The sequence below is a fragment of the Ciceribacter sp. L1K23 genome, from assembly GCF_018122705.1.
Lineage (GTDB): Bacteria > Pseudomonadota > Alphaproteobacteria > Rhizobiales > Rhizobiaceae > Allorhizobium.
Window position 1 is genome coordinate 402,453 of sequence record NZ_JAGRRC010000002.1, and the last position, 230,686, is coordinate 633,138.

A 230,686-nucleotide genomic window follows, 5' to 3' on the forward strand; every position below is an offset into this window, starting at 1 on the left:
GTTGCGTGGAGAGGTTTATTCTTCTCTATGAATGATACGCAGACGGTCACGTTTTGATATGAGAACACCAGGTCGGGTTCGCAGGGATGCGGGTTCGATCGAGTGAGTTCTCGTCGATTCAGAACATAGGACCGAAATCTCTCTCCACGGCATCAACACCTCCCGCCAAAAGGCAAAAAGTGTTACCCATGTCTTCGGTACAAAACGTCACCTATCTCTCAGGTCGGACACCATTTCAGATTAGGTTGGTCGTTGTAACTGTCGCAACCTTAACGCCGTTCATAGCGAAGGCTAGGGGGCGCTTCGTGGTCTGGAGCGCGTTTGGGAGCGGCTCAAGGGCAGAGACAACATTTGGCCTCCAAGGGCAGTGAAAACACCCTATCTTAGTCACTCATCGTCTTGAATTTAATAAGTCGGTTGATGTGATCGACTTTATAAGCGTGGGGTTCGGTCAGAGCCTCTATTAGAAATTTTTCGGTCGTAGGCCCATCGTTGACCTCGACCGACCAAAAGACAGGCTCGAACCATTTCAATTCTTCCCCAGCCTGTTCGGAGCTTGAACGCTCAAGCACTACCTCTTCAGTATTTTTATAAATGTACTCAACGTTGATTTTGTCTTCTGTCACCTTTGTGAACCGTATCTGGATTTCCTCAGATGCGTCATGCAAGGCGGTTTCACCTACTTTGAGTGTCGGTTCAGCGATCTCTTCTTCGATCCCTTCCGTCTGGGCATGGCTCGTAGGAGGAACAATGTCTTCAAAGAGGGTATGAACTTCATCGCGTGTTGCAGTGAACAGCGTTGCTGCGAATGAGAGACATAGTGACGAGTAGCCTTGTTCTATCTCGCTTGGTAAACCTCTTCCCCTCTCGGGATTATCGCCTCCCATACGGTAGAACGACATCGGAAGCGCGTGCACGTGGCTTGAGAAAAGAACATACAGGAAACGAAACATCTCCAGCGCTATTCCCGCCTTTTCTGCCATCTCTTCGAGCGCAAATAGATATGCGCTCTGCCCGTGAAGCAATTTCTTGTGTCGCCTTGAATCCAAGCTTTGAAAATATTCATTTGTTTTTAATCTCTCTCGCAGTTCATCGGCCTGAACCTTAAGTAGGCTGACTTCCTCTGCGTCACCCTTCGCCTCGAACAACCTAATTCTGGAAACACAGTCATGCAGATTTAGTATATTCCACCTACATTGCCATTCAGCCTCCGTGCATTCTTCAGTACATAAATAGTGAAAAGCCACACGCAACTCGATCAAAGTACGAGAAATAACCGCGAGAGACGCGTAGTCCCAGTGCTCGATTCGTTTGTCCGCCCAAGGTGTATGCGGCGCTAAGTTCAGCATGCTGACACCTCGGGTGATCATAGCGGTAAACAAAACGGATGCGTAAAAATGGCGGCCGGTAGGGGACGGAATTCCTTCGTATCTCTTCGCGACCGACATGCTTTCTCGTACCACACTGTCGAGGACGTAAAGGCTTTCCAAATATTTCTCGGACGGCTCTTTTCCCAAATCTCCTTGATCGGTAAGCGTTTCTAAGTCGTAGCTGCCGTTGTTCATTTTCAATCCACCTAGCATTGCTGGACTCGACGATCTTATGACAAAAACGAAAAAATCCTCGGATATTTCAATTGAAAGTTGCTCACTTGATAGACGGGGCGTCGATCACCCGGCCAAGGCGAATCTCGTTGACCTTCCGAACCGTGGCTCTAGGCGGACGTGAATGAGGCAAGATCTTGAACCGGTTGACTTTTACGCCGCGTTTTAATCATCGCGACATTCTTCCCTACTAGCGTGGACGTCGAAACGGCGGCGACCGCTAAGATCATCGGGAAGCCCAGCCAGGAATGCGGGACAAGGAAAGACTGACATGGTCAAGTTCAAGACGTCGTCGGGAACGGTGACCGTCGACAACTGGGGCTACGAACTGCAGGGCTCCAATGGCAACCCGCTGAACGTCGGGCTGCTCGCTTCCGCGACCCATGATCTTCTCGTCATCGACCAGTCGCGCGACGGCACCGATGCCAACCGCTTCAGCGCTGGCGACATTGCCCGCATGAAGGACGGCATGGGCGGGCGCTCGGTCGTCGTGTCCTATGTCTCGATCGGGGAAGCGTCGGAGTTCCGGGATTACTGGCACAAGAACTGGACGACGACCGGCGAAGCGGATGGCAAGCTCACCGCGCGGGCGCCCGACTGGCTGGGCCCGGTCAATCCGGACTGGCCGGAGAGCCGCAAGGTCCGCTACTGGGACAAGGACTGGCAGGACATCATCTTCAACGACAGCAAGACCGGCGAGATCGATGCGATCGTCCGTGCCGGCTTCGACGCCGCCTACCTCGACATCGTCGACGGATACTATTTCTGGGGCGAGGAGATCGCCGACAGACTGAAGGAGACGGGTGACCCCGCCAACGTCAAGCAGGCTGCCCAGCGCATGGTCGACTTCATCGTCGCCCTGACCGACCATGCCCGCGAGACCAATCCGGACTTCTTCGTCATCCCGCAAAACGGCGCCTGGATCCTCAACGACCTCGGCAGCGATACGACGCGCAAGCGCGCCTATCTCGACGCCATCGGCGGCATTGCGGTCGAGGATCTGTATTTTCGTGGCGACGCCGACGAAAACAACCCGCTCGATCCGGACGAGGAGACGATTGCTGTTCTCAAACGCGATTTCCTCGACAAGGGCATCCCGGTTTTCGTCGTCGATTACATTAACGGCGGCTCGCGGCTTGAGAAATTCTACAAGCTGGCGATCGAGGACGGCTTCATCCCCTTTGCCGCGCCGGATCGGGCGCTTGACCAACTGGTCGGGACTTATGACGGCGACCCGGCCTACATCCGTCCGACCTCCGGCGCCAACACCTTGCGGGGCTCCAACTTGGCCGACACCATTGATGGCCTCGGTGGCAATGACCGAATTTCCGGTCGCAATGGTAACGACACTCTCAAGGGAGGGACGGGCAACGACACGCTGTTCGGCGGCGGCGGCGCCGACAAGATCTGGGGCGGCAGTGGCAATGACGTCATTCAGGGCGGACATGGCGCGGATCGGCTCAGCGGCGGCACCGGGCAGGACAGGTTCGTCTTTAAATCAGTGGCCGAAACGACGTTCGCATCAGCCGGCCGCGATACCATTCTCGATTTCAGCCGCGCGCAGCACGACAAAATCGATCTGTCCGCAATCGATGCGAATACGACGAGGGGCGGAAATCAGTCGTTCACGTTCATCGGCAGCCATGGGTTTCACGGCAAAGCGGGTGAACTGCGCTTCCAGAAAATCTCCGGCGACACACACATTCTCGCGGATGTCAACGGCGACGGTCGGGCTGACCTTGCAGTGGTTCTGAAAAACCTGCTGCTTACGCTCTCAAAAACGGACTTTATCCTGTGATGGATCGAAGCCTGCGGACCTGCGCATAAAAGACGGGGCCCCGCCGTGCGGGGCCCCGATCGCTAATCAGGTATACAACTTACATAACGTAGGGCGGGATGCCGTAGTATTGCTCGACGCGACCTTCGCCGGAGCGATACCAACTCTCGTCGTCGGCATCCGCGTAGCGCGGCGCCTTCTCGATTTCTTCCTTGGTCATGTCGATCCGGTAGCCGTCGAGCTCCTCATCATAGTTGAGCTTCGCCCAAGGCAGCGGATAATAATCATCGCCGATGCCGAGAAAGCCGCCGAAGCTCAGAACCGCGAAGGCAACACGGCCGCCGCGCTTTTCCAAAAGTACGCGCTGGATAGAGCCGATCCGGTTGCCATCAATGCCGTATACCGCAGTACCTTCCACCTTGTCGCTGGCGATCAGGGTTGCCGTGTCCTTGGCATAAGGATCCTGGTTCTTGCCGGGTTCATGGTGCAACATCTCTATCTCCTCTTTCCGTGTTGAAGGTGCCGGAAAAACGCGACCTGCCGGGGTTTGTTCCGGTACGGCAGGCGACAGACTGGTGCGGTACGCCCCCATGGCAGCCGATGTGTGAGACATGCCAACGCCAATTGCCCATTCGCTTCCGATCGTCAAACCGATGAAAGAATGAAAAAACTACCAGGCGTTGCAGATCTATCCTCAATACGAAACATTGCAAAAAACTTCATCAATTGCACCTTATCCGGGCAACGATGCCGAAGTTTTTATCAAGCCGCGAGAAAGAACGGTGAGTTCCCGTCCTGTATAAACGCTTTATGACAGACTGATGTCTGTATTTCATGCACATCGCATTATAGATGATCATTTCATTTACAATCTATAAATGTTTCATCCCAATTTTGGTCAGTAAAAATTTCGTTTCAACATTGCTTAAACATAGACTCAAAAATATAAGCTGAGCGTTGATAACCCTCCGCAGTACGCATGGGAAACGCGGCGGGCGATCTTAACGCAACCCAAGGGGGCATTTATGTCTTTGACAGTCACGTTCGGAAACGGCGGTGCATCGACCGTACTCGATCTACAGGACACTGTGGATCAAGCAGCCTATAATCTGCTCAATAGCGACACCACGCAGGAAAAGAACGTCTCCAGTGACGGAGGCCTCCTGACTTCGCAGAGTGTCAGCGTTGCATCCGCCGGCACGTCCGGTTCCGGAGCGGGCGGCACCGTTGAAATCGTCTACGACTCCGGCGCCAACGAATTCAACTTCGACGTGGCAACTGCCTGGAATTCAGTAAAAAACGTGCTCGCGGTGTCGGAAAGCTCGGATAACGTCGTCTTCAAGGATTTCGTCCATGTCGACGTGTATCTCGGCGGCACCGGCAATTCGACCGTCAACGTACTGAACGCCAAGCGTGGCAACATCGAGACCGGCGATGGCAACGACACGGTCAATCTTTCGCTCGTGTCGAATGACAGCGGCTGGGTCAACAAGTTCAACATCAGCACCGGCGCTGGCAATGACACGATTACCCTGCTTCAGGGCAATGCGCTGAGCACCATTGGGGGCGTGGTCGCCGCCGGCGCGGTCAACGGTGGCAACGGCATCGTCGACGGCAGCATGACGACCGTCGTGATCGACGCCGGCCTCGGCAACGACACGATCGATCTGAGTGCGGTTAATCTGAAGTCCTCAGTCGTTACCGGCGGCAAGGGCATCGATACCATGTTTGCAAGCAGCGGCGCCGACACCTTCGTCTTCAAGCTCGGCGACATGGCCAAGTCTTTCGTGACCGATTCCATCACGGGCTTCGATATCGCGGAGGACAAGCTGGATCTTGTCGGGACGATCAGCGACTGGACGGTCACCAACCTCGGGGGCGCCACCCTGCTGACGTACAACGGCAGCATAGCCGCACATGTCGGCGAGAAAATCCTTGTAGATGGTGTCAATCTGACCGGCAGCACCGACTGGTTTATCTGATACGCATCCGATATCGGAACATCTGAAGATCGGAGGGGACGGGAGACCGGCCCCTCTTCTTCTTCGCGAACCCTGAAGCCACGCACCGCCTGGAGCTGCATCACGTTAACCTTAGCAGACCCTCTGGTTAACCAAGTCTCAAAACCTTCCGTTAAAGTTTAAGCAATAAACTTCTCGTTAACGAGAGGTTTTGCGATGCGTAGCGTAATTGTCGTAGCCCTCCTGCTCAGCGTTGCAGGTTGCGCCTCCCCGCCAAAACAGACCCGAAATGCGTGCGCGATCTTCGAGCAGCGTGACGGGCTGTTCAACAACTGGCGGCGAGCGGCTGAAAAGACGGAACGGGAATACGGCGTGCCGGTGCCGATCCTCATGGCGACGATCTATACGGAATCAGGTTTCCGCCACAACGCCAAGCCGCCGCGCAAGAAGCTGCTGGGCTTCATCCCCTGGAAGCGCGCCTCGACCGCCTACGGTTATTCGCAGGCGCTGGATGGGACCTGGGATTCCTATCAGAAGCAGACGGGACGATGGGCCGCGCGGCGGACGAACTTTGCCGATGCGGTGCAGTTCATCGGCTGGTACCATCAGCAAAGCCACATCAAAAACGGCATCGCCTACAACGACCCGTATAATCTTTATCTGGCCTATCATTCGGGACATGTCGGCTATTCACGTGGCGCCTATCGCGGCCGACCCGAAGCCCTAAGAGGCGCAAAGCGCTTCACCGACATCACCTACACCTATGCAAGACAGTTGCGGGACTGTCCGTAACCGCAAGCAAAAGCGCGTGAAAAGGCCACCCGGAGGTGGCCTTTTTTGTTTGTCATCCTTGGTCGTAGGCAGACTGTATCGCAGCGATCCGCCAGTCGGTCCCGTGCCGTCTGACGAAGGTCCAGATTTCCACCGACTCGCCGACATTGTCCGGATCGCCGCTGACAACATGGCCACTGGTACGGTCGACCATATAGTCGATGCTCTCGTATCGCATCGCCACCGTCGCGTACTCAACCGCGCCTTCGGCCCAGGCCTCGGCGATGTCGCCCTGCACGAGGTGGACGTCTCGGACCACATTCTTCAGCCCGCGGGTGGCATTGTCACCCAGTTCCTCCGCGAGATAGGACATGGCTTCCGGAGTCGAGATCCGACGCAGCGCCGCATAGTCTTCAGCGGCATAGGCCGCCTGCATCTGCTTCAGCAGTCCCTCGAACTTGTCCAGATCGGCTTGTCCCACACCGATCTCATCGGCGTTTTCCGGTGCGCGGGGCCGACCGAGCCCGCCACCGAGACGCGGGATCTCGAAGCTGGGTTTGCCTTCACCACCGGCCATCGACGATCGCGCCATGCCAGCGCCCGGACCGGCATAGGCCGGTTGCCGAGTGCCGAACGCGCGCATCGCCCAACGGATAAGGAAGAAGATCAGCAGGCCCTGAAGCAACAGGCCCAGGAAGCCGAAGCCGCCGCCGAAGCCGGTGCCCATCAGCATGCCGAAGAGACCGCCGAGCAGAAGCCCTCCCATCAAGCCGCCTGCCAGACCGCCGAACATACCGCCGGTATTGCGACCGGCCTGGGTTTGGTTCTGAGTTGCCGCCGGGCGCGTGGCCTGGGTCTGCGGCGTCATGCTGCGCTCGATCGGAGCGGCCGTTGTCGGAGCCGTCCGCGTCGTCGGCGGTGCGGAATAGGTACGCGTACCACGGCTACCGAAGCCGCTGAAGCCACCGGCCCGCCGTGCTTCGGCAAAGTCCACAGCCACGAGCATGGTCGCGAATCCGATGGCCATGACCGCAAAGAGTTTTCCGTAGCGTCTCATCGAAAGTCCTGTTCCTCCACTATGACCGCACGTTGCGATAAGCCTCATATGGCGATGGCTCGCGCAGAATTGAAGTGAGAAAACGGGTCACCGGATCACAATCGCGCCATCCGTCACGCGCCAAGCCAGACCTTGATGACCATCGCGACCGCGCCAACCGTCAGGACCCCGGCAAGCCACAGGCCAATGAACCAGGCAATCCGCGTGAGTGTCGAACCAGCCGCCATCAGTGGTAGCCCTCGCCCGGTCTGATCTTGCCGCGAAACACCCAGTAGGCATAAGCGGTGTAACCGAGGATCATGGGTAGCAACACCACGGCCCCGACGAGAAGGAAAGCCAGGCTCTCGGGAGGCGCGGCGGCATCCCAGATCGTCACTGATGTGGGAACGATATAGGGATAAAAGCTGATCCCGATACCCGCATAGCCCAGCACGAAAAGGCCGAGCGAAGCGACGAAGGGTCGTGAATCGTGCCCATCCTTGAGCCCTTTGATGATGAGCCACAGGCTGAAAAGCACAAGCGCGGGAACGACGAAGGAAAAGATGACCGTCGGAAAGCTGAACCAGCGCTCAAGGTAGAGCGGCTTGAGCCAGGGGGTCCAGAGGCTGAAAACACCCATAGCTCCCACTGTTGCGAAGGCCAGCAAACGCGCGTAGCGCCGCGCCGTTCCGGCGAGCTCCCCCTCCGTCTTCATCACCAGCCATGTTGCCCCGAGCAGCCCATAGCCGATCACAAGTGCCACACCCGTGGCAAGGCTGAACGGCGTCAGCCAGTCCCACCAGCCGCCGGCATAGGCTCGGTTTTCGACAGGTATGCCCTGCACCAGAGCGCCAAGCGCCACACCCTGGGCAAACGTTGCAACGATCGATCCGCCGGCGAAGGCCCAGTCCCAGAGAAACTCGGCCCGCCGCGTCCGCCAGCGGTATTCGAAGGCAACACCACGAAAGATAAGGCCGAGCAACATGGCGATCAGGGGCGCGTAGAGGGCCGGCAGGATCGTCGCATAGGCGAGCGGGAAGACGGCCAGCAAGCCGCCGCCGCCGAGCACCAGCCATGTCTCGTTGCCGTCCCATACAGGCGCAACGGAGTTCATCATCTGATCCCGCTCGGGCTTCTCCGGGAACAACGGAAACAGGATACCGACGCCGAGATCGAAGCCGTCGAGAATGACGTAGGCAAGCACCGCGAAGGCGATGAGGCACGCCCAGATAAATGCAAGGTCAATGGCCATGTTTGCCTCCATGCTCGGTCTGCGCGGCGGGCGTCGTGCCGGACGCACGTATCGGACCCAGCCCGAGATCCGGTTCGGGATCGCGCGGCAGGCGGGCCATAAGCCGCAGGATATAGAAAGTGCCCGCGCCGAAGACGAGGAAGTAGACGAGGATAAATGCGACCAGCGAACTGCCGACAGCCTCGGCGGAAATCGGCGACAGCGAATCGGCCGTCAGCAGATGACCGTAGACCGTATACGGCTGGCGACCGACCTCGGTGGTAATCCAGCCGGCGAGCACGGCAATGAAGCCCGCAGGTCCCATTGTCAGAGCAGCACGATGCAGCCAGTCCGATGTCAGCAGCGTCCCGCTGACTCGACACCAGAGGCTCCAGAGGCCAATCCCCAGCATCAGGAAGCCCAAGCCAACCATGATCCGGAACGACCAGAAAACGATCTCCACCGGCGGCTCCAGTTCGTCCGGAATCGTGTCCAGTCCGTCCATCGGGGCATTCAGGTCGTGCTTGAGGATCAGGCTCGAAAGCTTGGGAACCTCGACAGCGTAGTGGACCCGCTTCTCGTCGTGATCCGGAATGCCGAACAGGATCAGCGGCGCGCCCTCGGGATGGCTGTCGAAATGCCCCTCCATCGCCATCACTTTTGCCGGCTGATGCTCCAGCGTGTTGAGACCGTGGAAGTCACCGGCGGCGATCTGGAGTGGCGTAACAATGGCCGCCATCCACATCGCCATGGAAAACATCGTGCCCGCGCGCCGGTGCGCCGTGCCCTTCAGGAGATGATAGGCTCCGACGGCGCCGACGACGAAGGCCGTCGTCAGATAGGCAGCGAGAACCATGTGAACGAGGCGGTAAGGAAAGGACGGAGTGAAGACGACAGCCCACCAGTCCGTCGGCACGAACTGCCCCACATCATTCATCGCAAAGCCGGCCGGTGTTTGCATCCACGAGTTTACCGCCAGGATCCAGGTGGCCGAAATGAGCGTGCCAAGTGCGACCATCGACGTCGCCAGATAGTGCAGCCCCGGCCCTACCCTCTCCCGCCCGAACAGCATGACGCCCAGGAAGCCAGCTTCGAGGAAAAAAGCCGTCAGCACCTCGTAGCCCATCAACGGCCCGATGACCGGCCCGGCCTTATCGGAGAAGACGCTCCAGTTCGTGCCGAACTGGTAGGACATTACGATCCCCGACACGACGCCCATGCCGAACGCCACGGCGAAAATCGTCTTCCAGAAATCGAAGAGTTCCAGGTAGACCCGATCCTTCTTCCACAGCCACAGGCCCTCGAGGACGAAAAGATAGCTGGCAAGACCGATCGAGAACGCCGGAAATATGATGTGGAAGGAAACCGTGAACGCAAACTGGATGCGCGCCAGCAGCTCTACGTCGAAATTCTCGAACATCGTTCGAAGCCCTTTCTTCCTCCCGAGGTGACAAGCATCACCTATAGTGTCTCAGGCCGGAAGCAATGCGACAACCCGCCATGCGTCAGTTCAACGCATATTATTTTCTATATATAAAAGCAGTCCAATCGAGTTATGGCTTTAAACCAAAACGACGCGGGTTGGGTCCCGCGCCGTTCAAAATTTCATGTCTGGCTGTCGATCAATCGACGTTGAAGACCAGCGGCTTGGCCTGCTTGATGGCCGGGTTGGCAGTCAACTGGTCGAGCACGGCCTGATCGACCGGACCGTCGACGTAGAGCAGCGCGATGGCGTCGCCACCTTCCTTGTCACGACCCAGCTGGAAGTTCGCGATATTGACCTTTGCATTGCCGAGCGTGGAGCCCATGAAGCCGATCATGCCGGGGACGTCGGTGTTCGAGATGTAGATCATGTTCGGACCGACATCGGCATCCATGTTGATGCCCTTGATCTGGATGAAGCGCGGCTTGCCGTCGGAGAAGACGGTGCCGGCGACCGAACGGGTCTGCTTCTCCGTGACGACGGTGAGCTTGATGTAACCGTCATAGACGCCGGTCTTGTCGCGCTTCACTTCCGAAACGATGATGCCCTTTTCCTTCACCATGATCGGAGCCGACACCATGTTGACATCGGCGACCAGCGGGCGAATGAGACCGGCGAGCAGTGCCGAGGTCAGCGCCTTGGTATTCATGCCGGCGGTCACGCCGTCATAAAGGATCTCGATTTCCTTGATCGGGTTTTCGGTCATCTGGCCGGCAAACGAGCCCAGCACGTCGGCGAGGCGGATGAACGGCTTCAGGATCGGCGCTTCCTCGGCCGTGATCGAAGGCATGTTGATGGCGTTGGAAACGGCACCCTTGATGAGGTAGTCCGACATCTGCTCGGCGACCTGCAGGGCGACATTCTCCTGGGCTTCCGTGGTCGAGGCGCCAAGATGCGGCGTGCAGACGACGTTCGGCAGGCCGAAGAGCGGGCTTTCCGTCGCGGGCTCGACTTCGAAGACGTCGAAGCCGGCACCGGCGACATGGCCGGACTTTATGGCTTCGGCGAGTGCTGCCTCATCCACGAGACCGCCGCGGGCGCAATTGATGATGCGGACGCCTGGCTTGGTCTTGGCGATGTTTTCCTTGCCGAGAATGCCGCGGGTCTTGTCGGTCATCGGCACATGCAGGGTGATGAAGTCGGCGCGCGGCAGAAGTTCGTCCAGCTCGACCTTCTCAACGCCCATTTCCTGGGCCCGTTCGGCCGAGAGGAAGGGGTCATAGGCGATGACAGACATGCCAAGGCCGATCGCCTTCTTGCAGACGATACCACCGATATTTCCGGCACCGATGACGCCGAGCGTCTTGCCGGTGATTTCGACGCCCATGAACTTCGACTTCTCCCACTTGCCGGCCTGGGTCGAGGCATCGGCCTGCGGCAGCTGGCGGGCAACGGCAAACATCAGGGCAATGGCGTGCTCGGCGGTCGTGATCGAGTTGCCGAAGGGCGTGTTCATCACGATGATACCGCGCTTGGAAGCGGCCGGGATATCGACATTGTCGACGCCGATGCCGGCGCGACCGATAACCTTGAGGTTGGTCGCAGCGGCGATCAGCTTTTCCGTCGCCTTGGTGGCCGAACGGATGGCCAGCCCATCATAATTGCCGATGATCTCGGCGAGCTTTTCCTTGTCCTTGCCGAGCTTCGGCTGGAAATCCACTTCAACACCGCGATCACGGAAAATCTGGACGGCGGTTTCGGACAATTCGTCGGATACGAGAACGCGAGGTGCCATGACGAGGCCTCCTTCAGAGAGTTCGTTTGGATGGAATGATGAGAATTACGGGGCTCCGCCGGTCAGGCGGAGCCGAATTGATCCGGGATCAGGCAGCAGCCTTGGCCAGAGACGCCTTCTGGGTCTCGTAAGCGAAAGACAGCCACGGCATCAGAGCTTCCATATCTGATGTCTCGATCGTGGCACCTGCCCAGATGCGAAGGCCGGCCGGCGCATCACGGTAAGCGCCGATGTCGAAGGCGACACCCTGCTTTTCGAGCATGCTCGCAATGCCCTTGGCGAAAGCGGCCTGGGCATCGGCATCCAGTGCCGTCACCTCAGGGTCAACGATCTTGACGCAGACCGACGTATTCGAACGCGTCGCATCGTCGACAGCCAGATTGGCGATCCAGTCGTTCTTCTCGATGAAGTCGAAGATGACTTTGGCATTGGCGTCGGCACGCGCGATCAAGGCTTCGAGGCCGCCGATCGACTTTGCCCACTTCAAGGCATCGACATAGTCCTCGACGCAGAGCATCGACGGCGTGTTGATTGTCTCGCCGACGAAGATGCCTTCGATCAGCTTGCCACCCGAGGTCATCCGGAAGATCTTCGGCAGCGGCCAGGCCGGCACATAGGTCGTCAGGCGCTCGACGGCACGCGGGGAGAGAATGATCACGCCGTGACCGCCCTCGCCGCCCAGAACCTTCTGCCAGGAGAAGGTGGTGACATCGAGCTTGGAGAAGTCGAGGTCCTGCGCGAAGGCGGCAGACGTGGCGTCGCAGATGGTCAGACCCTTGCGATCGGCCGGAATGAAATCGGCATTCGGAACGCGGACGCCCGAGGTGGTGCCGTTCCAGGTGAAGACGACGTCGCGGTCGAAATCGACCTGCGCCAGGTCCGGAAGAAGGCCGTAGTCGGCATTGAACTTGCGGACATCGGCGAGCTTCAGCTGCTTCACCACATCGGTGACCCAGCCGGCGCCGAAGCTTTCCCAAGAGAGCATATCGACGCCGCGTTCGCCGAGCAGCGACCACATGGCCATTTCGACGGCACCCGTATCCGAGGCCGGAACGATGCCGATGCGATAGTCACCAGGAACTTTCAGAATTTCGCGGGTAAGGTCGATGGCAAGCTTCAGCTTTTCCTTGCCAACCTTGGCGCGGTGCGAACGACCGAGCGGGGCATCAGAAAGCGCATCGAGCGACCAACCGGGGCGCTTCGAGCAAGGGCCAGAAGAAAAGTGAGCATTCGCCGGACGCGCGGCGGGGGCGACGATATCAGCCATATGTATACCCTTCCAGGTAATTAGCCTCTCGTTGGGGAGAGGTGTCCCGCCGTCGTCATTATGCCTGTTGCGCCCCCCGGTCAAGACGCCTTTGTCGCTTGGAGAAAGATTTTTGGCGCTCCGGAACGATGCCTCTAACTTCCAGGCTTCCCGTCCCCGGAACACAGAAAGGCCGCCCCTAAGGACGGCCTTTCTGTGTTCCGGTATGAAAGTTTACTTGTAGACGATCGGCTCCGGCGGCGGATCGTAGGCGATCGGCTGGCTGCAGTCGTCGAAGACATAGCGGGCGCCGGCGCGGACTTCATGCGTGTAGAAGCCCTTGTCATAACCGGGGCCGCCGCTTGCGGCATAGCCGAACATGTCGCCGGCAAGGGTATGGCGGAAGCGGTAGCCGACGTCAGCCTTCCAGTTGCAGGTCACGTTGATGGTCGCGCCAGCCATCAACTGATAGGCGAAGCGCCACTTGCCTGCACCGCCGTGTGAGAACTCGTCATCGCAACCGCCGCCGTCGTCCTGGCAGGCCGTGTTCCGCAGCTTATCCCATTTAACGTAGGAGCCACCGATACCGCCGCCCACGTAAGGGGTGATCATCCCGTAGGTGCCGATATCGACATAGGCGTTTGCCATGAGCGTATAGGCTCGCATCGACGACACATCCGACGAGGTGCAAGGCTCAAGCGGGAAGCCGCAGGAACCGACGGTCGATCCCTTGAAATCGGTCTTGAACATGTGGTCGAAGGTCAGATCGCCGCGCAGGTAGTTATTGACCTGGTAGCCGACACCGACGCCGAGCGTGAAGCTGTTCTTCAGCTTGGCGGTTTCGAAATCCACCATGTTGGAGTTGTCGCCCTGGAAGTATTCGGCGCCGCGCATCTTGTTGATCGCGTAACCTACGTCACCGCGCAGGTACCAGCCTGAGGCTTCCGAAACCTGAACTTCCGGAGCGCTGTAAATCGGCTCGGGCTGGGGCTGGTACACATCTGCAGCATATGCGGCGGTGCTGGCCAGCAATACGGCTGCTGCACCAAGAAGGCTCATCTTCATCGCTCGAACTCCAATATCCACGCTGATCTCCAGCGGCCCAGACGGGCTCCATCCAATGATCTGCGATGGATAATGAAGCGAAAAGGTTAAGGTGCGATTAACTACGAATGTTTACTATAAATTGCACAAAGACGATATGTCCTGTTGCCGGGACCCAGCATCAAATACTTCATGCCGCCGCTCTCATCTCGCCGAGACCCGCGAAGAGCTCCACCGAATGCAGCCGGGCCTCGATATCGTAGATCGGCATGGAGACGATCAACTCGTCCGCGGCTGTTTCCGACAGGAAATCCCGAAGCTGAGCACTTGCGGTCGAAGGCGATCCGACGACGGCGTAGCGCAATGTATGCTCGACGCCCATCCGCTCCATGTCGGACCACATATCATCCATGCTATCGACAGGTTTCGGGAACGGACGGCGGACATTGCGGCGGAGGTTGATGAACTGCTGCTGCGCCGAAGTAAACAGCTTTTGCGCTTCCGCGTCAGTATCGGCCACGGCGCCCATCACGCCGACCATGACATAGGGCGCCTTGAGGTGACTCGAGGGCTGGAACCGTTCGCGATAGATTGCGATGGCTTCGAGAAGCTGATCAGGCGCAAAATGCGACGCGAAGGCGTAGGGAAGTCCGAGAGCGGCGGCGAGATGCGCACTGTAGAGGCTCGATCCCAACAACCAGATGGGCACGTCGCTGCCCGTTCCGGGATAGGCAAGGATCGCTTCGTCTCCGGCGGAAGCCCCCAGCAGGCGCTGCAGCTCCAGGATATCATGAGGAAAGCTTTCCGCCCCGGCCTCGAGGTTCCGCCGGAGCGCACGGGCCGTTCGCATGTCGGTTCCCGGCGCGCGACCGAGGCCGAGGTCGACACGGCCGGGGAAAAGCGCCTCCAGCGTTCCAAACTGCTCCGCAATGACGAGCGGCGAGTGATTGGGAAGCATGACACCGCCAGATCCGATCCGTATTTTCTTCGTCGCAGCACCGACGTGGCCGATCACCACCGCCGTTGCCGCGCTCGCAATGCCGGGCATGCCATGATGCTCCGCCAGCCAAAAACGGTTATATCCAAAACGCTCCGCCTGGATCGCCATCCGCCGGCTGGCGTCCAGAGCGTCGGATACCGTCTCGCCTTCGCAGATAGGGGACAGGTCGAGTATCGAAAATGGGATCATGACGAGTGCCTGCGCTCAGATTGTTCTATCGTACAACATATATGGGAAGCCGGTCGATCGGATGCAAACAGGGACTGCTGTCCCGCATAGATTCAGAATGTTTTTGTTTTGTTCACATTCCGCTGGCAGGGTCCGCCTCCGACAGACTAGGATTGGCGCATGCATCAGACGATTCGCATCATCGGGATAGACCCTGGCCTTCGCAGTTGCGGCTGGGGCGTCATCGAAACGCTCGGCAATTCCCTGCGCTTCGTTGCGTCCGGCACCGTAACCTCTGACGGCGACATGGATCTCGCATCCCGTCTCTGCCAGTTGCATGACGGATTGGCTGACGTGATCCACACCTACAAGCCCGATGAAGCGGCGGTCGAGCAGACTTTTGTCAACAAGGACGCGGTCGCCACCCTGAAGCTCGGACAGGCGCGCGGCATCGCCATGCTGGTCCCTGCCCGCGCCGGTTTGCCCGTCTCGGAATACGCTCCGAACGCGGTAAAGAAGTCGGTTATCGGCGTCGGCCATGGCGAGAAGCAGCAGATCCACATGATGCTGAAAATCCTGATGCCCAAGGCAGAGTTCAAGGGCAATGACGCGGCCGACGCGCTTGCCATCGCCATCTGTCATGCCCACAACCGGGGCGGTGACAGGATGAGGAAGGTCTTGGCCTCGGCCTAGGAGGCTAGCGCAATAAGAAAATACGCGTTTATATCTAACTGTGTAGGTGCCGACGCTGAGGGCATTGAAAGATGTTAGAAAGGTTTGACAATGGCCTAAATCGAGCTGCCGCTCTTATAACCATTGCAGGCTTTCTATTCACGCTTGACATAAATTTCTTTGATAACTTGATTGTCCCGCAGAGACCAGCACTTGGCAGCCCCGGCGCTAAGCTAGTTTGTTTTTTTGTACTTGAGAGCGTGTTCGCTTATTTTTTCGCCAGAATCTCGGTAACGGCAGCATTCGCTTCGATGCGCACCGAGGAGAAAGCAGCCAAGGTCATAGGGGCGTTGATCGCCACATTGATCTCTGCTTGGCAGACAGTAACGCTGCTATTTTGGTTTTTCCCTCCCGAAAGCGGTTCTGAGAAATTTGGCTACTCCATCGTTCCAGTTTTGTTCAACTTCATCGTGATCGCATTCCATGTTGAGGAGCGGAATGATTGTGGTGAATACGAACGGTTGAGCGGAGGCCTCGGGCTAATATTCGCCTATCTCCTTTGCTATGTCTTCCAGGCTGCTGTCTGGTCATAACAGCTTGCGCAAGATCATTTTGTTCTTGACTTGTTCTGCATGTAAGAGTATTTCTTACTTGGAAGGAGTATGTCATGCGCGTCACATCCAAAGGCCAGGTCACCATCCCACGTGATCTTCGCGAGCTGGTTGGCATTGAGCCGAACAGCGAGGTGGTCTTCACCGTGGAGGCCGGCAAACTGACGATAGCGCCCAAGTCCGGCAAGCGCATGGATAGCGACAGAGGGCGACTGGCGGATGTTCTCAAGGCACTCGGCGCGCTGGAAGGCACGGGAGATCAGGCAATCGACGCAGACACACTGATGACCATGACACGGGATCGCTGAGCATGGCGACACTGATCGACACTAACGTCCTTGTCGATATCGCGGTTAGAGATCCCAAATGGCTGGACTGGTCGCGCTCAGCCGTTTCTCGCGCAGCGACAACTGATACATTGATCATCAATCCGGTAATCTATGCCGAGTTCTCGGTCAGGTACGACGACATAGAGGCTGTTGACGAACTTCTTCCACCAAGTGAATTCCGTCGCGAAGGTGTACCGTGGGATGCCGCTTTCGCCGCAGGTGTAGCGTTCCGGCGGTACCGGTTGGCAGGTGGCAGGCGCGACCGTGTATTGCCGGACTTCCTGATTGGCGCCCACGCCGCTATCCGCGGTTATACCATCCTCACCCGCGATCCCAGAGGCTACCGGACCTACTTTCCGATGGTCGATGTCATCTCTCCCGACACCCACCCCTGACGGACAACTCCATGATCGGCAAACTGAAGGGCACCATCGAGGAAATCGGCGACGACTATGTTCTCGTTGACGTGCATGGTGTCTGTTACGAAGCCTTCTGCTCGTCCCGAACTCTCGGAAAACTTGGCTCCCCAGGAGAGGCGGTCGTACTGTTCATCGAGACCTATGTGCGGGAGGACCAGTTGAAGCTGTTCGGCTTCCTCACCGCCCTGGAACGGGAGTGGTTCAACCTGCTGCAGAGCGTGCAAGGCGTCGGCGCCAAGGTCGCGCTTGCGGTCCTGTCCACCCTCACCCCTTCCGAGCTCGCAAATGCGATCGCGCTGCAGGACAAGACGTCCGTCTCCCGTGCCCCTGGGGTCGGCCCGAAGGTCGCGGTACGCATCGTCACCGAACTCAAGAACAAGGCCCCCGCTTTCGCCGGGGAAGCTAGCGCCAATATCGGCTTGAAACAGGAACTTGGCGAAGGCGTCGCCTCCGCCCCGGTCGCCGATGCGGTCTCGGCGCTGACAAATCTCGGCTACTCTCGCGACCAGGCGGCCAATGCGGTTGCGGCGGCCTTGAAGAACGCGGGTGACGGTGCGGACAGTGCGAAACTGATACGGCTGGGTCTGAAGGAATTGGCGCGGTAACACTGACCTTTTCTTTACCCGCGCGGCCAAATCTGTTGAAAGACTGGATCAACGTCGGCAAGTGACGTCTCCGCTGGAATGGACATAATGAGCGACACCAATCCGATCCTCTCGCCGGAAAAGAAGGGCGAAGACCTCGACGCGGCGCTGCGTCCGCAGTCGCTCGACGAATTTACAGGCCAGGCGGAAGCGCGAGCGAACCTCAAGATCTTCATCGAGGCAGCCAAGAACCGCGGCGAGGCACTCGATCACGTGCTGTTCGTTGGCCCGCCGGGGCTCGGCAAGACCACACTTGCCCAGATCATGGCGAAGGAGCTCGGGGTGAATTTCCGCTCGACCTCCGGCCCTGTCATCGCCAAGGCGGGCGACCTTGCCGCCTTGTTGACGAACCTGGAAGAGCGCGATGTTCTGTTCATCGACGAAATCCATCGCCTAAATCCGGCGGTGGAGGAAATCCTGTACCCCGCGATGGAAGACTTTCAGCTCGACCTGATCATCGGCGAAGGCCCTGCCGCCCGCTCGGTAAAGATCGACCTGTCGAAGTTCACCCTCGTTGCCGCCACGACTCGCCTCGGCCTCCTGACAACACCGCTGCGCGATCGTTTCGGCATTCCGGTGCGCCTGAATTTCTATACGGTCGAGGAACTGGAATCGATCGTCCGCCGCGGCGCACGGCTGATGGGCCTGCCGATGACGGACGAAGGATCGCGAGAAATCGCCCGCCGTGCTCGCGGCACCCCCCGCATCGCCGGACGCCTGCTGCGCCGCGTTCGCGACTTCGCCGAGGTCGCCCGGGCAGAAGCGGTGACGCGGGAAATTGCCGACGAGGCGCTGACACGGCTTAACGTCGACAATATGGGCCTTGACCAGCTGGACAACCGCTACCTCTCGATGATCGCGATGAACTTCGGCGGTGGCCCCGTCGGGATCGAGACGATCGCCGCCGGGCTGTCGGAACCGCGAGATGCGATCGAGGACATCATCGAGCCCTACATGATCCAGCAGGGCTTCATCCAGCGCACACCGCGCGGTCGCGTCCTGACCGGAACGGCCTGGAAACACCTCGGCATGCAGCCGCCGAAGGACCTTGAGGCGGCGCAGTTCCGGTTGACGCTCGAGGACGAATGAACCGATGACGAAACGTACCCGGATCAGGATCAAGGAAAAGCAAGATCGCCTTTTCCAGATGCGCATTGCCGGGCTTGCCTTTCGTAACGGCCACGTTCTCGTTCATCGCGCCACGCACGAGACATTCTGGACCTTTCCCGGCGGTAGAGCGGAAATGGGCGAAACGTCACAGGAAACCCTGGTCCGGGAAATGCGAGAGGAACTCGACGTCGAGGCGAAGGTGGGACCTCTTCTGTGGATCGTCGAGAACTTCTTCCACTACGAAGGACGTGACTGGCACGAACTCGGTTTCTACTATCAAATGGATATTCCGGAGAGCTTCCCGTTTCATCGCGACAATATCGTGCATCGCGTCGTCGACGGAAAAAGCGAACTGGAGTTCAAATGGGCGCTGGCAGAGAAAGCAGCGCTGAAAGCACTCGACATCCCGCCCTATTTCATTGCTGACGAAATTGAAGACCTGCCTGGAAGTCCACGCCACATCGTATGGCACGATGGAGACCTCGACGAATGACGGACCCGACACGCGTCTTTCGAAAGCTCGCCTACAACAACCGGCTCGCCAACCTTAGACTGCACAATGCCGTCGGCGACCTTTTTCTAGGGGAATGGGAAGCCAAACGAACGAGCTTCTTCCCGTCGATACGCGCCACGTTGAACCATATTCTGATCGTCGACTGGTTCTATGTCGACGCTTTGGAAGGCGGCACACTGGGACCAAAGGCATGGGAAAATGAAGAACCGTTCCACGAGATCGGTCAACTTAGGGAGGCGCAAAGATTGGTGGACGAGCGGTTGATCGCCTTTTGTGAGGGTCTGACGGACGGCTCGCTCGCAGCACCGGTCGAGGTGCACCGCGGCACACGCATCCAGATTGACCGGTGCGACGACATCCTGAGCCATTTGTTCCAGCACCAGACCCACCATCGCGGACAGGTGCATGCCATGATGGCGGGCACGACGATCAGGCCGCCACAGCTCGACGAATTCATCGTCGGCGACGATGCCGCGGCAAGGGCGGCGGAGATCTTTGACCTCGGTTGGAACGAAGACTGGCTTATGCGCTGACGCGTTTGGACCTTACCCGACCAGGGTCCTGACGGTTTTCTCCAGCAAGGCGCGACCGCCCGGGCGCCAACCCAGGGACCGCAATCTGACCGTTTCCATCTCGGCAACGAGCGAGAGATCCGACGGCGCTGGCAGCGGGTGCGGACAATCGACAACTTGACTGACGACAGACAGGATCTCATGCGTATCGGTAACGATATCGGAGACGTTGAAGCTTTGTCCCGACACCTTTCCGGCATCGCTCTCAAGCATGAGCCGAACGGCAAGTGCAACGTCCTGTCCGTGCACCTCTGAGCCCGCACGCGAGGAGACGGTTTCACCCTCCAGGTAACGATTAATGATCCCGTCCCATTTGTTGGGCCTCATGTGCCCGTAGACCCCCGTGACACGAAGGCTTGTTCCCACGAACCCGGGAGCAGCCAGTTCCGCAAGGGCCCGCTCCGCCGATAGTTTCACCTGACCGTAGAGGCTTGCGGGAGAAAGGCGGACGCTCTCTTCAAGCGGCGATCCGCTGTCGATTCCGTCATACACCGCCCGGCTGGAGAAAAACACGCAACGCCGAACGCCGGCGCGGCGGGCGCCCTCGAACAAACGAACGGAATTCTCGAAGTTACGGCGATGGAAGCCTACCGGGTCGTCGCCCTCGCCGCCACGATACCGTCCGGGAAGATGATCGAAAGCGGCATGCACGACATAATATGCGTGGTCGAATATGTGCGACTGGTCCGCATCGCGGTCGAGATCATACTCGACAAAGCCGACCGGGCGGGAGAAGCATCCTTCCGCCGGAGCGTGTCTACCAGCCACAACGACCTGGTAACCAGCATCGAGAAGCCCTTCCACGACGTAACGGCCAACAAGACCGGTGCCGCCTGTGACGAGGACCTTCATGCGGCCGCGACCCGAGACGGGTTCTCGAGGTTTTCGATATCGGGGATGCCCTCGTTTCGATAGAAAGCCTGCCACAGATCGATGAGCGGCCGCAATCGCTGCGCCTTCGGATGGTCAGCCTCCCAGGGCTTCTCATACTGGTAGTGAAGGATGCAGACGCTTTTCCAGCTCCACAATTCGGGCAGGTTGAACCAGGCGTATTGCAGCATATTCATGGTGACTGGCAGCCCGTGCCAGTCCGGAAAGAATGTCTCGAGGAACGTCTGGTCCGTCCGCCTCCAGAAGGCCTCCGGCTGGTCGAGCATGGCGAGCATGGCGGAAAACGTCGACAGCGACGGACGGGCGACGAAAACTCCTGAGTTCAACCGGTGAAAATCGGAAAGCGATTCATAGACGTTCGGCGCGGCCGAGAATTCGGGATAATCGAAGAGTTTGTCGACGTTCCTGAGAACGATCGCATCGGCATCGATGAACACACAGGTTTCGTAGTCGACAAGCTGCCAGAGCCGCATTTTGCAGAAATTGTCGAGAGGCGAATGAAATGCGGGCTTCCGTCCTTTGGAGAACGGAGCGGCCGCATGAAGGCTGCCGCGTGCATGCCGTTCGTTGAAGCCGTCTGACAGCGGCAGCAGTTCCACTTCCATGAGCCGACAACCCAAGGCGACGAGCGGCGCGAGTGCATCCTCGCGAACGCCCGCGGTATACAACACGACGATGTCGGCCCGGGTATTGGTACGCAACAGGGAATGCACCAGCGCCATTGCGCCCATAACGTAATCGTCGTTTGTCACCAATGTGACGAAGGCCTGCCGCGATCGAGCCGTCGTTGTGACACGCAATCCCGTTAGGCCTTCCGTTCCGAGCATCATGATACGGATTTCAGTTTCTTGCCTTCCGGATCGCGATTGATGGTCCGGGCAATATCCTTCGTCCAGGCTGAAACGCAGGGCACCCGCGATCGATCGACCCGATATGCGAACTTCTTTGCGACATCGACGATCTCGCCTAGCAGTCCATCCTTCAGCGTCGTCGGCTGCAGGCCGAGGCCGAGGAACTTCTCGTTCTTAACGACGAGATCGTTTTCAGCCGCCTCCTTGCGCGGGTTGGGCAACCAGGCAATCTCGGCGCCGGTCAGACCCGAGACCATCTCCGCCAGATCCCGAACCCGATGCGTCTCCGTCATCTGGTTGAATATCTCGACCCGAGACCCTCTCGACGGTGGATTGCGAAGCGCGATTTCGATGCAGCGGACCGAGTCCTGAATGTGGATAAAGGCACGGGTCTGTCCGCCGGTGCCGTGAACGGTGAGCGGATAGCCGATGGCCGCTTGAATGAGGAACCTGTTCAGAACCGTGCCGTAGTCGCCATCATAATCGAAGCGGTTGACCAGTTGCGGATGCAGGCGCGTCTGCTCCGTATGCGTCCCCCACACGATGCCCTGGTGCAGGTCCGTGATACGCAGGCCATCGTTCTTCGCATAAAACTGGAAGAGCAATTGATCGAGGCACTTGGTCATATGGTAGATCGAGCCCGGATTGGCAGGATAGAGAATATCCTGCTTCACGGTCTCGCCGCCCATGGTATCGATCCCGACCGGCAGATAGCCTTCGGGAATGGCCGCACCGACGGTCGAGTAGCCATAGACGCCCATCGTGCCGAGATGCACGAGATGGGCGTCCAGGCCGATGTCGACCATCGCGTTCAGCAGATTGTGCGTCGCGCTGACATTGTTGTTGACCGTATAGTTCTTGTGCCGGTCGCTCTTCATCGAATAGGGCGCCGCACGCTGCTCCGCGAAATGAATGATCGCATCTGGCCGCTCGTCTGCCAGCCATGCCTTGAGGAGTTCATAATCCTTCGCAAGGTCGATCAGATGAAAATGAATGCGCCGACCCGTTTCTGCGTGCCATATACGGGTGCGCTCCTGGATCGAATCCATCGGCGTCAGCGACTGAACGCCGAGTTCGGTGTCGATCCAGCGGCGGGAGAGATTGTCGAGGATATGGACCTCGTGTCCCGCGTTCGACAGGTGCAGCGATGTCGGCCACCCGACGAAACCATCTCCACCCATGACGGCAATTTTCATGTTTCGTCTCCTTTGCGGATCAGGGTCAAATCCTGATAATGCCCATTTGTGACAGAACTACAATCGACGCCGGTGCATGGAGTTCCACCACCGGCAGAGAATTTCCCAGGACAGGTCAACCTTATGTCGGATAATGTTTTTTTGATTTCAGGCGAACTTTCGGCTGACGGGCACAGGCTCGTGCAGCGCGTCTACTATGAAGACACCGATTTTTCCGGCGCCGTCTACCACGCACGCTATCTGCACTTCATGGAAAGGGCCCGCACGGACTATCTCCGGTGTCTGGGTGTGGAGCAATCGAGCCTGTTCGACGAGGAGGAAGAAGGGCTCGCCTTCGTCGTGCACCGGATGGAAATCGACTTTCGCTCCCCCGCCCGAATGGATGACCTTTTGACGATCCGCACGCGCACGGAAAAGGCTGGCGGGGCCAAGATGATTCTCCACCAGTTCATAGAACGTGAGGAAGCCATCCTCGCATCGGCCCGTGTTGTGATTGCCGTTGTCAATCGGGACGGACGCCCGACGAGACTGCCCGACCAATTGGCATCGGCCTTTCTCGGCGGCAAATCGGTCTCCGGATCATAACGAACGCTTAACCATAATATAGTCTTACTCTATTTGCGGGCATTTGTGCGCCGCACGCCTTCCTTTGGCCGAATTTCAGGGCAAAAAGGCGAAGTGGAAGCATAGGCGAAATGGACGTTCAGCGATGGCGCCCAGGATAAAACGACGCAATGCTGTTGATCGCCCGGTCCAGTGCCGGGCGTTTGGATTTCGGGGGCGATGAACCGATGGAACAAGTAGGATTGGCCGCAGCACACACGGACGTGAGCCTCTGGGCTTTGTTCATGCAAGCCGGCTTGATTGTGAAGCTGGTGATGCTCGGCCTGGTCGCCGCCTCGGTGTGGACCTGGGCGATCGTCATCGACAAATATCTGAGCTACGCCCGGGCCCGCCGCCAGTTCGACCAGTTCGAACAGGTGTTCTGGTCCGGTCAGTCGCTCGAAGAACTCTACCGAACGCTCGCCGAGCGTAACAATTCCGGTCTCGCTGCCATGTTCGTCGCCGCCATGCGCGAATGGAAGAAGAGCTTCGAACGCGGAGCGCGCTCGCCGATCGGCCTCCAGATGCGTATCGACCGCGCAATGGACGTGACGCTGGCTCGCGAGAGCGAACTGCTGGAAGGTCGGCTGAGCTCGCTTGCGACGATCGGCTCCGCCGCGCCGTTCATCGGTCTCTTTGGAACGGTCGTCGGCATCATGACCTCGTTCCAGGCCATCGCCGGTTCGAAGTCGACCAACCTCGCGGTTGTTGCTCCCGGTATCGCGGAAGCACTTCTGGCAACCGCGATCGGCCTCGTGGCCGCTATCCCGGCCGTCATTGCCTACAACAAGTTTTCAGGCGAAGCCGGCAAGCTGACCGCGCGCATGGAGGGCTTCGCCGACGAATTCTCCGCAATCCTCTCGCGCCAGATCGACGAGAAGCTGCAGCCACGCCAGGCCGCGCAGTAAGGCACCGGACAAGACTGGAGAACGACCATGGGTATGTCAGCGGGAGCAACGGGCGGGAGCGCTGGTGGCCGACGTGGTCGTGGCCGGCGTGCAAAGCGCGGCCCGGTCAGTGAAATCAACGTCACGCCGCTCGTCGACGTTATGCTCGTGCTGCTGATCATCTTCATGGTGGCCGCACCAATGATGACGGTTGGCGTTCCGATCGATCTGCCGGAGACGCAGGCCCGCGCGATGAACGCTGACACCCAGCCGATCACCATCTCGGTCAATCCGGCGGGCGAAATCTATCTGCAGGAAACGGCAATCGCCATCGATGAGGTAGTCCCCAAGCTCGAGGCGATCGCCACCACCGGCTACAACGAACGCATCTATGTTCGGGGCGACACCACGGCAGCCTACGGAACAGTCATGAAGGTCATGGCGCGAATTTCCGCCGCCGGCTTCAAGAATATCGGCCTCGTAACGCTGCAGGAACCGGAAACCTGATTTCAACGCGATGAAGACAAGCCTCGTCACATCGACCGTTCTACACAGTGTCGTCCTTGCTTGGGCGATGCTCTCGCTCGGCTCCCCAGCCTCCTTCGAGGTGGCCGACGTCGAGGCGTTGCCGGTTGACATCGTACCGATCGAGGAGCTGACGCAAATCCAGCAGGGCGACAAGAAGGCCCCGCTCGCGGAGACGGCAGCCCCGACGCCGACCAAACGGCCGGACAGTGTTCCCGACGCGCAGAACGTGGGCGAAAACAACGTCGATCTAGACGCGGTGCCGACACCGAACGCACGCCCGTCAAACACGGAAGCCGCAGCCGCTCCGGAGAAGGTCGAGAAAGTCCAGCCGACGCAGGACAACGAGACGAACGACATCAAGGATATCATCAAGGAAGAGACTGTCGCCGAACCGGCAAAGCCGGTCGAGGTTGCCAAGGCCGAACCAGTGAAGCCGGAGGTGACGCCGGACCCCGTCCCACAGCCACCCGAAGACGCCGAGCCGGCAGAGGCGCAGCCGGAGGAGGCCGTCCTTCCGGATAACGTCCCCATCCCCGCTGCCCGTCCCAAGCCGCCGGCACCGAAGCCGGCTGAAGCCAAGACGGAAGAGAAAAAACCAGCCGAGTCGCAGACCGCCAAGGACGAAAACAAGAAGAAAGATACCAAGACTCAGGAGACGGCAAAATCGAAGTCGGCGAAGGAGAGCAACTTCAACGCGGACGAGATCGCCGCGCTCCTCAACAAGACCGATCCGACCGCGGGTGGCGCCAAGGCATCGACCCAGACAGCCGCTCTTGGTGGCAAGAAGACGACCAACGGCAGCAAACTCAGCATGAGCGAAATGGACGCACTGCGCGGCCAGATCGCCAGCAACTGGTCGGTCATCCCTGGCCTCGCCGATGCCGCCGATGTTCGCATCCGGGTAAAGTTCCAGCTCAATGAATCCGGGGAACTCGTCGGCGAACCGGAAGTCAGCGCCACGGGCGGTTCCCCCCAGACCCAACAGGTACTGATGAGTGGCGCACGCCGTGCCGTTCTCAGATCGGCCCCCTTCTCCAGTCTTCCCCGCGACAAGTACGACGCCTGGTCCGAAGTCGTGGTCAATTTTGACCCCAGCGACCTGGCCCTCTGAATATGCTGAAAGGCTTGAATATCATGATGAAGTCTACACTCCTGCGACTGCTGGTCGTCGCCGCGGCCCTCGCGGGCGCCTTCGTGCAGCCCGCCAACGCACTGGTTGAGATCAACATCAACAAGGGCAATGTCGAGCCGCTGCCGATCGCGATCACCGACTTCGTGTCCGGCGACGACATCGGCGCGCGCATCACCGCGGTGATCGAGGCCGACCTGAAGCGCTCCGGCCTGTTCGCGCCCATCAACCACACCGCCTTCATCGAGAAGATTTCGAACCCAGACCAGGCTCCGCGACTTGAAGACTGGAAGGTCATCAACGCACAGGCACTGGTCGTCGGGCGCGTCAGCCGCGAGGGTGATGGCCGCCTGCGGGCCGAGTTCCGTCTGTGGGACACCTTTGCCGGCCAGCAGATGACCGGCCAGCAGTTCTTCACCCAGCCGGAGAACTGGCGTCGCGTCGCTCATATCATCGCTGATGCCATCTACGAGCGCATCACCGGAGAAAAGGGGTATTTCGATACCCGCGTCGTGTTTGTCTCCGAAAGCGGCCCAAAGACAGATCGCAAGCGTCAGCTCGCGATCATGGACCAGGACGGCGAAAACATCCGGATGCTGACCGATAGCCGCAGCATCGTCCTGACGCCGCGTTTCTCGCCAAGCCGGCAGGAAATCACCTACATGTCGTTCGAAAACGACCAGCCCCGCGTTTATCTGCTGCAACTGGAGACCGGACAGCGCGAGGTCGTCGGAAACTTCCCCGGCATGACCTTCTCGCCACGCTTTTCGCCCGATGGCCAGCGTGTGATCATGAGCCTCCAGCAGGATGCCAACTCCAACATCTACACGATGGACCTGCGCTCTCGCACGACGACCCGGCTGACCAATACCGCCGCGATCGACACGTCCCCGTCCTATTCACCCGACGGTAACCGCATCGTCTTTGAAAGCGACCGCGGCGGACGCCAGCAGCTCTATGTCATGAATGCCGATGGCTCCGGACAGACGCGCATTTCTTTCGGCGACGGCGCGTACTCCACGCCAGTCTGGTCACCGCGCGGCGATCTGATCGCCTTCACCAAGCAGTCGGGCGGCAAGTTCTCGATCGGCGTGATGAAGCCGGACGGTTCGGGTGAACGCATCCTCACGTCGGGCTTCCATAACGAGGGACCAACCTGGGCGCCGAACGGGCGCGTGCTGATGTTCTTCCGCCAGAACGCAGGCGCCGGCGGTCCGCAGCTCTATTCGATCGATCTGACAGGGTATAACGAACAGCAGATTCCCACCCCGACCTTCGCGTCCGACCCGGCATGGTCACCGCTTCTTGAATAGGGCGTGAAATCGCCTCTTTCTGGCCGCAAAGTGCTGAAAATGGGGAGGTCCGGAGCGGAAGTTTACGTCCTGGTAACCATGTTCCTTCTCCCCAGGTTAACCGAAAGCGGTTACCCTCCGGAAACCCTGTTAGACAAACCTCAGTGAATGCAAGGAGACCGGCGATGAGCCGCATGAACGCCCCGGCCAAGAGCCGAATGCAGCAACTTGCCAGCAACCCCGCGATTGTCGCGCTGGCGCTCACCCTGGCACTGGCCGGCTGCGCCAACAAGAAGAACCTGCCCAACAGCGCCTCCGATCTCGGCCTCGGCGCCGGAGCCGCGACACCGGGCTCGGCCCAGGACTTCACGGTCAATGTCGGCGACCGCATCTTCTTCGATACCGACTCGTCGTCGATCCGTGCTGACGCCCAGCAGACTCTCGATCGTCAGGCTCAATGGCTGATGCGGTATCCCAACTACGCGATCACCGTTGAAGGCCACGCCGACGAACGCGGCACCCGCGAGTACAACCTTGCCCTTGGCGCCCGCCGTGCTGCGGCAACTCGCGACTACCTCGCCTCGCGCGGCGTTCCGGCCCAGCGCATGAAGACGATCTCCTACGGCAAGGAACGTCCGGTCGCCGTCTGCGACGACATCTCCTGCTGGTCGCAGAACCGTCGTGCAGTCACCGTTCTCGGTGGCGCTGGCATGTAAGTTCGGCCGACAGGCTGATAGTTCAAAGGCGGTCCGGAAGGGCCGTCTTTTCCTTTTCTCCACACTTTGGCCGAACTTCGGTTGCTTTTTACCGGCAATTGGAAAAATCTCCTGTGCGCTCTCAAAAGGCGCGTGAATCAAGAGAACAGGACAAAGACATGAATCGACTTGTCATGGCCGCGCTTCTGGCGTCGGCCACTCTGGCAGGACTATCGGGGGCGGCAGGCGCATTTCAGCTGACACCTCCAGCACCCGTTTCGGAAAGCCGCGCGGGCGCGACAGTCGGCAAGGCGCCGGTACAACTCGCTCAGGCAGGCGACGCCGCGACGCGTATCCTGCAGCTTGAGGAGGAAATCCGCTCGCTCAACGGTCGGATCGAGGAAATGAGCTTCCAGTTGCTGCAGATGCAGGAACAGATCCGCAAGTTCCAGGAGGACAACGAATTCCGCTTCCAGGAACTCGAGAAATCTGGCGTCAGAAAGAGCGACGCAGGCCCGTCGACGGCGGGCTCGCAGAGCGATTCCGTCGCACAGATCATCACGACACCGCCGGACACGTCCGGCGGTGACATTGGCCTGGACAGCGTCGGTGACCTCGCCAGCAACCAGGCTTCGGGCGGGCTCGCTGCGCCGGAACAGACGCTTGGTTCCATTGAACTGGATTCGAGCGGCATGCCGGTTGGCGCCACATTCAATGACTCCGCCTCGAATTCATCGGCGCTGCCGGGTGTTGACCTTCCTCCCGCAACTCCAGGCAATGCCGCAGGCGCTACAGCCTCGCCGGACTCCGGCTCCCAGGTTGCGTCGCTCGGAAGCGAAAACGATGTCTATCAGGCCGCCTACGGGCATGTATTATCTGGCGATTATGCTGTCGCCGAAGGCGAATTCCGGGATTTCATTTCCAAATTTCCCAACAGCGCGCGCATCGCGGATGCCAATTTCTGGCTGGGCGAGGCGCTTTACTCGCAGGGCAATTTCAACGAAGCCGCAAAGACCTTCCTGAATGCCCACCAGGCCTACGGAACATCGCCGAAAGCGCCGGAAATGCTGTTGAAGCTTGGCATGTCCATGGCCGCGCTCGATGACAACGCGACGGCCTGCGCTGTGCTCCGCGAGGTCGGCACACGTTACCCCAAGGCGTCCCGCGCGGTGATCAACAAGGTCGCCTCCGAGCAGAAGCGCCTGAGCTGCTGAGTTGCCGGTGTGAGCGCCGTGCCGGCTGCCCTCCCCCCGCGCCAGGCTCTTTCGGATTTCCTGACTGCCCTTCGCAAGCCCCGCCGCCTTCTGGTTGCCATTTCAGGCGGCAGTGATTCCACCGGCCTGCTTTTCCTCCTTCATGACCTTGTCTCCACCGGAGCGTTTCCGGGTATCATGCTCCTCGCCGCCACTGTCGACCATCAGCTTCGTCCTGAAGCCAGGGCGGAAGCAGAATCCGTGGGGCGGTTTTGTGCCGGACTTTCGATCGCCCACCGAATTCTCAGTTGGGACGGCGCCAAGCCTGCCCGGGGCGTGCCCGCCGCCGCCCGCGAAGCCCGGTACCGGCTACTGTCCGAGATGGCAAAGGCGGAAGGCGTCGATGTACTGGTAACTGGCCATACCCTCGACGACCAACGAGAAACGGTGGCCATGCGAAAGGCGCGAAGCGCCCTTCCAGACAGTATCGGCCTTGCCGGCATGTCCGGCATGACCCTCTATGAACGGCATCTGTGGATAGCCCGTCCGCTGCTCGGCTCTCTCCGGTCCGACATCCGCGAGCAACTCCGGCAGGCTGATGTCGGTTGGATCGAGGACCCGAGCAACCAGGATGGTCGCTATGAGCGGGTCCGCGTTCGAAGCAGCCTGATGGCGGCGACAACAGAGGAGGGTGCGGATCGCCTTGATGAACGACGGTCGGAAAGCGCACAGAGTGCGGCGGCCCTGATAAGCGCACATGCAACCGGCCACGCCGGTCCCTCCGTGTTTTTCTCCGCTCGGGCGTTGAGGGAACCTGACGACAGTCTCCGCCGCGCGTTCGGCGGCTTGCTGATGGTTCTGGGCGGGCAGACCTACCCTCCTGCTCGCGAGCGCCTAGACCGCGTGATGGACTTTTTGCGTAGCGGCCGGTCCGGACGCGCGACGATCGGACGCTGCCTTTTGGTCTGGCGCCCCGAAGGTCTCTATATCACGAGGGAAAAGCGCGATATTTTGCCGCTGCTTGTCCCTGCGAGGCAATCGGTGGTGTGGGACGGCCGGTTCATCATTCGGAACAGATCCTCCAAAGATGTGACGGTCACGGCGAACCAGCAAGGCGTGACCGAGCCGGTAGCGTCATCGCTCCCCAAAACGATCATCAAACATATTTCTGGCATTTTACCCGAGATTATCGGCTCGGACGACACGGAAAACGCAAATAAATCCGGAGAACAAGTCAGGGTGGACTGCGAAATCGTGCTTGGGGGCTACGACCGTTTTCTTCCGGATGCTGACCGCCCGCTGGCGGATGCGATTGCTGTCCTTCTCGGGAGGCCACGGTATTTAACGCCGCCCGTTTAGTGGTTATTGACGGAAAAGACACGGAAGCAGCCGCTTTGCCTTGGCAACGACGCGAAGCGATCCTATGTTACTCGATTATCGGGCAGCCCTTGTGAGCTGGCGAACATTCCGGGGAGTTCAATGAACCCAAATTTTCGAAATTTCGCGCTGTGGGCGATCATCGCGCTTCTGCTGATCGCGCTGTTCAGCATGTTCCAGACGTCACCGTCACAGAGCAGTTCGCGCGAAATTCCTTATTCCCAGTTTCTCCGCGAGGTCGATGCGGGTCGCGTCCGTGACGTGACGGTCGTCGGCAACCGGGTCCTCGGCACATATTCCGAGAACGGGACGGCGTTTCAGACCTACTCTCCGGTGATCGACGATAGTCTGCTGACCAAGCTTCAGGACAAGAACGTGATGATCGTCGCACGTCCGGAAACGGACGGGTCATCCGGTTTCTTGAGCTATATCGGCACCCTTCTCCCGATGCTGCTGATCCTCGGTGTCTGGCTCTTCTTCATGCGCCAGATGCAGGGCGGTTCGCGCGGAGCCATGGGCTTCGGCAAATCCAAGGCCAAGCTCCTGACCGAGGCGCATGGCCGCGTGACGTTCGAGGATGTCGCCGGGGTCGACGAGGCCAAGCAGGATCTTGAGGAAATCGTCGAGTTCCTGCGCGACCCGCAGAAGTTTCAGCGTCTGGGTGGTCGTATCCCGCGCGGTGTTCTGCTGGTCGGTCCGCCAGGCACCGGTAAAACCCTTCTTGCCCGCTCCGTCGCGGGTGAAGCAAACGTGCCGTTCTTCACGATCTCGGGTTCGGACTTCGTGGAAATGTTCGTTGGCGTCGGCGCAAGCCGTGTCCGTGACATGTTCGAGCAGGCCAAAAAGAACGCGCCCTGCATCATCTTCATCGACGAAATCGACGCCGTCGGCCGGCATCGTGGCGCCGGTCTCGGTGGCGGTAACGACGAACGCGAACAGACCTTGAACCAGCTCCTCGTCGAGATGGACGGCTTCGAAGCCAACGAAGGTATCATCCTGATCGCCGCGACCAACCGTCCGGACGTACTCGACCCGGCTTTGCTGCGGCCCGGTCGTTTCGACCGCCAGGTGGTCGTGCCGAACCCGGATATCATCGGCCGTGAACGCATTCTGAAGGTGCACGTCCGCAATGTGCCGCTGGCGCCGAATGTCGACCTCAAGGTTCTCGCACGCGGCACACCCGGCTTCTCCGGCGCCGACCTCATGAACCTCGTGAATGAGGCTGCCCTGACAGCTGCACGCCGTAACAAGCGCGTCGTCACCATGCAGGAATTCGAGGACGCCAAGGACAAGATCATGATGGGTGCGGAGCGCCGCAACTCCGCCATGACCGAGGCCGAGAAGAAGCTCACAGCCTATCACGAGGCGGGTCACGCGATCACCGCGTTGAACGTGCCGGTGGCCGATCCGCTACATAAGGCTACGATCATTCCGCGTGGTCGTGCACTCGGCATGGTCATGCAGTTGCCGGAAGGCGACCGCTACTCCATGAGCTACAAGTGGATGATCTCTCGCCTCGTCATCATGATGGGTGGCCGTGTTGCCGAGGAACTGACCTTCGGCAAGGAGAATATCACGTCTGGCGCCTCCTCCGACATTGAGCAGGCGACGAAGCTCGCCCGCGCGATGGTGACGCAGTGGGGCTTCTCCGACATCCTCGGCCAGGTTGCCTATGGCGAGAACCAGCAGGAAGTGTTCCTGGGTCATTCCGTCGCCCAGTCCAAGAACGTGTCGGAATCGACGGCGCAGAAGATCGACAACGAGGTTCGTCGTCTGATCGACGAGGCCTATGCCGAGGCAAAGCGCATTCTCACCGAGAAGCACGACGAGTTCGTCGCTCTCGCCGAAGGCCTGCTGGAATACGAGACGCTTTCGGGCGAAGAGATCAAGGCGCTGCTGCGTGGTGAAAAACCGGCACGCGATCTCGGCGACGACACGCCTCCGACCCGCGGTTCGGCCGTCCCCTCCGCCGGCGCCAAGAAAGATGCGCCGAAGGGTGGCGAACCCGAAGGCGGGATGGAACCACAGCCGCACTGAGGTAAGGTTAACTGAAGATCGAGGCCGTCCGCCGCTACCGGCGGGCGGCCTTTTGTTTTAGTAACGCTATATGAGCGACCTTTGCCGGAATTTACGTGCCGGGCGCGAGGTTTTGTGGCAAGAGCAGGCCTAAGAGGCTCGGGTAAAGGAGCGTTTCCCGGATGGTGAGACGCGGGAGACCTTCCTGACTGCCCGGCCCGAACTATTTGCAGGAGAACTCATGTCGCGTCGTTATTTCGGAACCGACGGTATTCGCGGACAGTCCAACACCTTCCCCATGACCCCTGACATCGCCATGCGGGTCGGCATCGCCGTCGGCACGATCTTCCGGCGGGGCGAACATCGCCACCGCGTGGTGATCGGAAAGGACACGCGCCTCTCCGGTTATATGCTTGAAAATGCCCTGGTCGCCGGATTTACCGCCGCCGGTCTCGACGTGTTCCTGCTCGGCCCAATCCCGACACCAGCCGTCGCCATGCTGACCCGGTCGCTGCGCGCCGATATCGGCGTGATGATCTCCGCCTCTCACAACCCCTTCGCCGACAATGGCATCAAACTGTTCGGCCCTGATGGCTACAAGCTTTCGGATGAAATCGAGGCGCAGATCGAAGACCTGCTCGAAAAGGATCTTTACAAGCAACTCGCTCCGGCGCGCGAAATCGGCCGCGCAAAGCGGGTCGAGGGCGATATCTATCGCTACATCGAATTCGTGAAGCGCACCCTGCCCCGTGACGTGACGCTGCACGGTCTGAGGGTTGCCATCGACTGTGCCAATGGGGCCGCCTATAAGGTCGCACCGCTTGCGCTCTGGGAACTCGGCGCCGAAGTCGTGACGATCGGCAACGAGCCGAACGGCACGAACATCAACCTCGACTGCGGCTCGACCCATCCGTCAGCGCTGCAGAAGAAGGTTCACGAAGTGCGCGCCGACATCGGCATAGCGCTCGATGGCGACGCCGACCGTGTCATCATCGTCGACGAGCACGGCGCCATCGTCGATGGCGACCAGTTGATGGCCGTTATCGCCGAAACCTGGGCGAACGATCAGATGCTGAAGGGCGACGGCATCGTCGCGACGATCATGTCCAATCTCGGTCTTGAACGCTTTCTGACCGGCAAGGGCCTGTCGCTCGCCCGCACCAAGGTGGGCGACCGCTATGTCGTTGAACACATGCGGCAGAACAACTTCAATGTCGGCGGCGAGCAGTCCGGCCACATCGTGCTCTCCGACTTCGGCACGACCGGCGACGGATTGGTCGCCGCGCTGCAGATCCTCGCCTGCGTGAAGCGCACCGGCAGGACAGTGAGCGAGATCTGCCACCGCTTTGATCCGGTGCCGCAATTGTTGCGCAACGTTCGCTATTCCGGCGGCAAGCCGCTCGAAGACAAGAACGTCAAACAGGCGATCGCCGACGCCGAAGACAAGCTTTCGAAATCCGGCCGCCTCGTCATCCGCCCGTCGGGCACCGAACCGCTGATCCGCGTCATGGCGGAAGGCGACGATCGCGGCCTGATCGAGAAGATCGTCAACGACCTCGTCGGCGTCATCGGCAATGTCAGGGGCGAAGCGGCATAAGCTTCGCCGCCCGTAAAGCAAAAGGCCCGACTGGGAGACCAGCCGGGCCTTATTTTTGATTCTTCAAAGCTCAGGCCGAGAGCTTGGCCATCACTTCATCGGAAACCTCGAAGTTCGAGTAGACGGTCTGGACGTCGTCGTCGTCTTCCAGCGTGTCGATGAGCTTCATCAGCGACGTCGCCTTTTCCTCGTCCACCTCGATGGTGTTCTGGGGCTTCCAGATGGCCTTCACGGTCTCGGCCTCGCCGAGGCTTGCTTCCAGGGCTTTCGACACATCGCCGATGTCCTCGAAACCGCAATAGATCGTATGACCGTGCTCGTCGGAAACGACATCCTCGGCACCGGCCTCGATCGCTGCCTCCATCACCTTGTCCGCATCGCCCGCGGAGGCCTTGTAGGTGATCTCACCGACATGATCGAACGAGAAGGATACCGATCCCGTCTCACCCAGTGCGCCACCGGCCTTGGAGAAGATCGAACGGACGGACGATGCCGTGCGGTTGCGGTTGTCCGTCAAAGCCTCGACGATGACAGCAACGCCACCCGGACCGTAACCTTCGTAGCGGATCGCGTCATAGCTTTCGGCATCGGCGCCGGAGGCCTTCTTGATGGCGCGCTCGATATTGTCCTTCGGCATCGACTGCGCCTTGGCGTTCTGTACGGCGAGGCGCAGAGCGGCGTTCATCGCCGGGTCGGGAAGACCGGTCTTTGCCGCAACGGTGATTTCGCGCGCGAGCTTGGAGAACATCTTCGAACGGATACCGTCCTGCTTCCCCTTGCGGTGCATGATGTTTTTGAACTGTGAATGGCCAGCCATGGCACCCCTGATCAGGTCTATTTCGTTGGAATGGCCGCCTTATAAGCGCGATGGCGGCACCGTTCAAGGGGAGCAACTCTCCCATGTCGGCTTGGAACAAGGACGCGGCACACTCGTTCAGGCTCCGAAAGTCACAACGAAGGAGATCGAAAAGTGGCCAGTTTCTCAGAAGCGCGCGAAACCCCCGTCAACCAGCTGTGGGAAGAGATCGACGATATCCATGCGGGCATGCTGGGCCTGCAGGGCGAAGCCATGCATATGCAGCCTATGGCACCCTTCGCCGACCAGAAGACGAACACGATCTGGTTCTTCACGAAGACGGATTCGGAACTGGTGCAGAAACTGCGTCCCGGTTCCCGTGCTCACTTCTGCGTCGTGGGCAAGGACCACGACTACCATGCGTGCCTCGCCGGTTCCCTGGCGGAGCGGAAAGACGCAGCCAAGATCGACGAATACTGGAATTCGATCGTCGAGGCCTGGTACGAAGGCGGCAAATCGGATCCCAAGCTGACGCTTGTCGCCCTTCATCTGGACGACGGTGAAATCTGGGCCTCCACCGGCAACCCGCTGAAGTTCGGCTGGGAAATCGCGAAGGCAAACATGAACGACGAAAAAACGCCTGATGTCGGCGTGCATCGCCACGTCAGCTTCGCCTGAACCACGTGATCAGAAGCCCCTGAGCACCAGGATCAGGGGCTTCTTCGGCAGTGTGCGCATCGAGACCGTTACGCTCTGGTGTTCGGAAAATGACTTGTCAAACCGGTCGTCGAACATGGCCATGAAGCTGTCGACAATGGGTCCGCGGCGGTGCATCGGCAGAACTAGCGCCGAGCGCAACCGACTAATCACCCCGCTCATGCTCTGCGCGCCCATGGTAAGTCCGCCATCCACAGGGACCATCACGACATCAAGCCGCCCGATCTCGGCATAGTGGCTGTCGGTGAGCTCATGATGCAGATGCCCGAGATGGCCGATGCAGAGCCCGGCGATCTCAAAGATGAAGATCGAATTCCCGTTTTCCTCGAACCCGCCGAATCCGCGTATGTCGGTGCTGACATTGCGGATATAGCTTTCTCCGACAACGAGCCTGTGCTCGGCCTTTTGGCCCGGCGTCTCGTGCCAGCCGTGGAGGACGTGTTCGATCGCCGGATCGGGAAACAGCGTATAGTGGCTGCTGTGTGCCTTGTTCATCGTCACCACGTCCGGAAGACGCGCTGTTCTGAGCGAGCCGCTGTAATCCGTCGCGATGGTCACCCCGTCTGGAGCCGTTATCTCGAACGTCGAATGACCGACATACGTAATGACGACCTCGTCCCTCGCCGCAGCCTTCAGCGGGGCGAAGGTGCCATCGACCTGCGGATTATAGGTGGCGTATAGAGCGCTTGGAAGTCGTTCCGCCACCAACTGGCATTGGCTGACCATTCCCCGATCCTGCGCCGCTGTCGGCGAGATTGTCGCCAGAAGCGCCAATGTAGAGATCACCGCGAACCTGAGCTGCATCATGAACTCCCTGTCGGATCGACCGTGGGTGAGCATGATGCAGGCCAGGAGACAGGTAAAGCTGGTCAGGACTTCTCCCGACTCACAATGGCGTTATCAGCGCCAGAACTCCGGCACGGTTTCGGTAAGCCGCGGTCCCAGTCTCAGAGGTGCTATCTTCTCAGCCAGTCCTGTGCGGTCCGATATCTCGACCCCGACCCCGCAGATCGTGGAGGGGCCAGACGCCGCCTCGAAACGGCCCTTCGGCATCTTGGAAATGAACCGGTTGATCGGCTCTTCCTTGTCCATCCCGAGGGACGAGTCGTAGTCTCCGCACATGCCGGCATCAGACATGTAAGCCGTTCCGCCGTTCAGGATCTGATGATCGGCGGTCGGCACATGGGTGTGCGTGCCGACAACGAGGCTTGCCCGTCCGTCCACGAAATGCCCGAAGCACTGCTTCTCGCTGGTCGCCTCGGCATGGAAATCGAAGATCACCGCATCGGCCTGCTCGCCCATCGGGCAGGCAGCCAGGATCGCCTCGGCCGCCTGGAAGGGATCGTCAAGCTCGGGATGCATGAACACGCGCCCCATAATGTTGGAAACGAGCACGCGCGCACCATTGCGCGCGTAGAAAACACCCGAGCCCCTGCCGGGCGTTCCGGCCGGATAATTGGCCGGACGCAGGAACTGGTCATGACGCTCGCAAAAGCTGACCGCCTCCTTCTGGTCCCACACGTGATTGCCCGTCGTGACCACGTCCGCTCCGGCATTGATCGTCTCGAGGTAGATATCCTCTGTGATACCGAAACCGCCTGCGGCGTTCTCCCCGTTCACAACGACAAAGTCGAGCTTCAGGTCGGAGATCAGGCCCGGCAACCTGTCCCACACCGCGGTGCGACCCGTCTTGCCGACCATGTCGCCCAAAAATAGAAGTCTCATGCCGATACCTGCTTTCCAAAGACGCGAAAGCCGCTTTCCGTCAGCAATGCTTCCAGCTCGACATCGTGATCCTCCGCCGGCACTTCCGGCACCTCCTGACAGTCGAAGGCGATGCCAATCAGCCTCGGCTCCTTGCCACTGGCTCGCAGGCGCGCGATCGCGCGGTCATAATATCCGGCGCCGTAACCGATGCGGTGCCCGCGTGCATCGAATGCGGCGAGCGGCACGAGCATGAGGCCCGGATCGACCACGGGAGCCTCAGGACCGGGCCCGCGGGTACCGAAACCCGTGTCGACGAGTTCAGCGCCGGGAAGCAGTTCGCGAAACACGATGGTCTCTCGATCATGGATGATCGGCAACGCCAGTCGAGCGCCACGCTCCCTCAGTTTTGCCAGCAAGGGGCGGATATCAACCTCCGATCGGATCGGAAAGAACCCCGATACGATGGTGCCCGGCAAAACCTCGATAGCAGCAGCCCCGGCATCGGCTATGGCCAGCGACGCTTCTATTCGGCTCTCCACGGACATGGCATCTCGAGACGCAAGCCGTTCGCGGCGCAGGGCCGCCTTTCTGTCTTTGTGCAACATGCCCGTTTCTATGCGCAGACATATGCGAAGCGCAAGCATATCGCACCAGTGCTGCTGTTAATCGCCGTAAACCCCTTTGCTTCCGGCATTCAAAGCGCTTTGGTCGCAAAGCTTATTTAACATTTGCCATTTAATTGTAGGTTTACTTATCAATCGGGGAAACAACCTATGCGCCTTCTCTCACGCTTCGGGCTCGTCGGAACGGTTACCGCCACGACGATCATCATCCTCCTTCTTTCGCTTGCTGCGGTTGCGTTCGCGATATCTCACAGTATTTCCGGACGTATCGCGGAACAGGCGATCGAAGGACAGAACGCAAGTCTCCGCACCGCGGCGACCATTGTCGAGCGTGACCTTCCCGGGGTCCAGGTGACTTGGGGCAAGGACGGCAACGTGGAGAAGATCGTTGCACCGGAAATCCCGGCCACGTTCGAAAGCCACACGATGATCGACACAGTCGGCCGCATGACCGGCCAAACTGCGACGATCTTCGGATGGGATGAAGCAAGCAAGGACTTCTGGCGCCGCACGACCAACATCGTCAAACCGGACGGAAATCGGGCAGTGGGCACTGCTCTCGGCCAGACGGGCGCCGTCTACCCGGTTCTGACCAAGGGCAACACCTATCGCGGCGAGGCGGTCATTCTCGAAGTACCCTACTACACCATATATCAGCCGATCTTCTCGCCTGAGAACAAGGTCATCGGCATCCTCTATGCCGGTGTCCGGGCCGCCGACATCGACAGTATCGCCGAACAGATGGCCTGGACGATCGGCATCACTGCCGTTGTCACGCTGATCGTTGCAGCGATCATCATGGCCTTTGTTGCACGCCGTATCATGGGCCCCATTCCTCAATTGACAGCGGTCGCCAACCGGCTTGCCAAGGGCGACCTGGGGACCGAAGTGCCCAACCAGAGCCTGCGCAATGAGGTCGGCGCTCTGGCCCGCGCGCTCGACGTATTCCGTCAGAACGCGGAGCAGAAGATCGCTCTTGAGCGGCAGGCCGACGAGACCCGCGAACAGAGCGAACAGGAGCGCGGCGCACGCGAGCAGGCAAAGGCCGAGGAAAACGCCCGCATCCAAAAGGCGGTCGATGCCCTGGCCGGCGGCCTGCAACGCCTCAGCGAGGGCGATCTCACCTGTCGAATCGAAACCCCCTTCAGCGATGGCCTTGAGCGGCTGCGTGTCGACTTCAACAACTCGCTCGAAAAGCTGAACTCGACGCTGTCGCAGCTGACGACCGAGACCCACGGCATTCAGGCAAGTGCCGAAGAGATGCGCTCCGCAAGCGGCGACCTGTCGAAGCGCACGGAACAGCAGGCTGCCTCGCTTGAGGAGACCTCGGCCGCGCTCGACGAAATCACGTCGACGGTCAAGAGTTCGTCTGCCCGCGCCGACGAAGCCTCGTCCATGGCACAGGCCGCCCGCAGCAGCACGGAAAGCTCAAGCAAGGTCGTGTCGGACGCCATCGAAGCCATGGGTCGCATCGAAAACGCTTCGTCCGAAATCTCGAAGATCATCAATGTCATCGACGAAATCGCCTTCCAGACCAACCTGCTGGCGCTCAACGCCGGGGTTGAGGCTGCACGTGCAGGTGAAGCTGGCAAGGGCTTCGCGGTCGTCGCCCAGGAAGTGCGCGAACTGGCCCAGCGTTCGGCAAATGCCGCGAAGGACATCAAGGCATTGATTACGAAATCCGGCGAAGAAGTCTCGGGCGGCGTGACGCTTGTTCGCGCCACCGGGGACGCGCTCCATAAGATTTCGGAGCAGGTGGAAAAGATCAACGGTCATATAGCGTCGATCGCAACGGCCGCCCGCGAACAGTCCACCGGCTTGAACGAGATCAATTCCTCCGTCAGCCAGATGGATCAGTTCACCCAGAAGAACGCCGCCATGGTCGAAGAGACCACCGCCGTCACGCATCGATTGGCCGAAAGCGCCACGACACTTGCCGGCCTCGTCGGACAGTTCCGGACGAGTGCCGCGTCGGCTGCCCCGGCAACGCGTCAGATCGCCGTCGCTCGCCCGGAAAGCTCTCCAGCTCCCTCGCCGGCCCGTCGAATGACCGCGGCATTGTCGAAAGCCTTTTCCACAGGCAGCGGGACTGCCGCGGCAAGCAATGCGGACTGGGAAGAATTCTGAGGCGGACTGCCTAACCTAAAACCATGAGGCGGTGGCGAAAGCTGCCGCCTTTTACGTCTTGGCGGTACCGTCTCAGGTCTTGAAAAACGAAGCGCGATCCACGGCAACCGATGGAGATTTACGATCCTGGGTGCCTACAAACGTAGGTGGGCGCCATATGTCCAAGCCCACGGGCCTGGTCAGGGACAGCTCCCTTTGGATCGAGTATGGCCCCAGGGATTGTGGTTCCTGTCGTGAGGCGCAGACCGCGTTACAGATATAGGAGGTAAGCGTGCCGTCCGCCAGTGGCCTCTTCAGCCTTCCTGCCGATTTCGGACATCACTCCCCGGGTGTCGACGCAACGAGATCTGCACGTCCCGTCAGTTTCCGCGTTATTCCGGTTAGTTTTTCCGTGAGTTCGACAACGGACGACAGAAGCAGTTCTTCGCGCTTCTCTGCCCCGGCGAGAACCTCGTCCCGTCCACTGCGCAGCGCCGTCAATTCGCTTTCCAGGGACGCCACCCGCTTGTTCAGTTCGGAGAGTTCGTCCATCACCATGATACCGGCCATGACCGTGAGACGCAGATCGCCTATCTCGCCAAATTGCGTCTTCAAATGACCGACATAGCGGTCGAAGGTGGAGGACAGTGCAATGAGGTGATCCTCCTGCCCTTCCTCACAGGCCATCCTGTAGGCCTTACCGTCTATTGTGACCGTTACCTGCGCCATCATTTTTCCCGTACGGGGTAGAAAATCTGCAACTTACCTGTCCAGGACCGCCCGGATGGTCTCCATCGCCGTCACCAGCCGTCGGGAGACTTCCCGATTGACCTCCTCGAGACGATTGGCGCGAAACTGAGACTCGTCGAGTTCCTGCGCCAACCGCGCACGATCTGCGTGAACGCGTTTAACCTCGCCTTCGACCTCACTGCTTTCGCGCTGAACCTCAAGACGCATGTCGATGGCATTCTCAAGGCCGGCAATCGCCTGCCGCAAGGCGCCAAGAGCCGCCTCTACCTTGCTTTGCGTTGGCATTATGCTGTCCCGGCTTTTCCAAAAAAGGTGACCGAATCGACCCGTCGGGCCTACCTGTTCGATGCGGGACACTAGCCGCGCGGGGGCGGCTGCGTCAATGAAACGGCACGTGTCTCGCCACGCCTTTGCTGTGGAATACGGCGGATCACGACCGGTTAGCGCCTTCTCCGGATGCAGTGCCGCATTGTTGTGCAGCCTCCCGGTTTTTTGCACCGAAGGAAGCACCCTACCTCTGGATTTGTTGACTTGCGCGATCCACCTGCTATGGATCAGCCGCCTTCAAGGGACCGCCCGCGCGGCCCTCCTCCAGACCCCGGAACAAGCGGAACCGCCATGACTTCTCCTGAAAAACACAACCGGATGGCCAATGCGATCCGTTTCCTTGCGATGGATGCAGTTGAAAAGGCCAACTCCGGTCACCCCGGTCTGCCGATGGGCGCCGCCGACATCGCCACTGTTCTTTTCAGCCGATATCTGAAGTTCGATCCGAAGAACCCGCTGTGGCCGGATCGCGACCGTTTCGTGCTGTCCGCCGGTCACGGCTCCATGCTGCTCTATGCGCTCCTCTACCTCACCGGTTATGAGGACATGACGATCGAGGACATCAAGCAGTTCCGGCAGTTGCACTCCAAGACCGCGGGTCACCCCGAATACGGCCACGCCTCCGGAATTGAGACGACCACCGGACCTCTCGGCCAGGGCATCGCGAATGCGGTCGGCATGGCAATCGCCGAGCGCAAGCTCGAGCAGGAATTCGGTTCCGATCTGCAGAACCACTTCACCTATGTGCTGGTCGGCGACGGCTGCCTCATGGAAGGCATCAGCCAGGAAGCCATCGCCATGGCTGGCCATCTGAAGCTCAACAAGCTGATTGTCTTCTGGGACGACAACAATATCACCATCGACGGCGCCGTATCCCTCTCGGACTCGACCGACCAGATCGCGCGTTTCAAGTCCGTCAACTGGAACACGATCAAGGTCGACGGCCATGATCCGGAAGCCATCTCCGCCGCGATCGAGCAGGCACAGAAGTCGGATCGCCCGACCTTCATCGCCTGCAAGACGGTTATCGGCTTCGGCGCACCGAACAAGGCCGGCACGCACAAGGTTCACGGTTCGCCGCTCGGCGCCGAGGAAATTGCCGCTACCCGTAAGGCGCTCAACTGGGAAGCCGAAGCATTCTCTGTGCCCGCTGATGTTCTCGATGCGTGGCGTCTCGCTGGCCTGCGGTCGACCAAGACCCGCAAGGAGTGGGAAGAGCGTCTTGCCGCCGCCGATGCGGAAAAGCGCGCGGAATTCAACCGCCGCTTCGCCGGCGATCTGCCGGGCAACTTCGATGCGACCATCGACGCATTCAAGAAGAAGATTGCCGCGAACAACCCGACCGTGGCGACCCGCAAGGCCTCGGAGGATGCCCTGGAAGTCATCAACGGCCTCCTGCCCGAAACGCTTGGCGGCTCTGCCGACCTGACGCCCTCCAACAACACCAAAACCAGCCAGATGACCTCGATCACGCCGACCGACTTCTCCGGCCGGTACATGCATTACGGCATTCGCGAGCATGCGACGGCCGCGGCCATGAATGGCATCGCGCTGCACGGCGGCCTGATCCCCTACTCGGGGGGCTTCCTGATCTTTTCCGACTACTGCCGCCCGTCCGTGCGCCTCGCCGCGCTCATGGGTATCCGCGTCGTGCACGTCTGGACGCACGACTCGATCGGTGTTGGTGAAGACGGCCCCACCCACCAGCCTGTGGAGCATGTCGCAGCGCTTCGCGCCATCCCGAACCTTCTGCTGTTCCGGCCGGCCGACGAAACCGAGACCGCGGAATGCTGGCAGCTCGCTCTCCATCATAAGAACCGGCCGTCCGGACTGGCGCTTACCCGCCAGAACCTGATGCCGGTCCGCACCGAATACGAAGAAAAGAACCTCAGCGCATATGGCGCCTACGAGCTCATCTCGGCGAGCGATGCCAAGGTGTCGATCTTCGCATCCGGCTCCGAAGTGGAAATCGCCGTGAAGGCGCAGAAGCAGCTTGCCGACAAGGGCATCTCCGCCCGTGTCGTGTCGGTGCCCTGCTTCGAACTCTTCTTCGAACAGTCGGCCGATTACCAGGAAGCCATCATCGGCAAGGCCCCGGTGAAGATCGCCATCGAAGCGGGCATCCGCCAGGGCTGGGACGCGTTTATCGGCTCCGACGGCGATTTCATTGGCATGAATTCGTTCGGGGCCTCGGCACCGGCCAAGGATCTGTACAAATATTTCGGCATCACGGTCGAGGCCGTGGTCGCCGCGGCGGACGCCAAGCTCGGTTGAGGCCAAACGCCGCAAGGGCATTTCGCCCCTGCGACCGATCCATTAACTTGAACCTGTCTTAATAGCGGGAGTGATCGTAATGACTGTAAAAGTTGCCATCAACGGCTTCGGCCGCATCGGCCGCAACGTATTGCGCGCCATCGTCGAGTCTGGCCGCACCGACATCGAGGTCGTGGCCATCAACGATCTCGGCCCGGTCGAGACCAATGCCCATCTGCTCCGCTACGACTCGATCCACGGCAAGTTCCCGGCCGATGTCAAAGTCGATGGCGACACGATTTCCGTCGGCGGTGGCAAGCCGATCAAGGTTACCGCGATCAAGGACCCGGCAACCCTCCCCCACGGCGAACTCGGCGTCGATATCGCCATGGAATGCACCGGCATTTTCACCGCACGCGACAAGGCAGCCGCCCACCTGACGGCTGGTGCAAAGCGCGTGATCGTGTCAGCGCCCGCGGACGGCGCGGATCTGACGGTCGTCTTCGGCGTCAACCACGACAAGCTGACCAAGGACCATCTTGTCATCTCGAATGCGTCCTGCACCACGAACTGCCTGGTTCCGGTGGTCAAGGTTCTTGATGATGCCGTCGGCATCGACCACGGCTTCATGACCACGATCCATTCCTACACCGGTGATCAGCCGACGCTCGACACCATGCACAAGGATCTCTACCGCGCCCGTGCTGCGGCCCTGTCCATGATCCCGACATCGACCGGCGCGGCAAAGGCTGTTGGCCTCGTGCTTCCGCATCTGAAGGGCAAGCTCGACGGCACGTCGATCCGCGTTCCGACGCCGAACGTTTCGGTTGTGGACTTCAAGTTCGTCGCCAAGAAGAACACCACCAAGGAAGAAATCAACGAAGCGATCAAGGCTGCGTCCAACGGCGCCCTGAAGGGCATCCTCGGCTACACCGAGGAGCCGCTCGTCTCGCGCGACTTCAACCACGACAGCCACTCCTCGATCTTCGCGATCGACCAGACCAAGGTTCTGGAAGGCAATTTCGTGCGCATTCTCTCTTGGTACGACAATGAGTGGGGCTTCTCGAACCGCATGGCCGACACGGCCGTAGCTTTCGCAAAGCTCATCTGAACCATCGTTCAGTATTTGTTAGCCATAAGGCGGACCGATCGTCGGTCCGCCTTTTTTAATTGTCTCATTGCCTTGAGAGGATCATCATTCCCATTCAATATTCCTTCACCAAGTGAATGGGAATCAGAAGACAAGGGCCTGCGTTGCTGCGCGAGGCCATTTTCATGTTTCGTAAGGGGGTGACTGGAGTTGGAGACGTTTTATCTCGTCACGCTCGTGTTGACGGCGTTGATCCTGTTTGCGGCGTTCTCCAGCCTGCTTGCCTTCCGCTTCGGCGCCCCCTTGCTTTTGCTCTTTCTCCTCGTCGGGCTGATCGCCGGAGTGGACGGGCTGGGCATAGAATTTTCCAGCTATGAGACAGCCTATGCGATAGGCTCGATCGCACTTGCCATCATCCTTTTCGATTCCGGGTACGGAACCTCGTTGCATTCGTTCAAGATCGCGGCCTTTCCGGCGATCGTCTTGTCAACAGCCGGCGTGTTGCTGACGGCTGGGCTCTTCGGTCTGGTGGCGAGTTGGATCCTGGGGCTCAGCCTGTTGGAGGGCATGCTGCTTGGCTCGATCGTCGCCTCGACGGACGCTGCTGCGGTGTTCTTCCTTTTGCGAATCGGCGGTATCAACATTCGCGACAAGGTGCGTTCGACACTGGAAGTCGAATCCGGAACGAACGATCCGATGGCCATCTTCCTGACGCTGGCTCTGGTCACGCTTGTCTCCCAGAACGGCGGTGAAGAAACAGGATGGGCAGCAGGTCTCGGTCTGCTGCGGATGTTTGTCGAGCAGATGGGCATGGGCCTTTTGTTGGGATTGATCGGTGGATACGTGATCGTCCTCATCCTCCGTCATATCCGGATTGAACGAGGCCTCCTTCCGATCGTCGTGCTGGCCCTGTCGCTGGTGGTCTTTTCCTATACCGGCGCCGTGGGCGGCAGTGGTTTTCTTGCCGTGTATGTCGCGGGCATTTTTGTCGGCAACAAGAAGATCCCGGCCGGACCGGCAATTTCGAGATTCCAGGAGGGGCTGACCTGGCTTGCCCAGATCATCATGTTCCTCGTACTCGGCCTTTTGGCGACACCCTCCGACTTCGTCAACACCCTGGCGCCGGCCGCCATCCTCGCGCTCTTCCTGGTGTTCATCGCGCGACCGATCGCAGTCTGGCTCAGCCTGCTTCCCTTCGACTTTACCCAACGCGAGACCGGCTTTATCGCCTGGGTCGGCCTGCGCGGAGCGGTGTCCATTCTGCTTGCCATCCTGCCGGTGCTGGGTGGTATCGAGAACGGAGCGATCTACTTCAACACCACGTTCATCGTCGTCATGCTGTCTCTCGCGATGCAGGGCTGGACCATCAAGCCCATGGCGAGAGCGCTCGGCCTCATCGTCCCGCCACGCCTCGGCGCGATCGAAAAGTACGAACTCGACCTGCCCGGCGCGGCCAATCACGAACTCGTCTCGTATCGCGTCGTTGCCGGAAGCCCGATCATCAGCGGCGAACGCATCCCGCGCTGGGCTATGCCTTCACTGGTCATCCGCGACGGCAAGTCGATGCGCTACCAGTATGCCGGACGGCTTCGCGAGAACGATCAGGTCTACCTCTTCATCGCGCCGGGCTATTCGCGGCTGCTCGACCGCCTCTTCGCGGAAAAGGCCAAGCTGGACGAGGACGATACCGAATTCTTCGGGACTTTCACGATCTCACCGTCCCGACCGGCCGAGGAGCTCGACCTTGCCTATGGCCCCGGCCTCATCAGCGAAGCGGACAAGGCCAAGACCATCGGCGAGCTGATCGAGGCACGTATCGGCAGTCATCCGGAATACGGGGATCGGGTCCGCGTCAGCAACGTTATTCTGATCGTCCGCGGTACTGACGACAATGGCCGCATATCCTCTGTCGGCATTTCACTGGAAGCTGTCGTTCCCGCCACCACGCTACCAATCTTCCTCAATATGCGGGAGACCGCCCATACGGTCCGTGACGCACTGCGACGTTATCGCGCTCGCAAAAGAAGCCTGTCCGAGAAGGAAAACAGGATGTGATCTGTTTGATCTGTCATTGAGCCGGAGTAAGGTCTGCGCCATCACCCTTTCAAATCACAACGACGGATAACGACATGCCGGCTTTCAAGACTTTGGACGATCTCACCGACATAAAGGGCAAGCGCGTACTGGTGCGCGTCGACCTCAACGTGCCGATGGCGGACGGCAAGGTCAGCGACTCGACCCGCATCGAACGTGTGGCGCCAACGATCCAGGAACTGTCTCGCAAGGGTGCCAAGGTCATCCTTCTCGCCCATTTTGGCCGCCCGAAGGGTGAGCCCGTGGCTGATATGTCGCTGAAGCCGATCGCCGCCGCGGTGGAGGAAATCCTCGATCAGAGCGTCGAATTCGCCGGCGACTGCATCGGCCCGGAAGCCTCAAAAGCGATCGATGCGATGAACAATGGCGACATCCTGCTGCTGGAGAATACGCGGTTCCATAAAGGCGAGGAAAAGAACACACCTGAGTTCACTGCAGAGCTCGCAAAGAACGGCGACATTTTCGTCAACGACGCGTTTTCGGCCGCACATCGCGCGCACGCGTCCACCGAAGGCCTCGCCCATCACATGCCCGCCTATGCCGGACGCACGATGCAGGCGGAGCTGGAGGCCCTGGAAAAGGGCTTGGGCAAGCCGACCCGCCCCGTGGTGGCAATTGTCGGCGGCGCGAAGGTCTCCACCAAGATCGACCTGCTGCAGAACCTCGTAAAGAAGGTTGACGCCCTGGTGATCGGTGGCGGCATGGCCAACACCTTCCTTGCGGCACAGGGCGTGAACGTTGGCAAATCCCTTTGCGAACATGATCTGGCCGAAACCGCAAAACAGATCATGATCGAGGCTGCGACCGCGGGCTGCGCCATTGTTCTGCCCGTCGACGGCGTAGTTGCCCGCGAGTTCAAGGCGGGTGCCGCCAACGAGGTTGTTGATATCAACGCCATTCCGTCCGACGCAATGGTGCTCGACGTAGGACCGAAGTCGATCGAAAAGGTCAACGAGTGGATTGGCCGCGCTTCAACCCTCGTCTGGAACGGCCCGATGGGAGCATTCGAGATAATGCCGTTCGATGCCGCGACGGTCGCAGCGGCAAAGTACGCGGCGGAAAGAACCCGTGCGGGCAAACTGGTTTCCGTCGCCGGCGGCGGCGACACGGTCTCCGCTCTCAACCATGCCGGTGTCGCCGATGACTTCACTTATGTGTCGACAGCCGGCGGGGCCTTCCTGGAGTGGATGGAAGGCAAGGAACTGCCGGGTGTTTCGGTTCTGTCCACAGCAGGCTGAGCGCTGTCGCCGTCGTCGGATGCGCGGATTGACGCCGCGCATCCCTGTTAACTTACCTGTTTAAAATAGTTCAACATTTTAAACGATTGAAATGATTTCAATCGTTTCAATAACTTACCGGCATATTCCCCCTCCAAAAAACTTCTGGTATCGGCCACTGGGTCACTAGGTCTGCAAGTCGTTTTGAGCGCCCGGCGCGCTATTTTTTTGGGATAGGAGTGAAGCATGGTGGACGCGAAGATGTTGAACAAAATCGGCTCGGCGCCCGGTTTCATTGCGGCGCTCGATCAGAGCGGTGGTTCAACACCCAAGGCGTTGCTGCTCTACGGCATTGCGGAGGCAGACTACAACGGCGACGAAGAAATGTTCCGCCTGATGCATGCCATGCGCGTCCGGATCATGAAGGCTCCGGCCTTTTCCGGAGACAAGGTTATCGGCGCCATCTTGTTCGAGCGCACCATGGACGGCGATGTCGATGGACAGGCAGTTCCGTCCTACCTGTGGGAAAAGCGCGGTGTCGTGCCGTTCCTGAAGGTCGACAAGGGCCTGCTGGACGAGGACAACGGCGTTCAACTGATGAAGCCGATGCCGGACCTCGATCCTCTCCTCATCCGGGGGCGCGACAAGAGCATCTTCGGCACCAAGATGCGCTCCGTTATTGCTCACGCCGACAAGACCGGCATTGCCGCGGTCGTCAAGCAACAGTTCGAGGTGGCGCGCCAGATCATCGGCCAGGGTTTGGTCCCGATCGTCGAACCCGAGGTCTCCATCAAGAGCCCGACGAAAGAAGCAGCTGAAGCCATTCTTCGAGACGAGATTGCGGCCCAACTGGACAAGCTGCCGGCCGGCGAACAGGTCATGCTCAAGCTGACGATCCCGACGGTCGACGGTTTCTATGAGCCCTTGGGCGCCCATAAATCCGTGATCCGGGTCGTCGCGTTGTCCGGCGGCTACAGCCGCGCGGACGCCTGCGAAAAATTGCGGAAAAACCACGGCATGATCGCAAGCTTCTCGCGCGCGCTGACGGAGAACCTGCGCGTGCAAATGAGCGATGCGGAATTCGACGCAAGTCTCGCCGAAACGATCGATGAAATCTACGCAGCGAGCGTGAAGAAGGCCTGACGCCGCTGCATCTGGCGCGTTTCTCTCACGATGATTATTGTCACCGAGACACAAAAGCCCGGTTTCGACCGGGCTTTTCCGTTATAGCCTCGTCATCGCAACACGGAGGCGAGTAATGCCGGAACGCCATTTCCAGACGGTCGACGTTTTCACCACGAAACGGTTTTCCGGAAATCCGCTGGCCGTCATACTCGATGCGGCAGGCTTGTCCGACAGCGATATGCAAAAGATCGCCGCCGAGTTCGGCTATTCGGAAACGACGTTCGTCCTTCCGCCTGAAGATGCGGCCAACACCGCGGCGGTACGCATCTTTACGCCAGTCACCGAGGTTCCCTTTGCCGGGCATCCGAACGTCGGAACCGCCTTCGTCATTGGCAATCTCGGTTCCCTCTTCGGGCGCACTGTCGGTGATGTCCTGAGGTTCGAGGAGAAGGCCGGCCTCGTGGAGGTAAAGCTGATGCGAGACGGTGCCCGAGTCACGGGAGCGTCGATCCGTGCGCCCGGACCGCTCACGACAGGGTCTTTGATCGAAGTCGGAAGGCTCGCCCAATGCATCCGCTTGGCCAGCGACGAGGTAGCAATCTCGGCACATGAACCGGTCTTTGTGTCGGTCGGCCTCAAGTTCATCGTTGTTGAACTGAAAGACCTGGAGGCTCTCGGCCGCGCCGCGGTCGACATATCCTCACTCGCCGCACTTCGGGAGACCTTCTCCCACGAAGATTGCGATTGTGCTTTGTTTCTCTACGTTCGCTGCGGCGACGGGCACGTGCGGGCGCGTATGTTCGCACCGTTCGACAATGTCGCGGAAGATCCCGCGACGGGAAGCGCCTCGGCAGCCCTTGGCGCTTTCCTCGCCTTCCTGGACGGCTTTACCGGTTCCCGACGTCTCTTCGTCGAGCAGGGCATAGAGATGGGTCGCCCGAGCCGCATCACCGTCGACGTGACGAGCGATCAAGGTGTGCTGCAGTCCGTGTCCGTGAGCGGTGACTGCGTCGAGGTTACGCGGGGAAGCCTCGTTTCGGACTAGCTCAAGGTCTGATCAGCAACGTCACAGACCAGATGACGAAGGCGATGATCGCAATCTTCCAGAAGTCGCGGCGACGCCGGAGACCCGGCAGGCCGAGGGGCTTGATGATCTGCACGACCATGGCGAGGATCAGCAGAAGGCCGATTATCTTGGTCATGCATTCTCCGGTGCGTATCTGCCCCGGTCAAAAGCGAGACATCTTTTTGCCCGACAAGGGATTCGGCAATTCGTTAGCGGTTTGGCTCGTATAGTGCAACCGGACGGCCGGCTGCGACGTTGCTGCACCGCACCCTTTCTACAGTATGTTAGCCGGGAAACTTGCCGATATCATGAGACGAAATCTTATACCTGTCCTCGCCCTTCTGCTGGGTACGCTCTTCCTCTTCCTCGGAAACGGTCTTCACGGCCTTCTTTTGCCGGTCCGCGGATCGGCGGAGGGCTACTCCAACGAAATCCTCGGCCTGCTCGGCACGTCGTGGGCGACAGGCTTCGTCCTCGGCTGCTTCTACGCTCCGAAACTGGTGATGCGGATAGGACATGTTCGTGCCTTTTCCGGGTTCATATCCATCATCGCCATCATTGCCTTGATCACCGGGATGGTCGTGGATGAATATGCATGGGTTGCACTTCGCGCCCTCACCGGCTTCTGCACGGCCGGAACCTCGATGATCATCGAAAGCTGGTTGAACGAACGCGCAACCAACGAGAGCCGCGGCGCGATCTTCTCCTTCTACATCTCGATCACGCTCATCGGTGTTGTGGGGGGGCAGATGCTGGTCGGCCTCGGCGATCCGGCCACGACCATCCTCTTTATGGCTTGCGGCATCTTCTATTGCCTGGCCATGCTTCCGACGACGTTTTCCACGGCTGCCTCGCCGCAACCACTGAAATCCGTCAGCCTCGATCTCAAGAGCCTTTATCGCAACTCGCCGGTTTCGTTTGTCGGCATCCTGCTGATCGGCATCGCCAATGGCGCCTACGGAACTCTCGGGGCGGTGTTCGGCTCGAGAGCAGGACTTTCGCCGACGATGATTGCGGCAATGCTGTCAATCACCATCTTCGCTGGGGCAATTGCCCAGTTTCCTGCCGGCAAGGCCTCCGACATGACTGACCGGCGTTATGTGCTTGCCGCGCTCTCCGCAGTAGCCGCCATCGCTGCGGTCCTGCTTGTCCTGATACAGCCGCAGGACGCTGTCATTATGATCATCCTCGTCGCCATCTATGGCGCAGCTGCCAATGCGCTTTATCCAATTGCTGTGGCCCATGCAAACGACTTCGCCTCGTCGGAAAATTTCGTCAAGGTGTCGGGCGGGCTGTTGCTGCTCTTCGGCATCGGCACGATTATCGGCCCCACGCTGGGTGGTCCGGTGATGACCCAGTTCGGCCCATATACCCTCTTTGCCGTGACCGCGATCGCGCATATCGCGCTGGCCACCTATGCTATATTCCGCAGCAGGCTGCGCGCCGCCATTCCCATCGACAGCCGCGAGACATTCTCCTCGGCGCCGATGGCAACGCACCCAATGAGTACGCCTGAAAGCCTCGCACTTGATCCTCGTGCACAGCCTCTTGGGGAGCAAAGCGAATCACCGGATGAGGAGTTGAGCCATGATCGCCGATGACGACAGGCCCGCACGCAAAACGACACATGAGATAGGATGTGACCTCTCCCTGCTGGCTGCGGACGAATTGCGGTCGCGCATTGCACTGCTCAAAGCCGAAATCGAACGGCTGGAAGCGGAATGCATACGCAAGCAGGCCGGACGGCTGGCGGCGGAGAATTTGTTCAAGACCTGAGATTGTCGCGAAACAATACTTGGTAAAACTGGAAACCCGCTCGAAGAATCGCATTTTTCGCTTCTCGTTAACGCCCAATTAACTATTTCGGGAGATGATGTGAGCGTCCAGAGCTTCTGGATTCAGGCAGTTTCACCGACTGGCGAATAGGTCTGATTTTTCTCCCTGTTTTACCTTGAGAGCCGCTTTTGCGGCTCTTTTTTTGTCGCCTTAATCCTTCCACGAAATTGTGGGAATTAACCCTTCTTTAATAAACGACTTGCGCGTTTCAGGTATTGGTACCATCTTGTCAGCCATGAGATGGACGGTGCTACGAGGGCACCTCAGCCTGAACAAGTGATGCGTTAAACAGGGAAGACATCGATGAGCGATCAGGGCTTGAACACGATCAGCTTCGCCGGCCGCGCCGCGGCATCGGCGCCGTTCAAGGCGATCTATGCCGAGGGGATGGGCCTGGTGGAGGAGACCGCCGCCTATCTGGACGGTCCTGGCCGCTCTGCCGCCAAGGTACTGCCGCGTATGGCATCTGTACTTTACGCCGCCGAATCCATGCGCCTCACCACCCGACTGATGCAGATGGCATCCTGGCTTCTTTTGCAGCGCGCCGTGAACAACGGCGAGATGAGCCGCGATCAGGTTCTGTCGGAAAAGAGCAAGGTCCGCCTCGACGGCTTCAACGTCGATCGCAGCGCTCCGGGCTGGAACGACCTTCCCGAAGCCTTCCGTGACCTCGTTGAGCGTTCGCTTCGCCTGCAGAACCGGATTTCCCTTCTCGACCGCGAGATCTACCGGCCGTCCGACGCTTCCGTTGTTCCGGACAATGAGAACAGCGTACAGGCCCAGCTTGATCTTCTGCGCACGGCTTTCAACGCAGGCTGATCCGCACCCGTGAAATAGAAGCCCGGCCTGCTCCACGCAGGTCGGGCTTTTTTTGCGCCTCATCGGAAGATTGCGTTTTAGCAATTTACAACGTGTGATTATATGGCAAACTCCTCCTCTGCGAGGGAGGGAGCCATGGCCAAGTTCATTCTGTCCATCGATGGCGGCGGCATTAGGGGTACGATCCCTGCGGTTATCCTCACTGTTCTCGAGAAAAAGCTGTGGAAGCGCAGCAAGAAGCTGCCGCTACACCGTTATTTTCACATGATCGCCGGAACCTCGACGGGCGCGATCATCGCAGCAGGACTGACATGTCCGAAACCCGGACAACCATCCGAACCCGCTGCAGACGCCACCACTTTGCTAGACCTCTACAAGAGCAAGGGCGCGAAAATCTTCGACATCGGCCTCTTTCGAAAGATTGCTAATTTCGGTGGTCTTTTCGAGGAGCGCTACGATGCCGGCGCTCTTGAGAAGATATTGACGGAGATGCTCGGCAAGAAGACGGAAATCAAGGATGCCCTGACCAAGGTGCTCATCACCGGTTACGACATTCACGCACGCCGTGCCGTTTTCATGACCAATGCTGATCGCGATCACGAACGGTTTTACTTCTGGCAGGCCGTCCGCGGGTCGTCAGCCGCTCCCACCTATTTCGAGCCGGCGCTGGTGGAGGATCTCGCCAGGGTCAAGCACGGCGAAATTCCGGCGCTGCCGCTGATCGATGGTGGAGTCTTTGCCAACGATCCTGCAATGGCGGCCTATGTCGAGGGCTGCAAGCTGGGATGGCGCGACGACGGCGAGAAAATCGTCATCCTCTCGCTTGGCACCGGTTCGGCCAATCGCAAGATCCCCTACCAGCAGGCGAAAAGCTGGGGCGCTGGCGGATGGATCAACCCCGCCAATGATACACCGCTTATCTCCGTGCTCATGCAAGGCCAGTCCAGCACCGCCTCCTACCAGCTGAACAAATTGCTCAACGTCGAACCACCGTCCTTTGCGGACGGAGCAACGGTCGTGACGACGGACAATCGCGAGAAGCTGGACTACTTCAGGCTCGACGCGCCACTGGTCGGCGTCAACGACGCGCTAGACGACGCCACACCGAAGAACATCTCCGACCTTGAGCGCTTCGGCCTGACGCTGGCGCAGAAACACGATCTGGCGCTGGAAGAAATCGCCGACAGGCTCGAGGCTCTGTAAGCGCATTTCCCATAACGCAAAAACCCGGCTCAAGAGCCGGGTTTCAATATGCGCCAAGGTCAAACGGCTTAGAGGCCGAGGCCGCCGAAACGCTTGTTGAACTTCGAAACGCGGCCGCCGCGGTCCAGCAGCTGCTGGTTGCCGCCGGTCCAGGCCGGATGCGACTTGGGGTCGATTTCAAGGTTCATGACAGCGCCTTCCGAACCCCACGTGGAGTAGGTTTCGTATTCGGTGCCATCGGTCATGACCACCTTGATCTTGTGATAGTCGGGATGGATATCAGCCTTCATAGCGCTCTTCCTGATGTGCCGGAGGGTCCAATTGCCGCAATTGCGTCAGGGAACCGTATTCAATAAATGAAGCCGTAGTCCGATCAGGCTACGGCTTCCCAATTCGATGCGGTGCCTATACATGAAGGGCGCAACGATAACAAGAGCCAAGGCGAGAGTTTGGCGCCTGAGGGCAGGAGACGGCATGACGGACAAGACAGGAAGCAATGGGGCGGCGAAAACACGGCAGTTCGCGAGGCCGCTCGCGCAGCTGGCACCTTATCTTCTCCGGTACCGCGGCATGGTCGCCGCCGCGCTTTTCTTCCTCGCTCTTGCTGCCGCGACGACGCTCGCGCTCCCGCTTGCCGTCAGGAGGATGATCGATCACGGTTTCAATGACGCCGATCGTGGTTTCATCAACGATTACTTCGGCATGCTGATCGTCATCGCGGTCGTTCTCGCGCTGGCGAGTTCCCTTCGCTATTACTACGTCATCAATATCGGCGAGCGGATCGTATCCGATCTTCGTCGTGAAGTTTTCGCCCAGGTGACGCGACTGTCTCCTGCCTTCTTCGACGTAAACCAGTCCGGCGAGATCGTTTCGCGGCTCACCGCGGATACTGCCCAGATAAAATCCGCTTTCGGCGCGACCGCGTCCCAGGCTCTGCGCAATGCCATTCTCTGTCTCGGCGCGATCGGCATGATGATCTACACGAGCCCCGGTTTGTCGATTCTCGTGATCGCCGCGATCCCGATCATTGTCTTTCCGCTGGTCGCGTTCGGCCGCTCGGTCCGGAAACGGTCGCGGTTCGCGCAAGACACGCTCGCCGACGCGTCTGCCTTCGCAAGCGAAACGATCGGCGCAACCCGAACGGTCCAGTCCTACAATGGCGAAGCCGCCGCTGCCGCGCGCTTCGGCGACGCCGTCGAGCGCGCTTATCATGCCGCCCGCGGAGCAACGAAGGCTCGCGCGGTGCTGACCGGCGTTGCCATCATGCTTGTCTTCGGCAGCGTCGTCGCGGTCCTTTGGGTGGGCGCCCAGAGCGTCCTCAACGGCACCATGAGCGCGGGCACTCTTGGCCAGTTCCTCCTTTATTCGGTCATTGCGGCAGGCGCGCTGGGTTCGCTCTCGGAAGTGTGGGGCGAACTGTCCCAGGCGGGCGGAGCCGCGGAACGTCTTATCGAACTCCTGCGAGAAGTGCCGGCCATTCGCTCGCCGGAGGCGCCGACGGCGCTGCCCGAGCCACCTCAGGGGCGGATCGACCTGCACGATGTCCACTTTGCCTATCCGTCGAACCCAACGCGCTCGTCCCTAAAGGGCTTGAGCTTTAGCGTCAGCCCGGGAGAGACGGTCGCCATTGTCGGCCCTTCCGGTGCCGGCAAGAGCACCGTCTTTTCCTTGCTGCTGCGTTACTACGACCCTGTCAGCGGAACGATCAACCTTGATGGCACCGACATCCGCACCGTCGACCTGCAGGCACTCCGCAGCCGCATCGCGATCGTACCCCAGGATGTGACGATCTTCGCCGCATCGCTGCACGACAACATCGCCTTCGGCAAACCCGGAGCCACTCGCGAGGAGGTGCGGGCCGCAGCGGCTGCGGCGCAGGCCGCCGAGTTCATCGAGCGCCTTGACGACGGTTACGACACCAAGGCCGGGGAGCGCGGCATCACGCTTTCAGGCGGCCAGCGCCAGCGCATCGCCATTGCCAGGGCTATTCTTAAGGATGCGCCGGTTCTTCTTCTCGACGAAGCCACCTCGGCGCTCGACGCAGAAAGCGAGACGTTGGTTCAGAAGGCTCTAGACGGCCTGATGCGGAACCGCACGACGATCGTCATCGCCCACCGTCTGGCAACCGTACTGAAAGCGGATCGCATCCTGGTCGTCGACGACGGCCGGATCGTCGAACAGGGAACGCACCAGTCCCTGATTCAGCATGGCGGCCTCTACGCCAAGCTCGCGCGATTGCAGTTCGAAAATGGTGCGCAGCATTTCTCAGTCGCCGCGAAGTAACCAAGACCAAGCTCAGGAGCCAACCGCGCGTCCCGCGATGCGGCCCGAGAACAGGCATCCGCCGAGGAATGTGCCCTCAAGCGCGTTGTAGCCGTGCATGCCCCCGCCACCGAAACCAGCCGCCTCTCCAGCGGCATAGAGCCCTGGCAGCGGCTCACCGCGCCAGTCGAGCACGCGGCCTGATAGATCGGTGTGAATGCCGCCTAGCGTCTTGCGGGTCAGGATATGCAGCCGCACCCCGATCAGCGGGCCCATCGCGGGATCCAGCAGGCGATGCGGCTTTACGGTACGCATCAGCCGGTCGCCGAGATAGTTCCTCGCTCCCCGGATCGCCGTCATCTGGACATCCTTGCCAAACTTGTTCTCCGCGTCCCGGTCTCGGGCCTCGATCTGCTCGCGCAGGTGATGGATACCGAGCCGGCCCTCACCGCTGATCTCGTTCATCGCGACAACGAGGTCCTCGAGCGTGTCACGGACAGCGAAATCCTCACCCTTGTCCATGAAGGCCTGCACGGGCCCTGGCGGTTCCTTGCTAAGGCGCTTCAGCAGCAATCGGATGTTCTTATCGGTGAGGTCAGGATTCTGTTCAGAGCCTGAAAGAGCGAATTCACGTTTGATGATTGCCTTGTTGAGAATGAACCAGCTGTAATCATGGCCTGTCGCCCGGATGGCCTTCAACGTTGCCATGGTGTCGAAGCCCGGCATGGCCGGAGGTGCCAGCCGGTTTCCATCGGCGTCGCACCAGAAGGACGAAGGACCGGGCAATATACGAATCCCGTGCTGCGGCCAGATCGGGTCCCAGTTCTTGACACCCTCCGTGTAATGCCACATCCGGTCGCCGTTGATGACATCGCCACCTGCGGAACGCGTAATCTCCAGCATTCTTCCGTCGACATGCTGCGGAACGCCGCTGACCATTGTACGAGGTGGCGGACCCAGCCGCTCAACCGGCCAGCTTCGTCGGACGAGATCGTGATTGCCGCCGATACCGCCGGACGCGACCACCACGGCGCCCGCCTCGACTTCGAACTCTTGCTCAACCTCCCGGTTGGTCGCGGCACCGCGAACCGCTGCATCCGGCTTAAGCACGGCGCCTCGCGCACCGGTAACGACGCCATTGGTGACAGTCAGACTATCGACCCGATGCCGAAAGAGGAAAGAAAGCCGCCCCTCCTCAGCCATCGCCCGCGCTTTTCGGACAAAAGGTTCGAGCACACCTGGCCCCGTGCCCCAGGTAATGTGGAAGCGCGGAACCGAGTTACCGTGACCGTTGGCGAGCGAACCGCCGCGCTCGGCCCAGCCGACGACGGGAAACCAGCGCATTCCGAGGTCATGCAGCCAGCGCCGCTTCTCGCCGGCTGCGAATTCCAGATAGGCATCCGCCCACAGTCTTGGCCAGTAATCCTCGGCCCGATCGAACGCAGCCGAGCCAAGCCAATCCTGGCGCGCCAGGGCCTGGCTGTCGCGAATCCCCAACCGCCGCTGTTCCGGGCTGTCGATGAAGAAAAGCCCGCCCAGCGACCAGAAAGCCTGGCCGCCAAGATTCTGTTCGCCTTCCTGGTCGAGAACGCAGACCTTGAGACCGCGTTCGGCTGCTTCGGTCGCGGCAACGAGACCCGCGAGACCGCCACCGATCACCGCCACATCGAACTGACTTGCCGGCATAGGCGCGTCCTCCTCCACAGCCCATGGCTATTCTTACGAATACGTAAGAGTAACCACAAGCCCGGGAGCATGCCGATCAACCGTTATCGTTCGGTCAGCTTGAGCTCGATCCGTCGGTTCTGGTCGCGGGCCTCGGGTGTATCGCCCTCGGCAAGCGGCTGGAACTCGCCGAACCCTGCGGCGACGAGCCGATCGGCGGGTACGCCCTGGGAGACGAGAAACTTCACGACGGAAATCGCGCGGGCCGCCGATAGCTGCCAGTTATCGGCAAAACGCCCGGTACCGGATAGGGGCACATTGTCTGTATGACCATCGACACGCAGCACCCAGTTGATTTCAGCCGGTATTTCCTTGGCGAGATCGAGAAGAGCGCCGGCAAGTTTCGTCATCTCCGCCTGCCCGGCCGGATTGAGCGTATCGCCGCCGGACGGAAACAGCACCTCTGACTGGAAGACGAAGCGGTCACCGACGATACGGATGTTCTCGCGATCGGAGAGGATTTCCCGAAGCCGCCCGAAGAAATCGGAACGATAGCGATTGAGCTCCTGCACGCGCTGGGCAAGTGCCACATTCAACCGGCGCCCGAGGTCCGATATCTTCGCCTGGGAGGCGGCATCCTTGGCTTCAGATGCCTGCAAAGCGGATTCGACGGCGGCGATCTGCGCCCTCAAGGCGGCGATCTGCTGGTTTAGGAGTTCGATCTGGTTGAGCGCCCGCGCGCTCACCTGGCGTTCCTCGTCGAGCTGATCAGTGAGGGCGCCGACCTGCGCATTGGCCGCGTCTGCGGCACCCGCGCCGCTGGAGAGAAGTTCCTGAAGCCGCGAACGCTCACCCTCCGACGCCGCGAGAGAGGATTGCAGGGCGGCCAGCGAATCCTCGAGATCCTGCTTGTTACCCTTTTCCAAAGCCAGAAGCTCGGTGAGCTCGGCGATCTGATTGTTCAGCCGGTTGAGCACCTCGTCCTTGCCGGTGATTTCGCGGCTGAGAATGAACTGCGCCACCACGAAGACGGTGAGCAGGAACATGATCGCCAGCAGCAGGGTGGACAGCGCGTCGACAAAACCCGGCCAGTAGTCGACACCCCTGTCGCGACGCCGATTGCGAGCAAGAGCCATGACTACTTGTCCTCGCTGATCTTTTCACCCAGCTTGTCATTCAGCCGGTCGAGCGTCTTTCGCATCGCGCGGGTGTCTTCCTGCTGCGCCTCGATCCAGTCGCGCAGCATCTGCTGCTCGTTACGCATGTTCTTGACAAGGCCCTGGATGCCTTCGGCCAGGTTGGCGATGGCAGCCACCGACCGCTCCGACCCACCGCCCTCGCCCATCTTCGCCAGCTGCTGGACGAGCTTCTGCATCTCTGCATTGTCGCCGCCAACCTCAGAACCGACATCCGTGACGGAGGAAAGCCAGTTTTCCAGCTCGGTGTAGAAGCGGTTCTGAGCTCGCCCCGCCTGCAGATCGAGGAAGCCGAGGATCAGAGATCCGGAGAGACCCAGCAACGAGGACGAGAATGCGGTCCCCATGCCGCTCAACGGCGCCGTCAATCCGCTTTTCAACGATTGCAGGATATCCGCGCCATCTCCTGATGCGGGATCGAGCGACTGGATCACCGAGCTGATCGAGCCGATGGTGCCCAGCAGACCCCAGAAGGTGCCGAGAAGGCCCAGAAAGACCAGAAGGCCGATAAGGTAGCGTGAAATATCACGCGACTCATCAAGCCTGGTAGCGATCGAGTCGAGGATCGAGCGCAGCGCTGTTGTCGAAATCGCGACCGTGCCACGATTGCCGATCAGCGCCCGCATGGGTGCCAACAGCCGGGGCTCGCGTCCAACCTTTTCGGCACTGCCGGCCGCGCGAAACGAGTTGAACCAGCGAACCTCGGGTCTCAGCGCCAGCACGTGATTGAAAACCAGAACGATGCCGACCGCGAGAACGCCAAGAATCAGGCCATTCAGACCGGGATTGGTAACAAAGGCGGCGTGCGCCTGCCGGTAGAGGATTGCCGTTATGAAGCCGACGATGATCAGGAAAATCACCATCGTGGAGAAGAACGGCATGGGACTGGACAGCTTGGTGCCGTATCCTTCGCCTTGGACCTCCGAGCCCTCAAGGTCCGCCAGCTTCACTTTCGCCATGATCTATTCAGCCTCCTGGAATCTCGCCGCGGAGGCTAGTTTAAAATTGAGACGAATTGAAGGGGTCTGGCGGAAAGGTTTCCTACCGTTCCGGTTGTCAGGGCATCGGCCTGCTGATGACGTCGAGGAGCGACTTGCGGATATATTCGTTGCCGGCGACCACAGTCCCGGTCGTGAACATGTCGTTGCCGCCGCTCATGTCGCTGACGAACCCGCCGGCTTCGCGGATCAGCAGCAGACCTGCCGCGATATCCCAGGGCGATAGCCCCGTTTCCCAGAAACCGTCCAGACGACCCGCCGCCACATAAGCAAGATCGAGCGCTGCCGCGCCCATACGGCGCACGCCGGCGACCTCACCCATCACGTGACGCAGTTCGATCAGAAACTTTCCATGCTGGCCTCGACCGAGATGCGGAACACCGCAACCGATCACGCAATCCGAAAGCACCTTTCTTGCACCCACGCGGATACGACGATCGTTGACGAAGGCACCACCCCCCTTTTCGGCGGTGTAGAGTTCATCCGTTGCCGGGTTGAAGACAACCCCGGCAACAAGCTCGCCATTGCGCTCCAGCGCGATGGACACGGCGAACTGCGGAATGCCGTGGAGGAAGTTGGTCGTCCCGTCCAGCGGGTCGACGATCCAGCGATGCGCACCGTCGGTGCCCTTGATCTCTTCGCTCTCTTCGCCAAGGAAGCCATAGGTCGGTCGCGCCTTCAGAAGCTCTTCCTTGACGATCTTCTCGGCCTTGAAGTCGGCCTGCGAGACGAAATCACCCGGACCCTTGACGGAAACCTGGAGGTTCTGCACCTCGCCGAAATCACGCGCCAGCGACTTGCCGGCCTTGAAGGCGGCCTGAACCATGACATTGAGAAGTGCTGAACGGGCCATCGGACCATTTCCCCTGGTATGCTGCGAATGAAGGCGGCGGACGCGAACCGTGGCGAAAGCGCTGATCGCAAAAGCGTCGGGCCGGTTCAAGACCACAAAAACCGCCGAAGTTCAAGGGGGACGCATGAGAGGAGCCTATCACCCCGCCTGCAGCAAGCCCGTGACAGGAAGTGCGACCAGCGCGGCAACCCCGGAAAGGACGGTCGCCAGCCATAGATGCATGGCGAAGGACCGCTCGCCCGACACGGTTCCATAAACGGCCTTCGCCACCATGTTCGCGACGATTGCTGCCGCCAGGCCTGTTGTCGCGGCTTTGACGGTTAAAACCGGCAACATCCCGGCGATCGTGACGGTAGCGGCATCGACGTCCGCCAGTCCGGAAAACAAGGAGGCTATCACAAGCCCTTCGTCACCGAAGAACTGCGCTGCCGCCCGGGCGGCGAAAGCGACAAGGACAAGGAGGAGCGCCATCTTCAGCACAGCCCACAATTCGAATGGATTGGCCGGCGGCTGCGTTTCGCTGTCCGCTTTGGTTCGCCGAGCGAGAACGAGGCTGTAGACCCCCATGACGGCGGCCGCGAGAATGATGGACGGCAAGAGTGGCGCTGCGAGAGGTGCAGCAAGCGTGGCGACCAACAACCCGGTCCGCGCGAGCGAGACGGCACCGGCACTGATCGCGCCGGCGGCCAACGCTTGGCTTGTTGACGGATTCTCGGCAGAGCGCCGGGCAAAGGAGATCGTCGTACCGGTGGAAGATGCCAGCCCGCCTATTGCACCTGCCACCACACCACCGACGGATGGACCCAGCAGTCGGATCGCCACATAGCCGACAAAGGAAATCGACGCGAGCAGGATCGCGAGCACGAGGATTGATCGGGGCGATACCCCGCCAAAGGGACCGATTGTCTGATCGGGAACCACCGGCAGGAGCACGAACGTCATGGCGAGCAGGATGATGGCGGAGCGAAGTTCCGCCCACTGCAGGCGGCGGATAGCGGCATGAAGGAAATCACGGGCGGCAAGAATGGCGACGAGCGCAACCCCGCCAGCAGAGGCGAGCACCAGATCCCCCAGAACCGAAAGGGCTCCCAGTCCGAAGGTCAGCATGGCGGCAATGACCGAAGTGACGCTGAAACTCTGTTCGGCGATTGCCTCCCTGATGGAAAACACCACCATCACAATTGAAAGCGAAAGAAGGAAGACGCCGACTGTGATCCCCGGCAGGCCGCCGGTTTTTTGCAAGGCATGTTCGAGCAAGCCTGCGACACCACCGAGCATCCCGAACATCGTGAAGGTACGGATGCCGGCCGTGCGAGCACCTTCGCGCTCTTCCCGCTCGCGCCAGTGACGCTCCACGCCGACGGCCGCGCCGATGGCGATTGCCAGCCCCAGTCGCTCAAAAAGTTCAAGATTGTCCATGTCGACCCCGAGAGCCGCGGCGATCCTGCTAGTCGGCTGGCTGCCGCTACCTTACCCGAAACCGATTCGCGGCGTCGATGGCCTTCTTCTGCTGCTCTTCCGTAAGGCCGAGATAGAAGTCCTCCAGCCCCGCATCCGTCAACCCGGCGCGACGCGAAAGCACGTACCACTTGGCCGCCTCCACCGGATCGGGACGTGTGCCGAGTGCATTGATATAAAGATGCGACAGCCGGTTCTGCGCGACGACATTGCCGCGCCGCGCCGCACGGCTGAGCCAATGGAAGCCCTGGTCGTAGTCTCGCTCGCCTGCAATGCCGTTGACATACCAGATGCCGATGTCGAGTTCCGCCGTGTCGAAACCGGCCTTGGCCGCGCGGAGCATGTAGTCCCGTGCCTTCACCCGCTTGTCGTCGCTGACGCCCGGAAGCGTGTTGTAAAGCTGCGCGACGGCATATTGGGCATCGGCAACGCCCTGGTCGGCGGACTTTTCATAGTAAGGCAGGGCGAGTTGCAGGCCCTTGCGTCCGGGATTGTCACTGACAAGCGTCTGCGCCCAGTTGAACTGCGCGGACGCGTTGCCGGCATCAGCCGCCTTGCGCATGAAATCGTCGGCCTTTGCCTTGTCACGCTCGACGTGACGCCCCTCCATCAGGAGCAGGGCATATTGGAACATGGCATTTGGATCACCGCCGGCGGCGGCCTGGCCGTACCAGAAGGCGGCGGCCTTCGGATCCCGCTTCACGCCAAGACCCCTTGTGGTCATTTCGGCAATGAGGGTCTGTGCGGTCGGGTCGCCCAGTTGCGCTCGCGGCAAGGCCTTGTCCAGCGCGGTGAGATAAAGTCCCCGCTGGAAGGCACCATATGCCTCATCGAGCGGGCCGTCATAAGGCTTCTCAGGCGGCGGCTCTGGCAAGGGGGCGCCCATGCGCTGGTAAAGGGACAAACCTTGTATCTGTGTATCGGAGGCTTCCCCGGAAGGTTCAGCGGCTCCCGGACGTTCCGTCCGGTCAAGTGTCGTCGCGTCGTCCTCAAGCGGCCGGTTGACGGCATCGCCGCCGCCCTCCTGCGCGAGCGCCGCCGTTGCAAGGCTGATCAGCGATGCAAAGAGTGCCGAAGTGAGGTGTGCCCGAAACGCCATGCGCCGTTTCAACCGTCAAACCGTGGCGCTTTTTCGTCAAGCAGGGCGTTCACACGAGAGATGATCGTGGACGCCTGGGCGGGATCGGCGAAGACCGCCTTGCCCAGCGCCACGAACTCCGCACCGGTCTCCGCGACAGCGAGCGCCGACTCGGGATCCGTGCCGCCCATGACCATGCAGGGGATTTCGACCATCGACGCCCACCACTCCGCCAATGCCAGATTCTTGGAATGCGGCTCCGGCTTGATATCGCCGTCGAGCTTGCCGAAGAAGATGTAGTCGGGCTGCAATTCCCCGATTTCCAGGGCCGCGTGCCGTTCCTTGGCGGTGCCACCGCCAACGATCATCTTCGGCGTGTGCTTCTCGATCGCCTCAGCCAGTGCCTCCTGGTTTCCCTCGATATGAAGCCCGTCAGCCCTCGCCCGTCCCGCGACCCGACTGTCATTGACGATCAACGCAGCAGCTCCGGCATCCTGGATGACCGGCACCAGCTTCTCCGCATGCTCCTGAAAGACACGATCGTCGAGGTCGTACTTGGGTACGATCACCGATGCGACATCGCCGCCCTTGAGGGCATCGCCAAGCACTCGCGCACGCTCCACGGCATCGGCCATGTCAGGCAGCACGAGTACCAGACGGCATCGATTGTCAGCTGTGGTCATGTGTTCATTCCTTTCGGCGGCCCCCGTGCTTCATACCGTGGGGCTCGCATCCCTGTTGGAAATTCGATAGACCGGTGCGGTCAAAGGATCAACAGAAACCCATGCTGCCATCATTCGAGTTTTTTCTGGTCGCCATTCCGGCCGTCGCCGTCGTGGGGCTTTCCAAAGGCGGTCTGGGTGGCGCCTTCGCTCTCGTTGGCGTCCCGCTGATGGCACTCGCTGTGCCGCCGATGCAGGCAGCAGCAATTTTCCTGCCGATTCTCCTGGTCATGGATGCCGTCGCACTCTGGGCATGGCGGCAGTACAACGATCGCCGCACCCTTTTTATCCTGTTGCCGGGAGCAATTCTCGGAATCGGATTGGGCTGGGCTACATCAAGCTACGTGTCCGCCAATGCCATGAGGCTTGTCCTCGGCCTCATCACGGTGGCGTTCGTCCTACGTTTCGTTGCCGAGACCTATGTCAGGCACCGGGGCAATGAAATTGCCGCCCGCTCTCACAACAGTGTCCTCGCCACCTTCTGGGGGACAGTGTGCGGTTATTCGAGTTTCGTCGCCCACGCCGGAGGACCGCCGTTTCAGATCTACGTCCTGCCGCTGAAGCTCGACCCACGCAGCTACACCGGCGCCAGCGTGCGCTTTTTCGCGCTGGTAAACCTGATCAAGGTCATCCCCTATTTCGCCCTTGGCGAACTGGACACGGAAAATCTGACCCTGTCCTTCTTCCTCCTGCCCGTCGCGCTTGTCTCGACCTTGGCCGGCGCGCAATTGGTAAAGATGATGAAGCCGGCGATTTTCTACCCGTTCATGTACGGAATGGCGCTTATCGCCGGCCTGAAACTGCTTTGGGACGGGATCGGTCTTTAGTCGATTGCAGGTTGCTGCAACGCACAACCCGCTTGCCGGTCACCAAAGTTTCGCTTAGGCTTTTCCACATGAGCAATCCCGATGTCTTCGCAGCCATTGCCGACCCGAATCGCCGGCACATCCTGGAAGAACTTCGGCGCGCGCCCAAAACCGTCAACGACCTGGCAAAGGGCCTCCCCATCAGCCGCCCGGCTGTGTCGCAACACCTGAAGGCGCTGCTCGATTGCGGTCTTGTCACGGTCATATCGGAGGGGACACGGCGGATCTACTCCGTCAACAACCGGGGCTTCGACGGCATGAACCTATGGCTGGACCAATTCTGGTCCTGAAAAAACAAAGCCCCGCGAACCGCAATGGTCCCCGGGGCACGGTACTGACAATGTCGGAACGATGATCAGTGGCGGGTCGATGCCCTCAGACGTTCCATCTCATCCTTGATACGCAGCTTGTTACGCTTGATTTCGGCGATTTGCTGGTCGTCGATGGAGGGCGAAGCGAGCGCCGTGTTCAGCTTTTCCTCCAGAGCACCATGCTTCTTGGCGAGCGATTCAAGATGAGCCTGTATGGTCATTTGTCACGTCCTTCCTTGTCGCCTACCTCCCGCCATCAACCGCGGGAGTTTCAGGCTTTGCGAAAGTAATGTGACACGAACAATGTGTTTTGTCGAAGGCCAAAATGCACCTTATGAACGGCATTTTCCGGAATACGGATAACTTCCCGTTACCGCTAATTGGTGATAGGAGCTTGCGCGAATCTTCGGCACGCCGGAAAACAGCGTGACATGCTCGAATGGGGACAAAACCATGCCCGACCAGGAACAGGCGGATATCAGGCTCGCTCTCGCAAGGCTGCGCCAGGAGCACGAGGATTACGATGCCGCGATCAATGCCATGATCCAGGTCGGCTGCGAAGCGCTGAGAATCCAGCGCATGAAGAAGAAGAAACTCGGCATCAAGGACAAGATGAGCAAGCTCGAAGATCAGATCATCCCCGACATCATCGCCTGAGGAAAGGGCAGCAACGATGAGCGAAGAGCGTCCGCCCGTTGCCATCATCATGGGCAGCCAGTCTGACTGGGAAACGATGAAGAATGCCGCCGACACGCTGGAGGCGCTCGACATCAGCTACGAGGCCCGGATCGTCTCTGCCCATCGGACACCCGACCGGATGTACGCCTTCGCCAAGGAGGCCCGCGAAGAGGGTTTCAAGGTGATCATCGCCGGCGCCGGTGGCGCAGCCCATCTGCCGGGGATGGTTGCATCCCTCTGCCCCCTCCCCGTCTTTGGCGTTCCCGTCCAGTCGAAGACCATGTCCGGAATGGATAGCCTCTATTCCATCGTCCAGATGCCGGCCGGTATCCCGGTCGGAACGCTGGCGATCGGGCGCGCCGGCGCGGTCAATGCGGCGCTGCTGGCAGCACGGGTTCTCGCCATTACCGACCTCGATCTCGCTGAACGGCTGGACGACTGGATTGACCGGCAAAGTTCGGCCGTCGCCGAATATCCGGTGGACGAGGCACCATGACGCAGACCACGATTGGCATCATCGGCGGCGGCCAGCTCGGGCGAATGCTCGCTATGGCAGCGGCCCGTCTCAATTTTCGGACAATGATCCTTGAGCCGCAGGCAGACTGCCCAGCCGCTCAGGTTGCGAACCGCCAGATCGTCGCAAGCTATACCGATCCCTCGGCGCTCGCCGAACTGGCGCGGTCCTGCGACATTATTACCTACGAATTCGAGAACGTTCCGGTCGAAGCCGCACATAAGCTTGCCGAGGAGCGCCCGGTGTTTCCTCCTGCAAAAGCGCTTGAGGTCGCCCAGGATCGCCTGACTGAGAAGCAGTTCCTGAACGGCGTCGGCATTCCGACGGCCGATTTCAGGGCCGTCGACAACCAGGACGGACTCGTTGCTGCTCTCGCGGATTTTGGCGGCCAAGGCGTGCTCAAGACACGCCGCATGGGATACGATGGCAAGGGTCAGAAGGTTTTTCGTGCCGGCGACGCAGCGGATGGAGCTTTCGCGGAATTGGGTGGCGTTCCGCTTATTCTTGAGAGCTTTGTGCCCTTCGAGCGCGAAGTCTCGGTTATCGCCGCGCGTGGAACGGACGGATCGATAGTCTGTTTCGACGTGGCCGAAAACGTCCACCGCAACGGCATACTCCATACATCGACCGTGCCGGCAAGGATCACCCCCACTACGGAACAAGCGGCCCGTGCCGCCGCCGATAAACTTCTTTCTGGGCTGGGTTATGTGGGTGTCATTGGCATCGAGTTTTTCGTCCTGCCGGACGGCAGCCTGATCGCGAACGAGATTGCGCCACGCGTCCACAATTCCGGTCACTGGACGGAAGCGGCCTGTGTCGTATCTCAGTTCGAACAACACATTCGCGCTGTGGCGGGCCTTCCTCTCGGAGCGACCGAGCGACATTCCGACTGCGTCATGACAAACCTGATCGGCAACGATATCGCCGACGTTCCCGCATGGCTCTCCCGGACGAACACGCTGGTGCACCTTTACGGCAAGACCGAAGCGCGTCCCGGCCGCAAGATGGGCCATGTCACCGAGCTGAAATGACGGGATTTTCTGCCGAATGCGGCTGAAAAGTCGCCCCGGCGGTTGACATTCGGGCTTTGCTCGGAGTATTTGCCACCAACCCAAGAAGAGCGCGCCCCGCGGCGCGCTTTTGAATGTTTAAGACTCTCGGCGAATCGCAGGTTCGTCGGCAACCCTCGCGGATCGGTAAAATGAAGATCAAGAATTCGCTGAAAGCACTGAAGGCCCGTCATCGCGACAACCGTCTGGTCCGCCGCAAGGGTCGCATCTACATCATCAACAAGCAGAACCCGCGCTTCAAGGCCCGCCAGGGCTGAGGTCGACGACGTACGGACATCCGCGACGTCTGTTGATAGCGAAGTTTTGAATTTGAAACACGGCGCAGGCGAACTATCATAGTTCGCATGCGCTTTTTTCGTTTGCCGATTCTTCTGCTGGGACTGATTCCTGCCATGCCGGCGACGGCGCAGGACGAGGAGGCGGCATCCGCCTCGCCACCGGCGGTCATGTCCGACGAGATGACGACCGCGGATAGCGTGGAGCGTCTTCTGGTCGACCTAAAGCGGCAGCGAAACCCCGACAGCGCCCAAAGCATCGCCGCGCGACTGTCCACGCTCTGGAGCCGTTCGGACAGCGCCACGGTCAATCTGCTGATGCAGTGGGCGGATGACGCCATCAAGAAGGAAAAGAACGCCGCGGCGCTCGACTTCCTTGATCAGGCCATCACCCTGAAGCCCGACTTCGTCGGCGCCTGGAACAAACGCGCTACGCTGCATTTTTCGATGGGCGCGTTCAGCAAGTCCATGTCCGACATCAATCACGTTCTGACCCTGGAACCGCGTCACTTCGGAGCGCTGGCCGGAATGGGCGCTATCCTTGCCGAATCGGGTCGCGAGGAAATGGCCTTGCGCGCTTGGGAGCGCTACCTCGAAATCTACCCGTCGGACCGGCAGGCGCAGGAAGCCGTAACGAACCTTTCGGAAAAGCTTGCTGGAAACCGCATCTGACCTATCTTCACGGCGGTATCCTTTCGCCGTCAGGTGCCGCACATCGTGTCATTCTCTTCATTGTCCATTATAACCGGTGCCGTTCTCGCAATGGCTCTCGCCCTGTCGTCCGGCATTGCCGCCTGGCGCGCCAAGGAGCTGGAGCGGCGTTGGCCGAATATCGGAACTCGAATCGATATCGGCGACATGCATATGAACGTGCTTCACCTGCAGGCGGGACCATCACCCGACCTACCGCCAATCGTGTTCATCCACGGCGCCAGCGGCAACCTTCGTGATCAGGCCTATGCCTTCCGTTCCGCGCTGGAAGGCCGCGCCGAACTGCTGTTCATCGATCGTCCGGGCCACGGCTATTCCGACTGGGGTGGAGCCGAAAACGCACGTCCGGATGGCCAGGCCCACGCGCTAGCACGCACGATGGATAAGCTGGGTATCAAGCGGGCGATCATCGTCGGCCATTCGTTCGGCGGCGCGATCGCGGCAAGCTTCGCGGTGCTGCATCCTGACAAGACGGCCGGTCTGCTTTTTCTGTCGCCGGCCACCCATCCTTGGCCCGGCGGCGTGGACTGGTACTATGACCTCGCATCAACACCTGTTGTGGGTCCGTTGTTTTCGTATGCCATAGCGCTTCACGCCGGTATGGCGCGACTGGACACGGCCACCGTTAACGTCTTTGCTCCGAACCCAAGACCGGATCGTTACATCGAGGAAACAGGCGCGGCTTTGGTTCTGCGCCCCGACGTGTTCCGCTGGAACGCAATCGACGTTTCAAGCCTGCATGACTATGTCGAGAAATTTGCTCCACGTTATCGGGAGATTGAAGCACCGACCGTCATCATCACCGGAGACAGCGACGATATCGTCCTTGAAGAAATCCATTCGCGCGGCCTGGAACGCGATATCGCTGGTTCGGAACTGCTGTGGATCAAGGGACTGGGCCACAAACCGGACTACGTCGTCACCGATGTTGCTATCGCCGCGCTGGAAAAGATCGCTGGTCGTGAGCGCGATTTGCCCCGGTTGGCTCTGGAGGCGGAAGCCAGGATAGCGGCGACGCGGAATAGCAAAAGGGCGCCGGACTGAGACCCGACGCCCTTTTCTCAAAACATCCGCACACGCCTCAGACGCCACTCAGCCCATCCGTGCCGATATAGGCAATTCTCAGCATATTGGTGGCTCCAGGGGTTCCCAGCGGCACCCCGGCCGATATGATGATGCGATCGCCCGGCTTCCCAAAGCCTTCCTGAGCGACGATCCGGCAGGCGCGGTTCACCATGTCGTCGAGATCGGTCGGCTCGTCCGAGACGACGCAATGCAGACCCCAGACCACCGACAGGCGGCGGGCCGTCTGAATGATGGGCGACAGCGCGATGATCGGAACTTCCGGGCGCTCGCGCGAGGCGCGAAGACCGGTATTGCCCGATGCTGTGTAACAGACGATCGCCTGCAGCTTCAGCGTCTCGGCGATCTGACGGGCGGCAAGCGAGATGGCATCGGCACCCGTCGCTTCGGGCTGGGCACGCTGGGCATAGATGATGCCCGGATAGTGCGGCTCGCGTTCGACCGTCGACGCAATCGACGCCATCGTCGCTACCGCCTCGACCGGATACTGGCCCGAGGCGGATTCGGCCGACAGCATGATCGCATCGGCACCTTCAAAGACGGCGGTCGCGACGTCGGAGACTTCCGCACGCGTCGGAACGGGGGCCGTGATCATCGATTCGAGCATCTGGGTCGCAACGACCACCGGCTTGCCTTCGCGGCGGCATGCGCGGATCAACTGCTTCTGGAGACCGGGAACCCGCTCGAGCGGCATTTCGACGCCGAGATCGCCGCGTGCGACCATCAGAGCGTCGGAGAGGGCAATGATTTCGTCGATACGGTCAATGGCCTGGGGTTTTTCGATCTTCGACATCAGACCGACGCGGCCCTTGGCGATCTTGCGAACCTCGGCAAGGTCCTCCGGGCGCTGGATGAAGGAGAGCGCCACCCAGTCGATATCGTTGGTCGCCAATACCGCATCAAGGTCCGTACGGTCCTTGTCGGTCAGCACACCGGTGGCCAGTATTGTATCAGGCAGGCTGACGCCCTTGCGATCGGAAATCTTGGTGCCTGACACAACGGTGCAGACGATGCTCTTTCCATCGGCCTTTTCTGCCTTCAGGTGCAGCTTGCCGTCGTCAATCAGGAGCCTGTCGCCGGCGTTCACAGCCTCAAGGATTTCCGGATGTGGCAGGAACACGCGCTTGTTGTCGCCCGGTTCGTCCTTGTTATCGAGCGTGAAGGTTTGGCCGGGAACGAGTTCCACGCTGCCGTCCTTGAATTTTCCCACGCGCAGCTTCGGTCCCTGAAGGTCGGCAAGGATGCCGATCGGTCGTCCGCATTGCGCCTCGACCGAGCGAATTCTCTGGACGAGCGTGCGCATGAGGTCATGGCTGGCATGGCTCATGTTGATGCGGAACAGGTCCGCGCCGGCCTCGTGCAACTTGCGGATCATCTCCTCCTCGGAGGAGGCCGGACCCAAAGTCGCCAGTATCTTTACCTTGCGATTACGCTTCATCAGTTTTGACTTTCCTGCGTGCCGGGAGTGTCGGAGAGTTGGACCATCCAGCTGCCTTGGCGGCCGGTGTCATACTCCTTGAATCCCATCTGCTGATACCCGCGCGCGAAGCAGTCCTCGACCCCGGTGATCTTGAACTCGTTCTCCGCCACGCACATGTTGATGTCACCGGCCCAACGCCCGCCGCGAGCGGCGTCTTCGGCGTAGAGGTAGTAGTAACGCGACTGCAATTCGCCCTCGATGAGCGTCGCGCACGTCGCGGCCGGCACCTGCCACCAGCCTTCGGTGATCCAGCCTTCCGCCGCTCGGTAGCCGATCGCGACGCCGACCAGATTTTGCGTTCCGTTGCAAACGCGGAACTCGGCACGAGCCGCACCGGCAAACAAAACGGCGAGGAAGCAGGAGGCGCAAAAGAATACGATTCGGTTCATTCGTCCGGACCAGCGAGGCAAGGGGAAGGTATGTCGGTTCAGCACGGTTTCCGAAGAACTCCACGGTTTGTCGACACCAACCTTCTTGCGATGGTGGGGTTGGAAAGTCAACGTAACACTAATCGATTAAATTTCCGTTCGGGGCGATCGCTACGCATAATGCCACAAGACCGGCAAGCGGCAAAGCTTGTGCTCTTCCACGTCACGTGCGACTACTCCCCATCCCGTTCATCTTTCCGAGATCATGACTGATTTTGCGCCTTTTGACATCCTAGAGGGACGATATGACAGCGGATTGGTTCTGCTGGCAGATCATGCCCGAAACACCCTGCCACCTGAGTACGGATCGCTCGGATTACCCGAAAGCGCCTTTTCAAGGCACATCGCCTTCGACATAGGCGTGGAAAAGCTCACTAGGACTCTTGCCGCACGATTGAACGTGCCCGCGGTGTTCGGATGCTTCTCGCGACTGTTGATCGACCCGAACCGCGGGGAGGACGATCCCACTCTCATCATGAAGATCTCCGACGGGGCGGTCATCCCCGGCAATCACCCAATCACTTCGGATGAGTGGAACCACCGGATCGCCACATACCATCGGCCCTATCACACCGCCGTCGACCAGACGATACGACAGGTCGAGGATGCGACCGGGCGAGCGCCGCTGGTGCTGTCGATCCATTCCTTTACACCGGCATGGAAAGGCGTACCCCGCCCGTGGCATGCGGCCGTTCTCTGGGATACGGATCATCGCGCCGTTGCTCCCCTTCTCACTGCACTCAGGCAACCCGGCGATATCATCGTCGGCGACAACGAACCGTATGACGGCGCGCTGAAGGGCGACACGATGTATCATCATTGCATGCGGCGCGGTATTCCACATGCTCTTCTGGAGGTCCGACAGGACCTGATTGGCGACGATGAGGGTGTAGCGGCCTGGGCGAACAGGCTGGCTCCGATCTTCTCCGGACTCAATGCTGACCCGACCTTGCACGACTACAAGATACATCCGTCTCGGACGGGTCCTTACAGCGATTGACAGGGAGGCCGACATGGCGGAGATCACCCCGCAGCAGCAGACCGAATTTGAAGCCGCGGCATTTCGCAGGCTCATCCGGCACATGCGTGACCGCAATGATGTCCAGAACATCGACCTGATGAATCTTGCCGGCTTCTGCCGCAACTGTCTCTCAAACTGGTATCTCGACGCAGCCAAGGCGGCGGGCGTGGAGATGACGAAGGACGAGTCGCGAGAGCATGTCTACGGCATGCCTTATGAAGAGTGGAAGCGCCTCAATCAGCCCGACGCCACCGACGCGCAGAAAGCTGCCTTTGAAATCAACAGGCCGCGCGAAGAATAGCCATCATTCTTCGCTTTTCCCTTGACGCGGAACCTGCTTCGCGGCAGGTCACGCCGACGAAATTTTTGCCTACATACAGGAGATACCGATGTCTGATGCCCACGGCGTCGCCCGCGACCAACTCCGCGCCTTTGTCGAGCGCATTGAACGCCTGGAAGAAGAAAAGAAGACGATCGCCGACGACATCAAGGACGTCTACGGTGAAGCCAAGGCTATGGGCTTCGATACCAAGATCCTGAAGAAGGTCATCGCACTCCGCAAGAAGGACGAGCAGGAACGCATGGAAGAGGATCTGATCCTCGACACCTACCTGCACGCCCTCGGCATGATCGAAAATCCGCCCGAAGCGGAATGACGCGTTCGGCTATAGCGACGTGAAAAAAGCCCCTCGCGGGGCTTTTTTTGTGGCTTATCATCTGGCGATTGGGCCGTTTCACTGCGTTGCCGGAGCGACGATACCGAAGCGTGCCGGATCCACCACGACATTGCTGCTCTTGAAGCCAACGGAGTAAACCTCGCTCGGCTGGGTCGTCAGGGTTCGGCTCACCACCCGCGGCGCCTTCGTGGCCTTCGATGCCTCGAAGCGGTCGCTGTTGAGCGCCCAGCTCGCGATCATATCCTTCGTGAGCTTCGTGCCGCCCTGCATGGCGATCCTCGCCGTCTGCGCTTCAGCTTCGGTCGGCCGGCCACCCTTGGTCGGAAGTCCCGCTGCGAGGCTCGGGTCGACAGGTTTGGGAGCGTCGAACACGTCTCCGAAATCCACATCGTCCGCCTTCGGCTGCAGCGACGCGACGCGAATATATTGCGGGCCGGTTTCATTGCCTGTCATCGCCGCCTCAGCCTCGGCATAGGCAGGGACCGGTACTGTCATGGGCGCTATCGGTGCCGGCTCAGCGGCGGCCGTCTGCTGGATCGTATTGGCCTGTTCGATCGCGGCAGCCGCTTCAGGCGAGAGGATCGCCTGCTCGACTTCATCGACGTCCGCCTCGCCCATGCCATCAGCTGACGCCAGAAGCGCCTCGGCAATAGCCGGCCGTCCGAGTGGTACCGGCACGGCAGCCATTTCCGGCGACATGGCCTCGATTGCGTCTGGAGACACCGAGGCCGTCATCACGCCAGCTTCCGCCTGTCCCGGCAGATTGCGCGCGCCGAGAAGCGTCGGCACCGGAATCTTGTAGCTTTGCAGGTCGGCGAAATTCTCTTCGTTTGCAGGCGTTTCCGCCGTCACCTGTGTCAACGCGTCCTGGGCCGGGCTGCGGTTTGGCGAATAAAGCGCTGTTGCAAGGCTGCCATCCTGCGCGGCGACCGAAGGACGCGACAGCGGGACAGGCGCATTCAAGGACGCAATCGCCACCTCAGGCTGCGGTGCAGCCTCCACCACCGGCTGCTGCGGCGGTGGTTCGGGCGCGGGTGCGGCGGCGACAAGCGTCGGACGTTCCGCAGGGACCGAGATGTCCTCCTCTTCGTCCTCGTCTCCGCCACCAAACAGGATCGCAAACAGGTTCTTGCGCTTCTTGGGCGATTCGTCCGCATCGGCGATGAGGATCTGCTGCTTCGAACTCAGCCGCTTCTTGTACTCCGCAAGAGCCTGCTGATATCCCGGCAACGGCTTTCCGTCGGCCGGGATGTGTACGGTTTTTCCGTCCGGGAAAAGCCGCGCCAGATCCTGACGGGACATGCGGGGCCAGGCACGAACCCCGGCGACGTCCATATGCACGAACGGAGAACCGGACTTCGGATAATAACCGACCCCGCCGGCCTGCAGCTTGATCCCGATCTCACGCAGTGTCTTCAGCGGCACGCCAGGGATATAGAAATCCATGGCGGTGCCCTTCATGTGCTGGCTTTCCTTTGCGACACCCTTGGAGCGCGATCGCAGCATGGCGTTGGTCGCGGGAGAACGATATCCGGAGACGACGGTAATGTAGCCTTTGGCACCGGCGCGGCGATAAACTTCCCACACGAGATCGAAAAGCCGCGGATCCATCTTGGTCGGCTCGTTACGACGCCAGTCGCGAACAAGGTAGCTGAGCTGACGCAGTCCCTTGGCATCGTACTTGCCGTTTCTTTTGAAAACGACCTCGGCCTTTTCGCCGGTATGAACGAAGTGGATTTTCAGGGAACGCGTTTCCGCCGCCGCACTTCCGGCGGAAGCGCCAAATATCAGCAGGCAGCTCAACACCATCAAAAAGGCGGACAAAATGACCTTGGCGGCAGCCGGCCTACGTGCAGCCCATCGGTTGCGCCCAACCACACAAAGAGGCGCATTTATCGCTGGCCGTTTCAGCAAATCGATCCCCGTACTCAAGATGACGTCCCACGCCACCCCAATCTAATGCCAAATGCGGTAACACCATGGCAAATCCGCCACAGTCGCACAACTGTCTTTCTGTTGGTGAATGAAACACTAACAGATCATTTATGTCGTGCTACCAGAAGAACTTTGCGCGAGGGTTAACACTGCCGCATTGATCGATATCATTCAGGCGGCATGTTTTTGGGGATCGTCGGGATCGATTCCGTAATCCTTGAGCTTCCGATACAGCGTCGAGCGGCCGATTCCAAGTTTGCGGGCCACCTGACTCATCTGGCCGCGATAGTATTTCAAGGCAAAGCGGATGAGCTCTTCCTCGATATCCGCCAGCTTCCTCACATTCCCGCTGTTATCGGTACTGACGATGACGTTTTCCGAAAGCACCGACGGATTGGACGCCGCGGCGGTCAGTCGTGCTGTATCGTGATCGGACAGCCGACCGACGAGCCCGCTGCTCGGCGAAGGTTCGGCCGGGCGTTCGGCTCGCTCGGACCGGCCGAGCGCATCGCTCGGCACTTCGGCGGCGATCTGGGGAAAGTCCGTTTCCGTCAGCTCCGGCCCGCTGGCGAGGATCACGGCGCGATAGAGGGCGTTTTCAAACTGCCGGACATTGCCCGGCCAGTCATACGCGGTGAGTAGCGCAAGGGCTCCGGGTGACATGCCGAGCGGACGCACCAGCCGCTGTTCGCCGGAGAAGCGTTCGACGAAGGCCCGTGCGAGAAACGGAATGTCCTCCCGTCGGCGGCGCAAGGCCGGAATTGTGATGGGATAGACGTTGAGGCGATAGTAGAGATCTTCGCGGAAACGGCCGGCCTTGACCTCTTCGATGAGGTCTTTTCGCGTCGACGAAATGAGCCGGACATCGATTTTCCGCTGACGCCGACCATTCTGGCGATCGATCTCGCCGTTATGCACGAGTCGCAACAGACGCGATTGCACTGCGAGCGGCAGCGCGCTGATTTCGTCGAGAAACACGGTTCCCCCGTCCGCAGCGACGAATTTGCCCGCGCTTTCGGGATCATCCGTATCATCGGCACCGAAGAGCACGGCCTCGATGGCCTCGGGCGCGACAGCGCTGCAACTGACGGATACGAACGGTCTCCCGCTCCGGTCGGAGGAAAAGTGGATGGCACGCGCAACGAGTTCCTTTCCAACGCCGCTCTCGCCCTCCAGGATGACCGGAATGACTGTACCGACGGCGCGGCGTGCAAGCTCCACGACCCTTGCCATGGCACCACTCGACGAAACGATATCGGAGAAGCTCACATGGCCGGAGCGCGACCGTCGCGACACCCTGGCTCCGGCATCCCGGCCGTTGAACATCAGGGCCCCTTCGACAGCGCCCACGATCCGCTCGGGACTGACAGGCTCGACAATGAAATCGAATGCGCCTGACCGCATGGCCTCCACGGCGCGTTCAACGTCGCCCTGCCCCGTCTTCACGATCACGGGCGCATCGACAGCCATCTGGTTCATCGCTGCAAGAAAGCTTCGATAGTCGAGACCGTCAAGCGACAGGTCCAGCAACACGGACTTGATGGCATCTGCGCGGGTTCGAAGCATTTCGAGCGCAACTGGCACCCGATCGGCGCACAGCGCGACATGACCTTTTGATTCGATGGCGGTTTTGATCTGACGACGCTGGGCCGGATCGTCGTTCACGACGAGAATGTGCGCGGTCACCGGTAACTCCCGAATTTCACTCTGAGCACCAGCCGTGTCATTCGGCTGTTCCGCGACCCTGCCATCGAGGTTTGAACAAGGGGTTTTAAGAAACGCTCGGATTTTAACCAATCGGCAAGAATGGCACATTGCGACGCAGCAAGCTTGTCGGCGGTCGCCCGGTTCACTACTTTGCTGCCAACATGGAAAAGCAGGAAGGGTACTCTGGATGCGTTCGATCTCGTGGCTCGATCACCCGTTGAAAGCGCCGGCGTCACAAGCGGCAAAGACGGATGCCGCACTGGGCGACCTTCCTGTCTGGAAACTGGAAGACCTTTACCCATCGCCGACATCGGACGCCTTCGTCGCCGATTTGAAGAAGGCGGAAAAGCTATGTCTGGAATTCGAAGAAAGGTGGAAGGGCAAACTCGGCGATGCCGCCAAAACACAGGGCGAGCCCGGCGTGGGGGCGGCACTGAGGGAGCTCGACGCGCTGGACGATCTTCTTGGCAAGATCGGCTCCTATGCCGGGCTGACCTACTACTCGGACATGACGGATGCCGCCAACGGCAAGTTCTTCGGCGACGTCCAGGCAAAACTGACCGACATGTCCGCCCATTTGCTGTTTTTCTCGCTCGAGCTGAACCGCCTGGACGACGCGGTTGTCGATGCGGCCATGGAGCGCGACTCGCTCGCGGCCCATTATCGTCCCTGGATCATCGACCTGCGCAAGGACAAGCCGCACCAGTTGGAAGACCGGATCGAGCAGCTCTTCCTTGAAAAATCGATGACGGGCGCGGCCGCGTTCAACCGCCTCTTCGACGAAACGCTGGCGAGCCTGCGGTTTACCGTGGACGGCGAGGAACTGGCACTCGAGGCGACCCTTAACCTCCTGCAGGAAGCTGATCCGGAAATGCGGCGCAAGGGTGCCGCCGCACTCTCGGAAGTCTTTGCGAAAAATCTCAGGGTCTTCACCCTGGTCACCAACACGCTCGCCAAGGACAAGGAAATCTCGGACCGCTGGCGCGGTTTTGGCGACATCGCCGACAGCCGGCATTTGGCGAACCGCGTCGAGCGGGACGTCGTGGATGCTCTGGCGGCAGCCGTCAAGGACGCCTACCCGCGCCTGTCGCATCGCTACTACGCGATGAAGGCGAAATGGCTTGGCGTCGAGCAACTCAACTACTGGGACCGCAACGCACCGCTTCCCGAAGCCGCGGACCGGATTATCCCCTGGAGCGAGGCGCGCGAGACCGTGCTGTCGGCCTACGGCGGATTTGCCCCCGAAATGGCTGCGATCGCGGGACGCTTCTTCGACGAAAAATGGATTGATGCCCCTGCCCGTCCTGGAAAGGCGCCGGGCGCCTTCGCACATCCGACGGTGCCGTCCGCACATCCCTACGTGCTGGTCAATTACCTCGGCAAGCCGCGCGACGTCATGACGCTCGCCCATGAACTCGGTCACGGCGTTCATCAGGTGCTGGCCGGTGGACAAGGTGCCCTGATGTGCCAGACGCCCCTAACGCTCGCCGAGACGGCGTCCGTGTTCGGTGAGATGCTCACCTTCCGCGCATTGCTGGACAAGGCTTCGGACACGCGCGAGCGCAAGGCCATGCTGGCCCAGAAGGTAGAGGATATGATCAACACGGTCGTGCGTCAGATCGCCTTCTACCAGTTCGAGCGCAAGGTCCATACCGCCCGCAAGGACGGGGAACTGACGGCCGAACAGATCGGCGAACTCTGGCTTTCGGTTCAGGCAGAAAGCCTTGGGCCTGCGATCAAGATCTCGGATGGATACGAAACGTGGTGGACCTACATTCCCCACTTCATCCACTCTCCCTTCTATGTCTATGCCTACGCCTTCGGAGACTGCCTGGTGAACTCCCTCTATGCGGTTTACCAAAAAGCCGAGACGGGCTTCCAGGAGAAGTATTTCGAGCTGTTGAAGGCCGGCGGCACCAAGCACCATTCCGAACTGCTGGCGCCTTTCGGCCTCGATGCCACCGATCCCTCCTTCTGGGCGAAGGGCCTGTCGATGATCGAAGGGCTGATCGACGAGCTGGAGGCATTGGACAAGGCCTGACACACACGCGTCGTTTCTCGGCGAACGGAAAACGCTACACCTGTGTAACGAATGATTATCGAACGGCCGCGACCTCGCGGCCGTTGTTGATTGCAGACGGCCAATGACCCGAGAACCACCCTACATACTGTTCAGGAACGATCCCGAGAACCAGTCCCTGCTGTTCTCGGAGCCCTCCGAAATTGTCGTAGCAAGGACCGTTGAGGAGGTTCGTCCCGCCCTGCAACGGCTTGAGGAGATGCGCAAAGAGGGCCACTGGCTCGCCGGTTATGCATCCTATGAGGCGGGCTTCGCTTTCGAGCCGAAGCTCGCACCACTGGCACCGTCGGGACGCGAGACTCCTCTCCTTCTGTTCGGCGTCTTCTCAGCGCCGGATACCGTCACCGTCATGCCGACGCAGACGGGACGCAACGCGCCCGCGATCAGCGAGCCGGTCGCTAAATGGTCGCAGGACGATTACCGCACACGCTTTGACCGGCTGCATCGCCACATCAGGGAGGGAGACTGCTACCAGGCAAATCTCACCATGCCCGTCGAGGTTCGCTGGGAGGGCACCCCGGCCGATGTCTTCTGGTCGCTGATCGAGCGCCAGCCTGTGCGATACGGCACGCTCGTCGAGATGGGCGGCCCGGCCATCGTCTCCCGTTCGCCGGAACTCTTTTTCAAGGTAGACGGAAATCGATGGATCGAGACCCACCCGATGAAGGGAACCGCCCCGCGCGGAGCGTCGCCCGCTGACGACGCAGCCATTATCGCTGCGATGAAGGCGGACGAGAAATCGCAGGCCGAAAACAGGATGATCGTCGACCTGCTCCGTAACGATATCTCGCGCATCAGCGAGGTCGGGACGCTGGAGGTGCCGAAACTCTTCGACGTCGAGACCTATCCGACGGTGCACCAGATGGTCAGTCACGTGCGGGCCAGGCTGCTGCCGGAAGCGGGCCTTCGGGAGATATTCGAGGCCCTTTTCCCATGCGGCTCGATCACCGGCGCGCCAAAGTTGAGCGCCATGACGATCCTTCACGCTCTGGAGACCGGCCCCCGGGACATCTACTGCGGCGCGATCGGCTATTGCGACCCGGCGGGGCCGATGCGTTTTTCGGTGGCCATACGAACTCTCGCACTTTTCAAAGACGGCCGCGCGGTCTTCAATGTCGGCGGCGGCATCGTCTTCGATTCGAAAGCGGAGGCCGAATACGAGGAATGCCTTCTGAAGGCGCGATTCGCGGTAGGGGACCAATGGATTTCTCGCTGATCGAAACCATGCGATGGGAGCCGGGGACGGGCTTCATGCGACTGGATCAGCACCTTCGCCGCCTGTCCCGCTCGGCGGATGCACTCGGTTTCCGGCAGCCACAGGACGTGGAGGGAAAACTCAAGGAAAAGGCGACGGGCGAAAAACCCCTTCGTGTCCGTCTCGTCTCCAGCTTCCGCGGCAAGGTGGAAGTCACCTGCACGGCGTTCGAACCCCAGCCGGAAGAAACGGTCTGGCGTGTCCGCATCGCGAAGACGCGGCTGAACTCCGAGGACTCCCTGTTCCGCCACAAAACATCCCGTCGCGAACCCTATGAGGCGGCACGCGCCGAGTTTTCGACCGAGGAGGCCGACGAGGTGCTGATGCTCAATGAGCGCGGTGAAGTCTGCGAAGGCACGATCACCAATGTCTTCGTGGAAGGTTTCGACGGCGTCCTTCTCACGCCCCCGCTCGCGAGCGGCCTCTTGCCGGGCGTGCTCAGGGCCGACCTGATCCGCGAGCGCAAGGCGAAGAGCGAGACTTTGAAGCCAGCCGACCTCATCGGACGCCCCTTGTTCGTCGGCAACTCCCTGCGCGGCCTGATCCGCGCCGAACTGATCGAGGAAAATGCCTGATGTTCATCCTGTCGCTGACCTATGTGAAGCCGATCGAGACCGCCGATGCCGTCATGGCGCCGCATATGGACTGGGTGAAACGCGGTTACGACCTCGGCATGTTCCTGGCGTCGGGCCGCAAAGTGCCGAGGACCGGCGGCGTGATCCTCGCGAAGGGCGACCGGGCAGCGATCGAAGCCGTGGTCGCCAGCGATCCCTTCGTCGAACACGGTATCGCGGAATACACAATCACCGAAATCGCGCTGACGACAGTGGTCGAGGGGCTTGAAATGCTGAATGACTGACGGAAGAGTGTCGGCACCACAATCGGCGCACCGGAAACCGCATGTCCGCCTACACCCCCTATGACGGTTCGTCCAAGCCCTTCTCCATCGGCTTATCTCCGCTCAATCCCGATCGCTGGATCGAACCGGACGACGATCTGGCGCGCTATCTGGGCGAGAAACAACGCCTTGCCGATGAGCGGTACGACGACATCTTTCGTGCGGCCGGGGAAAGCATCGACTCGCAACAGGAATGCCTCGATCTCCTCTTGGGCCACCTGCTGCAAAAACACTCCGGTCTCTATTCGCGATCGGGCGGCCGTCTCTCGGTGGCCGGACACGTCGTCGATATAGAGGATCAGGCAAGACCACCGCTGTTTCGCGCTGGATCGCTCATTCAGGACGATCTCGTCATCCTTCGCCGCAAGCCGGACGGTTGGACCATCGTGGCCGCTCACCTCGCCTTCCCCTCGTCGTGGTCGCTGGCGGAAAAATTCATGCAGCCGATGGACAAAGTGCACGCCCACGTCCCCGGCTTTCAGGCCGGGACGCGCAATGCCACGATCGTCAACCGCGTTTTCGACAATCTCCAGCCGGACCTGCCTGCGAAGCGTTTCAACTGGTCGATCAACTGGCGTTATGCGCTCTATCACCCGGTCAGTGTTCGACCCGCCGCCGATCCGGCGGCCACGGGTATCGACGTCTCCGGCGCCTTCGTGCGGGTCGAACGACAGACTCTCCGCAGACTGCCGGCGACCGGCGATATCGTCTTCACGATCCGCATCTACCTCGACCCGGTAAAGGCCTTCGCGACATCCGAGAACGGCCAGGCGCTCGCAAATGCGCTTGCCGATCAGCTCGAAGGGTTGACCGCCGAACAGGTCGCTTACAAGGGGCTGGCGGAGCGCCGGGCCGATCTTGTGACGGCGTTGAGGTCGTTTTCGAGCTAAAAAGCATCAACCGGTTGCCACCATAAAATGCTGCTCTCTTTATTATGTCAGAAAACTGTGATTAGAGCCGAGCCGGAAGGTCGATCCGCATCGGCCGAAAAGGGGCAATGTTTGGCGCCGAACGCTACCGCGGCATCTCCAAGGAGACTGAAATGAGCACTAGCTACCCGGTTTATGGCGAGATCACCGGCCCGATCGTGATGATCGGCTTCGGTTCGATCGGCCGCGGCACCCTTCCCCTGATCGAGCGCCACTTCAAGTTCGACAAGAGCCGCATGGTCGTCATCGACCCGCGCAACGACGAGGCCGAGCTGCTGGCCAAGCACGGCATCAAGCACATCCAGGCGCATGTCACCAAGGACAACTACAAGAAACTCCTGAAACCGCTGCTGACGGAAGGCGAAGGCCAGGGCTTCTGCGTCAACCTCTCTGTCGACACCGGATCGCTCGATCTGATGAAGCTGTGCCGCAAGCTCGACGTGCTCTACATCGACACCGTTGTCGAGCCCTGGCTCGGCTTCTACTTCGACAAGAACATGAAGAACTCTGAGCGCACCAACTACGCGCTCCGCGAAACAGTGCGCCAGGAAAAGGCGAAGAACCCCGGCGGCACCACCGCGGTCTCCACCTGCGGCGCCAATCCGGGCATGGTGTCGTGGTTCGTCAAGCAGGGCCTCGTCAATCTCGCCAACGAGATCGGCATCAAGTTCGAAGAGCCTGACCAGAACGATCGCGAAGGCTGGGCCAAGCTGATGAAGAAGGTCGGCGTCAAGGGCGTGCACATCGCCGAGCGCGACACCCAGCGCACCAAGAACCCGAAGCCGCTCAACGTCTTCTGGAACACCTGGTCGGTCGAAGGCTTCATTTCGGAAGGCCTGCAGCCGGCCGAACTCGGCTGGGGCACGCACGAAAACTGGATGCCGAAGAACGCCAAGAAGCACAAGAAGGGCTGCAAGGCCGCAATCTATCTGGAGCAGCCGGGCGCCAACACCCGCGTCCGCACCTGGTGCCCGACGCCGGGTCCGCAATACGGCTTCCTCGTCACCCACAACGAGTCGATCTCGATCGCGGACTACTTCACCGTCGAGAAGGATGGCGAAGTCGTCTATCGCCCGACCTGCCACTACGCCTATCATCCGGCCAATGACGCTGTTCTCTCCTTGCACGAAATGTTCGGCAACGGCGGCAACCAGCAGCCTGTTCTCCACGTCCTGAACGAGGACGAACTGGTCGACGGCATCGACGAACTCGGCGTCCTGCTCTACGGCCACGACAAGAACGCCTACTGGTACGGCTCGCGTCTGTCGCTCGAGGAAACCCGCCGCATTGCCCCCTACCAGAACGCGACGGGCCTGCAGGTAACCTCCGCCGTTCTCGCCGGTATGGTCTGGGCATTGGAAAATCCGAAGGCCGGCATCGTCGAAGCCGACGAGATGGACTACAAGCGCTGCCTCGAAGTGCAGTCGCCCTATCTCGGTCCGGTGGAAGGCCACTACACCGACTGGACCCCGCTCGACGGCCGCCCGGGCCTCTTCCCGGAGGACCTGGACGAGAAGGATCCCTGGCAGTTCCGGAACATCCTCGTCCGCTGAGTCGCAACAATCAACGATGGCCCGCGGCTTGGCGGGCCATCGACACGCCGCGGCGTGCCCGTAGCCGACAATCGACCGGCTAACGTGGGATAACTCGTTTTACTGCGGGCTCGCGCCTTGCTTTCACCACCTCTTCACGCCATGTTTCAGGCACTACCGCGCGGCGGAGCCGCGACAGCTCGTGCTGGAGGCCAATTCGATGAATAAAAAGACTGCTCTTGCTGCCTGTGCCGTTGCGCTCGTTTTGGCCGGTTGCACCTCGTCAGGTCCGCGCCGCCCTCTTCCGCCAATCCAGCAGACGCCGACTGTCGATGGCGCCTGGGTGGATCCGAACGGTATCGTCTCCAGCTTCCAGGGCGGCCAGTTCTCCACTCGCACGACGGATACCAATCAGCTTCTCGCATCCGGAACCTATGTCTCGCTGTCCGACAAGCTGGTCGAGATCAACATGACTTCTCTGGTGAGAAACACTCAGTCGAAGGTCAACTGCGCGCTGGTCACGCCAAACCAGCTGAACTGCACCTCCGACAGCGGCGCGCAATTCTCGTTGGCGCGTCAAATCTGAGTGAGAACAAAAAAGGGCGCCCGTGAGGCGCCCTTCTCGTATCAGGCACAAGTACAGCCGGTCAGAACTCGCTCCATTCCTCTGTCTTAAGCGCGAGATTTCCAGAGCTTGCTGGACGGCTCACGCCCCTTGCGGGCGCCGGACGAGCAGACGCGGTTGACTGACGCGCCGATACGGAGGGCGCAGCGGCTCCCAATCCATCCACCTTGAACTTGGAAACCAGCATTCCGAGACGGCCCGCTTCCTGTGCCAGTGAAGCAGCAGCTGCGGTCGATTGCTCGACCATGGCGGCGTTCTGCTGTGTGGTCTGGTCCATCTGGTTGACGGCAACATTCACCTCAGACAATCCGACAGACTGTTCACGCGACGACGTTGCGATCGACTCCATGAAGCTGTTGATCTTTGTAATGTAGTCGCCGATCGTCTTCAGAGCTTCGCCAGTGTCCCTGACCAGTTTTACCCCACTGTCGACATCGGCATTGGAGTTCTGGATCAGCGCCTTGATCTCCTTTGCAGCCTGAGCGGACCGCTGGGCCAGTTCGCGAACTTCCTGAGCGACGACAGCGAACCCCTTTCCGGCCTCGCCGGCGCGGGCTGCCTCGACACCGGCGTTGAGAGCCAGGAGGTTCGTCTGGAAGGCGATCTCATCGATCACACCAATGATATTGGAAATCTGCTGCGAGCTTTCCTCAATCTTTCGCATGGCCTGCTCGGCGGACGAGACAACCTCGACCGACTGATCGGCACTGCGTGTCGCAGCCTGTGCGACTCCGCGCGCTTCCTCTGTGATCTTGCTGGAATTGGTAACGTTGGTCGTGATTTCATCGACCGCGGCCGCCGTTTCCTCCAGCGATGCAGCCTGCTGTTCGGTACGACGCGACAGGTCGGAAGCTCCTTCCGAGATTTCGCGTGTCCCGCTGTCCATGTTGTGCACGGCCGACATAACGGCACCCATGATCTCGCTCAGTCGGCTGACGGTGGTGTTGAAGTCAGTACGCAGTGATTCGTATTCGCTGGCAAAGTTGGTTTGAATGGTACAGGTCAGGTCGCCATCCGCGAGACGCTTGAGGTTTTCACCAAGGGTCGTCGTCGCGAAACGCAGGTTTTGAGCTTCCCGGGCAGCGCGCTCTTCCTCGGCGGCCCGCGCCTTCTCGGACTGCGAGCGGTTTGCATTGGCCTCATCTTCGAGCCGCTTGGTGGTAAGTGCATTCTGGCGGAACACCTCGATGGCACCAGCCATGTCGCCAACCTCGTCCTTGCGACCGGCATAGGGGATTTCCGACTGGGTATCGCCGCCGGCGAGACGACCCATGGACTCGGTGATCGCGCGGATCGGTCGAATAAGGGACTGGTTGAGCAAGACGAGCGATATACACGTAATCGCCAGCATCGCGACAAGGCCAATGATGATCGTCAAGCGTGTCAGATCAGCGGCATCGCTCGCCATTTTGTCACGGACCGAAAGCAGACCGGCTTCCTCGGCGCTGATTTCACCCGCGAGCTTGCGAATCGCATCCATATACGTCTTGCCCGCACCGCTGATCTCCATCGCGCGGGCCTGTTCTACGGTCGCCGGGTCTTCCATCAGACGCAGTTCTTCGTTCCTGATATCCTGTTCCCATTTTGCGACGAGCGCCCCAAGATCGGCAAAGCGCTTCTGCTGTACGGCATTGTCGGAGGTCAGGGCGCGGCCCTCATCGAACGCCTTTTTGAACTGTTGCTCGCCGGAAGTAACCGGCTCGAGGAAGCCCTTGTCTCCCGCCAGGAGATAGCCGCGAACCCCGGTTTCCTGATTGACCATTCCCATGATCATCGATTCGACGGTCGCAAGCACCTTGTGGGTGTGATCGGTCCAGAAGGCAGCATCTCTCTGCGTGCCGGACGATATCAGGCTCGTGACGTTTACGACGATGCTGACGACGATAATGACGAGAAACGCTGACATCAGCTTGGTCAGTGTTTTCATATTGGCAATGACTGTCACGGTTGCTCTCCGGCAATTCAGGTTTTGCGTCTTCGGCAAGACCGCTGATCTTGCGGTCTCGCAGATGCGAAGCTCTGTTCACGGGACGTCATGTCTTTGGCCGCAACATCGCCATTCGGCATGGGCGGATTACAGATTCGCTTGGTCCAAGATTTAGCCATCGGAACTTAAGCATTTGCTAACGAATATCTTGTCTCGCGTGCTCCACTTCACAAATCGTCGTTGCGCTACGAGGTGCTTTGGGATCGCACCCGCAATATTCTCTTGCAGTTGCTCCAAGCGGATGGAAACATGTCGCTGATCAGGATGCTGCAGCCGCGTTCAGACAGCTGTTATCCGCCATCCAGCAAAGGAGACAAAGTGATGTTGAAGACCCTCAGATTTGGCCTGCTCAGCGCCTCTGTGCTTGCCCTTTCGGCCGGCGCCGCGCTTGCCGATTTCGAGCTCAATATCCTCCACATCAATGATTTCCATTCGCGCATCGAGGCGATCAACAAGTACGATTCGACCTGCTCCGAAGAGGAAGCCGGCCAGAACGAGTGCTTCGGCGGGATCGCCCGGATGAAGACGGCTATCGAGGCGCGCCGCGGCGAACTCTCGGGCAAGAACGTGCTGACGCTCGACGCCGGCGACCAGTTCCAGGGGTCCCTGTTCTACACCACCTACAAGAGCGGCCCGATTGCCGAGTTCATGAACGGCATCGGCTTCGATGCAATGGCGATCGGCAATCACGAGTTCGACGACGGTCCCGAGGAGCTCGCGAAGTTCATCGCGGCACTTCAATTCCCGATGATATCAGGCAACACGCTGGCTGGCCTCAACACGCCGATCGCCGACAAGTTCAAGCCCTATATCATCAAGGAATTCGGCCCCGAGAAGGTTGCGGTAGTCTCGGTACTGGCAACAGACACCGACGAAACCTCGTCTCCCGGCGACGACGTGCTCTTCGCCGACGAAATCAGCTATCTGAAGGATGCCGTGAAGGAGATCGAGCAGCAGGGCGTCGACAAGATCGTGCTGCTTTCGCATGTCGGCTATCCGCGCGACAAAGAGATTGCCGCGGCGGTAGAAGGTATCGACGTGATTGTCGGCGGCCACAGCCATACGCTTTTGTCGAACACCGACGAGAAGGCTGCCGGGCCCTACCCCACTATGGTAAAGAACCCGGCTGGCAAGAACGTGCCGATCGTCACCTCCTATGCCTATTCGAAATATCTCGGCGACCTGACGGTGGTTTTCGATGACGACGGAAACGTGAAGACCGCGACCGGAGAGCCGAAACTACTCGATGCCTCGGTGGCTCCGGATGAGGCCTTTGCCGCGAAGGTCGCCGAACTCGGCGGGCCGATCGAGGATTTGAAGAAGAAGGAAATCGGCGAGACCGCGGACGTGATCGACGGCTCGCGCGACGTCTGCCGTGCGGCCGAGTGCACGATGGGCAATCTCGTTGCCGACGCCATGGTTGATCGCGTCAAGGATCAGGGCGTCACGATTGCCATCCAGAATGGCGGCGGCCTGCGCGCTTCGATCGATGCTGGCACGGTGACAATGGGCGAGGTTCTGACCGTCCTGCCGTTCCAGAACACGCTCGCGACCTTCCAGCTCAAGGGCTCGGACGTCGTCGCGGCGCTGGAAAACGGCCTGAGCCAGATCGAGGAGGGCGCCGGCCGCTTCCCGCAGGTCTCCGGTCTCAAATACACATTCGACAAGTCGAAGCCGGCCGGCAGCCGCGTCGTCTCAGTCGAGGTCAAGGACGGTGATGGATTCGTCGCCATCGACCCCGACAAGGTCTACGGTGTCGCGACCAACAACTACATGCGCGGCGGCGGCGACGGCTACAAGGTCTTCGCCACCGGAGGCACCAATGCCTATGACTTCGGCCCAGGCCTCGAAATCGTTGTTGCCGACTACATCGCTGCCAACTCTCCCTACAAGCCGTACACCGACGGCCGCGTAAGCGAGGTGGCCTCATCAGCGCCTGACGAAGCCGCTGCGCCTGCGGCAGCCACCGAGACCGCAGACACAGCCGCGACAGCGACCCAGCCGCAAACCCACACCGTGGTAAGGGGCGACAACCTCTGGAACATCGCCAGGGACGTCTACGGCGATGGCATGATGTGGTCGAAGATTTCCGAGGCGAACGCGCTACGGAACCCCGACGTCCTCAGCATTGGCAAGGAACTTTCGCTTCCCGCGAAATAAGACCGTTTGCCGCACGTGCAAATCCGGCTCGGGCTTTCCCGGGCCGGATTTTGCGTTACATAGAGTGATCTCTTTTCGACGTGTGGGCGTAACGGAACGACCGCCCCCAACCCATTTTTTGGAAATCACATATGTCACCAGACAGATCCCACCTGCCCGCCGACCATCCTCCCGTACGCTTCGGCAAGGTCGGCGTGCTGCTCGTCAACCTCGGCACCCCGGACGGAACCGACTACCGCTCGATGCGGCGCTATCTGGAAGAGTTCCTGACCGACCGTCGTGTGATCGAGTGGTCGCCGCTCTACTGGTATCCGATCCTCTACGGCATCGTACTGAACAAGCGACCTCAGAAGGTCGGCAAAGCCTACGAGGAAATCTGGAACAAGGAGCTCGACGAAAGCTACCTGCGGACCTACACCCGCAACCAGGCAGAGAAGATGGCGGCCTCCTTCACCGATCTGCCCAATGTGAGGGTGGATTGGGCGATGCGGTATGGTCAGCCGTCGATCCGCTCGAAGATGGACGAGTTGCAGAAGGACGGGTGCGAGAAAATCCTCGTCTTCCCCCTCTACCCTCATTATGCCGCCGCGACGACGGCCACTGTCAACGACGAGGCGTTCAAGGCCCTCCTCAAGATGCGCTGGCAGCCGGCACTACGCACCGTTCCGCAATACAGCGACGATCCCGTCTACATCGAGGCGCTGGCGAATTCGATCCGCAATCATCTCGCCACTCTCGACTGGGAGCCGGAACTGGTTCTGACCTCCTATCATGGCATCCCGAAATCCTATTTCATGAAGGGCGATCCCTATCACTGCCAGTGCTACAAGACGACGCGGCTTCTTCGCGACGCGCTGGGATGGGAGAAGGACCGTTTGATGGTGACCTTCCAGTCCCGCTTCGGTCCCGAGGAATGGCTTCAGCCCTATACGGACAAGACCGTCGAAAAGCTCGCCCAGGAAGGCGTCAAACGGATTGCCATCATCAATCCAGGCTTCGTATCCGACTGCCTTGAGACGCTGGAGGAAATCGCGGGCGAAGCCGGTGAGGACTTCCTGCATAACGGTGGCGAGAAGTTCACGCATATTCCCTGCCTCAACGATAGCGATGAGGGGATGCGGGTGCTGGAACACGTGGTTCGACGGGAACTGCAGGGCTGGGTTTAATACACGCTTGCCAGCTGGGAACGTGATCACCACATCCGTGACATCCGATGGGGAAAGCTAAGGGGCAGAGGGAGAGACATCCGATGGATATTGCAGGCTTCGACATCGTCGTGATCGGCCTCGTGCTGCTCGTGATCCTGGTCCTGTTCGCCGGGATCAAAACCGTCCCGCAGGGCTACCGCTACACTGTGGAACGCTTCGGCCGCTACACGCGAACGCTCGAGCCGGGCCTCAACCTCATCGTACCCTTCATCGAACGCATCGGCTCCAAGCTCAACGTGATGGAGCAGGTACTGGACGTACCGACGCAGGAGGTCATTACGAAGGACAATGCCAGCGTCTCGGCTGACGCCGTTGCCTTCTATCAAATCCTGAATGCCGCCCAGGCCGCCTATCAGGTCGCCAATCTGGAAAATGCCATCCTCAACCTGACGATGACCAATATTCGCTCGGTGATGGGGTCCATGGATCTCGACGAACTTTTGTCAAACCGCGAAGCGATAAACGACCGGCTTCTTCGTGTCGTTGATGAGGCTGTCGGTCCATGGGGCATCAAGGTGACCCGCGTCGAGATCAAGGACATCCAGCCACCGAAGGACCTCGTCGACGCCATGGCGCGACAGATGAAGGCCGAGCGAGAAAAGCGGGCCCAGGTCCTGGAGGCGGAAGGCTTCCGCAACGCGCAGATCCTCAGGGCCGAGGGTGCCAAGCAGTCCGCTATCCTCGAAGCCGAGGGCCAGCGCGAGGCTGCCTATCGTGAAGCCGAAGCCCGGGAGCGTTTGGCGGAGGCGGAAGCCAAAGCCACACGGTACGTCTCCGAAGCGATCGCCGCCGGAGACGTCAACGCCATCAATTATTTCGTGGCACAGAAATACACCGAGGCGCTGGCGCAAATCGGTACGGCCAACAATGCCAAGATTGTATTGATGCCGATGGAAGCGTCCAGCCTCATTGGCTCGCTGGGCGGGATCGGCGCAATTGCACGCGAGGTGTTCGGGAAGGACGACAGCCGAAATCCTCCCCCGAGAACGAACGTGGCAGGCACAACGCGAACCACACCACCGGTCAATCCCTTCGCTCCCAAAGAGGAGGGCTGAGCCATGCTCGACCGCCTGATTGGCGAGCTGGGGCCATGGAGCTGGTGGATTCTGGCGTTGATACTCTTGGGCGCTGAGCTCGCTCTTCCAGGCGTATTTCTCGTCTGGATCGGGATCGCAGCGTTGTTGACCGGCATACTCTCGCTCATCCTCTGGGAGTCCGCAGGCTGGGTCTGGCAACTGCAATTGGTGGTCTTCGCGCTGCTGGCGTTAACGGCAGCGCTCGTCGGGCGTCGTTACTTCTCCCGAAACGAGCAGGCTTCGGACGAACCCTTGCTGAACCAGCGCACGGCAAGTCTGGTCGGACGCACCGCTACCCTGCACGAACCCATCACAGACGGTCGAGGACGGGTCCGGCTTGACGACACCTATTGGTCGGTCATGGGACCCGACATGCCGGCCGGGTCACGCGTCAGGATCATCGAAAGTCGCGGACGCGAATTGCGGGTCGAGCGACAGCCGGATTAGGCGACGCCGATCCGCAAAAGATCGTGGAAGTGGACGATACCGGCAGGTACGCGATTCTCATCCACGACAAAGAGCGCGGAAATGTTGTGCTGGTTTAGAAGCGCCATGGCGCTCGTTGCCAGCGTATCCGGCTTTACCGTCTTGGGAGCCGCAATCATGAACTGCTCGACGCTCATGTCGGCAAGATTGCGTGACAGCCCTCGCGCGATATCGCCATCGGTGACGATGCCGCACAGCCTGCCTTCCTCATCGACGACGCCGACGCAGCCGAAGCGCTTTTGGGCCAGCATCATGATCGCCTCGGGCAAAAGGGTGCCGGTGGGAACCAGCGGCACGGCGTCCCCGGTGTGCATCAGATCGCCCACATGCGCGAGCATCGCACCCAGCTTGCCACCCGGATGGAATGTGCGGAAATCGAGCGCCGTAAAGCCACGAGCTTCGAGCAAAGCCACCGCGAGCGCGTCACCCATAGCCAGTTGAAGCATCGTCGAGGTGGTCGGAGCAAGCCCGTGCGGACAAGCCTCCTGCTCCTTCGGAAGTGTCAGAACGATATCCGCCTCACGCCCGAGTGTCGACGTCTCACCCGAGGTCATAGCGATCAAGGGGATCGAGAACCGCCGAGAGAACGAGATGATGCCGTGCAGTTCTGCACTTTCACCACTCCAGGACATCGCAAGGATGACGTCATCCCGCGCGATCATTCCAAGATCGCCGTGATTTGCTTCGGCCGGATGAACGAAGAAAGCCGGCGTTCCGGTTGAAGCGAACGTCGCAGCGATCTTGGCACCGATATGCCCGCTTTTGCCAACCCCGGTCACGATCACACGACCGGAAATACTGCCGATTATCTTCACCGCGTTGCAGAAAGCGCTCGTCAGCGGTCCTGCAAGAGCCGCCTCGAGGGCGCCAAGCCCCGCACGCTCGGTTGATATTGTTCTCAGCGCGGATTCAACCGCGCTCGTTTCAACAAGTTGTACAGCTCTCTTGATCATGCGGCTTCCATAACTCGTTTGCGGAACCTTGTCCACGCACCCCCGACCTTTGTACAACGTAAGATGTCAGGGCGCATCCTTCGCGCGATCACAAACGGCAGCAGCCGGCAACCAAACGTTAACCACGAGGCTTTACGTTTGGGTAAGCAATTTCGACTTTCGCAGAGCAAGCTGATTATGATGCCGTGTGTCCGCAGTGGATGGGTCACTCCCCGGTTACGCCCGCGGCATAACGCCGTGGCCGCCACACTCATCGCATCCAGCGTGTTTATCGGCGAGGCCGCGGCCCAGGAGACCTCCGTCTGGCCGCAAGTTCCAGAACAAGGCACAACGGCACCCGTCGACCCCTATGGCGCACCGCCTTCGGACGCCACCACATCGGCCATGCCGACGGCGGCGATACCCTCCGACACCGACCTTCGCCTGGACGAGACCCAGGTCGATGGCCGCGAAAACCTGCCGCAAGCGCCCGTTGACCGGGAAGGCAGCGCGCGCAACGCAGCTACGGATTCAAGCGGCGTGCGGCTCGGCACAATGATCTTGCGGCCGTCGCTAACGCAAAGTCTTCGTCACGAGACCATCAAGTCGGGCAACAAATCGGAGTCAACGCTCTATTCGGACACCCAGCTCAAAGGCACGCTGACATCGGACTGGTCCCGGCATCAATTGACGGTAAACACTCAAGGGACCTGGGAAAACGTTCTTTCGGGTGACGGAGACGAGGGCTCCGGCAGCGCCATCGACGGAGAGTTGCGGCTCGATTTGTCCGAACAAACCACCGCCCGCTTGACTGCCGGCTACGACTTCAGTCGCGAAGATCCGGATGCGGACGAGGCGATCGCCGGCGCAACGACCCAATACGGAATCCACCGCCTGGACGCAGGTGCATCCATTGAACGGGATTTCGGGCGGCTGAGGGGACGTGTCGGCATCGGTGGCAGTCGGTGGATTCATACAGATGCCGAGCTCGCCGGCGGCGGCTCGCTGTCGCAATCCTTCCGGGATCGCAATCTTGGAACGGTGACGGCACGCCTGGGCTATGAAGTTTCGCCCGCCCTCATCCCCTTCATCGAGGCCTCCGCTGGACGTCTGCAATACGATGAGAAGGTTGACCCGTCGGGATACCGGCGATCCTCCGACATATATACCGGAAAAGTGGGTATCGCGGCCGACTTCGAGGACAAGCTTCGAGGCGAAATCGGGGTCGGTTACGCGATGGAGAATTTTGACGACAATCGTCTCGACGACCTAAAGGCACTGGCCCTGTCCGGCAACCTTTCCTGGTCGCCGCGCTATGGAACGGACGTCAATCTTGACCTTTCGACCTCGTTCGACCCCTCGAGTTCCGCAGGCACCAGCGGTTCCGTCGTCTACGGAGGTCGGCTAAACGTGACGCAGCAGCTTCGCGAACGACTGGTCGCAAGCCTGACCGGTTCTACCGACTGGACACGCTATCCAGACCTCGACAATGCAGACTCGACGACCTATGGCGCCGATGCTTCGCTGAGCTACGAGATAAACCGTTATCTCGCCGTGAGCGCTGGCGTCGGCTACGAATACACGCAGCGAGATAATGCCCTCGACGACGAAACCATTCGGGCGACGATCGGCGTCACCGCGAAGCGATAACGCAGATCATGTTCTTTAAGCAGAAACTTACCTCAAAGCGGATAGCAGCTCCTTGAGAGGATCGACGACCAGAGGCCTGATATCGTCGCGCTGCACCGCGAAAAATGCGTTCGCCAGAATGAACCCATCCTTGGCGCCGCAGTCGAAGGTCCGCCCTTCGAAGCGGTAACCCGCAAATGCCTGCTGCTTTGCGAGTTTCAACATGCCGTCCGTTAACTGGATCTCGTTTCCGGCACCACGCTCCTGCGTTTCCAGGATGGAAAAGATTTCTGGCTGCAGAATATATCGGCCATTGATGAAATAGTTGGACGGAGCCGTTCCCTTCGCAGGCTTTTCGACCATTTCGGTGATCCGGAAACCGCCCTCCAGCTCCTCGCCCACACCGACAATCCCGTATTTATGCGCAAGCTCAGGTGCGCACTCTTCGACCGCAATGACGTTGCCGCCGGCTTTCTCGTAGAGTTCGACCATGCCCCGCAGGCAACCCTTCTCGGAGTACATGATCATGTCAGGCAGAAGGAGGGCAAACGGCTCGTGGCCGACGATATCCCTTGCACACCAAACCGCGTGTCCAAGTCCGAGAGGCTCCTGCTGACGTGTGAAGCTCGCCGTTCCGGCCTTTGGCAGCAGGTCGTTCAGCAAAGTCAGTTCGGCGTTTTTGTTGCGCGACTTCAGCGTCTGCTCAAGCTCGAACTGGATGTCGAAATAGTCCTCGATCACCGCCTTTCCACGTCCGGTGATGAACACGAAATGCTCGATGCCGGCTTCCACAGCCTCATCCACCACGTATTGGATAACGGGCTTGTCGACGACGGTCAGCATCTCCTTCGGCACGGCTTTGGTGGCCGGCAGGAAACGGGTGCCGAGGCCGGCAACAGGAAATACCGCTTTGCGAATTTTCTTTTTCTCTGCCAAAATTACCTCCTGGAGGGACATTATAGAAGTTTTGTGCACCGCACCGCGGCTGTAGCGTATAATCATTGCGTTTATGCAAAAGACAATCGCGGGCGAAGGTCGGATGGTAAAGAATTTGTTGACCTACTCGCTCTAAACTGGGTGAAGATGGCACCGCCAAGGCGGTGCTTACTGGAATGCGAGCATAAGGATCACGCCATGAAACTCTCCCGCAAAGGACTGGTTCCGGCTGTCGTATTCGCACTCGTGTCCAGCGTGCTCCCCCTCGAAGCCCGTGCTGATGCGGGTTTCGTTCGCTGGATCAACGAATTTTCTGCGACGGCTTCCAAGAACGGTATTTCGACGAAGACCTACAAAGCGGCGTTCGCGGGCGTGACCGAGCCGGATCCGGCAGTCCTCGAAAAGGCGCGCTACCAGCCGGAGTTCAAGTCCGCCATCTGGGATTACCTGGACTCTCGCGTTAATCCGTACACCGTATCGGTGGGGCAGGAGATGGCGGCTAAACACGGCCGTACGCTCGCCGCACTCGAACGGCATTTCGGCATCGATCGGACCGTGCTTCTTGCCATCTGGTCGATGGAGACCAACTACGGTGCGGCGCTGGAGAAAACAGACAGGCTGCACAACATCCCCCGTGCTCTTGCAACGCTCGCCTATGCGGATAGTCGCCGTGCGAAATTCGCCCGCACGCAATTGATCGCCGCGCTCAAGATCCTTCAGAGCGGCGACGTGTCAGCCAGCGGCCTGGTCGGTTCGTGGGCCGGTGCGATGGGCCATACTCAGTTCATTCCGACCAGCTATCTGCTCTATGCGATTGACGCTGATGGCAACGGCCACCGTGACATCTGGAATTCAGTTCCAGATGCCCTTGCCACCGCCGCCAATCTCCTTGCAAAAAACGGCTGGCAGACCGGAAAGACCTGGGGCTACGAGACCATTGTACCAAAGGGCGGCGCCAAGCACGAAGGCAAGACGATGACTCTTGCCCAGTGGGAAAAGCTCGGTTTCAAGCGTCCGAGCGGCAAGGGTTTCCGCTTCCCGAATGATCGCGCCGAACTGAAGATGCTGGGCGGTCCCAACGGCCCCGGCTTTCTGATGACCCGAAATTTCTTCGTGCTCAAGAAGTACAACGCAGCGGACAGCTACGCCCTCGGCGTTGGCCTGCTCGCCGATGAAATCGCCGGCTATGGCGGCATGGCGCAGTCCTGGCCCCGTCCGCACGGCAGTCTCGACATTAAGGAAAAATTCGAACTGCAAAGCCGCATGAAGGAACTGGGTTACTACAACGGCAACATCGACGGCAATTTCGGTTCCGGATCGAAGGCTGCGATTACGGCGATACAGTCCCGTCTTGGGATGACGATCGACGGGGAACCGTCTCGTCACCTTTTGGATGCCTTACGCAATTGACAAAACCCCGCAGACAGCGGGTAATGCATTCGCCAATGCACATGTTCGAATTGGCCGATGAGTATAGAGGCCATGGCGCGTAGGAAAATCTCGGGAAAACACCCCTTCAGGGCGGCTTTCACCGTCGCTTGTCTGGCGATGTTCGCTTTTGTCGCCTTCGCTTCGTCCATGGCGGAGGCTCAGGAACGTCGACGGAACCTACTTGAGATGCTTTTCGGGCCGCGTGTGATCTATCAGCCCGCCCCCCCGCCGCAGCCACGCAAGCAGCGCACGAAGGTGCCGCGCCCGCAGAAGAAGACCACGAGCGGCAGCGTCACCAACATCATGGCAGCGCCTCCCAAGGAAGCACCGCCGGCAAAGCTTGAAGACGCCAGGAAGATTCTCGTCGTGGGCGATTTCTTCGCCGACGCGCTGGCCGACGGACTGGAGGAAGCCTTCGTCACATCGCCAGGCGTTGTCGTGTCGGAGCGCAGCAAGGGCTCTTCCGGACTTGTCCGCGACGACTATTACGACTGGGCGGCCGAACTGCCGACGCTCCTGGAATCGGAAAAGCCGGAAATCCTGATGGTACAGCTGGGCGCGAACGACCGTCAGCAGATCGTCACGCCACAAGGCAGTTATGATTTCAAGTCGCCGCAATGGTCGCTGGAGTACGAACGTCGGATCGGCGAGATCGCAAAGCTCGCAAGTGATCGCAACATACCCCTGCTGTGGGTTGGACTGCCCGCGTTTCGCTCATCGAAGTTTACGGCTGATGCCATAACGCTGAACAGCCTCTATCGCTCGACGGTAACGGCCGCAGGCGGCGAATTCATCGACATCTGGGAGGGGTTCGTGGACGTCGAAGGACGCTTCGTGGTGACGGGCTCCGACATCAATGGCCAGCAGGTGAGATTGCGCGGCAGTGATGGCATCGGAATGACACAGGCCGGCAAGAGGAAGATGGCGTTTTATGTCGAAAAGTCGGCCCGACGCCTGTTGGGAGACATGACGAGCCCGGACCTACTGCGTCTCGACGGCAGCAACCTTCCGGAGTTGGTAAGCCTGCCGCCGTCAGAAATTCAGAATGTGGTCAGGACAGCCCCGATCGACCTCTCCGACCCCAATCTCGATGGAGGGCTGGAGCTTCTGGACAGGAATCAGCTTGTCAAATCTCCGATCCCGACGCCGCGGGACATGCTTGTCGAAAACGGAACGATGCCGCCCGCACCATCGGGCCGCATCGATGATTTCACCGTGCTGCGCACAGGGACGACGCCCCCGGCCGCGCAACCCTAGTCCGCTTCACCGCGGCAGAACCGTCGAACCGGTGAGCGCCTCGTCGATGGCCCGAGCCGCCTGCCTGCCCTCGCGGATCGCCCAGACCACCAGCGACTGACCGCGCCGTACGTCTCCGGCAGCCCAGAGCCTGTCCACCGACGTCCGGTAGTCCTTGTCGTTCGCAATCACGTTCGTCGAGCCACGCTTGTCTGTGTTCAAGGCCAGCCTGCCATCCATTTCCTTCAGCACGCTGTCGGCAAACGGGCCGCGGAAGCCGATGGCGATGAAGACGAGATCGGCCTTGATGATGAACTCGGTTCCGGCGATCGGACGCCGACGTTCGTCCACCTGGCAGCACTTCACGCCCGTCAGAACGCCATCTTCACCGACGAATTCGAGCGTTCCGACCTGGAATTCCCGAACCGCGCCTTCGGCCTGCGAGGATGAGGTGCGCATCTTGGTCGCCCAGAAGGGCCACACCTCAAGCTTCTCCTCCTTCTCGGGGGGACGGGGGCGAATGTCGAGCTGGGTAACCTTGACTGCTCCCTGCCGGAAGGCGGTACCGACGCAGTCCGAGGCCGTGTCACCGCCGCCGACGACAACCACGTGCTTGCCGCCTGCGAGGATGGGATCGGAGGGCCAGCCGGTGCTGTCGATGTTTTCGCGTCCAACGCGGCGGTTCTGCTGCACGAGATAGGGCATAGCGTCATGTACGCCATGAAAGTCCACGCCGGGAATGCCTGCTTCGCGGGGCGTTTCCGATCCGCCACAATAAAGGACGGCATCGTAGTCCGCCAGCAGCTTCTCGACGGTCACGTCGACGCCGACATTGACACCGCAGTGGAACGTGACGTTTTCGCCCTTCATCTGCTCCACACGGCGATCGATGAAGTTCTTCTCCATCTTGAAATCCGGAATCCCGTAGCGCAGCAGGCCGCCGGGCTTGGATTCGCGTTCGTAGACATGCACCTCGTGACCGGCGCGGCCAAGCTGCTGGGCAGCGGCAAGCCCCGACGGGCCGGAGCCGATGATCGCGACCTTCTTGCCGGTATGGATGGTGGCCGGCTGCGGCACGATGAAACCGAGCTCATAGGCCTTGTCGGCAATCGCCTGCTCGACGGTCTTGATCGCGACCGGCATGTCTTCGAGGTTCAACGTGCAGGCTTCCTCGCAAGGCGCCGGGCAGACGCGACCGGTGAATTCCGGAAAATTGTTCGTCGAGTGGAGGTTGCGGATCGCCTCCTCCCACTTGTTGTTATAGACGAGGTCGTTCCAGTCGGGGATCTGGTTATGCACCGGACAGCCGGTCGGACCATGGCAATAGGGAATGCCGCAATCCATGCAGCGCGCCGCCTGTTTGGTGACCTCAGCATCCGACATGGGGATGGTGAATTCGCGGAAATGGCGGATGCGGTCGGAGGCCGGCTGATACTTCGCCACCTGCCGGTCGATTTCCATGAAACCTGTAACCTTGCCCATTTTAAAGTCCTGCTAATCTGAGCTTCAACTGCACGGCCGAGCCGTGGGCGACGGCATCCCGGCGCTCCGGGATGCCGAGGTGGCAATTATTCCGCGGCAACGCCCATGCGCATGCGTTCCATCTCCTCAAGCGCACGGCGATACTCGACCGGCATGACCTTGCGGAACTTCGGACGATACTCGGCCCAGCTGTCGAGGATCTGCTTGGCGCGGTTCGAGCCCGTGTAATGCAGATGGTTCGAGATCAGCTGATAGAGGCGCTCCTCGTCGTGGCGGGTCATGTCGCCCGATACGTCGACAAGACCCTTGTGCATGAGGTCGCCGCCGTGATGGTGCAGCTTCTCCAGCATGTCGTCCTCTTCCGGAACCGGCTCGAGTTCGACCATGGCCATGTTGCAGCGCTTGGCGAAATCGCCGCTCTCGTCGAGCACGTAAGCGACACCGCCCGACATGCCGGCCGCGAAGTTGCGGCCCGTCTCGCCGAGCACGACGACGACGCCGCCCGTCATGTATTCGCAACCGTGGTCACCCACACCCTCGACGACGGCGATCGCACCCGAGTTGCGCACCGCGAACCGCTCGCCGGCCACGCCGCGGAAATAGCACTCGCCGGATATCGCGCCGTAAAGCACGGTATTGCCGACGATAATCGAGTTCTCCGCAACGATGTGGGCATTTTCCGGCGGGCGCACGATAATGCGGCCACCCGACAGGCCCTTGCCGACATAGTCGTTGCCGTCGCCCACGAGGTCGAAGGTGATGCCACGCGCGAGGAAGGCGCCGAAGGACTGGCCCGCGGTGCCGTTCAGCGTGACATGGATCGTATCATCCTTCAGGCCCTTGTGGCCGTAACGCTTGGCGACTTCGCCTGACAGCATCGCGCCGGCCGACCGGTCGACGTTCTTGATGTCGACGTCGAAGACCACAGGCTGCTTGGCTTCAAGCGACGGCATCGCCTTCTCGATCAGCTTGCGGTCGAGAATGTCGTCGATCGGGTGCTTCTGGCGCTCGGTCCAGTAGGTCGCTTCCTTCGGCGCGTCCACCTTGTGGAAGATCTTCGAGAAGTCGAGGCCCTTGGCCTTCCAGTGGGCGAGCATCTCGTCCTTTTCGAGCAGTTCGGAAGCGCCGATGATCTCATCGAGCTTGCGAACACCGAGCGAGGCGAGGATTTCGCGCACTTCTTCGGCAACGAAGAAGAAGTAGTTGATCACATGCTCGGGCGTGCCCTTGAAGCGCTTGCGCAGCACCGGATCCTGGGTGGCAACGCCAACCGGGCAGGTGTTGAGGTGGCACTTGCGCATCATGATGCAGCCGGCCGCGATCAGCGGAGCCGTCGCAAAGCCGAACTCGTCCGCACCGAGCAGCGCGCCGATGATGACGTCACGGCCGGTCTTCAGACCACCGTCGACCTGCAGCGCGATGCGTGAACGAAGCCCGTTCAGCACCAGCGTCTGCTGCGTCTCGGCCAGACCGATTTCCCAAGGGCTACCTGCATGCTTCAGCGAGGTGAGCGGCGAGGCACCCGTGCCGCCGTCGAAGCCGGAGACGGTGATATGGTCGGCGCGCGCCTTGGCGACACCGGCGGCAACCGTGCCGACGCCGACTTCCGAGACGAGCTTGACCGAGACATCGGCTTCCGGGTTCACGTTCTTCAGGTCGTAGATCAGCTGCGCCAGATCTTCGATGGAATAGATGTCGTGATGCGGCGGCGGCGAGATCAGACCCACACCCGGCGTCGAGTGACGGGTCTTGGCGACCGTCGCATCGACCTTGTGACCGGGCAGCTGGCCGCCTTCGCCGGGCTTCGCACCCTGGGCGACCTTAATCTGCAAAACGTCGGCATTGACGAGATATTCGGTCGTGACGCCGAAGCGGCCGGATGCGATCTGCTTGATCGCCGAACGCTCGGGGTTGGCAGAACCATCCGGCAGCGGATTGTAACGGTCGCTCTCTTCGCCACCCTCGCCCGTGTTCGACTTGCCGCCGATCTTGTTCATGGCAATCGCAAGCGTGGTATGCGCCTCACGGCTGATCGAGCCAAACGACATGGCACCGGTCGAGAAGCGCTTGACGATATCGACCGCCGGTTCGACCTCGTCGATCGAGACGGGCTTACGGCCCAGATCTTCGGCCTTCTTGATCTTGAACAGGCCGCGGATGGTGTTCATCCTCAGATTGCTGTCATTCACCATCTCGGCGAATTCGCGGTAGCGGTCCTGGCTGTTGCCGCGCACGGCATGCTGCAGCGAGGCGATCGAATCTGGGCTCCAGGCATGGTTTTCACCACGCATGCGGTAGGCATATTCGCCGCCGACATCGAGCGTGCTGGCAAGCACGGGATCCTTGCCGAAAGCCGACAGATGACGCGCCACGGTTTCCTCGGCGATCTCGGCAAGGCCGATGCCCTCGATCGTCGTCGCCGTGCCAAAGAAGTACTTGTCGACCAGTGCGGACGAGAGGCCGACCGCGTCAAAGATCTGAGCGCCGCAATAGGACTGATAGGTCGAAATGCCCATCTTGGACATAACCTTCAGAATGCCCTTCCCGACAGCCTTGATATAGCGGTAGACGACTTCATCTTCCGATACTTCCTGCGGGAACTCGCCATGCTTGTGCATGTCGAGCAGCGTGTCGAAGGCGAGATAGGGATTGATCGCCTCAGCGCCGAAGCCCGCGAGACAGCAGAAGTGATGCACCTCACGCGGTTCGCCGGATTCGACAACGAGACCAACGGACGTGCGCAGGCCCTTACGGATTAGGTGATGGTGGACGGCAGCGGTCGCCAAGAGCGCCGGGATCGCGATGCGGTCGGGGCCAATCTGACGGTCTGACAGCACGATGATGTTATAGCCACCGCGAACAGCCGCTTCCGCGCGCTCGCAGAGACGGTCGAGCATCTCTGGCATGCCTTCGGCACCGCGCTCCACATCATAGGTAAAGTCGAGCGTCTTCGTATCGAAATGGTCTTCGACGTGACCGATCGAGCGGATCTTTTCTAGATCCCCGTTCGTGAGGATCGGCTGGCGCACTTCCATGCGCTTGGCCTTGGCCATGCCTTCATGGTCGAGAATGTTCGGACGCGGACCGATGAAGGACACGAGGCTCATGACCAGCTCTTCGCGGATCGGGTCGATCGGCGGGTTGGTGACCTGGGCGAAGTTCTGCTTGAAATAGGTGTAGAGCAGCTTCGACTTCACCGACATCGCAGAGATCGGCGTGTCGGTACCCATCGAGCCGATCGCTTCCTGACCGGTCGTCGCCATCGGCGACATCAGGATCTTGGTGTCTTCGGTGGTGTAGCCGAAGGCCTGCTGGCGATCGAGCAGCGACACGTCGCGGCGCAGCGCACGCGGCTCCACCGGCTTCAGATCTTCAAGGATCAGCTGGGTGCGATCCAGCCATTCGCGATAAGGATGGCTCTGGGCGAGCGAGGACTTCACCTCCTCATCAGAGATGATGCGACCTTCCTGCATGTCGATCAGCAACATCTTGCCCGGCTGCAGGCGCCACTTCTTGATGATCCTCTCTTCCGGCACCGGCAGTGTGCCGGCTTCGGAGGCGAGGATCACGCGGTCGTCGTCGGTCACGAGATAACGCGCCGGACGCAGGCCGTTGCGGTCGAGCGTCGCCCCGATCTGCTTGCCATCGGTAAAGCAGACCGCCGCCGGCCCGTCCCACGGCTCCATCATCGCGGCATGGTATTCGTAGAAGGCCTTGCGCTCGGCGCTCATGAGCGTGTTGCCCGCCCATGCCTCGGGGATCAGCATCATCACGGCATGCGCTAGAGAATAGCCACCGCGCTGAAGGAACTCGAGGGCGTTGTCGAAGCAGGCTGTATCCGACTGACCTTCATAGGAGATCGGCCAGAGCTTGGAGATATCGTCGCCGAAGAGCGGCGAGGACACGGAGGCCTGGCGGGCCGCCATCCAGTTGACGTTGCCGCGCAGCGTGTTGATTTCGCCGTTGTGGGCGACCATGCGATAGGGGTGCGCGAGCTTCCACGACGGGAAGGTGTTGGTCGAGAACCGCTGGTGAACGAGCGCGACAGCCGACTCGAAGCGCGGATCGGCGAGGTCCGTGTAATAAGCACCGACCTGGTAGGCGAGGAACATGCCCTTGTAGACGATCGTCGATGACGACAGCGACACCGGATAAAAGCCGGTCTCCTGGCCGCCATACTGGTCGTAGATGCGGTTGGAAATGACCTTCCGCAACAAGAACAGGCGACGCTCGAACTGCTCCTGAGTTGCCGCGTCACGCCCGGCACCGATGAAGACCTGGATCTGACGCGGCTCGGTGGCCGCGATTTCTGGCGCCTTGGACAGCGAGGAGTTGTCGACCGGCACATCGCGGTAGCCGATCAGGTTCTGGCCTTCGGCAAGACAGACCTCCGCGATCACCTTCTTGAAATGCTCGATCTGCTGCTCGTCCTGCGGGAAGAAAAAGTGCCCGACGGCATACTCGCCCGCCTTCGGCAGCGTGATGCCCTGCTTCGCCATCTCCTCGCGGAAGAACCTGTCCGGGATCTGCACGAGGATCCCCGCCCCATCGCCCATCAGAGGGTCCGCGCCGACAGCGCCACGATGGGTTAGGTTTTCCAGGATGAAGAGGCCGTCCTTGACGATCTGGTGCGACTTCTGCCCCTTCATATGGGCAATGAAGCCGACGCCGCAGGCATCGTGCTCGTTCCGGGGGTCATAAAGTCCCTGCCTGCCGGGAAGACCGCCAGTGTTTCGGATCGCCGAACGCGACGCACTCTCGGCATCATGGCTGACCAATTCAGACCGCACCATATCGCTCATGACTTCCCTCCAGACCTTGGCAAGCGCCCCTGCGGCCGCCTTAGGTTAATACGACTTTAACGCAAATGAAGTCGCCCGTCATCCAATCTCTTCGAAATAGGTCAGCTTATCTGACCCATTTTCGAGAGCCTCTATGCCAGAAACACGGCACCATCGCAAGGGTTTCTACGATCATCGCGAATGTGAAGCGCAGAAAGATTGCGACAAGCGCGCCGACGATGTCATTTTGTTTCTCGTTGATCGATCCACCGTGCCATTTATTGCGACATGAGGATCTGCGGCATTTTTCGACGTCGTTATGGATTGCGACCATTTTTCAGCCGGTTAAGTTGGCAAGTCAGAAGACCCGCGAAAATAACGTCAGGACTATTCCATGTTCTTCGCCTCCGACAATTGGGCCGGCGCCCATCCCGCAATCAATGACCGCCTTTCCAGGGAATCGACCCGCTTCGCCGCTGCCTATGGCACCAGCGATCTCGACAAGGCGATCGAACGGAAATTCAACGAGGTCTTCGAGCGTGACGTGGCCGTCTTCTTCGTCGCCACTGGCACGGCTGCGAACTCCCTGTCGCTTGCCAGCATGGCAAGAGCGGGCGGCCTCACCTTCTGCCATACCGAAGCTCACGTCATTGAGGACGAGTGCGGCGCGCCTGACTTCTTCAGTGGCATGCGCATGGTCCCAGTTGATGGACCCGCCGGCAAGATGCGACCGGAAAACCTGAAGGAACGCATTTCCCGCTATCCGCAGGACGCCATCCATCACGGGCGCGCCGCCGCCATCACCATGACCCAGGCAACCGAGGTTGGCACAGTCTACACCTTAGACGAGATCGACGAGATCGCCGCCATCGCCAAGGCTAACGCGCTGCCCCTTCACATGGATGGCGCGCGCTTTGCAAACGCGCTGCAGGCCCTCGGGGCCTCACCTGCCGAAATGACGTGGAAACGTGGAGTGGACGTACTCTCTTTCGGCGGCACGAAGAACGGCTGCTGGTGCGCCGAGGCCATCGTCTTCTTCGACCCGGCACTGGCACGGGATTTCGCCTTCCTGCGCAAGCGCACCGCACAACTTTTCTCCAAGTCGCGCTTTATTGCGGCCCAGTTCGAAGCCTATCTGAAGGACGACCTCTGGCTGGACCTCGCGAGCCACGCCAACGCAATGGCGGACCGGTTACGGTCGGGCTTCAACGCTCTCAACACGGCCCGCCTCGCTTGGCCTACAAACGCCAATGAGGTGTTCGCCATCCTGCCACGCACGTCGGCAAAACAGGCCGAGGAACAGGGCGCACGCTTCTACGAATGGCTGCAGCCGCGCGACATGCCTGAAAAGCTTGCGGAGGACGAAATGCTGGTGAGGATGGTTACAAGCTTCGCAACGACGGAAGAAGACGTCGACCAGTTCCTCAAGATATGCGCTTCGGCCTGACCAATAATCCTAGTGTAGAAGCAACAAGGCCCTCCGGTCGGGAGGGCCTTGAGAGACAGTCTAAAAGAAACCTGCGTCTCAGGCGACGTGAGCCTCGATGGCCTTCGGCTGCTGGCTTGCGACATCGGATGCGATCGCGATGCGGCGCGGCTTCATGGCTTCCGGAATGTTGCGAAGCAGATCGATATGAAGAAGGCCATTCTTCAGCGAGGCGCTCTTCACTTCGACGTGGTCGGCAAGCTGGAAACGCCGCTCGAACGCGCGCTTGGCGATACCGCGGTAAAGGAACTCGGTCTGCCCGGCCTGATCGTCCTCAGCCTTCTCACCCTTGATGGTCAGAACGTGGGCATGAGCCTCGATGCTGAGTTCGGTTTCATCAAAGCCGGCAACGGCCATGGTGATACGATAGGTATTCTCACCTGTACGCTCGATATTGTAGGGCGGATAGGCCTGTGCCTGCTCAGGCTGGCCGAGGCTGTCGAGCATGGTAAAGAGCCGGTCGAAGCCGACGGTGGAGCGATAGAGCGGCGAAAAATCGACGTGGCGCATGGTGTCCTCCTTGAGAAGCGACGATTGCGATTGAGGTTTTCAGCACCCCTTCAGGCGATGCCGATCACCGGATGTGGAGCCTTTCCGGCCTCCGATTTTCTAGATGGGAAGCGCCCCCTCGCAGTTCAAGAGGACGACCATACCACCAGAGAACGTGCCTTTCCCTTTGACGCTGCAGCCGCTTCACCGTATCCGAGAGACAGACCAATTCCTTTGCGGGCACGAGATTCGGCCATGAGCAACGCAACCGACATTCTGTATTCGACGCCGGACAATCCCGTCCCTGATAACTGCACGTCGGGGACCTTCAAGGGATATAAGGGCATCAATCTCCGCTATGCCGTCTTTCGAACCGACAGACCTCAAGCAAGGGGTACGGTTGTACTCCTCCACGGGCGCAACGAGAGCATCGAGAAATACTACGAGACGATCCGCGACCTGAACGCGCACGGCCTTTGGGTCGCCACATACGACATGCGCGGTCAGGCGGGGTCCGACCGTATGCTGAAGGATCGACGCAAGGGCTATGTCCGTCGCTTTTCCCACTATGTGCGAGACCTTGAATTGTTTCTCGAACATATCGTCTTGCCCGACACGCGGCTTCCTTTCTACCTACTGGCGCATTCCACCGGCGGCCTCGTGGCATTATCGGCAGCACCCCGGCTGGCGAACCGCATCGACCGCATGGTCCTAACCGCGCCCTTTGTCGGCCTCGGGCCACAGCCGATATCTCCGGCGAAAGTGTTCTGGCTGGCTCGATTGATGTGCTGGACAGGGTTCGGCGGCCGTTACATGACAGGCGAGCGAAGCTCGCGAGCCTTCGAAGACAATCCGCTGACATCGGACATCAGACGCTTCCGCCGCAACCTGGCGATCTTCGACCAGCATCCTGAGATGGCCCTTGGTCCACCGACGGCGCGCTGGATCTACGAGTGCCTGAAGGAAATGCGCAAGGTCACCAGGCCGACGCACCTCTACACGATCACGGTCCCGACGGTGCTTATTTCCCCCGTCCGCGACAGTGTCGTCTCCTACCCCGCCCAGGAAGCGATGGCCCAATATTTCCGGGCTGCACAATACATTCCTGTGCCAGGCGCACGACACGAAATCCTGCAGGAGCGGGATCGCTACAGGGCTCAGGCCATAGAAGCAATCAAGGCTTTCATTCCCGGCAGCGATCTCGAGAACGCCTTCGTTGATGGAGGCGCGGAGCTCTCAGGCGCCTGAGAGCATCCGCATGGCTTCGGCATGCACCGCGGCACTGCCCGCGGCGATGATCGATCCCCCGGCTTCCGGACGACCGCCGTCCCACGTGGTGATGACCCCTCCAGCCTGCTCGATCAGCGGGATAAGAGCGCCGACGTCATAGGGCTTCAGCACCGTTTCGATCACGAGGTCGACATGCCCGGCCGCGAGCAGCGCATAAGCGTAGCAATCGATGCCGTAGCGAAACAACCGGACGCGCCGCTCGATCGCGCGATAGACATCGATCTCCGCGCCTTGAAAGAGGTGCGGCGAGGTCGTGAAGAGAATGGCGTTGTCGAGCGACCCGCAATCGCGTGTGCGGATCTGCCGCTCGCCATCAGGCCCGGAATACCAGGACGCCTTGCCGTCGGCGAAGTAGCGCTCACCTGTAAAAGGCTGGTCCATCAATCCCATGATCGAGCGTCCGTGCTCGCGAAAGCCGATCAGGGTTCCCCAAACAGGCACTCCGGAAATGAATGCCCGGGTTCCATCGATCGGGTCAACCACCCAAACGTGGTCACGATCCGTGCCGACATCATCATGTTCCTCGCCGAGAATGCCGTGATCCGGAAACTCCGTCATGATCAGTTTGCGGATGGCGAGTTCCGCGGCGCGATCACCTTCGGTCACCGGATCAAAGCCGGTCTTTTCCTTGTTGACGACGTCGAGACCCGTACGGAACCGCGGCAACGTTTCTGCCTTGGCGGCATCGGCAAGACGATCGAAGAAGGCGCGATCAGGCAACATGGAACGGTCCCGGAAAAGTCGTGAAATGCCCGTTGGTCTTAAACAAGTTTGCCCACTTTGCAAATCGGCGGAGCAACGAGCAATGCAACCGCATAAAAAATGAGCATGCATAAAAAAGGATCAAAATGCCGTTGACTCTTGTGCGACGCACCATTAGCGTAGGGATACAGTCTTCTGACTGTAAATACCCTCCTTGGGTGTTTCCTCCCTAGACTTAACCGCGCCAGTGGCGCGGTTCTTTTTTGGGTAAGTTACTCGGCAGCGAGTGACGCCGAACCGGTGAAGCTCTCGACAAAGTCGGCCATCTGCCGCATGAAATGGGTAAGCGCGGTCGCAAGCGCCGCGAAGTCCCGCTTCTTCTGAAGCGTCGCCTCATCAATGTAGAGCGAACGGCTGACCTCTACTTGCAACGCGTGCAGACCCCTCGCTGGCCGCCCGTAATGTTCCGTTATGAAACCGCCGGCATAGGGTTTGTTGCGCACGGCGGTGAAGCCCAGATCTTCCAGGAATTCGATCGCGGCCCGTGACAGTTCGGCAGACGCGCTCGTGCCGTAGCGGTCGCCGATGATGAAATCCGGGCGCAAGGCGTTCCCTGCCAGCCTGACATTGCCCGGCATGGAATGGCAGTCGATCAAGACACCAAAGCCGAAGCGCGTGTGTGTATGGGCGATAAGCTTGCGCAGACGCGCATGGTACGGCTTGTAGGTGGTCTCGATCCGCTGCAGCGCTTCGCCAACGTCGAGACGACGGCCGTAGATTTCCATGTTTTCGGCAACGATCCGCGGTATGGTGCCGAGCCCACCGGCCACGCGCATGGAATGCGTATTGGCAAAGGGCGGCAAAGGACCGTCAAACATGCGCGGATCGAGTTCATATGGCTCGCGATTCACATCGACGTACGCGCGAGGGAAGTGTGCCAAAAGCAGCGGAGCGCCCAAGGATGGCGCGGCACCGAACAATTCCTCGACATAGTGGTCTTCCGAACGTCTGATGGCGCGATCGTCGAGACGGGAGGCCTCCAGAAAGGCTGGGTTGTAGCGACGGCCGGAATGGGGAGAATTGTAGACGAAAGGAATGCGCTGCTCGTCCGGCTCCCTGACTTCAAACAGTTCGGCTTCGCTCGTCGTGCCGTCCATCGCCCTCATTCTTTACCAAATCACCAACTTGTTTAGCCACTCATGTTGCCAGCGCGTCCAAGGGAAGTCCATACTGCGTGACGCTGCGGCCCATGCCGCCGGCGCTTCTTCACCGGATGTTTACTCGACAAAGGTTAACGTCGCGGATTGAAGCATTCCTGCCACTGTGAGTAACGGTCTTTTTGACATGAATCAGAAAATTCTCCTTGCCGAAGACGACAACGATATGCGCCGTTTCCTGGTCAAGGCCCTGGAAAAGGCAGGCTACAACGTCTCGTCCTTCGACAACGGCGCCAGCGCCTATGACCGTTTGCGCGAAGAGCCCTTCTCCCTCCTGCTGACGGATATCGTCATGCCCGAGATGGACGGCATCGAACTGGCGCGCCGCGCCACCGAACTCGATCCCGATCTGAAGGTGATGTTCATCACCGGGTTTGCCGCTGTCGCGCTCAACCCCGATTCGAAGGCTCCGAAGGACGCGAAGGTCCTGTCGAAGCCGTTCCACCTCCGTGACCTCGTCAACGAAGTCAACAAGTTGCTGGCCGCTTAGGCCTGTTTCCAGGGGGTCGTGAAAAACTCGTCGCAAAACCGGAAAAAGCCTATTGACGCATCAGCCGGTTTTGTGGTCTATCCGCCGCCATCGGATGGGCGTGTAGCTCAGCGGGAGAGCACTACGTTGACATCGTAGGGGTCACAGGTTCAATCCCTGTCACGCCCACCATCCTTATCAGAGACTACGTTGAGAAACCCGCTTCGGCGGGTTTTTCCGTTTCTGGCGACCTCCGATCTTCCATCTACATTCGCCCCGATGCCACAAGTTCCTGTCTCTTGGCATCTCGAAAAACCTGTAGTACAGGTTGTCCAAAGCCATAGGACAGGCACATGAAAGAAGAGATCCTCGCAACGGGCGGCGACCTCGTGACCAGCGCGGTCGCGCACATTTCTAGCCTTATTCGCCGCAGCGAGCTGAAGCCCGGAGACCGGCTTCCCTCCGAAGCAGCGCTGAGCAGTGAGTTGAAGGTGTCTCGCACCGTTGTGCGCGAGGCACTTCGCTCTCTCGCGGCCTTGCGCCTGATCGATCTCGGCGCCGGCAAACGTCCGACCGTGGCGACCCTCGACGATTCGTCAATCGCCATGACCTTCCGACACGGTCTGTTCACGGAGCAGATCGATATCCAGCAGCTTCTCGACGCGCGGCGCACGATCGAGGCGAGAACTTCGGCGCTTGCCGCCGTTCGGCGCACCGACAGGGAAGCCCAACAGATACTCGATCATGCGAAGGCAATGCAGGGTGCGCTTGACCGTCCGTCGCTGATCATGGAGCACGACCTCGCCCTCCATCTGGAGATCGCCCGGGCCTCGCGTAATCCGGTCCTTGCGCTGATCATCGGCGCGATCGAAGGCGTGATCGTCGAAACCTGGCCGATCGGCTGGAAGAGCCGCGCCAACGACCAGGAGCGCGAAGCGATGAACCGCCTGCATCTCGATATCGCCCAGGCGGTCGCCGACAGCGACCCGCAAGCTGCAGCGCAATTGATGAACCGCCACTTCGATGAGAGCCTCAAGGCGCTCGCCGTCGCCGGCCTTCTATGAGTGACTAACGGAGTAACCATGAAAATCACCCGGCTCGAAACTGTCCGCGTCGCCGAACGCGCCAACCTCCTATGGCTTCTGGTCCATACCGACGAGGGGGTGACAGGCCTCGGTGAGACCTTCTTCGGCGCCGAGACGGTTGAAGCCTATATCCACGAATACGTTGCACCGCGTGTGATCGGTCGCGATCCGCTGGAGATCGACCGGCTGGCCGCAGACCTTGTGGGGTATGTGGGCTTCCGTTCGTCAGGCGCAGAGGTACGTGGCAACTCGGCCTTCGACATTGCGCTGTGGGATCTGTTCGGGAAGGTGACCGGCCAGCCGATCGCGCAACTGCTCGGCGGCTTCACACGCCGCGAGATCAGGACCTACAACACCTGCGCCGGTACCGAATACATCAAGAAGACGACGGGCCAGACCACCGCCAACTATGGCCTCGCCACCGGCAAGGACTATGACGACCTCAACGGCTTCCTGCACCGCGCCGACGAACTCGCGCATTCTCTGTTGGAAGATGGCATCACCGCGATGAAGATCTGGCCCTTCGATGCGGCCGCCGAAAAAACCCGTGGCCAATACATCTCAACGCCGGACCTGAAGCAGTGCCTCGAGCCTTTCGAGAAAATCCGCAAGGCCGTCGGCGACAAGATAGACATCATGGTCGAGTTCCACTCGATGTGGCAGCTTCTGCCCGCCATCCAGATCGCCAGGGCGCTAACACCCTACCAGACCTTCTGGCACGAGGATCCGATCAAGATGGACAGCCTGTCGAGCCTCAAGCGCTATGCCGAGGCGTCACCGGCTCCGATCTCCGCGTCGGAGACGCTCGCCACCAGGTGGGGCTTCAGGGACTATCTGGAAACCGGCGCGGCGGGTATCGTCATGCTGGACATCTCCTGGTGCGGCGGCCTTTCGGAGGCCCGCAAGATCGCCTCGATGGCAGAAGCCTGGCACCTGCCCGTCGCCCCGCACGACTGCACCGGTCCGGTCGTGCTCTGTGCCTCGACGCATTTGTCGCTCAACGCGCCGAACGCGCTCGTTCAGGAGAGCGTGCGGGCTTTCTACAAGACCTGGTACCGCGATCTCGTAACGGCGCTGCCGGAGGTGAAAAACGGCATGATCACAGTGCCACCCGGTCCGGGTCTCGGCATGGAACTCAATCCCGATCTCGACCGCGCCTTCACCGTCAGCCGCCGGGTGTCGGACGCAATCACAACATGACCTATCAATAAGCATCAAAGACTATCGGGAGGAAAGATGTCCAATTCTACGACCGGCGCGGTTGACACGCATCGAAGTTACAGCGCCCTGGCGGGACCAGCGATCATGCTGCTCGGCATGTTCATGTTCTCGCTGAACGATGCGATGGGAAAGTGGCTCGTCGCAAGCTATGGCCTCGGACAGGTGATCCTGATCCGAAGCATCGCCGCGCTTCTTATTCTGGCTCCTTTCCTTTGGCGCGCCGGATTGAAACCGATCATCGAAGCCGAACGTCCAATGATGCAGGCCGCGCGCGTTATGTTTTCCACCCTGGAGGTCTTCTGCTTCTATTACGCGGTCATGTATCTGCCGCTCGCCGACGTCATGACCTACTGGCTAGCAGCGCCGATCTATGTTGCCGCCGCCTCTCCGTTGTTGCTCGGCGAAAAAGTCGGCTGGCGGCGCTGGACCGCGATTGCGATCGGCTTCGTCGGCGTGATCATCACACTGGAGCCATCGGGCGCCATGTTCACCTTGCCTGCGGTGATCTCGATTGTCGGCACCCTCGCCTTCGCCTTCATGCTGCTGTCGGGGCGTAGCCTCCGTGGAACGCCGGACAAGACGCTTGTATTCTTCCAGCTTCTGGGCGCCGGCCTCGCTGGACTGGTGTTTGCACCTTTCGACTGGTCACCGGTCACCTCGGCAGCCGATTTCGGGCTCCTCTGCCTGCTCGGCGTTGTCGCCATGGGCGCCCACATCCTGGTGAACCGCGCCCTGAAGATCTCCGACGCCGCAACCGTCGCCCCACTTCAGTATACGCTGCTTCTCTGGGCGATCATCTTCGGCTGGCTGTTCTTCGGCGATGTGCCAAGAGCGACCATGCTGCTCGGCGCGTCCCTGATCGTCGGTTCCGGCATGTTCATCTTTTTCCGGGAACAGCAGTTGAAGAAGCGCGACGCCGTCCTTCCGTCGGTTCCCGAATAAGCCGACGGCTTTTCGCCCTTTGCTGAAATACCTCACAAAAAAGCCCGCAACGGTCTCCGTTGCGGGCTTCTTTCGGCCCGGCTAATGCCGGATCCTGGGAGGTTACTTGCGGATCTCGGCAAGCTCGGCAAGAATGCCATCGACAACGTCTGCGCCGATTTCAGCCTTGTGCTTCTCGTAGACGACCATGGACTTCTCGCGGATACGAGCCTGCTCTTCCGGCGAAAGCACGTTCACTTCCAGACCGGCAGCCTTGATCTTCTCAAGCGACTTCTTGTTCAGGTCGCCAATGACCTGACGCTCGACGTCACGACCGACGACAGCGCATTCCCGCAGTGCAGCCTGCTCTTCCGGCGTGTAGGTGTCGAAAATTGCCTTGGAGAAGAGGAAGAGGAACGGCGTGTAGGCGTGGTTCGTCTCGGTAACGTACTTCTGCACTTCGAAGAACTTCGAGGTATCGATCGTCACGTAGGGGTTTTCCTGCGCGTCGATGGTCTTGGTTTCAAGAGCCGAGAAGACTTCGCCGAAAGCCATCGGGGTGGCGTTGGCGCCGAGGTTCTGGAAGGTATCGAGGAACACGTTGTTCTGCATGACGCGAACCTTCATGCCCTCGAAGTCTTCCCACTTCGTAACAGGACGAACCGAGTTCGACAGGTTACGGAAGCCGTTTTCCCAGTAGGCGAGGTTCACGAGACCGACAGCGGCCATCTTCTCGTTCATCATGTCGCCGAACTTGCCGTCGAGAACCTTGTAGGCTTCCTCGGAGTTGGCGAACAGGAACGGCAGATCGAACACGCCGAGCGCCGGCTCGATACCGACGAGCGGCGAAGACGACGTTACGACGGCTTCCTGGATGCCGGAACGCAGTGCCTGGGTGGCCTGAAGGTCACCGCCGAGTGCGCCGCCCCAGAAAGCCTGCAGCTTCAGCTTGCCGCCGGACTTGTCGTCCAGGCACTTCTGCATGGCCTCGATGCCGTTACCGACCGGGTGGTCGGCGTTGATGCCATTGGATACACGGATCGTGCGGTCGTTGAACTCCGCAAACGCCGGGGCCGCGGCCGAGCAGGCGAAAGCCAGAGCAGTGGTGGTCAGAAGAAGCTTTCTCATAATATCCTCCCTTTGGATCTTGGTGGAAAAAGGTCTGGGTTAAAGTCCCATCACCGCAGCCATTGCGCTGGCACGGTGATGATTTCGGGGAACAGGACAAACAGCATCAGCAGGGCCACCTGCGCGAGCAGGAAGGGCAGGATGCCGGTGACGACCTTGCCGAGCGGCACGCGTCCGACGCCGCTGACGACGTTGAGCACCACGCCGACCGGCGGCGTGATCAGGCCGATGCAGCAGTTCATGATGAACATGACGCCGAAGTATATCGGATCGATCCCTGCCTGCTTGATGATCGGCATCAGCACCGGCGTCAGGATCAGAATCGTTGGCGTCAGGTCGAGTGCCGTTCCGACGATCAGGATCAGCACCATGATGGCCAGCATCAGCAATTTCGGCTGATCGATCAGCGGCGCAATGTAGCGCGTGATCTCGCCCGGAATGTTGGCGGCGGTGATCAACCAGGCGGACACCAGGGCCGCACAGACAAGGAACATGATGACCGCAGTCGTCTTGGCCGCCTGCAGGATGACTTTCGGCAGGTCCTTGGGCTTCAGTTCGCGATAGATGAACACGCCAACAAACAGCGCATAGAAGGCCGCGATGACCGCCGCTTCCGTCGGCGTCACGACGCCGGCCTTGATGCCGCCGAGGATAATGACCGGCATGCCCAGCGCCCAGGCCGCGCGCCCCGTAGCCTGCACACGGGCCGACATCGGCGCCTTCGGCAGCGGCTGGATATTATCCTTCCGAACCACGACCTGCCAGGTCAGGATCAAAGACAGACCCATCAGCAGACCCGGCACGATACCGGCCATGAAGAGCTGGGTGATCGACACGTTCGCCGACACGCCGAAGACGATGAACGCCATAGAGGGCGGAATGACCGGAGCGATGATGCCGCCCGAGGCAATGAGGCCCGCCGATCGGGGAACGTTGTAACCGGCCTTCGCCATCATCGGAATGAGAATCGCGGCGAGCGCCGCCGTGTCGGCCGCAGCCGAACCGGAGATACTGGCCATGATCACGGCCGCCATGATGGCAACGATGCCGAGACCACCGCGGATGTGTCCGACGCATGCGATCGCGAACTCGATGATCCGCTTCGACAGACCGCCGGCGTTCATCAACTCACCGGCCAGGACGAAGAAGGGAATTGCAAGCAGTGTGAATGTATCGGCGCCAATGATCATGTTCTGCGCGATGATCTGGCTGTTGAACATCCCCATGAACCACATGAGGATGACGCCGCAGAACATCAGGGCGAACGCGACCGGCACGCCGATCGCCATGGCACTGAGGAGGGAACCGACGAATACCAGAAGAGTCATCAGGAACGCTCCGACAGATGCTCGATAGTCATGTTTTCGCCGGCGAATGCGGCAAGCTCTTCATCGGTGATCCGGCCCGTTACCACGCGAAGCAGGCGTTCAAGGGCAATGATCACGCAACCCGCGCCCGTGAAGAAACCGATGCCGTAAACGAAACCCATCGACAGGCCGGTAACCGGCGCGCTCATGCTCCAGTTGATCGGGAACTGCTTCCAGGTACCCCAGAAGAAAATCGCAGAGACACCGATGATCAGGATGTTGCTGAGCGCCATGCAGATGACACGGCCCTTCCGGCCAAACATCGCGACGAGCGTCTCGACACCCATGTGCCCGTGCTCGCGGAACGCGACGACGGCGCCGATGAACGTAACCCAGACGAAGAAGTACCGGGCGAGCTCGTCCGAGACCGTCAGGCCCGAATTGAAGGCGTAGCGCAGCACGACGTTGACGAACACCATCACCGCCATGCCCGAAAGCAGGAAGATCAGGAGGACGTCGAGAAGTCGATAAAAGAGATCAATGAGCTTTTGCACCGTATCCTCCCCCTATCTTTCTACAGAAGTCCGCGCTGGGCGAGGTTCTTCATGAGCGCGCCGGTGCCGAAGGTCCACTCCGGGCAGGCATCGCTGCGATCGACCCAATTGACCAGGCGCCCCAGTTTTGCCGTGGCGATTTCGACGCGATCACCGATTTCATGGGTGAACCCTTGCCCGGCTCCACGCCGATCCTTGACCGGCGCGAACATGGTTCCGAGGAACAGAACGGCTCCGTCCGGATATTGGTGATTTCGGTTGCGCAGCTGCGCTGCCAGGTTTTCCGGCGAACGGCTGATCGCTTCCATCGGGCTTTCGCCCGTCATTTCGAACCCGTCCTCACCCTTGACCAGCAGTGAAACCTTCACTTTGCGCAGGTCGTCGATGGTGAAGTTTTCATCGAACAAACGAATGAACGGCCCGATCGAGCAGGATGCATTGTTGTCCTTCGCCTTGCCAAGCAGGAGAGCGGAACGGCCTTCAACATCACGAAGGTTCACGTCGTTACCGAGCGTGGCGCCGAGAATGGTCCCGTCGGAACGGATCGCCAGAACGACCTCCGGCTCCGGGTTATTCCACTGCGAAATCGGGTGGATACCGACCGTCGCGCCACAGCCGACGGACGACATGGGCTGGGACTTCGTGAAGATTTCCGCGTCGGGACCGATACCGACCTCGAGATACTGTGACCAGAGACCCATGTCCTGCAGCAGGGCCTTGACCTTGGCCGCCTGTTCCGAGCCGGCGACCACGCCGCGGAGGCTGTCGCCAAGGACGGGCGCGAGTTGTTCACGGATAACAAGCGCCCGCGATGAGTCGCCCTTGGCCTGCTCCTCGATCACACGCTCCAGCATGCTGTCGGCGAAGGTGACGCCGGCCGCCTTGATGGCCTGCAGATCGACAGGCGCAAGGAGTTCGCCGAGTTCGCCCGAAAGGAAGCCATCGAGCGCGCCGAGATCCCGCAGGTCAGCTGCGGACCGAAGGCGCGCGACGAGGTTATCCTGCTCGAAGAGGAAGGAGACTGTTGCGGCGATCGACGACAGATCGAAGACGTGACCGTCGCGGACCAGCACCGGACAGGGCCCATTGGCGACCTTGGACCAGACACGTCCGACCAGCAACGCTTGGCCGGAATCATCCGGCAGTATCGTTGCAGTATGAAGCGCATGTCTGGATTGCAAGACCAACCTCCTCGTGCTGTTCCAGGTCGACCCTCCAGCCAACCTGCCGTATTGTCAGGATGTCTGACAACATTTCAGGGTGTTTTTAGTCGTACTTTTCATTGGTGTCCAGCCGGGAAATTGCCACCGTCCCAAATGCCGTTAACGACATCGAAAGACGGCGATTTTCGACGTGGCGCAGCCTCAATAGGTCTGCAAGACCAGCCCGAGCCGCCCGGCCGCTCCCTGCAGATGCGCCCTCATTGCATCGCGGGCCTTCACCGGATCGCGTGTCTTCACAGCATCCCGGACAGCCACATGCTCGGCAATCGTCACCTCGACGATCTCCTCCAACACAGCCGTCGCCCTTGCGGCGTTGATCGCGAGACTGATCCGCTCCGCAATGAAACCGATGAAAAGAGAGAAGTATTCGTTCTTGGTGGCGACACCGATGGCGCGGTGAAAGGCGAGATCGGCCACGATCCCCTGCTCCGTCCATTTGTCGGCACCCGTCATCTGAGCCAGCGTCTGGTCGAGCTTGGCGAGGTCGGCGGCATCATGGTGAAGCGCGGCCAGGCCGGCCGCCTCAATCTCCAGCGGCACGCGCAGCTCGAAAAGATCGCGGAAGCTCGATCGATCGTGCAGGGCATCCTGCTCGATCCTGAGGGAAGACCGTGACGCGAGCTCGGTGACAAACGCACCAACCCCCTGCCTCGTCTCCACCAGCCCTTCATTGCGCAGTTGCGCGATCGCCTCGCGGACCACCGATCGGCTCACGCCGAAACCCTTGGCCAGCACATGCTCCGTCGGCAGCTTGGCGCCCGGCGAAAGTTTGCCCTCCGCGATGTCACGCCCTATCTGCCCCGCGATCCGCGACGGCAGATGTTCCGTGCGCCTGATCTGCGCGAAATCCATCGACATGAGTTTGCACCTCCCTGCACCCTCGTCGGTTTTCTACGAATTGCCCCCGAAATTCAATTGGCATCCGGGGTTCATGATGAAGGCAGGGTCGATCGCGGCCTTCAGCGACGTCAGCAACTTGCGACGAACATCAGGAAGCCGCTCTTCATAATCGCTTCGCTTGAGCCGGCCGATCCCATGCTCGGCGCTGATCGAGCCCTCGTAGCGGTCGAGAACCCCATTGATCGCTTTCTTTGCCTTGTAGATCCGCTCCGCACTCTCTTCGGGGGAAAGGTCGGACGGCGGCAACACATTGAGGTGAACATTGCCGTCGCCAACATGCCCGTAGGATACGTTGATGCAGTCAGGCACGACCTCCAACACCGCAGCCTCGGCATCGCGAACGAAATCCGCAAGCCGGGAGAGCGGCACCGAGATATCCGTGCGCAGATGCGGACCGCGCTTGGCCTGTCCCTCATTCATCCCCTCGCGGAAAAGCCAGAGGCTGCGCGACTGGTTGGACGACGTGGCGATGACGCCGTCGGCAACGACGCCCTCTTCCATGACCGTCTCCAGAAAACGCTCCATCAGATCGTCGATATCGACCAGACCCGAACCGGACATCTCCATCAGCACATAGGCAGGGTAATCGGCGTCGATCGGCATCATGAGATCAGGCATCGCCTCGCGCGCCAGAACGAAGGCGAGCGGCGGCATGAATTCAAACGCCGACATCAGGTCGCAGCAATCGCGACGCGCCCTTCGATAAAGGGCAATGGCGTCATTCAGCGAATTGAGGCCCAGCAATGCCGTTGCGACCTGCTCGGGTTCCGGCATCAGCTTGACGGAAACCGCCGTGATTATGCCCAGTGTTCCCTCTGCCCCGATGAACAGCTGCTTGAGATCGATACCGCGATTGTCCTTGCGAAGCGTCGACAACCCGTTGAAGATTGATCCATCAGGGAGCACGACCTCAAGGCCGAGGACCAGTTCACGCGTCATCCCGTATCGCAACACGTTGATGCCGCCGGCATTTGTCGAGACATTGCCGCCGATCCGACAGGAGCCCTGCGCTCCGAGAGCGAGCGGAAAGAACATGCCTTCTTTCGCGACCGCATCCTTGAATTCCGACAGAATGCAGCCGGCCTCGACGACTGCGGAAAAATCATCCGGGTCGATCCGACGAACGCGCGTCATACGCTCCAGGCTGATGACCACCTGGCTCTCGGGCTGGTCCGGGGTGGCGCCAAGCACCAGTCCGGTGTTTCCGCCTTGCGGCACGACGGAGAGACCGAGATCGACACACGCCTTTACCGCTGCGGCGACGTCCTCCGTCGACCGCGGCCGCAAAACGGCCACCGCACCGGTCGTCACGTCGCCATGCCAGTCGCGGCAGTAGCGCAACACGTCCTCGCCAGCGAGAACGAGATCGCTACCGAGCGCCTTCACGAGGTGCGCGACCTTGTCCTCGACATCAGCCGCGTTTCCAGTCCTGCTGACCTGCCCGTCCACCTGTCGTCTCCTACCTATCCCCATCGGACCGGTGACGGTCCGAACTATTCTGTTTTCAACGCCATCATATAAGGTTATCAGACAACCTTACAAATGTTTTGTTGAGGCGGCCCTGAACTCCCGAATGCCGCCTTCGTCTAGAGGAGGAATCTCATGCATATCCTGATCATCGGAGCCGCCGGCATGGTCGGTCGCAAGCTGGCCGAACGTCTGGCCAAGAACGGACAGCTCGACGGCAAGGCCGTCGAGAAGATGACGCTTGTGGATGTCGTCACACCCGCCGCTCCGGCCGAATTCAAGGGCGAAAGCATCCTTGAGACCATCGATCTGTCGGCTCCCGGTGAGGCGGAGCGCCTGATCTCCAGCCGTCCCGATGTCATCTTCCACCTCGCCGCCATCGTCTCCGGCGAGGCCGAATTGGACTTCGACAAGGGCTACCGCATCAATCTCGATGGAACCCGCTATCTCTTCGACGCTATACGCATCGCCCACGGCCAGGATGGCTACAAGCCGCGCGTCGTCTTCACCTCCTCGATCGCCGTCTTCGGCGCGCCCCTGCCCTATCCGATCCCGGACGAGTTCCACACGACGCCGCTCACCAGTTACGGCACGCAGAAGGCGATCTGCGAGCTCCTGCTGTCGGACTACTCGCGTCGCGGTTTCTTCGACGGCATCGGCATCCGCCTTCCCACGATCTGCATCCGCCCCGGAAAGCCCAACAAGGCGGCATCCGGCTTCTTCTCCAACATCCTGCGCGAACCGCTCGTTGGCCAGGAAGCCGTTCTGCCGGTCTCCGACGACGTCCGCCATTGGCACGCCTCGCCGCGCTCGGCTGTCGGCTTTCTCATCCATGGCGCAACCATCGACGTGGAAAAGGTCGGTCCGCGCCGCAACCTCTCAATGCCGGGCTTGAGCGCCACCGTGGGTGAGCAGATCGAGGCGCTCCGCCGCGTCGCCGGCGAAAAGGCGGTCAAGCTGATCCGTCGTGAGCCTGACGAAATGATCATGCGCATGTGCGCCGGCTGGGCTCCCGGCTTCGAGGCCAAACGGGCGACAGCCCTGGGCTTCACCGCCGAAAAATCCTTCGACGAGATCATCAGGGCGCACATCGAGGACGAGCTGGGAGGAAAGCTCTGATGACGGACACCGCGACGAAATCCCGAAACATAGCCTTCCTCGGCACAGGCCTGATGGGCGCGCCGATGGCGCTTCGGCTGCTGGGTGCAGGTTTCGAGGTCACGGTCTGGAACCGCGACACAACAAAAGCCGACGTGCTGAAGGCCGATGGCGCCGTCGTCGCCGAGTCGGCGGCAAAAGCCGTTGACGGCGCCGATATCGTCTTCACGATGCTGAGCGACGGCAAGGCCGTGACGGACGTCCTGTTCAGCCAGGGCGCGGCCGACGCCTTGAAGACGGGCGCGATCGTCATAGATACCTCGTCCATCGCTCCACCCATTGCCCGCGAGCATTCCGAAACGCTTGCGAAACGTGGCGTCCACCATCTCGACGCCCCGGTCTCGGGCGGCACGGTCGGCGCCACTGCCGGCACGCTCGCGATCATGGCCGGAGGCGACGGAAAAATCGTCGAAAGCCTCGCGGACGTGTTCGCACCCCTCGGCCGCGTCACCCATGTAGGCCCTTCCGGTGCGGGCCAGATCTGCAAGCTTGCCAACCAGCAGATCGTCGCCATCACCATCGGCGCTGTCGCCGAAGCCATGATCCTCGTCGAGGCCGGTGGTGCCAGCCGCGAGAAATTCCGCGATGCGATCCGCGGCGGGTTCGCCGAAAGCCGCATCCTGGAACTTCACGGCAAGCGCATGGTGGACCGGACGTTCCAGCCGGGCGGTCCATCGCGCCTGCAGCTCAAGGACCTCGACGCCGTGGCAGCCATGGCAGAACTCTTCAGTCTCGAGCTGCCACTGACCGGAATGGTCCGCAACGAGTTCCGGGATTTTGTCTCCGACGGTGGCGGGGACGTTGACCACAGCGGCCTGCTGCTGCATCTGGAAAAAATCAACAACCGTCAGACGGAGGAAAACCGGTGAGCGAGGACAAGAAACAAACCCGCAGGCTTCGCTCGCAGGACTGGTTCGACAACCCCGATCACCTGGACCTGACCGCGCTCTATCTCGAACGCTTCATGAACTACGGCATCACGCCGGAGGAACTGCGCTCGGGCAAGCCGATCATCGGCATCGCCCAGTCAGGCAGCGACCTCAACCCGTGTAACCGCCACCACCTAGAACTTGCCAGGCGACTGCGCGACGGTATCCGCGACGCCGGCGGCATCGCAATCGAGTTCCCGACCCACCCGCTGTTCGAGAACTGCAAGCGCCCGACTGCCGCGCTCGACCGCAACCTTGCCTATCTTGGCCTCGTCGAGATCCTCTACGGCTATCCGCTCGACGGCGTCATCCTCACGACCGGCTGCGACAAGACCACGCCATCGGCCTTGATGGCGGCCTCCACCGTCGACATCCCTGCCATCGTCTTCTCCGGCGGCCCGATGCTCGACGGCTGGCACGACGGCGATCTCGTTGGCTCCGGCACCGTGATCTGGCGTTCGCGCCGCAAATACGCCGCCGGCGAAATAACCCGTGAGGAATTCCTGGAAGCTGCGCTCGATTCCGCCCCCTCGGTCGGCCACTGCAACACCATGGGCACGGCCTCGACGATGAATGCCATGGCGGAAGCGCTCGGCATGTCGCTTACCGGCTGCGCCGCCATTCCCGCCGCCTATCGCGAGCGTGGCCAGATGGCCTATCGCACCGGCCGCCGCGCTGTTGAACTCGTGCTCGATAACATCCGTCCGTCGGATATCCTGACGCGCGAAGCGTTCCTGAACGCGATCAAGGTCAACTCCGCCATCGGCGGATCGACCAATGCCCAGCCGCACCTGATGGCCATGGCAAAGCATGCCGGCGTGGAGCTTCTGCCGGAGGATTGGCAGGTCCACGGCTATGACATTCCGCTTCTTGCCAACGTCCAGCCGGCGGGTGCCTATCTCGGCGAACGCTTCCACCGCGCCGGCGGCGTGCCGGCGATCATGTGGGAATTGTTGCAGGCCGGAAAGCTCGACGGTAGCTGTCCGACCGTCACCGGCAAGACCATGGCGGAAAATCTGGAAGGCCGTGAATCCGAGGATCGCGAGGTCATCAAGCCTTTTACCGATCCGATGCGCGAACGCGCCGGCTTCCTGGTGCTCAAGGGCAACCTGTTCGACTTTGCGATTATGAAGATGAGCGTCGTGTCCGAAGGCTTCCGGCAACGCTATCTGCAGGAGCCCGGCCGCGAAGGCGTGTTCGAGGGCAAGGCTGTCGTCTTCGACGGTTCGGAAGACTATCACGCCCGCATCAACGACCCCTCGCTCGATATCGACGAGAACACAATCCTCGTCATCCGTGGCGCGGGTCCCATGGGCTGGCCGGGTTCGGCCGAGGTCGTCAACATGCAGCCGCCGGATCACCTACTCAAGAAGGGCATCCTGAGCCTCCCGACGATCGGCGACGGTCGCCAGTCCGGGACTGCCGACAGCCCGTCGATCCTGAACGCCTCGCCCGAAAGCGCGGCCGGCGGCGGTCTCGCCTGGGTTCGCACTGGCGACATCATCCGCATCGACTTCAACGAGGGCCTCTGCAACATGCTGGTCGACGATGCCGAGATCGCACGTCGGAAGGCGGAAGGCATCCCGAAGGTGCCTGCCGATGCCACGCCCTGGCAGATGATCTACCGCCAAACGGTAACGCAACTCGCGGACGGCGCGACGATCCGGGAAGCCGACAAGTTCCGGCAACTCTCGAAGACACCGCCGCGTCACAACCACTGACGAAAGACGATCGCGCGTGATGACCTCACGCGCGATCACATCCTCGTTTCGGATTTGATTTGCGCGCGGGGAAGCCCCACTTATAGGCGGAACCCAACCCGAAAGGAGAATTGCATGACGACGACCACCGAACGTGCCGTCCTGGCAGGCGGATGTTTCTGGGGCATGCAGCAGTTGATCCGCCGCATGCCGGGCGTGATCTCCACACGCGTCGGCTACACCGGCGGCGACGTGCCCAATGCCACCTATCGCAATCATGGCACTCACGCCGAAGGCATCGAGATCGTTTTTGATCCCACGAAGACCAGCTATCGCGATATCCTGGAGTTCTTCTTCCAGATTCATGATCCCTCGACAAAGAACCGCCAGGGCAACGATGTCGGCATGAGCTATCGCTCGGCGATCTACTACACCAGCGATGAGCAGAAGCGCGTCGCCGAGGAGACGATCGCAGACGTCGACGCATCAGGTCTGTGGCCTGGCAAGGTCGTGACGGAAGTCGAGCCGGTCGGCGATTTCTGGGAAGCTGAGCCCGAGCACCAGGACTATCTGGAGCGTTATCCGAACGGTTACACCTGCCACTTCCCGCGCCCCAACTGGAAGCTGCCCCGCCGCGCGGCCTAAGTTTTCCTGGATAGAGAATGCGCCGTCGGTCCATGACCGGCGGCGTCGTCATTTCCAGGTTCCCGATATCAGAGCACGGCGCTCATGCCGCCATCAACATAGATGATCTGGCCGTTGACATAATCCGACGCGCTCGACGCCAGAAAAATGGCGGCGCCGCAAAGTTCCTCCGGCCTGCCCCAGCGCCGTGATGGCGTCCGCCCCTTCACCCAACTGTCGAACTGCGGATTGCTGGTCAGCGCCTGGTTCATATCGGTCAGCATGTAACCAGGACCAATGGCATTCGACTGGATACCGTGCTCCGCCCATTCGGCTGCCATGGACTGGGTGAGGAGCCGGATTCCACCCTTCGCGGCCGTATAGGGCGCCACGGTCGGGCGGGCGAAATTGCTCATCAGCGAACCGACATTAATGATCTTGCCCTGACCACGCGGGATCATCCGTTTTGCCGCCTCTCGAGCGACGAGGAACGCGCTGGTGAGATTGGTGTCGAGTACCTTGTGCCATTCGGCAGCGGTGAACTCGACAAGCGGCTTTCTGAGCTGGATGCCGGCATTGTTGACGAGGATGTCGACCGCGACACCGTCCGCGTCCAGACGCTCGAACGCTCCGACGACGGCCGTCTCGTCTGTGACGTCGAAGGCTTCCGCCCGTACCCGGTATCCCTTGTCCGTCAACTGTGCGGCGGTGCCATCCAGTCGGGCGTCGTCAACGCCGTTGATGACGATATCGGCACCAGCTGCTGCGAAGGACTCGGCAATGGCAAGACCGAGGCCACGGGACGACCCGGTGACGAGAGCAGTCTTGCCTTCGAGGCTGAACAGGGACGCCGTCATATGCAAACTCCATTGGGATTCTTAGACGCCACTATAGCCAGGCAGCGCAGCGATGAAACCTGTCATACAGGTTTTCCCGTACTAACGCTTCAGCCACTGTGCCAACTCCGCCTCGGCACGCTCAAGCGCCGAATGATTCAGGAGCTTGCGCAGAAAGGCCATCGTGACAGCGCGTGTCCGGAGATTGAAGGAGGCTTCCGCGGTTGGCTCATCAACGGCGCTCTGGACCCCGAGTTTCTGGTAGATGCTCTGTAGCCTGTTCTGTACGCTGCGCAGCGACAGGTGACGACGTCGGGCAATCGCCCGATCGGTCAGTCCGAGCGCGATGTCGACGAGGATCTCGTACTCGGAATCGCTGAAGCCATGGGCATGCCCTTGGCTTTTCTGCTGCAGGCCGCGAATTTCGCGATCGATGACACACTGTGACTCGACAAAGATCGACCGAAGCGCGAGCCGCAGCCGCTCGTCGGACGCCGATTTCAGCACATAGCCATAGGCCGCCCCGTCCGGCACGATCCGGGACAGTCCCCGCACATTCGCCTCGTCGGCATAGTTCGACCAGAAAAGGATGCTGGTATCCGGCCGCTCGCGCCAGATGGTCCGCGCCGCCTCGATGCCGTTGCGCGGGCTCATCTGCAGGTCCATGACGATGCGTTCGAAGCGATGTTCACGCGCGAGTTTTTCGCCGGCCGTTCCGTCGGACGCCTCAAGGATGAAATCACACTCCGGCAAGGCGGTTCTCACCGCTTCATGCAGGTAGGAACGATGCAGCGGGTCGTCCTCAACGATCAGAACTTTCATATCTTCACTCCCTGTTCCAGCCGTGGCAGCCGCACGGAAACCGTTGTGCCGCTCCCGTCGCTCCGGCAGGCAAACTGCGCCGAAATCAGCCTGGCGCGGGTACGCATGTTGTCGATGCCGCTGCCGCGCAGACCGGGGGGCGTCGTCATGCCAATCCCGTTGTCGCGGATATCGAGCACCACAACGCCCTTGTCCTTCCACAGGCGCACATCGACCCGGTCGCCCTGAGAATGGCGGATGGCGTTGTTGATCGCCTCCTGAGCGATCCGGTAGATCGCCACTGATGCCGCCTGCGGCAGTTCGGCGGAGGCCCCATCGGTCTCGTCGAGAAGCTCCCATTCGATCGACATGCCGCTATCGCGGATCGACCGTTCGAGATGGTTCTCGATGGCCTCGGCCGGGCCGAAGAGTTGCAGTACGGAGGGGCGCGCCTGCTCGATGATCTGCCGAAGGTCCCGCATGGATTGCTGCAGACTGCGCGTCAGAGGTTCCAGCATCTCGCCGGGAAGATCGGGCATCAGGCTAAGCCGCTCCAGACGGCGCGCAAAGCGCGTCATGTCCGCCAGCGTCTGGTCGTGCAGCTCCATCCCGATGCGCTGCCGCTCGGCCTCCAGTGCCTCGGTCAGGCGCCCAGCCCCCTGGCGCAGGGCCTCTTCGCGAACCCGCGTCTCGGCCTCGACGATCGCAGATTTCTTGGCGCGTTCCGCCGACAGGAGAGCGTAGAAGTAGGGCGCGATCAGGTCCCCGATCGCCGAAGCTTTGTCGAGATCGCCTTGGCCGTACACGCCCGCCCGCAGGCTCGAGCAAGACAGGGCGCCGATCGTTTCACCATGCACCTTGAGCGCCACATGAAGCCGGCTCTTCAGCTTGTGCTCGATGATCGGAAAGGAAAACGACCCCTCGAAATGAAACTGCGGATCGGTGCTGGCATCGTCTGTCACGATTCGGTCCACCTCGCCTCGCAACAGACTGCGCAAAGGGCTATGGTCGATGCTCGCGGGCGGGCGCCGGCTCCAGTCCGTCTCTATCCCGCTTTCATACGCCGTGTGAAACGTGCTCCCAGGCGCAATGATGCACACGTCCATGTGGTCGTTGGGCACAATATCCTTGATTTCCTTGGCGACCGCGTCTATCGCCGACTGGAAATCGAGCTGCCCGGCCAAAAGTCGCGATATGCGCAGGTATTGTGCGAACAGATCCGCCGACAACGCTTTGGGCATCGTCTCCTCCCGCCGAACCCTCCCCGGTGCGGCTCTCTTCCCGAATAGCATACCCCCTTACTACACCTTCGTGTCTTGCGGGAACCCGCAAACGATCTGCGGTTCCCCGCATATGGTTTGCTCGCCTCCGTCTATACAGGCTTTTACATTTCCTTCATCCTTTCGGTCACTGGGGCAAGACCTCAGAACCAAGGTTCCGGCGACCCGTTGAGGAGCGGCCCGGAAACAGCCGCGTGACGGCATTGAGGGAGAGAGACATGAATTTCAGGACCATACTCATGGCGTCCGTCGCCATGGCATCCATCGCCGCACCGATCGCGGCCCAGGCAGACACGTCTTCCAAGAAGATCGCGCTGTCGAACAACTACGCCGGCAATTCCTGGCGCCAGGCCATGCTGACCAGCTGGGACAAGGTGACGAAGGACGCCGTTTCGCAGGGCGTCGTCGCCGCTGCCGATCCGTTTACCACCGCCGAGAACCAGGCGACGGAACAGGCCGCGCAGATCCAGAACATGATCCTGCAGGGCTATGACGCGATCGTCGTCAACGCAGCCTCCCCGACGGCCCTTAACGGTGCGGTCAAGGAAGCCTGCGATGCCGGTATCACCGTCGTGTCGTTCGACGGCATCGTCACCGAACCCTGCGCCTGGCGCATCGCCGTCGACTTCAAGGAAATGGGCCGCAGCCAAGTGGAATACCTGTCCGGCAAGCTGCCCGATGGCGGCAACCTGCTGGAAATCCGGGGCCTCGCCGGCGTCTTCGTCGACGACGAGATTTCCGCCGGTATCCATGAAGGCGTGAAGCAGTTCCCGCAGTTCAAGATCGTCGGTTCCGTCCATGGCGACTGGGCCCAGGACGTGGCGCAGCGCGCTGTCGCTGGCGTTCTGCCGAGCCTGCCGGAAATCGCCGCGGTCGTGACCCAGGGCGGTGACGGCTACGGTGCCGCACAGGCCTTCCAGGCCGCCAACCGTCCGACGCCGATCATCGTCATGGGCAACCGCGAGGACGAACTGCAGTGGTGGAAGCAGCAGAAGGATGCCAGCGGCTATGAGACCATGTCGGTCTCTATTGCTCCCGGCGTCTCCACGCTCGCCTTCTGGGTCGCCCAGCAGATCCTCGATGGCAAGGACGTGAAGAAGGATCTCGTCGTGCCGTTCCTGCGCATCGACCAGGACAATCTCGAGAAGAACCTCGAGACCACCGAAAAGGGCGGCGTCGCCAACGTTGAATACTCGCTTGAAGACGCGCAGAAGGTGATCGAGGCGGCCAAGTAAGCCGCGTCGTCACCGACACCGCACTCCGCCCGCCCTTCCCTGGTGGCGCGGCGGAGTGCCGGATACCGGAATACCCAAGACCAGAGGTCATACCCGCTTTGTCAGCCATGCCTTCATCCAATTCCGTCGTTTCAGTGCAAGGCGTGCGTGTCGCCTTCGGAGCTGTGAAGGCTCTCGACGGTGTCGATCTCGACATAACCTCGGGCGAAGCACTTGGCCTGGTCGGCCACAACGGCGCCGGCAAATCGACACTCGTCAATGTCATCAACGGCCTGCTGACACCGCATGAAGGTGAAATCCGATACGGCACGGCGGACACCATCAGCGGCGTTTCCGGAGCGCGCGCCAACGGCATTCGCTGCGTCTTCCAGGAACTGTCGCTCTGCCCTAACCTGACGGTGGCGGAAAACACGCGGGTCATGCACGCACAGCTATCCGGCTTCGGCTGGAGGAAGCGGGCCGCTACCCTCGTTGGCAAGACGCTCGACGACATTTTCCCCGGCCATCATATCCAGGCGGATTCCGCTGTCGGCGATCTTTCGATCGCCGAGCGCCAGATGGTCGAGATCGCGATCAACTTCATGGCGGCGCCCGACAGGCCACGGCTGGTCATTCTTGACGAACCAACATCCTCGCTCGACGCAGGCCTTGCCGAACAACTGCTGGCCTATGTACGCCGTTTCGTATCGGAAGGCGGGTCGGTCATCTTCATCTCCCATATCCTCGGCGAAATCCTGTCTACCTCCAGCAGGATCGTCGTCATGAAGGACGGGAAGATCGTCACCGACCGACCCGCTTCCGAATTTTCCGTTCGAAGCCTTGTCGAAACCATGGGAAGCGTCGTCAAGGAACGCGCAGCCGGTCGGGAACGTGCCAGCCGGTCCGAGCAGGCCGTCACGCTCTCTATTCCCTCGCCATTTGGCGGCATTGGCTTCGAGGCGCGCCGCGGAGAGATCGTCGGCCTTGCCGGTCTCGCGGGCCATGGCCAGACGACCATGCTTCTCGAACTCTTTCGCAAGAATTGCGGCAACTGGTTGCCGACTGCTGAAAGCCCAGTGGCCTTCGTCGCCGGCGACCGCTCGCTCAACGGCACCTTTCCCCTATGGAGCATCCTGCGCAACCTGACGATCGGAAATCTGAACGCCCTGTCTCGCCTCGCCGCCATAGACCGCGGCAAGGAGCTCTCTCTCGGCGAGGACTGGAAGCAAAGAATGGCGATCCGGACGCCGGATACCGCCAATCCCATCCTGTCCCTGTCGGGCGGCAATCAGCAGAAGGTGCTCTTTGCCCGCGCCCTGTCTACGACAGCCCAGGCCGTGTTGATGGACGACCCGATGCGCGGCGTCGACATCGGCACCAAGCAGGAAGTTTACGCGACCCTGCGCCGCGAGGCAGACGCCGGCAGAACCTTCGTCTGGTACTCGACCGAGATGGACGAAATTCAGCTTTGCGACCGGGTCTATGTCTTCCGGGATGGGGCCATCGTCACGGAACTCGTCGGCGAGGCCATCACCGAGGAAGCCGTGCTCGAGGCATCCTTCACGGGAGAAGCGGCATGAAGGCGCCCTCGGCCAACACCCTGCGGCTGCTGATACCGGCCGTCTCTCTTGTGGCCTTGCTCGGCGCCGTCTTCTATCTGCAGCCGCGTGCGATGAGCTATACCGGTCTCAACCTGCTCTTCAATCTGGCGGTGCCGATCGCGCTCGCCACCATCGCGCAGATGATCATCATCGCGGTCAACGATCTCGACCTCTCGATGGGCACCTTCGTCAGCTTCGCCGCGTGCGTCACGGCCGCCTTCATGCCGACCCAGCCCGTACTCGCGGTATTGATCCTGCTCGGCGCCGTTGGAGTTTACGCCCTGATCGGCTTCATGATCGCCTATCGCGACCTCCCATCCATCGTGGTGACGCTCGGCATGAGCTTCGTCTGGGGCGGCCTTGCCGTGATCATTCTGCCGGCCCCAGGTGGTCAGGCACCGGAATGGCTCCGGACGATCATGACCGCCAAGCCGCCCTTCATGCCGATGGCCATCGTCGCCAGCATCATCATTGCGGTTGTCGCTCATCTCCTGATCATGCGCACCACCTTCGGCGTCGTCATCCGCGGTGTGGGCGGCAATGCCCGGTCCGTCGCTCGCGCCGGCTGGTCGGTGCTGCGCGTCAAGGCATCCGCCTATGCCCTGGCCGGCGTATTCGCTGTGCTGTCCGGCATGGCCCTCGTCGGCTTGACTACATCCGCCGACGCCAACATCGCGCTGCGCTACACGCTGCTCTCCATCGCCGGCGTCATCCTCGGCGGCGGCGAGTTCGTCGGCGGCCGTGTTTCTCCAATCGGTGCCGTTGTCGGCGCGCTCACGCTGACGCTTGCGGCTTCGTTCCTGTCTTTCCTGCGCATCTCGCCCGACTGGCAGATCGGTGCCCAGGGTGCGATCCTCATCGTCGTGCTGGGCCTGCGCCTTCTCTTCAACCGTCACGACGCTCGGGCCGGCAAGGAGTGAAGCGAATGACCACGCTGTTTTCCAAACCCTGGATCTGGTCCTTCGTCGCCGCGCTCGCGACCTGGGTGATCACTCTGCTGTTCACGGGCGGGGCGAGTTTCGTCGGCCTCTCCCAGGCCGCCCTCACCTTTGCAGCCTTCTCGATCGTCGTCGGCATCGGCCAGATGCTGGTGATCACACTCGGCCCCGGCAACATCGATCTGTCGGTCCCGGCAACCATTACGCTGTCCGGCACCGTCGCCCTGAAGATCATGGACGGCCAGGATTCGATGATCCTCCTCGGCCTGATCGTCGCAATCGCTATTGGCGTTGCGATAGGCATGTTGAATTACGCCCTGATCAAGCTTTTGCGCATTCCGCCGATCATCGCCACCCTTTCCACCAGCTTCATCATCCAGTCGGCCGCGATCTGGTACAATCGCGGTCTGCGCATCAAGCCGCCGGAAATGCTGGCCAATTTCACCACCGCGACAACTCTCGGCATCCCCAACCTTGCCATCGTCGCGCTGGTGCTTTCTATCCTCGGATGGTGGATTCTGGAGCGGACCATCTACGGCCGCTGGATTTCCGCGATCGGCCAGAGCATGTTCGCGGCGCGGATGGCGGGAATCCCGGTCGACGGAACGCGTCTCGCCACCTACGTCCTCTGCGCCATCATGGCCGCGCTTTGCGGTTATCTGCTCGCGAGCTTCTCTGGTGGCGCGGCGCTCAACATGGGTGCGGAATACCTGCTGATGTCGATCGCGGTCGTTGTCATCGGCGGCTCGGCGGTGGCCGGCGGCAACTCCAACGTGCCCGGCATCTGGGGTGCGGCGCTCTTTCTTTTCCTCGTGGTATCGATGCTCAACACCTATGGTTTTGGAGCCGGCATCCGCCTGATCCTCACCGGCGTCATCATCATCACCGTCATCCTCGTCGCCAGCCGTCCCGTCCGAACGCGATGAGCCGTCCGATGTCCATCACTATCAAAACCGGCAGCAAGACGATGGCCAACACAACCGACACCCTCTACGAAATCCGGGACCCGCGATTCCAAAACCTGATCGTCTCGAGCGCCAGGCTGGAGGAACTCTACTCTGGCTGCCGCTGGGCGGAGGGACCTGTGTGGTTCGCCGACCAGAACTGCCTGCTTTTCAGCGATATCCCCAACCAGCGTATGCTTCGCTACGTTCCCGACCACGGCGTGAGCGTCTACCGGGACCACACCAACTTCATCAACGGCAACACGCGCGATCGGCAGGGCCGGCTGATATCATGTGAACACGGCGGTCGGCGCCTCATCCGCACCGAGATCGACGGTTCGATCACCATCCTCGCCGAAAGCTACCGGGGACGCCGCCTGAACTCGCCCAATGACGTCGTGGTGAAATCTGACGGAAGCATCTGGTTCACCGATCCGAGCTACGGCATTCTCTCCGACTACGAAGGCTACCGTACCGAACCCGACCTGCCGACGCGAAACGTCTTCCGCCTCGATCTGGTGAGCGGCGAACTGGAAATCGTTGCGGACGACTTCAACCAGCCGAATGGCCTCGCCTTCTCGCCCGATGAAAGCCTGCTTTATGTTGCTGATTCCGGCGCCAGCCACAATGACGCCCTGCCACGCCACATCCGCGTCTTCGATGTTCTCGATGGGCGGAGGCTGTCAAACGGCCGCGTGTTTTGCGAGGTGGACCAAGGCCTACCCGATGGTTTCCGCATCGACACAGCAGGCAATCTCTGGACCAGCGCCGGCGATGGTGTCCATTGCTTCGCGCCGGACGGGATCCTCCTCGGCAAGATTCTCGTGCCGCAGACGGTCGCCAATCTCACCTTTGGCGGCCCCCGCCGGAACCGCCTCTTCATCACCGCGACGAACTCACTCTATGCGATATATACGACGACAAACGGCGTGCAATATCCGTGAGCTAGACCTGATCGGGCAAACCTGGAACAGAACCTGCGACCGGCACCTCATCCATTCCGACGCCCTTCACGAGGATAGGCGTTCCACCGGGCACGCGGTTGTAAAGATCGATCACATCCTGGTTGAGCATACGCACGCAACCGGATGACACCGATTTGCCGATCGTCCACCATTCCGGCGAACCATGGATGCGATAAAGCGTGTCCTCGCCGTTCTTGAAGATGTAGAGCGCACGAGCGCCAAGCGGATTGTTGAGCCCAGGATCCATTCCGCCATTGGCGATCGAATAGGGTTCGAGTTCCGGCTGTCGTGCGACCATTTCGTTGGGCGGCGTCCAGCGTGGCCACTCGCGCTTGTACTGGATCACGCCGCGACCGGACCACTCGAAACCGGCCCGGCCAAGCCCGACACCGTAGCGCATGGCTTGGCCGCCCTCATAGGTCAGGTACAGGAAATGGTTCGTGGTATCGACGACAATGACGCCGGGACGTTCGCCTGTCACGTTCGGCACCATCTGCCGATAGAACCGTGGATCGATCTTCTCATACGGGATCGCCGGCAGCGGAAACTGCTCCTGCGGCATCGCGGCATACATCAGCGCGTACATGGAGTTGTCGACCGGCTCGGGTTGAGCCTCGGCCCGCTGGGGCGATGTCGTCGTACAACCCGCAAGCAACGTGGTCGCCACTCCGGCGCCTCCGATTAGGAAGGAACGACGGTTCAGTCTATTCGATATCAATGCATGTCCTCGCTGTCTTACTGTGCGCCGGTATAGGGATCGGCAAGCGCCGCTTCCGGCCGGCTTATCGGGTATTTGGTGGCTGAGATTTTCGCCGCCATCGTCTTGGGGCCCTGCTTCAACAGGATCGCCCGGAAACTGGGATGCATGCCTCCGTCGACATATGCCAACGTAGAGACGGGGGAAATGTTCGAGGACGCGACCTCGATTTTTTGCCGTTCGGCCTCAAGCTTCGCCATCAGCGCGGCATCGGGCGTCGACATGGCCGGCGGGCAGGCGGCCAGTGGATCCCTGGGTTCGCCGCCTGAAAATTCGGTATTGAAGACGTAACGCCCGCCGCACACCGATACCTTCGGCTGCCGCCTTGTGAATGCGAAGGAATCATACCCCTCCTTCAGCGTCCTCCAGAAAGGCATGTTGGGATCGTCGCGATACTTCGCCATGTTTTCGGCTGTCATCCGGAAAGGATAGGCCTGGACCTGGAAACTCCGTTGGCCGCCCGCCAGCGCCTTCTGCACGATCGCATAGATCTCCCCGACCTGCTGGTCGGTCATGGCATAACAGCCAGACGACGAGCAGGCCCCGTGCACCATCAGGGCTTCGCCCGTGTATCCCAGCGCGGATTCAAGCCGGTTCGGATAACCGAGATTGAAGGACACGTAGTACTGGGATTTCGGGTTCAGCATGCCCGCGTTGACATGATAAAAACCCTCGGGCGCCTGCCGGTCGCCGCTCTTTTTCTTCGGACCGAGCTTCCCGGACCAGCGACACATCGGATAGGTCTTGAACAGCGCATAAGTGCCGCTCTTGTCGACCTTCCAGACCTCAAGCTCGCTCTCCTGTTTGAAGATGCGCACAAGCACCGGGCTTTCCGGCTTCATGCCCTTCTTCGACATCTCCGTCGTCACCTTGCGAGAGAGTTGCGGCACGCTCGCCAGATCATCCAGCCCCATGCCGACGCAGCCCGACAGCAGCGCGCTAACAGCAACCACGCCGACGGCCTTCCGAACGACGGAAGGTTTTGTGAGAGCTGGCAGGGAGGACAGGAATGTTGTCAACATGTGCATGGTTTTGTTCTGCGCGTCCGGACGAAAGTGAGTCGCTTTGTTCGTCAGAGAGTCCCGCCGATTTATGAGAACTCTGTTAAGGTTGACAGTCACGATACGCTCACGATTACGTCAGGCGACTGTCGGAACGCAAAAACATGGCGCGGATGCCACCGGTTGAATGTCAGCGAAGCTTCCATGCGCGACAACAATGACCAGATTATGCTCCGTCATATCGCACGGCGTCCTCGCCGCTTTGTCGGATCAGGAACGTGGCTCGACGGCGGTTCGCACGGGGGCGATGCGACCATAAAATCCGTTGAGTGCGACCGCCGTCAAATAGATGGGAATCTGGGCGCATCCCAGGAAGAAAAGAAGGTCACCGGTCGACTCAGGGGGCAGAACGGTGAGGAACAGGGCCATATTTCTGTTTCCAGCCACCACGCCGATGGATGGGGCAGAGCTAGCCTGACCGGACGTTCGGGCAAGAAGCGCCGCTGCGACCTGCAGGCCGAAGTTCAGGATAAACACGTAGCAGAGCATACTGACAAAGCGGAGCGGCTCGTTGACCAGCACCGGTCCAACTTCCGACATCAGCCCCACGACAACCACAGCCATCGCGATGGCCGACATTCCATCAACAATCTCGGACGCATCCTGTTCGAGACGGGCGGGGATCGCCTTGCGAACCGCCGTCGCGGCGAGTGCGGCAACCACAATAACGGCAAGCAGCTTGAGGGATGCGCCAAGCACCAGCCACGAACTGCCATAGGTCGGCAGAAAGTAGAAGACCGGAATGACCGTCAACGGTAGCAGCACCACGCCAAGCACCATCAGGCGAAGCGCCGGCGCAGAATCGTGTCCGGTCATGGCGACGATATGAGGACCGCCGGAGAGCGGTGCAGCCGCTAGCATGAGCAGGGTCGCGACCGCCAAGGGATATGACAGCAGTTGAAGACCCGCGAGAAAAAGGGCGAGTCCCACCGGCAGAAGGCACTGGAGCAGCAAAACGACGAGAAGCGAGCGCCGCGCGCTTCCGATCGCACCGGTCGCCGCTTTCGGCCCCACGCGCAGCACGGCGAGGAAAAGAAGCGCCGCGACCAGCGGCCCGATGTAAGGTGCTATTTGCAGTGCGACCGGCGGCAACGCAACGCCGGCGACGATACCCGCGATCAGGATCAGGCGTCCGTGACGTCCTGCAAGCCTGATCGGATAGGTCAGGCCCGCCAACACAACACGCCTCACATGGATGCCGCCGAGCGGGCGGCCTGATCGTAGTGTCCGGACAAGGCACGAAGCCGTCCGGCTATCGATGAGAGGCTCTCCGACGACATTTCCGTCGAGAGCACGGACTTGACGAGAAGGGTTTCGCGAATCTGGAAGTAGCGATCACAGGCTTCTTCGCCCGCCGACGTCATCGACACGATCTTTTCCTTGCCACGCTTGCCGGACCGGATGAGCTTGAGACGCTCCAGTTTCTTGATGGCATAGGTCACGACATGCGTATCCTCGATGTTGAGGATGAGGCCGATGTCGGCAATTGTTCTCGGTTTGCTGCGGCTGCGAATGTTGTGGAGGATCAGGATGTCCATCGGCGAAAGATCGGGAACACCGGCCGCCGCCATGCAGCGCACCATCCAGCGGCTGAAGGCATGATTGAGCATGATCAATCCGAACTCGATCTCGGACAACGCGGGCAATGCGCCACTCGCCAGATGGCCTGACGAAACTATCGGCCCGAAATCCTGCTGCACCTCGGTCATGACCCCTCCTCGATGATGAAACGCCGCCAGCGACTCGATGCCCGGCGGCGTTTCCGCATGCCTATTACATCTTCTTGTAGGCGTCGATGATCGCCTTTCCGTCATCGCCTGCCTTTTCGAGCCATGCCTCGGTCAGCGTCGCGCCGACCGCATCCATGTCGCTCTTCAACTGGTCGCTCGGCGGAGCCACCGTCATGCCGTTCTCTGTCAGAGCAGCCATGTAGCCTTTGGTCTTTTCCTCAGCCAACGCCCAACCGCGGGTTTCGGCCGCGGCAGCAGCCTCCTCGACAGCCTTCTGCATGGCGGGATCAAGCGCCTCGAAGGCACCCTTGTTCACGAAGATGACGTTCTTCGGCAGCCAGGCCTGGGTGTCGTAGTAGTGGGTCAGCGACTCCCAGATCTTGCTGTCGACACCGGTCGCCGACGATGTCATGAGGGCCTCGACCACGCCGGTCGCAAGAGCTTGCGGCAGTTCGGCCGCCTGAACCGTCACCGGCTGCGCACCGACGATTTCCGCGATACGAGAAGTACCGACGTTGTAGGCGCGCCACTTCAGCCCTTTCAGGTCGGCGGCGCTATTGATCTCCTTCTTCGCGTAGATGCCCTGAGGCGGCCACGGCGTTGCGTAGAGAAGTTTGACGCCCTGCTCGTCCAGTGCTGCGGCGACTGTTTCCTTGGACGCATCCCACAACTTCTTGGACTGCTCGAAGGAGGTGGCAAGGAACGGAATGACGTCGATACCGAAGACCGGGTTCTCGTTCTCGTGCAGCGACAGCAGCACTTCGCCGGCCTGAGCCTGACCGGTCTGGACAGCGCGCTTGATATCGGGAGCCTTGAACAGGGAGGCATTCGGATGGACGGTGATCTTCAGTTCGCCGTTCGTCGCCTTGTCGACATCGGCCGCGAACTGATTGAGATTCTCGACGTGGTAGTTCGTCTGCGGATAGGCCGACGGCAACACCCATTCCGTCTGGGCCTGGGCGGTGACGGCAAGCGAAACGAAGATCGCACCTGTTGCGGCAAGGCGTGAGAGGAAAGATGATTTTATGGTCATGTTTCAGTTCCCTTCTTTATTAGCCCGGGAATGCCATTTTCGGCAGAAGCATCACGATGCCCGGGAAGATCGTGAGTATTGCGACGGTCAGCAGCAGCAGGCCGAAGAACGGCAGGGCGGCCTTGGCAACGGTCAGGCTGTCACGCCCGCTCATGGTCTGCAGCACAAAGAGATTGAAGCCGACGGGCGGGGTGATCTGCGCCATCTCGACCATCAGGACGAGAAATACGCCGAACCATATCAGGTCAAAACCGGCCTGCTGGATCATGGGTAGGACGACAACAGTCGTCAGGACGATCATCGAGAGTCCGTCGATGGCGCAACCGAGCAGCACGTAAAGGATCGTCAAAACGGCGATCAGCGCATACGGGCTGAGATTGAAGCCGTCGACCCATGTAGCAAGCGCATTCGGTATCCCGGTGTAACCCATGGCGATCGACATGTAACCCGCACCGACGAGAATGAGCATGATCATGCTGGTCATGCGGGTGGCGCCCATGACGCTCTCGCGGAAGGTCTGCCACGTCAGGCTGCGCTGGTAGCCGGCGATCACAAGTGAGCCGAGCACGCCCCATGCGGCGGATTCCGTGGCGGTCGCCCATCCCAGCATCAGGGAAGAGAAGACGAGGACGATCAGCAACAGAATGGGGATGAGGTTGATCGACTCCCTCACCTTCTGCCGGAAGCTCATTTTCGGAGCCGGCGGCGGCGATGTTCCCGGGCTCATCAGAGACCAAACGACGATCATGCCCGTGTAAAGCACCATCACCAGCAAGGCAGGCAGCAGGCCCGCCAGGAACATCTGCAGGATCGAGACATTCGCCGCGACCGCATAGACGATCATGATGATGGAGGGCGGAATGAGAAACCCGAGCGTCCCGGCGCCCGCCAGCGATCCCAGACTGAGCATTTCGTTGTAGCCGCGCTTCTTCAGTTCCGGCAGCGTTATCTTCGCGACCATCGCCGTCGTCGCGGCAGACGAACCCGAAACCGCGCCGAACAGCCCGCAACCGAACACGTTCACATGGATCAGGCGCCCCGGCAGCCAGTTGAGCCAGGGTGAAAGACCACGAAACATCTCATCCGACAATCGCGTCCTGTAGAGAATCTCACCCATCCAGATGAACAGGGGAAGCGCTGCAAGGCTCCAGGATGCGCTTCCGGCCCAGGCGCTGGTGGCGAGCGCCGGACCGATCTGGATACCTGCCGGCGCGAACTGCATGGCGATGAAACCGCAGACGAGCAGCGCGAGGCCGATCCAAAGACCGCCGAGCAGCAGCAGGAAAAGCGAGGCCAGAATGATGCCGGAGGTTTCGACGAGGTGCATGGCCTCCATGTCATGCTCCTCCCTGCAGGACGCGCTCGATGACTTCGTCATTGCTCTTCGGCTTCGGCTTTTCGTAACGCGGCGGATTTCCACGCAGGAGGCTGAAGAGTTCGTCGACGAATGCGATCACCAGGATCGCCAGACCGCAGGCGACGCCGAGTTGCGGAATCCAGAGCGGGACCGCCACGACCCCTTGCGAGATATCATTGAAACGCCAGGACATCCTGACCATGTCGATCGCGTACCACGCGAAATAGGAGACTGCCGCAAGCCCCAGAGTCGTGCAGCTGATTTCAATCACCTGCCGCAGCCTGCCCTCGAACCTGTCGACCAGCAGCCCCATCCGGATCAGTTCGCCCGACCGGAACGTATGGGCTAGCCCTAGAAACGCGCAGGCTGCCATGCACCAGGCGGTAAAATCATCGCCCGATGGGATGTCGATCCCGAGAGGCCGGCCCGCGGAGAGGCCCAGCATCAGCGCGAAGATCGCTACGAGAAAGGCCCCGGCGAGCAGGCCGGCACCGATGTAAAGCCCGTCCAAAAGCCGACGGACAACGGTGGGTTTGCCAGGTGGTTTGGGCAGATCAGCGGCGGACATCGAAAGCCCTCCGCGCAGCAATTGCGTGGGTCATTGCGACTGGTTCCCCTTGTTTCGGCAACACTCTGCGGTGTTTTTGCCTGTTATGAGGGCATGATGCATTAGCAGGCAATTTTCTGTCAACAGCATATTGACGATTTATCGATAAAATGTTTTCGTTTTCCGAAATCAGCATAAAGACAAGGGGAACGAATATGTCTCGGCTCTGGGATTTCTGGATCGATCGCGGCGGCACCTTTACCGATATCGTCGCGCGCAGGCCGGACGGAACACTCGTCGCCCATAAGCTGCTGTCAGAAAACCCGGAAGCGTATCGCGATCCCGCAGTCCAGGGAATTCGCGACCTTCTGGGCCTCGAAAAGGGTGACAGCGTACCGGTCGACAGGATCGGCGCCATCAAGATGGGCACGACCGTTGCAACCAACGCGCTTCTGGAGCGCAAGGGCGAACGCCTCGTCCTTGTTACCACCAGCGGCTTCCGGGATGCGCTGGAGATCGGTTACCAGGCGCGTCCTGACATTTTTGCCAAGAATATCGTCAAGCCGGAACTTCTCTACTCATCCGTCATCCAAGCGGCGGAACGAGTTCTGGCGGACGGTACGGTCGAACGGGAGCTGGACAGGACGGCGCTCGAGGCGGACCTGCAGGCGGAATTCGACAAAGGCATCCGCGCCGTCGCCATCGTTTTCATGCATTCCTACCGCTTTCCCGAACACGAGAAGCAGGCCGCCGACATTGCCCGCAATATCGGTTTCACGCAGATCTCAGTGTCCCACGAAGTGTCGCCGCTCATCAAGCTGGTCGGCCGCGGCGACACCGCTGTCGTCGATGCTTATCTCTCTCCGGTCCTGCGCCGCTATGTCGAACAGGTGGCCTCCGAGCTGCAACTGAGTGCTGACGACGGCCCCCGCCTGATGTTCATGCAATCCTCGGGCGGACTGACTGCCGCCAGCCTGTTCCAGGGCAAGGACGCCATCTTGTCCGGTCCCGCCGGCGGCGTCGTCGGCGCTGTCGAGACCACAAAACTGGCCGGCTTCGACAAGATGATCGGCTTCGACATGGGCGGTACGTCCACCGACGTGTCTCACTACGATGGCGAACTGGAGCGGGCCTTCGAGACCGAAGTCGCGGGCGTCCGGATGCGCGCGCCGATGATGAAGATCCACACTGTCGCCGCCGGCGGCGGCTCGATCCTGACCTATGACGGTTCGCGGTTCCGTGCTGGCCCGGATTCGGCCGGCGCCAATCCTGGGCCGACGGCCTATCGCCGCGGCGGCCCACTCGCCGTGACCGACGCCAACGTCATGGTCGGCAAACTGAAGCCGGAGTTCTTCCCCTCCATCTTCGGCCCGCAGCAGGATCAGCCACTGGACGCGGATGCTGTGCGCGAGGCATTCGCCAACATGGCGGCCGAGGTCGGTGACGGGCGGTCGCCTGAAGAAGTCGCCGACGGTTTCCTCGCCATAGCCGTCGAGAATATGGCGAACGCCATCAAGAAGATTTCGGTCCAGCGCGGCTACGACATCTCAGATTATTGCCTCACGTGCTTCGGCGGCGCCGGCGGTCAGCATGCCTGCCTTGTTGCCGACAGCCTCGGCATGAAGACCGTGCTCATCCATCCCTTCTCCGGCATCCTCTCGGCCTACGGCATGGGCCTTGCCGACATCAGGGCGGTTCGCCAGCACGCTATCCTTACGGAACTTGCGGATGCGGATTCGGCAATCGCCGAGACTCGCGGAGAGCTCGAACGGCAGGTCCTCGACGAACTGATCAGCCAGGGCGTGGAGGATGCCGAAACCGTCACCCGCCTGCACCTGAACTACAAGGGTACCGACACCGCGCTGCCCATCCCCTTCGGTCCGGAACCGGAGATGATAGCGGCCTTCGAGGACGCCCACCGCAAGCAGTTCGGCTTCATCTTTGAGGATCGCCCGATCATGGTGGATTCGCTCGAGGTCGAGGCGATCGGTGGTGGCGCGGGACTATCCGAGCCCGTCGACGAGACCGCGGAATGGGGTGCTGACGCGAACAGTAAGACGCGCTTCTTTTCCGGTGGTGGCTGGCACGAGGCCGGCATCTATCCGCGCAAGACCTTAACGCCCGGCGCGGTGGTCAAGGGGCCAGCCCTCATCATCGAGCCGCACCAGACGATCGTGGTCGAACCCGGCTGGCAGGCGAAGATCAACAGCCGCGATCACATCGTGCTGACGCGCGTGGAGGTCCTCGCCCGTCGCGCGGCGATCGGCACCACGGCCGATCCTGTCATGCTAGAGGTTTTCAACAACCTCTTCATGTCGATCGCCGAACAGATGGGCGTGACGCTGCAGAACACCGCACATTCGGTCAACATCAAGGAACGCCTCGACTTCTCCTGCGCGGTGTTCGACGCCAGCGGCGCCCTCGTCGCCAACGCCCCGCACATGCCGGTGCATCTCGGCTCTATGGACCGGTCGGTGGAAACCGTCATCCGTCTCAACGAAGGCAATATCCGGCCGGGCGATGTCTTTGCCCTGAACGCTCCCTACAATGGCGGCACGCACCTGCCCGACATCACCGCTGTCACGCCCGTGTTCGACGACAAGGAGGAGAACATCCTCTTCTACGTCGCCTCGCGCGGCCATCACGCCGATGTCGGCGGCAAGGCTCCCGGGTCGATGACGCCTCTCGCAACGGTGGTGGACGAAGAAGGCGTTCTCTTTGACAACTTCCTCGTCGTCGAAAAGGGCAGGTTCCGCGAAAAGGAACTCGAGGCCATGCTGCTCGACCATGCCTGGCCGGCGCGCAATCCGGCCCAGAACATCGCCGACCTCAAGGCCCAGATCGCCGCGAATACGAAGGGCGTTCAGGAGCTCAGAAAGATGGTCTCCCATTTCGGCCTCGACGTGGTCCAGGCCTACATGCGGCACGTCCAGGACAACGCCGAGGAAAGCGTTCGCCGGGTCATCGAGAAACTGTCGGACAGCGAATTCACCTATCCGACGGATCAGGGTTCCGTTATCAAGGTCAAGATAACGGTCGATCGTGACAATCGTGAAGCCACGGTGGATTTCACCGGCACCAGTCCGCAACAACCGAACAACTTCAATGCGCCGGAACCGGTGACCCGTGCAGCCGTTCTCTATGTCTTCCGGGTCATGGTGGAGCAGGATATCCCGATGAACGCCGGCTGCCTGAAGCCGATCCGCATCGTGGTGCCGGACGGGTCCATGCTGAAGCCGGTCTATCCGGCGGCGGTGGTCGCCGGAAATGTCGAGACCAGCCAGCATGTCACCAACGCTCTCTTCGGAGCACTGGGGGCGATGGCCGCATCTCAGGGCACGATGAACAACCTCACCTTCGGCAACCAGACCTACCAGTATTACGAGACGATCTGCTCCGGTTCTCCGGCTGGCGTTCTCAACGACGGCCGCGGCTTCGATGGCACCGACGGTGTGCATGTGCACATGACGAACTCCCGCCTCACCGACCCGGAAATCCTGGAATTCCGCTTCCCCGTCGTGCTGGAAGACTTCCACGTCCGGCGCGGCTCGGGTGGCAAGGGACGGTTCTCGTCCGGCGGCGGCACGAAGCGCACGATCCGCTTCCGCGAGGAAATGGACTGCGCCATCCTCTCCTCGCATCGCACCATCCAGCCGCATGGCCTCCTCGGCGGCGAACCGGGGGAATTAGGCAGGACCGAAATCCGACGCCTCGACGGTACGATCGAGGAACTGCCCGGCTGTGCCCAGACGATCCTGAAGTCCGGCGAAGCCGTAACCGTTATCACACCGACAGGCGGCGGGTTCGGCAAGACCTGATGGCTGTCAGCTCTCAGGCGAGCAAAAGCTCGGCTCCCGCTGTCCGCAATGCCTCGGCGATGTCGGACGGCGGTGCCTTGTCTGTCGCCAGTTCGGTGACGGCGTCAAAGCCGGCCACCTTCACAAGCCCCTGACGGCCAAACTTGCTGTGGTCGGTCACAACCAGCGCCCGCTGCCCCCGCGTCAGGACCATGCGGGCGAACTCGGCCTCCTCGAGGTCGTAGTCCATCATGCCGTCGGTGTTTACCGCACCCGTTGAGATCACCGCATGGGTGACCGTGAAGCGGCCAACGAAATCGATGGCGGTGGTGCCGAACGCCGCACCATTGTCGCTGCGCAACTCGCCGCCGGCCATATAGACCCGGTTGTCGTTGACCGTCGCCAGCGTCCGGGCAACGTCGGAGGAATTGGTGACGACCGTGAGACGGCGATGGCCAAGCAGTTCGCGCGCGAGGAAGCTCGTCGTCGTGCCGGTGTCCATCATGATGGAATCGCCATCGCGGATGGTCCGCGCCACCGCAGCGGCAATCGCCTTCTTCGCCTCGCTGTTTTCCCGCATGCGTTTTTCGAACGGCGCCTCGCCAACGATGGACGGCAGGCTGACGGCGCCGTGCATCTTGACCACACTGCCATTGCCGGCGAGCGGCCGGATATCGCGGCGAACGGTTTCAAGCGACACGTTGAGTTTTCGGGCGAGCTCCGCGATGGCGACCGTCCCATCCTGCTCCAGCAGCCGGAGAATGTCTCTGTGGCGTTTCGAGGGGCCCATTCCTGTCATGCTCCGCAGGGTGTTTGTCTTGCTCTCAATACTCAAGCCCGAAGCACGCCGCAACCAATAGCGGCATATTCGGGCATAAAAACACAAAAAACCACAAAATGCGATTGACAAGCCAAGCGCTCTCGCACGAGACTGCCTGCATGCACCCTCGTCCACGAGATACGAAAAGTACGGGGAACGACGAGCGGGTGTCTTGCCAGATCCAACATCTTCAACGGGCTCTACTGGGAGAACTCGAATGCTTGATCTTGTCCGCCTGCCGAGAATTGCCGCAACAGCCCTCTTCCTATCAGGCGTCGCCCTGACCGGTCCGGCCTTTGCTCAGGAATCCACCGATCCGATCAAACTGACGCTGCACGACTGGACCGGTCAGTTGATCACCACGCAAATCATGGGTGAGGTGCTGAAAAAGGCGGGCTATTCCGTCGAATATGTACAGGCCGACTACCTCGCGCAATTCGCCGGGCTCGAGTCCGGCGACCTCCACGTCGCCATGGAAATCTGGGAAACGACGGGCCGCGAGGCCATGGATGCCGCCACCGCCACCGGCAAGGTGGAGAACCTTGGCGAAACAGGCATGCAGGCCAAGGAAGAATGGTGGTTCCCGGAATACATGAAGGAAAAGTGCCCCGGTCTGCCGAACTGGGAAGCACTGAAGGATGAAGCCTGCGCCGAAGCCTTCTCGACGGCTGAAACCGCCCCCAAGGGCCGCTATCTCGGCGGTCCTGTCACCTGGGGCGGGTTCGATGACGAACGCGTGGAAGCGCTCGATCTACCCTTCGAGGTCGTCCACGCCGGAACCGACGCAGCCCTGTTCGCGGAACTGGAAAGCGCCTATCAGCGCCAGGCGCCCATCCTGCTCTGGATCTATGCGCCGCACTGGGCACCCGCCAAGTACAAGGGCGAGTGGGTGGAATTCCCGGAATACACGAAGGAATGCTACGAGGATCCGGCCTGGGGATCGAACCCGGACATGGCCTATGATTGCGGCAAGCCCTTCGGCCCGATCTGGAAGGTCGGCTGGTCCGGCGTAAAGGACAAGTGGCCAGGCGCCTACGAGGCCATCAAGGCGTTCAACATCAACAACGACGAAATGGGCGCGATGATCACCGAGGTCGATCTCGACGGCAAGAAGGTCGAGGATGTTGTCGCCGAATGGATCGGCGCCAATGAGGCCCGCTGGTCGGAGTGGATCAAGAAGTAACAAGCTGGTTGCGGTCACCCGCGCACTCCCTCGGCGCGGGTGATCGTCTTTTCCTGCGGCCCCGACGGGCCAATCGTCCTGCCATCCAGCGGAAATGTCATGTCGACTGAAGCCAAACTCGTCTGCCGCAATGTCTGGAAGATATTCGGCGCAGGCGCACGGGAAGCCGTGGGCGCCGCCGGCGGCAAGCCGAACCCTGAGGAACTGGCCCGCGCCGGCCTTGTCGGCGCCGTCAGGGATGTCAATCTGGAGGTCAGAACCGGCGAGATATTCGTCATCATGGGACTGTCCGGCTCCGGCAAGTCCACGCTGGTCCGCTGCCTGTCTCGGCTGATCGAGCCGACATCAGGTGAAATCCTTTTCAACGGCGAAAACCTGCTCGCCGCGAGCGAAGCGCGGATGATCGAAATCCGCCGCCACCAGATGGGCATGGTCTTCCAGCACTTCGCGCTGCTGCCGCACCTGACCGTCCTCGACAATGTGGCCTTCCCGCTCGAGGTTCAGGGCATCGACCGGGCAAAGCGTGAAGAGCGCGCGCGTCGCATGATCGAACTCGTCGGACTGGCGGGCAAGGAAGATGTCTTTCCGCGCCAACTCTCGGGCGGCCAGCAACAGCGCGTCGGCATCGCCCGCTCGCTTGCGGTCGAGCCGGAGCTCTGGTTCCTGGATGAGCCCTTCTCGGCCCTCGACCCGTTGATCCGCCGCGAAATGCAGGACGAGTTCATGCGACTGCAATCGGTGCTCAAGAAGACCATCGTCTTCATCACCCACGATTTCGACGAGGCCATTCGTCTTGCCGACCGCATCGCGATCATGAAGGATGGCGAGATCGTCCAGGCCGGCACGCCGGAAGAGCTAGTTCTCGCGCCGGCGACCGACTACGTCGCCGAATTCACCCGAAACGTGGCCCGTTCAAAGGTGATCAAGGTCTCGTCCCTGATGCACCCCCTTGCAACTTCATTGCCGGCGATCACCATCAGCCAGACTGCGTCCGTATCGGAAGCTGCTCCCCTCTTCGCAAATGCCGGTGAGGTCGTGGGAGTGGTCGATGCAACAGACCAACCGGTTGGTCTTCTGCGACGCGCCGACGTTATCGACGTGATGATGCAGGGCTGAGCCGATGAGCGAACTGTCAGCCCAGGTTCTCGATCCGGTCCCAATCTCCAGATCACCGAGGTCCGGTCGTGCCTCGACGATTGTCCTGACCATCACCGGCATCCTTGTCGCGCTTGCCTGGTGGCTTGGACCATCGATCGGCAAATGGGCCTTCGACTACCCGCGCGCATGGCAGCTCCCGGCCGCGCGTCATATCAGCCAGTGGATGAAATGGCTGGTGAACGAAGCAAGCTTCGGCCTCTTCACCTTCACCGATTTCACCCGTTTCATCGCGGCACTGATCGATATTCCCTACACCCTCGCTCTCAGTCTGCTCTCGACCGGGTTCCTGTCGGGACAAGGATCGGCCGCAGTCCAGATCGTGCCGCCGATCTCGTTCCTCGGTGTCATCGTTCTCGTTGGTCTCCTCGGATATTACGCCGGCGGCCGCAAACTGGCCGCGCTGGTGGTGATCTGCTTCGGATTCCTCGCCCTCTTCGGACAATGGACGAGCGCCATGGTCACGCTGGCCTCGATCCTCGTCGCCGTTCCGATCGGGGTGATCCTCGGCCTGCTGCTCGGCCTTGCCGGTTATCGCTGGCCGCTCTTCGAACGGGCCATCACACCGCTGCTCGACCTGATGCAGACCATCCCGATCTTCGCCTATCTCGTGCCGATCCTCTTCTTCTTCGGCTTCGGCCCGACGGCAGCCATCGTCGGCACGCTCATCTACGCCATGCCTCCCATGGTCCGGATCACCATCCTCGGGCTGCGCGCCGTGCCGTCCGAAATTCGTGACCTCGGCCACATGGTCGGCTGCTCGCGCCGCCAGATGACTTGGAAAGTGATGGTCCCCTCGGCAGCCGATGCGCTGATGGTCGGCGTCAACCAGGTCATCATGCTCTCGCTCAACATGGTGATCATCGCCTCGATGATTGGCGCCGGCGGCCTCGGCTTCGACGTGCTCGCCGCCCTCCGCCGCCTCGATATCGGTGCGGGTTTCGAGGCAGGCTTCGCGATTGTTGCACTTGCCGTCGCCCTCGACCGGCTGAGTCAGGCTTTCGCCAGGAAAGCCTCTGTTCCTGCGACGACTTCAGCAACCGACCAAGGCCTCGTTCAGCGCCATCCCTACCTGTCCGCGTCGCTTGCCGTCATCGGTCTCGGCCTGCTGGGAAGCCTGATCTCCCCCGCACTGGCGACACTGCCCGATAGCCTCACGCTCTCGACCGGCACCTTCTGGAACGAGGTCGTCAAGTGGATCAATGTCAACTTCTTCGATGCGTTGGAGGCGATCCGCACGACACTGCTGCTGCACCTGCTGGTGCCGTTCAAACGCTTTCTCGCCGAACTGCCCTGGGTCGGCGTGGTCGCCATGCTGGCGCTTGCCGGTTACCGGCTCGGTGGCATTCGGCTGGCACTCCTGACCGGCCTCCTGTCTTTTCTCATAGCCGCCACCGGCCAGTGGGAAAAAGCGATGGTGACCGTCTACCTCTGCGGCATCGCGGTCGTCATTGCCAGCCTCATCGGCATCCCTATCGGCATTCTCGCGGCTGAACGCGACCGGCTCTGGCGCTGGCTGCAGGTGGTGATCGACACGCTCCAGACCTTGCCATCTTTCGTCTACCTGATGCCGGCCGTTATGCTGTTCCGGGTCGGCGACTTCACCGCCCTGATCGCCATCGTCGCCTACGCCGTCGCGCCGGCCATACGCTATACCGTGCTGGGCATCCAGCGTGTCGACCCGAAGGTCGTGGAGGCCGGTCGCGCCATGGGCTGCACGCCCTGGCAGATCCTTACCAATATCAAGCTGAAACTCGCCCTTCCCGAAATCATGCTCGGGCTGAACCAGACAATCATGTTCGCCCTGTCGATGCTGGTGATCACCGCGCTCGTCGGCACCCGAGATCTCGGCCAGGAAGTCTATATAGCGCTCACCAAAGCCGACACGGGCCGTGGCCTGGTCGCCGGGCTTGCCGTCGCTTTCATCGCAATCATTGCCGACCGGCTGATTTCAGCCGGCGCGGCGCGGGTCAGGGAGCGGATCGCATGAGCAATCATGTACCCAACCCTGATATGGAGGATCGAATCGCCGCCCTGCCCTGCTGGAACGGCGCAATCGAGATTGCCGTCCTCAAGGGTGGCCTCAGCAACGAGAGCTTCGTCGTTCGTGATGCCTCGGGCCGCCATGTCGTCCGCTTCGGCACCGACTATCCGTTTCACCAGGTCTATCGCAATCGTGAACTGATGACCGCCCGTGCCGCCCACGAGGCCGGCTTTGCCCCGAAGGTGGAGTATGCGGAGCCCGGCATCATGGTCTCGGCTTTCGTCCAGGCGAGGACCTTTGCCGGCGATGATGTGGCTGCCGAGCGTCAGCGCGTGGCGCTTTTGCTGCGGCGGTTTCACAAGGAGATGCCGCGCCACGTGTCCGGCGCCGGTTTCATGTTCTGGCCGTTTCACGTCGTGCGTGACTACGCTCGCACGCTGCAGGCCGGGGGCAGCCGCATGATCCCCGAACTCGCCCGCTATCTGGTTCTTGCCGAGGAACTTGAAGCCGTACAGGCGCCGCTGCCGATCGTCTTCGCCCACAATGACCTTTTGCCTTCGAACATTCTGGATGATGGCGAAAAGCTGTGGCTGATCGATTTCGAATATGCCGGCTTCTCGACGGCGATGTTCGACCTCGCGGGCGCGACATCCAATGCGGGGCTGACACCCGATCAATCGGAGGAATTTCTAACTGCCTATTTCGGTGGCGAACCCTCCGCTGAGATCCGTCGTTCAATGGCCGCGATGCAATGTGCCTCGCTGCTGCGCGAGGCGATGTGGAGCATGACCTCCGAACTCTACCTCAACGCGCCAGGCGCCGACTACGTCGGCTACACCGCCGAAAACCTCACGCGCCTCCAAGAAGCGCTCGACCACTACTACTCAGTCTACGGGAAACACTCGTCATGACCCTGCCCTCTCATGCCCAGATCGTCGTCATCGGCGGCGGCATCATCGGCTGCTCGACAGCCTATCACCTGGCGAAGGACCACAAGGCCGACGTGCTTTTGATCGAACAGGGCACGCTGACATCAGGCTCCACCTGGCACGCGGCCGGTCTCGTCGGCCAGCTTCGTTCCTCCGCTTCGATCACGCGCGTGCTGAAATACTCCGTCGAGCTGTACGAGGGTCTCGAGGCGGAGACCGGACTGGCGACCGGCTGGAAGATGACCGGCTGCCTGCGGCTTGCCACCAACCAGGACCGCTGGACGGAGTTCAAGCGCCTGGCCACCACCGCCGGCAGCTTCGGCATGGACATGCATCTCGTCTCGCCCGAAGAGGTGAAGAAGATGTGGCCGCTGATGAACGTCGACGATCTCGTCGGCGCCAGCTGGCTGCCGACCGACGGACAGGCCAGCCCCTCCGATATTACCCAGTCGCTTGCCAAAGGCGCCCGCATGCACGGCGCGAAGATCGTCGAGAACGTTCAGGTGACCGGTTTCGAGATGAAGGACGGCCGTATCACGGCTGTGAAGACCAGCGAAGGCGACGTGTCCTGCGAAAAGGTCGTCAACTGCGCCGGCCAATGGGCTCGCCAGGTCGGCGACATGGCCGGCATCAACGTGCCGCTGCAGGCGGTCAAGCACCAGTACATCATCACCGAGAAGATCGACGGTCTCTCGACCGACGCCCCGACGATCCGCGATCCGGACCGCCGCACCTATTTCAAGGAAGAGGTCGGAGGCCTTGTCATGGGCGGTTACGAGCCGAATCCGCAGCCCTGGTTGACCGGCGATCTCCCGAACGACTGGGCCTTCCGCCTGTTCGATGACGACTTCGATCACTTCGAACAGCATATGATGCAGGCGATCGAGCGCGTGCCGGCGCTGGAGAATGTCGGCGTCAAGCAGATGATCAACGGCCCTGAGAGCTTCACGCCGGATGGCAATTTCATCCTGGGCGTCGCGCCCGAATGCAAGAACATGTTCGTCGGCGCCGGGTTCAACGCCTTCGGCATCGCCTCCGGTGGTGGGGCGGGCTGGGTATTGGCGCAATGGGTGATCGACGGCGAGGCACCGCTCGATCTCTGGGTCGTCGATATCAGACGCTTCGCCGGCATGCACCGCGACCGCCAATGGGTCTGCGACCGGACGGTGGAGGCTTATGGTAAGCACTACACGATCGGCTTCCCGCACGAGGAATACGAAAGCGGCCGTCCGCGTGTCGTCTCGCCCCTCTACGACCGCCTGAAGGCCTCCGGCGCCGTTTTCGGTTCCAAGCTCGGCTGGGAGCGCCCCAATTGGTTCGCGCCCACGGGCATGGAGCCAAAGGACATCTACTCCATGGGCCGGCAGAACTGGTTCGAGCCGGTCGGCGACGAACACCGCCATGTGCGTGAGGCGGTTGGCGTCTTTGACCAGTCGTCCTTCTCGAAATACGAACTGACCGGTCCCGACGCCATGAAGGCGTTAGACTGGATCTGTGCCAACGATGTCTCCAAGCCGGTCGGCCGACTTACATACACGCAGCTTCTAAACACCCGTGGTGGCATCGAGGCCGATATCACCGTTGCCCGTATCGCCGACGAAACCTTCTACATCGTCACCGGCACTGGCTTCCGCACGCACGATTTCGGATGGATAGCCGACCATATTCCGGACGGCCTCGACTGCACTCTCACCGACATTACCGAGCAGTGGGGCACGCTCTCGCTGATGGGGCCGAAAGCCCGCGATGTGCTCGCCGCCGTCACCTCAGCGGATGTATCGAACGCCGCCTTCCCCTTCGGCCATGTTCGCGAAATCCCGATCGCCGGCGCCACCGTGCGGGCGTTGCGCGTCACCTACGTCGGCGAACTGGGTTGGGAGCTGCACATCCCGATTGCAGCGCTCGGCAAGGTCTATGAGGCCCTGATGGAGGCCGGCAAACCACACGACATACGCCCCATCGGCTACCGCGCTCTGGAATCGCTGCGTCTGGAGAAGGGATACCGCGCCTGGAGCTCGGACATTACCCCCAACGACACACCATTCGAGGCGGGCCTCGGTTGGGCCGTGAAGCTGCGCAAGAACACCGACTTCCTCGGCCGCCGCGCCCTCGAAACTCTTGCCGGTCAGCCGCTGAAGAAACGCCTGATGGGCTTCACCGTCGATGATCCGTCGATCGTGCTCGCCGGTCGCGAAACCATCCTCAGAAACGGCGAGCCGGTGGGGTACCTGACCAGCGGCGGCTATGGCTACACGCTCGGCAAGAACATCGGTTACGGCTATGTCCGCAATCCGGACGGTGTGAGCGACGATTATCTGTCGACCGGCATCTACGAACTCGTCGTCGCGGCGGAAAAAACGCCGGCGACCATTCACTTCGGGCCGATGTTCGATCCGGCCATGGACAAGATCAAGGCCTGAGGTTTCGACATGTCATTTCGTGCGGATCGCCACGTCCATATCCTGATCATCGGAGGCGGTGCCATCGGCACCTCCGTCGCCTACCACCTCGCCCGCGACGGGGCAAAAGAGGTGCTGCTGGTCGAAAAGGCCATGCTCACACACGGCTGCACCTGGCATGCGGCAGGCCTCGTCGGCCAGCTTCGCGGCAAGCGCAACCTCACCCGTCTCATGCAGAATTCCGTCGCGGTCTTCGATCGGCTGGAAGAGGAAACGGGACAGCACATCGCCTGGAAGAAGGTCGGGTCGCTGAGGCTCGCCGGCAGCCCGGACCGCTGGAGCGAGATACGCCGCTCGATGACGCAGGCGAAAAGCTTCGGCGTCGAATGCTATTCCCTCTCTGCCGAGGAAGCCGCGAGCCGTTTCCCGTATATCGTCAAGGACGGCATAGAGGGCGCCGCGTTCATTCCCGGAGACGGATACATAGATCCCTATTCTTTGACCATGGCCTATGCGAAGGGCGCGCGTATGAACGGCGCGAAGATCGAGGAAGGCGTCACCGTCGAAGAGATCGTCATCGAGAACCGCCGCGCTGTCGGCGTGGTGACGAACGGCGGAACCATATCCTGCGATATTCTCGTCAACTGTGCCGGTCTCTGGGCCAAGCGCGTCGGCGAGATGGCCGGCGTGCCGCTGGCGGCGGGCGTGGTGGAACACCAGTATTTCCTCACCGAGAAGAAGCTGACCCTGCCGCCGGACCTCACAACGCTGCGCGATCCGGACAACAATTTTTATCTGAAACCGGACACCGGTTCTTTCGCCATCGGCGGTTGGGAAGACGGCACCAAAGGTTGCTGGCGCGGAAAGCCGCCGCTCGATTTCGGCCGCGAACTCTTCGAGCCGAACTGGGAACGGCTGGAGCTCTTTGCCTTGCCGACGGCAACACGCATCCCGGCCCTCAACGAAATCGGCATCCAGACCGTGATCAACGGCCCGATCCCCGTATCATTCGACGGCGAACCGATCATGGGCCTCGCTCCCGAGCTCGACAACTTCTACGTCGCCTGCGGCTTTACCGCGGGTATCGCGGCATCGGGAGGCGCGGGCATGGCACTCTCCAATCTCATCCTGCACGGCGACGCCGGCATGGACCTCTGGCCGTTCGACGTTCGCCGGTTTGGCGCTGTTCACGCGCAGGGGCGCTATCTGGAAGAGCGCGCCATCGAGGCTTACGGCGCATACTACAAGGTTCATTGGCCGGGCGAGGAAGCCCACGCCATCCGAGGCCTTCGCCGTTCGCCGCTGCACGATACGCTGGCAAGGAACGGCGCTGTCTTCGGCTCCAAGTTCGGCTGGGAGCGCCCCAATTGGTTCGCGCCTGCTGGCTCGGATGGGAAGGATGTTCCATCTTTCGAGGGTAAGCCGAACTGGTTCGATACCGTCGGAGAAGAAGTCAAGGCGATCCGTGAACGCGCAGCGCTCATCGACCAGTCCTCCTTCTCGAAATTCGAGATCAGCGGCCACGGCGCATTGCAGGCTATGCAGAGGATAGCCGCCAATGATCTCTCGGGGCCGGGCGGAAAGGCAGTCTACACTCAGCTGTGCAACGAGCGCGGCGGCATCGAGGCTGATGTCACCATCGTCCATGTTGCCGATGACCTCCTATACCTGATCACCGGCTCCGGTTTCGGCGTGCGCGACGGCAACTGGGTTGCCCGTCACCTGCCTCCGGGCATCGGTCTTCGTGACGTGACCAACCGTTTCGCCACGTTGAACATCTGCGGCCCCCGCGCCCGGGACATCCTGCAAAGCGTTTCCGACGACGATCTTTCCAACGAGGCCTTTCCCTTCCTCGCGGCCCGGCGGATCGAGATCGGCGGGGCGAGTGCGCTCGCCGTGCGCATCGGCTATGTCGGCGAACTCGGCTACGAACTCTACATCGACCAGGAATACGCCGCTCACGTCTACGACACGCTGAAGGCAGCCGGCGAACCGTTCGGTATCGCCGATGTCGGCTACCGTGCCATCGACGCGGCCCGCATGGAGAAAGGCTATCTCTACTGGTCCGGCGATATCACGCCCGACTACAACCCCTACGAGGCAGGGCTTGGGTTCTGCGTAGCCCTGAATAAGGGGGAATTCATAGGCCGCGATGCATTGGCGGCTATCAAGGCGGAGGGTGTGAAGCGCAAGCTTGTCTCCTACACCGTCGACGGCTTCGCACCCTTCCACGGCGGCGAAGCGGTGATGCTTGACGGCAAGGTTGTCGGTTCCACGGCCAGCACCGGTTACGGCTATACGCTCGGCAAGACGATCGCCTTCGGCTACCTGCCGACGGAGATTGCCGGTGACACGGAGTTCCAGATCGAAGCCTTCGGCAGGACCTACCAGGCGCGCCGGGGCGCACGTACCCTCTACGATCCCAAGATGGAGAGGCTGAAGGCATGAGCGAAAACGCCGAGATTGCATTTGCACGCCAGACGCTGAAAACCATCCCGCTGCTGGCGAACCATGATGGCCCGATCGAGCGTCTCGGCGGCCTGACGAATCTCGTGTTCCGTATCGGCGACTATTGCCTGCGCATTCCCGGAAAAGGCACGGAGGAATATATCGACCGGGCAAACGAGATGACGGCGACGGAAGCGGTCGCCCGCTCCAGGGTGGGTCCCGAAATCCTGTACGCCGATGCCTCATCCGGGATCTTCGTCTCCCGCTTCGTGGATGGTGCGATTACCATGACCCCCGAACGGTTCCGGTCGATCAAGGGCGCCCCGGCCAGAGCCGGAAAGGCATTCCGCAAGCTGCACGACAGCGGCGCCGTCTTCCCGGCCCGTTTCGAACTGTTTTCAATGATCGACAGCTATCTCGGCGTTCTGTCCACCAAGGACGTCGACCTGCCCGAGGGCTACCACGATGTCCTCAGGGAGGCGGAAAGCGTCCGTGCAGCGCTGGCCGCCCACCCTCTGCCGAACGTCGCCTGCCACTGCGACCCGCTATGCGAGAACTTTCTCGACACCGGCGAGCGCATGTGGATCGTCGACTGGGAATATTCCGGTATGAACGACCCGATGTGGGATCTTGGCGACCTCTGCGTCGAGGGCGGCTTCGGCCCGGAGCAGGAAGAGGAGATGATCAGCGCTTATTTCGGCGGCGAACCCTCCGCAGCCGAACGCGGCCGCATCGTCATCTACAAGGCGATGTGCGACCTGCTCTGGACCCTCTGGGGCCTCATCCAGCTCGCCAACGACAATCCGGCCGATGACTTTCGTGCCTATGCCGATGGCCGCTTCGCCCGCTGCCGCGCGCTGATGGCGACACCGGACTTTGCCAGGTCGGTCGCGGCCGTCGCAAAAGGCGCTTGACGTTCGCGACGGCAGACCTTCGCCTCAGATCTTGCCGCGCTCGTCCGGAATGACACCCTCCAGGTTGACGCCCAGGGTCTCGCCGAGCTTCTTCATCACGGGAAGGCTCACCGCCATGTCGAGTATGGAGCCAACCGTCTGGTCGACGGGAGACGGCAGTCGGTCCGCGCCCTCCCCGGTCCGTCCGAGGCCGCTTATGTGGTTGATCGAGATGCCCTTGATCTTCTCCGCCGGCTTGACCATCTCGCAGATGATCGCGGGCAGCGCGGCAAGACGCGCCTTCTCCATCTCCATGGCGGCGAGCTCCGGCGAACGGCTGTTTTCGGCCTTGATCCGTGCGGCCTCTCCGTCAGCCTCGGCAGTTTTCATGACGCGGAGCGTCTCCGCTTCCTCGCGGCGGATGACACCGCGGACCTTGGCCGCGACCTGATCGCTCTCCGACGTGATCCTGACGCGGACCGCCTGCGCTTCCGCTTCCTGTTCGGCGGCGATCATGGCCAGCCTCTTGCGCCGCTCCGCTTCTGCGACCTGGCTCAGCGTCGCCAGGTTTTCTTCAGCCGTGATCACGGCAACGCGCGCCTCCGTGGCATCCGCCTTTGCGCGGCTTTCCTCCTGGCTCTTGGCCGCGATCAGGATGGCTTGCTCCTGCTCGGCGATTTGCAGCGCGCGCGCCTGGTTGATCTCGGCCTCGCGAACGACCTGCTCGCGCGCCAGCGACGCGGTCTGGATCGCCCGTTCCATGTTGATCCTTGCTTCGGCCGCCGCGGCTTCAGCCTCGGCCTTGCGGCGTGCCACCTCGGCCAGTTGCTGGGCGAGCAGCAGCTCGATTTCCTGCGTCTGCTGAATTTCGGCCCGGCGCTGCTCGAGCTCGATCTCCAGCTTGCGCCGGTTGGAATCGACCTCCGCACGCCGCACGCTGACCTGGCTTTCGCCCTCGATCTCCGCCCGCTCCTTCTTGGACTTGGCGATCACCTCCGCCAGCTTTCGCATTCCGACCGCGTTGAACGCATTGTTCTCGTCAAGCGCGGAGAATGGCGTCTGGTCGAGCGATGTCAGCGAGACGCTGTCGAGCTGGAGCCCGTATTTCGAGAGCGTGCCGGAAAGAGATTCATGTACCTGTCGGACGAACTCGCCCCGGTTTTCGTGAAGCTCGTCCATGCTCATCAGCGCCGCCACCGAACGCAGCGCATCCACCATCATCCCCTCGATCAACGACTTCAGCTGGTCTGCCTGGAAGGTCCGCCGGCCCAGCGTCTGGGAGGCTCGCACCACAGCGGCCTCCTCGGGAATGACCGAGGTATAGAATTCGGCGCCGACATCGATGCGCATCCGATCCTTGGTGATCAGGGCGCTCTCGCCGGTGCGCGATACGTCCATCCTGAGCGTCTGCATGTTGACGCGGCCAACCTCGTGAAAATACGGGATCGCCAGCGTTCCGCCATCGATCACCACCTTTCGACCACCGATACCCGTTCGGACAAGGCTAACCTCGTTAGAGGCACGCTGGTAGAACGAAGCCGCGAGCACGATGATGACAGCCGCGACAACAAGAAGAAGAATGATCCAGCCCAAAGCGTTCATGGTGTTGTCCTTTCGCCTGCCGGTCAGAACTGGGGCGGAAAATGGCGCCCGCCGCGATCGAGCGTGATCCAGCGGAGCTCGGTGAAGGCATCCAGCGACCAGCGGCCGCCATACCGTCCCACACCGCTAGCCTTCGTTCCGCCGAACGGCACGTGCGGCTCGTCGTTGATGTTCTGGCAGTTCACGTGGCAGATGCCAGTTTCCAGCCGCTCGGCCAACCTGAGCGCCCGCGCCTCGTCCTTCGACCAGACGGCGGCCGTCAGCCCATACTCCGTGTCGTTGTTGAGCGCTGCGGCTTCCCCATCGTTGCGGAACTGGCAGACGACGACGACGGGACCGAAGGTCTCGTCGTGCCAGATGTTCATTGAGCTGTTGACGTGGGTCAGCACGGTCGGCTCGATGAAGTTGTCCCAGGCGCGGCCGCCGAGCTCGACCTTCGCCCCCTTGGCAACGGCATCGTCGATTAGCGCTTTGACGCGCTGGGCCTGGCGGGAATTCACCAGCGGGCCGATGACGTTGGACGGGTCGTTGGTGTGTCCGGTCTTGAGCTTGCGCGCCCGTGCCAGGAAACGTTCCATGAAGGGTTCGTAGACCTTCTCGTGCACGAGAAGCTTTTCGGTCGACATGCAAACCTGCCCCTGATGCATGAAGCTGCCGAAATTCGCGGCCCGTGCGGCCGCATCGAGATCGGCGTCTTCAAGCAGGATCATCGAATCCTTGCCGCCGAGTTCCACGCAGACCTTCTTGAGATAGGCACCGCATTTGGCGGCGATCTGGCGTCCGACCGCGGTCGAACCGGTGAAGCTGATCGCCTTGACCTTCGGATTGCCGATCATTTCGTCGCCCACCTCGCCGACACTGTCGCGCGAGCAGGTCACCACGTTGAAGACACCCGCCGGAATCCCGGCTTCCTCGAGGATCTCTGCGAAGTATAGGCCGCCGGAATAGGGCGTATCCTCTGAAGGTTTCAGTACGATGGTATTGCCGACGGCCAGCGCCGCGGCGAACCCGCGCGATGTGAGGATGCCCGGCATGTTCCAGGGGCTGATGACGCCGACCACGCCGAGCGGAAACCGGGTCGCCATCATGAACTTGTGGTGTTCGGACGGCAGCACGTCACCGATCGACTGGTAGCAGAGCGCCGCAGCCGAGCGGAAGACTTCGGCCACGTAACCCGCCTCGAACAACCCCTTGCCCTTCCATCCGCCGCCTTCGGCCATCGCGGCAGCGCAGAAGTCGGCTTTGCGCTGATCCCACACATCGGCGATCTTCAGCAGCAGATGGGCCCGTTCGTGGAAGGCCCGGCCGGACCAGTCGGCGAAGGCCGCCTGGGCGGCGTCGATGGCGCGCCGCATGTCAGCAGCCGAGCCGTCCGGGACACGCGCGTAGACCGAATTGTCCGAGGGATTGAGATCCTCGAAGGTGCGGGCAGCCGGAACCCATTGGCCGCCGATGAACATGCCTCTGACCGCGGGCGTGGGGGACGTGACGACGTCGAGCATGATGTGGTCTCCTCAGTTTCGGTTTGCACCGGAGCGCCACGCCCGGGCATGGGCAGCAGCCTCCTCGATTTCTTTCAACACGGCCTTCAGCCGATCATCGCTGGCGCCCCCGGCGTCGAGTGCAGGAGAAGCGCCGGTGTAGGGCGTAGGGGCTGTGCGATAGGTAGCGACTCGGGACGGAGTGGTCGGGACGGCATGCCCATGCTCGGCCCGGCTCTTTCGGCTCGCCTCGGCGACCAGGTCGCTGATCGACACGCCGTTCAGCAGCGCATCGGCTGTTCCACGCATGGCCGGTGACGGCGATGGTGCAGGCTGCGGCGTACGCGTAGCGGCCAGCGGTGGAGGCGGTGGCACGGTCGTCGTCGTCTCGGACGCACGCTTCGGCGTTGGCGGCGCGATAGCGGATGGTTGCGATGGCTTTTGCACAGCAGCGAGCGCCGCGGCCGCGATGCTGTCGGGTGTCGGTTCACTCGCGCGCTGAAGAGGCGAAGCCATAGCGACCTGTGTCGCCACGAACTGCTTTTCCTTGCGCGTTGCAGCCGCGACCCCGCCGCCGAGGTAGGCGGCCTGCACGGCGGGGTCGTTGCGCAGGTCCTGCGCCCTGCCCTCATGAATGATGTGCCCGTTTTCCAGCAGGTAACCCCGGTCGGCGATCGCAAGGCTCTGCCGTGCGTTCTGCTCCACAAGCAGGATGCCGATGCCCATGTCGCGCACGTTTTTGAGCGCCAGGAACAGCTCCTTGCACAACAGCGGCGAAAGCCCAAGCGAGGGTTCGTCCAGCATGAGCAGCGCGGGGCTGGACATCATTGCCCGGCCGATCGCCACCATCTGCTGCTCGCCGCCGGACATGGTGCGGACCACCTGGTTGCGACGCTCGTGCAGCTTTGGAAAGAGGCGCAGCAAGCGGTCCAGGTTTCCGGCTTCGTCCTCGCGGGCACGCATGGCATGCGCGCCAAGCCTCAGGTTCTCGGCAACGGTCAGATCGCCGAACACCCCGCGCCCCTCCGGAACGAGTGCGATGCCCTCATCAACGATCCGGTTGGCGGCGAGACCGAGGATATCCGCCCCCTGCATCGTGACCGTGCCCGCGACCTTGCCTTCGCAGATGCCCGAGACGGCCTTGAGCAGCGTCGACTTTCCGGCGCCGTTGGCGCCGAGGATCACGACGATCTCGCCACGCCCGACCTTCAGCGACACGTTCTCCAGCGCGCGGTGCTGGCCGTAGGCGACACTCAGTCCCTTCACCTCAAGCATCATCGTCTCCCAGATAGGCGCGGATGACGGTCGGATCGGAGAGAACCTCGGCCGGCGTACCCTCGGCGATCTTGGTACCGGCCGCCATGACGACGCATCGGTCGCAAAGGGAGCGGATGGCGTCCATGACGTGCTCCACCAGCAGGATGGTGCGTCCTTCGTCGCGCAGTCCGCGGATCAGGCGGATACCTTCCTCCAGCTCGGTCGGATTGAGGCCGGCCAGCCACTCGTCGAGAAGCAGCACCTTTGGCTCGGCCGCAAGCACTCGGGCGAGCTCGACGCGCTTGGTGTCGATATAGGTTAACTGCCCCACCATCATGTGCCCTCGCCCGGCAAGGCCCACTTTCTCAAGCATGGTTTCGGCGATCGCATCCGCGTCGGCGCCCCAGTGGCGGCGGTGACCGAATACCGCGCCCGCCTTGACGTTTTCCAGCACGGACATTGAGGGCAGCAGCCTGACCAACTGGAATGTCCGCGAAATGCCACGCCGTGCGATGTCCTGGGCCGCCAGGCTTGTTATCGGTTGCCCGCGGAGGGTGATCGCTCCCGAGCTGACGGGAAAGGCGCCTGAAATGAGGTTCATCGTCGTCGATTTGCCGGACCCGTTGGGGCCGATCAGTCCGAGGACCTGATGTTCGGCGACGTCGAAATCCATCCGGTTGACAGCCACCAGACCGCCAAAACGTTTCGTTACGCCACGAAGCGACAACAACGTGTTCATGTCGTGGCCTCGCCTGCCTGCATCCTCCTGCGACCGGCATCAATGAGGCCGACGAAGCCCTTGGGCAGAAAATAGACAATCACCAGGAAACACACACCGAGCAGCAGCGTCGTCTGGTTGGGGAACGACACCGAGATCGCCTCCCACAGGAAGGTGAACGGGATCACACCGACGAGCGGACCCCAGAGGCGTCCTGTTCCGCCGAGAAGCGCCATGATCACCACCTGGAAGGACAGCATGGGCGAGAAGGCGAGCGCCGGCTCGATATAGACGTAGCGCGGCGCGAGAATAGCGCCCGTCATCGCCGCCACCGCGCCGGGCAGCATGAATAGCAGGATCTTTGCCCGGGCGGTGTCGATGCCGGAGTGGCGCGCCACCACTTCGTCATCGCCAATGATGCGCAGCGCGAAGCCGAGCCGCGATCGGGCGATCAGCCAGCCGACCAGCCACACCAGCGCGGCCAAAGCGAGGAGTTGCCAGTAGATATGCTTCTCACCGATCGAGGTCAGGACATAGATGCCCTTGGTGCCCGAGATATTCTGGCTCCAGGTGATGATCTGCCGGACGAACTCGGCCAGCCCCAGGGTGAAAATGACGAAATAGACGCCGGAGAGGCGCAGTGTCGCGAGACCGACGAGCGCCGCCATGACAGCGCCGAAAACGGCCGCGATCGGCGGCAACGTCCAATAGGGCAAATACTCGATGCCGATACCAGTGACATAGGCGCCGACCCCGAAGAACGCCGCGCTCGCGAGCGAGATGTAATGCGTCGGTCCGGAAAACAGCGCCCAGCTCGTTGCCAGCACGGTGTACATCGCAATGGTCACGCCGATGCTGAGCGCATAGGCGCCCGAAGTCCACGGAAGGCAGGCGGCGACCGCAAGTGCGATCGCGCAGGCAATGAGGTTCTTCCAGTCCCGTAAAGTCAGGCTGCTCATGTCGTCGGCCTCCCGAACAGCCCCTGCGGGCGAAACAGGAGAATGACCACGAACAGCAGATAGGCAGCGGCTAGGGTGAGGCCCGGATCGATCACCCGCGCCACGAAGGTTTCCAGAAGTCCGAGCAACAGTGCGGCAACGATCGTTCCGCGCACGTCGCCGACGCCGCCCATGATGACGATCACGAGAGCCTTCAGCGTGAAGATCACGCCCGTGGAGGCATCCAAAGTCAGGAAGGTCGAAATGAGCGCGCCGCCGGTCGCAGTCACCGCCCCGCCGAGTGCAAACGCCAGCGCCGCGGTACGCCCGACATCGATGCCGACGAGCCGCGCACTCTCCGGAGCGACGGCTATGGCCCGGATCGTCATACCGGCACGGCTGCGGGCAAGCCATATCCAGAGTGCTCCGCAGATCAGCACGGCCGCCAGGAAGGCGGTCAGCCGGTTTGCGCCATAGGTATCGCCCAAAATGTGGACCGGCGTCGAAAGATAGGAATAGCTGAAATAGTCCCCCCCGAAGGCAGCCAGCATCAGACCCACGGCGACGAAGGACAGCCCGAATGTCGTGAGGATCGAATCCACCTCCAGCTGGCCCCGTGACTTGGCGCGCTTCACCAGCGGTCTCAGGAAAATCATATAAATCAGCCAGTTCACCACAAACGCCACCGGCGCCACCAGAAACACCGACAGCAGCGGACTGATCTGGCTGCCGGTCCAGAGCCAGAAGGCAACGAAGCCTCCGGCGACCAGCATTTCGCCGTTCGCGAGATTCATGATGCGGGCCATGCCGTATTGCAGGTTGAGACCCATTGCGATCAGCGCATAGGCTCCGCCCAACAGCAGCCCGGTGACGATGACATCCATGCCCATCCCCGGTTCGAAGTTTATCCGGGAGCGGCTCTTCCCGCTCCCGGAACACTGGCTAGGTTACTTCCAGGCGCCCTTCTTCTGCACCTCGACGGCACCCTCGCGGCCGGTCGAACTCACGCCCTTGAACACGCCGCCCTGCCACTGGCCGACGGTCCAGAAGGCCGGATTATTGTTGTGCTCGTCGAACTTGATCGGACCGATGACCGTGTCGAAACTGTTGTCCTTGATGTGCTGGATGATCGCCGCATTGTCGAAGGACCCGACGGCCTCGATGGACTTCTCCAGAACCTGAAACGACGAGTAGACCATGGCACTTGCCCAGTAGTCTGGCTTGGCTCCCGTCACTTCTTCGTGACGCTTGGCGTATTCCTTGAAGGCATCGCCGTCGGCATTGACGCCGCCGATGCCAAGAACCCCTTCGACGGCCGAGCCGAAGCGGCCGACATAGGCGGGAAAGGCGGTGGCCACTGCCGTGAAGAAGGCACCGACCTGAAGGTCTTCAACGATCGCCTGTTCGGTGAGAGCGAAGGTATCTGGCGGATAGGACCACGCGATGAAGGCATCGGGTTGGGCCGCTTTCGCCGCCTTCATCACCGGCGACAGGTCCTGCGTGCCGAGCGGGTAGGACGTTTCGTAGACCAGTTCGAACCCGGCCTCCTGGAAAGCCGGCTTGGCTTCGTTCATCAACTCGATACCGAAGGCGTCGGCGACGTTGACCATCGCGATCTTGGTTCCAATGTCACCGCGATCCCGCAACTTGACCATGGTTTCGACGACGCCCTGCACTACGGGCTTGGCCCCGCCGAGCGTGATGAAGACATTGGGAAACTGGTCGGACAGTTCCTCGGCCTTATCGGTGGTCGTCGTCGAGGTGACCATCGGCAGGCCGTAGCGCGCATAGATCGGCGCCGCGGCGAGGTTCAGACCGGTCGAGTATGGCGGCAGCACGATCTGGGCCTTGTCCTGGTCGACAAGACGCTGCACGGCCTTGATCGTTTCGCCCGGGTTTGTCTGGTCATCGTACTCGATGGCTTCCAGCGTGTAGGTCTTGTCGCCAACCTTGAGGCCCCCGCGAGCATTCACGTCACTGATCCAGAGTTTGACGTTCGGCCAGTAGCTGACAGCGGCACCGCCCGCCAATGGTCCGGTCTTCGGCGCGACCGCCCCGACCTTGAGCACCTCCTGCCCCATGGCCGGCGCTCCAGCGACGCCCGCAGCCAAAGCGAGCATGGCAAGTCTTGTAAATGTCCTGCGTTTCATGTCGTTCTCCTCCCGTTGTTGCATGCGTAATCAGGTCAGGGTGTGCGGTCCTCTCCTCCAGGTGCATCCCGTTCCGTCATCCATTGTATCTCGGTGAATTCCTCGATCACCGCCCTTCCCCCGAAGCGTCCATAGCCACTCGCCTTCATGCCGCCATAGGGCATCGCCGGATCGTCGCAGACGGTGGTGCCGTTGATATGCACCGCGCCCGCCTCTATGCGGCGCGCGATGGCGCGTGCGCGCGGCAGGTCCCGTCCGAAAACGGCCGCCGACAGGCCGTATTCGGTATCGTTGGCAACCGTTACCGCCTCGTCGGCATCCTCCACCCTTATGACGCCGACCATCGGCCCGAAGATTTCCTCCTCGTAGATCCGCATTCCGTAGGCCACGTGATCGACGATTGTGGGCTGCATCAGCGTCCCCACATTTTGCCCGCCGGTCACTAGCACGGCACCCTTGGCAGCCGCGTCTGCGGCGAGCCCCTGCAGCCGTGCCACCGCCTCCGGCCCAATCACGTGACCGAACTCGCCACCGAGCCGCTCTGTCTCGCGCCTCAGAAGCGAAATGAATTCGTCAGCGATCCTCTCTTCGATGATGATCCGGTCCGTGGACATGCACACCTGTCCCTGATTGAAGAAAGCACCGTGCGCGACGGATTTGGCGGCGCTGGCTAGATCGGCATCCGAGAGGATGACTGCGGATGCCTTGCCGGACAGTTCGAGCAAACACCGCTTGAGGTGCCGTGCCGCCAGCTCCGCGATATGCCTGCCGACACGGGTCGAGCCGGTGAAATTGACACGGCGCACCGCAGGGTGTGCGATGAGTGCATCCACCACGTCATGGGCGTCCTCGGGCGCACTGCTCACATAGTTCAGCACGCCGTCCGGAAGCCCTGCATCGATCAGCAGTTGCGCCACGGTCTCGTGGACCTTCGGGCAAAGCTCCGAGCCCTTCAGAACGACGGTATTGCCAAGCGCCAGCGGTGCGGCAAGCGCTCTCACGGCAAGGGCGACGGGCGCATTCCACGGGGCCAGGCCGAGCACGACACCGGCGGGCCGTCGTATGAGGTGATAGCGGACGCCTGTCGGCGCACCCTCCACCTTCTCGTCGCCGATGGCATCCGCCAGCCCGGCGGCCTGGTGAAGCGTTGCCCGGGCAACCTCCACATTGAACCGAATCCACTCCGGCGTCGCGCCCACTTCGACCTGGGCAATTCTGCAAAGCTCGTCCACATTGTCAGCCAGTAAATCCGCGCCCCGCCGCAGCAGCGTCGAGCGCTCCTCTGGCGTGGTAGAAGACCAGGCGGCGAACGCGCCGGCAGCCGCGTCCGCCGCAGCTTCCGCCTCGGTTCGGCCGAATGCCGAAGCCAGCGTCAGCACCGCTCCGGTGGTCAGGTCGCGGCGTTCGTATCTGCGCTCATCCTGCGCGGAAACGGGCACACCACCGACGATACCTCTGGCTACGAACATGCGTCCTCCCAAACGGCTGTTCGCTGATCCTCCACGCACCCGTTTTGTTGTTTTTGAGGGTGACTGAGCGCATTTTGATTGACATACGGCGAGAGTAAATGACGTTTTGTGGGAATATATTTGCCTTTTGCGGGGTTTCCCATGCCACACCGCGGATCACTGCCGATACCAGCGACAGCACGCCCGGAAGCCCCTGTACGGGCCGAGCGGTTTCGCGCCGCACTCCAGACCCGCGTTCTCGGTCGGGCCGGCCTGGGTGACACCGGCAATTTTCGGGCGCTGCTTCTGGAAAAGGGAGATGCGGTCTTACGAACCGGCGACGATGTCATCCTGCCGCTGACAGGCCCCGTCATGGGCTGGATGCCCTGGAAGGAAGGAATGCGGCTCGAATTGTCGTCGGGGGCGCAGGGAACCCATCTTTTTCTCGGTGACTCGACTCTGGACCGCGTGTTGCAGCGCCGGGCCGAAGCCGCCGAACTGCGCTTCCTAGTCGCTCGGTCATCCTTCATGCGACTTGGTCCGGACAACAGCGCCGGCGAAGCGGTCGCGGGCTGCTTTACCGGTATCCTCTCGGAGACGCTCAATCCCGGCCCGATGTCGGCGGCGGTCGTGGAGTCACTCCTGCACGTCCTTCTCGTCCACCTGCATCGAAACCAACCCGCAAGCCAGGGTGACGGGACGCAGACCGGCTCGGCCAAGGCGCTAGCCGGACGCTTCACGGCTCTCGTCGAAAGCCATTTCCGGGAGCATTGGCGGGTGGAGCGCTATGCCCGTGAACTTGGCGTATCGAGGGATCGGCTGAACGACCTTTGTCTGCGGGCCTATGGGCGACCGCCCGCACGTCTCATCCGCGAACGGCTGTTGGTGGAGGCGCGAATCTACCTGTCCACCTCCACGCTGGCACTCGGACAGATCGCAGGCATTCTCGGCTTTGGCGGAGCGTCGCAATTCAGCCGTTTCTTCAAGTCGCTTCAGGGTCAATCACCGGCCCGATACCGCCTCTCTCCACATCATGCCGCTCAGTCAGAGCGGGCCAAGCAGGGCGCGCTGCATGCCTGGCCTTGAGCGAACGGCTACCATTCGATGACGCTCCCGTCATAAGCGAAGAAGCAGCCAGATTGGTCCGGCTGCAATCCATCGAGCACCGACAGCAAGGCATGCGCGCTCTGCTCCGGCGCCATCCGCTCGTGACCGCCGGCATAGGCCTCGGTGAGGCTCGTTGCCACCGTTCCCGGATGCAAGGCCGCGATGACAGATTGGGAATGCGTGCGACCGATCTCGACCGACGCGGTGCGGACGATCTGGTTCAGCGCCGCCTTCGAGGCGCGATAGGACATCCAGCCGCCGAGTCTATTGTCGCCTATCGAGCCGACCCGGGCCGACAGGAACGCCATCAGGCTTCGCTCCCGGCGTGAGAGCCTGGGAGAGAAGTGCTTGATCAAGAGCGCGGTTCCGACAGCGTTCAAGGCAAATTGCGCCATCATGGCCTCGGCTGTGATCTGCCTGATCGATTTTTCCGGACCGCGGCCGTCAATCGTCAGCGCGCCGGTCGCACAGAAAATCAGATGCCATTCTCCTTCAAGCGCTGCCGCCGCGGCAGCAACGCTGTTCTCATCGGTGACGTCCAAGCCATCAACGCGGCGGGAGAGACGGGTGAGCGAACCGCAACGGGAATCGCCGGCGATGGCATCGGCGATGGCGCTGCCAATCCCGCCGCTTGCCCCGATCACGAGTGCACGATAGCCGTCAGGTAAAGATTCAAGCTGCATGTAAAACTCCGGGTTAGATTCACATCGCCGAATTTTCCTGGCGCCGCGCATTTTCCAGCGCCTCGCGCAGGCCGCGCTGATCGTCGATGGCGATCGGGAAATTCCACATCAGCGCGATCGCCGCGAGCTTCGGGAGGATCGGCAGCCATGCGTAGAGCGACGAGAGGGCAAACAGCGCGGTGGGTGTCTGGGGATTGCTGCTCCCCGGATCGAGACCGGACCATTCCAGGATCGGGAAAACGAGCCCGGCACTCAGAGCGAGCGAAAGCTTGGTCGCAAGCCCCCAGGCGGCAAAGTAGATCCCCGTCCTTTGTTCGCCTGAGCGGAGCGTATCGAGGTCTATCACATCGGCCTGTATGGCTGGCGGCAACGTCAGGTCGAAGCCCAGCAGCAGTCCTGTCGCCGTACAGATGACGGCGAACGCCAGCACGTCACCCTCCTGCAAAAGGCCGGAAAAGGCGAAGATGACGCAGGCAAGCGTCATGGCCCCGCACCAGCTGCGATGCTTTCCAAACCGCGCCGCCGTCGCCACGGCGAGCGGGACGCCGATAACGCCACAGAGGAAGTAGAGCAGCAGAAGCGGTCCTCTCAACTCGGCAACACCGAGCCTTTCCGAGACGAAAAGCAGAAAGAGCGTCGCAGGGATCGCGTTGGCAAAACCGTTGAGAAAAAAGGCGCCGATCAGCCTGAGGAAAGCCTTGTTCGCGCCCAGAAACTGTAGCCCTTCCCACAGCCCCAGTGATCGTCGGGACAGATTTTCAGGCTCAGGCGTTTTCCACACCGCCAGCCCGGCAAGCAACGGGGTGGCGATTGCCAGCACGATCGCGAGGACCGCCAGCCCATGCAGACCCTCGGCTTGATCGACGCCCACAACGAAGGGCAGAACGACGGCGATGAGAGTGCCGATCAGTGTCGCGCCTTCCCGGAAGGCGGAGACGACGGTCCTCCCCGCATACTCTGTGGAGAGTTCCGCTCCCCAGGCAGTATAGGGCAGCGTAACGCCGGTGTAACAGAGGGAAAGCAACAGGCCCCACAGAGCCAGATAGCCGAGGCCTGCATCGACGGGCGGCCAGAAAAGCATGAAGGATGCCAATGCCGCGGCTGGCGCGAAAGCAAGAAAGACCGCGCGCCTGCGACCATAGGCGGATGAAACCCGATCCGCCATATAACCGACAAGTGGGTCGCTGATGGCATCGAAAAGCCTGATCAGCAGCAAGACGACCCCGAGTCCGGCGGCCGATACGCCGAGTTGCTCCGCATAAAACGTCGGCGCGATCACGTAGAAGGGAAGCGCCATCGCCGCGAGAGGGATGGCGGGAAGCGCGTAAAAGAACAGAGAGACCCTGCTCGGTCTCGTCATTGGGCTGCGCCGGAGATCACCGCCGTGCCCGTCGCTCCGTCGTCACGTTGCCAGGCGATCCGGTTTCCATCCAGCTTTTTGATGGTGAAGCAGAAGGTGCGGCCTTTGTACCAGGTCGGCCACTGCTGGCAGAGACGCTGCCCGTCCACCCACCAGCGTCCCTCCTCCTTCGGAGCGAACATGCTTGCCATGGAAAAGCCGGAGATATCGCCGGCCACCGCGCCGTCGGTGCGGTATCGCAGCGGAAGCTTGATGCCGAGAGGCGTATCGAGACGGACCGTCTTTCCGGCGATCAATTCCTTGACCTCACCACCCGAAAGCTCGGACGCGACCGTAGTCTGTAGAGGAAGCACAGCGATAACGGATGCCAACAATATCTTTGCTGCTTTCATGATCCTGCTCCTTGGTTGCTTGCCAAGGATGTAACGCCGCTCGACGGTGAGTGGATCAATGAAAGAGCGGCCGTGCGACTATCGGATTTTCCCGCTGCAATGGCCGACCGCCTCGAAACGTCGCCTATTCATCTTCAGCAAGAGCAACGAGCCTTTGCCGATCGTGCAGAATAAGCCAGCCATCCTTGAGATCGACAAGGCCTTTCTCCTGCCATTTGCGCAGACAACGGTTCACGTTCTCCCGGGTGTTGCCAATCATCTTCGCCATGTCCGATTGGGATAGCGAAAGCCGCGTTGCAGGAGACAGCTCGCTTGCCGGCGGCGCGATCGACAGGCGCAGCAGCAGACGCGCAAGCCGGGTGGGCAGATTCATGAACGCGATTTCGACCATACGTTCGTCGGACCGTCTGACCCTCTCGCACAGAAGCTCGATCAACCGGATCGAAAGCTGCGGCTTCCGCTGCAGGATATCCATCAGCGCGCGGCGTTCCAGCACGACAAGGGTGGTATTGCTCACGGCCCGGACGGTGGCGGATCGTTCGCCACCATCGAGCAGGGCGATTTCGCCAAAGACATCGCCGCTCCGCAACTCGTTGAGAATGACATCCCGACCCGTCGGCGTGACCAGCTCGACGCGCACGATGCCTTCGGCGATCGCCATCATGCTCTGTCCCGGGGCTCCGGCATTGAAGACGATCTCGCCCGTTGAGAACTTTTTGACGTGAGTGGACGCCGCAAGATCGCGCCGCCCTTCATCGTCGAGCGCCTTGAAGACGAAACTTTTAGCGAGAAGCTTTTCCTTGTCGATGTCAGCCATGTCGAATGTCCTGCTCTCGCTCGCCCGCCGGATTAACCTCCAGCTACTGGTAAATTGACATTCCCGAATTGCAAATCGATAAAGGGAAATATTGACAAGCAACTTTGCGAGACGCCCGTGAAAAATTCGATTTACGCACTTTTGCTGATGACTTTTGCCCTTCTTTCACCGGCAATACCGGAAGCCGTCGCGCAAGAGAACAATGGCTGCCAACGCGAGGATGTAAGCGATCCCCCGCGTGTCATCTACCGTTGCGCCAACGGGCTGGTTCTGGAGGCGGAAGCCGCCGCCGGACTTGAACTGACGGACGAGAACGGCTCCACACGACCCGCCGCGGCCAACCTGTCCGACAAGGCAACACTCATCGAGGTGGAGCCTGGCAGCGGACCGTTCCAGATATTGACGCCGCACGCAATCGCCGCGGTGCGAGGCACTGCCTACGCCGTCGACGTGACGGCGGAAAAGACCGCCGTTTTCGTCATCAGGGGCGAAGTCGTCGTATCCCGCCGTGACGGGTCCGACCCGGTGACGCTCACGCCCGGCGAGGGTGTCGACGTCTCTGACGGTCAGCCGCTGGTCGTCCGGACCTGGGGCCAGCAACGGGTGGACGACCTCCTCGCACGCTTCGCGCGATGAAGACGAGCCTGCCGCTCGGTGTCATCGCCGCGGCCCTTTTCGTCGGCGCGGCATGGGCAGGGGTGCTTGGGGCTATACATCTGGCAGGCGCCGCCAGTCCGATCGACAGGCTGGAAACGACGCTTCTGGACGCCAGGATCGGCTGGGTGGGACGCCGCCCGCCTCCGGACGATGTCGCCATCGTCGTGATCGACGACCCCACCGTCACCGCTGTCGGCCGCTACCCGCTGGACCGTGGAACACTGGCGGATATCGTTGACAGGATAAGGCTGTCCGGCGCGCGGGCGCTTGCGATCGACATGCTGCTGGTCGGGGAAACGGACCCAGAGGCCGACGCGGCTTTGGCTGATGCTCTTGCGCGGTTTCCGGCGGTAATTGCCGCCGCCGCGCAGTTCGAAATTGGCGAGGGCGCGGCCGGCGCGGTTCCGGCGCCAGGAGATACGCTCACCCCACTTTCAAAACTGGCCGCCGCGGCCAACACCGCACTGGTGAACGTCGCAGCAGATGCAGGCGGCACTCCGCGACATGTCCCCATGGTTTTCGACACCAGTAGCGGACCTATGCCCTCCATCGTGCTCAGGGCCTACGGATTGTACACCGGAGAAATGCCGCCACTGACTGCCTCCGGCCTTCGACTTGGCCCCGGTGAATTGCCTCTGGACATCGGCTGGCACCTACCGCTGAACTACTATGGCCCTGGCAAAACGATCACGACCATAAGCGCCCTCGATATCTTGAGGGGACCTGCCCCGGTGGAAGGTCTGTCGGGAAAGCTCGTAATGCTTGGCGTCACCGCGACCGGCGTCGGCGATCGCTTCACCACGCCGTTCGATCCGATCTTGCCAGGCGTCGAGGTGCTTGCCACCGGCGTCGCCAATCTCCTCGACGGGTCCTCGTTAAGACGCAACGAAACCATCCGCCAAATCGACGTGACAGCAGCCGTGGTCATCACCCTTGCGGGCATGGCTGCCGTGGCGTTTCTGCCTCTCGCGGTGGGATCGGCCGTCGCAGCTATCCTCCTGTTCGCCTGGCTGGCCGTCATCAGCATGGCTTTCTCACACGTCTTCTGGCTGAACGGCGCCTTGCCGATCATAGCCAGCGTGCCGGCCGTGGCGGCGCTGACTGTTCTCCGCCAGGTCTTCGACCGCAGATCCATGCGCCGCATGGCGATGGCGCAGGATGCACTCGGGCGGTTTCAATCCGCGAAAATATCACGGCGCATCGCTGACGATCCGGGGTTCCTGCTGGAGCCGCGGGAGCAGCAAGCCGCCATCCTGTTCATCGATCTCGCCGGCTATACGGGGTTGAGCGAAAGGATCGGAGCACGCTCTACCCGCGATCTGCTGAAGTCATTCCACACCATTGTCGTCGAAGAAGCCGAACGGAGAAACGGCCTCGTGATGGATTTCATGGGTGACGGCGTCATGGTCGGTTTCGGCATTCCCGACGGGAATCCCGGAGATGCTGCCAATGCGGTGGCGGCGGCGTTCACGATGCTGGGCGCGGTTCGACATCGGCTTGTCACCGATGATGTGGTCGGGGGGATCGAGGCGGTCCGCGTCGGCGTTCACTACGGCGCCGTCGTTCTCTCCCGTCTGGGTCACGAGGGTCACCAGCAAATCGCCACGACCGGCGACTGCGTCAATGTCGCAAGCCGACTGCTGGACATCGCTCGGTCACGGGAAGCAGCTGTCGCCTTTTCGGCGGACGTCGTGAGAGCAGCGGTGTCCGGGGGGTTGATACTCTCTCCCCAACCCCCGTTGGAGACCATCGCCATCAGGGGGCGCAGGCAGCCGGTCGAAGTGGCCCTGTGGTCGGTAGCGGAAGCCGAACGGCAGGCGGAACGTCTCGTACTGTGATCGGATCAGGGAGCCGGTGGCGCGCTGAAATTCCTGATCAGCCGCTCGCGCAACCGATCCATGCTTCCCTCCGTGGCATGCGCCTGCGGGATCATGCCGGGTGAAAAACCCTCGGGCAGAAACCGCTTCACGAGATCCGCGTCGCGACTGATCACATGAACCGGAACCGCTCTCGATGCATCCGGCCCGGTCACGAGCGATGCCGGCTGATGATCCCCAAGAACGACGAAAACGGCATCGTCCCCGAAGCGGGCGATGTAGTCGCCCAGCGTTTCAAGAGCATAGTCGATCGTCTCGACATACTGGCGCCGGACCCGCTCGTGATCGGACCAGACAACCGGCGGGCTGTCCCCGGATTCTGCCTGCTCGTTGAAGACGGTACCGTCGCCGACTTGGGACCAGTCGATCAACCGCGGCACCGGTGTCCACGGCGCATGGCTTGAGATCAGCGCGATCTCGGCCATGACCGGCTTCCGGTTCTCCTCACCCGGACGCCGCGCAAGGCGCTCGAAAGCCGAGAGCGTAAACTGGTCCGGCATGGTCACCCAGTTGAAAGGCTTCCCCCGATATCCGAGATCCTTCGCGGCAAGCACCGTGTCGTAGCCATAATAGGCCGCTTCCGGCCAGTCCATGGTGATCGCCGGCATCACCGCCACGGTATGCCATCCGGCATCGCGAAACAGGCGGTTGAGGCTGGGTCGGTCGCTACGCATCAGCAGGTCGTAACGCGCCTGGCTATCAACCCAGAGCCCGGACAGCAAGGTTCCGTGAGCGAGCCAGCTCAGTCCCCCGACCGTCGGTGAAAGCGCCCAGCCACTGGCCGAAGCGAAACCGGCGGCTTCGAGCTGACGCCCGATCGTATCGAGTCGGGGGCGGATGAGTGTGCCGTACCGAGCGTCGTCTATCGCGCTCCGTCCATAGGATTCGATGAAGACGAGAATCACGTCGCGGCCCTCGATGGAGCCGAAGAGGTCTGCCGCATCGGAACGCCCGACCCCGGTCGCGAGGCTGGTCTCGAAAACGCGGATGTCTTCCACGGAACGGGCCACCAGGGACAGACGGTCGCCGAGATAGCCGACCTGACGCAGCTCTGCGATATTGGCTGCACCAGCGCGTGGGCCGGCAGCGATCAAGGCGACGCCCAGCCCCGTGATCACCCCGAACGCGACGATCGACACGGTCCTCAATCCACCGTGAAAACGCCCTAGCATCGTGGAAGCCCACCAGAACGCCCAAAGCAGCAAGCCGATGCCAAAAGCGACAAGACCGACCACAGCCAGCGCGCCAGGACGTCCCACGGACCCGGAAAGCAGGTTCCACCCGTCCGCCATCATCTTGATGTCGAGATAGGGATTGAAACGATGTTGGAAGGCGGAGAGCACACCGATATCGGCGATTTTCAGAAACAGCAGACAAAAGACGGCGATCGTGGCAAGAACCGCCAAGACCTGCGCCAGACGTCTTGGCGCCAGAAGCAGGGCAAGCGCCACCAACGGAACCTCGAGCGGAAAGCGAATAAATGCGTCGAACCGCACACCTTGCGGATAATCAGGCATCACACAGGCGAAAAAGCCGATCACGATGAATACGACACAAGCGAGGAGCGCGCGTTGTCTCCGCATGGTATCTGATCGATTGGCGGATGCGTATAAATGCATGTACCTCATTCTCCCCAACGACAGCCCGAGGGAACTCGCACGTTGAACGCCCCGCCTGCCCGGAACAAGCCATGCACAGGCTGAAAGTCGTCTCGATCATCGCCGGCCTTGCGCTTGTTGCGGGCGTGTTCCTCATTGTCGATCCTGCAGGCGTGATCAACGCGCTTGCCAATGTGCCAGTGGGCCATGTTGTCGCGGCCCTCCTGATCGTCCAGATCCAGATCGTGGCATCCGCGTTGCGCTGGCGCTTTACTGCGGCCCGTCTTGGTCACCACATCCCGATTGGTCTCGCCATCAGGGAATACTATCTCGGCAGCGTGATGAACCAGATCCTGCCGGGCGGCATAGCGGGTGATGCCGCGAGGGTCTATCGCGTGAAAGGTGAGGAAACCGGCGCGTGGAAACGGGCCGCTGCCGCCGTCGCGCTGGAACGCCTGTCCGGACAATTGGCGTTTTTCCTGCTGTCCTTCATCGGGCTGATAGCGTGGCTGATATTGATCCCCGAGCAACTGCCGATCGAGGCCTCCAAGATTATGTGGTTTGTTCTGACCGCAGCTGCAGTCGTGTCCGTGGCGATCGTTGTTTTCAGGAGATTGATAGGAAGAAGGCTCGGGCGCTTCGGCCCTGACCTGTCGGCGGTATTCTGGAGCGATGGGGCGATGGTGGTACAGGTGGGCCTCAGCTCGCTGATCGTCGGAACCTACGTGGCCACATTCCTGCTGGCTTCCGACGCCGTCGGCGCCACTCTGCCGCCGATCGCCGCGGTCACCATCATTCCGCTCTGCCTGCTGACCATGCTCGTCCCCATCGGCATTGGCGGATGGGGAACACGGGAGGCGGCGGCAGCCGCGCTCTGGCCACTGTTTGGCTTCACGGGTGCGGAAGGCCTTGCCGCAAGCCTCCTCTATGGAGTCTTTTCGCTTGCGGGCACTGCGCTTCCCGGCCTTCTCGCGGCCGGTGCGACCCTGCTTCCGGGGACGCGGCGCGGAAACTAGGCTCTCCAGTCCATCACGCTTCGAGACGAGCATAGATATCGCCTGACGGGTCTTCCGCACGAAGTCTTTCGACATCCCGCAACAGCGTTGCGCGATCGACCCAGGTCTCGGTTACAAAACGGTGCTGTTCGCCGACGACCCGTCTGAACCGGTAGTTGCCGAGTTGCAGCAGACGATCGATCGCTTCGCGGGCGACGTCCGGCAGCGCCGGGATGTACTCGAAGGCAATGAGGCGGATCGGTTGAGACAGACCGTGGAGGATATCGCTTTCCGCGCCCTCGACATCAATCTTGCAGAATGCCGGAAGCCCGTATTTCTCGATCAGATGATCAAGCGTGGTCATCGGCATTCTGATCTCCCGATCCCACACAACGCCCCTGAAACCGGCCGCCTTGCTGACGCCGTCAACAAAGCGATCGGAGATGGTCGTTACCGTCGGGTGCCGGCTCGATATGCGAAGGGTGACCTCACCCTCCTCGGCGCCGACGGCGATGCGCTCGAGACCTCTCAGGCGGGTCCCCAGCGTCCGGCTCAACAAATCGGCAAAAACCGGCTGAGGTTCGACCGCGACCACGTGCGCACCCAGTGACAGGAGCGTTTGGCTACGACTGCCCACATGGGCGCCGATATCGAACACGAGATCGCCAGGAGAAATGAGTTCGCCGTAGTGGCGCCTCAACTGCAAGCGGCGCCATGGTTGCCCATAGTAGATCAACAAGGAGCGGGCGACACCGGCAGCCACGTCAAGCCGCTGCATCGCGTTCATGCGTTATGCTCCCGAGGGCGCAGGAGATAATAGCTGTCAACCACGAACGAGTAGGTCAGCAGGAGGAGTGCGGCTGCGGCAAGCCAAGACGAGACAGGCGGATCGATACCGGGCACGAGAATGATGCACAGCACGGAAACCTGGATCACGCAGACGAGTTTACGCCGGTACGAAGGCGGCAGCGGATCCTTGAGGCGCGGCAGGGGATACTGCGCCAGCACGAAGGCATACCGCATGACACCGATGAGCAGCACCCAGAGGCCCGCCTTTCCGAGAAGGAAAGCCGCAACGGCGAGACAGAAGATCAGCAGTGCATCGATCTCCATATCGAACCGCGCACCGAGTTCCGATTCCTGTCGATAGCGACGGGCAAGATATCCATCGACACCATCCAGAGCCAATGCCGCCAGAACGATGACGACAAGCGACCAAAGCATCGCGCCGCGGGGAATGTCGGAGAACAACACCACCGCGGCGACCATGCTGACAAGGGCTGCCCGAATTGCTGTCACCGTGTTGGCGAAGCCGAACCGCTCAAACCGGTGATATCTGAGTCCGGCCACGACCAGGGCGAATATGATCAGCAACAGGATGGCTGCACCCGCGATAGTGAGGATGCCGAGCGACAAGTGGGAAGCAGTCAGCACATAGCCGGGCATGGCCACGACAAAAATCGACCCCAGGACGGTAAGCGCGCTGTTTCGCAGAGCCGGCGAGTGCTCGCCGGCAATCGCCGAATGGGATGATGACGACTTCCTTGACGACGGCATGTTTGCCTTACTCCGCGGCGATCAGCGTTTCGATATCAAGCATGTGACCGGCACGCGCACGCTTGGTCCGGAGATAACCTTCGTTTTCCGCCGTGACCTCGCCCGTGACCGCGAACCGATTGTGCACCTCGATCCCGCCCTGGGACAGAGCCGCGATCTTTGTCGGATTGTTTGTGAAAACGACAACCTTCGAGATGCCGAGCAGTTCAAGCATGGCGATGGCGGCTTCATAGCGGCGATGATCGCTGCCGAAACCCAGTTCTGCATCGGCATCGATCGTGTCCAGCCCAAGATGCTGATAGCCGTAGGCCCGCATCTTGGCGCCGATGCCGGTGCCGCGACCTTCCTGGTCGAGATAGAGCAGCACGCCGCCGCCCATCGCCTTCAGCGAATGAAGACCGTTTCGCAGCTGGTCGCCGCAGTCACATTTCAGTGAGCCGCAGAGATCGCCGGTGATGCAAGACGAATGAATGCGGATCGGAACGGGGGCTGCGAGATCCGGCTTGCCGACAATGATGGCCACTTGGTCCTTCTGTGCCAGCCCGCCGCGGAAGACGACGAACTCTGAATCGCCAAGGTCGCGCAGCGGCACACGCGTGCGCACGACCGTGTCGAAACGTTGCCGGGCCGGGGCTGCCCGGAGGAAGTCGTCAGTGTGCAGCGAACAACAGGCCGCGAAGCGCTGCTCCAGACCGTTGATGTCAACGCAAACCATCGCCGGCAGCAGCAGCGCGAGCCGCGCGATCTCTGCGGCCGCGCCCATCAATTCAGGCGCCGGATGCCAGATTTGCGGAGCTTTCGCGTCGAGACTATAGGCCAGCCGCGAGGCATCATCGAAGGATACGCCGTCAAGCGGGATTGAAACGTCCCCTGATACTTTCGAGAAAAGCCGCGTTGCTCGATGCGATGTGAGGAACAGGGAATGCCGCCCTTCGGCGGCGACAGCGAACTGCTCGAAGAGTGATGGGCTGGCGCTGTCCAGAGCAAGGACCGCGATCCGCCGATCGCCGTCGCTGAGAACCACAGGCCGGCCGAACCGGAGTTCGGCGACCGCGCGCTCGACCTTCACCTCAGACGAGACAAACTCAAAACCGACGCTGTCAGACATTTGAAATTCTCCGAAATTTTTCACGATAGCCCCTACGTGCGGAGCGCATCGTCGGATCACTCTAGGCCTTCAACTTGATCCGGCGAGGTGACGGACGACACACCAAAGGCAACACGTTGATGTAAATATCGCTCGATGATTTGCACAAAGCATCAGACGCCCTATCTGGCGTTTTGCAATGACAATGACCAGTGCCGGGACGATACTCTCGTCACCCATTCGCGGATTGGCCTCAGGAGAAGCACCACATTGGAGACAAAGCGGCAGATCGATCCGCGCGCGACCAGCCGAGCCTTGTGGTTCCCGGCGAAAGGTGAATGCGTATTACGCGAGGAACAGGTCTTGGCGCCGGCTCCGCACGAGGTTGTTGTACGGACGATGTTCTCTGGCATCAGCCGGGGCACTGAAAGCCTCGTCTTCGCAGGGAAGGTCCCTGAGAGCGAATACGATCGGATGCGCGGCCCACACATGGCGGGGAGTTTTCCGTTTCCGGTGAAGTATGGATATTCGGCGGTTGGCAGGGTGGAGCAAGGCCCGGCATCGCTGGTTGGAAAGGCGGTCTTCTGTCTTCACCCGCATCAGGACATGTTCGTGGCCGATGCCGCGTCCGTGATCGTCATCCCCGAGGGTGTGCCGACCGCCAGGGCCGTTCTGGCAGCCAACATGGAAACGGCACTGAACATCGTCTGGGACGCCACCATACTGCCGGGCGACCGCGTCGCGGTGTTCGGTGCCGGTGTGGTGGGAACACTGGTCGCTCATATCGCTTCCCGCATCGTCGGCACGGAGGTCCTGCTCATCGACAGCAATCCGGAACGCCGGCGGCTGGCTGCAGGACTGGACCTCGATTTCGCTCGCAGCGAAGACGCTTGGGGAGAGTTCGACGTCCTGGTAAACGCCTCCGGTTCCGGGGAAGCTCTCGCTCAAGCGATCGAACTCGCCGGCCAGGAAGCTCGGATCGTCGAGGCGAGTTGGCATGGCGACAAGCCGGTCAGCCTGCCGCTGGGCGGCGCCTTCCACGCGCGCAGGCTGACAATCGCCAGCTCCCAGGTTGGTTCGGTGCCGCCAGACAGGCGCGTCCGCTGGAGCTATGCGCGCCGGCTGGGCAAGGCGCTCGATCTCCTTCGGGACGACCGTCTCGACGTTCTGGTGTCAGGCGAAACCCGCTTCGCCGACCTTGAAGCCGACTATCCGAGGATCATTGCCGATCCAAATACCCTTTGCCACCGTATCTGTTACGAAGAGTGAGACCCCATGTTTGCAGTTGAAGTCCGCGATCACATCATGATCGCCCACAGCCTCCCCCGCCCCGTCTTTGGTCCCGCACAGGGTATGCATGGCGCGACCTTCGTCGTTGACGCTGCGTTCTTCACGCGCGACGTCGACGAGGATGGCCTGGCGGTCGATATCGGCGCCGCGACAACCGTTCTCGGCGAGGTGCTGAAGCCACTCAACTACCAGAATCTGGACGAGCTGCCGGTGTTCACCGGCAAGGTCTCGACGACGGAAGTGATCGCCAAGCACATCTTCGACGAGCTCGCTCGCGCCGTGGCAGACAAGCGGCTGGGACCCGGCAGTCACCGGATCTGCCGGCTTAGAGTCACTCTGCATGAATCGCACGCCGCGCGAGGCTGGTACGAGGCGGACCTTTGAGCCAAAGCCTCGTCTTCGCCTACCCCGGCAACCTGGCACTCAACACGGGGGGCTATGCCTATGACAGGCGGGTGATCGACGGCTTGGGAAAGATAGGCTGGTCCGTGGCACCCCTTCCGCTTGGCGAGGGTTTTCCTGCGCCATCGGCGGTGGCCAAAGCGGACGCCGAACGGCGCCTGTCGAACCTGCCGGACGATACGCTCGTGATGATCGACGGACTGGCCTTTGGGGTGCTCGACGACTGGGCGGTCCGAGAGGCACGGCGGCTGAGGATCGTTGCCCTCGTTCATCACCCTCTCGCCTTGGAGACGGGTATCCACGAACGCGAGCAGGCTTTGCTTCGCGAGAGTGAGCGGAGGTCTTTGTCTGTGGTTCGCCACGTGCTCGTGACGTCCGAGATGACAGCGCGAGAGCTGAACGCATCCTACGGCGTCGAAAGTGCGCGGATAACCGTTGCCCTTCCCGGAACGGCCCCGGCGCCCGCCGCGCGCGGCGACGGTAGCCCCCCGCATATTCTCTCGATTGGTACGCTTACGCCTCGCAAGGGCCACGATATCCTCATCGCCGCCCTGAAGCAGCTTGAGAATCTCGACTGGCGTGCCACGATCATCGGCAGTCCCACGCTCAATCCTTCGATGACCGAGCGCCTGAAGCGTCAGTTGGACGTCTCCGGTCTCGCGGAACGGATAACGCTCGCCGGTGAATGCGCCGACACGCGGGAGCACCTGGCCAAGGCCGATATATTCGCCCTCGCAAGCCGCTACGAGGGGTATGGGATGGTTTTTGCCGAAGCGCTTTCGCAGGGGCTTCCGATCGTTGCCTGCAGAACCGGTGCCGTGCCGGACGTCGTGCCCGACGAGGCAGGGATCCTCGTGCCTGTCGACGATGTCGATGCATTCGCCGAGGCACTGCGGACCCTCATTGCCGATATTCCATTGAGGAAGCAGAAGGCGGAAGCATCCCGGCGCGCTGGAGCTCGGCTACCGGGATGGCACACGACTGCCGAGATTATATCGAACACATTGAGGATGGTGCCATGAGCGGATTCGACAAGGACTGGCTGGCGCTCCGCGAACCCGCCGACCACGCCGCGCGCCATGCAGGGCTCGTAGGCAGTCTTGCAACGCATCTGGCCAAAAGACAAACACGCAGCATCATGGACATCGGCTGCGGAACGGGCTCGACCTGGCGCGGCCTCAATTCCCGCCTGCCCGGAATCGACTGGCTTCTGCTCGATTATGACGAGACCCTCTTGAAAGAAGCATCCCGGCGGATCGGAACCGATAATCGCGTGCGGTTCCGTCAGCACGATCTCAACGACCTGGACGGCCTGCCACTGGAGGGTATCGGGGTGATGACCGCATCCGCCGTGTTTGACCTCTGCTCGGAAGATTTCTGTCGTGCCGTTGCCGACAGGCTGGCGGCGTCAGGCACCGGGTTATACGCGGCACTCAACTACGACGGCATCATGCGCTGGTCCGTTACCCATCCGCTCGACGAACAGATGGTAGGCTTTTTCAACGATCACCAGCGCACCGACAAGGGCTTCGGGCGGGCGCTTGGACCTGATGCTACGGATTGCCTCGTCCGCGTGTTCAAGGCGAACGGTTTCGACGTGAAAGTTGAAGACAGCCCCTGGGTTCTCGACGCGACCTTCGGCGATCTTCAACGCGAATTGCTGAAGGGCCTGCGTCAACCAATCCTGGAAATCTCCGCAACAGCTGAGGATCGTGTAGACGAGTGGCTGGCCTATCGGATGGATGCCATCACGAAACCCGGCAGCTCATGCCGGGTTGGCCACACGGATTTGCTCGCTTTGCCGGCCTGAGAGGCTGTCACGTTCGAAATGGCAATCGAACAGAATGTCGCTGCCAAGGCTGTAGACATCGGCTTTGGGGCGATGCGCGCCGCTGAGACGCTCGATCGGCGGCAACATGATGCCGCTAGGTCCGGATCCGATGATGATTGGTGAGATGGCGACATGCAGGCGATCGACCAGCCCGGCGTCGATGAACCGTGCGATCGTTCTGGCTCCGCCTTCGACAAGCACGCGCAGCAGATTGCGGCGCGCCAGCGCATCGAGGATGTCATAGGGATCCAGTCCCGAACTCGTCTGCGGAAGGCTGATGACCTCTGAAGCGGGTAGCGAATGAGCTTTCACAGTCGAGCTGCGGAAGACAATCACCGGCGCACCACCGTCATGGAAAAGGCCCTCGTCACCACTGAGATCGGCATGGCAGTCGATGACCACGCGCACCGGTGCCGGCCCGGACACCATCCGCACGGAAAGCTTCGGATCATCGGCCTTCACTGTCCCGACCCCCACGATGACGGCGTCGACCAGAGCGCGACAGCGATGAAGATGTGCAAGGCCATCCGGACCGGACACATCTCGGGCGTCGCCTGCCGGTGTTGCCACGCGTCCGTCCAGCGACTGCCCGACCTGCGCGAGGACGAACTGCCGCCGTGCGCCGGCGATCGGAGCGTAAAGTCGATAGGCATCGTCTGCCGGCATGGGCGCAACTTTCCCCTGCCGCAATGCAAGCAGCCGGTTCCACGTCGCTTCTGTCATGTCGATGCTGCGCATGAAGAGCCTAGAGTATCCTGTAGAGCGTATTGTCGCGCTTGATCACATGATGAAGCAGCACGGCACCGATATGCAACGCAAAGAGAAGCAAAAGGATCCATGCGCTCCATGCGTGGATCGCAGACAGCGTCCAGGCGATGTCCGGTGTCTTGCCAATCGGACTCCACACGGGCAGCAGCCCGAACCAGACAAGCGGAAACCCATGGGCGTTGGTCGCCAGGAACCCGCTGACGGGCATGATGATCAGGAACGCGTAGAGAAGTCCGTGGACCGTGGCAGCCGCAATCCGCTCGACGGCCGGACCCTCCGGATGGGGCGGCCGGGCGATCAGCTTGTTGCCGACGCGCAGCAGCATCAACCACAAGGCCAGAAAACCGAAGCTCTCATGGATCATGTAGAAGTCGAGCGTCACCTCCTGCTTCGTGAACTGAATGAAGAAGCCGAGAGGCCAGGTGGCCAGCACCAGCGCGGCGACGATCCAGTGAAGAATACGGGACGTTGCCGGATACCGCTGAACGCTGATGACAGCATCGGTAGGTGAAACGACGCCGGACAGCGAAAGATTGTCGGTCATCTTGGTCACGATCTTCTCCACAGGATCGCCCTTGCATCTCCGCTGAACGGGAGAAGCCAAAGCTGGTTGCGCAGTTAATTATCATTTCTACGCAAGATAATCCGTCTGGATCGCCCGTGCATGTGACGAAGAGCACAGGTGGCAAGCGCTAAGGCGTTTGAGCGTCAACCATGGAAGGGGCGGAGAGAAGTCTCTCCGCCCCGACCATCTACTTGCGCGAGGCGATGTAGGCGCGCCAACCGCCGAGTTCGGTGACTTCCTGCGCCCCCTGGATAGCGTAGGGCTCACAGAGAAAACCGGAAACCTGGCTGCCGTCATCGAGGGTCACCTTGCCGATGCCGAGCGGAGCCGGAATGTTCTGCACGAAGCGGCCGAAGACATCCGCCGGCACCTTCCACACTTCGACCTCCAGCCCCTTGCCGGCAAACCCTGGTTCGCGGATCAGTCCCGGCTTTGGCGGCGTGGTATTGGGCAGCACGAAGAGACGGTAGTCGCCCGCTGTGCGGCAGGACTTCACCAGCTTGCCTCCGGGACCGGTAAGCTCGTGATTGAGCGGCATGCCTGTGAGATGCGCGCCGACCACCATGATCGTGACAAGCCCGTCCTCGGCCTCGGACACCTTGGCACTTTCAGGAAGCACCGCCGCAAGGTCCTTGCCCATGCCACAGGCGACCGCGCGATGCATCGCATCGGCGAAAGGCGCCAGGGCGTCATCGGAGAAGGAAGGGCCGAAGAGCGTCACGCCGGCAGGAAGGCCGTTGCTACCAAAACCTCCGGGGATGGCGATCGCCGCGTAGCCGAAGAGGTTGGCGAAGTTGGTGTAACGGCCGAAATGACTGTTCTTGACGATCGGATCGGCCATCATCGCTTCGACGGTGTAGGTCGTCGGCGATGTTGGCAGCATCAGCAGGTCGACTTTGGCCCATTCTCCGAGCGTCTTCTGACGCAGATGGCCGAGCCTGTACTGGCCCTCGAAGGCTGCGACGGCGTCATAGCCCCGCGCGCCCTCGATGATGGTGCGAACGGTCGGATCGAAGTCGTCCGCGTTGGTTGCGATGAAATCCTTCACCGCGGCAAGGCGTTCGGCAACCCAGGGGCCGTTATAGAGAAGTTCCGCGGCCTGACGGAATGGCGCATAGTCGAACGGAACGATGGTGGCACCCAGCGATCTTGCCCGCTCGATCGCCGCGTCATAGATCGCCTCGTAATCCGTATTGCCGAAAAATTCACGCTCGGCCTCGTCGAGAACGCCGATGCGCAGCCCCGAAGCAGGCAGGCTTGCGGGCACAGCCGGGCGTGAATAGGGGTCGCCGGCGTCGACCCCATCCATCACCTTGCGGATTGCCACGCCATCGCCGACAGTGGCGGCGAACACCGTGACCACGTCGACGCTGCGGCAGGCAGGAACGACGCCGACATTGGGGACGAGACCCGGCGTGGGCTTGATGCCGACGAGGTTGTTGAAGGCAGCCGGCACACGACCGGAGCCGGCGGTGTCGGTGCCGAGCGCGAAGCTCGCCATGCCCGACGCGACGGTGACTGCGGATCCGGAGGAAGACCCGCCCGAAACGTAGTCCTTGTTGAATACGGAGCGCGGTGCGCCATACGGGGACCGGGTACCGTTGAGACCGGTGGCGAACTGGTCGAGATTGGTCTTGCCGATGACGATGGCACCTGCCGCCTTCAAACGGGCAACGACGGTTGCGTCCCTCTCCGGGGTATAGGCAAATGAGGGGCAAGCCGCTGTTGTCGGCAGACCCGCAACGTCGATGTTGTCCTTGACCGCGAACGGGACTCCCCAGAGGGGAAGACTGTTCGGCTCAGGAGCCAGTTCCATCAGAGCCCTTGCAGCAGCACGCAGATCGTCGTCAGGCGTCGCGGTGATGAAGACCGCCGGATCGTCGGAGGCATTGCGCCTGGCTATGATCTCCTCGGCCATCAGCAGGGGCGTCAGGCCCGCGGCGTATGCCGCTTTGACAGCGGTGAGATCGAGTATGGCTGGTAGCATCAAATATCCTCCAATATGACCAGGACATCGCCGGCCTTTACAGTCCTGCCCGGTCCCGCCCTCAGGTTCCGGACACGTCCGGATGCATGGGTGGTTACGGCAATTTCCATCTTCATGGACTCGATTATGGCAAGCGTTTCGCCAGCCTGCACGGTCTGGCCTTCCTCGACCAACAGTTTCCAGACATTTCCGGGAACGGCGCTTTCGACCCCGAAGCAACCCTCCGGAACATCGCTGGCGAGCCCCGCTCCGGAACCGTCGTCGACCTGAAAACTGTCGAGCCCCTGCTCCTTCCATCGCCGCCGCTCGGCCTCGAAAGATGTCTGCTGCCTCTGTTTGAAGGCCGCGATACCGGCGGCATTGTGGGTGATTTCCGCCTGGTAGTCCGCGTAGGAGAATGTGCCATCCTCGATGCGGACAGGGTAACCTCCGTGCGGAAACGCGGCGCGCGCCTCTGTCAATTCCTCATGCGAGACGGGAAAGAAGCGGATCTGGTCAAAGAAGTCGAGCAGCCAAGGTTTGCCCGGTCCGAAAACCGGGGTCTGCCGCCATGTGTTCCACATCTGGATCGTCCGCCCGAAGAGCTGGTATCCCCCCGGCCCTTCCATTCCGTAGATGCACATGTAGGCCCCGCCGATGCCGACGGCATTCTCGGGTGTCCATGTCCGCGCCGGATTGTACTTGGTCGTCACCAGACGATGTCTGGGATCGATGGGTGTCGCAACTGGCGCGCCGAGATAGACGTCTCCCAAGCCCATCACGAGGTAGGAGGCATCAAAGATCGTATCCTTGACGGCCTGCTCGTCGGCGAGGCCATTGATGCGGCGGATGAACTCGATATTGGAGGGGCACCAAGGGGCATTGGGTCGTACCAGCTCCTGATACTTCCTCATGGCCAGCTCGGCCTGCGGATCGTTCCAGGACAGCGGCAGCCACACGGTGCGGCTCGGCACCCTGACATCCGCGACATCCGGCAGGTTGCATTCGAGATCGGTGAGCAGCGCGATCAGTCTTGTCCGCGAAAGCACGGCACCGTCATAGTGGATCTGCAGCGAGCGGATACCGGGTGTCAGGTCGATCAGACCCGGCAGCTTGGCGGCATGAACCGCCTGCATCAGCAGGTGAACCCGCATGCGGATGCCGATGTCGAGCTGCATCGGACCATATTCGACCAGCAGGTTGTCATCGCCTTGCCGACGGTAGACGACCGGAACGGGACCATCGTCACTCGATCCGACCACCGCGGAACCGACGTCCTCGGGAAGCCTCGCGACCACGGGTCCGGCCAGCGGATCGTCGACCCGTATGACCGGATGGAACCGGATTTTGTCGCCCGGCTTGAACTGCCCCATCTTCCATTGCTCGTCCCGGGCGATCACGGCGGGACACACGAACCCGCCGAGGCTGGGGCCGTCAGGACCGAGAATGATGGGCATGTCGCCGGTGAAATCGATCGCGCCGATCGCATAGGCATTGTCGTGGAGGTTGGAGGGGTGCAGTCCCGCCTCCCCGCCATCCCGCCGCGCCCATTTCGGCGCTGGACCGATCAGCCTCACACCGGTGCGAGCCGAGTTGAAGTGTACTTCGTAGTCGGTGGAGAATAGGGTTTCGATATCGTCATCGACAAAGAAATCCGGAGCGCCATGGGGGCCATAGACAACCCCCACCGACCATTCGCGAGCAAGTGACGCCGGTTCGTCGGCCGGCTTCACATCCGCCTGGGTCGCTCGCGCAAGCCGAAGCACATGCCCCGCCCGCAAGGTCCCTGTGGCATTGCCGCCGAACTGCCCGAGTCCGAAAGTCGCGCGCGACCCAAGGACAATCGGTGCATCGAAGCCACCCGCGACGGCCAGATAGGCGCGCTGTCCAGGGCCGTTGATGGCACCGATGAAAAGCGTCTGTCCGGCAGATATCCTGACAGCCGCGCCATGCGGAACGGGAACGCCGTCGAGCTTGATCGGCATCTCGGCCCCGGCAAGCGCCACGGTACTGTCGGAGAAAAACTTCAGGACAGGGCCATTGACCGTGAGTTCGAGCGCGGCCGTGTTGTCGTGGTTACCAACCAGCCGGTTCGCATGACGAAACGAACGGTCGTCCATGGGACCCGACGGCGGCACGCCGACGTGCCAAAGGCCGAGACGGCCCGGCAGTTCCTGCACGCTGGACAGGGCGCCGGGGGCTATGACTTCGACAATGTCAGGAACGAACTCGAAATCCTTGAGCGCCGTCGTCGCCACGTCGCCGCTGGAGAGAAGATCGGAGTCAGCAATCGTCTTCAGGTATCCGAGATTGGTTTCGATACCGCAGATCGACGTTCCCGCCAGGGCGGACGAGAGGGCTGCGATGGCTGCGGGGCGATCCTCGCCTGAGACGATGACCTTCGCCAGCATCGGATCGTAAAACGGCGTCACCTCGGTGCCCGTTTCGATCCAACCGTCTATGCGGACATTCTCCGGGAAGATGACTTCGGTCAGAAGGCCAGCGCTCGGACGGAAACCGGCATGCGGCATCTCCGCATAAACGCGCGCCTCGATAGCGGCACCCTTGGGTGCAAGGTTCTCGCTACCCGTCAGAACGTCCTCGCCAGCCGCCTGGCGGATCATCCATTCGACGAGATCCACGCCGAACACCGCTTCCGTGACCGGATGCTCGACCTGTAGCCGCGTATTGACTTCGAGGAAGTAGAATTCCTCTCGCGCCGGATCATAGATAAACTCGACCGTCCCGGCCGAGGCGTAACGAACCTGGCTACCGAGCGCGACGGCTGCGGAATGCAGGCGCTGGCGAACCGTATCAGGCAAGCCCGGTGCAGGCGTCTCCTCGATGACCTTTTGATTGCGGCGCTGCAAAGAACAATCGCGTTCGCCGAGCGCAATCACCCGTCCCCTGCCGTCGCCGAAGATCTGCACCTCGACATGCCGGGCTTTTGCAACGAAACGTTCCAGGTAGACCCTTGCATCACCGAAACTTGCCTTTGCTGTGCGCTGGACGCTGTCGAACGCGGCGGAAAGCGCCTCGGGCGTCTCGCAAAGCTGCATTCCGATACCGCCGCCACCGGCCGTGGATTTCAACATGACCGGATAGCCGATCCGCTCGGCCTCCGTGAGCGCTGCGTCCACCGTGTCCAGAAGCCCGGAGCCGGGCAACAGCGGTACGCCGCTTGCTTCAGCAAGTTCGCGCGCCGTATGCTTGAGGCCGAAGACTGAAATGTTTTCCGGCGTCGGCCCAATGAAGACGATGCCCTCCTGTCTCAAGCGTTCGGCAAATCCGATGTTTTCCGACAGAAAGCCATAGCCCGGATGTACGGCCTCAGCCCCGGTCTCCTTGCAGGCAGCAATGACGGCATCGACGTTCAGATAACTCTCCGAAGCCGCTGCGGGGCCGAGGCGAACTGCCTCGTCCGCCATCATCGGGGCTTTTGTGAACCGGTCGGCATCGGAATAGACCGCGACGCTCGCGATCCCCATTTTCTTCAGCGTCTTGATGACGCGCACGGCGATTTCGCCGCGATTGGCAATCAGGACTTTCCTGAACATCACATCGCCTCGTCATCCCAGACGAGAACGCGGATCGGCGTCGGATCGAAGCCGTTGCAGGGGTTGTTGATCTGTGGGCAGTTGGAAATGACCAGAAGCACGTCCATTTCCGCCTTCAGCTCCACATAGTCGCCAGGCGCGGAAATGCCATCGACGATCGTCATTTCGCCTGATGGTTCGATCGGCACGTTCATGAAGAAGTTGATGTTCGGCACCACGTCGCGCTTGCTCATGCCGTGCTTGGAGACTTCGATGACAAAGTTGTCGCGGCAGGCATGCAGGTATTTGGTGTAGTGGCCGAAACGCACCGTGTTGCTCTCGCACGAGCAGGCGCCGGCGGAGGTGTCGTGGCGGCCGCAACTGTCAGCCGTCATCGTCAGCATCACCCGACCTTCGTTGGAGATCACCTTTGTACCGGTGGAGATGTAGGCCGCCCCCTGCTCGCGCATCGTATCCTGGCTGGAATAGCGTTCGGAGAAGTCGTGGGCGTTGTAGAACAGCGTGTCGACGGCCTGCTGGCCATAGGTGTCCTCGATGCGGATCACCTGTCCCTTCTTCACGAAAGTCGAAAACGGCGCTTCGGCCGCGATGTAATGATCCTGGATGGTGTTCTGCAGCGTGCGCGCGGGAGAAGTCTGAACGAATGTGGTCATGATTGACTCCCTTACAGTGCCGCGAATGCGTTGTTTTCGAAGCCGCGGACGGCCTCGGCGGTCGCGGTTCGGCACAGGTCGTCCGCTGCCGGCTCCGAAGCGGCAATTCGGGTGATCGTGATCGGATTCGGAGCGTAGACCGGATTCGGATCGAGAGGATGTGGGCAACTGGAGAAGCCCACGATCATGTCCATCTCGGCACGCAGATCGACGTAGTCCCCATCGCCGACCAGATCGGCCTTCCACTCGAACTTGCCATCCGCATCAACGCGGACCGGCGCGAAGAGCGCGAGTGCCGCCGGAATGTCGCGTTTGTCGAGCCCCGCCTTGGTGGCCACCAAGACGAAATTCTCCCGTGTATTGCGCAGTGTCGCGCCATTGGCTCCGGCATATTTCCTCGCGTTCGACGCGGAGGTGGAGCCGCCCATCAGGCAGTCATGGGCGCCCGAGCTGTCCTCGACGATCGAGAACATGACCTTCCCCATGTCGGAGAAGATCACGCGTCCCTTTCCGAGACCCGTGGTCCACTGCACCTTGACCGTATCCGGGAGGTTCATCCGTTCGCTCGGGTCGACCGCATTCCACGCAACCAGCGAAACGGTTGAAAAGCCTTCGTCCAGCGAGACCCGCAGCACTTCGTTGGCCTTCACCCGGGTCCACCAGTACCAGCCGCCGGGTATCCTCTCCTGATGCACGATCTTGTCATCGGCAACGGCAGGCGCAGGCCGTGCGCTTTTGCCCGGTAGTGACTTGGGCGCAAATTCCAGGCCCTTTTTCTGATGCTCCTCATATCGCGCGCGGTTGGCGGCGATTTCCTCGGCTGAGCGGCGAATATGCATTTCTGTATCTCCAGTGGACGTCTTGCCCGGGTCGTCCCGGCTACTGACCCTTGTGGGAAACCGGGCCGTCCCGGTCAGGTCTGATGAGGGATGCCTGGCCAGCCGTGCGGGGTGGCCAGATGGCGATGTCGCGGGTGATGGTGGCCCCATACCGGAGCTTTTCCTCCGGACGGTCGCGCGGGCGCTCGAAGGCGACAACCCGGGTGGCGAGGGTGAACGCCTCGCGCATGTCGTGGGTCACCATGACAACGGTCATCGGATTGGCATACCAGAGGGAACGCATCAGCGTGTGAATTTCCGCTCGAATGCCGGGGTCAAGCGCACCGAACGGCTCGTCGAGCAGCAGGACCTTCGGCTTCATGATGAGCGCCTGGGCAAGAGCGAGGCGTTGTTGCATGCCGCCGGAAAGCTGGACGGGATACTTGCTTTCCGACCCGGACAAGCCAACGGCAGCGATCATTTCCCGCCCTTCATCTATGGCTGTCCTTCTCGCAGCGCCAAACAGCCTCCCGGTCAGGGGTGCCGAGAGCATCTCCCTGCCGAGCACCACGTTTCCGAGCACCGTCAGGTGCGGAAAGACGGAATAGCGCTGGAAGACGACGCCCCGATCAGGCCCCGGCTCCTGCGGAAGGGGTTGGCCGTCGATCGTGATCTCACCGCGCGTGGGACGTTCCTGTCCCAACAGCATGCGCAGGAACGTCGTCTTTCCGCAGCCCGATGGTCCCACCAGCGCAACGAACGCACGGGATTCGATGTCGATCGATACGTCCTCCAGAACGATCTGATCGCCATATTCCTTCCAGACCCGTTTCACCGCCAGTGCGCTCATTTCTGCGCCTCCAGCTCGGACCACGGGAAGAGGGAAACGCGCAGCCGGTCGAGCAGCCAGTCCGTGAGCACGGCGAGAAGCGTGATCCAGAGCACATACGGGAAGATGACATCCATCGAGAGGTAGCGACGGACGAGGAAGATGCGGTAGCCGAGGCCGCTGTCCGAGGAGATCGCCTCCGCCGCGATGAGGAACAACCAGGCCGGCCCGAGTTGTAGCCGTAGCGCGGTGATGAGCCTCGGCAGGATCTGGGGCAGGACGACGCGCAAGGCGATCTGCCAGGACGAGCCACCGAGTGTCTCGGCCTTGATGATCAGTTCTCGTGGCAGGCCCGTGGCCGTCATTGCGAGATCGCGCACCATGATGGGTGTGACGCCGATGACGATCAGGGCGATCTTCGACGCTTCCCCGAGACCGGCAATAATGAAAAGGATCGGCAGCAGCGCGAGCGGCGGCACCATGGAAACGGCGGCAACATAGGGTGCCAGAAGCGACCGGAGATACGGGAGCATCCCGATGAGCATACCGAGCAGAAGCGCGATCACGGTGGCGATGCCAAGACCGGAGAACAGCCGCATCAGGCTCGCTGCCGTATCGACCCACAGGAGATAGTCGCCGGTCCTGATATCGGCGGTGAAGGCCATTCTATCGATGGCGTCGAGGAAACCGTCGAGACTTGGGAGAAGCTTGTCGGCTGGGTTCTCCGCCAGGCGCGCGGCCGATCCCATTGCATAGGCGATCAGCGTCAGCACAAACGGCGTGACGATCAGCGCCAGCCGGGCGCCATTGCTCGGTCGTGCATTGATCCAGCGCATATGCGGCTCCGGTCAGTGAGGGGGTGGGGACGCCGGAAGCTTTTAATGTCCGGCGTCCGGGAAGATCAGAGCGTGCCCTTGGCCGCCGCGTCCATGTAGGTCGTCGTAAAGCGGAACTTCACGTTGGCCTTGTCGCCGAGAACAGAACCGTCCGGCATCTCGATCCCGATGACGTCAGCGGAAGGGGCTCCGCTGCCCAGCAGTCCCTTCTCGAACAGGAAGGACCGGACCAGATCCATTGTTTTCGGAAGATCCTGCGAACCGGTGAAGGCAACGGCATCCGCCGGCTTGTCGAAAAGTTTGGTCGCCGCCATCTGCGCCTCGAAGCCCGCGAGATCAGTGCCCGAAGCCTTGCCCATCTCTTCCCGCGCGGCCTTTCCTTCGGCACTGTCGGCGGTCATGACGGCCATTGTGTCGTACCAGATGCCGGCCAGGGCCTTTCCGAAGTCCGGATTGTCCTTCAGCACGTCGCTGTTCGCGACCATAAGGTCGATGATCTCGCCCGGTATCTGCGAGCTGTCGAACACTTTTTTGGCCGTCGGGTTCTCAAGAATTGTCGAGACTAGCGGATTCCAGGTGACGACGGCGGTGACGTCACTTGTCTCGTAGGCAGCCACCATGTCCGCATCCGACGTATTGACAACAGTGACGTCCCGCTCGCTCGAGCCGATGCTCTCGAGAGCCCGCGCGAGCAGATAGTGGGACACCGAGAACTCGACCAGATTGACGGTCTGACCCTTGACGTCCTCAAGCTTGTCCTTGTCTTTAAGGATCAGGGCATCGTTGCCGTTCGAGAAATCGCCGACAATCACCGCGGTGGTATCGACACCACCGGCTGCCGGGATCGAAAGCCCGTCCATGTTGGTGAGGGTCACCGCGTCGAAGGCCCCCGCCGTGTACTGATTCATCGACTCCACATAGTCGTTGAACTGGGTGACCTCGATCGTGATGCCGTATTTGTCGGCCCACTTCTTGACGATGCCATGCTCGGCTGCATAGCCCCATGGCATCCAACCCACATAGATCGACCAGGCGACCTTGAAATCCTTCTTGGCCTCCGCCTGGACAACAGTCGACATCCCCAGGGCTATCCCGGCCGATAGAACACCGATCGACAGAAAACGCTTGAAAGTCTGCATATGAAATTCCCCTTTTTGCTCTTCTCAAAAAGGGATCGGCATGGACCATCGTGCCAATCCCTTGGCTTACGAGGTCTCCCGGGCTTTTGTCCCGCCGTGCACCCGGCCGGATATCTCCCCGGCCGGTAGCCGCTCTCGGACCAGCCACGCCTGACGGCGCCGGAACCCTAGCGGCTAACTCTGCCTAACTAGGAAGCAAGCCTCATGCCAAACTGAGGAAGGCAGTGAACTGTAGTGTTTTGCGGTGCCGGCAGCCCAGAGCTGCACAGTTTTGCAGCAGGTTTGCACGTCAACGGGCACAGCCCGATCATGGCCATGGTGTCTTTATCCCGCCGGGCGCTCCAGGCATGTCGGGCGACCTAATCGCAGCAGCTCCACACAAAGTGTCAATAAACCCCTTCAAACGCGGCCCGATAAGTGTCAATATAAATTGACACTCCAAGAGAGGACGGTTTCATGACACTGCCGTTTCCATTTGCGGCCATCGTTGGCCAGGAGGATATGAAGAAGGCTCTGTTGATGGCGGCAGTTGAGCCGATGCTTGGCGGCGTGCTGATTTTTGGCGACCGCGGCACGGGCAAGTCGACGGCCGTACGCGCGCTGGCAGAGCTTCTTCCAAAAATCGAAACGCGCCAGGGCTGCCGCTACAACTGCCTGCCGGGAGAGCCACAGGAAGCCTGTCGCCATTGCCGGGGCGAAGGAAAACACAAGCCGCCCACCATCAAGATCCGCACACCGATGGTCGACCTGCCGCTCGGTGCGACCGAGGACAGGGTGTGTGGTTCGCTGGACATAGAGAAGGCCCTCGTTGCCGGGGAAAAGGCCTTTGAGCCCGGTCTGCTCGCCGCTGCCAATCGCGGCTTTCTCTATATCGACGAGATCAATCTTCTCGAGGATCACCTCGTGGACCTCCTGCTCGATGCGGCAGCGTCGGGTGTCAATGTCGTCGAGCGTGAGGGACTGAGCGTTCGCCATTCCGCGCGTTTCGTTCTCGTCGGGAGCGGCAATCCTGAAGAGGGTGACCTCAGGCCACAACTGCTGGATCGCTTCGGCCTCGCCGTCGATGTCCGAACCATCAACGACCTTTCGATGCGCATCGAAGTCATCCGACGCCGCGATGCCTATGAAACAGACCCCGCCGCCTTTGCCGCGGAATGGGGGAAACGCGAAGCCGCAATCCGCAATCGCGTGGTCGCGGCCAGAAAGATGCTTCGGCAGGTAGAAATCCCTGAAGCTGTCCTGTCGCGGATGTCGCAGCTGTGCATGCGGCTCGGCATCGATGGAATGCGCGGTGAACTGACCTTGATGCGCGCCGGTCGCGCTGCCGCAGCGCTGGACGGCCGCTCGGCGATCACCTGGGCGGATGTCGAGGCGATCGCACCGATGGTTCTCTGCCACCGATTGCGCCGCGATCCATTGGACGACGCAGGAAGCACGCCGAGAATTGAGCGGGCGCTGGCCTCCCTCGAAAGCGGATACGCTCATGCGTGACGTCGGCGCCGAGGACGGTCTTCATGAAGCCATGCTTCGGCATAGCGAAGACCGATGGCGCGATGCCATTCTGGCGGCCGAGATTTTTGCGGTCGGCGGTCACGATCTTGGCGGCCTATGGCTGACGGCGCGCGCCGGCGGTGTCCGCGATCGCTTTCTCGATCACCTGCGATCGCTCATGCGGGATAGCATCCCGTTCCTGCGCCTTCCCGTTGGCGCTTCCGCAAGCATGCTGTGCGGCCACCTCGATCTTGCTGCAACGATGAGGCAGGGCAGACTGGTCTGGGATCGCGGCATCCTGGCCGCAGCGAATAACGGCGTTATCATCGTTCCGATGGCGGAACGCCTCGAGGCAGCCACCGCCGCGATCATTGCCGAAGCAATGGACACCGGATTTTGCCCGAATCTGCGCGTGACGCGCGACAATGATGCCCCCGTCCGCGCATCGTTCGCGATAGTCGCGCTCGATGAAGCGGCGGAACCGGAAGAGCGGCCACCCTCTGCACTTACGGATCGCCTGGGCCTGCATGTGAACCTCGACGGCATCACCTGGCAGACAGTCTCGGACACGCCATTGACGGAAGGCATCTCGCGGGCTTGCGATTGGCGCGCCGTGACAACCAGCGATGATCTGGCCGGACAACTTTCGGTGATCGCCGCCTCCGCCGGCCACGCCTCGTTACGAACGCTCCTGCACCTGCTGAAGACCAGCCGCATCCTCGCCGCGAAAGCCGGGCGCAACGAGGTCAATGCCAACGATGGACTGGTTGCATTGAGGCTTTGCCTCGGTATCCGACTGGTTGAGAGCGAAGGACGCAGCGAGATCGAACCCCCAGGCAGCGAGCGCACGCCAGGTCAGGCGGCAGGCAGTGTTGATTCGACAGCACCTCATGAGGCCGAGCGCGAACCTCCGGCGGCCGCACTCGATAGCCTGACGGAAGTGTTGGCGGCGGTGGAACGCGGAACGATCGAGGGCTTGTCTCTTGCCAGTGTCGCGCGCCCGACCCGAAATGGCAATCGCGCCGGCAAGGCCGGAAGCCGATCGAAGAATGCGCGGCGCGGCCGACCTTACGGGGAAAGCCGCAACCAGCCCTATCCGGACGCAAGACCTGATATCGTCGGCACGCTGAGGGCAGCCGCGCCTTGGCAGGTGATCCGGGCTCATCTTCTGAACCAAGGATCAAGACATGAGGACGGGGCCGAGCTGAAAGACGCAGGGCTGCCCAGGAGATTGATGATCCGCAAGGAGGATTTTCGCTACCGGCGGCGGCAACACCATAACCCCTCGACAGCGATCTTCGTCGTCGACGCCTCGGGCTCGACGGCCCTTGAGCGGCTTGGCGAAACAAAGGGGGCGATCGAACAGCTGCTCGCCAGATGCTACATTCGACGCGACGAGGTGGCGCTGATCGCCTTTCGTGGAACAAGCGCCGACATCGTCATGCCACCGACACGCTCGCTGGTCGCCGCAAAGCGCAAACTCGCGGCCCTGCCGGGCGGCGGTCCGACACCCCTCGCCTCAGGTCTCGAAAAGGGGTTGGGGCTTGCTCTGGCGGAACGCCGGCGGGGCAATACGCCCGTACTGGTCGTCATGACCGACGGCAGCGGCAACGTCGCGCTTGACGGCACGCCCGACAGATTGCTCGCTTCGCGGCAGACCGGGCACCTCGCAGGTCTTTGCAGGACGGAGGGAATAACATCGATCTGTATCGACATCGCACGACGGCCGCGCGAAAGCGTCACGCTTCTGGCGGGACAGCTCGGTGCCGAATTGCATATTCTACGCCAGGCGGATTCGGCCCGGATGTCCGGCCTCGTGAATGCCTCGATGGAGGCGGCACGGACATGACGATCGGTGAGACATGGCTGGACTGGGAGCGGGACGGACGGGACTGGCCGAACCACTCGGCCAGCCGGTTCGTCGAGGCCACCGGTTTTAATTGGCATATTCAGGTGATGGGACCGACGGACAGTCCCGGTCTTCTCTTCCTGCATGGCACCGGCGCATCGACCCACTCGTGGCGGCATGTATTGCCAAGGCTTGCCGAGCGCTATCATGTCGTTGCCGTGGATCTCCCATGCCATGGCTTTACCCGTCCTCACGCGACCGTGGATCTTTCCCTACCGGGCATGACGCGCTCACTCGCCGGTCTGCTCTCCACCCTCGCCTTCATTCCTGCTGCCGTCATCGGCCATTCCGCAGGCGCTGCAATCGCCGTGTCGCTGGCCACGACGACGCGCGCCGACGCACAGCCAACCGTCGTCGGGATTAACGGTGCCTTTCTTCCGATCCGGGGAGATCGCCTTTTCTCCCCCATGGCAAAATTACTGTTTGCCAATCCGTTCTCCGCCTCGATGTTCTCGCTGCTGGCCCGCAGCACGCCCCTCGGCGGCAACCTTCTGTCGGCCACGGGTTCCCCCATAGACGCGCTCGGCGCCGCACTCTACCGGCGTCTTCTGGCATCGTCCGGCCATGTACGCGGAGCGCTCGGCATGATGGCCGCATGGGATCTGACACGCTTCGACGGGATGCTGAGAGACCTCTCCGCACCGGCGACGTTCATAGCCTCGAGGGACGACCCGATGGTTCCGATCAGCAATTCGGAGCATGCGGCTAGGGTCGCCAGAAACGCGCGGCTCGCCCTATCGGATCATGGCGGTCATCTGCTGCATGAGCGCGATCCAGGCTTCGTATGCCAGCGGATCGCAGATGCAATGCAACCGCGGCGATGCCAGGGGGTGGATGCAGCATGAATGTCGCAGAACGCTTTCCACGACCGGATTCGATAAACCAAGACCCGTCGCGGCCGCACGCGGTGGTAATAGGTGCCGGGGTCGGCGGTCTTTCGTCTGGCGCGCTTCTGGCCGCGCGTGGCTACCGCGTCACGATCATCGATCCGCTCGACGCACCCGGCGGACGCGCCTACGCCCACCGTCAGGATGGCTTCGTCTTTGATGCCGGGCCCACGATCATTACAGCACCCTGGCTGTTTGAAGAGCTTTGGCGCGATTGCGGCGGTCGGATGCAGGACGATGTCGAACTCAGGGCCTGCGATCCATTCTACCGAATCCGGTTCGACGACGGCACCTGGTTTGACTATTCGGGCGACAAGGCCGCGATGGAAGCGGAGGTAGCCCGCTTCGAACCTCGCGATGTCGCCGGCTATCGTGGCTTCATGGACGAAAGCCGCAGGATCTACGAGGTCGCCTTCGAACAATTGGCCGGCCAGCCTTTCCACAGCCTCGCCTTTACGGCGCGAACGCTTGCGGGTCTCGTGAGGCTCGGCGGATACCGTTCGGTCTATTCGGTTGTCGCCCGGCATTTCCGCAACGAAAAGCTCAGGACGATCTTCTCCTTTCATCCATTGCTAATCGGCGGCAATCCGTTTTCGGCCACCTCCTTCTACTGCCTGATTGCCCATCTGGAGAGCCGCTATGGCGTGCACTATGCCATGGGCGGGACCAATGCCCTGGTCGACGGCATAGCCAATCTCGTACGGCGAAACGGAGGTACGATCCGGCTCGGCGAAAGCGTGGAGACGATTCTCACAGAGGGACGGAGGGCGACCGCGGTACGGCTTGCCTCCGGCGAAACCGTGGCGGCGGATATCGTGGTCTCAAACGCGGATCCGGCCACCCTCTACGCCAAGATGCTCAAGGAGCATCCGCGCCGCCGCTGGACCGACGCCAAGATCGGCCGCGGAGATTACTCCATGGGCCTGTTCGTCTGGTATTTCGGAACCGACAGGCGCTACGATGATGTCTATCACCATACGATGCTGTTCGGGCCGCGCTATCGCCCGTTGCTGAACGACATATTCCACCGCCAGCACCTCGCCGAAGACTTCAGCCTCTATCTGCACCGGCCGAGCGCAGTCGATCCTACGGTCGCGCCCGATGGATGTGATGCATTCTATGTGCTGAGCCCCGTTCCCAATCTTGGCGGTTCGACCAACTGGGACGAGATGGCCGAAGTGTATCGGAGACGGATCGAGAAGCGTCTGGAAGACACGGTGCTGCCAAATCTGAGCAAGCACATCGTCACGTCGCGGATAGCCACGCCCGTCGATTTTCGTGACAGGCTGCAGTCATGGCAGGGCGCTGCCTTCGCTCTCGAGCCAAAGCTTCTCCAGAGCGCGTGGTTCAGGCCGCACAACCGCAGTGAGGAACTCGACAACCTCTATCTCTGCGGTGCCGGCACCCATCCCGGCGCTGGCCTGCCCGGCGTTGTCTCGTCGGCCCGCATCGTGTCCGCGCTTGTGCCGGATCCATCCGCATACGTTGGCCGAGCCCCCTCGAGGATAAGCTGATGACCGAGACGGCATTTGGAATGGCGGCGACCGAGCGCGATGATGAGGCCTTGGCGCGGCCTTTCCGCAGTCGATCAGCCATTCTGAATTATGGCTTCACCGGCGACGAGACCGATTTGCAGTCGTGCACCGCGTCGATCCGGCGCGGGTCGAAATCATTCCATATCGCCTCGCTCATCTTGCCGCGCCAGACCCGGCGGGCCGCGCATGCTCTCTACGCCTTCTGTCGTCACTCGGACGACATCATCGACGACACCGGGCGCAGGCCCGATGCGCTGAAGCGGCTACGACAGCGGCTCGACCGTATCTACGAGGGCCGGCCCTCCGACCACGCCTGCGATCGGGCCTTTGCCCGCCTCGTGCACGACCATCGCATCCCGAAGGGCATACCGGCTGCGCTCCTGGACGGGTTCGCCATGGATGTAGAGGACAGGCACTACCGAACGATCGAAGAGGTGAAGGATTATGCGGCTGGCGTCGCCGCGACCGTCGGACTGATGATGTCGCTCGTCATGGGCGCCAAGGATAGTTGGACATTGGCAAGGGCGGCCGATCTGGGCCTTGCCATGCAACTCACCAACATTGCCCGCGATGTTGGCGAGGATGCCCGCAACGGCCGGCTCTACCTGCCGCTGGAATGGCTGGACGAGGTGGGTCTGCATGCCGATGCCTTCTTGCGCGCACCCTGTTTTTCTCGCCAACTGGCCGAGGTCATAAAGCGATTGCTCGCCGAAGCCGACCGTCACTATGCCCTTGCCCATGCCGGTATCGAACACCTGCCCGTTGACTGCCGTCACGCAATCCGGACTGCCGCCCTGACCTATCAGGACATCGGCCGCACCATCGTGGCAAACGGCTATGACACGGTCTCGTACCGGGCACGGACAACGCTATCGCGCAAGCTCATTCTGATGATGAGAGCCGCAAGACCGATAGCGCTTGCCGCTCCGGACACGAACGCGTCGACAATCGATGCGAGCGTCGCGCGGCTCGTCGCCATGGCCGCCGATGCAGCCGCTCCGTCCCAAGGGGGGCAGAGGTCATCGCCAAATGCCTCAGCGAGAGTGGAACGGTTCACCTCGATCATGATCGAGCTCCAGAGACGAAGTCGCGAGGATCGCAGATTGCGCCGTCTGGAGCGATGGGAAAGGGCGGGTCGACTTGCTTGAGAATCATTTCGGCCTCGTCGAAGCGGCTTTCGTCTTCGGCCTGGCCATCGCCTTCTACATCTGGCAGATGCGCGACCTTCGCAAATACGATCGCGAGGACAAGACACCTCAAGGAAAAGACCCCGGCAAGGATGAAGGCGCCTAGCGGCCTGGCCGGCGCGGCATGCGGAACGGCAGCATCAGCCTGACCAGCGGATTGCCGAGCCTTACGCAATCGAGCGTCTCATGTACCATGTGCAGCGTTCTGCCATTCACCACCGTCTCGACAATCGACCGCGTGTAAAACGGCGAATCTTCAAGTCGACGTGTGATCACGGCACTCCTGTCATCATCGCATGGAACACCGCAACGCACGCCCCAGAATCCCCTCGGCAGATTGCGGCGGTGCGGCATCCCGATCCGGCGCAGTTCATGCCCGCCCGTTTGAAGCGCAAGCCGCTTCCGTCCGCCGCCGCGTAGCAGAGCGTCATAGAGAATAACGGTGTCGTCGTCGTGGCTCCCGCTGCCGCGGGCCCAATCCCACCCGATGAAATCCTCTTCGACAGGCCGGTCGCCGAAGTTCAAGTCATGATAAGCCCTGCCCCGCCATCCACCGCCAGGCAGAGCGGAACAGGCAATGGACGCGGACGCCTTGGCCATGCGCGGCGACCAGAAATGATGCCCGGTCTCGTCGAGCGGGAATACCTCCCCACATACGCCTTCGGACATTATGTCGATCGAGCCGGAGATCGGCGTTGGCCAAGCCCGCTGCCCCGGCCATGGCAGGGCCGTCTCGTTGAAGCGGATCGACAGCCGCCCATCTGCCATCTCCATGCTGCTGTCGCCGATTGTCAGGCGCTTCGCGTTTCGCGTCAGGCTCGTCACACTACGTTCCGTCATCGCCCAGAAATTTCGTCCGGGCGCATAGAGCGCGATGTTGAAAGCGATATGGTTCTCCGGGCGGCGGCGGCCGGACCAGTGGTAGTAAGGCGAAAACACCGAGCCTACGAAGGCGATGACCGTGAAGGCGAAGCGGCCGCAATCGCTGATCGCGTCGGCATACCACCAGTGATAGCCACCGGGCGGGACCGGCCGTGCGAAACCCTGTCCGCCAGCAGGCACTCCGCCGCGATCTTGCCCGAAAGGGCAGCCATCGGCACTCCCGGTCCGGGATGCACGCTGCCGCCCGCCAGATATAGCCCCTTCAGGGGCGTATTTGCCGTCGGGCGCTGAAAGGAAGCCATCCACCCGTGCGATGCCATGCCGTAGAGTGCTCCGCCGGTTGCGGGATAGAGCCGATTGAACTGATCCGGCGCCGTCGTCGAGAGCTTCGCCGGGTCGAGATCTATCTGTAGCCCGTTCCGGGCCAGGCGACGTTCCATCGACGTCAGGCATTGTTCAACCTCTCTTTCGTCGTAACGTCGGCGATCGCCATCCGCCGGCATGTTCATGAGGAAGTAGAGACGCTCCGGACCGTTGTCGACGCGCGGATCATGCCTCCCGTCGGCGGATCGGTCCTGGGCACAGACGTATACCGTAGGATCGGCCGGCCGCCTTTGATGCCGGAAGATCGCGTTGAATTCCTGCTCGTAGTCATCTGCGAAGAAAACGGTGTGGTGGCGGAGCGGCACGCCTTGCGGCGCGAGCGCGCCGCAAGCCACCAGCGCCGAAAGCGAGCGCTCGGGCGGAGTGCGAGGCTTTCCCATGCCGCCCGTCAGCTGTGGGAGCGCCGCCACATCGCCGTTATAGATGACGTGATGAGCTGCCAGATGCCGTTGGCGATCGGTTATAACGCCAGTCACCGCCCGCCCAGATGCATCCCTCTCTATTCGCGCGACGCTTTCCCCAAAATGAAACACCACGCCCAGATCGCTCGCGATCCGCATGAGACAAAGCGCCAAGGCATGCATCCCGCCATTGACGATCCAGACCCCCGCCTGTTCGACATGCGCCACCAGCATGAGTGTGGCAGGCGACAGGACAGGCGAGGAACCACAGTAGGTGGCGTAGCGGGCGAACAATTGCCTAAGGCGAACGTCGTTGAAGTAGCCTCCCAGTGCGGCCCAGAGAGACGAAAACGGTTTCAGCGCCAAAAGCGACGCTGGCCGATGAAGGCCGATACGGCTCGAAAGCGACAGCGGATTTGGACGTGTCGCATCGATAAAGCTTCGCTCCAGCAACTGATAGATACGGGCACTGTCGTCAGCAAAACGGCTGAACCCCTCCGCCTCGCGCATACCCGCGAAATCTGCGATGGCGCGACGGCTTTCCGCGCGATCGGAAAAGAGATCGAGGCACTCCCCTCCCTGCCAGTAGTGGCGGGCAACGACATCAGCACGCGCAAGGTCGAGCTCGTCGCCAAGCGACGTGTCGCAGCGGGAAAGCAGATCGTCAAAAACCCATTTCATCGTCAGAACGGTGGGGCCAGCGTCGAATGTCCTCCCGGACATTTTCACCTGCCGCAACTTCCCGCCCGGTGCATCGGAAGTCTCGACGACCACCACGCGAAGGCCGGCGCAGGCAAGGACCAGCGCGGCGGAAAGTCCGCCGATGCCGGCGCCGACGATGACAACCGTCTCCTCTGCATGGTCGGGCACGAACTGTCCTTCCAGATTGACATTCAAAATTCATGTGTCAATTTAACTTTACACATAGGATAGTCAACTTTCATTGACGATCCAGTTTGGGAGGAGGTTTCCCATGGACTTGCCCGAGCGTATTGAAGCCGGAATGCAATTGTCGCTTCGCTTTGCCACGGCGAATGGATGCCCGCCGCTTTTTGCCAAAGCCATTCGCCACGCGGTCTTTCCAGGAGGCGCTCGCATCAGGCCAAAGCTCTGCCTCGCTGTTGCTACCGCCTGCGGCGACAGCGATCCGCAAGCGGCCGACGCCGCCGCCACCGCGATCGAGCTTCTGCACTGCGCATCCCTGGTTCACGACGACATGCCCTGCTTCGACAACGCCGCCACCCGACGCGGACAAGCCTCGGTGCATGCGGAATTCGGGGAAGAAATCGCACTTCTGGTCGGCGACGGTCTGATCGTGGCGGCCTTCGAAACGGTCGCGCGCGAGACCATGCACGCGCCCCGACTGACTGCGCCCCTCATCGCCACGATTGCCAAAGCGGTTGGGTCGCCTTACGGACTCGTCGCTGGGCAGGCTTGGGAAAGCGAAGCCGATATCAATATCGATCAGTATCATCGTGCCAAGACGGCCTCGCTCTTCGCTGGTGCCGTTTCGACAGGAGCCTTGGCATCTGGCGGAAGCCCCCAGGATTGGCTGCCATTGGCCGACGCACTGGGGTCTGCGTATCAGGTGGCCGACGACCTTTATGATGTGATCGGCGAGGGCGGCAGCATGGGCAAGCCGGTTGGCCAGGATGCCAGAAACGCCAAGCCGAACATCGCCATTCGCCTCGGAATCGAGGGCGCCTTGAAGCATCTGCGCACCATGGTCGACTCCGCTGCAGACAGCGTCCCGGAGTGCCCCGGACGCGATGCATTCCGGGCGATGATCCGCAACGAGGCGACGCGATTGATGCCGAAGAAACTTGCCGCAAGCGCCGCCTAGGCGCGCCGATGGCACCCCCCGCCGGACAGGATAAAACCAGCATCTCGCACAGGTGGCGAACGCGTAATCAGGAGGCGGCCTCGACGCATCAGCACGAGGCACTGCCGTTCGGCGTCCGCCTTCGCCTGTGGCGTAATCGGCTAATCGCCTCACGCGCGTTCAGACGAAATATCGCACGTCTTCCGATACTGCGTCAGATCTCCAATCGGAAAGCAAACGCGCTGTTCCGGCTGACAGGCGGCTTCATCTTTTCGCAGGTTCTGCTCACCGGTGTGAGGACCGGCCTCTATGACAGGCTGGTGGACAAGGCCCTCACGAGCGAAAGCCTCGCCACCGCCATGAACCTGCCTCACGACCGACTTCGCACCCTGCTGCGAGTCAATGCCGATCTCGGCATTGTCAGGGAGGTCGCAACCGATCTCTGGATTCTAGACGATGCCGGCGTCGTCGTCGCGGCCGACCGTGGCCTTGCCGCCATGATTCTTCATCACGAGATGCTTTACCGCGACCTGATGGAGCCCCAGCACTTGCTGACGCCGGACCACGAGGAGACGGAACTGCGGCGCTATTGGGCCTATGTGCGGGGCGCCGAACCGGGCAATCTCGACGCCGCCTCGATTGCCGACTATTCGACCTTGATGCGCGAAAGCCAGACGATGATGTCGGATTGCATCCTGGCCAGTTACGATTTTCGTCAGGTCCGCGTCCTACTCGACATTGGCGGCGGGGATGGCGCTTTCCTGGCGGCGGCTGCCGCCGCAAACCCTGAGCTCGATCTCAGGCTTTTCGATCTGCCGTCGGTCGCCGAGCGCGCTCGCCATCATCTGGCAACCTTGGGGCTGGCAGCGCGAAGCCGTGTTCATGGCGGCGACTTTGTGAAGGACGACATTCCCGCCGAGGCGGATTGCGTCACGCTCATTCGCGTGCTGTGCGATCACGATGACGCGCGTGTCGCTGCCATTCTGGGAAATCTGCACCGGTCGCTGCGGCCGAACACCAGAGTGATCGTTGCCGAAGCGATGGCGGGTTCCTCGGAGGGGGCCCGACTCTCCTCTGCCTATTTCAACATCTATTTTCTCGCCATGGGCTCCGGGCGATGCCGTAGCGACCAGGAGATTTCCAAATTGCTGGCAAAGGCCGGGTTTGCGGCGATACGGACAATTCCATCACCAAACCCTTTGATCGCAACGCTTGTGACCGCTGTGCGGTAACACGATACGGGCCTACCCTGTCGAAAAATGTAAATATTAATTGACAGTCAAATATGTCAAATTAAGATGACACATCAGGGATCAGGCGATCCTGTGCTGGGAGGCACGCATGGACGCGTCAGCCGTCGTTTTCGAAAGACCCGGAGAAGTAGCCTTGCGGCAGCTGACACTCTGTGCGCCGGCCCAAGATGACGTGGTGGTCGAAACACTGGTCAGCGGCGTATCCACCGGCACCGAAAAGATGCTTTTCGAAGGCACGATGCCAGCCTTCCCCGGGATGGGTTACCCGCTGGTGCCGGGCTATGAATCGGTTGCCCGCGTCGTTGAGGCTGGTGCCGGGTCGCGGCTCAAGATTGGCACGAAGGTGTTTGTCCCTGGCTCGAGCTGTTTTCCCGACGCGGCAGGCCTGTTCGGCGCCACGGCTTCCCGCCTGGTGGTGCCGGCAAACCGGGTCTACGATGTGGGCGCACTTGATGAGGACGCCGTTCTTCTGGCGCTGGCGGCAACGGCGCATCATGCCGTCCGCCGCGCGAAGGGTGCGGTGGGGCTGGTCATCGGTCATGGCGTCCTGGGACGGCTGATCGCACGGGTTGTAATAGCCCTCGGTTTTCCGGCGCCTGTCGTCTGGGAAATCTCTGCGTCGCGCAGGGATTGCAGCGACGGCTACGCGGTCGTCGATCCGGCTGACGACGCCGAAACACGCTATGATACGGCTATCGATGCCAGCGGCGATCCCGCAGTGATCGATCGGGTTGTCGCCCGGCTCAACCGGCCGGCCGAACTCATCCTGGCCGGATTTTACGGGGAACGCATTAGTTGTGCATTCGCTCCGGCTTTCATGCGGGAGCTGACGCTCTCCATAGCCGCCGAATTTCGTTCCGAAGACGTTGTTGCCGTGATCAATCTCGCCAACGCGGGTCGCCTCTCGCTCAAGGGTCTTGTGACCCATCGAGCATCTCCGGGCCAAGTGCCGCTCGCCTATCGGACCGCGTTCAACGATCCAAATTGCCTGAAAATGATCATCGACTGGAGGAAAGCCGCATGAGCCTCGACCTCGCACAGGACGGACTGGAGCGCCTGCAGGAAAGCCTTCGCGAAGAAGCCGCCATCGAACCCGATGCGCCGGCAACCGGCAAGGTCACCAAGGAAACGCAGATCATCGCGATCTACGGCAAGGGCGGCATCGGCAAGAGCTTCACGCTCGCCAACCTCTCCTACATGCTGGCCCAGCTGGGCAAGAAGGTGTTGCTGATCGGCTGCGATCCGAAGAGCGACACGACTTCACTGCTCTTCGGCGGCCGCGCCTGCCCGACGATTATCCAGACGGCCTCGCGCCGCAAGGAAGCAGGCCAGGAGGTCTCGATCTCCGACGTCTGCTTCAAGCGCGACGGCGTCTTCGCGATGGAACTCGGTGGACCTGAAGTCGGCCGCGGCTGTGGTGGCCGCGGCATTATCCACGGCTTCGAGACGCTCGAGAAGCTTGGCTTCCACGACTGGGACTTCGACTATGTCCTCTTGGACTTCCTCGGTGACGTCGTTTGCGGTGGCTTCGGCCTGCCGATTGCCCGCGACATGTGCCAGAAGGTGGTCGTCGTCGGCTCCAACGACCTGCAATCGCTTTATGTCGCCAACAATGTCTGCTCGGCGGTCAAATACTTCCGCAATCTCGGCGGCAATGTCGGCGTCGCCGGCCTCGTCATCAACAAGGACGACGGCACCGGAGAGGCGCAGGCCTTCGCGGAAGCCGTCGGAATCCCGGTATTGGCCTCGATCCCGCAGCACGAGGATATCAGGCGCAAAAGCGCCAACTACCAGATCATCGGAACCCACGACAGCCAGTGGGGGCCGCTGTTCGAGGCGCTCTCCATCAATCTCGCTGAAGCCCCGCCAGTTCTCCCCCGACCGCTCGATCAAGACGGCCTTCTTGGCCTCTTCGACGCAAGCGAAACCGGCGCCGACTACAAGCTCCAGCCAGCCCTGCCGGAAGACATGTGCGCCGCGGGCGCCCTGACCCGCCCGTCGCTGGAAGTCGTCTACGACAACGTGTGAGAGCGAGACGAACAGATGGACGATCTTCGCAAGGAATTCGAGGCAGAAGAAACCGGCCGGTCCGCCACCGCCGGAACCGATCCCGCGTTCTTTGCAGACGCCATGGCAGCCGATGCCGGACGCATCGGCTGCCATGGCGGCGTCGAACTGTCCAAAGCCGCTGCGCGAGCGGCCGGCCAGGGCGACTTGATGGATCGCTTCGAGGCGGACTATCCCAAGGGACCGCACGACCAGCCGCAATCGATGTGCCCGGCATTTGGTTCCTTGCGCGTCGGTCTGCGCATGCGCCGCGTCGGCACCATCCTGTCGGGCTCAGCCTGCTGCGTCTACGGCCTGACCTTCACCTCGCATTTCTATGGCGCCAAGCGCTCGGTCGGCTACGTCCCGTTCAGCTCGGAAACCCTTGTCACCGGCAAGCTCTACGAGGACATCGTCGAGGCGGTGCATCAGATGGCCGACCCGGAAAAATATGATGCGGTAATCGTAACCAACCTCTGTGTTCCGACAGCATCGGGCGTGCCCCTGAAGATGCTACCGCGCGAAATCGATGGCGTGCGTATCGTTGGCATCGACGTACCGGGCTTCGGCGTGCCCACCCATGCGGAGGCCAAGGATGTGCTGTCGGCCGCCATGCTGGCCTATGCCCGGCAGGAAGCGGAAGCCGGGCCCGTGCAGCGCCCCCGTGGCGGTCTGAAGGACAAGCCGACTTTGACCCTTGTCGGCGAGATGTTCCCGGCGGACCCGATCGTCATCGGGGGCATGCTGGAGCCGATGGGACTGGCGGTTGGGCCGACGGTTCCCGTGCGTGAGTGGCGCGATCTTTATGCGGCCCTCGACTGCGCGACGGTGGCCGCGATCCACCCCTTCTACACGGCGACCTTCCGCGAGTTTACCGCCGCCGGCCGCAGCATCGTCGGCTCGGCCCCGATCGGCCTGGACGGCACGGACGCCTGGCTCTCCGCCATAGGACGGAACTGTTCCGTGCCGCAGGCCCGCATCGACGCCACCCGCAACGCCATGCGCGCCGCAATCTCCGCCGGGCTTGCCGCAAACCGCATCAACGGGCGCATTACTCTCTCCGGCTACGAAGGCTCCGAGCTCATTGTTGGACGACTGCTGGTCGAGCTTGGCGCCGATCTGCGCTATGTCGGCACCGCATGTCCCCGGACCCCCTACAACAGCGAGGATGCCGACTGGCTCGAAGCCCGTGGCGTAACCCTCCGCTTCCGCGCCTCGCTCGAGCAGGACATCGCCGCCTTTGAGGAATTCCGCCCCGATCTGGCGATCGGCACGACGCCGGTCGTGCAGAAGGCCAAGGAGGCCGCGACACCCGCGCTCTACTTCACCAACCTGATTTCCGCTCGCCCGCTCATGGGACCGGCCGGTCCGGGCTCGCTGCCCTCGGTCATCAATGTCGCCATAGCAAACAAGGACCGCTTCATCGCGATGAACGCATTCTTCGAGGGTGTCGGCAGCGGAGACACCGCCGGTGTCTGGCAGGAGGTTCCCCAGGATCGCAGCGCCTACCGCAAGAAGTATGCAGCCAAGGTCAAGCAGTCCCGCAACGCCGTCGATAACGGAGATAGTGTCGGATGCTGATCCTCGACCACGATAGAGCCGGCGGCTACTGGGGCAGCGTCTATGCCTTCACGGCGATCAAGGGCCTGCAGGTCATCATCGATGGCCCGGTCGGCTGTGAAAACCTGCCGGTCACCTCGGTGCTACATTACACCGACGCGCTTCCGCCACACGAACTGCCGATCGTCGTTTCCGGCCTGTCCGAGGATGAACTCGGCCAGCATGGCACCGAAGGCGCGATGAAACGGGCCCGCCTGGCCCTCGATCCGGACCTGCCGGCGGTCGTCGTCACCGGTTCGATCGCCGAAATGATCGGTGGCGGCGTAACGCCTGAGGGCTCCAACATCGTCCGCTTTCTGCCGCGCACCATCGACGAAGACCAGTGGCAAAGCGCGGACCGTGCGCTGAAGTGGCTCTGGACCGAATTCGGACCGAAGGGTGGCAAGGTTCCGGCGCCGCGCCGGCGCGCCGAGGGCGCAAAGCCCCGAGTCAACATCATCGGCCCGATCTACGGCACCTACAACATGCCCTCCGACCTCGCGGAGATTCGCCGCCTGGTGGAAGGCATCGGTGCCGAGATCAACATGATCTTCCCGTTGGGAAGTCATATTGAGGACGTGCGCAAGCTCGCCGACGCAGATGTAAACATCTGCCTGTACCGCGAATTTGGCCGCCTGCTCTGCGAGACGCTGGATCGCCCCTACTTGCAGGCACCAATCGGCATCCATTCGACGACCGCGTTCCTGCGCGAGCTCGGGGGCATGCTGGGGCTCGATCCGGAACCCTTCATCACCAGAGAAAAGCACACGACGCTGAAGCCGCTCTGGGATCTCTGGCGCTCCGTTACCCAGGACTTCTTCGCGACCGCGAGCTTCGCCATCGTCGCCAACGAGACTTATGTGCGCGGCGTGCGCAATTTCCTTGAGGAGGAAATGGGGCTTCCCTGCACCTTCGCGGTGCCCCGCAAGCCAGGCACGAAGACCGACAACGCAGCGGTCATAGACCTTGTCGGCAACAAGCCGCCGATGATCATGTTCGGCTCGTTCAACGAACGCATGTACATGGCCGAGCGCGGTGCCCGCGGCAAGTTTGTCCAGTTGTCCTACCCCGGCGCCATCGTGCGCCGCCATATCGGAACGCCGGTCATGGGCTATTCGGGCGCCGCCTGGCTCATACAGGAAGTCTGCAACGCACTCTTCGACATGCTTTTCGAGATCCTGCCGAAGGCAGGCGAGCTCGATGCAATAGAGCCTACGACGACGCGTCGAGCCGGCGAACTGCCGTGGTCGCTGGACGCCCAGTCCCTGCTGGATCGGCGCATCAACGACGAACCCGTACTTGTCCGCATTTCCGCCGCCAAACGCCTTCGCGATGCCGCGGAGCGTGAGGCGCGCCGTGAGAACGCGTCCGAGGTCGAAACCCGGCATCTGGAACACGCGTCGCGAACGGCGACGGGAGCATACGCATGAAGACGACATTCACAGGCCCGTCCGGGGGACGGCAAGGAGGTGACAGCATGCTTCCCACCAACAAGTATTCGGCGCCATCGCACGCGCTGAGAGACAGGCAGTCGGAGCGCGCGCTGATGCGGCAACTGTTCCTGATCTCATATCCGCTTTGCCTGATCGCGGCGACGAGCCACCGGATCGCTCTCCATTTCACGGCGGGATCCACGCGGCCGGAGCAGTCGGTCTTTGCTGAAGCCCGCTCGGCCGCCTATGCGGCTGTCGGTTACGCGTTCCACGCGTGACCTCCTGGTTTGCCGGTGTTCTCGACACCGGCAAAAAACCCGGTGATGCCGTTCGGGCGGCTTTGCCGGAACCCCGCCGCGGGGGTGCCGCGGCGTTCGAGACTAGGAGGTGAGTTTGATGGCTGAAACATCAAATGTTTCACTTTCGGGTCTGACCGAAAGCGAAGCTCGGGAGGTCCATGGGTTCTTCATCCAAGGCTTCATGATATTCACGGCGATTGCGATCGTCGCGCATATCCTGGTTTGGATGTGGCGTCCCTGGATTCCAGGGCCGGAAGGTTATGTCTCCCTGGAGAGCATCAACCAGACGGCCCAAGCGCTTCTGCCGATGCTGGCATAAGGAGAGCGCAACATGTGGAGAATCTGGCTCATGTTCGATCCGCGCAAGGCGCTGGTCGCACTGTCTGTATTCCTGTTCACGCTCGCAATCCTGATCCACTTCATCCTGTTGAGCACGGAGCGGTTCAACTGGCTCGAGGGCAAACCCCTCCGGACCAGTGCGATCGAGCACTCCATCTCATGGGACGCGGATCAGCTTGTCGGCTGAAGCTCGAACCGGCAGCGGGCGCGATCGGTTCAACGATCCCGCCCGCCGCCAATCTCTTACGCACGGACATCGCCAACCGGCTGACCACCCCTGGAGGATACGAAAATGGCGCTGCTGAGTTTTGAACGCAAATATCGCGTGCGAGGCGGAACGCTGATCGGCGGCGATCTGTTCGACTTCTGGGTCGGTCCCTTCTATGTCGGCTTCTTCGGCGTAACGACCGCCTTCTTTGCCTCTCTTGGCACGGCGCTCATCATATACGGCGCGGCGATTGGCCCAACATGGAACATCTGGCAGATCTCGATTGCTCCGCCTGACCTGTCCTACGGTCTCGCGCTCGCGCCCCTGAAGGAAGGCGGGCTCTGGCAGATCATCACGGTCTGTGCGCTGGGGGCCTTCATTTCCTGGGCCCTGAGAGAGGTGGAGATATGCCGCAAACTGGGTATCGGCTATCACGTGCCTTTCGCGTTCTCCTTCGCGATCCTCGCCTACACCACCCTTGTGGTCATACGCCCCCTGTTGCTTGGCGCCTGGGGCAACGGCTTTCCCTACGGCATTTTCAGTCACCTCGACTGGGTGTCGAATGTCGGCTACCAGTATCTCCACTTCCACTATAACCCGGCCCACATGATCGCCGTGTCGTTCTTCTTCACGACGACGCTGGCGCTGGCGCTGCACGGCGGCCTCATTCTCTCGGCGGCGAACCCGGGCGCGTCGATCGACGAAGCCGGCAAGCAGGCGGAGGTCAAGACGCCGGAGTATGAAGACACCTTCTTCCGCGACATCATCGGTTACTCGATCGGCACGCTCGGCATCCATCGGCTGGGCCTGATCCTCGCGCTCAACGCCGGGTTCTGGAGCGCCGTCTGTATCGTGATCAGCGGTCCCTTCTGGAACAAAGGCTGGCCCCAGTGGTGGAACTGGTGGCTCGAGCTACCGATCTGGAACTGAGGGGGACCGGACAATGTTCTTAGCACAGTATCAAAACATCATCACGCCGATACAGATCAGCGGACCGGCCGAAGAAGGCATGCCGCTACCGCGCGGCGACAGCCCGCGGACGGGAGAGCCATTCTTCGTCCGCCTGTTCGGGATGATCGGCAACGCGCAGATCGGCCCGATCTATCTCGGTTATCTCGGTACGCTGTCGCTGGTTTTCGGCTTCATCGGCTTCGAGATCATCGGCCTCAACATGTTGGCTTCCGTCGGCTGGGATCCGATCCAGTTCGTAAGGCAGCTCTTCTGGCTCGGGCTGGAACCACCGCCGGCAAAATATGGACTGAAGGTTCTCCCGCCACTGGCCGAAGGCGGCTGGTGGCTGATGGCCGGCTTCTTCCTGACCCTGTCGGTTCTTCTCTGGTGGGTGCGCGTCTATCGTCGCGCGCGGCAGCTCGAACTCGGCACCCACGTCGCCTGGGCGTTTGCGTCGGCAATCTGGCTCTTCCTTGTGCTCGGCTTTATTCGGCCGCTGCTGATGGGTAATTTCTCCGAAGCAGTGCCATTCGGCATCTTCCCGCACCTCGACTGGACGGCGGCGCTGTCGATCCGCTACGGCAACCTCTACTACAACCCGTTCCACTGCCTCTCGATCGTCTTTCTCTACGGCTCCGTACTGTTGTTCGCCATGCATGGCGCAACGATCCTCGCCGTTGGCAAATACGGCGGCGAGCGAGAGCTGGAGCAGATCACCGACCGCGGCACGGCATCGGAACGCGCGGCCCTCTTCTGGCGCTGGACCATGGGCTTTAACGCCACCATGGAATCCGTCCATCGCTGGGCCTGGTGGTTCGCCATCCTAACCCCGCTGACAGGTGGCATCGGCATCCTGCTCACCGGCACGGTCGTCGACAACTGGTACCTCTGGGGCGTCAACCATGGGCTCGTATCCCCACTTCCGACCTTGTGGCCGGATGTGGTCGATCCGGCGCTATAAGGGAGAAGGACAATGAGACTCTGGATTCCATTTGCCGCCTCCGCAGGAGCCTTGCTGACGATCGCGAGCTTCGTCGGCGCCGGCTGGGACGCGCCGCCGGTTGAAACCGTGCAGATCGGTTATCGCGGCACCGGCATGAACCATCATAGCGACATGGAAACGCAGGAGGCGTTGAAGCTTGCGAATGTCGTTCCCGCAGCGCCATGGGAAGCCGATCCAGCCGGTGACAGGGCCGGCGATATCTATGAGAACGTACAGGTCCTGCGGGATCTGTCCGATGACCAGTTCAACCAGTTCATGGCCTCGATCACCGAATGGATCGCACCTGAAGCGGGATGCAACTACTGCCACAACCCCGAGAACCTGGCGTCCGATGAAGTCTACCAGAAGGTCGTCGCCCGCCGCATGATACAAATGACCCAGGCGGTCAACGTCGACTGGAATGCCCATGTCGGTCAGGTCGGCGTCACGTGCTATACATGCCACCGCGGCCAGGGGATTCCCGCCAACTATTGGTACGAAGACCAGGAACCGAAGCCGGCCGGCAACATGACCCAGAACCGTCAGGGACAGAATGTGGTCGCTCGCTTCGGCGGCAATTCATCGCTGCCGCAGAATGTCCTCAAGGACTATCTGCTCGGGGACGCTCAGATCCGTGTTCACTCCAAGACCGCCCTTCCCACCGGAACCAATCATGCCGGCACGAAGGAAACGGAAGCCACATGGTCGCTGATGATGCACATGTCGGAATCTCTCGGTGTGAATTGCGTCACCTGCCACAATTCGCGTGCCTTCAATGACTGGGACCAGAGCCCACCCCAGCGTGTCACCGCATGGCATGGTATCCGCATGGCGCGCGACATCAACGCCAACTACATGGTCGGCCTGACGCCCGTCTTTCCGGATATCCGCAAGGGACCTGAAGGGGATGTCTTCAAGGTCGGTTGCGCTACCTGCCATGCCGGTGTGCAGAAACCGCTCTATGGCGTGTCCATGCTAAAGGACTATGTGGACTCGCTTGCGAAGAAGGGGCCGACGGACGTTCCCGATTTCACGACATACCAGCCGGGAACGACACAGCGGATGGCGCCCGCGCAACAAAGCAGCGCAGTGCCGGCGGCAGCTATCACCCAGCAGGCCGCCGCCGACCTTCCGGTGGCCACGGACCCGGCGAACAACTGACGGCCTCCCAAGGCAGGCCGCACGAGGAAGGGGAGCTCTCGGGCTCCCCTTTCTTTTTGCCAGGATATGTGGGGAAACGTTTTAGGCCGCCTGCGCAAAGCTGAGCCCGGGAAATCGCTGGAGGTAGATCCGGAACCAGGGCGTGAATGAAGAGGGTTGCTCATAAACCTCCCTCAGCAACTGCGTCTGCGAGATCCAGCGGACTGCCTCCACCTCGCTTGCAACCGGCTCAACCCGCAAAGTCTTGCGGTCGACCTGGGCACTGAAGAGCGTCACGCGTTCATGCTCCCGAAGCCCCGACCCGACCTCGGCCGCATACTCGACGGTCTGGTGACGGATGAGTGGAGTGGTGAAACCGAGCTCTTCGACGAGACGACGTTCCACGCAATGTTCAAGCGTCTCGTTCCAATGCGGATGCGTGCAGCAGGTGTTGGCCCACTGCCCCGGACAATGGTATTTGGTGGCGGCACGTTTCTGGATGAGCAAAAGGTCGCCATCGAATACGAACGCCGAAACGGCAAGATGCAGCAGCCCGTCGACGTGAGCCTTCATCTTGTCGATCGGATACAGCGAGCCGTCGCCCGCGATCGCGGGTATTAGGGTGTTGTCGCTCATCTCACGTGTTCCATACTGCTCCTGCGGTCCGAGCGCATAACGCCTGAAAGCTTGTCAGGCAACGGCCCGAGCCAGCGCGCATTTGGACCAGAGTGAACAGAGCGCCTCGGCCAGGTGTTCGATATCACCGTCGCTGTGCAGCGGCGTGGGCGTGATGCGCAGCCTTTCCTTGCCGACGGCAACGGTCGGATAATTGATCGGCTGCACGTAAATGCCGAAGTCGTCGAGCAGGACATCCGATATCCATTTGCATTTGGCCGCGTTGCCCACCATCACCGGCACGATGTGGCTCGGATTGTGCATATGCGGAATGCCGCGAACGTCGAGCGCCCGCCGCACCTTCGCAACGGCCACCTGATGCATATGGCGCTCGAGGCTGCTTTCCTTCAGGTGGCGGATCGACGCAGTCGCTCCAGCTGCAAGCGCAGGCGGGATCGCGGTCGTGAAGATGAAACCTGATGCAAACGAGCGGACGAAGTCGACGAGGACGGCAGGTCCGGTGATGTAGCCACCCATTACCCCGAAGGCCTTGCCCAGGGTCCCCTCGATGACGGTCAGCCGATCCATCAAACCTTCCCGCTCCGCGACACCCCCGCCGCGTGGCCCGTACATGCCGACCGCATGCACCTCATCAAGATAGGTCATCGCCCCGAACTGGTCGGCGACGTCGCAGATTTCCCGGATCGGCGAAATATCGCCGTCCATCGAGTAGACGCTTTCGAAGGCGACCAGCTTTGGCGCTGCCGGATCGTCGGCCGCCATCAGTTCGCGCAGATGCCTCCAGTCATTGTGACGGAACTGCCGCTTGGTGCATCGTGAATGGCGAATCCCTTCGATCATGGAGGCATGATTGAGGGCGTCGGAGTAGCAGATGATATCAGGGATCTTCGATAGCAGCGTGCCGAGCGCTGCCCAATTCGACACATAGCCTGAGGTGAAGATCAGCGCACCTTCCTTGCCGTGCAGGTCCGCGAGTTCCTTCTCGAGGAGCACGTGATAGTGATTTGTGCCGGAGATGTTGCGCGTGCCTCCAGCGCCCGCCCCGCACTTGCGGATCACTTCAACCATGCGATCGGTGACAAGCGGGTTCTGGCCCATGCCGAGATAGTCGTTGGAACACCAGACGGTTACGTCCCGCTTTGTGCCATCGTCATGATGGAAAGACGCTTTTGGGAAGGCCGCGCAATGGCGTTCGAGATCCGCGAAGACGCGATAATTGCCGGCATTGTGCAGGCCCGTCAGCGCCTCTTGCATATGCTGAAGAACATCCATCAGTCTTTCCTCTTCCCGATCGTGTCATGTCCAATTGTTGTCCAGGAGGTGTGTTGCATGGATACCGGCACACCCTCCTTCATTCCCGGAACCCCGAAGGCGGTGGTACCATCCACCGGCGTACAAACCGCCAATTTTGCCCGATCCTGCCGGGCCATGGCCCATCGCCAGAGCGCCGTGTCGGAGACAGGCAGCACCAGGACCAGATGCTCGACGATCGCCAGCGCCATGAATGTTGCGAGCAGCGTATGCCCCACGACCGAATGGTCCTGTGTGGCCCGCGACGCGCCGACGACGAGAATGACGAAAAGGCTGCCGGCGACCGCCAGAAACAATGGAAACAGCGGGGTCAACCGGTCCGTCTTGAAGTAGCTCTTCAGATGCACGATTCCCTTCGGCATCAGGTCGCTGACCGCATGTGGGGCACCGAGAAAGATGACCAACTTGGCGGAAATGCGCATGCCCCAGAGGAGGCCGAACGAGGCAAGGCCGAATTGGTTGGGAGCATCAGCCAGGACTGTCCAGAGCACGAGCGCCGTCAGCAGGATGGCGATCTCGTGGTCACGCACGGCGTCCCACGCGGCCTTGAACCGCGCGACCCCGGAAATGCCCGGCGGGCACTCCCGCCGACGCCCGGTCACCAACCCAGTCAGAAAAGCAGCCTCGTGCCAGGCCCACACCAACAGCGCGCCAAAGAACCCGGCATAGGAACCGAGCGGCGTCTGTTCGCCGCTGCCATGGACCATCAACGCAAAACCACCAAGGCCGACCACGGTCATCATCGACATCATGGCGAAATACCGGCCGGTCGTGCCGGAGCGGTTCACCAGAGCAAGCACCAGCCCGGTCGAAAGCCACCACACGGATATGGCGACGAGAACGACGGCGAGCGGGTGCGTCAGTGTCATGGAACGCCCCTTACCAGACCGGTTGCAGGCGAGACGTCGCCGGAATGGCGTTCGATTTCGTCGGGAGCATGTACATCCTGACAAAATTCACAGCAGCGGCGCCTGACCAGAAGGCCTTGCCGACCCGCCCCGCCACACCCCCGCGCGCACCGGCGGCTTGCATTTTCCTGTTGATCCGCTCCATGCGGCGGAAGCCCTCACGCATCGCGGGATTGTCGAGATCCAGGACAAGGGGAAAGCACTGCCGCGAGATTTCGGAGGTGAGGCGGAAGACCTTCATGTCGTAGTCATCGATGTCGACGCCGAGCCCCTTGTGGAAGGCCGGTCGCATGTGATCGCGCACATACATGGTCGCGAAGACGGCAAGCAGGAAGAACTTGATCCAGTATTTGTTCACACCCTCCATCAACCGCTTGTCGGAACGGATGATCAGCGAGAAGGCTTCTCCATGCGAGAACTCGTCATTGCACCACTCGCGGAACCACTTGAAAATCGGATGGAATCGCTTCTCGGGGTGTTTTTCGAGATGCCGGAAGATTGTGATGTAGCGGGCATAGCCGATCTTTTCGGAGAGATAGGTGGCATAGTAGATGAACTTGGGCTTGAAGAAGGTGTACTTCTTCGCCTTCGCCAGGAAGCCCATGTTCACGCCAATTCCGAAATCCTTCAGCGCATCGTTGATGAAGCCGGCATGGCGGGATTCATCGCGGCTCATGTAGCCGAAGAGCTCGCAGATCTCCTGGTTTTTGCCGCGCCGTTTCATTTCCTTATAGAGAACGCAGCCTGAGAACTCGGACGTAAGCGAGGAGACGAGAAAATCGATGAACTCTTCGCGCAGGTCATCAGGCAGCGCATCGATATCGATGTCTTCCCACGCCTCGTTGCGCTTGAAGTGGCCACGGTTCGGATCGCTTTTCATCTGCGCGATCAGCACGTCCCATTCTGCCCGCACCGGCTCGACATTGATCCGGTCCATCTCCTCGAAGTCCGTCGTGTAGAATCGGGGGGCGAGCATGGTCGAGACCAGCGCGCTGCGCGTCGTGTCATTGACGCCGGCCATACGCTCCTCGACCGTCTGCTCGTGATCGGCAAGATCGCCGGGGGAAACATGATTGTTCATGACAGTGCCCTCTCGGTGAAGCTGAATTCGCACAATTCCATCATGTCGAGATCGCCGGTGGCGCGAATCCAGGCGCGTTCGAGTGCGCCGGCACGCGTGATCGTCGCCTTGCGGCGGAAATTCTGTGTCGAACCATAGGGGATCGAGACCGGCGCCCCGTGCACCAGCACCTCGTCGCCCGGATGGACGACGATGCCGTTGTCGAAGCGCAGATGCGCGCCGAGCGCCTCGAAGGTATTGTTGATCTCGACAGTGCAGTCGACGACTTCGCGCCGGCGCATCAGAGAGAATAACGGATTCATGGCCGTGTGCCTCCTTGGGTATCAAGCAGTGCGGCAAATGCGGCGGCGTTGTCCCGACCGAATGCCTCGAGATAGATGCGTTCTCCGGTTGCGGTGTCGGAAAGGCTGATGCGACCGGTGTCCCATTTGATGATGCGATAGGCGGCATCGGCCGGCATCGCCGCCACCTGACGCATCCGCTCGAAAGCCCGTAGCGATCCCCGAACGAAGCCACCGGCATCCTGCGGATAGGATGCGATCATCTCGCCACTCACCGCATCAGTGACAACGACGATATCGCCGGACCCACGGCTGATGATGACGTCGCGGACGGCAACCGGACGCCCCGCTTCCTGCTTCACCAGTCCAAGACCCGTCGCCTGGCCAAATAGGACCGCGCCGGCCGAGAAGACGAGGAGCCCGACGACCGAGATAAACAACCAAGTGGGCAGACTGTTCGTGCCCTTTGCTCTCCGTCCATCGAGATAGCCGAGGCTGAGCGCGGATCGCATGATCGTTCTCCCTATTCCGCCGCCGCGACGTGACCGGTCGCTTCGATCGGTTCGTTGGTGACGACAAGCCGAGGATGTCCCGAATGAACACTGGCATAGCGAGCATAGGCAACCGCGAGAATGTCGCAGACGGTATCGGCATCCGGCAGGCAGATCAGGCTCGGTTCCGGAGCCGCGAAACGCCACCCCCGGACATGCGGCCATTGCACAAGCCAGGACAGACGCTGGCCGGGACGAAGCCCGATCGCGATCGTTCCCGCCTTGCCGCCGAGCTTCCCGAGCGAGACCGCGTTGATTTGGTTGAAAGGCAGGTTGAGGCTCATGGACAGCGCCACGCCAAAGCGCATGACGACGCGCTCGTTCGTGATCGTGTAAAGCGTCGTCCGCTCCACTGCCCAGGCGAAGAACTCGATCATGCCAAGCACGATTGCTGCCAGCATCGTCAACACGGCAACGGAAAAGACGATCCCGCCGATTGGCTGGCCATCGGAAAGTCCCGATGCCGCGGCCCAGACGGCGAGGATCAGGAAATAGGCGCCGATCCAGCGGCTCTTCAGGCCATGGCGTGCCACGAGCCCCGCCGAGGGCCGGCCCTGCCAGAGGATTTGTTCGCCCTCCGGCAGTTCGCCCGGGAGGCCGGGTACGGGCTCGATCTCGTGCTCGCGTGTGACGAACTGTTTCACAGCACCGACTCCTGCCGTTCACGCAAAGCGTAGAGCAGGCCGGCGCCATAATACGCGGCGACCTGGTCTTCCTCGCGCAGGGTGATGGTATCGGGCTTGGCCGTTGCTGGCACATCCGCGAACTGGTCGGAGGTTATCGCATGCACGTAGAGTTGGCGGCCCCCGCCTCTGGCGCCCTGGACCACGACGAAATTGTTTGGCAGGAGCACCGTGCGGGCGCCCTCCCCGGTGCCGGTCTGGACTTCATAGTATCGGATCAGATGTTCCGACCGGTCGACCCAGACGTCCGTCACCGTTCCCGCCTGCCGGCGGTCGCATGCGACAACCGCCAGTCCACGGGGATCCGTTTCTCCTTCGGCGATCGCAAATCCCTCCGCCACGCGCAATGGCACGATGCGGGCATCGCCATGAGCCGTCATGTCGGGCTTTTCTGCACGTTCGGCCCACGATCCCGGCCCGACGCCCGCCAGAAGAGGGTTGCCGACCGGCTCGATCGGATAGCCCGGGGCCGGAGCGACGCGCCTGGCGGCGAGCGGCCGCGTATCGCGCACGAAATCGGGCACCTTTTTCGTCCCCTGCCCGTGCGGCAAGACGAAGGTCTTCTTGGGAGGGACGAACAGGAAGGGACTTTTGTTGAAACGCCCCGTAACGTCCTCCTCGAGGGGATAACCCTCGCGACGGTCTTCCTGCCTCAGATACCAGATGAGGCCGGCGAAGAAGATCCAGAAGGCGTAGAGCACCACCTGGGCTACATCGAGATTGCCTCCGAGAGATCCGATCATGTTTGTCCCTCCAATTTGTGACGCGTGCCGGCGATCAGCCGGGCAACTCCGCCAGACCAAAGCGCATCTCCTCCTGGTCGTTGCCTCGGTAACGAGGTCCCGTGAGAGGACCGATCACCGCAAGGCAGGCGAACAGAAGAATGATTTCGAATGAATAGATGACGATATATCCGGAAGCCCTGCTGACCATGGCCTCTCCAAGGCTTCCGTTGAGAGCCAGCGTATTGATGCCGTTCTTGAGAACGCCGGCCACGACCAGACTACACCCAATCGCGGTTGCTTGCGCGGCACTCCAGGCGCCGACGACGACACCGCTGTCGGAGCGCCCGGAGATCGCCATCGCGCCCAGCATCGTGCCGACGGCGAACAATCCGCCACCGAGGCCGATGCCTCCCGCCCCGGCATAGAACAGGCCGTGCATCTCCAGCGGTTCGGCGAGAATAACCGCCGAGAACGCGGCGATGCCGATCAAAAGTCCGCGTGCTGCGATCCGGTACATGTCTCCGCCACGTTGCAAGCTGTGCGCGGCCCAAGCGAAACCGATCATGGCACCCGTCGCCCACAGTCCGGTCAGCAACGTGGTACGATCGACGGACATGCCGAGGATTTCCCCGCCATAGGGTTCCAGCAGAACATCCTGCATCGAAAAGGCGGCCGAGCCGACTGCGACGGCGAGCAGCAGGCGCATCGTGCCGGGATCGCGGCGATAGGTTTCGAGAGCGGCAAGGAAGCCGACGACCGACGCACGGTCGACCGTTGTCAATTTTGGGTTGCGGGCCTCCTGCTTCCAGATCGCAACCACATTGAGGGCGATCGTGAAAACGGCGGTCCCCTGGATCACCTGAATGAGATGCTTGGCGGAGAAGTCCGAAAGCGCGACGCTGTAGAACGCCGAGGCCCCGATCATGCCGACAAGCAGCATCACATAGAGCAAGGCAACCACGCGCGGCCGCTTGTCCGCCGGAACGAGATCGCTGGCGAGCGCGAGACCCGCCGTCTGCGACATGTGCATGCCAAACCCTGTGAGCAGGAAGGCGAGACAGGCGCCTACGGCACCCGCCCACTCGGGTCCCACCGTCTGCGACTGCAGGAGCAGGAGTGCGAAAGGCATGATCGCAAGGCCACCGAACTGCAGCAGGCTTCCGAGCCATACATAGGGGACGCGCCGCCAGCCCAGCACGGACCTGTATGTGTCCGAACGGTAGCCGAAAAAGAGCCGAAGCGGAGCCGCCAGCACCGGAATGGCAATGACCGCCGCCACCAGATCCACACGCACCCCGAGCTCGACGATCAGCACGCGGTTCAGCGTGCCATTGAGCAGCACCAGAACGAAGCCCACGGAGATCTGGAAAAGCGACAGCCGCAGAAGACGCGACAGCGGCATATCCGTGCTGGCCGCATCCGCAAACGGCATGAACCGCGTCCCCAGCTTCTGCCAGAGCCCGATCATCTTGCGGTTTGCGGCGCTGATCCTCATGAGCTGCTTACCTCGATGGCTTGGGAGGTGTAGAAACCGACGGCAATCCGTTCGGAGCGACCGACCGACCACGAGGACATCGCCGGCTTTGCGACGAGATTGCCGACCAGCGCCCGGACATCCACAGGATAGATCGAGGGCGAACGATTGCCGCGCGGAAAGACGCGGCCTGCTGCGAGCATGGTGCGAAGGAAGCGGGAGCCGGGAGCAAGGGTAAAGACGAGCTTGCGCGATGTGCGCGATGCCATCTTTTCGAGCACGCGCATCGCCTCCGCAGGTTGGTAGTGGATGAGGACATCCATCGCCACGATCGCATCGAAGTGTCCGTGGCGCGGATCGAGCATGTCGCCGCTTTCAAAGCGAACCGAGCCAGTTGGGCGGTTGCCCGAAGGATGGCGATCGAGGGCACGCTGCCGGGCAAACGCGACCATCTGCGCTGAGAGATCAATCCCGAGCACGTCGGCGCCCCGGTCCATGAGCTCCATCGAAAGCACACCGGATCCGCAGCCGGCATCGAGGATGCGCCAGCCGGAAAGATCCTGCGGCAACCAGCTGACCAGCGTTGCGCGCATCGCGTCGCGACCCTTGCGAACCGTCGCGCGAATTCCGCTGACAGGCTGGTCCCCGGTCAACCTCTTCCACGCATCGAGCGCCGTGCGATCGAAGTAATGTTCGATTTCACCGGTCCGCCTCATGTAGTCCGTCTGGCTCATCGGAACCTCACTCGAAACCGAGAAATTCGAAAATTTCCCGGTCCTTCATCGGCTCGGCCTCGAGCGCGGGGGTCCCTGCCCAAAGACGCTCGGCCAGTTGCAGGTATTCATTCTGGATCGCCACGATCTCCGGGCTGTCGCCCATTTCGAACAGCGTGCTCTTTTTCAACCGGCTGAGACGGACCTGATCGCTATCCGGGATATGAGCCAGACGTTTCAGGCCGATCGCCTCGTTGTAGCGGTCGATCTGGTCCGTCTCGCGCGACCGGTTGGCGATGACGCCTCCGAGGCGTACATCATAGTTCTTCGCCTTGGCTTTGATCGCCGCCACGATCCGGTTCATCGCGAAGATGGAATCGAAGTCGTTTGCGGCCACGACCACGGCGCGTTCGGCATGCTGCAGCGGTGAAGCAAACCCGCCGCAGACGACGTCGCCGAGAACGTCGAAGATCACGACGTCGGTATCGTCAAGAAGGTGGTGTTCTTTCAGCAGCTTGACGGTCTGGCCAACAACATAGCCACCGCACCCTGTCCCGGCCGGCGGCCCGCCCGCCTCGATACATTGCACGCCGTTGTAGCCTTCGACCATGTAGTCCTCCGGCCGCATCTCCTCGGTGTGGAAATTCACCGTCTCGAGCACGTCGATGACCGTGGGGATCAGGCTCTTGGTCAGCGTGAAGGTGGAGTCATGCTTGGGGTCACAGCCGATCTGCAGCACGCGCTTGCCGATCTTGGAGAACGCCACCGAAAGATTTGAGGATGTCGTCGACTTGCCGATGCCGCCCTTGCCGTAGACGGCGAAGACCTTTGCACCGTCGATTTCCATGGTCGGGTCGAGATGGACCTGAACACTTCCTTCTCCATCAGCCCGTTCTCGCAGCTTTTCGGCAAGGCGCGCCTCGCGTTCCGCTGTCTTGGCATGGGTAAAGATATTCATTGGGCAGCCTCCCTGAATAGGCCTTCCAGACGATCTTCCAGTTCCTCACCGGCCAGCTTGAGGGCGGCGAGGGTTTCTGCGTCGGGCTGCCAGTAATTGCGTTCGTGCGCCTCCATCAGACGGGCGGCTAGCCGCGACGTTGAGGCGGGATTGAGTGTCGAGAGCCGGTCGCGCATTGCAGGATCCAGCATGAAGGTCTCGGTCATCTGCTGGTAGACCCAAGGATCGACATCGCCCACCGTCGCGGACCAGCCAAGCGTGTTAGTCACCTGTGTCTCGATGTTGCGCACGCCTTCATAGCCATGCTTCAGCATGCCCTCGAACCATTTCGGATTGAGTGTCCGCGTCCGGGTTTCGAGCGCGACCTGCTCGCCCAAGGTGCGCACCTTGCCCTCGCCCTGGGTCTGGTCCGAAATGAAGACGGGCAAAGAAGCGCCGCCCTTGGCGCGATTGACGGCTTTGGTAAGACCGCCCAGCGTATCGAAATAGTTTTCGATCGTGGTCACCCCGATCTCGATGGAGTCGAGGTTCTGGTAGGCCATGTCGACCTCACCGAGCATGGCATCGAGAACCTCGGCCTGATTGCTCGTCTTGCCCTTGCGGTTGATCGCGAAGCTCTTCCGGTTGGTATAGGTTTCCGCGATCTCTTGATCATCCGTCCAGGCCGACGATCCGATCAGCATGTTGACATTGGCGCCATAGGCACCGTCAGCATTTGAGAACACGCGATAGGCCGCGGCCTCGATGTCGCAACCATGGCTTTCGCAATAGGCGAGCGCGTGTTTGCGGATGAAGTTCATCTCCACCGTTTCGTCAGCGACGGCCGCGAGATAGCTGGCCTCGGCCAGCATGCTTGCCTGGATCGGCAGCAGGTCGCGGAAAATTCCAGAGAGCGTCATCACCGCATCGATGCGGGGGCGCTTCAGTTCCTCAAGCGGAATGAGCACGGCACCACAAACGCGATTGTAGGAATCGAGCCTGGGCCGCGCGCCCATAAGCGCCATGGCCTGGGCCAGCGGGGCGCCGCCCGTCTTGAGGTTGTCCGTGCCCCAGAGCACGATAGCCACGGTCTCCGGCAGGCGCCCGTCGATCTTCATGTAGCGTTCCAGCACCCGCGCCGCCTGCCGCTCGCCGTCCTGCACGGCGAAGGCACTCGGTATGCCGAAGGGGTCAAACCCATGGATATTTCGGCCGGTCGGCAGAAGTTCGGGCGTGCGCAACAGATCGCCGGACGGCGATGGCGAGACGAACCGTCCATCCAGCGCCCTGAGGATGCCGTCCAGTTCGCAATTTTCCATGAGGCCTGTATTCATGTCCGACAGCATGGAGATAGCCGCCTGCTGGCTCTCGGTTGCCCCCGGAACTGCGGTCGCTACAGCCTTTAGGTCGCCGTCGACAAGCGCAGGCATAAGAGTAGCGTTTTCCGCAAACAAGCGGGCATCCTCCATCCCGGCCGCGACATGGCAGAGTACCTCAAGCCGTTCCTGACGCGACATTGCCTTGCCCGCGACATGCAGGCCATGCGGGATCAAAGCGTATTCGAGTTCCGTCACCGCACCGGCAAGGTCGCGAACGAAGTCGGAATCGCTGTCGCCAACCCCCTTTGGCAGAAGATCGAGTTGCTGGGCCTGTATCCGGATGAGTGCGACCAACCGTTCGCGCTCCGCGACGCACTCTGGCTGCGTCAACCGGTAGCGATCCAGGCTCGCCTTGAGTTCGCTCAGCCCTTTGTAGAGCCCGGCCTGGGTGATCGGCGGCGTCAGATACGAAATCAATGTTGCAGCGGAGCGGCGTTTGGCAATCGACCCCTCGGACGGGTTATTGGCCGCATAGAAATAGAAATTCGGCAAGGCGCCAAGGATTCGATCCGGCCAGCACGTGCCGGAGAGACCCGTTTGCTTGCCGGGCATGAATTCCAGCGCACCATGCGTTCCGAAATGCAGAACGGCGTCGGCGCGGAAAACCTCTCGCAAATAGCTGTAGTAGGCGGCAAAAGCGTGGTTCGGCGCGAAACCGCCTTCAAACAGCAGCCGCATCGGATCACCCTCATAGCCGAAGGGTGGCTGAATGCCGACAAACACATTTCCGAACTGGCGACCAAGGACGAAGAGGCCACGGCCATTGCTGAGGACGCGACCGGGCGCCGTGCCCCAGTGCGCCTCGATCTCGCCCAGATGACGTTCGCGACGGATGTGATCGTCCGCGGGAATGACGGCGTGAACATTGGCCTCGGCGCCGTAGAGCGCGGAGTTCCCTTCCAGAATCATCTCCCGCAACAGATCGGCTGTGTCCGGCACGGAGACGTCATAGCCCTCCGACGAAAGACGCAGCATGGTCTGGTGGAGGCTTTCGAACACGGACAGGAATGCCGCGGTGCCTATGCTACCGCTGTTTGGCGGATAGTTGAAGATCGTAATGGCAACCCGGCGCTCCCGGCGCGTGCTGCGACGCAGGTCGACCAGCGCAGCCAGTCGATCCGCCAGCAGGTTGACGCGTTCGTCGTCCGGCTGCATGCAGGCCCGTCCCGACGGGCATTCGCCAAGCTCGCGGGCGCAGATGCAGGCTTTCGCCTTGCCGCCGCAATCGGAACGCCCACCGATGACCATGGAACCGGTAGCACCATCGAGCTCCGGGATAGCCACCATCAGCGTCGTCTCGATCGGGGTCAGCCCTTGCGATGACGACTGCCAGCCTTCCTTGGACTGGAATTCCGTCACGAAGGCGGAGACATAAGGCACGTCGAGATGCTCAAGCGTGCGGGCGGCCGCACTGGCATCGCTGTAGGCCGGCCCGCCCACAAGTGAGAAGCCGGTCAGCGAGCAGAGCGCATCGACCTTCAGTCCGCCCTCTGCCGGATCCATGTAACGGGAGATGGCCGAGCGCATATCGAGCCCGCTGCAGAAGACCGGGACAACCGAAAAGCCGCGCGTTTCGAGTGCCGAGATAACGCGGTCGTAATGACCGGTATCGCCGGAGAGGATGTACGTCCGAAGCAGGAGAAGGCCGATTGTGCCGCGCTCCCCGCTGACGTGCGGCAGGTTTTTGAGCTGCGTTGTGACCCGCGGCCTCAGCCGCGGGTGGTAGAGACCGACATCCGGGTATTCGACAGGATCGCCAACGGCGATCTTGCCCTGCAGACCCCGGCGGTCGCCCTTGGCATACTTGCCGACCAGCAACCGGACCATATTGGCGATATTCTCGTCGGAGGCCGCGATGCGATACTGGAGAGTCAGGAAGTAGTTGCGCACATCCTGGGCGGTTCCCGGGATAAAGCGCAGCAATTGCGGCAAGCGCCGCAGCATCGCGAGCTGGCGCTCGCCGGCCGTCTTGCCGCTGTCCCGGCCATTTCGTGAACTTGAGCCGCGCAATTTCTTCAGCAGCGCAAGCGGCCCCTTCTGCTCCTCGCTCATGCGGAAACGGCCCATCGTCGTATATTTCATGATGGTGCCGGCCGACATGCAGCACACCATGGCGTCGCATTCGCGGTGACGCGCGTCAAGCACGTCGGCAATGGCGTTCACATGCTCTTCGACGAAGATCATCGAGACGATGATGATGTCGCCCGACAGGATCGCGGCGCGGCATTCTGCGAGACTATCAGAATTGTCGTTCCAATCCGTTGCTGCATGGACGGACATCGTCAGTCCCGGCAAGTCATGAGCCAGCACGCGGCGCGCGTCATCGACCGCAGCCGCGATATGGTTGTCGAGCGTTACCAGCACCACCCGAACCGGGGTGCTGTCAGCGGGCGAAATGGGCTTTCGCGTCATACAGCGTCTCCACGGTGATCGGTCGGATGCCTTTGCTCTCGGCAAAGAGTTCGGTATTGCGTCGTGCCTTCCCGCGAACGAAGAAGGGGACCTTCTTCAGCTCCCTCTCGGCATCGATGGTCCAGACCTGACGTTCATCGGCGGTTTCAGGCTGCGATGTTTCTTCGAGGTCGATGGACTCAGCCTGCACATGGGAATGGAGATGTGAGGCAGACGCACCATCGTTGAATTCGAAATCGTCGCGAAACATCTGCAGCAGATGCTCCTCGAGCCCCATCATCAGCGGATGAACCCAGTTGTCGAAGATCACGTTCGCGCCTTCGAAACCCATCTGCGGCGAATAGCGGGCGGGAAAATCCTGAACATGGACCGGCGCCGAGATGACCGCACAGGGAACGCGCAGACGCTTCGCGATGTGACGCTCCATCTGCGTTCCGAGCACGAGCTCCGGCCGGGCGGCGACGATGGCGGCTTCGATCTCCAGATGATCGTCGCTGACAAGGGGTTCGACCCCATATTTTTCCGCCGCCTCGCGGACGTCGCGAGCAAATTCGCGCATATAGGTGCCGAGACCGCAGACGCGGAAGCCCAGCTCTTCGGACGCGATGCGCGCCGCCGCGATCGCGTGCGTAGCATCGCCAAAGATGAAAACGCGTTTGTTGGTGAGGTAATTGCTGTCCACCGAGCGGGCATACCAAGTGAGTCGGTCTCGGCCGGAACTCCCCTCACCCGCTGCCATCTTCGGGCGAATGCCCGCCAGGTCCCGAACCTCCGCCAGAAATGCCTCGGTCGCACCGACGCCGATCGGCACGGTGGAGACGAACGGCATGCCGTGTTGCTTCTTCAGCCAGCGCGCGGCGGTATCGGCGATTTCCGGATATAGCACGATGTTGAACGCGGCCTCAGGCAGCCTTGCAAGATCGGCCGGACTGGCGCCCAGCGGCGCGACGACGCGAACGTCCAGTCCCTCGTTCGTGAGCAGCCGCATGATCTCGGTAACATCGTCCCCGCAACGGAACCCAAGCGAGGTCGGGCCGAGAATGTTGCAAGTGTTCGCGGCAATATCCTTCGGCCGTGCGACTTGCCCGGCAAAGGCACGAACGAGCCGATAGAAAGTCTCTGCGGCGCCCCAGTGTTCCTTCTTCTGGTAGGACGGCAATTCGAGCGGCACCACCGGCACCGGCACGTCCAGGGTTCTCGCCAGTCCAGCCGGATCGTCCTGCAGCAATTCTGCGGTACAGGAGGCACCCACCAGAAGGGCCTCCGGTTGGAACCGGGCCACCGCGTCACGGCAGGCGGCCTTGAAGATGTCGGCCGTGGACCCCGAGAGGTCACGCGCCTGGAATGTTGTGTATGTCACTGGCGGACGAGACTGGCGGCGCTCGATCATCGTGAACAGCAGATCGGCGTAAGTATCCCCCTGCGGCGCATGCAGGACGTAGTGGACGCCGGTCATGGAGGCCGCGATCCGCATCGCACCAACATGGGGAGGTCCCTCGTAAGTCCACATCGAGAGCTTCATTGCGCCGCCTCCGGGAAAGCGGCCCGGCCAGCGAGGAGCCGGCTGCGTATGAGGGGACGGGCGAAAAGTTCCGCGAGGTCTCCCGCCTGCTCGTACCCCTGTATCGGCGTGAACGCGAACTCGATCGACCATTTGGTGGTCCGTCCCTCGGCCTCGAACGGATTGGCAAGTCCGAGCCCGCAGACGATCAGATCAGGTTCAGCCGCACGGCAACGATCGATCTGGATGTCGACATCCTGGCCTTCCGAGATCGAAACACCGGGCGGGAGCAGGGCCAGTTCCCCGGCAACATGCTCCCGGTGGAGATAAGGACTGCCGACCTCGACGATCTCCGCCCCGAGTTCGCTATGCAGAAACCGGGCAAGCGACGGTTCGAGCTGGGAATCGGGAAACAGGAAAATCCTCGATCCTTCGAGCGTCGGACGGTAGTGCGCGATAGCTTGCCGGGCGCGCTTGCGAGGCTGTGCGACCACCTTATCGAAATGCGCACGGGCGACACCGAATGCAGAGGCGACAGCCCAAAGCCAGGCGGTCGTGCCTTCCCCGCCAAGCGGAAAAATCGCGTCGATACGCTTGGCGCCGCAGGACTCCAGTGCGGCCGCGGTTGCGCCAAGATACGGTTGCGCGAGGACGTAGTGGGTCTCAGTCCCGATCGCAAAGCCATCGGTCGCGTGACGTCCCGGCAGGAAGACAACATCCGGCAGGCCTAATTCCGAAAAAATCCGGGAAAACTGATCCTCGACGACATCGGCAAGAGAACCCGCGACGACCAGCTTGGCGGCCGAACGATCTGTCGTCTGCAATTTCTGGTCTTCGACAAGCGCCGCCAGAAAATTATCCTCGCCCTGCGTGAATGTCGTCTCAATTCCGCTACCGGAGTAGGCAATCACGCGGTGGCGCGGTGCGTGCTGCGCATTGAGTCGGCTGGCGGCCCGAACGAGATCAAATTTGATCACCTCCGACGGGCAGGATCCGACAAGCACCAGCATTCTTATATCGGGCCTGCGCTCCAGCAGGCGGGCAACGACCTGGTCCAGTTCATCATGCATGTCGGCCATGCCGGCGAGATCGCGTTCCTCCATGATGGCGGTCGCAAATCTGGGCTCTGCGAAGATCATTACGCCTGCTGCCGACTGAATGAGATGTGCACACGTGCGGGATCCGACCACCAGGAAGAACGCGTCCTGGACTTTGCGATGCAGCCATATGATGGACGTCAGGCCGCAGAAAACCTCATGCTGGCCTCGTTCGCGGATGGTCGCAGGAGTCGCGCAGGCCGATGGCAGGGGCCGGTTCATGACGCACTCCCGGCAACAGGAAGGCGTCGGACGTCGCCAACTCCGATGGTTCGCAGCGAAGCAGCCTCCCGCCGCGCCATCCGCAGCTTCCACACGAACTGCGCGGCGTTGATGACGTAGGTCGCGTAGGCGGCCAGCGCGAGAGCCATCAATCGCCCGCCGGTGAGTGCGCCCTGATACAACGCAACGAGATACAAAGTATGCAGGACCAGAACGACGATCGAAAAGACATCTTCCCAGAAGAACGGCCGAGCGAAGAGATACCGACCAAAGACTTCCTTCTCCCAGATCGAGCCAGTCACCATGATCGCATAGAGGGTGAGTGTTTTGACCACGACGGAGAATTCAGCGACCGATTGCCCGGCGCCTGTCGCGAGGTAGTTGAGAATAAGGGCCAGACTGACCAAGAAGACGAGGAACTGAACCGGCGCAAGCACGGCCTGGACTTTGGTCCAGACGCTACGATCGCGTCGAGTGCGCTCTTCACTTGTGTAGAGGACGTTACCTGTGGTCGGCTGGTAGATATTGCCCATTACGTTCGTTCCTTCTCCCGGAGTCGTCCCGCAGGGCTCATCGGGATGGGAAAGAGTAGTCTCGCGATCGCAAGAGTGTCAACCTAGATTGACGTAAATTTTTATTTACATAATCGCATTGACCCGGCATGCTATAGAGGCTCGCACATGTGCATCATGGCCTCGCCACGTCAGCACCGCGCGCCACATATGTCAGGCTCGGTGAGGGAGGCGTTCCGCGCGGGCACTATGGACACGACCTTAAGCGACGACACAGCATGTCCACTGCCGTCAGCATCGGCCGCAGTGAGCAAACCTACATCCAATGGATCACTTGCCCGGCTAGGTTTGGCAGGGTACTTACTGACGCGCGAACGGGAAACGCTACAGAGCTTCATTCAGGGAACGGTGGCGCCTATGACCGCCGACAGACTGGCAGCGCGGTACGACATGGGACTGGAGCACGACAGCCGCTACGCTCGTGCTATCGATGCGTTTTGCCCACTTGTCACCAGCCCGGGGGTTCGCACTCCGATCCTGCTCGATTTTTTGCGAACGGAACTTCCTGCCGACCAGCCCGATTTCGCCAAAGTTCTGTTCATAGAGGCGGTGACACGGGAGCTGGGGCGGCGGTGGGAAGGGGATGATTGCGACTTTGTCGACGTAACAGTCGCGGTCGCGCGCCTGCAGGATATCATCAGGCTACTATCCTTTGAATTCCGAAGCTTGCACGGAGACGCCAACCTTCCCTTCGTGGTGCTGGCAACACCCTACGGAGAACAGCATACGCTGATGCCGTATCTCCTGGGCCTGCTGTTTGATGCGATGGGATGGTCGACACGGATCGTGGAAGGCGCGGACCTGAGGAGTCCGAGGCTGCGATCAGCGCTCGACCATGCAGATATTGTCTGCATCGGATGGAGCAACCAACGCCTGCGCAGCGAGTTCCATGACCTTGTGGCAGCCGTCCGATCCACCCAGAGAGATCGTCGGCCGCCGATCATCGCCGGAGGCATTGCGGCCCTGGATTCCGTTGATTTTCTTGTCAGTTTGGGGATTGACTGCATTTGTGACAGCGTTTACTCCGCCGCTAGAATCTGCGAAAGGTTCTACGAGTTGGAAGCGATCAGCCGGCAGGCAAGAGGATCGCCTCGGAGGACTGCTGTAAATGCCAGTGGAATCGATTGGCTGACGCGATGAAGCCTCTCAACGGCAAGAACGCGACACTTGGGTTCGAGATAGCAGTCAGCCTGCTGAAATCTCTCGACATCGAATCCATCGGTGCCCTCGTCGGACTTGGCGCCGACATCGTGATGTTGGTCGACAAGACCGGCAAGGTCGCGAGCATTCACCTATCCGATCCGGAAATTGGAAGTTGCGGCTTGGCGACATCGGTCGGGCGACGCCTGCAGGATATCGTCACCATTGAATCCGTGCCGAAAATCGACTCAATGCTATCCGGCCTCGACCGGGAGCGGCATTCGCGCGGCTATCAGGTCAACCACAGTTGCGACGGCAGGCCGGACCTGCCGGTTGTCTACTCCGCCTTCTCCTCGGATGATTTCCCCTACACACTGGTGGTCGGGCGCGACCTGCGCCAGCAGATGCGCGACCAGCAGCGGCTGGTCGAAACGCAGATGGCACTGGAGGCGGACTACCGGGAACTCCAGGAGGCTGAAGCCCGCTACCGCACGGCCTTCCGGGTTTCCAGTATCGCTCACCTGATGATCGACGGCGAGCGAAAGAGCGTCCTGGATGCCAATGCCGCGGCGATCGCGCTGCTGGGCACCGGCAACGCAAGCATGGTCAGCAAACCCTTCCGCGACCTCTTTAGAAAGCAGGACCGCGATCTGCTGAGCGACGCGATCGCAGAAGCACGCCACAGCCCTGACCCGGTGCAACTCGACACGCTGAAGACGGCGAATGGCGAGCCGGTCTCATTGACCTTGCGCTCCTACAGGGAGAACGGCGTTACCAACCTGATCGTCTCAGCCTGGTCTACAGCGGATGTGGCCGAAACCCGGCGTCAGCATATCGAGAAGACGGAGCCGACGACGGTGGACCTTTCCGGATTTCCGGAGGCCGCCGTGCAGACCAATGGTCAGGGACAGGTGGTTGCAGCCAACGCGCTTTTCCTGGATCTCGTTCACGCACCATCGCTGGCGCAGGTATTGGGACGCAATATCGCGACCTGGTTCTCCAAGTCGTCGCTGGACATCCATGTGCTTTATTCCCGCCTTGCGGAAGAACAGAACGTGCGAGGCTTTTCATCCACGCTGACCGACAATCTGGCCGGAGAACGTCCGGTGCTGATTTCAGCGCGGCGCAATCCCGATACCAGCCAGACGCAAATGGTCATCGTTGCCCAAGCAAACGCAGGCGAGCGATTGTCGATTCCGTCACCCGGCGCCCCCGAACAGGCGGATGGTTTTGCCAACCTCGTCGGAAAAGTTCCGCTGAAGGAACTGATGAGAGAATCCCTCGACGTGATCGAAAAGATCTGCATCGAGGCCGCCCTGGATCAGACGAACAACAACCGCGCGTCCGCCGCGGAGATTCTCGGCCTTTCCCGCCAGAGCCTTTACATAAAGCTCCGCCGTCACGGGCTCGAAGACTACCGTCCGGCAAACTGAACCCAGACAAATCACCGAAGGTTTCCGGCGGAATTTCATCGCGGGACATCGCGCGTCGTCAACGGAGTGTCAATTTTTGTTGACACATGGCGAGGAGCGGGCCTAGCATTCGGAACATGGAGATCACCCGCGCAGAGACTCAGCAACATGACTGGCCGAGCTTTCCGGCGGTGATCGCATTGCTGAAGCCGATCACATGGTTTCCCCCGATGTGGGCCTATGCTTGTGGGGCGATTGCATCCGGACAGGACTTCGGATCAGCCGCAGTTCCGGCTGTCGCCGGCATCGTTCTCGCCGGCCCGCTACTCTGCGGCACAAGCCAGGCTGTCAACGACTGGTTCGATCGTCATGTCGATGCGATCAACGAGCCGCACCGCGTCATCCCATCGGGACGCGTGCC

Annotated in this window: 209 protein-coding genes, 1 tRNA gene, 1 other RNA gene, 1 pseudogene and 1 riboswitch (1 of these 213 running past the window's edge); of the genes and pseudogenes, 112 read left to right on the forward strand and 100 right to left on the reverse strand. The window is 61.1% G+C overall.

Annotation, left to right across the window (positions count from 1 at the left end):
- Positions 1-383: 383 nt before the first annotated feature.
- Positions 384-1,565 (reverse strand): DUF5677 domain-containing protein, encoded by a 1,182-nt coding sequence (locus J5J10_RS20870; protein ID WP_211931588.1) that lies wholly within the window; start codon positions 1,563-1,565, stop codon positions 384-386.
- A gap of 310 nt (positions 1,566-1,875) precedes the next feature.
- Between J5J10_RS20870 and J5J10_RS20875 the strand changes: the two genes are divergently transcribed.
- Positions 1,876-3,402, forward strand: coding sequence for an endo alpha-1,4 polygalactosaminidase (locus J5J10_RS20875; RefSeq protein ID WP_211931589.1), 1,527 nt, complete (start codon positions 1,876-1,878; stop codon positions 3,400-3,402).
- 79 nt (positions 3,403-3,481) lie between these two features.
- On the opposite strand, the gene J5J10_RS20880 is transcribed toward J5J10_RS20875, so the two are convergent.
- Positions 3,482-3,874 (reverse strand): PRC-barrel domain-containing protein, encoded by a 393-nt coding sequence (locus tag J5J10_RS20880; RefSeq protein ID WP_208553883.1) that lies wholly within the window; start codon positions 3,872-3,874, stop codon positions 3,482-3,484.
- Positions 3,875-4,406: 532 nt separating this feature from the next.
- Between J5J10_RS20880 and J5J10_RS20885 the strand changes: the two genes are divergently transcribed.
- On the forward strand, positions 4,407-5,363 hold the full coding sequence (locus J5J10_RS20885; protein ID WP_211931590.1) for a rhizobiocin: 957 nt from the start codon (positions 4,407-4,409) through the stop codon (positions 5,361-5,363).
- A gap of 195 nt (positions 5,364-5,558) precedes the next feature.
- Entirely contained in the window at positions 5,559-6,134 is a 576-nt protein-coding gene (locus J5J10_RS20890; protein ID WP_211931591.1) for a transglycosylase SLT domain-containing protein, read from the forward strand.
- Between the two features lie 52 nt (positions 6,135-6,186).
- Here the strand turns inward: J5J10_RS20890 and J5J10_RS20895 are convergent, their stop codons facing one another.
- The 7 genes from J5J10_RS20895 to J5J10_RS20925 all read right to left on the reverse strand — a co-directional run bounded on the left by J5J10_RS20895 (position 6,187) and on the right by J5J10_RS20925 (position 15,077).
- Complete coding sequence (locus J5J10_RS20895) at positions 6,187-7,170, reverse strand: TIM44-like domain-containing protein (RefSeq protein ID WP_211931592.1); 984 nt, start codon at positions 7,168-7,170, stop codon at positions 6,187-6,189.
- A gap of 226 nt (positions 7,171-7,396) precedes the next feature.
- Positions 7,397-8,401, reverse strand: coding sequence for a cytochrome d ubiquinol oxidase subunit II (gene cydB / locus J5J10_RS20900; RefSeq protein ID WP_211931593.1), 1,005 nt, complete (start codon positions 8,399-8,401; stop codon positions 7,397-7,399).
- Positions 8,391-9,800 carry a cytochrome ubiquinol oxidase subunit I gene (locus J5J10_RS20905; protein ID WP_211931594.1) on the reverse strand — a complete coding sequence of 470 codons (1,410 nt, stop codon included), beginning with the start codon at positions 9,798-9,800 and terminating at the stop codon, positions 8,391-8,393. Before J5J10_RS20905 ends, cydB begins: the two co-directional genes overlap by 11 nt.
- A 202-nt stretch (positions 9,801-10,002) precedes the next feature.
- On the reverse strand, positions 10,003-11,598 hold the full coding sequence (serA, locus tag J5J10_RS20910) for a phosphoglycerate dehydrogenase (protein WP_208553877.1): 1,596 nt from the start codon (positions 11,596-11,598) through the stop codon (positions 10,003-10,005).
- 88 nt (positions 11,599-11,686) lie between these two features.
- Entirely contained in the window at positions 11,687-12,865 is a 1,179-nt protein-coding gene (locus J5J10_RS20915; RefSeq protein ID WP_211931595.1) for a phosphoserine transaminase, read from the reverse strand.
- Between the two features lie 213 nt (positions 12,866-13,078).
- Complete coding sequence (locus tag J5J10_RS20920) at positions 13,079-13,909, reverse strand: outer membrane protein (protein ID WP_211931596.1); 831 nt, start codon at positions 13,907-13,909, stop codon at positions 13,079-13,081.
- A gap of 169 nt (positions 13,910-14,078) precedes the next feature.
- Entirely contained in the window at positions 14,079-15,077 is a 999-nt protein-coding gene (locus J5J10_RS20925; protein ID WP_211931597.1) for an LLM class flavin-dependent oxidoreductase, read from the reverse strand.
- A 159-nt stretch (positions 15,078-15,236) separates the two neighbouring features.
- On the opposite strand from J5J10_RS20925, the gene ruvC reads away from it, so the two are divergent.
- From ruvC to J5J10_RS20965, 8 genes are all read left to right on the forward strand, one after another.
- Entirely contained in the window at positions 15,237-15,749 is a 513-nt protein-coding gene (ruvC, locus tag J5J10_RS20930; RefSeq protein ID WP_211931598.1) for a crossover junction endodeoxyribonuclease RuvC, read from the forward strand.
- A gap of 71 nt (positions 15,750-15,820) precedes the next feature.
- On the forward strand, positions 15,821-16,321 hold the full coding sequence (locus tag J5J10_RS20935; protein WP_211931599.1) for a hypothetical protein: 501 nt from the start codon (positions 15,821-15,823) through the stop codon (positions 16,319-16,321).
- Positions 16,322-16,395: 74 nt separating this feature from the next.
- On the forward strand, positions 16,396-16,647 hold the full coding sequence (locus tag J5J10_RS20940; RefSeq protein WP_211931600.1) for an AbrB/MazE/SpoVT family DNA-binding domain-containing protein: 252 nt from the start codon (positions 16,396-16,398) through the stop codon (positions 16,645-16,647).
- Between the two features lie 2 nt (positions 16,648-16,649).
- A complete protein-coding gene (locus J5J10_RS20945; RefSeq protein WP_211931601.1) occupies positions 16,650-17,063 on the forward strand; it encodes a type II toxin-antitoxin system VapC family toxin in 414 nt (137 codons plus the stop codon).
- A gap of 11 nt (positions 17,064-17,074) precedes the next feature.
- Positions 17,075-17,692 (forward strand): Holliday junction branch migration protein RuvA, encoded by a 618-nt coding sequence (ruvA, locus tag J5J10_RS20950; RefSeq protein ID WP_211931602.1) that lies wholly within the window; start codon positions 17,075-17,077, stop codon positions 17,690-17,692.
- An 87-nt stretch (positions 17,693-17,779) separates the two neighbouring features.
- Positions 17,780-18,820: a Holliday junction branch migration DNA helicase RuvB gene (gene ruvB / locus J5J10_RS20955; RefSeq protein WP_211931603.1), complete on the forward strand. Its 1,041-nt coding sequence runs from the start codon at positions 17,780-17,782 to the stop codon at positions 18,818-18,820.
- Positions 18,821-18,824: 4 nt separating this feature from the next.
- Positions 18,825-19,334 carry an NUDIX hydrolase gene (locus J5J10_RS20960; RefSeq protein WP_211931604.1) on the forward strand — a complete coding sequence of 170 codons (510 nt, stop codon included), beginning with the start codon at positions 18,825-18,827 and terminating at the stop codon, positions 19,332-19,334.
- Positions 19,331-19,888 (forward strand): DinB family protein, encoded by a 558-nt coding sequence (locus J5J10_RS20965; protein WP_211931605.1) that lies wholly within the window; start codon positions 19,331-19,333, stop codon positions 19,886-19,888. The genes J5J10_RS20960 and J5J10_RS20965 overlap by 4 nt, the downstream gene beginning before the upstream one ends.
- Before the next feature lie 12 nt (positions 19,889-19,900).
- Here J5J10_RS20965 and J5J10_RS20970 read toward each other — a convergent pair whose 3' ends face one another.
- Genes J5J10_RS20970 through J5J10_RS20980 form a run of 3 tightly spaced genes read right to left on the reverse strand, consistent with a single transcriptional unit; the run spans position 19,901 to position 22,865 of the window.
- Positions 19,901-20,779, reverse strand: coding sequence for an NAD(P)-dependent oxidoreductase (locus tag J5J10_RS20970; protein ID WP_211931606.1), 879 nt, complete (start codon positions 20,777-20,779; stop codon positions 19,901-19,903).
- Positions 20,776-21,648 (reverse strand): glycosyltransferase, encoded by an 873-nt coding sequence (locus tag J5J10_RS20975; RefSeq protein WP_211931607.1) that lies wholly within the window; start codon positions 21,646-21,648, stop codon positions 20,776-20,778. The genes J5J10_RS20970 and J5J10_RS20975 overlap by 4 nt, the downstream gene beginning before the upstream one ends.
- The gene (locus J5J10_RS20980; protein ID WP_211931608.1) at positions 21,645-22,865 is read right to left on the reverse strand and encodes an NAD-dependent epimerase/dehydratase family protein; all 1,221 of its coding nucleotides are present in this window, start codon (positions 22,863-22,865) and stop codon (positions 21,645-21,647) included. Before J5J10_RS20980 ends, J5J10_RS20975 begins: the two co-directional genes overlap by 4 nt.
- A gap of 123 nt (positions 22,866-22,988) precedes the next feature.
- Between J5J10_RS20980 and ybgC the strand changes: the two genes are divergently transcribed.
- The 10 genes from ybgC (at position 22,989) to glmM (ending at position 34,182) form a co-directional block, all read left to right on the forward strand.
- The gene (ybgC, locus tag J5J10_RS20985; RefSeq protein ID WP_211931609.1) at positions 22,989-23,450 is read left to right on the forward strand and encodes a tol-pal system-associated acyl-CoA thioesterase; all 462 of its coding nucleotides are present in this window, start codon (positions 22,989-22,991) and stop codon (positions 23,448-23,450) included.
- A 206-nt stretch (positions 23,451-23,656) separates the two neighbouring features.
- Positions 23,657-24,376, forward strand: a complete 720-nt coding sequence (gene tolQ / locus J5J10_RS20990) for a protein TolQ (RefSeq protein ID WP_208553860.1) — start codon at positions 23,657-23,659, stop codon at positions 24,374-24,376.
- Positions 24,377-24,403: 27 nt separating this feature from the next.
- Positions 24,404-24,862 (forward strand): protein TolR, encoded by a 459-nt coding sequence (gene tolR / locus J5J10_RS20995; protein WP_211931610.1) that lies wholly within the window; start codon positions 24,404-24,406, stop codon positions 24,860-24,862.
- Positions 24,863-24,872: 10 nt separating this feature from the next.
- Positions 24,873-25,994, forward strand: a complete 1,122-nt coding sequence (locus tag J5J10_RS21000) for a hypothetical protein (RefSeq protein ID WP_211931611.1) — start codon at positions 24,873-24,875, stop codon at positions 25,992-25,994.
- Positions 25,995-26,017: 23 nt separating this feature from the next.
- A complete protein-coding gene (gene tolB, locus J5J10_RS21005) occupies positions 26,018-27,325 on the forward strand; it encodes a Tol-Pal system beta propeller repeat protein TolB (protein WP_211931612.1) in 1,308 nt (435 codons plus the stop codon).
- Between the two features lie 164 nt (positions 27,326-27,489).
- On the forward strand, positions 27,490-28,020 hold the full coding sequence (gene pal, locus J5J10_RS21010) for a peptidoglycan-associated lipoprotein Pal (RefSeq protein ID WP_208553856.1): 531 nt from the start codon (positions 27,490-27,492) through the stop codon (positions 28,018-28,020).
- A 158-nt stretch (positions 28,021-28,178) separates the two neighbouring features.
- Positions 28,179-29,213, forward strand: a complete 1,035-nt coding sequence (ybgF, locus tag J5J10_RS21015; RefSeq protein ID WP_211931613.1) for a tol-pal system protein YbgF — start codon at positions 28,179-28,181, stop codon at positions 29,211-29,213.
- A gap of 18 nt (positions 29,214-29,231) precedes the next feature.
- Positions 29,232-30,551, forward strand: coding sequence for a tRNA lysidine(34) synthetase TilS (gene tilS / locus J5J10_RS21020; RefSeq protein WP_211931614.1), 1,320 nt, complete (start codon positions 29,232-29,234; stop codon positions 30,549-30,551).
- Between the two features lie 120 nt (positions 30,552-30,671).
- Positions 30,672-32,606, forward strand: coding sequence for an ATP-dependent zinc metalloprotease FtsH (ftsH, locus tag J5J10_RS21025; RefSeq protein WP_208553853.1), 1,935 nt, complete (start codon positions 30,672-30,674; stop codon positions 32,604-32,606).
- A gap of 220 nt (positions 32,607-32,826) precedes the next feature.
- Entirely contained in the window at positions 32,827-34,182 is a 1,356-nt protein-coding gene (glmM, locus tag J5J10_RS21030; RefSeq protein WP_208553852.1) for a phosphoglucosamine mutase, read from the forward strand.
- 70 nt (positions 34,183-34,252) lie between these two features.
- Here the strand turns inward: glmM and J5J10_RS21035 are convergent, their stop codons facing one another.
- On the reverse strand, positions 34,253-34,999 hold the full coding sequence (locus J5J10_RS21035; protein ID WP_211931615.1) for a YebC/PmpR family DNA-binding transcriptional regulator: 747 nt from the start codon (positions 34,997-34,999) through the stop codon (positions 34,253-34,255).
- Between the two features lie 153 nt (positions 35,000-35,152).
- Between J5J10_RS21035 and J5J10_RS21040 the strand changes: the two genes are divergently transcribed.
- A complete protein-coding gene (locus J5J10_RS21040) occupies positions 35,153-35,656 on the forward strand; it encodes a pyridoxamine 5'-phosphate oxidase family protein (protein ID WP_211931616.1) in 504 nt (167 codons plus the stop codon).
- Positions 35,657-35,665: 9 nt separating this feature from the next.
- Here J5J10_RS21040 and J5J10_RS21045 read toward each other — a convergent pair whose 3' ends face one another.
- The 3 genes from J5J10_RS21045 to J5J10_RS21055 form a co-directional block, all read right to left on the reverse strand.
- Positions 35,666-36,499, reverse strand: coding sequence for an MBL fold metallo-hydrolase (locus tag J5J10_RS21045; RefSeq protein ID WP_211931617.1), 834 nt, complete (start codon positions 36,497-36,499; stop codon positions 35,666-35,668).
- A 96-nt stretch (positions 36,500-36,595) separates the two neighbouring features.
- Positions 36,596-37,420, reverse strand: coding sequence for a TIGR00282 family metallophosphoesterase (locus tag J5J10_RS21050; RefSeq protein ID WP_211931618.1), 825 nt, complete (start codon positions 37,418-37,420; stop codon positions 36,596-36,598).
- Positions 37,417-38,007 carry a 5-formyltetrahydrofolate cyclo-ligase gene (locus J5J10_RS21055; RefSeq protein ID WP_211931619.1) on the reverse strand — a complete coding sequence of 197 codons (591 nt, stop codon included), beginning with the start codon at positions 38,005-38,007 and terminating at the stop codon, positions 37,417-37,419. Before J5J10_RS21055 ends, J5J10_RS21050 begins: the two co-directional genes overlap by 4 nt.
- Positions 38,008-38,175: 168 nt before the next feature.
- On the opposite strand from J5J10_RS21055, the gene J5J10_RS21060 reads away from it, so the two are divergent.
- The gene (locus J5J10_RS21060; RefSeq protein WP_211931620.1) at positions 38,176-40,152 is read left to right on the forward strand and encodes a methyl-accepting chemotaxis protein; all 1,977 of its coding nucleotides are present in this window, start codon (positions 38,176-38,178) and stop codon (positions 40,150-40,152) included.
- Between the two features lie 91 nt (positions 40,153-40,243).
- On the opposite strand, the gene ssrS is transcribed toward J5J10_RS21060, so the two are convergent.
- From ssrS to J5J10_RS21075, 3 genes are all read right to left on the reverse strand, one after another.
- Positions 40,244-40,402, reverse strand: a non-coding RNA gene (gene ssrS / locus J5J10_RS21065) — 6S RNA.
- Between the two features lie 68 nt (positions 40,403-40,470).
- The gene (locus J5J10_RS21070; protein WP_211931621.1) at positions 40,471-40,860 is read right to left on the reverse strand and encodes a cell division protein ZapA; all 390 of its coding nucleotides are present in this window, start codon (positions 40,858-40,860) and stop codon (positions 40,471-40,473) included.
- A 33-nt stretch (positions 40,861-40,893) separates the two neighbouring features.
- On the reverse strand, positions 40,894-41,166 hold the full coding sequence (locus J5J10_RS21075; RefSeq protein ID WP_208553844.1) for a DUF4164 domain-containing protein: 273 nt from the start codon (positions 41,164-41,166) through the stop codon (positions 40,894-40,896).
- Positions 41,167-41,499: 333 nt separating this feature from the next.
- Between J5J10_RS21075 and tkt the strand changes: the two genes are divergently transcribed.
- The 6 genes from tkt to J5J10_RS21105 all read left to right on the forward strand — a co-directional run bounded on the left by tkt (position 41,500) and on the right by J5J10_RS21105 (position 50,032).
- Positions 41,500-43,482 carry a transketolase gene (tkt, locus tag J5J10_RS21080; RefSeq protein ID WP_208553843.1) on the forward strand — a complete coding sequence of 661 codons (1,983 nt, stop codon included), beginning with the start codon at positions 41,500-41,502 and terminating at the stop codon, positions 43,480-43,482.
- A 79-nt stretch (positions 43,483-43,561) separates the two neighbouring features.
- Positions 43,562-44,572: a type I glyceraldehyde-3-phosphate dehydrogenase gene (gap, locus tag J5J10_RS21085; protein WP_211931622.1), complete on the forward strand. Its 1,011-nt coding sequence runs from the start codon at positions 43,562-43,564 to the stop codon at positions 44,570-44,572.
- A gap of 189 nt (positions 44,573-44,761) precedes the next feature.
- On the forward strand, positions 44,762-46,606 hold the full coding sequence (locus tag J5J10_RS21090) for a potassium/proton antiporter (protein WP_211931623.1): 1,845 nt from the start codon (positions 44,762-44,764) through the stop codon (positions 46,604-46,606).
- 74 nt (positions 46,607-46,680) lie between these two features.
- Positions 46,681-47,883, forward strand: coding sequence for a phosphoglycerate kinase (locus tag J5J10_RS21095; RefSeq protein WP_211931624.1), 1,203 nt, complete (start codon positions 46,681-46,683; stop codon positions 47,881-47,883).
- A gap of 225 nt (positions 47,884-48,108) precedes the next feature.
- The gene (locus J5J10_RS21100) at positions 48,109-49,005 is read left to right on the forward strand and encodes a fructose bisphosphate aldolase (protein ID WP_211931625.1); all 897 of its coding nucleotides are present in this window, start codon (positions 48,109-48,111) and stop codon (positions 49,003-49,005) included.
- A gap of 115 nt (positions 49,006-49,120) precedes the next feature.
- Complete coding sequence (locus J5J10_RS21105; protein ID WP_211931626.1) at positions 49,121-50,032, forward strand: PhzF family phenazine biosynthesis protein; 912 nt, start codon at positions 49,121-49,123, stop codon at positions 50,030-50,032.
- 1 nt (position 50,033) lies between these two features.
- On the opposite strand, the gene J5J10_RS21110 is transcribed toward J5J10_RS21105, so the two are convergent.
- Positions 50,034-50,189, reverse strand: a complete 156-nt coding sequence (locus J5J10_RS21110) for a hypothetical protein (RefSeq protein ID WP_208553837.1) — start codon at positions 50,187-50,189, stop codon at positions 50,034-50,036.
- A gap of 172 nt (positions 50,190-50,361) precedes the next feature.
- Here J5J10_RS21110 and J5J10_RS21115 point away from each other — a divergent pair, with 172 nt between their 5' ends.
- From J5J10_RS21115 to J5J10_RS21130, 4 genes are all read left to right on the forward strand, one after another.
- Entirely contained in the window at positions 50,362-51,654 is a 1,293-nt protein-coding gene (locus J5J10_RS21115; RefSeq protein ID WP_211931627.1) for an MFS transporter, read from the forward strand.
- Complete coding sequence (locus tag J5J10_RS21120; RefSeq protein WP_211931628.1) at positions 51,641-51,829, forward strand: DUF1192 domain-containing protein; 189 nt, start codon at positions 51,641-51,643, stop codon at positions 51,827-51,829. Before J5J10_RS21115 ends, J5J10_RS21120 begins: the two co-directional genes overlap by 14 nt.
- 363 nt (positions 51,830-52,192) lie before the next feature.
- Positions 52,193-52,708, forward strand: a complete 516-nt coding sequence (locus J5J10_RS21125; protein WP_208553834.1) for a DUF1465 family protein — start codon at positions 52,193-52,195, stop codon at positions 52,706-52,708.
- 135 nt (positions 52,709-52,843) lie between these two features.
- Positions 52,844-53,911 carry a patatin-like phospholipase family protein gene (locus J5J10_RS21130; RefSeq protein WP_211931629.1) on the forward strand — a complete coding sequence of 356 codons (1,068 nt, stop codon included), beginning with the start codon at positions 52,844-52,846 and terminating at the stop codon, positions 53,909-53,911.
- A gap of 68 nt (positions 53,912-53,979) precedes the next feature.
- On the opposite strand, the gene rpmE is transcribed toward J5J10_RS21130, so the two are convergent.
- Positions 53,980-54,201, reverse strand: a complete 222-nt coding sequence (gene rpmE, locus J5J10_RS21135) for a 50S ribosomal protein L31 (protein ID WP_208553832.1) — start codon at positions 54,199-54,201, stop codon at positions 53,980-53,982.
- Between the two features lie 184 nt (positions 54,202-54,385).
- Here rpmE and J5J10_RS21140 point away from each other — a divergent pair, with 184 nt between their 5' ends.
- Positions 54,386-56,194: an ABC transporter transmembrane domain-containing protein gene (locus J5J10_RS21140; protein ID WP_249116976.1), complete on the forward strand. Its 1,809-nt coding sequence runs from the start codon at positions 54,386-54,388 to the stop codon at positions 56,192-56,194.
- A 12-nt stretch (positions 56,195-56,206) separates the two neighbouring features.
- Here the strand turns inward: J5J10_RS21140 and J5J10_RS21145 are convergent, their stop codons facing one another.
- The 7 genes from J5J10_RS21145 to J5J10_RS21175 form a co-directional block, all read right to left on the reverse strand.
- A complete protein-coding gene (locus J5J10_RS21145; RefSeq protein WP_211931631.1) occupies positions 56,207-57,859 on the reverse strand; it encodes an FAD-binding dehydrogenase in 1,653 nt (550 codons plus the stop codon).
- A gap of 83 nt (positions 57,860-57,942) precedes the next feature.
- Positions 57,943-58,974, reverse strand: coding sequence for a peptidoglycan -binding protein (locus J5J10_RS21150; protein ID WP_211931632.1), 1,032 nt, complete (start codon positions 58,972-58,974; stop codon positions 57,943-57,945).
- A gap of 2 nt (positions 58,975-58,976) precedes the next feature.
- Positions 58,977-59,993 (reverse strand): flagellar motor protein MotA, encoded by a 1,017-nt coding sequence (locus J5J10_RS21155; RefSeq protein ID WP_208553828.1) that lies wholly within the window; start codon positions 59,991-59,993, stop codon positions 58,977-58,979.
- Between the two features lie 97 nt (positions 59,994-60,090).
- On the reverse strand, positions 60,091-60,885 hold the full coding sequence (locus J5J10_RS21160; RefSeq protein ID WP_211931633.1) for an inositol monophosphatase family protein: 795 nt from the start codon (positions 60,883-60,885) through the stop codon (positions 60,091-60,093).
- Between the two features lie 138 nt (positions 60,886-61,023).
- Positions 61,024-62,304 (reverse strand): DUF4010 domain-containing protein, encoded by a 1,281-nt coding sequence (locus J5J10_RS21165; protein ID WP_211931634.1) that lies wholly within the window; start codon positions 62,302-62,304, stop codon positions 61,024-61,026.
- A 46-nt stretch (positions 62,305-62,350) separates the two neighbouring features.
- Complete coding sequence (locus tag J5J10_RS21170; protein WP_211931635.1) at positions 62,351-63,442, reverse strand: tetratricopeptide repeat protein; 1,092 nt, start codon at positions 63,440-63,442, stop codon at positions 62,351-62,353.
- Positions 63,443-63,450: 8 nt separating this feature from the next.
- The gene (locus J5J10_RS21175; RefSeq protein ID WP_211931636.1) at positions 63,451-64,104 is read right to left on the reverse strand and encodes a thiamine phosphate synthase; all 654 of its coding nucleotides are present in this window, start codon (positions 64,102-64,104) and stop codon (positions 63,451-63,453) included.
- Positions 64,105-64,205: 101 nt separating this feature from the next.
- Here J5J10_RS21175 and J5J10_RS21180 point away from each other — a divergent pair, with 101 nt between their 5' ends.
- Both J5J10_RS21180 and J5J10_RS21185 read left to right on the forward strand, forming a co-directional pair.
- On the forward strand, positions 64,206-64,970 hold the full coding sequence (locus J5J10_RS21180; protein ID WP_211931637.1) for a sulfite exporter TauE/SafE family protein: 765 nt from the start codon (positions 64,206-64,208) through the stop codon (positions 64,968-64,970).
- Positions 64,971-65,038: 68 nt separating this feature from the next.
- The gene (locus tag J5J10_RS21185) at positions 65,039-65,299 is read left to right on the forward strand and encodes a metalloregulator ArsR/SmtB family transcription factor (RefSeq protein ID WP_211931638.1); all 261 of its coding nucleotides are present in this window, start codon (positions 65,039-65,041) and stop codon (positions 65,297-65,299) included.
- Between the two features lie 65 nt (positions 65,300-65,364).
- On the opposite strand, the gene J5J10_RS21190 is transcribed toward J5J10_RS21185, so the two are convergent.
- Complete coding sequence (locus J5J10_RS21190; RefSeq protein ID WP_208553821.1) at positions 65,365-65,541, reverse strand: DUF465 domain-containing protein; 177 nt, start codon at positions 65,539-65,541, stop codon at positions 65,365-65,367.
- A gap of 232 nt (positions 65,542-65,773) precedes the next feature.
- On the opposite strand from J5J10_RS21190, the gene J5J10_RS21195 reads away from it, so the two are divergent.
- The 6 genes from J5J10_RS21195 (at position 65,774) to J5J10_RS21220 (ending at position 69,612) form a co-directional block, all read left to right on the forward strand.
- On the forward strand, positions 65,774-65,977 hold the full coding sequence (locus tag J5J10_RS21195) for a DUF465 domain-containing protein (RefSeq protein ID WP_208553820.1): 204 nt from the start codon (positions 65,774-65,776) through the stop codon (positions 65,975-65,977).
- A gap of 16 nt (positions 65,978-65,993) precedes the next feature.
- Entirely contained in the window at positions 65,994-66,494 is a 501-nt protein-coding gene (gene purE / locus J5J10_RS21200; protein WP_208553819.1) for a 5-(carboxyamino)imidazole ribonucleotide mutase, read from the forward strand.
- Positions 66,491-67,543, forward strand: a complete 1,053-nt coding sequence (locus J5J10_RS21205; protein WP_211931639.1) for a 5-(carboxyamino)imidazole ribonucleotide synthase — start codon at positions 66,491-66,493, stop codon at positions 67,541-67,543. Before purE ends, J5J10_RS21205 begins: the two co-directional genes overlap by 4 nt.
- A gap of 170 nt (positions 67,544-67,713) precedes the next feature.
- Entirely contained in the window at positions 67,714-67,839 is a 126-nt protein-coding gene (ykgO, locus tag J5J10_RS21210) for a type B 50S ribosomal protein L36 (RefSeq protein WP_006726873.1), read from the forward strand.
- A gap of 189 nt (positions 67,840-68,028) precedes the next feature.
- A complete protein-coding gene (locus J5J10_RS21215) occupies positions 68,029-68,529 on the forward strand; it encodes a hypothetical protein (RefSeq protein ID WP_249117005.1) in 501 nt (166 codons plus the stop codon).
- A 90-nt stretch (positions 68,530-68,619) separates the two neighbouring features.
- On the forward strand, positions 68,620-69,612 hold the full coding sequence (locus J5J10_RS21220) for an alpha/beta hydrolase (protein ID WP_211931810.1): 993 nt from the start codon (positions 68,620-68,622) through the stop codon (positions 69,610-69,612).
- Between the two features lie 37 nt (positions 69,613-69,649).
- Here the strand turns inward: J5J10_RS21220 and pyk are convergent, their stop codons facing one another.
- A complete protein-coding gene (pyk, locus tag J5J10_RS21225; protein WP_211931641.1) occupies positions 69,650-71,089 on the reverse strand; it encodes a pyruvate kinase in 1,440 nt (479 codons plus the stop codon).
- A pseudogene (locus J5J10_RS21230) lies at positions 71,089-71,463 on the reverse strand (DUF1036 domain-containing protein); the annotation flags it as partial. The pseudogene J5J10_RS21230 and the gene pyk, both read right to left, overlap by 1 nt.
- A 301-nt stretch (positions 71,464-71,764) precedes the next feature.
- Between J5J10_RS21230 and J5J10_RS21235 the strand changes: the two are divergent.
- The 3 genes from J5J10_RS21235 (at position 71,765) to J5J10_RS21245 (ending at position 73,236) form a co-directional block, all read left to right on the forward strand.
- Positions 71,765-72,559 carry an N-formylglutamate amidohydrolase gene (locus J5J10_RS21235; protein ID WP_208553814.1) on the forward strand — a complete coding sequence of 265 codons (795 nt, stop codon included), beginning with the start codon at positions 71,765-71,767 and terminating at the stop codon, positions 72,557-72,559.
- 13 nt (positions 72,560-72,572) lie between these two features.
- On the forward strand, positions 72,573-72,881 hold the full coding sequence (locus tag J5J10_RS21240) for a DUF1244 domain-containing protein (protein WP_208553813.1): 309 nt from the start codon (positions 72,573-72,575) through the stop codon (positions 72,879-72,881).
- Positions 72,882-72,969: 88 nt separating this feature from the next.
- Positions 72,970-73,236, forward strand: coding sequence for a DUF2312 domain-containing protein (locus J5J10_RS21245; RefSeq protein ID WP_208553812.1), 267 nt, complete (start codon positions 72,970-72,972; stop codon positions 73,234-73,236).
- Positions 73,237-73,314: 78 nt separating this feature from the next.
- Here the strand turns inward: J5J10_RS21245 and J5J10_RS21250 are convergent, their stop codons facing one another.
- Together J5J10_RS21250 and J5J10_RS21255 are read right to left on the reverse strand one after the other, a co-directional pair.
- A complete protein-coding gene (locus J5J10_RS21250; protein WP_249116977.1) occupies positions 73,315-75,081 on the reverse strand; it encodes a DUF882 domain-containing protein in 1,767 nt (588 codons plus the stop codon).
- 282 nt (positions 75,082-75,363) lie between these two features.
- Entirely contained in the window at positions 75,364-76,878 is a 1,515-nt protein-coding gene (locus tag J5J10_RS21255; RefSeq protein ID WP_211931642.1) for a sigma-54 dependent transcriptional regulator, read from the reverse strand.
- Between the two features lie 208 nt (positions 76,879-77,086).
- Here J5J10_RS21255 and J5J10_RS21260 point away from each other — a divergent pair, with 208 nt between their 5' ends.
- The 7 genes from J5J10_RS21260 (at position 77,087) to omp10 (ending at position 84,179) form a co-directional block, all read left to right on the forward strand.
- Positions 77,087-78,940 carry a M3 family oligoendopeptidase gene (locus J5J10_RS21260; protein ID WP_211931643.1) on the forward strand — a complete coding sequence of 618 codons (1,854 nt, stop codon included), beginning with the start codon at positions 77,087-77,089 and terminating at the stop codon, positions 78,938-78,940.
- 103 nt (positions 78,941-79,043) lie between these two features.
- Positions 79,044-80,195, forward strand: a complete 1,152-nt coding sequence (locus J5J10_RS21265; protein WP_211931644.1) for an aminodeoxychorismate synthase component I — start codon at positions 79,044-79,046, stop codon at positions 80,193-80,195.
- Complete coding sequence (locus J5J10_RS21270) at positions 80,180-80,809, forward strand: aminotransferase class IV family protein (RefSeq protein WP_208553808.1); 630 nt, start codon at positions 80,180-80,182, stop codon at positions 80,807-80,809. The genes J5J10_RS21265 and J5J10_RS21270 overlap by 16 nt, the downstream gene beginning before the upstream one ends.
- On the forward strand, positions 80,809-81,093 hold the full coding sequence (locus J5J10_RS21275) for a YciI family protein (protein WP_211931645.1): 285 nt from the start codon (positions 80,809-80,811) through the stop codon (positions 81,091-81,093). The genes J5J10_RS21270 and J5J10_RS21275 overlap by 1 nt, the downstream gene beginning before the upstream one ends.
- A 41-nt stretch (positions 81,094-81,134) precedes the next feature.
- On the forward strand, positions 81,135-82,022 hold the full coding sequence (locus J5J10_RS21280; RefSeq protein WP_211931646.1) for a DUF3445 domain-containing protein: 888 nt from the start codon (positions 81,135-81,137) through the stop codon (positions 82,020-82,022).
- A 152-nt stretch (positions 82,023-82,174) separates the two neighbouring features.
- Positions 82,175-83,614, forward strand: a complete 1,440-nt coding sequence (locus J5J10_RS21285; RefSeq protein ID WP_211931647.1) for a homospermidine synthase — start codon at positions 82,175-82,177, stop codon at positions 83,612-83,614.
- A gap of 199 nt (positions 83,615-83,813) precedes the next feature.
- A complete protein-coding gene (gene omp10, locus J5J10_RS21290; protein ID WP_208553804.1) occupies positions 83,814-84,179 on the forward strand; it encodes an outer membrane lipoprotein Omp10 in 366 nt (121 codons plus the stop codon).
- Positions 84,180-84,240: 61 nt separating this feature from the next.
- Here the strand turns inward: omp10 and J5J10_RS21295 are convergent, their stop codons facing one another.
- Positions 84,241-86,163, reverse strand: a complete 1,923-nt coding sequence (locus J5J10_RS21295) for a methyl-accepting chemotaxis protein (protein ID WP_349252100.1) — start codon at positions 86,161-86,163, stop codon at positions 84,241-84,243.
- A 363-nt stretch (positions 86,164-86,526) separates the two neighbouring features.
- Between J5J10_RS21295 and J5J10_RS21300 the strand changes: the two genes are divergently transcribed.
- The 4 genes from J5J10_RS21300 to J5J10_RS21315 all read left to right on the forward strand — a co-directional run bounded on the left by J5J10_RS21300 (position 86,527) and on the right by J5J10_RS21315 (position 91,096).
- Positions 86,527-88,365, forward strand: coding sequence for a 5'-nucleotidase C-terminal domain-containing protein (locus J5J10_RS21300; RefSeq protein ID WP_211931648.1), 1,839 nt, complete (start codon positions 86,527-86,529; stop codon positions 88,363-88,365).
- Positions 88,366-88,496: 131 nt separating this feature from the next.
- A complete protein-coding gene (gene hemH, locus J5J10_RS21305) occupies positions 88,497-89,531 on the forward strand; it encodes a ferrochelatase (RefSeq protein ID WP_208553802.1) in 1,035 nt (344 codons plus the stop codon).
- A gap of 83 nt (positions 89,532-89,614) precedes the next feature.
- Positions 89,615-90,628, forward strand: a complete 1,014-nt coding sequence (locus J5J10_RS21310) for an SPFH domain-containing protein (RefSeq protein WP_211931649.1) — start codon at positions 89,615-89,617, stop codon at positions 90,626-90,628.
- 3 nt (positions 90,629-90,631) lie between these two features.
- Entirely contained in the window at positions 90,632-91,096 is a 465-nt protein-coding gene (locus J5J10_RS21315) for an NfeD family protein (RefSeq protein WP_211931650.1), read from the forward strand.
- Here the strand turns inward: J5J10_RS21315 and J5J10_RS21320 are convergent.
- The gene (locus tag J5J10_RS21320) at positions 91,093-92,088 is read right to left on the reverse strand and encodes a KpsF/GutQ family sugar-phosphate isomerase (RefSeq protein WP_208553799.1); all 996 of its coding nucleotides are present in this window, start codon (positions 92,086-92,088) and stop codon (positions 91,093-91,095) included. The genes J5J10_RS21315 and J5J10_RS21320 overlap by 4 nt on opposite strands.
- A 237-nt stretch (positions 92,089-92,325) precedes the next feature.
- Here J5J10_RS21320 and J5J10_RS21325 point away from each other — a divergent pair, with 237 nt between their 5' ends.
- Positions 92,326-93,717, forward strand: a complete 1,392-nt coding sequence (locus J5J10_RS21325; protein ID WP_211931651.1) for an outer membrane beta-barrel protein — start codon at positions 92,326-92,328, stop codon at positions 93,715-93,717.
- 27 nt (positions 93,718-93,744) lie between these two features.
- On the opposite strand, the gene galU is transcribed toward J5J10_RS21325, so the two are convergent.
- A complete protein-coding gene (galU, locus tag J5J10_RS21330) occupies positions 93,745-94,632 on the reverse strand; it encodes a UTP--glucose-1-phosphate uridylyltransferase GalU (protein ID WP_211931652.1) in 888 nt (295 codons plus the stop codon).
- Between the two features lie 198 nt (positions 94,633-94,830).
- On the opposite strand from galU, the gene J5J10_RS21335 reads away from it, so the two are divergent.
- The gene (locus tag J5J10_RS21335) at positions 94,831-96,042 is read left to right on the forward strand and encodes a lytic murein transglycosylase (protein WP_208553796.1); all 1,212 of its coding nucleotides are present in this window, start codon (positions 94,831-94,833) and stop codon (positions 96,040-96,042) included.
- Between the two features lie 72 nt (positions 96,043-96,114).
- Complete coding sequence (locus tag J5J10_RS21340) at positions 96,115-97,320, forward strand: DUF459 domain-containing protein (RefSeq protein ID WP_249116979.1); 1,206 nt, start codon at positions 96,115-96,117, stop codon at positions 97,318-97,320.
- 6 nt (positions 97,321-97,326) lie between these two features.
- On the opposite strand, the gene J5J10_RS21345 is transcribed toward J5J10_RS21340, so the two are convergent.
- Both J5J10_RS21345 and gltB read right to left on the reverse strand, forming a co-directional pair.
- The gene (locus tag J5J10_RS21345) at positions 97,327-98,781 is read right to left on the reverse strand and encodes a glutamate synthase subunit beta (protein ID WP_211931653.1); all 1,455 of its coding nucleotides are present in this window, start codon (positions 98,779-98,781) and stop codon (positions 97,327-97,329) included.
- Positions 98,782-98,867: 86 nt separating this feature from the next.
- Positions 98,868-103,583 carry a glutamate synthase large subunit gene (gltB, locus tag J5J10_RS21350; protein WP_211931654.1) on the reverse strand — a complete coding sequence of 1,572 codons (4,716 nt, stop codon included), beginning with the start codon at positions 103,581-103,583 and terminating at the stop codon, positions 98,868-98,870.
- Between the two features lie 373 nt (positions 103,584-103,956).
- Here gltB and J5J10_RS21355 point away from each other — a divergent pair, with 373 nt between their 5' ends.
- On the forward strand, positions 103,957-105,009 hold the full coding sequence (locus J5J10_RS21355; RefSeq protein ID WP_211931655.1) for a low specificity L-threonine aldolase: 1,053 nt from the start codon (positions 103,957-103,959) through the stop codon (positions 105,007-105,009).
- A 78-nt stretch (positions 105,010-105,087) separates the two neighbouring features.
- Here the strand turns inward: J5J10_RS21355 and J5J10_RS21360 are convergent, their stop codons facing one another.
- Complete coding sequence (locus J5J10_RS21360; RefSeq protein ID WP_211931656.1) at positions 105,088-105,558, reverse strand: Hsp20 family protein; 471 nt, start codon at positions 105,556-105,558, stop codon at positions 105,088-105,090.
- Positions 105,559-105,792: 234 nt separating this feature from the next.
- Here J5J10_RS21360 and J5J10_RS21365 point away from each other — a divergent pair, with 234 nt between their 5' ends.
- Positions 105,793-106,785, forward strand: a complete 993-nt coding sequence (locus J5J10_RS21365; RefSeq protein WP_211931657.1) for an alpha/beta hydrolase — start codon at positions 105,793-105,795, stop codon at positions 106,783-106,785.
- Here J5J10_RS21365 and hisN read toward each other — a convergent pair.
- The gene (gene hisN, locus J5J10_RS21370) at positions 106,774-107,550 is read right to left on the reverse strand and encodes a histidinol-phosphatase (protein ID WP_211931658.1); all 777 of its coding nucleotides are present in this window, start codon (positions 107,548-107,550) and stop codon (positions 106,774-106,776) included. The genes J5J10_RS21365 and hisN overlap by 12 nt on opposite strands.
- Positions 107,551-107,801: 251 nt before the next feature.
- Complete coding sequence (locus J5J10_RS21375) at positions 107,802-108,686, reverse strand: N-formylglutamate amidohydrolase (protein WP_211931659.1); 885 nt, start codon at positions 108,684-108,686, stop codon at positions 107,802-107,804.
- Positions 108,687-108,873: 187 nt separating this feature from the next.
- Here J5J10_RS21375 and cpdR1 point away from each other — a divergent pair, with 187 nt between their 5' ends.
- The 5 genes from cpdR1 (at position 108,874) to J5J10_RS21400 (ending at position 112,463) form a co-directional block, all read left to right on the forward strand.
- Complete coding sequence (gene cpdR1, locus J5J10_RS21380; protein ID WP_208553788.1) at positions 108,874-109,236, forward strand: response regulator CpdR1; 363 nt, start codon at positions 108,874-108,876, stop codon at positions 109,234-109,236.
- 96 nt (positions 109,237-109,332) lie between these two features.
- A tRNA-Val gene (locus tag J5J10_RS21385) sits at positions 109,333-109,407 on the forward strand.
- A gap of 161 nt (positions 109,408-109,568) precedes the next feature.
- On the forward strand, positions 109,569-110,279 hold the full coding sequence (locus tag J5J10_RS21390) for a FadR/GntR family transcriptional regulator (protein ID WP_211931660.1): 711 nt from the start codon (positions 109,569-109,571) through the stop codon (positions 110,277-110,279).
- 18 nt (positions 110,280-110,297) lie between these two features.
- Positions 110,298-111,500, forward strand: coding sequence for a mandelate racemase/muconate lactonizing enzyme family protein (locus J5J10_RS21395; RefSeq protein ID WP_211931661.1), 1,203 nt, complete (start codon positions 110,298-110,300; stop codon positions 111,498-111,500).
- Positions 111,501-111,536: 36 nt separating this feature from the next.
- Positions 111,537-112,463, forward strand: a complete 927-nt coding sequence (locus J5J10_RS21400) for a DMT family transporter (protein WP_211931662.1) — start codon at positions 111,537-111,539, stop codon at positions 112,461-112,463.
- Between the two features lie 102 nt (positions 112,464-112,565).
- Here the strand turns inward: J5J10_RS21400 and J5J10_RS21405 are convergent, their stop codons facing one another.
- The 6 genes from J5J10_RS21405 to J5J10_RS21430 form a co-directional block, all read right to left on the reverse strand.
- Entirely contained in the window at positions 112,566-113,570 is a 1,005-nt protein-coding gene (locus J5J10_RS21405) for a TRAP transporter substrate-binding protein (protein ID WP_211931663.1), read from the reverse strand.
- Between the two features lie 50 nt (positions 113,571-113,620).
- Complete coding sequence (locus J5J10_RS21410; RefSeq protein ID WP_208553783.1) at positions 113,621-114,898, reverse strand: TRAP transporter large permease subunit; 1,278 nt, start codon at positions 114,896-114,898, stop codon at positions 113,621-113,623.
- Positions 114,898-115,431 (reverse strand): TRAP transporter small permease, encoded by a 534-nt coding sequence (locus J5J10_RS21415; RefSeq protein ID WP_211931664.1) that lies wholly within the window; start codon positions 115,429-115,431, stop codon positions 114,898-114,900. Before J5J10_RS21415 ends, J5J10_RS21410 begins: the two co-directional genes overlap by 1 nt.
- A gap of 20 nt (positions 115,432-115,451) precedes the next feature.
- On the reverse strand, positions 115,452-116,612 hold the full coding sequence (locus J5J10_RS21420; RefSeq protein WP_211931665.1) for a fumarylacetoacetate hydrolase family protein: 1,161 nt from the start codon (positions 116,610-116,612) through the stop codon (positions 115,452-115,454).
- Between the two features lie 183 nt (positions 116,613-116,795).
- Complete coding sequence (locus tag J5J10_RS21425) at positions 116,796-117,512, reverse strand: FadR/GntR family transcriptional regulator (protein ID WP_211931666.1); 717 nt, start codon at positions 117,510-117,512, stop codon at positions 116,796-116,798.
- Between the two features lie 33 nt (positions 117,513-117,545).
- Complete coding sequence (locus tag J5J10_RS21430) at positions 117,546-118,940, reverse strand: FAD-binding oxidoreductase (protein WP_349252106.1); 1,395 nt, start codon at positions 118,938-118,940, stop codon at positions 117,546-117,548.
- A gap of 216 nt (positions 118,941-119,156) precedes the next feature.
- Here J5J10_RS21430 and denD point away from each other — a divergent pair, with 216 nt between their 5' ends.
- From denD to msrA, 4 genes are all read left to right on the forward strand, one after another.
- The gene (denD, locus tag J5J10_RS21435; RefSeq protein WP_211931668.1) at positions 119,157-120,140 is read left to right on the forward strand and encodes a D-erythronate dehydrogenase; all 984 of its coding nucleotides are present in this window, start codon (positions 119,157-119,159) and stop codon (positions 120,138-120,140) included.
- Positions 120,140-121,048 (forward strand): NAD(P)-dependent oxidoreductase, encoded by a 909-nt coding sequence (locus J5J10_RS21440; RefSeq protein WP_211931669.1) that lies wholly within the window; start codon positions 120,140-120,142, stop codon positions 121,046-121,048. Before denD ends, J5J10_RS21440 begins: the two co-directional genes overlap by 1 nt.
- Positions 121,045-122,829, forward strand: a complete 1,785-nt coding sequence (locus J5J10_RS21445) for an IlvD/Edd family dehydratase (RefSeq protein WP_211931670.1) — start codon at positions 121,045-121,047, stop codon at positions 122,827-122,829. Before J5J10_RS21440 ends, J5J10_RS21445 begins: the two co-directional genes overlap by 4 nt.
- Before the next feature lie 114 nt (positions 122,830-122,943).
- Complete coding sequence (gene msrA, locus J5J10_RS21450; RefSeq protein ID WP_208553776.1) at positions 122,944-123,453, forward strand: peptide-methionine (S)-S-oxide reductase MsrA; 510 nt, start codon at positions 122,944-122,946, stop codon at positions 123,451-123,453.
- Positions 123,454-123,521: 68 nt separating this feature from the next.
- On the opposite strand, the gene J5J10_RS21455 is transcribed toward msrA, so the two are convergent.
- The 3 genes from J5J10_RS21455 to J5J10_RS21465 all read right to left on the reverse strand — a co-directional run bounded on the left by J5J10_RS21455 (position 123,522) and on the right by J5J10_RS21465 (position 126,310).
- Entirely contained in the window at positions 123,522-124,289 is a 768-nt protein-coding gene (locus J5J10_RS21455) for an SDR family oxidoreductase (RefSeq protein WP_211931671.1), read from the reverse strand.
- 81 nt (positions 124,290-124,370) lie between these two features.
- Entirely contained in the window at positions 124,371-125,090 is a 720-nt protein-coding gene (locus tag J5J10_RS21460; RefSeq protein WP_211931672.1) for a response regulator transcription factor, read from the reverse strand.
- The gene (locus J5J10_RS21465; RefSeq protein WP_211931673.1) at positions 125,087-126,310 is read right to left on the reverse strand and encodes a sensor histidine kinase; all 1,224 of its coding nucleotides are present in this window, start codon (positions 126,308-126,310) and stop codon (positions 125,087-125,089) included. Before J5J10_RS21465 ends, J5J10_RS21460 begins: the two co-directional genes overlap by 4 nt.
- 257 nt (positions 126,311-126,567) lie before the next feature.
- Here J5J10_RS21465 and J5J10_RS21470 point away from each other — a divergent pair, with 257 nt between their 5' ends.
- The 5 genes from J5J10_RS21470 to J5J10_RS21490 all read left to right on the forward strand — a co-directional run bounded on the left by J5J10_RS21470 (position 126,568) and on the right by J5J10_RS21490 (position 131,990).
- Positions 126,568-127,584, forward strand: a complete 1,017-nt coding sequence (locus J5J10_RS21470) for an ABC transporter substrate-binding protein (protein WP_211931674.1) — start codon at positions 126,568-126,570, stop codon at positions 127,582-127,584.
- A gap of 107 nt (positions 127,585-127,691) precedes the next feature.
- The gene (locus J5J10_RS21475; RefSeq protein WP_211931814.1) at positions 127,692-129,143 is read left to right on the forward strand and encodes a sugar ABC transporter ATP-binding protein; all 1,452 of its coding nucleotides are present in this window, start codon (positions 127,692-127,694) and stop codon (positions 129,141-129,143) included.
- Positions 129,140-130,084 carry an ABC transporter permease gene (locus J5J10_RS21480; protein WP_211931675.1) on the forward strand — a complete coding sequence of 315 codons (945 nt, stop codon included), beginning with the start codon at positions 129,140-129,142 and terminating at the stop codon, positions 130,082-130,084. The genes J5J10_RS21475 and J5J10_RS21480 overlap by 4 nt, the downstream gene beginning before the upstream one ends.
- A complete protein-coding gene (locus tag J5J10_RS21485; protein WP_211931676.1) occupies positions 130,081-131,028 on the forward strand; it encodes an ABC transporter permease in 948 nt (315 codons plus the stop codon). Before J5J10_RS21480 ends, J5J10_RS21485 begins: the two co-directional genes overlap by 4 nt.
- Positions 131,029-131,069: 41 nt before the next feature.
- A complete protein-coding gene (locus tag J5J10_RS21490; protein WP_211931815.1) occupies positions 131,070-131,990 on the forward strand; it encodes an SMP-30/gluconolactonase/LRE family protein in 921 nt (306 codons plus the stop codon).
- A gap of 1 nt (position 131,991) precedes the next feature.
- Here the strand turns inward: J5J10_RS21490 and J5J10_RS21495 are convergent, their stop codons facing one another.
- The 7 genes from J5J10_RS21495 to J5J10_RS21525 all read right to left on the reverse strand — a co-directional run bounded on the left by J5J10_RS21495 (position 131,992) and on the right by J5J10_RS21525 (position 138,517).
- Positions 131,992-132,729, reverse strand: a complete 738-nt coding sequence (locus J5J10_RS21495) for a L,D-transpeptidase (protein ID WP_211931677.1) — start codon at positions 132,727-132,729, stop codon at positions 131,992-131,994.
- A gap of 17 nt (positions 132,730-132,746) precedes the next feature.
- Positions 132,747-133,790 carry a murein L,D-transpeptidase family protein gene (locus J5J10_RS21500; RefSeq protein WP_249117009.1) on the reverse strand — a complete coding sequence of 348 codons (1,044 nt, stop codon included), beginning with the start codon at positions 133,788-133,790 and terminating at the stop codon, positions 132,747-132,749.
- 249 nt (positions 133,791-134,039) lie between these two features.
- Complete coding sequence (locus J5J10_RS21505; protein ID WP_249116981.1) at positions 134,040-135,005, reverse strand: hypothetical protein; 966 nt, start codon at positions 135,003-135,005, stop codon at positions 134,040-134,042.
- An 11-nt stretch (positions 135,006-135,016) separates the two neighbouring features.
- On the reverse strand, positions 135,017-135,538 hold the full coding sequence (locus J5J10_RS21510) for a winged helix DNA-binding protein (RefSeq protein WP_208553766.1): 522 nt from the start codon (positions 135,536-135,538) through the stop codon (positions 135,017-135,019).
- A 64-nt stretch (positions 135,539-135,602) separates the two neighbouring features.
- Positions 135,603-136,592: a TRAP transporter substrate-binding protein gene (locus tag J5J10_RS21515; RefSeq protein ID WP_211931678.1), complete on the reverse strand. Its 990-nt coding sequence runs from the start codon at positions 136,590-136,592 to the stop codon at positions 135,603-135,605.
- 19 nt (positions 136,593-136,611) lie between these two features.
- Entirely contained in the window at positions 136,612-137,928 is a 1,317-nt protein-coding gene (locus J5J10_RS21520; protein ID WP_211931679.1) for a TRAP transporter large permease subunit, read from the reverse strand.
- A gap of 1 nt (position 137,929) precedes the next feature.
- Positions 137,930-138,517, reverse strand: coding sequence for a TRAP transporter small permease (locus tag J5J10_RS21525; protein ID WP_211931680.1), 588 nt, complete (start codon positions 138,515-138,517; stop codon positions 137,930-137,932).
- A 194-nt stretch (positions 138,518-138,711) separates the two neighbouring features.
- On the opposite strand from J5J10_RS21525, the gene J5J10_RS21530 reads away from it, so the two are divergent.
- Positions 138,712-142,314 (forward strand): hydantoinase B/oxoprolinase family protein, encoded by a 3,603-nt coding sequence (locus J5J10_RS21530; RefSeq protein ID WP_211931681.1) that lies wholly within the window; start codon positions 138,712-138,714, stop codon positions 142,312-142,314.
- A 13-nt stretch (positions 142,315-142,327) separates the two neighbouring features.
- Here J5J10_RS21530 and J5J10_RS21535 read toward each other — a convergent pair whose 3' ends face one another.
- Positions 142,328-143,083, reverse strand: a complete 756-nt coding sequence (locus J5J10_RS21535) for a DeoR/GlpR family DNA-binding transcription regulator (protein ID WP_211931682.1) — start codon at positions 143,081-143,083, stop codon at positions 142,328-142,330.
- Between the two features lie 247 nt (positions 143,084-143,330).
- Between J5J10_RS21535 and J5J10_RS21540 the strand changes: the two genes are divergently transcribed.
- The 7 genes from J5J10_RS21540 (at position 143,331) to J5J10_RS21570 (ending at position 154,125) form a co-directional block, all read left to right on the forward strand.
- Positions 143,331-144,296, forward strand: coding sequence for an ABC transporter substrate-binding protein (locus J5J10_RS21540; RefSeq protein ID WP_211931683.1), 966 nt, complete (start codon positions 143,331-143,333; stop codon positions 144,294-144,296).
- Positions 144,297-144,395: 99 nt separating this feature from the next.
- Positions 144,396-145,412 carry a betaine/proline/choline family ABC transporter ATP-binding protein gene (locus tag J5J10_RS21545; RefSeq protein WP_211931684.1) on the forward strand — a complete coding sequence of 339 codons (1,017 nt, stop codon included), beginning with the start codon at positions 144,396-144,398 and terminating at the stop codon, positions 145,410-145,412.
- Positions 145,413-145,416: 4 nt separating this feature from the next.
- Complete coding sequence (locus J5J10_RS21550) at positions 145,417-147,441, forward strand: ABC transporter permease subunit (protein ID WP_211931685.1); 2,025 nt, start codon at positions 145,417-145,419, stop codon at positions 147,439-147,441.
- Positions 147,438-148,346 (forward strand): choline kinase family protein, encoded by a 909-nt coding sequence (locus J5J10_RS21555; protein WP_211931686.1) that lies wholly within the window; start codon positions 147,438-147,440, stop codon positions 148,344-148,346. The genes J5J10_RS21550 and J5J10_RS21555 overlap by 4 nt, the downstream gene beginning before the upstream one ends.
- Positions 148,343-150,784, forward strand: a complete 2,442-nt coding sequence (locus tag J5J10_RS21560) for an FAD-dependent oxidoreductase (RefSeq protein ID WP_211931687.1) — start codon at positions 148,343-148,345, stop codon at positions 150,782-150,784. The genes J5J10_RS21555 and J5J10_RS21560 overlap by 4 nt, the downstream gene beginning before the upstream one ends.
- Positions 150,785-150,793: 9 nt before the next feature.
- On the forward strand, positions 150,794-153,211 hold the full coding sequence (locus tag J5J10_RS21565; RefSeq protein ID WP_211931688.1) for an FAD-dependent oxidoreductase: 2,418 nt from the start codon (positions 150,794-150,796) through the stop codon (positions 153,209-153,211).
- Positions 153,208-154,125, forward strand: a complete 918-nt coding sequence (locus J5J10_RS21570) for a phosphotransferase family protein (protein WP_211931689.1) — start codon at positions 153,208-153,210, stop codon at positions 154,123-154,125. The genes J5J10_RS21565 and J5J10_RS21570 overlap by 4 nt, the downstream gene beginning before the upstream one ends.
- Positions 154,126-154,149: 24 nt before the next feature.
- Here J5J10_RS21570 and J5J10_RS21575 read toward each other — a convergent pair whose 3' ends face one another.
- The 8 genes from J5J10_RS21575 to J5J10_RS21610 form a co-directional block, all read right to left on the reverse strand.
- Positions 154,150-155,706 (reverse strand): flotillin domain-containing protein, encoded by a 1,557-nt coding sequence (locus J5J10_RS21575; protein ID WP_211931690.1) that lies wholly within the window; start codon positions 155,704-155,706, stop codon positions 154,150-154,152.
- Positions 155,707-155,729: 23 nt separating this feature from the next.
- The gene (locus J5J10_RS21580) at positions 155,730-157,208 is read right to left on the reverse strand and encodes an aldehyde dehydrogenase family protein (protein ID WP_211931691.1); all 1,479 of its coding nucleotides are present in this window, start codon (positions 157,206-157,208) and stop codon (positions 155,730-155,732) included.
- Between the two features lie 12 nt (positions 157,209-157,220).
- Positions 157,221-158,462 (reverse strand): ABC transporter ATP-binding protein, encoded by a 1,242-nt coding sequence (locus J5J10_RS22725; RefSeq protein WP_211931692.1) that lies wholly within the window; start codon positions 158,460-158,462, stop codon positions 157,221-157,223.
- Complete coding sequence (locus J5J10_RS21590; RefSeq protein WP_211931693.1) at positions 158,455-159,183, reverse strand: ABC transporter ATP-binding protein; 729 nt, start codon at positions 159,181-159,183, stop codon at positions 158,455-158,457. The genes J5J10_RS22725 and J5J10_RS21590 overlap by 8 nt, the downstream gene beginning before the upstream one ends.
- Entirely contained in the window at positions 159,180-160,121 is a 942-nt protein-coding gene (locus J5J10_RS21595) for a branched-chain amino acid ABC transporter permease (RefSeq protein WP_211931694.1), read from the reverse strand. The genes J5J10_RS21590 and J5J10_RS21595 overlap by 4 nt, the downstream gene beginning before the upstream one ends.
- Positions 160,118-160,984, reverse strand: a complete 867-nt coding sequence (locus J5J10_RS21600; RefSeq protein WP_211931695.1) for a branched-chain amino acid ABC transporter permease — start codon at positions 160,982-160,984, stop codon at positions 160,118-160,120. Before J5J10_RS21600 ends, J5J10_RS21595 begins: the two co-directional genes overlap by 4 nt.
- 63 nt (positions 160,985-161,047) lie before the next feature.
- The gene (locus J5J10_RS21605) at positions 161,048-162,250 is read right to left on the reverse strand and encodes an amino acid ABC transporter substrate-binding protein (RefSeq protein WP_211931696.1); all 1,203 of its coding nucleotides are present in this window, start codon (positions 162,248-162,250) and stop codon (positions 161,048-161,050) included.
- A gap of 35 nt (positions 162,251-162,285) precedes the next feature.
- The gene (locus J5J10_RS21610; protein ID WP_211931697.1) at positions 162,286-163,719 is read right to left on the reverse strand and encodes an aldehyde dehydrogenase family protein; all 1,434 of its coding nucleotides are present in this window, start codon (positions 163,717-163,719) and stop codon (positions 162,286-162,288) included.
- 141 nt (positions 163,720-163,860) lie between these two features.
- Between J5J10_RS21610 and J5J10_RS21615 the strand changes: the two genes are divergently transcribed.
- Positions 163,861-164,784: an AraC family transcriptional regulator gene (locus J5J10_RS21615; protein WP_211931698.1), complete on the forward strand. Its 924-nt coding sequence runs from the start codon at positions 163,861-163,863 to the stop codon at positions 164,782-164,784.
- 8 nt (positions 164,785-164,792) lie between these two features.
- On the opposite strand, the gene J5J10_RS21620 is transcribed toward J5J10_RS21615, so the two are convergent.
- The 4 genes from J5J10_RS21620 to J5J10_RS21635 all read right to left on the reverse strand — a co-directional run bounded on the left by J5J10_RS21620 (position 164,793) and on the right by J5J10_RS21635 (position 168,057).
- Positions 164,793-165,488, reverse strand: coding sequence for an SDR family NAD(P)-dependent oxidoreductase (locus tag J5J10_RS21620; protein ID WP_211931699.1), 696 nt, complete (start codon positions 165,486-165,488; stop codon positions 164,793-164,795).
- A 19-nt stretch (positions 165,489-165,507) separates the two neighbouring features.
- Positions 165,508-166,848 (reverse strand): MFS transporter, encoded by a 1,341-nt coding sequence (locus J5J10_RS21625; RefSeq protein ID WP_211931700.1) that lies wholly within the window; start codon positions 166,846-166,848, stop codon positions 165,508-165,510.
- Complete coding sequence (locus J5J10_RS21630; protein WP_249116982.1) at positions 166,845-167,240, reverse strand: hypothetical protein; 396 nt, start codon at positions 167,238-167,240, stop codon at positions 166,845-166,847. Before J5J10_RS21630 ends, J5J10_RS21625 begins: the two co-directional genes overlap by 4 nt.
- Positions 167,241-167,364: 124 nt before the next feature.
- A complete protein-coding gene (locus J5J10_RS21635) occupies positions 167,365-168,057 on the reverse strand; it encodes a Crp/Fnr family transcriptional regulator (protein WP_211931701.1) in 693 nt (230 codons plus the stop codon).
- Positions 168,058-168,174: 117 nt separating this feature from the next.
- On the opposite strand from J5J10_RS21635, the gene J5J10_RS21640 reads away from it, so the two are divergent.
- A complete protein-coding gene (locus J5J10_RS21640) occupies positions 168,175-168,693 on the forward strand; it encodes a FecR domain-containing protein (protein WP_349252101.1) in 519 nt (172 codons plus the stop codon).
- Complete coding sequence (locus J5J10_RS21645) at positions 168,690-170,552, forward strand: adenylate/guanylate cyclase domain-containing protein (RefSeq protein ID WP_211931702.1); 1,863 nt, start codon at positions 168,690-168,692, stop codon at positions 170,550-170,552. Before J5J10_RS21640 ends, J5J10_RS21645 begins: the two co-directional genes overlap by 4 nt.
- A gap of 5 nt (positions 170,553-170,557) precedes the next feature.
- On the opposite strand, the gene J5J10_RS21650 is transcribed toward J5J10_RS21645, so the two are convergent.
- Positions 170,558-172,174, reverse strand: a complete 1,617-nt coding sequence (locus J5J10_RS21650) for a sulfatase-like hydrolase/transferase (RefSeq protein ID WP_211931703.1) — start codon at positions 172,172-172,174, stop codon at positions 170,558-170,560.
- Between the two features lie 107 nt (positions 172,175-172,281).
- Here J5J10_RS21650 and J5J10_RS21655 point away from each other — a divergent pair, with 107 nt between their 5' ends.
- Positions 172,282-173,205, forward strand: a complete 924-nt coding sequence (locus tag J5J10_RS21655; protein WP_211931704.1) for a lysylphosphatidylglycerol synthase transmembrane domain-containing protein — start codon at positions 172,282-172,284, stop codon at positions 173,203-173,205.
- 13 nt (positions 173,206-173,218) lie between these two features.
- Here J5J10_RS21655 and J5J10_RS21660 read toward each other — a convergent pair whose 3' ends face one another.
- The 3 genes from J5J10_RS21660 to ribA are packed head-to-tail and all read right to left on the reverse strand — an operon-like array spanning position 173,219 to position 175,849.
- On the reverse strand, positions 173,219-173,971 hold the full coding sequence (locus J5J10_RS21660) for an FkbM family methyltransferase (protein ID WP_211931705.1): 753 nt from the start codon (positions 173,969-173,971) through the stop codon (positions 173,219-173,221).
- A complete protein-coding gene (locus tag J5J10_RS21665; RefSeq protein WP_211931706.1) occupies positions 173,968-174,741 on the reverse strand; it encodes a CDP-alcohol phosphatidyltransferase family protein in 774 nt (257 codons plus the stop codon). The genes J5J10_RS21660 and J5J10_RS21665 overlap by 4 nt, the downstream gene beginning before the upstream one ends.
- Positions 174,742-174,748: 7 nt before the next feature.
- A complete protein-coding gene (gene ribA / locus J5J10_RS21670; RefSeq protein WP_211931707.1) occupies positions 174,749-175,849 on the reverse strand; it encodes a GTP cyclohydrolase II RibA in 1,101 nt (366 codons plus the stop codon).
- A 249-nt stretch (positions 175,850-176,098) separates the two neighbouring features.
- Between ribA and J5J10_RS21675 the strand changes: the two genes are divergently transcribed.
- Genes J5J10_RS21675 through J5J10_RS21690 form a run of 4 tightly spaced genes read left to right on the forward strand, consistent with a single transcriptional unit; the run spans position 176,099 to position 179,330 of the window.
- Positions 176,099-177,097, forward strand: coding sequence for a zinc-binding alcohol dehydrogenase (locus J5J10_RS21675; RefSeq protein ID WP_211931708.1), 999 nt, complete (start codon positions 176,099-176,101; stop codon positions 177,095-177,097).
- A gap of 6 nt (positions 177,098-177,103) precedes the next feature.
- Positions 177,104-177,502 (forward strand): 6-carboxytetrahydropterin synthase, encoded by a 399-nt coding sequence (locus J5J10_RS21680; protein ID WP_211931709.1) that lies wholly within the window; start codon positions 177,104-177,106, stop codon positions 177,500-177,502.
- Entirely contained in the window at positions 177,499-178,542 is a 1,044-nt protein-coding gene (locus J5J10_RS21685) for a glycosyltransferase family 4 protein (RefSeq protein WP_211931710.1), read from the forward strand. Before J5J10_RS21680 ends, J5J10_RS21685 begins: the two co-directional genes overlap by 4 nt.
- On the forward strand, positions 178,539-179,330 hold the full coding sequence (locus J5J10_RS21690; RefSeq protein ID WP_211931711.1) for a class I SAM-dependent methyltransferase: 792 nt from the start codon (positions 178,539-178,541) through the stop codon (positions 179,328-179,330). The genes J5J10_RS21685 and J5J10_RS21690 overlap by 4 nt, the downstream gene beginning before the upstream one ends.
- Here the strand turns inward: J5J10_RS21690 and J5J10_RS21695 are convergent.
- The 9 genes from J5J10_RS21695 to J5J10_RS21735 all read right to left on the reverse strand — a co-directional run bounded on the left by J5J10_RS21695 (position 179,286) and on the right by J5J10_RS21735 (position 190,482).
- Entirely contained in the window at positions 179,286-180,089 is an 804-nt protein-coding gene (locus tag J5J10_RS21695; RefSeq protein ID WP_211931712.1) for a RibD family protein, read from the reverse strand. The genes J5J10_RS21690 and J5J10_RS21695 overlap by 45 nt on opposite strands.
- 7 nt (positions 180,090-180,096) lie before the next feature.
- Positions 180,097-180,663 carry a cytochrome b gene (locus J5J10_RS21700; protein ID WP_211931820.1) on the reverse strand — a complete coding sequence of 189 codons (567 nt, stop codon included), beginning with the start codon at positions 180,661-180,663 and terminating at the stop codon, positions 180,097-180,099.
- Positions 180,664-180,871: 208 nt separating this feature from the next.
- Positions 180,872-182,671 carry an allophanate hydrolase gene (atzF, locus tag J5J10_RS21705; protein ID WP_211931713.1) on the reverse strand — a complete coding sequence of 600 codons (1,800 nt, stop codon included), beginning with the start codon at positions 182,669-182,671 and terminating at the stop codon, positions 180,872-180,874.
- Positions 182,671-186,207: an urea carboxylase gene (gene uca, locus J5J10_RS21710; protein WP_211931714.1), complete on the reverse strand. Its 3,537-nt coding sequence runs from the start codon at positions 186,205-186,207 to the stop codon at positions 182,671-182,673. The genes atzF and uca overlap by 1 nt, the downstream gene beginning before the upstream one ends.
- Entirely contained in the window at positions 186,207-186,860 is a 654-nt protein-coding gene (locus J5J10_RS21715) for an urea amidolyase associated protein UAAP2 (protein WP_211931715.1), read from the reverse strand. The genes uca and J5J10_RS21715 overlap by 1 nt, the downstream gene beginning before the upstream one ends.
- A gap of 11 nt (positions 186,861-186,871) precedes the next feature.
- Positions 186,872-187,699 (reverse strand): urea amidolyase associated protein UAAP1, encoded by an 828-nt coding sequence (locus tag J5J10_RS21720; protein WP_211931716.1) that lies wholly within the window; start codon positions 187,697-187,699, stop codon positions 186,872-186,874.
- Between the two features lie 40 nt (positions 187,700-187,739).
- Positions 187,740-188,528: an ABC transporter ATP-binding protein gene (locus tag J5J10_RS21725; protein WP_211931717.1), complete on the reverse strand. Its 789-nt coding sequence runs from the start codon at positions 188,526-188,528 to the stop codon at positions 187,740-187,742.
- Positions 188,525-189,343 carry an ABC transporter permease subunit gene (locus J5J10_RS21730; protein ID WP_211931718.1) on the reverse strand — a complete coding sequence of 273 codons (819 nt, stop codon included), beginning with the start codon at positions 189,341-189,343 and terminating at the stop codon, positions 188,525-188,527. The genes J5J10_RS21725 and J5J10_RS21730 overlap by 4 nt, the downstream gene beginning before the upstream one ends.
- Before the next feature lie 65 nt (positions 189,344-189,408).
- Positions 189,409-190,482, reverse strand: a complete 1,074-nt coding sequence (locus J5J10_RS21735) for a putative urea ABC transporter substrate-binding protein (protein WP_211931719.1) — start codon at positions 190,480-190,482, stop codon at positions 189,409-189,411.
- A gap of 73 nt (positions 190,483-190,555) precedes the next feature.
- A riboswitch (guanidine-I (ykkC/yxkD leader) is annotated at positions 190,556-190,664 on the reverse strand.
- Positions 190,665-190,938: 274 nt separating this feature from the next.
- Here J5J10_RS21735 and bchI point away from each other — a divergent pair.
- From bchI to J5J10_RS21765, 6 genes are read left to right on the forward strand one after another with little or no spacing between them, the layout of a single operon-like run.
- Positions 190,939-191,973 carry a magnesium chelatase ATPase subunit I gene (gene bchI / locus J5J10_RS21740; RefSeq protein WP_211931720.1) on the forward strand — a complete coding sequence of 345 codons (1,035 nt, stop codon included), beginning with the start codon at positions 190,939-190,941 and terminating at the stop codon, positions 191,971-191,973.
- Positions 191,966-193,822 carry a VWA domain-containing protein gene (locus J5J10_RS21745; protein ID WP_211931721.1) on the forward strand — a complete coding sequence of 619 codons (1,857 nt, stop codon included), beginning with the start codon at positions 191,966-191,968 and terminating at the stop codon, positions 193,820-193,822. Before bchI ends, J5J10_RS21745 begins: the two co-directional genes overlap by 8 nt.
- On the forward strand, positions 193,819-194,727 hold the full coding sequence (gene bchO, locus J5J10_RS21750; protein ID WP_211931722.1) for an alpha/beta fold hydrolase BchO: 909 nt from the start codon (positions 193,819-193,821) through the stop codon (positions 194,725-194,727). Before J5J10_RS21745 ends, bchO begins: the two co-directional genes overlap by 4 nt.
- A complete protein-coding gene (locus J5J10_RS21755) occupies positions 194,724-196,283 on the forward strand; it encodes a phytoene desaturase (RefSeq protein ID WP_211931723.1) in 1,560 nt (519 codons plus the stop codon). The genes bchO and J5J10_RS21755 overlap by 4 nt, the downstream gene beginning before the upstream one ends.
- Positions 196,283-197,452: a phytoene/squalene synthase family protein gene (locus J5J10_RS21760; protein WP_249116983.1), complete on the forward strand. Its 1,170-nt coding sequence runs from the start codon at positions 196,283-196,285 to the stop codon at positions 197,450-197,452. Before J5J10_RS21755 ends, J5J10_RS21760 begins: the two co-directional genes overlap by 1 nt.
- Entirely contained in the window at positions 197,445-197,597 is a 153-nt protein-coding gene (locus tag J5J10_RS21765; RefSeq protein WP_211931724.1) for a hypothetical protein, read from the forward strand. The genes J5J10_RS21760 and J5J10_RS21765 overlap by 8 nt, the downstream gene beginning before the upstream one ends.
- Here J5J10_RS21765 and J5J10_RS21770 read toward each other — a convergent pair.
- Both J5J10_RS21770 and crtD read right to left on the reverse strand, forming a co-directional pair.
- Positions 197,594-198,553 carry a carotenoid 1,2-hydratase gene (locus tag J5J10_RS21770; RefSeq protein WP_349252102.1) on the reverse strand — a complete coding sequence of 320 codons (960 nt, stop codon included), beginning with the start codon at positions 198,551-198,553 and terminating at the stop codon, positions 197,594-197,596. The two genes, J5J10_RS21765 and J5J10_RS21770, sit on opposite strands and share 4 nt — an antisense overlap.
- Positions 198,436-200,028: a 1-hydroxycarotenoid 3,4-desaturase CrtD gene (crtD, locus tag J5J10_RS21775; RefSeq protein ID WP_211931725.1), complete on the reverse strand. Its 1,593-nt coding sequence runs from the start codon at positions 200,026-200,028 to the stop codon at positions 198,436-198,438. Before crtD ends, J5J10_RS21770 begins: the two co-directional genes overlap by 118 nt.
- 103 nt (positions 200,029-200,131) lie before the next feature.
- Between crtD and J5J10_RS21780 the strand changes: the two genes are divergently transcribed.
- From J5J10_RS21780 to pufC, 12 genes are all read left to right on the forward strand, one after another.
- Positions 200,132-201,001: a polyprenyl synthetase family protein gene (locus J5J10_RS21780; protein ID WP_211931726.1), complete on the forward strand. Its 870-nt coding sequence runs from the start codon at positions 200,132-200,134 to the stop codon at positions 200,999-201,001.
- 8 nt (positions 201,002-201,009) lie between these two features.
- On the forward strand, positions 201,010-202,212 hold the full coding sequence (locus tag J5J10_RS21785; RefSeq protein ID WP_211931727.1) for a methyltransferase: 1,203 nt from the start codon (positions 201,010-201,012) through the stop codon (positions 202,210-202,212).
- Positions 202,213-202,321: 109 nt separating this feature from the next.
- A complete protein-coding gene (gene bchC / locus J5J10_RS21790) occupies positions 202,322-203,257 on the forward strand; it encodes a chlorophyll synthesis pathway protein BchC (protein WP_211931728.1) in 936 nt (311 codons plus the stop codon).
- A complete protein-coding gene (locus J5J10_RS21795) occupies positions 203,254-204,261 on the forward strand; it encodes a chlorophyllide a reductase iron protein subunit X (protein ID WP_211931729.1) in 1,008 nt (335 codons plus the stop codon). Before bchC ends, J5J10_RS21795 begins: the two co-directional genes overlap by 4 nt.
- A 102-nt stretch (positions 204,262-204,363) precedes the next feature.
- On the forward strand, positions 204,364-205,860 hold the full coding sequence (bchY, locus tag J5J10_RS21800) for a chlorophyllide a reductase subunit Y (RefSeq protein WP_249117012.1): 1,497 nt from the start codon (positions 204,364-204,366) through the stop codon (positions 205,858-205,860).
- Positions 205,854-207,308 (forward strand): chlorophyllide a reductase subunit Z, encoded by a 1,455-nt coding sequence (gene bchZ / locus J5J10_RS21805; protein WP_208553711.1) that lies wholly within the window; start codon positions 205,854-205,856, stop codon positions 207,306-207,308. Before bchY ends, bchZ begins: the two co-directional genes overlap by 7 nt.
- A 47-nt stretch (positions 207,309-207,355) precedes the next feature.
- Entirely contained in the window at positions 207,356-207,589 is a 234-nt protein-coding gene (locus J5J10_RS21810; RefSeq protein ID WP_208553710.1) for a hypothetical protein, read from the forward strand.
- Positions 207,590-207,707: 118 nt separating this feature from the next.
- Positions 207,708-207,929, forward strand: coding sequence for a light-harvesting antenna LH1, beta subunit (gene pufB / locus J5J10_RS21815; protein ID WP_208553709.1), 222 nt, complete (start codon positions 207,708-207,710; stop codon positions 207,927-207,929).
- A gap of 12 nt (positions 207,930-207,941) precedes the next feature.
- Positions 207,942-208,136 (forward strand): light-harvesting antenna LH1, alpha subunit, encoded by a 195-nt coding sequence (gene pufA, locus J5J10_RS21820; protein WP_208553708.1) that lies wholly within the window; start codon positions 207,942-207,944, stop codon positions 208,134-208,136.
- Positions 208,137-208,241: 105 nt separating this feature from the next.
- Positions 208,242-209,087, forward strand: coding sequence for a photosynthetic reaction center subunit L (pufL, locus tag J5J10_RS21825; protein WP_208553707.1), 846 nt, complete (start codon positions 208,242-208,244; stop codon positions 209,085-209,087).
- Between the two features lie 79 nt (positions 209,088-209,166).
- Positions 209,167-210,069 (forward strand): photosynthetic reaction center subunit M, encoded by a 903-nt coding sequence (gene pufM / locus J5J10_RS21830; RefSeq protein WP_246746042.1) that lies wholly within the window; start codon positions 209,167-209,169, stop codon positions 210,067-210,069.
- Positions 210,070-210,081: 12 nt separating this feature from the next.
- The gene (gene pufC / locus J5J10_RS21835; RefSeq protein WP_211931732.1) at positions 210,082-211,251 is read left to right on the forward strand and encodes a photosynthetic reaction center cytochrome PufC; all 1,170 of its coding nucleotides are present in this window, start codon (positions 210,082-210,084) and stop codon (positions 211,249-211,251) included.
- An 81-nt stretch (positions 211,252-211,332) separates the two neighbouring features.
- Here the strand turns inward: pufC and idi are convergent, their stop codons facing one another.
- The 15 genes from idi to bchF are packed head-to-tail and all read right to left on the reverse strand — an operon-like array spanning position 211,333 to position 227,674.
- Complete coding sequence (gene idi / locus J5J10_RS21840) at positions 211,333-211,866, reverse strand: isopentenyl-diphosphate delta-isomerase (protein ID WP_211931733.1); 534 nt, start codon at positions 211,864-211,866, stop codon at positions 211,333-211,335.
- Between the two features lie 54 nt (positions 211,867-211,920).
- The gene (gene hemA, locus J5J10_RS21845; protein ID WP_211931734.1) at positions 211,921-213,138 is read right to left on the reverse strand and encodes a 5-aminolevulinate synthase; all 1,218 of its coding nucleotides are present in this window, start codon (positions 213,136-213,138) and stop codon (positions 211,921-211,923) included.
- Positions 213,138-214,046, reverse strand: coding sequence for a putative photosynthetic complex assembly protein PuhE (puhE, locus tag J5J10_RS21850; protein ID WP_211931735.1), 909 nt, complete (start codon positions 214,044-214,046; stop codon positions 213,138-213,140). Before puhE ends, hemA begins: the two co-directional genes overlap by 1 nt.
- Positions 214,047-214,056: 10 nt before the next feature.
- Positions 214,057-215,106 carry a magnesium-protoporphyrin IX monomethyl ester (oxidative) cyclase gene (gene acsF / locus J5J10_RS21855; RefSeq protein WP_211931823.1) on the reverse strand — a complete coding sequence of 350 codons (1,050 nt, stop codon included), beginning with the start codon at positions 215,104-215,106 and terminating at the stop codon, positions 214,057-214,059.
- A gap of 56 nt (positions 215,107-215,162) precedes the next feature.
- Positions 215,163-215,468 (reverse strand): hypothetical protein, encoded by a 306-nt coding sequence (locus J5J10_RS21860; protein WP_208553701.1) that lies wholly within the window; start codon positions 215,466-215,468, stop codon positions 215,163-215,165.
- The gene (gene puhC / locus J5J10_RS21865; RefSeq protein WP_211931736.1) at positions 215,465-215,959 is read right to left on the reverse strand and encodes a photosynthetic complex assembly protein PuhC; all 495 of its coding nucleotides are present in this window, start codon (positions 215,957-215,959) and stop codon (positions 215,465-215,467) included. Before puhC ends, J5J10_RS21860 begins: the two co-directional genes overlap by 4 nt.
- A gap of 11 nt (positions 215,960-215,970) precedes the next feature.
- Complete coding sequence (gene puhB, locus J5J10_RS21870; protein ID WP_211931737.1) at positions 215,971-216,642, reverse strand: photosynthetic complex putative assembly protein PuhB; 672 nt, start codon at positions 216,640-216,642, stop codon at positions 215,971-215,973.
- Positions 216,639-217,424, reverse strand: a complete 786-nt coding sequence (gene puhA, locus J5J10_RS21875; protein ID WP_211931738.1) for a photosynthetic reaction center subunit H — start codon at positions 217,422-217,424, stop codon at positions 216,639-216,641. The genes puhB and puhA overlap by 4 nt, the downstream gene beginning before the upstream one ends.
- A gap of 34 nt (positions 217,425-217,458) precedes the next feature.
- Complete coding sequence (locus tag J5J10_RS21880) at positions 217,459-218,901, reverse strand: BCD family MFS transporter (RefSeq protein ID WP_211931739.1); 1,443 nt, start codon at positions 218,899-218,901, stop codon at positions 217,459-217,461.
- Positions 218,898-219,614, reverse strand: a complete 717-nt coding sequence (bchM, locus tag J5J10_RS21885; protein WP_211931740.1) for a magnesium protoporphyrin IX methyltransferase — start codon at positions 219,612-219,614, stop codon at positions 218,898-218,900. Before bchM ends, J5J10_RS21880 begins: the two co-directional genes overlap by 4 nt.
- Positions 219,615-219,621: 7 nt before the next feature.
- Entirely contained in the window at positions 219,622-220,551 is a 930-nt protein-coding gene (gene bchL / locus J5J10_RS21890; protein ID WP_249116984.1) for a ferredoxin:protochlorophyllide reductase (ATP-dependent) iron-sulfur ATP-binding protein, read from the reverse strand.
- Entirely contained in the window at positions 220,548-224,321 is a 3,774-nt protein-coding gene (locus J5J10_RS21895) for a magnesium chelatase subunit H (protein WP_211931741.1), read from the reverse strand. Before J5J10_RS21895 ends, bchL begins: the two co-directional genes overlap by 4 nt.
- The gene (gene bchB / locus J5J10_RS21900; protein ID WP_211931742.1) at positions 224,293-225,843 is read right to left on the reverse strand and encodes a ferredoxin:protochlorophyllide reductase (ATP-dependent) subunit B; all 1,551 of its coding nucleotides are present in this window, start codon (positions 225,841-225,843) and stop codon (positions 224,293-224,295) included. Before bchB ends, J5J10_RS21895 begins: the two co-directional genes overlap by 29 nt.
- The gene (locus tag J5J10_RS21905) at positions 225,840-227,141 is read right to left on the reverse strand and encodes a ferredoxin:protochlorophyllide reductase (ATP-dependent) subunit N (protein WP_211931743.1); all 1,302 of its coding nucleotides are present in this window, start codon (positions 227,139-227,141) and stop codon (positions 225,840-225,842) included. Before J5J10_RS21905 ends, bchB begins: the two co-directional genes overlap by 4 nt.
- Positions 227,138-227,674, reverse strand: a complete 537-nt coding sequence (gene bchF, locus J5J10_RS21910; RefSeq protein WP_211931744.1) for a 2-vinyl bacteriochlorophyllide hydratase — start codon at positions 227,672-227,674, stop codon at positions 227,138-227,140. Before bchF ends, J5J10_RS21905 begins: the two co-directional genes overlap by 4 nt.
- A gap of 396 nt (positions 227,675-228,070) precedes the next feature.
- Here bchF and J5J10_RS21915 point away from each other — a divergent pair, with 396 nt between their 5' ends.
- From J5J10_RS21915 to chlG, 3 genes are all read left to right on the forward strand, one after another.
- Positions 228,071-228,853: a cobalamin-binding protein gene (locus J5J10_RS21915; protein ID WP_211931745.1), complete on the forward strand. Its 783-nt coding sequence runs from the start codon at positions 228,071-228,073 to the stop codon at positions 228,851-228,853.
- Positions 228,850-230,286: a transcriptional regulator PpsR gene (gene ppsR / locus J5J10_RS21920; RefSeq protein WP_211931746.1), complete on the forward strand. Its 1,437-nt coding sequence runs from the start codon at positions 228,850-228,852 to the stop codon at positions 230,284-230,286. The genes J5J10_RS21915 and ppsR overlap by 4 nt, the downstream gene beginning before the upstream one ends.
- A gap of 116 nt (positions 230,287-230,402) precedes the next feature.
- A protein-coding gene (gene chlG / locus J5J10_RS21925) for a chlorophyll synthase ChlG (RefSeq protein WP_211931747.1) crosses the window boundary here: on the forward strand, positions 230,403-230,686 show its 5' portion. The gene runs 637 nt beyond the window's last position; the window shows 284 of its 921 coding nt (coding positions 1-284); the start codon lies at positions 230,403-230,405; its stop codon lies off the right edge, out of view.

Coding starts and splice junctions, on each gene's coding strand:
- J5J10_RS20870 (WP_211931588.1), bottom strand. CDS start 1,565: ATGAACAACGGCAGCTACGACTTAGAAACGCTTACCGATCAAGGAGAT.
- J5J10_RS20875 (WP_211931589.1), top strand. CDS start 1,876: ATGGTCAAGTTCAAGACGTCGTCGGGAACGGTGACCGTCGACAACTGG.
- J5J10_RS20880 (WP_208553883.1), bottom strand. CDS start 3,874: ATGTTGCACCATGAACCCGGCAAGAACCAGGATCCTTATGCCAAGGAC.
- J5J10_RS20885 (WP_211931590.1), top strand. CDS start 4,407: ATGTCTTTGACAGTCACGTTCGGAAACGGCGGTGCATCGACCGTACTC.
- J5J10_RS20890 (WP_211931591.1), top strand. CDS start 5,559: ATGCGTAGCGTAATTGTCGTAGCCCTCCTGCTCAGCGTTGCAGGTTGC.
- J5J10_RS20895 (WP_211931592.1), bottom strand. CDS start 7,170: ATGAGACGCTACGGAAAACTCTTTGCGGTCATGGCCATCGGATTCGCG.
- cydB (WP_211931593.1), bottom strand. CDS start 8,401: ATGGCCATTGACCTTGCATTTATCTGGGCGTGCCTCATCGCCTTCGCG.
- J5J10_RS20905 (WP_211931594.1), bottom strand. CDS start 9,800: ATGTTCGAGAATTTCGACGTAGAGCTGCTGGCGCGCATCCAGTTTGCG.
- serA (WP_208553877.1), bottom strand. CDS start 11,598: ATGGCACCTCGCGTTCTCGTATCCGACGAATTGTCCGAAACCGCCGTC.
- J5J10_RS20915 (WP_211931595.1), bottom strand. CDS start 12,865: ATGGCTGATATCGTCGCCCCCGCCGCGCGTCCGGCGAATGCTCACTTT.
- J5J10_RS20920 (WP_211931596.1), bottom strand. CDS start 13,909: ATGAAGATGAGCCTTCTTGGTGCAGCAGCCGTATTGCTGGCCAGCACC.
- J5J10_RS20925 (WP_211931597.1), bottom strand. CDS start 15,077: ATGATCCCATTTTCGATACTCGACCTGTCCCCTATCTGCGAAGGCGAG.
- ruvC (WP_211931598.1), top strand. CDS start 15,237: ATGCATCAGACGATTCGCATCATCGGGATAGACCCTGGCCTTCGCAGT.
- J5J10_RS20935 (WP_211931599.1), top strand. CDS start 15,821: ATGTTAGAAAGGTTTGACAATGGCCTAAATCGAGCTGCCGCTCTTATA.
- J5J10_RS20940 (WP_211931600.1), top strand. CDS start 16,396: ATGCGCGTCACATCCAAAGGCCAGGTCACCATCCCACGTGATCTTCGC.
- J5J10_RS20945 (WP_211931601.1), top strand. CDS start 16,650: ATGGCGACACTGATCGACACTAACGTCCTTGTCGATATCGCGGTTAGA.
- ruvA (WP_211931602.1), top strand. CDS start 17,075: ATGATCGGCAAACTGAAGGGCACCATCGAGGAAATCGGCGACGACTAT.
- ruvB (WP_211931603.1), top strand. CDS start 17,780: ATGAGCGACACCAATCCGATCCTCTCGCCGGAAAAGAAGGGCGAAGAC.
- J5J10_RS20960 (WP_211931604.1), top strand. CDS start 18,825: ATGACGAAACGTACCCGGATCAGGATCAAGGAAAAGCAAGATCGCCTT.
- J5J10_RS20965 (WP_211931605.1), top strand. CDS start 19,331: ATGACGGACCCGACACGCGTCTTTCGAAAGCTCGCCTACAACAACCGG.
- J5J10_RS20970 (WP_211931606.1), bottom strand. CDS start 20,779: ATGAAGGTCCTCGTCACAGGCGGCACCGGTCTTGTTGGCCGTTACGTC.
- J5J10_RS20975 (WP_211931607.1), bottom strand. CDS start 21,648: ATGATGCTCGGAACGGAAGGCCTAACGGGATTGCGTGTCACAACGACG.
- J5J10_RS20980 (WP_211931608.1), bottom strand. CDS start 22,865: ATGAAAATTGCCGTCATGGGTGGAGATGGTTTCGTCGGGTGGCCGACA.
- ybgC (WP_211931609.1), top strand. CDS start 22,989: ATGTCGGATAATGTTTTTTTGATTTCAGGCGAACTTTCGGCTGACGGG.
- tolQ (WP_208553860.1), top strand. CDS start 23,657: ATGGAACAAGTAGGATTGGCCGCAGCACACACGGACGTGAGCCTCTGG.
- tolR (WP_211931610.1), top strand. CDS start 24,404: ATGGGTATGTCAGCGGGAGCAACGGGCGGGAGCGCTGGTGGCCGACGT.
- J5J10_RS21000 (WP_211931611.1), top strand. CDS start 24,873: ATGAAGACAAGCCTCGTCACATCGACCGTTCTACACAGTGTCGTCCTT.
- tolB (WP_211931612.1), top strand. CDS start 26,018: ATGATGAAGTCTACACTCCTGCGACTGCTGGTCGTCGCCGCGGCCCTC.
- pal (WP_208553856.1), top strand. CDS start 27,490: ATGAGCCGCATGAACGCCCCGGCCAAGAGCCGAATGCAGCAACTTGCC.
- ybgF (WP_211931613.1), top strand. CDS start 28,179: ATGAATCGACTTGTCATGGCCGCGCTTCTGGCGTCGGCCACTCTGGCA.
- ftsH (WP_208553853.1), top strand. CDS start 30,672: ATGAACCCAAATTTTCGAAATTTCGCGCTGTGGGCGATCATCGCGCTT.
- glmM (WP_208553852.1), top strand. CDS start 32,827: ATGTCGCGTCGTTATTTCGGAACCGACGGTATTCGCGGACAGTCCAAC.
- J5J10_RS21035 (WP_211931615.1), bottom strand. CDS start 34,999: ATGGCTGGCCATTCACAGTTCAAAAACATCATGCACCGCAAGGGGAAG.
- J5J10_RS21045 (WP_211931617.1), bottom strand. CDS start 36,499: ATGCAGCTCAGGTTCGCGGTGATCTCTACATTGGCGCTTCTGGCGACA.
- J5J10_RS21050 (WP_211931618.1), bottom strand. CDS start 37,420: ATGAGACTTCTATTTTTGGGCGACATGGTCGGCAAGACGGGTCGCACC.
- J5J10_RS21055 (WP_211931619.1), bottom strand. CDS start 38,007: ATGTTGCACAAAGACAGAAAGGCGGCCCTGCGCCGCGAACGGCTTGCG.
- J5J10_RS21060 (WP_211931620.1), top strand. CDS start 38,176: ATGCGCCTTCTCTCACGCTTCGGGCTCGTCGGAACGGTTACCGCCACG.
- J5J10_RS21070 (WP_211931621.1), bottom strand. CDS start 40,860: ATGGCGCAGGTAACGGTCACAATAGACGGTAAGGCCTACAGGATGGCC.
- J5J10_RS21075 (WP_208553844.1), bottom strand. CDS start 41,166: ATGCCAACGCAAAGCAAGGTAGAGGCGGCTCTTGGCGCCTTGCGGCAG.
- tkt (WP_208553843.1), top strand. CDS start 41,500: ATGACTTCTCCTGAAAAACACAACCGGATGGCCAATGCGATCCGTTTC.
- gap (WP_211931622.1), top strand. CDS start 43,562: ATGACTGTAAAAGTTGCCATCAACGGCTTCGGCCGCATCGGCCGCAAC.
- J5J10_RS21095 (WP_211931624.1), top strand. CDS start 46,681: ATGCCGGCTTTCAAGACTTTGGACGATCTCACCGACATAAAGGGCAAG.
- J5J10_RS21100 (WP_211931625.1), top strand. CDS start 48,109: ATGGTGGACGCGAAGATGTTGAACAAAATCGGCTCGGCGCCCGGTTTC.
- J5J10_RS21105 (WP_211931626.1), top strand. CDS start 49,121: ATGCCGGAACGCCATTTCCAGACGGTCGACGTTTTCACCACGAAACGG.
- J5J10_RS21110 (WP_208553837.1), bottom strand. CDS start 50,189: ATGACCAAGATAATCGGCCTTCTGCTGATCCTCGCCATGGTCGTGCAG.
- J5J10_RS21115 (WP_211931627.1), top strand. CDS start 50,362: ATGAGACGAAATCTTATACCTGTCCTCGCCCTTCTGCTGGGTACGCTC.
- J5J10_RS21120 (WP_211931628.1), top strand. CDS start 51,641: ATGATCGCCGATGACGACAGGCCCGCACGCAAAACGACACATGAGATA.
- J5J10_RS21125 (WP_208553834.1), top strand. CDS start 52,193: ATGAGCGATCAGGGCTTGAACACGATCAGCTTCGCCGGCCGCGCCGCG.
- J5J10_RS21130 (WP_211931629.1), top strand. CDS start 52,844: ATGGCCAAGTTCATTCTGTCCATCGATGGCGGCGGCATTAGGGGTACG.
- rpmE (WP_208553832.1), bottom strand. CDS start 54,201: ATGAAGGCTGATATCCATCCCGACTATCACAAGATCAAGGTGGTCATG.
- J5J10_RS21140 (WP_249116976.1), top strand. CDS start 54,386: ATGACGGACAAGACAGGAAGCAATGGGGCGGCGAAAACACGGCAGTTC.
- J5J10_RS21145 (WP_211931631.1), bottom strand. CDS start 57,859: ATGCCGGCAAGTCAGTTCGATGTGGCGGTGATCGGTGGCGGTCTCGCG.
- J5J10_RS21150 (WP_211931632.1), bottom strand. CDS start 58,974: ATGGCTCTTGCTCGCAATCGGCGTCGCGACAGGGGTGTCGACTACTGG.
- J5J10_RS21155 (WP_208553828.1), bottom strand. CDS start 59,993: ATGGCGAAAGTGAAGCTGGCGGACCTTGAGGGCTCGGAGGTCCAAGGC.
- J5J10_RS21160 (WP_211931633.1), bottom strand. CDS start 60,885: ATGGCCCGTTCAGCACTTCTCAATGTCATGGTTCAGGCCGCCTTCAAG.
- J5J10_RS21165 (WP_211931634.1), bottom strand. CDS start 62,304: ATGGACAATCTTGAACTTTTTGAGCGACTGGGGCTGGCAATCGCCATC.
- J5J10_RS21170 (WP_211931635.1), bottom strand. CDS start 63,442: ATGGCGTTTCGGGCACACCTCACTTCGGCACTCTTTGCATCGCTGATC.
- J5J10_RS21175 (WP_211931636.1), bottom strand. CDS start 64,104: ATGACCACAGCTGACAATCGATGCCGTCTGGTACTCGTGCTGCCTGAC.
- J5J10_RS21180 (WP_211931637.1), top strand. CDS start 64,206: ATGCTGCCATCATTCGAGTTTTTTCTGGTCGCCATTCCGGCCGTCGCC.
- J5J10_RS21185 (WP_211931638.1), top strand. CDS start 65,039: ATGAGCAATCCCGATGTCTTCGCAGCCATTGCCGACCCGAATCGCCGG.
- J5J10_RS21190 (WP_208553821.1), bottom strand. CDS start 65,541: ATGACCATACAGGCTCATCTTGAATCGCTCGCCAAGAAGCATGGTGCT.
- J5J10_RS21195 (WP_208553820.1), top strand. CDS start 65,774: ATGCCCGACCAGGAACAGGCGGATATCAGGCTCGCTCTCGCAAGGCTG.
- purE (WP_208553819.1), top strand. CDS start 65,994: ATGAGCGAAGAGCGTCCGCCCGTTGCCATCATCATGGGCAGCCAGTCT.
- J5J10_RS21205 (WP_211931639.1), top strand. CDS start 66,491: ATGACGCAGACCACGATTGGCATCATCGGCGGCGGCCAGCTCGGGCGA.
- ykgO (WP_006726873.1), top strand. CDS start 67,714: ATGAAGATCAAGAATTCGCTGAAAGCACTGAAGGCCCGTCATCGCGAC.
- J5J10_RS21215 (WP_249117005.1), top strand. CDS start 68,029: ATGTCCGACGAGATGACGACCGCGGATAGCGTGGAGCGTCTTCTGGTC.
- J5J10_RS21220 (WP_211931810.1), top strand. CDS start 68,620: ATGGCTCTCGCCCTGTCGTCCGGCATTGCCGCCTGGCGCGCCAAGGAG.
- pyk (WP_211931641.1), bottom strand. CDS start 71,089: ATGAAGCGTAATCGCAAGGTAAAGATACTGGCGACTTTGGGTCCGGCC.
- J5J10_RS21235 (WP_208553814.1), top strand. CDS start 71,765: ATGACTGATTTTGCGCCTTTTGACATCCTAGAGGGACGATATGACAGC.
- J5J10_RS21240 (WP_208553813.1), top strand. CDS start 72,573: ATGGCGGAGATCACCCCGCAGCAGCAGACCGAATTTGAAGCCGCGGCA.
- J5J10_RS21245 (WP_208553812.1), top strand. CDS start 72,970: ATGTCTGATGCCCACGGCGTCGCCCGCGACCAACTCCGCGCCTTTGTC.
- J5J10_RS21260 (WP_211931643.1), top strand. CDS start 77,087: ATGCGTTCGATCTCGTGGCTCGATCACCCGTTGAAAGCGCCGGCGTCA.
- J5J10_RS21265 (WP_211931644.1), top strand. CDS start 79,044: ATGACCCGAGAACCACCCTACATACTGTTCAGGAACGATCCCGAGAAC.
- J5J10_RS21270 (WP_208553808.1), top strand. CDS start 80,180: ATGGATTTCTCGCTGATCGAAACCATGCGATGGGAGCCGGGGACGGGC.
- J5J10_RS21275 (WP_211931645.1), top strand. CDS start 80,809: ATGTTCATCCTGTCGCTGACCTATGTGAAGCCGATCGAGACCGCCGAT.
- J5J10_RS21280 (WP_211931646.1), top strand. CDS start 81,135: ATGTCCGCCTACACCCCCTATGACGGTTCGTCCAAGCCCTTCTCCATC.
- J5J10_RS21285 (WP_211931647.1), top strand. CDS start 82,175: ATGAGCACTAGCTACCCGGTTTATGGCGAGATCACCGGCCCGATCGTG.
- omp10 (WP_208553804.1), top strand. CDS start 83,814: ATGAATAAAAAGACTGCTCTTGCTGCCTGTGCCGTTGCGCTCGTTTTG.
- J5J10_RS21300 (WP_211931648.1), top strand. CDS start 86,527: ATGTTGAAGACCCTCAGATTTGGCCTGCTCAGCGCCTCTGTGCTTGCC.
- hemH (WP_208553802.1), top strand. CDS start 88,497: ATGTCACCAGACAGATCCCACCTGCCCGCCGACCATCCTCCCGTACGC.
- J5J10_RS21310 (WP_211931649.1), top strand. CDS start 89,615: ATGGATATTGCAGGCTTCGACATCGTCGTGATCGGCCTCGTGCTGCTC.
- J5J10_RS21315 (WP_211931650.1), top strand. CDS start 90,632: ATGCTCGACCGCCTGATTGGCGAGCTGGGGCCATGGAGCTGGTGGATT.
- J5J10_RS21320 (WP_208553799.1), bottom strand. CDS start 92,088: ATGATCAAGAGAGCTGTACAACTTGTTGAAACGAGCGCGGTTGAATCC.
- J5J10_RS21335 (WP_208553796.1), top strand. CDS start 94,831: ATGAAACTCTCCCGCAAAGGACTGGTTCCGGCTGTCGTATTCGCACTC.
- J5J10_RS21340 (WP_249116979.1), top strand. CDS start 96,115: ATGGCGCGTAGGAAAATCTCGGGAAAACACCCCTTCAGGGCGGCTTTC.
- J5J10_RS21345 (WP_211931653.1), bottom strand. CDS start 98,781: ATGGGCAAGGTTACAGGTTTCATGGAAATCGACCGGCAGGTGGCGAAG.
- gltB (WP_211931654.1), bottom strand. CDS start 103,583: ATGAGCGATATGGTGCGGTCTGAATTGGTCAGCCATGATGCCGAGAGT.
- J5J10_RS21355 (WP_211931655.1), top strand. CDS start 103,957: ATGTTCTTCGCCTCCGACAATTGGGCCGGCGCCCATCCCGCAATCAAT.
- J5J10_RS21360 (WP_211931656.1), bottom strand. CDS start 105,558: ATGCGCCACGTCGATTTTTCGCCGCTCTATCGCTCCACCGTCGGCTTC.
- J5J10_RS21365 (WP_211931657.1), top strand. CDS start 105,793: ATGAGCAACGCAACCGACATTCTGTATTCGACGCCGGACAATCCCGTC.
- hisN (WP_211931658.1), bottom strand. CDS start 107,550: ATGTTGCCTGATCGCGCCTTCTTCGATCGTCTTGCCGATGCCGCCAAG.
- J5J10_RS21375 (WP_211931659.1), bottom strand. CDS start 108,686: ATGGACGGCACGACGAGCGAAGCCGAACTGTTTGAAGTCAGGGAGCCG.
- cpdR1 (WP_208553788.1), top strand. CDS start 108,874: ATGAATCAGAAAATTCTCCTTGCCGAAGACGACAACGATATGCGCCGT.
- J5J10_RS21390 (WP_211931660.1), top strand. CDS start 109,569: ATGAAAGAAGAGATCCTCGCAACGGGCGGCGACCTCGTGACCAGCGCG.
- J5J10_RS21395 (WP_211931661.1), top strand. CDS start 110,298: ATGAAAATCACCCGGCTCGAAACTGTCCGCGTCGCCGAACGCGCCAAC.
- J5J10_RS21400 (WP_211931662.1), top strand. CDS start 111,537: ATGTCCAATTCTACGACCGGCGCGGTTGACACGCATCGAAGTTACAGC.
- J5J10_RS21405 (WP_211931663.1), bottom strand. CDS start 113,570: ATGAGAAAGCTTCTTCTGACCACCACTGCTCTGGCTTTCGCCTGCTCG.
- J5J10_RS21410 (WP_208553783.1), bottom strand. CDS start 114,898: ATGACTCTTCTGGTATTCGTCGGTTCCCTCCTCAGTGCCATGGCGATC.
- J5J10_RS21425 (WP_211931666.1), bottom strand. CDS start 117,512: ATGTCGATGGATTTCGCGCAGATCAGGCGCACGGAACATCTGCCGTCG.
- denD (WP_211931668.1), top strand. CDS start 119,157: ATGCATATCCTGATCATCGGAGCCGCCGGCATGGTCGGTCGCAAGCTG.
- J5J10_RS21440 (WP_211931669.1), top strand. CDS start 120,140: ATGACGGACACCGCGACGAAATCCCGAAACATAGCCTTCCTCGGCACA.
- msrA (WP_208553776.1), top strand. CDS start 122,944: ATGACGACGACCACCGAACGTGCCGTCCTGGCAGGCGGATGTTTCTGG.
- J5J10_RS21455 (WP_211931671.1), bottom strand. CDS start 124,289: ATGACGGCGTCCCTGTTCAGCCTCGAAGGCAAGACTGCTCTCGTCACC.
- J5J10_RS21460 (WP_211931672.1), bottom strand. CDS start 125,090: ATGAAAGTTCTGATCGTTGAGGACGACCCGCTGCATCGTTCCTACCTG.
- J5J10_RS21465 (WP_211931673.1), bottom strand. CDS start 126,310: ATGCCCAAAGCGTTGTCGGCGGATCTGTTCGCACAATACCTGCGCATA.
- J5J10_RS21470 (WP_211931674.1), top strand. CDS start 126,568: ATGAATTTCAGGACCATACTCATGGCGTCCGTCGCCATGGCATCCATC.
- J5J10_RS21475 (WP_211931814.1), top strand. CDS start 127,692: ATGCCTTCATCCAATTCCGTCGTTTCAGTGCAAGGCGTGCGTGTCGCC.
- J5J10_RS21480 (WP_211931675.1), top strand. CDS start 129,140: ATGAAGGCGCCCTCGGCCAACACCCTGCGGCTGCTGATACCGGCCGTC.
- J5J10_RS21490 (WP_211931815.1), top strand. CDS start 131,070: ATGGCCAACACAACCGACACCCTCTACGAAATCCGGGACCCGCGATTC.
- J5J10_RS21500 (WP_249117009.1), bottom strand. CDS start 133,790: ATGTTGACAACATTCCTGTCCTCCCTGCCAGCTCTCACAAAACCTTCC.
- J5J10_RS21510 (WP_208553766.1), bottom strand. CDS start 135,538: ATGACCGAGGTGCAGCAGGATTTCGGGCCGATAGTTTCGTCAGGCCAT.
- J5J10_RS21515 (WP_211931678.1), bottom strand. CDS start 136,592: ATGACCATAAAATCATCTTTCCTCTCACGCCTTGCCGCAACAGGTGCG.
- J5J10_RS21520 (WP_211931679.1), bottom strand. CDS start 137,928: ATGGAGGCCATGCACCTCGTCGAAACCTCCGGCATCATTCTGGCCTCG.
- J5J10_RS21525 (WP_211931680.1), bottom strand. CDS start 138,517: ATGTCCGCCGCTGATCTGCCCAAACCACCTGGCAAACCCACCGTTGTC.
- J5J10_RS21530 (WP_211931681.1), top strand. CDS start 138,712: ATGTCTCGGCTCTGGGATTTCTGGATCGATCGCGGCGGCACCTTTACC.
- J5J10_RS21535 (WP_211931682.1), bottom strand. CDS start 143,083: ATGGGCCCCTCGAAACGCCACAGAGACATTCTCCGGCTGCTGGAGCAG.
- J5J10_RS21540 (WP_211931683.1), top strand. CDS start 143,331: ATGCTTGATCTTGTCCGCCTGCCGAGAATTGCCGCAACAGCCCTCTTC.
- J5J10_RS21545 (WP_211931684.1), top strand. CDS start 144,396: ATGTCGACTGAAGCCAAACTCGTCTGCCGCAATGTCTGGAAGATATTC.
- J5J10_RS21550 (WP_211931685.1), top strand. CDS start 145,417: ATGAGCGAACTGTCAGCCCAGGTTCTCGATCCGGTCCCAATCTCCAGA.
- J5J10_RS21555 (WP_211931686.1), top strand. CDS start 147,438: ATGAGCAATCATGTACCCAACCCTGATATGGAGGATCGAATCGCCGCC.
- J5J10_RS21560 (WP_211931687.1), top strand. CDS start 148,343: ATGACCCTGCCCTCTCATGCCCAGATCGTCGTCATCGGCGGCGGCATC.
- J5J10_RS21565 (WP_211931688.1), top strand. CDS start 150,794: ATGTCATTTCGTGCGGATCGCCACGTCCATATCCTGATCATCGGAGGC.
- J5J10_RS21570 (WP_211931689.1), top strand. CDS start 153,208: ATGAGCGAAAACGCCGAGATTGCATTTGCACGCCAGACGCTGAAAACC.
- J5J10_RS21575 (WP_211931690.1), bottom strand. CDS start 155,706: ATGAACGCTTTGGGCTGGATCATTCTTCTTCTTGTTGTCGCGGCTGTC.
- J5J10_RS21580 (WP_211931691.1), bottom strand. CDS start 157,208: ATGCTCGACGTCGTCACGTCCCCCACGCCCGCGGTCAGAGGCATGTTC.
- J5J10_RS22725 (WP_211931692.1), bottom strand. CDS start 158,462: ATGCTTGAGGTGAAGGGACTGAGTGTCGCCTACGGCCAGCACCGCGCG.
- J5J10_RS21590 (WP_211931693.1), bottom strand. CDS start 159,183: ATGAACACGTTGTTGTCGCTTCGTGGCGTAACGAAACGTTTTGGCGGT.
- J5J10_RS21595 (WP_211931694.1), bottom strand. CDS start 160,121: ATGAGCAGCCTGACTTTACGGGACTGGAAGAACCTCATTGCCTGCGCG.
- J5J10_RS21600 (WP_211931695.1), bottom strand. CDS start 160,984: ATGGATGTCATCGTCACCGGGCTGCTGTTGGGCGGAGCCTATGCGCTG.
- J5J10_RS21605 (WP_211931696.1), bottom strand. CDS start 162,250: ATGAAACGCAGGACATTTACAAGACTTGCCATGCTCGCTTTGGCTGCG.
- J5J10_RS21610 (WP_211931697.1), bottom strand. CDS start 163,719: ATGTTCGTAGCCAGAGGTATCGTCGGTGGTGTGCCCGTTTCCGCGCAG.
- J5J10_RS21615 (WP_211931698.1), top strand. CDS start 163,861: ATGCCACACCGCGGATCACTGCCGATACCAGCGACAGCACGCCCGGAA.
- J5J10_RS21620 (WP_211931699.1), bottom strand. CDS start 165,488: ATGCAGCTTGAATCTTTACCTGACGGCTATCGTGCACTCGTGATCGGG.
- J5J10_RS21625 (WP_211931700.1), bottom strand. CDS start 166,848: ATGACGAGACCGAGCAGGGTCTCTCTGTTCTTTTACGCGCTTCCCGCC.
- J5J10_RS21630 (WP_249116982.1), bottom strand. CDS start 167,240: ATGAAAGCAGCAAAGATATTGTTGGCATCCGTTATCGCTGTGCTTCCT.
- J5J10_RS21635 (WP_211931701.1), bottom strand. CDS start 168,057: ATGGCTGACATCGACAAGGAAAAGCTTCTCGCTAAAAGTTTCGTCTTC.
- J5J10_RS21645 (WP_211931702.1), top strand. CDS start 168,690: ATGAAGACGAGCCTGCCGCTCGGTGTCATCGCCGCGGCCCTTTTCGTC.
- J5J10_RS21650 (WP_211931703.1), bottom strand. CDS start 172,174: ATGCGGAGACAACGCGCGCTCCTCGCTTGTGTCGTATTCATCGTGATC.
- J5J10_RS21655 (WP_211931704.1), top strand. CDS start 172,282: ATGCACAGGCTGAAAGTCGTCTCGATCATCGCCGGCCTTGCGCTTGTT.
- J5J10_RS21660 (WP_211931705.1), bottom strand. CDS start 173,971: ATGAACGCGATGCAGCGGCTTGACGTGGCTGCCGGTGTCGCCCGCTCC.
- J5J10_RS21665 (WP_211931706.1), bottom strand. CDS start 174,741: ATGCCGTCGTCAAGGAAGTCGTCATCATCCCATTCGGCGATTGCCGGC.
- ribA (WP_211931707.1), bottom strand. CDS start 175,849: ATGTCTGACAGCGTCGGTTTTGAGTTTGTCTCGTCTGAGGTGAAGGTC.
- J5J10_RS21680 (WP_211931709.1), top strand. CDS start 177,104: ATGTTTGCAGTTGAAGTCCGCGATCACATCATGATCGCCCACAGCCTC.
- J5J10_RS21690 (WP_211931711.1), top strand. CDS start 178,539: ATGAGCGGATTCGACAAGGACTGGCTGGCGCTCCGCGAACCCGCCGAC.
- J5J10_RS21695 (WP_211931712.1), bottom strand. CDS start 180,089: ATGCGCAGCATCGACATGACAGAAGCGACGTGGAACCGGCTGCTTGCA.
- J5J10_RS21700 (WP_211931820.1), bottom strand. CDS start 180,663: ATGACCGACAATCTTTCGCTGTCCGGCGTCGTTTCACCTACCGATGCT.
- atzF (WP_211931713.1), bottom strand. CDS start 182,671: ATGCTACCAGCCATACTCGATCTCACCGCTGTCAAAGCGGCATACGCC.
- uca (WP_211931714.1), bottom strand. CDS start 186,207: ATGTTCAGGAAAGTCCTGATTGCCAATCGCGGCGAAATCGCCGTGCGC.
- J5J10_RS21715 (WP_211931715.1), bottom strand. CDS start 186,860: ATGACCACATTCGTTCAGACTTCTCCCGCGCGCACGCTGCAGAACACC.
- J5J10_RS21720 (WP_211931716.1), bottom strand. CDS start 187,699: ATGCATATTCGCCGCTCAGCCGAGGAAATCGCCGCCAACCGCGCGCGA.
- J5J10_RS21725 (WP_211931717.1), bottom strand. CDS start 188,528: ATGAGCGCACTGGCGGTGAAACGGGTCTGGAAGGAATATGGCGATCAG.
- J5J10_RS21730 (WP_211931718.1), bottom strand. CDS start 189,343: ATGCGCTGGATCAATGCACGACCGAGCAATGGCGCCCGGCTGGCGCTG.
- J5J10_RS21735 (WP_211931719.1), bottom strand. CDS start 190,482: ATGCAGACTTTCAAGCGTTTTCTGTCGATCGGTGTTCTATCGGCCGGG.
- bchI (WP_211931720.1), top strand. CDS start 190,939: ATGACACTGCCGTTTCCATTTGCGGCCATCGTTGGCCAGGAGGATATG.
- J5J10_RS21745 (WP_211931721.1), top strand. CDS start 191,966: ATGCGTGACGTCGGCGCCGAGGACGGTCTTCATGAAGCCATGCTTCGG.
- bchO (WP_211931722.1), top strand. CDS start 193,819: ATGACGATCGGTGAGACATGGCTGGACTGGGAGCGGGACGGACGGGAC.
- J5J10_RS21755 (WP_211931723.1), top strand. CDS start 194,724: ATGAATGTCGCAGAACGCTTTCCACGACCGGATTCGATAAACCAAGAC.
- J5J10_RS21760 (WP_249116983.1), top strand. CDS start 196,283: ATGACCGAGACGGCATTTGGAATGGCGGCGACCGAGCGCGATGATGAG.
- J5J10_RS21780 (WP_211931726.1), top strand. CDS start 200,132: ATGGACTTGCCCGAGCGTATTGAAGCCGGAATGCAATTGTCGCTTCGC.
- J5J10_RS21785 (WP_211931727.1), top strand. CDS start 201,010: ATGGCACCCCCCGCCGGACAGGATAAAACCAGCATCTCGCACAGGTGG.
- bchC (WP_211931728.1), top strand. CDS start 202,322: ATGGACGCGTCAGCCGTCGTTTTCGAAAGACCCGGAGAAGTAGCCTTG.
- J5J10_RS21795 (WP_211931729.1), top strand. CDS start 203,254: ATGAGCCTCGACCTCGCACAGGACGGACTGGAGCGCCTGCAGGAAAGC.
- bchY (WP_249117012.1), top strand. CDS start 204,364: ATGGCAGCCGATGCCGGACGCATCGGCTGCCATGGCGGCGTCGAACTG.
- bchZ (WP_208553711.1), top strand. CDS start 205,854: ATGCTGATCCTCGACCACGATAGAGCCGGCGGCTACTGGGGCAGCGTC.
- J5J10_RS21810 (WP_208553710.1), top strand. CDS start 207,356: ATGCTTCCCACCAACAAGTATTCGGCGCCATCGCACGCGCTGAGAGAC.
- pufB (WP_208553709.1), top strand. CDS start 207,708: ATGGCTGAAACATCAAATGTTTCACTTTCGGGTCTGACCGAAAGCGAA.
- pufA (WP_208553708.1), top strand. CDS start 207,942: ATGTGGAGAATCTGGCTCATGTTCGATCCGCGCAAGGCGCTGGTCGCA.
- pufL (WP_208553707.1), top strand. CDS start 208,242: ATGGCGCTGCTGAGTTTTGAACGCAAATATCGCGTGCGAGGCGGAACG.
- pufM (WP_246746042.1), top strand. CDS start 209,167: ATGCCGCTACCGCGCGGCGACAGCCCGCGGACGGGAGAGCCATTCTTC.
- pufC (WP_211931732.1), top strand. CDS start 210,082: ATGAGACTCTGGATTCCATTTGCCGCCTCCGCAGGAGCCTTGCTGACG.
- idi (WP_211931733.1), bottom strand. CDS start 211,866: ATGAGCGACAACACCCTAATACCCGCGATCGCGGGCGACGGCTCGCTG.
- hemA (WP_211931734.1), bottom strand. CDS start 213,138: ATGGATGTTCTTCAGCATATGCAAGAGGCGCTGACGGGCCTGCACAAT.
- puhE (WP_211931735.1), bottom strand. CDS start 214,046: ATGACACTGACGCACCCGCTCGCCGTCGTTCTCGTCGCCATATCCGTG.
- acsF (WP_211931823.1), bottom strand. CDS start 215,106: ATGGCCGGCGTCAATGACACGACGCGCAGCGCGCTGGTCTCGACCATG.
- J5J10_RS21860 (WP_208553701.1), bottom strand. CDS start 215,468: ATGAATCCGTTATTCTCTCTGATGCGCCGGCGCGAAGTCGTCGACTGC.
- puhC (WP_211931736.1), bottom strand. CDS start 215,959: ATGCGATCCGCGCTCAGCCTCGGCTATCTCGATGGACGGAGAGCAAAG.
- puhA (WP_211931738.1), bottom strand. CDS start 217,424: ATGATCGGATCTCTCGGAGGCAATCTCGATGTAGCCCAGGTGGTGCTC.
- J5J10_RS21880 (WP_211931739.1), bottom strand. CDS start 218,901: ATGAGGATCAGCGCCGCAAACCGCAAGATGATCGGGCTCTGGCAGAAG.
- bchM (WP_211931740.1), bottom strand. CDS start 219,614: ATGAGCCAGACGGACTACATGAGGCGGACCGGTGAAATCGAACATTAC.
- bchL (WP_249116984.1), bottom strand. CDS start 220,551: ATGAATATCTTTACCCATGCCAAGACAGCGGAACGCGAGGCGCGCCTT.
- J5J10_RS21895 (WP_211931741.1), bottom strand. CDS start 224,321: ATGACGCGAAAGCCCATTTCGCCCGCTGACAGCACCCCGGTTCGGGTG.
- bchB (WP_211931742.1), bottom strand. CDS start 225,843: ATGAAGCTCTCGATGTGGACTTACGAGGGACCTCCCCATGTTGGTGCG.
- J5J10_RS21905 (WP_211931743.1), bottom strand. CDS start 227,141: ATGAACCGGCCCCTGCCATCGGCCTGCGCGACTCCTGCGACCATCCGC.
- bchF (WP_211931744.1), bottom strand. CDS start 227,674: ATGGGCAATATCTACCAGCCGACCACAGGTAACGTCCTCTACACAAGT.
- J5J10_RS21915 (WP_211931745.1), top strand. CDS start 228,071: ATGACCGCCGACAGACTGGCAGCGCGGTACGACATGGGACTGGAGCAC.
- ppsR (WP_211931746.1), top strand. CDS start 228,850: ATGAAGCCTCTCAACGGCAAGAACGCGACACTTGGGTTCGAGATAGCA.